Raw genomic sequence first — 230,686 nt, 5'->3', positions numbered from 1 at the left:
GGCTCCTCTGGAAAACGAAATTGCGCTCGTACAGAGCAACGGCATCGCCCAATGGCTCAAGCTGGCACTGGCAGAGGATCCTGAAGAGGATGATTTGGGTGGCTGCGGTATTGCCGCGGCAATTGATGTGCAATTGCCGGGCAGTTTCATGTGGCAGCTTTACCGCATGGTTCTTGGACGAGATGAGATCCCGGCCAAGTCCTTGCTCGACAAGGCCCCTCTGACCTGGCGACTGATGCGCCTTTTACCGCAGGTCATCGACCTGCCGCATTTCGAACCCCTGCAACGATTCCTGACCCATGACACCGACTTGCGCAAGCGCTACCAGTTGTCCGAGCGTCTGGCGGATCTGTTCGATCAGTATCAGGTGTACCGTGCTGACTGGCTCGAGGATTGGGCCGAGGGTCGTCATCAGCTACGAAATGTCAGGGGGGAGGTGAAATCGCTGCCCAGCACCAGTTGCTGGCAGGCGGAGCTGTGGCGTGCATTGCTTGATGATGTCGGTGAGCAAGGCATGGCTCAAAGTCGGGCAGGCGTGCACCAGCGATTCATCGAGTGCATCAACAACCTTGAAAAGGCACCGACAGGCTTGCCATCACGGGTAATTGTTTTCGGAATCTCCTCTCTGCCTGCGCAAGTACTCGAAGCATTGGCTGGTCTGGCCCGTTTCAGCCAGGTCCTGCTCTGCGTACACAACCCTTGCCGTTATCATTGGGCCGATATCGTTGCCGACAAGGACCTGTTGCGTCATCAATACAAGCGTCAGGCTCGCAAGAGCGGCATGCCCGTAGTGCTGGATCCAGAGTCCCTGCATCAACACGCCCATCCGCTGCTTGCTGCCTGGGGCAAGCAAGGTCGTGACTACATCAATCTGCTCGACAGCTATGACGATCCGAACAGCTATCGCGCGGTATTTCGCAATGGTCGTATCGATCTGTTCAGCGAAACAATCCCGCAAAACATGCTCAATCAACTGCAGGATGACATTCTGGAGCTGCGCCCGCTCAGCGAGACGCGTGAGCTCTGGCCCGATGTCGATCTGAAACAGGATCAATCGATTCGATTCCACATCGCGCATAGTGCACAACGTGAAGTCGAGATTCTCCACGATCAGCTCCTGGCTCGATTCAGCGCCAATCCCGATCTTCGCCCCCGCGATGTGATTGTGATGGTGCCCGACATCGACAGTTATGCGCCGCATGTCCGTGCGGTGTTCGGGCAACTGGATCGTCATGATCCACGGTTCATTCCTTTCACACTGGCAGACCAGGGGCAACGCGGCCGTGATCCATTACTGATCGCTGTCGAACATCTGCTCAAACTGCCAGACAGTCGCTTCCCCGTCAGCGAAATCCTCGACTTGCTCGATGTGCCAGCGTTACGCGCACGGTTCGGTGTGGAGGAGCGGGATTTGCCGACGCTGCATCGCTGGATCGAAGGCGCCGGGGTCCGTTGGGGGATGGACGCTGAGCAGCGTGCCGGACTGGGATTGCCAAATGAACTGGAGCAGAACAGCTGGCGTTTCGGCCTGAAGCGGATGCTCCTTGGATACGCGGTCGGCGATTCCAGTGCCTGCGCGGGCATTGAGCCCTACGACGAAATTGGCGGCCTCGATGCCGCGCTGATTGGTCCGTTGTCCGCCTTGCTGGATGCCTTGGAGTACTCGCACCAGCAATTGCTGAAGCCTGCGAAACCTCAAGAGTGGGGGAGTCGGTTACAGGTACTGATGCAGTTGTTTTTCAAAGCGAGCAATGAGCATGACGACTACTTGCTGACTCAGCTTGAGGAGCTGCGCGAGACATGGCTGGAGACCTGTGAGTCTGTCGGACTGGAAGACGAACTACCGCTGACCGTTGTTCGTGAGGCCTGGCTGGCCGGGCTGGATCAAGGGCGTTTGTCCCAACGCTTTCTGGCCGGTGCAGTCAACTTCTGTACCCTGATGCCGATGCGGGCAATTCCCTTCAAGCTGGTTTGCCTTCTGGGCATGAACGACGGCGATTATCCCCGGGCACAACCACCGTTGGACTTCGACCTGATGGGCAGCGATTACCGGCCGGGAGATCGCTCCCGTCGTGAAGATGATCGCTATCTGTTGCTCGAAGCACTGCTGTCTGCTCGCCATCAGCTCTACATCAGTTGGGTTGGACGCAGCATTCGTGACAACAGTGAACGGCCACCTTCGGTGCTGATCGGTCAGTTGCGCGATCATCTCGCCAATGGTTGGCGAATGACTGATGACGGCACGGATCTGTTGCATGCCATGACCCAGGAACACCCGCTGCAGCCTTTCAGTTCACGTTACTTCCATGAAGGTGATGAGCTGTTCAGCTATGCCAATGAATGGCAGGTGCTGCATCAACTTCATGAGCCTGCCGAAGTGAAAGGAATGCTTGAATCCCATGTCCAGGAGGAGCCGCTCGGCCTTGCACTGCTGCAGGATTTTCTGCGTAACCCGGTTCGACACTTTTTCACTCAACGCTTGAAGGTTTACTTCGAAGCGGCACAAGTACCTCAAGCCGATGAAGAGCCCTTTGTGCTGGATGCCTTGCAGCGATACACCCTCAGCAACAGTTTGCTCGACGCGGCCTTGAGGCATCCGGAGAGTGTTGATCAGGCGCTTGAGGCTCAGGCTCGGCGCCTGCAAAACAGCGGGCTGCTGCCCATGGCGGGATTCGGAGAGTGCCTGCAGCGAGAGTTGATCGAACCGCTTCCTGATTTGCTGCAACGCTATCAACAACTGCTGACGCTTTGGCCTACTCCGCTGACCAGTGCGATCCCGATCAATCTTGAATGGCAGGGAGTACGCCTGGAGGGGTGGCTTGGAGGTTTGCATCAGCGCGCCGATGGCGGTGTGCTGTCGGTGACGACGATCCCCAACAGCATCGGTTCAATCAAGAACCGCAAATGGCACCGTCTGATCAAACCGTGGGTTGATCATCTGGTCGCTTGTGCGAGTGGACTGTCCTTGACCACTGCACTGGTCGCCAGCGACGACACTCTCTTGCTTGAACCCATGGAGCAGGATCGGGCATGGCGGGTACTCGAAGACCTGCTGCTCGCCTGGCAGGCAGGAATGCGCCAGCCACTTCCGGTTGCGGTGAAGACCGCTTTTGCATGGCTGGGCCAGAGCGACCCGCCGAAGGCCGAAGCCGCTGCACGCAAAGCCTATGAAGGTGATGGCCAGACCAGCGAAGGCGAGAGACGCGAAAGCCCCGCATTGGCGCGGCAGTTCCCGGATTACGATGCTTTGCTGGTCGAGGAGACATTCCCCGATTGGTGTAACGCTCTATACCGCCCGGTGCTCGAAGCCCCCTGGCAGTCATTGGCCAGCGAGGGGGTACGTTCATGAGTACACAGCAGCCACTTGCCCTGGCATTTCCATTGAAGGGCAGTCAACTGATCGAGGCCAGCGCGGGCACCGGCAAGACGTTCACCATCTCCGCGTTGTATCTGCGCCTGATCCTTGGTCATGGAGGCGAAGCGAGTGGCTTCGGTCGTGAACTGCTGCCACCGCAGATTCTGGTGGTGACCTTCACCGATGCGGCAACCAAGGAGTTGCGCGAGCGAATCCGCACACGTCTGGCCGAGGCCGCACGCTTCTTTCGTGACGAGACGCCGCCTCCTGATACGTTGATCGATGAGCTGCGCGCGCAGTTCGATCCTCAGCAATGGCCCGGTTGCGCCAACCGCCTGGACATCGCCGCGCAATGGATGGACGAGGCTGCGGTCTCGACGATCCACAGCTGGTGTCAGCGAATGCTGCGCGAACACGCATTCGATAGCGGCAGCCTGTTTACCCAGTCTCTGGAAACCGATCACAGCGATCTGCTCGGCGAAGTGCTCCGCGATTACTGGCGCCTGTTCTGCTATCCGATGCGGGGGGATGCACTGAATTGGGTTCGTGCTAATTGGGGAGGTCCGGCCGCCCTGTTGCCTCGTGTACGTGCACTCTTCGGCACTGAACATCATGGCAAGGAAGACAGATCTCCGGCCGAATTGATCGACGAGTGCCTGCAGGAACGCCGCGCAGCATTGGTTGAATTGAAAAAGCCCTGGCAGCAGTGGGCGGATGAGTTGCTCGCCATTTGTCATCAGGGAGTTGCCGGCAAGACAGTCGACGGGCGCAAGATGCAGGCCCGCTACTTTGAACCCTGGTTCGAGAAGCTCAAGACCTGGGCGGAAGACGAGTCACTGGAACAACTGGATATCGGTACCGGATTTACCCGGCTGACGCCGGACGGCATGGCTGAAGCCTGGAAAGGCGAGCCCCCGAGTCATCCGGGACTGGACGCGATGTCGAGGCTAAAGTCGAGTCTCGACGGTCTGCCGACGCCTGACGCGGCTGTGTTGCAGCACGCTGCCAAATGGGTAGGTTCGCGCTTTGAGGAAGAGAAGCGCAGACGTGCCGAAATGGGCTTCGATGACATGCTGCTGCGCCTTGACGCAGCCTTGCAATCCGAAGGCGGCGAGCGCCTCGCCACGCTTATCCGCGAGCAGTTTCCGGTCGCTTTGATTGACGAATTCCAGGACACGGATCCGGTGCAGTACCGGATCTTCGAGAACATCTATCGCATTGAGGAAAACAACCCCGAGACCGGACTGTTTTTGATCGGTGATCCGAAGCAGGCGATCTATGCCTTCCGTGGTGCGGACATCTACACCTATCTGCGCGCGCGAATAGCCACCGCCGGGCGACTGCATACGCTGGGTACGAACTTCCGCTCCAGCCACGGGATGGTCCGCGCAGTAAACCAGGTGTTCGAGCGCGCCGAGTCCCGTGAACAGGGGCGCGGTGCGTTTCTGTTTCGAGAGAAAGACGGTGACAACCCGGTGCCGTTTCAACCCGTGGATGCTCAGGGACGCAAGGAGCATTTACAGATTTCCGGGCAAGACGTGCCGGCGCTGAATATCTGGCGTTTATCTACCGAGCAACCAGTCTCCGGTGCGGTCTACCGCCAGCAGCTGGCGGCGGCCTGCGCCAGTGAAATCACTGTCCTGCTCAATGGCGGACAAGCCGGGAGCGCGGGTTTCGCGCAGGACGGCAAGGATTTTCGTGGGCTGCAACCGGCGGACATCGCAATTCTGGTGCGCGATGGCAAGGAGGCTCAAGCGATACGCGGTGAACTTGCCGCCCGAGGGGTGCGCAGCGTCTATCTGTCGGACAAGGATTCAGTCTTTGCGGCCCAGGAGGCCCATGACTTGCTGGCCTGGCTCAAGGCCTGTGCCGAGCCGGATGTCGAGCGCTCACTGAAAGCAGCCCTGGCCTGTATTACCTTGAATCTGCCGTTGGCTGAGCTCGAGCGCCTGAATCAGGACGAACTGGTCTGGGAAGCCCGAGTCATGCAGTTCCGGGCCTATCGCGAGATCTGGCGCAAACAAGGTGTGCTGCCGATGTTGCGGCGCTTTCTGCATGACTTCCATCTGCCGCAAACCCTGATCGCACGCAGTGATGGAGAGCGGGTGCTGACCAACCTGTTGCACCTGTCGGAGCTGCTGCAGCAGGCGGCCTCCGAACTGGATGGCGAGCAGGCGCTGATCCGGCACTTGGCCGAGCACCTTTCGTTGTCCGGTCAGGCGGGTGAGGAGCAGATCCTGCGCCTTGAAAGCGACGAGCAACTGGTCAAGGTCGTGACGATCCACAAGTCCAAGGGGCTTGAGTATCCGTTGGTATTTCTGCCCTTCATATGCTCGGCCAAACCCGTGGACGGCAGCCGGCTGCCGTTGCATTACCACGATGCGTACGGCAAGGCTCAGGTCAGTCTCAAAGCGGAGGCCGAGCTGATTGCCCTGGCCGACAATGAGCGTCTCGCGGAGGACCTGCGTTTGCTTTACGTCGCCCTGACCCGGGCACAACATGCGTGCTGGCTCGGTGTGACAGACCTTAAACGCGGTAATAACAGCAGCTCGGTCCTGCATCTTTCAGCATTTGGCTATCTGCTGGGTGGTGGTGCATCACTGAGCGAGTCCAGCGGTCTGACCCGTTGGCTCGACGATTTGCAGCAACATTGCCCAGGGCTGAGCATCGTGGAAATGCCACTGGCAACCAGCGAGCGTTACCAGCCACCCCGCAACGACGCGACCCCAAGTGCCACGTTGATCCCCAAGCGCAAGGCCAGCGAAAACTGGTGGATCGCCTCCTACAGCGCATTGCGCATCAGTGATGTGCTGAGCGTAGGCAGTGATGAAGCACCGGACAGTCCCCAAGCACAGAAACTGTTCGACGACGAGCGCCTCGAGCCCGACGCCCCCCGCGAGATCATTCCGGGAGGCGCCGAGATACATCGTTTCCCCCGTGGGCCGAATCCGGGGACGTTTCTCCATGGATTGCTCGAATGGGCAGGTGATGAAGGTTTCGCGGTTTCGCGCGAAGCGCTGGAAGACGCGATCGCCCGGCGCTGCAATCGTCGTGGCTGGGAAGGCTGGATCACGACTCTCAGCGACTGGTTGCAGCATCTGCTCAAATCGCCGATGCCGGCAGGCGCCGGTCGACCTGCAGTCGTGCTCGAGCAACTGAAACAGTATCGGGTCGAGATGGAGTTCTGGTTCGCCAGCCACAAGGTCGATGTCGTCAGACTCGACGAGCAGGTACGCAAGTTCACCCACAACGGCGTTGCCAGGGTGGCCGCCGAGGCCGTGCAACTCAACGGCATGTTCAAAGGCTTCATCGACCTGACCTTTGAGCATGATGGTCGTTACTACGTGGCGGATTACAAATCCAACTGGCTGGGCGTCGATGATGCCGCCTACACCGAGCAGGCCATGGAGCAGTCGATTCTGGAGAACCGTTACGACCTGCAATACGTGCTGTATCTGCTGGCATTGCATCGTCAGCTCAAGGCCCGCCTCGCCGATTACGATTACGACCGGCATGTAGGCGGTGCGTTGTATCTGTTCCTGCGCGGTAACCGGGCAGACAGCGGTGGCGTGTATTTCGCGCGGCCTCCCCGGGAGCTGATCGAGCGTCTGGACTGGATGTTTCAGGGCAAACCGGAACCGAAATCCGAGCCGGTATGGGAACAGGGAGAATTACTATGAGCCGTACCTTCGCGCACTTGTCGCCGATTGCGCTGGATGCAGACAGTCTTGCTCGACTGACGCCCCTGATGCAGGCCGAGGACTTGCTGCAGTTGCTGACCCACTGGGTAGAGCGAGGGTGGCTGCGGGCTCTGGACAAGGCATTCGTGACGTTTCTTCATGAGTTGGTGCCGGACGTCGACCCACTGGTTCTGCTTGCCGCCGCTTTGACCAGTCACCAGCTCGGTCATGGTCACGTGTGCCTGGATCTGTTTGAAACCCTCAAGGCTCCAGACTTTGCCCTGTCTCTGCCACCTGAGGGTGATGCGCAATCCGGCGTGTTGTTGCCGTCGCAATTGCTTGAGTCACTCGAAGGCGCGCACTGGTGCAAAGTGCTGGCCGGAAGCTCTCTGGTGGCGCTGGCTGCCGACGACAGTGAGTCTGCACGGCAATGCCCTCTGGTGCTGTCCGGTAAACGCCTGTACCTGCGCCGGTACTGGGCCTATGAACGACGTATCGACACGGCACTGCGCCAACGTCTGGCAGAGCATGAATCGACGCCGGGCGATCTGTCGCAGCGACTGGACGAGTTATTCGGGTCGGCAAAGACATCCGGTGCGATCGACTGGCAGAAGCTCGCCTGCGCACTGGCGACCCGAGCTGCCTTCAGCATCGTCACGGGCGGGCCGGGCACCGGCAAGACCACCACGGTCGTGCGTTTACTGGCGTTGCTTCAGGCCCCGGCGGTCGAAGCCGGCCAGCCTCTGCGTATTCGCCTGGCCGCGCCTACGGGTAAAGCGGCAGCGCGGCTGACCGAGTCCATCAGCCAGCAAGTGCAGTCGCTAAAAGTCGCCGAGGCCGTTCGGGAAAAAATTCCTTCCGAGGTAACGACCGTGCACCGCTTGCTGGGCAGCCGTCCCGGCACCCGGCACTTCCGTCACCATGCCGGTAATCGTCTGCCACTGGACGTGCTGGTGGTCGATGAAGCGTCCATGATCGACCTGGAAATGATGGCCAACCTGCTTGATGCGTTGCCGTCACATGCTCGTCTGGTGTTGCTGGGCGACAAGGATCAACTGGCCTCTGTCGAGGCCGGTGCTGTGCTGGGGGATCTGTGCCGTGATGCCGAGGCGGGTTGGTACAGTCCGCAGACACGTCAGTGGCTGGAGTCCGTGAGCGGGGAGTCCTTGCATGACGCCGGTTTGCACGAAGACACGGACGGTACGCACCCGCTGGCGCAGCAAGTGGTGATGTTGCGTCACTCGCGGCGTTTCGGCGAGGGCAGTGGCATCGGCCAGCTTGCACGCCGGGTGAATCAGCAACGGCCGGATGAGGCTCGTCACTTGCTGGGAGCGCGAAGCCATGACGACGTTTATTCGCTGGCACTCAAGGGCGAGCATGACCATGCACTGGAACGCCTCGTTCTGGATGGGCATGGTGAGGGTCCCCACGGTTATCGGCATTACCTGAGCGTCTTGCGCAATCAGCGCCCCCCTGCCGGTGCCCCTCTTGAACATCCCGGTTGGCTCGATTGGGCGCGAGCAGTCTTGCAGGCATTCGATACGTTCCAGTTACTGTGCGCCGTGCGCAAGGGACCGTGGGGTGTCGAGGGGCTGAACCTGCGTATCACCGAAGCACTGCTCAAGGCGCGGCTGATCGACAGCGACCAGCAGTGGTATGAAGGCCGTCCGGTCCTGATGACCCGCAATGACTATGGTCTGGGGTTGATGAACGGTGATATCGGCATCGCTCTCAAACTGCCCGAACGAGATGGGCCGAACGCCGGTGAACCGGTGCTGCGGGTGGCGTTCCCGCGTAACGATGGGCGCGGAGGGGTGCGGTTTGTGTTGCCGAGCCGGCTCAATGATGTGGAAACCGTGTACGCCATGACGGTGCACAAGTCGCAAGGCTCGGAGTTTGCCCATACCGCGTTGATTCTTCCCGACGCCCTGAATCCGGTATTGACCAAAGAACTGATCTACACCGGCATTACCCGAGCCAAACACTGGTTCACCTTGATCGAACCGCGAGCCGGGGTATTCGAGGAAGCGGTGCAGCGCAAGGTCAAGCGCCTGAGCGGTTTGATGCTGGAACTGGAAGAGGGCGCAGGGCTCTGACGGTGAAAATGCCTTCGTTTGCCGGCGTTATCTGACCGACCGGTCAGAGGGGGCTGTATCGCTGGCGTTCCAACGCTGTGCTATCGTTGCGGCATCATTTCGTAACGATCCAAGAGAATCCCTGCATGAAGCTGGCTGTCTGGGCGACAGAGCGCGTAGTTGGCAGCAAGCGAGCGTTGCTTGCCGTTCTGCTCTGTTTGCTCACAGGCGGGGTTGCTGCCCAGCCGCAAACACCGGTCGGTATGGCTGAACAACGGGCCAAATCCGTCACTCAGGTAGTCCTTGGCATCCTCAGTTACGCCCGTTGGCCGGTCGAGCCTGCGCAGTTGCGCCTGTGCATCGTCGGTCCCACCGAATACACCGACGATCTGGTGAAAGGCACGACCCAGGCCACGGGCCGGCCTGTCACGGTGCGTCGCCTCCTGGCTGACAACCCGTCCATCGTCAGTGAGTGCGATGCGGTGTATATCGGCAAGCTCACCGCCGATGAACGCAGCCGTCTGTTCGCTTCGCTGATCGGTCACCCGGTATTGAGCATCAGCGAGGGCGGCGATCAATGCACGGTCGGCAGTCTGTTCTGCCTCCGGGTCGGTGACGATCAGGTGTCTTTCGAGGTCAATCTCGACTCCGTCGCCCGCAGCGGCGTGCGCATTCATCCGAGCGTGCTGCAGTTGTCGCGCCGCAAGCCGGCGGCTCCATGAGACGCGACAAATCCACAGGGCGTCCGACCCTGGGTTCGGTCATCGGCCGCGGGCACTTGATCGTGGCGCTGGTTGCCGTGGCAATGGCCAGTGTGTCCCTGACCCTGCTGGGCGTTTTGGCGCTGCGGGTCTATGCCGATCACAACCTGCACCTGATTGCTCGTTCGATCAGTTACACCGTGGAAGCGGCGGTGGTGTTCAACGACAAGCCTGCCGCGACGGAGGCGCTGGCGTTGATCGCCTCGACCGAAGAGGTGGCGGACGCGCAGGTGCTGGATAGCCAGGGTCAGTTGCTGGCGCGATGGCAGCGACCGGAAAACGGTTTGTTTTCCGGGCTGGAAATGCAGATCACGCGGATAGTGCTGGAAAAGCCGATCAGCCTGCCGATCCTGCACCAGGATCGCGAGATCGGCCGGGTCCTGTTGATCGGTCACGGCGGCAGCCTGATGCAGTTTCTGTTGAGCGGACTGGCGGGCATCATTCTCTGCACGGCGATCAGCGCCTGGGTGGCGCTCTATCTGGCGCGCCGTCAGTTGCGCGGGATCATCGGCCCGCTGCACAGCCTGGCGGGAGTGGCCCACGCCGCCCGCAGCGAACGGGCACTGGACCGGCGGGTGCCACCGGCGAAAATCGCCGAGCTCCACAACCTCGGCAACGACTTCAACGCTCTGCTCGATGAGCTGGAATCGTGGCAGACCCACCTGCAAAACGAGAACGAAACCCTTGCCCACCAGGCCACTCACGACAGTCTCACGGGACTGCCCAACCGGGCGTTTTTCGAGGGGCGCCTGATTCGTGCATTGCGCAGTGCCAACAAACTCAACGAGCGCGTGGCGGTGCTGTTTCTCGACAGTGATCGTTTCAAGGAGATCAATGACAATTTTGGTCATGCGGCCGGCGATGCGGTGCTGGTGGCGGTCGCGAACCGGGTGCGGGCGCAGTTGCGCGAAGAGGATCTGGTGGCGCGTCTGGGCGGCGATGAATTTGCCGTGCTGTTGACGCCGTTGCACAAGACCGAAGACGCCGAGCGCATTGCCGACAAGATTCTCGCCAGCATGGACACTCCGATTGCATTGCCGGGCGACACCCTTGTGGTGACCTCGCTCAGTATCGGTATTGCGGTTTACCCCGATCATGGCGCCACGCCCGGCACCTTGCTCGATGCGGCCGACGCCGCGATGTATCAAGCCAAGCGCCTGTCCCGCGGCGCCCAATTCACCGCCGGGTCGGAGCACCTGGTCGATCCCGTTCAAACCAGGAGCTGATGCCCGTGTTCTCAATGTCCTTTCGACTGATTTCCACCCTGTTACTGACCGCCATGCTGGCCCTGACCGGTTGCCAGACCGCTCCGCAAAAAGGCCTGACGCCGGCGCAGATTGCCGTGCTCAAGCAGCAAGGCTTTGAACTGACCGACGACGGCTGGGAGTTCGGCCTGTCGGGCAAAGTGCTGTTTGGCAGCGACATCGAAAGCCTGAACAAGCAAAGTACCGAGATCGTCGAACGTATCGGTAAGGCCCTGCTCGGTGTCGGTATCGAGCGGGTTCGCGTGGATGGCCACACCGATGCCTCGGGCAAGGAAGCCTACAACCAGCAGCTGTCGCTGCGCCGAGCGAAGAGTGTGGGCAAAGTGCTGACCACGGTCGGCATGAAGGAAGAGAACATTCAGCTGCAAGGCCTCGGTAGCCGCGAACCGGTGGCCTCCAACGACACCGCCGCCGGCCGCACCGAAAACCGCCGGGTGTCGATCGTGGTCAGCGCCGACTAGTCGGCGAACTGCATCTCCCGGGTCTGTCCCATCAACAGCGCCTGATTGCGCTCGGTCACTTCGCGGATGTAGTCCCACAACAGGGTGATCCGCTTGAGCTTGCGCAAATCCTCCCGGCAGTACATCCAGAACTGCCGGGTGATGTCGATTTCTTCCGGCAGCACCGGCAACAGGCGCGGGTCCTGTGCCGCGAGGAAGCACGGCAGAATCGCCAGCGAGCGCCCCTGCTGCGCCGCCACGAATTGCGCGATCACGCTAGTACTGCGCAAGTTCGCGCTGGCGCCGGGCACCACGTTTGCCAGATACAGCAGCTCCGAGCTGAACGCCAGGTCATCCACATAACTGATGAATTGATGCTTGCCCAAATCGGCGGGGCGGCGGATCGGTGGGTGCTTGTCCAGGTATTCCTGAGTCGCGTAGAGCTGCAAGCGATAGTCGCAGAGTTTGCAGCACACGTACGGCCCGTGTTCCGGGCGTTCGAGGGCAATGACAATGTCGGCCTCGCGTTTGGACAGGCTGATGAAGTGCGGCAACGGCAGGATGTCCACCGAGATCGCCGGGTAGGCGTCGACGAAGTGGCTCAGTTGCGGGGTGATGAAAAAGCTGCCGAAACCTTCGGTGCAGCCCATGCGTACATGCCCGGACAGCGCGACACCGGAGCCGGACACCTGTTCGCAGGCCATGTGCAGCGTACTTTCGATCGACTCGGCGTAACTCAGCAGGCGCTGGCCTTCGGCGGTCAGTACGAAACCGCTGGTGCGGGATTTCTCGAACAGCAATGTACCCAACGCGGCTTCCAGCGAACTGATCCGCCGCGACACCGTGGTGTAGTCCACCGCCAGGCGTTTGGCCGCGGTGCTGGCCTTGCGGGTACGGGCGACTTCGAGGAAAAACTTGAGGTCGTCCCAGTTCAGCGAGCCTAAAGACGTGATATTTTTTTGCATGATGGACGGGCTTATATGTGCGTTCTTATTAGAAGTTTGCACATCTATACTCCAAAAACAGTCCGACAACCAATTCGCGACACACGCCTCATCTCAAGGCGAACCTTTCGCCTTGGCTCCCAAGATAAAAACAATTTCTGGAGACCAGCATGAACGCATCGCTTACGCCCAACGAAACCACGGTCCAGAAGGTCAAGCTGCTGATCGACGGCGAGTGGGTCGAATCGCAGACCACCGAGTGGCACGACATCGTCAACCCGGCGACCCAGCAGGTGCTGGCCAAAGTCCCGTTCGCCACTGCCGCTGAAGTTGATGCTGCCGTGAGTGCCGCCCAGCGCGCCTTCCAGACCTGGAAGCTCACCCCGATCGGCGCACGCATGCGCATCATGCTCAAGCTGCAGGCGCTGATCCGCGAACACTCCAAACGTATCGCCGTGGTACTGAGCGCCGAGCAGGGCAAGACCATTGCCGACGCTGAGGGCGATATTTTCCGTGGTCTGGAAGTGGTCGAGCACGCGTGCTCCATCGGCAGCCTGCAAATGGGCGAGTTCGCCGAGAACGTGGCCGGTGGCGTCGACACCTACACTCTGCGTCAGCCAATCGGCGTCTGCGCCGGCATCACGCCGTTCAACTTCCCGGCAATGATTCCGCTGTGGATGTTCCCGATGGCCATCGCCTGCGGCAACACCTTCGTGCTCAAACCGTCCGAACAGGATCCGCTGTCGACCATGCTGCTGGTGGAGCTGGCCATCGAAGCCGGTATCCCGGCGGGCGTGCTCAACGTGGTGCACGGTGGCAAGGACGTGGTTGATGGCCTGTGCACCCACAAGGACATCAAGGCCGTTTCGTTCGTCGGTTCGACCGCCGTCGGCACTCACGTTTATGACCTGGCCGGTAAACACGGCAAGCGCGTGCAATCGATGATGGGTGCGAAGAACCACGCCGTGGTGCTGCCGGACGCCAATCGCGAGCAAGCGCTCAATGCCCTGGTCGGCGCCGGTTTCGGTGCGGCTGGTCAGCGTTGCATGGCCACTTCGGTGGTGGTCCTGGTGGGGGCGGCCAAACAGTGGCTGCCGGATCTGAAAGCGCTGGCGCAGAAACTCAAGGTCAACGCCGGCAACGAGCCGGGCACCGATGTCGGCCCGGTCATTTCGAAAAAGGCCAAGGCGCGGATTCTCGATCTGATCGAAAGCGGCATCAAGGAAGGCGCGAAACTCGAGTTGGACGGTCGCGACATCAGCGTGCCGGGCTACGAGAAAGGCAACTTCGTCGGCCCGACCCTGTTCTCCGGGGTGACCACCGACATGCAGATTTACACCCAGGAAATCTTCGGCCCGGTGCTGGTGGTGCTGGAAGTCGACACCCTCGATCAGGCCATTGCGCTGGTCAACGCCAACCCGTTCGGCAACGGCACCGGTCTGTTCACCCAGAGCGGCGCAGCGGCACGTAAATTCCAGACTGAAATCGACGTCGGCCAGGTCGGCATCAACATCCCGATTCCGGTGCCAGTACCGTTCTTCAGCTTCACTGGTTCCCGCGGTTCGAAACTCGGCGACCTCGGCCCGTACGGCAAACAAGTGGTGCAGTTCTACACCCAGACCAAAACGGTCACGGCGCGCTGGTTCGATGACGACAGCGTCAACGACGGCGTGAACACCACCATTAACCTGCGCTGAGGAATGGCCATGAAAATCGCATTTATCGGTCTGGGCAACATGGGCGCGCCTATGGCGCGCAACATGATCAAGGCCGGGCATTCGCTGAATCTGGTGGACCTGAACAAAACCGTGCTGGCGGAACTGGAGCAATTGGGCGGCACCATTCGTGCCTCGGCTCGCGAAGCCGCTGAAGACGCAGAGCTGGTGATCACCATGTTGCCGGCCGCCGTGCATGTACGCAGCGTCTGGCTCGGTGAAGACGGCGTACTGGCCGGGATCGGCAAAGGCGTGCCGGCGGTGGATTGCAGCACCATCGATCCGCAGACTGCTCGCGACGTGGCGGCAGCGGCCGCCAAACAAGGCGTGGCCATGGCCGATGCACCGGTGTCCGGCGGTACTGGCGGCGCCACCGCAGGTACATTGACCTTCATGGTCGGCGCCACCCCGGAACTGTTCGCCACCCTGCAACCGGTGCTGGCGCAGATGGGCCGCAACATCGTGCATTGCGGTGAAGTCGGCACCGGGCAGATCGCCAAGATCTGCAACAACCTGTTGCTCGCCATTTCGATGGTCGGCGTCAGCGAAGCGATGGCCTTGGGCGATGCGCTGGGGATCGACACCGGTGTGCTCGCCGGGATCATCAACAGCTCGACCGGGCGTTGCTGGAGTTCGGAAATGTACAACCCGTGGCCGGGCATCGTCGAAACGGCGCCGGCCTCGCGCGGTTACACCGGTGGCTTCGGCGCCGAGCTGATGCTCAAGGATCTGGGGCTGGCCACCGAAGCGGCGCGTCAGGCCCATCAGCCGGTGGTGCTGGGCGCGGTGGCGCAGCAGTTGTATCAGGCGATGAGTCAGCGCGGGGAAGGGGGCAAGGATTTCTCGGCGATCATCAACAGCTATCGCAAACCGCAGTAAATGTCGTCAGGCCTGTGCTCGGCACAGGCCTGTATTGCCGGGAAATCACGTCGGGTGGTTTCCCGGCTTTTTTGTATCAGGCAAACACGAAATACTTGCGCACGGTCTCGACCACTTCCCAGGTGCCTTTCATGCCCGGCTCGACGACGAAGATGTCGCCGGCACGCAGATGGATCGGCTCCATGCCGTCCGGGGTGATGACGCAGTAGCCTTCCTGGAAATGGCAGTACTCCCACTTCACGTAGTCCACTCGCCACTTGCCTGGCGTGCAGATCCAGGTGCCCATGATCTTGCTGCCGTCTTCGCTGGTGTAGGCGTTGAGGTTGACGGTGTGCGGGTCGCCCTCGAGCTTTTCCCATTTGCAGGCGTCGAGTACGGGCAGCGGGTGGGTGTCGCGCAGAACGGTGATAGGTGCGGTCATTGGTGAGTTCCAGAGTGGGCCTTGAAGCGGAAGTTGCACCCTATAGCGCCGGGTACTTTGCCAATTGTCTGGACTCGACATTCAGTTGCTCATAAACGCAGCAGCCAATTGCACTGAACGGTTAGTCAATAACCCTGAAACTTTACTTGAAGGGATGTACTGATCTGGAACAAAGGTTATGAACTTATAACAAAATTACTTGATTTAATTTGTCAGGTGATACGTCAGGGTGTCATCGCTAAGTTGCTTTCCATAGTTGACCCCGAGAGCGGCCGTCGCGCTCCACCCTACGCAGACTTTGTTAAGTAAATATGTCGCTCCGACCAATCGCTCGCACCAATCGAGTGCAGCATTTACGGGGCTTGTGTACGTCCGTCTCAGATCAATAAAAAACTTTGAATAGTTCGTTGACTCTCCCCTTAAGGGCAGAGTTTAGATTTCCGCCGCGTGAGAAGTTGCTGTAGGAGAAGTTACTTCTCGTATGCGGAAAATATGAGTCAGCCACGACATATAGGGAGATAGAAATGAACAATCCATTGGACTTGGAACAGGTCATTGGCAGCACCCGCGCCATTCTCGCGCAGTTGTTGGTAATGAGCGCTGATGAAATCGATGAGCACAGCAGCATCGTCGAAGATCTGGGGGCGGATTCGCTGGACATCGTCGACCTCAGCTTCCAGCTGGGCCGTCAGTATGGCTGCACCTTGCCCAAGACCAGCGTGCTGGACCACGCGGTGGCTGTCTGTGGGGATGCCAGCGAGTTTCTGGCCAATGGCCGGATCACCGAAAACGGCAAAGCCCTGCTGGAGCAGAGCCTGAGCGCCTATGCGTCGGACCAGCTCACTGCCGGCATGCAACCGGCGCAGGTGTTCGCGGCCACCACGGTTCTCAACTGGGCGCAGCAGTGCCGCAATCTGTTCAATTACCTGCCATCGAGCTGCCCTGACTGCAACGCCCATCAAGCCGTGCTCAACGAGCGTCAGCAAGTGGTCTGCGGTGCATGCAGTGCACGACTGGCGCCGGCCGATGGCGACGAAGTCTCCCGTCAACTGGTCGAGCAGTTTGTGGCCACTCACGTCAAAGAGACGGTGTAGGAGCTCACATGCGGGCACGAGAAGTCTATGTGAGCGGGTTCGGCCTGGTGGCGCCCATGGCGCTGGACGCTGCCACGTTGTTCGAGCGCATCTGCCGGAAACAATCCTGTGTCCGCGAACATCCCCGGTTCCAGGCACTGGGGTTTCGCAACAGTGCGGCCGGGTTTATCGATGACGCGCAGTGGCAGCGGATTGCCGCCGGATTCGGTGGTAATGCAGCGCTGCACCCGCGCCAGAGTGTGCTGGCGGAGTACGTCGCGCGTCAGGCCTTGCAGCACGCCGGTCTGACACCGGCCGACTTTGCCCACAGCCGCAGCGGCCTGTTCCTGGGAGCCAATAAATACTGTGCCGACAGTCACGATTTGCAACGGGTCAGTCGGTGCATGGATGACACGGGGCGAGTCGATCTGGATCGCCTGCTGGACCATCCGGCACCGTCGAGCGCTGCGTTCGCGCGTCGGGTCGATCAACAGACCCAACACCTGGCGGACTGGCTCGGTATACGCGACTGCATCTCGACCCACTCCGACGCCTGTGCAGCCGGCACCATGGCCATCGGCAGCGCTTACCGGGCGATCGAGCGTGGTGACGTGGATCTCGCAATCTGCGGCGCCGTGGAACTGATGGCCAACGAGTTGCCGTATTACATGTTCAACAGCCTGGGCGCGTTGTGCCAGGCCGACCTGCCGGCAGGCGAGCAGAGCCGCCCGTTCATGCCGGATCGCAGTGGTTTTGTGCTCAGCGAAGGCGCGGCCCTGGTGATTCTCGAATCCGCCGAGCATGCCCAACGGCGCAAGGCCACGCCATTGGGACGAGTGTTGGGCTACGCCAATGTCTGCGAAGCCCAGAAGATGACCTCCAGCAGCCGGGATGGCAGCAAGTACGAGGAATGCATGGACGCTGCAATCGAAGATGCCGGGCTGCTGCGCAGTGCCGTGCAACACGTCAATACCCACGGGACTTCCACCCAGGCCAACGACAGTTGCGAGGCCCTGGCCCTGCAACGGCTGTTTGGCGAATGCCAGGACTTCATGACCTTCACCGCCAACAAGTCGGCCATGGGGCACTCCCTGGCAGGCAGCGGCGCCATTGAAGCCGTGCTGTCGCTGATGACGTTGCGCGACGGTGTGCTGTTGCCGACCTTGAACTATGAGCCTGAGCGCGCCGAGTACCCTTCATTGAAGTTCCTCAGCGAGCCTGTGCGCCAGCCGATCAACGTGGTGATGTCCAACTCCTTCGGGTTCGGCGGCGTCAACAGCTCGCTGGTTCTGGGGAGGGCATGATATGAACAGAGCCCTCTACATCAATGCGGCTGCCGTGCTCAATGCGGCCGGCAGCGAATGCGCCGACCTGCTCGGTACACCGCCGGTGCCGCAACCGCTGGCCTTCGACCCGCAACGCAAGGCCTTGGCGCTGCCTGCGCCGCGCCTGGCCAGCGACCTGTTCGATCGCAAGATCCAGCGCAGCGTCGAGCCCCAGGGTTTGCGTCTGCTGCACTGCGCCGCACGCCTGGCACCCGCGCTGGCGGCGCTGCAACTGCCTGCTGCGCGCATTGCCCTGACCGCCGCCATTCCGGAGGTGGACGCGCCAAGCCCTTGCTGGGATGCAGTGCAAGCGATCCTCGAACAGCCGCAAAAACAGTTGTCGCAACTGTTGGCCAACACCCCGCCATTGCATGCGTTGACGCTGCTCAACAGCAGTGTGATGGCTTACGTGGCCGAGGCGCTGAATTGCCATGGCCCGATGGGCGGCTTCTGCTCCCAGGACAATGCCGGACTCGATGCGTTGATCGAGGCCTGTCAGCAAATCGCCGAACAACACGCCGATGCGGCGCTGGTGGTCAGCAGCAGTCCGAACCTTACACCGGCCCTGTACCTGCGCGAGCCCGCTCTGGCGGACGAGCCGGTTTACGGTGAAGGCGCCGCGGCGCTGCTGCTCAGTTCGACACCGGTGCAGGACGCCACGCAGATCTTGCGCGTGGCCGGGTTTGCCCGAGGCTACAGCGCGGATCCGCAGCGCACGCTGGCCGTCGGCAAACGAGTGATCGAGCGCGCCCTGAGCCAGGAAAAACTGTGTCTGGGTGACGTTGCCAATGTGGTGGCCAATTCCGCCGACCGGCAACTGATGAGCCTGTTTGAATCAATGCCGCACAGCCTGCGCAGTGTCAGTGCAATGACCGGTGAGCTGGGCGCCAGCGGATTGCTGACCGAGGTCGCCATGGCTTTGCACCACAGTCGCGACGCTGGCGCCATGCCCGGCTACACGTTGCTCGTCAGTCATGGTCGCGCCGGTCACTGGGGCGCATTGCTGTTGGCCAGTGAAACCCTGGAGAAGTACGCATGAGTGCGACACGGATTGTGATCACCGGAATGGGCGCGGTAACCGGATTCGGTTTCGAATGGCAGACCCTCTGGGAAAAAATGCTCGGCGCCGAACATTGCGTGCGCCCGTGGCAGCCGCAAGATTTGCAGGAGAATGAATTTCCTGTTCGCTATGCGGCGCCTGTGGACATGGCGTTGTTACCCGGGCATTTGCAGAACCACCCGGCCTGGACGCTGTCCCTGGAAAAGCGCAGTCGCTTTGGCTGGGTGGCCGCCACCCAGGCCGTCGCCGACAGCGGGTTGAACCCCGAGCAGTTGCGCGATGCTGCCGTGCTGTGTGCCTCCGGGGCACCGCAACACATGCTCGCCGACATGCTCCTGACCCAGGCGCCGGACGGCAATGTACCGGACTGGCAACACCTGATGGCGCGGGAAACAGAAGTCAGCGCCGAGGGTTCCCTGCGCCAGGCCAACGACCGGCTGGCGCGAGTGATTGCCGACGACCTCGGTTGTGAAGGCCCGGTGATCAATATCAGCAGTGCCTGTGCCGGCGCGTCCCAGGCAATCGGCAATGCGTTCCAGATGATTCGTCGCGGCGAAGTGAATGTTGCCGTGGCCGGTGGCGCCGACTCGGTGCTCAACCTCGACACCATGGCCGCTTTGTACCTGCTGGGCGCAGCCTCGGGCGAGCAGCGCTGGGGCGCTGACCTGTGCCGGCCGTTCGATCGTGACCGCAGCGGCCTGATCGCCGGCGAGGGCGGCGGGTTTGTTGTATTGGAAAGTCTTGAGCATGCCCTGGCGCGGGGGGCGACCCCGTATGCCGAAGTACTCGGTTACGGCAGCAGCCTGGACGCCTACAAGGTCACCGCACCGCAGCCAGAGGGCCGGGGCGCCGCGCTGGCAATGCAAGCGGCGCTGGACGATGCCGGGTTGCAGCCGCAGCAGATTGACCTGATCAATGCCCACGGCACCTCGACGCCCCTCAATGATGTGGCGGAGACCCTGGCCATCAAGCAGGTGTTCGCTCAGCACAAGCATTATCAGGCGCTGGCTGTCAGTGCCAACAAGTCGCAATTCGGCCACCTGATCGCGGCGGCCGGCGCACCGGAGTGCATCGTCACGGCGCTGGCCTGTCTGAACGATCTGGTCACACCCACCGTGAACCTGCACGAGGCCGATGAACGCTGCGATCTGGATTATTGCGCCGGTCAGGCCGTCAGCCGTCGCGTGGATTACGCCCTCAGCAACTCCTTTGGCTTCGGCGGCCTGAACACCTCGCTGGCCCTTGGCAAATATCGGGAGCACGGACAATGACTAGCGCCACTGCACGCATTGCCATCGCTGGCAGCGGTTGTGTGTTGCCGACGGGTTGGGGCGTCGAGGGTTTCTGGGCGGCGGCCCGGGAAGGTCGCAGTGCGATCGCGCCGCTGCAAACGCCGCTGTTTCACAGTGAACGCATCGCCGCATTCGGACAGATCGATGACGCCACGCACCAGCGCAGTCGGCAGGACGTTGCGCAAAACCTGCAGCGTTACTGCCCGCCGGCGGTGATTTGGGGCGTCAGCGCGGTGCGTCAGGCGCTGGCCGAGGCCGGCGTCGAACCCGGCCAGGACGGTTTGCGTTATGGCCTCTATTGCTGTCAGGGCGGGTATACCCATCCGTCGGTGGCTTCTTATGGTGAACTGCTTCAGGAGTCCCGTACCGACAGCGCTGCCGACATGAACCGCCTCGCGCAGCAAGTGTTGCAGGAGCGTGCGCTCGATCCGTTTCTGGTGCTCAAGAGTCTGAGCAACGGCTTGCTCGGTGTGGTCAGTCTGGCGTTGAAGCTGGAGTGCGAGTGCAACGCCTACATGCAGGGCGTGGCCGGCAATCTGGCGGCATTGCATCAGGCGCACAGTGCCTTGCAGAGTGGACGCATCGACGTGGCCATCGTGGTCGGGGCCGGCAGTGAGCTCGACCCGTTGGCGCTGTCCACCCTCGCCGAAGCGGGCGTGATCAGTACCGATGGGGCCCAACAGATGCTCGCCTTCGACCGCCAGGGTTCGGGCGGTATTGCCGGCGAAGGCGCTGCTGCGCTGGTGCTGCGGCGGGCCGCGGATCTGCCGCCGGGACCGCAGACTTGCCTGTCGGCGCTGTTCGCGCATCCGCGTCTGGACGCTCTGAGCCTGCCGGACAAACAGGTCGATTTGCTGATCAGCAGTGCCACCGGCACTGCGCACAAGGACGCCGATCTGGCCCGCACGCTGGCCCGAACCGGCGCCGCACACATCACCAGCAGCACGGCGTTGACCGGCATCCTCAGCGGTGCGCCGAGCCTGGTCGACCTGATCCTCGCCCGTCAGATGCTGCAGGCCCAAAGCATCGCGCCGATTGCCGGGCTGACGCAGCCGGTGGATACGCATCTGCCGTTTGTATCGGGCGAACCGCGGGATGCGGTTCTCCACGATTGCCTGGTGATCAACCGCGACGACAACGGCTTCAGCGCCTGCTACCAACTCGACTTGCAGGCGGACGACTGACCGCTTCAAGGCAATACATCGCTTCTGAATTTTTACTCAAGGGATATGACTGTCATGGATTACCGCGATTACGTTCGGCCAAAATTCGTTGAACTGATGCAGGCCCTGGGCCTGGAGTGCCAGTTCCATCGGGCGCAGGGCAGCAAACTGTTCTACCGCGACAAGCAGGGTGACGAAGTGACCGTCACCGATTTTCTCGGTGGCTACGGCGCCGCGCTGTACGGTCACAACGATCCGCAATTCGTCGATCAGCTGTGCGGCCTGCTGCGCGCCGATGTGCCGTTCAACGCGCAAATGTCGGTGCGTGGCGCGGCGGGGCAGTTGGGGCGCGAACTCAGCGAAGCGTTCAACCGTGAGCTGAACAACACCGAGCGCTACATTTCCACCTTCTCCAACAGTGGCGCCGAGTCGGTGGAAATCGCCGTCAAACATGCCGAGTATCGTCGTCAGAAAAACCTGCAGAAGCAGTTCGACGAGCGCGATTTCGAACTGGCGAACCTGGTGGCCAGTGACAAGGCTTATGTCGAGCTGGAGATCGACGATCTCGACCTGCCGGCCGGCCTGTTGCCGCCGCACCTGACCTGCGTGACTGTGCGTCAGGTGGCCGAGGCGGTGCGTCAGCACAACCTCGCGCAACTGCATGTCGAGCCGGTCTTCCTCGCGGTGCGAGGCAGCTTCCACGGCAAGCTGGTGAACACCGTTCAACTGACTTACGGCAAGCAATACCGCAAGCCATTTGCCCGTTTCGGGCTCAATGTCGAATTCATCGACCCGCATCAACCGCAGCAGCTGCAAGACCTGCCGGCCCGCCACCAGCATCACTGGCTGAGCCTGGAGTGGAGCGGCGAAACCCTGCACGTGCGCCGTGAAGCGTTCAGCGCAATCACTGCCGTGCTGCTGGAGCCGATCCAGGGTGAGGGCGGGATCAACGAGTTTGCCAAAGAGTTCTATCTGGGCCTGCGTCGCCTGTGCAACGAGCAGCAATGCCCGTTGGTCATCGACGAAGTGCAGTCGGGTTTCGGTCGCACCGGCACCTTGCTCGGCGCCACCCATTTCAACCTGCAGGGCGACTACTACTGCCTGTCCAAGGCGCTGGGCGGCGGCTTGATGAAAATCGCCGCCACCGTGATTCGCGCCAGCCATTACGAAAACGATTTCAGCTACATCCACAGCTCGACCTTCGCTGAAGACGATGCGTCGTGCCACATCGCGCTGTCGGCCCTGCGCCGGCTGTTCGAAAACGACAGCGCCATGCTCAAGGATGTGAACAAGAAGGGCGAGTACCTCAAGACTTCGCTGCTGGAACTCAAGGCGGCCTATCCGGACGTGATCGCCGATGTGCGCGGACGCGGCCTGCTGCTGGGGTTCGAACTGCATGACCTGACCGGCGCCAGTTCGCTGGTCCAGGCATCGGCGCAGTACAACGATGCGCTGGGCTACATCATTGCCGGCTACCTGTTGCAGTTCGAGTCGTTGCGTGTGGCGCCGTCGGGCAGCAACGCCAATGTGATTCGCCTGGAACCACCGGTGTGCATCACTTTCCAGGAAATCGATGGCCTGATCGCTTCGCTGCAAAAAGTCTGCGACATGCTGCGTCGTCGCGACGCGTTCCCGCTGGCTGCCGGTGTGTGTGCCGACAGCATCCCCCAGGTGCCGGCACGCGATGTCAGCTTCACGGAGACCGAAAGCCTCCCAAAGCCTGACGAGAACGTGCGCGTGGTAGCACGCGTGGCGTTCATCAACCACCTGATCGATGCGGACATGCTCAGTGATGTCGACCCATCGCTGTCGACCCTGAGCCCGGAGCAGAAGCGCGAGTTCATCAAACGCATGGCCCCCGAGCGCCGCGCAGCGCCCATCGGCCCGGTGCAGATCCGCTCGAAACTCGGCACGGCGGTGGAGTTCACTCTCTATCCGCTGTGCATGGATTCCGATGCGATGGCGGCTTACATCGCCAGCGGCGATCTGGAAACCATCCGCGAGGAAGTCGGCAATCGCATCAAGGATGCCCGCGCCGACGGCTATAGCGTGGCCGGCCTGGGCATGTACACCTCGATCGTCACCAACAACTGTCAGGCGCTGAAAATTCCTGACATGGCGCTGACCTCGGGCAACGCGCTGACCATCGGCATGGGGCTGGAAGCCATCGAGCAGGGCTGCAAGCAGCAAGGGCTGGAGCTGAGTCAGCAGACCGCTGCGGTGGTCGGTGCTGCCGGCAACATTGCTTCGACCTACGCCTCGCTGTTATCGACCAGTGTCGAGCACCTGATCCTGATCGGCAGCGGTCGCGACGGCTCGCTGCGACGCCTGGAAAAAACCGCTCACCAGATTTACGCCGAAGCCGCCCGGGCCATTCTCAAGGGTGTTGCCGAGCACGATCGTCTCGCCAGTCGCCTGCAGCAACTGCGGGGTATCGACACCCTGCTGCAAGCCCATGGCAACAGTGCCGATCTCGGGCAGCGCGTGGCGCAACTGGTCGATGAGCAACTGGGAAGCAACGCGTTCATCACCGTCAGCAACGACCTGGATGCCTTGAAGCAGGCGCGCATCGTGCTGTGTGCGGCGAATGCACCGCAGGCGTTTCTTGGCGCCGAACACTTTGCCGAAAACAGCGTGATCTGCGACATCGCCGTTCCGCTGAACGTGGACCAGAACCTCGCCGGTCAGCGCGCCGACGTGCTGTACATGCACGGCGGGATTGTCCAGACGCCGCTGGGCGATGGCCTGGCCCTCAACGTTCGCGCCTACCTCAAGCAAGGTCAGTTGTACGCCTGCATGGCGGAGTCGGTACTGATGGGGTTGTCGGGCATGAAACAGCACTACTCCTACGGCGACATCAGTCGTGAGCAAGTGCAACAGATCCGTGCACTGGCCGCGACCCACGGGTTCAGCCTCGCGCAGTTCAAAACCGATAACTCGCTGTAAGGAACGGTCATGCCGAACAAAGTAGCAGTAGTGACCGGCGGCAGCCGTGGCATCGGCCGGGCCATCGTCCTGGCGCTGGCAGGTGCCGGTTATCAAGTGGCGTTCAGTTATGTGCGTGATGAAGTAGCGGCGATCGCCTTGCGTGATGAAGTGCAAGCGTCGGGCGTGGATTGCCTGGCGATGCAATGCGACATCAGCCGTGGCGACAGCATCGGGTCATTCTTCGAGCGGGTCGAGGCGCATTTCCAGCGCGTCGATCTGCTGGTCAACAACGCCGGCATTACCCGTGACGGCTTGCTGGCGACGATGCCGGCCAGCGACATTCTGGAGGTGATCCAGACCAACCTGGTCGGCACCTTGCTCTGCTGTCAGCAAGTGCTGCCGGGCATGCTGCGCCAGCGTAGCGGCTGCATCGTCAATATCAGTTCGGTCGCCGCGCAAAAGCCCGGCAAGGGCCAGAGCAACTATGCCGCGGCCAAGGGCGGGGTCGAAGCCATGACCCGCGCGCTGGCGGTCGAGCTGGCGCCACGCAATATCCGGGTCAATGCGGTGGCACCGGGGATCGTCAAGACCGAGATGAGCACCGCACTGATCGGCAGTCAGGAGGAGCAGATCCAGTCGCGGCTGCTGATCAAGCGTTACGCCGAGCCCGAGGAAATCGCCGAGGCGGTGCTATACCTCGCCGAACGTGGCCTGTACCTGACCGGGGAGGTCCTGCCGGTGAACGGCGGGTTGAAAATGCCATGAGCCGCACCATTCTGATTACCGGTGCGGCCAAGGGCATCGGTCGCGCGGTGGCCGAGGACTTCGCGGCAAATGGCGACAATCACCTGATCCTGCTGGACCTGGACTTGCCGCAACTGCAGGGCTGGGTGGATGAGCAGCAGGAGCGGATCAACGCGCGGGTCGAGACCCACGCGGCGAACATCGCCGACCTGCCTGCCATGGAAGCGTTTTTCAAGCAGCTCGGCACCCGGATCAAGCAGGTCGACGTGCTGGTCAACAGTGCCGGTATCTGCAATGAAAACGAGCCCGAAGATCTGCACAACTGGCACAAGGTGATTTCGGTCAACCTCAACGGTACGTTCTACGTGACCTCGTTGTGCCTGGCGCTGATGCCGGATCGCGGACGGATCATCAACATGTCCTCGATCCTCGGGCGGGCCGGCAAGGTGCGCAACACCGCGTACTGCGCTTCCAAGCACGGCATCGTCGGCATGACCAAGGCTCTGGCGCTGGACCTGGCGTCGCGGCAGATCACGGTCAACGCGATTCTGCCGGCCTGGATCGATACACCGATGCTCCAGGGCGAACTGGCGACACAAGCGGCGATCGCCGGTCTGACCCAGGAACAGATCGTGCGCAACGCGAAGAAAAAACTGCCGATGCGCCGCTTCATCCAGAGTGAAGAAGTGGCGGCGATGGTGCGTTACCTGGCCAGTCCTGAAGCCGGCGGGGTCACGGCCCAGAGCCTGGTGATCGATGGCGGCGTCGGGTTGGGAATGTAGCGATGCCAGGATCTATCAACCGCATCGCCTGGGCGATGTGGGCGTGCGTGGCCGCTCCGGCGGCTGTCGCGGCCCTGGAAGTCGACGATCTCAAGCCCGATTACGCCGACGCCGAAATCGGCGTGGCCACGGCACTGCGCCTGCACGGTGACGATCAGGTCACACAGAAGGCCGTGTATTTCAAAGCCAACCTGGAGGACAACTGGGACGGCGGCTATTACAAGGCCAAGGGCCGTGTGCGGTATGACGCCCGCTACGACGGCAACAACCCGTACAGCGAACGCGCCCGGGAAAAATATCGCTTCGACGCTGACTGGCGGCATTTGTATGTCGGTCATTCGCTGGGCGACGGTGAAGTGACGGTCGGCTGGCAGCAGGTGGTCTGGGGGCGTGCGGATGAGCTGCGTGTGCTGGACCAGATCAACCCGCTGGACTATCGCGATGGGCTGACCCCGTTGCTTGAAGACAGCCGCATCGCCGTACCGATGGTGCGTGTGACGCAGCCCGTAGGCGAGTGGGAACTGGAAGCACTGTGGATCACCGACTTCGTCAAGAACCAGCCGCCGGTGGCGGGCAGCGAGTTCGCCGCGCCGCTGTTTGTAGCGCCGGATCCGGAGTATTTCCTGCTTGATTCCAAACCCGGTTATGACGGTGACAAGGGCTATTCCTATGGTCTGAGCGCCAACGGCCGGATCGGTGCGGTGGACACCAGTTTCGTGGCACTGAGTGCACGTCAGCAGGACCCGGTGTATGCCGTCGAAGGTCTGGCCGATGACGGTCGTACACGCCTTGAACGCCAGTTTCCCCGTTACACCATGGGCGGTGCAGGTCTGGCGATCGACGCCGGTCACAGCATCGTGGTGCGCAGCGAGATCGCCTGGTTCGACAACTGGCGCGTGACCAATCCGACCCGAGCCTACGGTGCCGACAGCACTTCGATGGTCAAGTCGCTGCTGGGTGTCGATTATCTGTGGCGCGACTGGCTGATTTCCGCGCAATGGCAGGAGCAGGTGCTGCTCGACTGGCAGGACGGGATGCTGCAGGACAAGCGCGAGCCGCTGTTCACGCTGTCGGCCGAAGGCACTCACTGGCAGGACCGGCTCAAGAGCCGACTGGTGGCCGCGGCCTCGCCGCCGCTCAAGGACAACGCTTTGTTGCAGGGCATCTTCACCTACAAACCGGTGGACTACATCAAGCTGGGACTGGAAGTGGACGTGTTCTTCGGCAAACCCGACAGGGCCTTCGGCGAGTACAGCAAGCGCGATCAAGTGCGGCTGTCCGCCGGCTATCTGTTTTAACCCCGTGACGCCTGCCTGCCGCCGGTGGCGCAGGCCCGCATGTACTCATCCGACGAAAAGGGAAATTCCGATGTTGCCGCTTTTGAAAAGTCTGACCGCCACCGCGTTGATCCTCAGTGGCGTCTGCGCCAGCGCTGCCGACGGCAGCAATGCCGATGAAATCATTCGCCAGGTGCGCGATCGCAATGACGGTAAAAGCTTCATGTCCCAGGTGTCGTTGATCCTTCACGACAAGAAGGGCAATACCCGGGTTCGTGAATTCACCTACCTGCAGAAGGACTACCCGGACAGCGACAAATTTAGCATGTATTTCTCGGCGCCGACCGATGTGCGCGACGTCGCGTTCCACATCGAAAACCCGCATGAGACTCTGGGCCTGGAAGACAGCCAGTGGATGTACCTTCCGGTCAGCCGCCAGACCCGCCGGATCTCCACCACCGACAAGCGCGGCTCGTTCATGGGCAGCGAATACTCCTATGCCGATCTGGACAAGATCCGGGTCAAGGATTACTCGCAGACATTGCTGGGTGAAGAGCAGATCAAGGGCCGCGACTGCTACGTGATCGAACGTGAACCGGCGTCCTCTGAAGTGCTGGCCAAGACCGGTTACAACAAACTCAAGGTGTGGATCGACAAGCAGAATTTCCTGGTCATGCGTCAGGACTTCTTCGACGTCAAAGGTGTGCTGATCAAGCAGATGCGCACCCAGAAGGTCGAGACCATTGACGGGATCGACAGCATCCTGCTCAGTGAAACCGAACACTTCATCGACGGTACGCGCTCGGAAATGCGCTTCAACCAGTTGCAGTACAACGTCCCGCTCGAAGACCGGCTGTTTACCCAGACCGCCATCAAGCGCGGCCTGAAAAACGGTGACCTGCCGGAATTTTCCGTGACTGCCCGCTAAGCGCCGCTCCCGACGACCCTGGAACACATGATCATGGAAAGATACCTGAACTTCGTCGAGCGCCATGCGCGGGCGATCGTTTTCCTGCTGGTGGCGATCACTGCGTATTTCACTTATACGCTGGGCGCGCTGGTCTCGGACACCAACCCTTATCTGCTCAAGGACAGCCATCCGGCGCGCAAGACCATCATCGATTTGCAGGGTGAGTTCACCGGCACCTTCGACTCGGTGATGGTGGCGCTGAACAACCCGCAGACGGTCTTCAACAAACAGACGCTCAATGCGCTGTTTTCGATGTCGCAGTCGGTGCGCAAGATGATCCTGGCCAACGACGCCGACAAGGAGCAACTGGCGCAAATCGTTGCCCGCTACCCGAATGACAGCCGCGCGCAGTTATTGACCCGGGACATTCTGGAGGACGGTTTTTCCCAGAATGATTACGCTCAGGCCAAGGCCCTGCGCGATCATGCCCAGAGTCAGAACTGGGATGCTCATGATCAGTTGTTCCTGACCTTCCTCGCCGAGCGCATCAACCCGATTCGCGAAATGGCCTCGATGGGCGACCTGGAAAACATCGTGCTGACCGACGGTGGCGAGTTGTTGATCCACAAGACCCTCAACGCCTATGACATGGACCCGGCCGTGGTCGAGTCACAGATCATGGGCAACGAGCTGATGGTCGACGGGGTGGTGTCGAAGGACAAGAAAGTCGCGATGCTGGTGGCCGAACTCGGCACCAAACAGGATGACGCCCAGGCGCAGTTGCGCGCCTATCAGATCGTGCGGGGCATCGTCGCGCAGTATCAGGCCGAGCACCCCGAGTACAAGGACGAAATCTTCATTGCCGGCATGCCGATCTTCATCGCGGCCCAGCAGGAAATCATCGACCATGACCTGGCGGTGCTGTTTCCGATCGTGTTTCTGCTGATCACCCTCCTGTTGATTTTCTTCTTCCGCAAACCGCTGGGCGTGTTGTTGCCGCTGTTCAACATTCTGTTCTGCACCATCTGGACGCTGGGCCTGATGGCGCTGCTGCGGGTGCCGTTCGACCTGTTGACCAGCGTATTGCCGGTGTTTCTGTTCACCATCTGCTGCTCGGACGCGATCCATGTGATGGCCGAATATTACGAGCAGAAAAACGCCGGCAAGAGCAACCGTGACGCCAACCGCGAAACCCAGCGCCTGATGGTCGTGCCGGTGGTGTTGACGACGGTGACGACCATCGCCACGTTCATGATTTCCACCACCAACAACATCGTCAGCATCCGTAACTTCGGCGTGTTCATGTCCATCGGCCTGACGGCGGCGCTGATCATTTCGTTGCTGCTGATTCCGGCCTGGATTTCCATCTGGGGCAAGGATCAACCGCCGCAGGCCAGGGTGGCCGCGCACAAGGAGTCGATCATCTCGCGTTATCTGGTGGCGTTCTGCGCCTGGATGATCCGCTTTCGCAAACCGATTCTCATGGTCATGCTGCCGTTGCTGGCGCTGGCCACTGTGTTCACCTTCCGCGTCGATATCGAAGACTCGGGCATCGCCTACTTCAAGCCTGAAAGCCATATCCGCGTCTCGGACCAGTTCATCAACCACGCCAAAGTGGCGGGTACGGCGCCGGGCTGGATTGCCATCGACAGCAAGGAGCCGCGCGGGGTGCTGACCACGGAGGTGGTGCAGTTCATCGACAAGCTCGACCACTTCATCAAACAACAGCCGAACGTGAGTTACGGCTACTCCCTGGCCACTTACGTCAAGCGCATGAACCTGGTGCTCAACGACATGAACCCTGATTACCTGCGCGTTCCCGACGCCATGGAAAAGGTGACCTCCGTCAATGACGACGGGCAGGTCGAGCATTTCGAAGTGCCAGGCAATTCGCTGATCGAGCAACACGTGATGCTGTTCGAGAACGGTGGCGGTTCGGACCTGAACAACGTGCTCAACGCCGACTTCTCCAAGGCCTTGACGCTGTACACCATGACCTCTTCGGTCGCCAGCGATTATCAGGGCATGCTCGATCGCCTCGACGCCTGGCTGCTGGTGAACAAACCGGCCAACCTGGAGGTGACGCATGCCGGCACGCCGTTGATCTGGACCGGTGTGTTGCAGGAAATCACCCAGGGCCAGGTACTGAGCTTTTCCCTGGCGTTGCTGGTCGTCACGCTGATGATGATGTACTGGCTCAAGTCGGTGCGGCTGGGCATCCTCGGCATGTTGACCCTGCTGACCACCTCGGTCACGGTCTACGGCTTCATGTTCCTGTTCGAGATCCAGCTGAACATCGGCACGACGCTGGTGACTTTCCTGGTGGTGGGCGTGGTCGATTACGCGGTGCACCTGTTGTCGCGCATCAAATTGCTGGTGCAGCAGGGCATTGAAGTCGACGCGGCCATTCTGCAGGCGATGCACAGCGTCGGCCGCTCGACGGTGATCAACGTGGTGATCTTCTCCGTGGGCTTCATGGCGCTGCTGTTTTCTGACTTCAAGCCGATTGTCGACCTGGGGGCACTGGTGGCGATGGCGCTGTTCTCCAGCGGTGTCATGACCATCATTCTGGTGACGCTGGTTTCGCCGTGGTTCTTCGGCGCGATTGAGCCGGTTGTCCAGCCCGCTCAGGTGCAACGTGTCGACGCAGAGCCAGTACCGGGCTGAATGCGCCCGGGCCGGGTCCGCCTGCCCTGATCCGACAGGCGAACCGGCCCATGCGTCGCAGAAGGGTTTTCAGTTCAGTGTAGCGGCCGGGGTTTTTTCCCCATGCCGGGCGATGCGCTCGAACTGACACTCTTGTCGAGCCTCGTGGAGGTTGTTTTCAAACGCTTCAAGACCATCGTACAACTGCTGCAAATCGCCGATCTGGGTCACCAGCTCGGCTTTTTTCTGGGCGATGGCGTTCTGTGCCATGTCCCAGGGGAATTCGTCGCCGCGGTAGTTGTTCAGGATGACTTGCAGCTCCTTGAGCTTGAAGCCCAGTTGCTGAGCGCATTTGATGAACGTCAGTACCTCGACGCTTTCCTGACTGTAGATACGGTATTTGCCTTCACGTTTGGGCTCGGGCAACAGGCCGATTTCTTCGTAATGGCGAATGCTTTTGACTGTGGTGCCCGACAGCTGGGCGGCTTTGCCGATATACATAAAGATCCATCTCGATGATCAAACAGGGCTTAGCGTGATCAGGCTCGAGGCCTGATCGGCGGGCGATTATAGGGTGAATACCATCGGCAGGTTGCAACTGTGCGTAAATGACGCGCACAGCTGACGGACGGGCTCGGGGAGAGCCCGTGGAGGGGCTGACGGCGTCGGCGGCGCCGTCAGTTGGACAGTCGCGTCAGATTCAGAACGCGGCGCTGGCTCGCGCCTGTTGCAGCCACACGTCGCGCTGCTCCGGTTTGGAGCCGAGCATGGGGCCGAACGTCAGGGTCTTGATCGGTTTGACCCCGCAGAATTCCAGCGTGGTCTTGCGAACCTGGTGCAGCCCCGGCATGCCGTAGAACCACTTGTAGTACCAGTACGGTGTGTCCATGGTCACCAGCAAATGGGCGGTGCGGCCTTTGAGCAGTTTGTCCGGGAAGGCCTTGCCCTCACGGTACTTGAACGCGAAACCGGGCAGGAAGATGCGATCCAGAAAGCCTTTCATCAACGCCGGAATCCCGCCCCACCAGATCGGGTAGACGAAGGTCAGGTGCTCGGCCCAGGTGATGTCGGCCTGCGCCTGCAAAAGATCGGGTTCCAGCGGCTGAATCTTGTTGTAACCCTCGTGCAGGACCGGGTCGAAATCCAGCGCATCCAGGCGCATCAACCGCACCTCATGCCCGGCATCCTTGGCCGCCTGAACGTAGGTTTCACTCAGTGCTCCGCAAAAACTGTCGGTGGAGGGGTGTCCCAGAATCACGAGCATTCGTTTGCTCATTGTGTGTACTCCTGAAAAGAAGCTCACAGGATAGAGTCTGCCCCTAGCGGTAGAGTCAAGACGTCAGCGCATCAAGCAAGGCCTGGGTATAAGCCGGCAGATGAGCGAAATTTCGTGAACACAGATGCAGTGTCCGCCTGGCCCAGGCGTCGTCCAGCGGCACACATTTGAATGGATGGGTTCCGGGCCAGCGTTCGACCGCCACTTTGGGCACGATCGCCAGCCCCGCCCCGCGCCCGACCATGCGCATGAGGCCGTCGAAGCCATCGACACGGATGCGGACCGCCATGCGTTGGCCGATGTGCAGTGCCTGTTCTTCCAGATGAATCGCCAAGGCGCTGTCGGCGCCCAGTGCCACGTAGTCGTGAGTCAGGGTTTCGGCAAAGGTCAGCGAGAGACGTTCTGCCAGCGCATGGCCCGATGGCACGAGCAGCACCAGCGGGTCCTCGCGAAAGACCCGAGTCTGCAGGTCACGCGTGTCCACGGCGTCGGAGACGATGCCAAGGTCTGCCGCCCCTTGGCGCAAGGCATGGGTGATGCGGGCGCTGGGCAGTTCCTGCAAGTCGATGTCGAGGTTGGGGTGTTCGCGCAGGAAATCCGCCAGCACTTCCGGCAGGTATTCGCTGATGGCCGTGGTGTTGCACAACAGACGCACCTGGCCTTTGACACCCCGGGCGTATTCGTTCAAGTCCTGCTGCATGCGCTCGGCCTGTTGCAGCAGGAGTCGCGCATGTTGCGCCAGGGCCTTGCCGGCCGGCGTCGGTGTGACTCCGCGTCGCCCGCGCTCAAGGAACTCGGTGCCCAGCGATGCTTCCATGGCCCGGATCCGCGCACTGGCTGCCGCCAGCGACAGATGACTGCGGGCGGCGCCGGCGGTGATGTTGCCGCTGTCGAATATATGCAGGTAAAGGCGCAGGTCGGTGAGGTCGAAGTGCATGGCGGGTGACTCTTGCTGAAAGAGAGGCTGCCTCAGTGTAAGACAGATTTTCAGTTCATCCGCGCAGGCGCACAGTATCGCCATGAACGCACTCGCAGATTTCTATCAAAACCTCGGTCTGGCCCTGTCTTTGCTGGTGCTGATGACCTTCGTCCTCGCTGGGCTGGTGAAGGGCGTGATCGGTCTCGGCCTGCCCACCGTCGCCATGGGCCTGCTAGGTCTGGCTATGGTGCCGTCGCAGGCTGCGGCGTTGCTGATCATTCCGGCGACCTTGACCAACGTCTGGCAACTGGCGTTCGGCGGGCATTTGCGCGGGCTGGTAGGACGCTTGTGGCCAATGCTGCTGGCGATCTTTTGCGGCACGGCCGTCGGCACGTTGTGGATCGGCATGGCAGGCGGGCATTGGGTGGTGCGCGGGCTCGGCGCGGCGTTGTTGCTCTACGCGCTGAGCGGATTGTTCCTGCCGACGCTGAGTGTCAGTCGCCGCCATGAACCATGGCTGGGGCCGCTGTGTGGGGTGATCACCGGCGTCATCACGTCGGCCACCGGTGTGTTCGTGATTCCGGCGGTGCCGTATCTGCAGGCACTGGGTTTGAGCCGCGATGAACTGGTGCAGGCGCTGGGCCTGTCCTTCACCGTGTCGACCCTGGCGCTGGCCGGTGGATTGCTCTGGCGCGGGTCACTTGGCGGCGCGGAACTGAGCGCTTCGCTGCTGGCGCTGATCCCGGCGATGCTCGGCATGCTGCTCGGGCAATGGCTGCGCCAGCGCATCAGCGCCGTGCTGTTCAAGCGCGTTTTCTTCATTGGTCTGGGCGCGCTCGGCGCCCATCTCTTGATCAGCGGCTAGCGGACGAAACGCTGAGCATCTCGATCGGGCGGATATCGAAATCCCGCTCCAGATATTCCATGCGCTGAGCGAGAAACTGCTGCATGTGCGGCAGGTTCGAGTGCACGTCCAGATGCGCCTGGCTTTCCCAGATCTCGTAGAAGATGAACAGGGTCGGGTCTTGCTTGTCCCGCAGCATGTGGTACTCGATGCAGCCGGGTTCGGCGCGGCTCGGCTCGACGTAGGCGCGGAAAAACGCTTCGAAGGCCTCGGCTTTTTCCGGGCGGGTCTTGGCGTGCAGGATGAAACCCTGGCGTTCGCTCATCGCAAAAAACTCCTCAGATTCAGATGGCGGCCAATCCTACGGCAACAATCGGCAATCGATTCGTGCGTTTTACTCAAATGATTTTTGCGCAACCGCGGCTTATTCCGCGCGAGGCGCATCGCTAATCTGCCGCCATCCAATTTTCTCCCCTTGTCCATCCGGCGCTTTGCGCTGTGCATCGGCATCCGATCGAGGCTGTCCCATGAAAAAAGTACTGTTGCTCAACGGCGGTAAAAAATTCGCCCACTCCGACGGTCGCTACAACACCACCCTGCACGAAGCGGCGCTGAGCGTGCTGGATCGCGGCGGTGTCGACGTCAAGACCACCTTCATCGACGAGGGTTACGACATCGCCGAAGAAGTCGCCAAATTCCTCTGGGCCGACGTGATCATTTATCAGATGCCGGGCTGGTGGATGGGCGCGCCGTGGACCGTGAAAAAGTATATCGACGAAGTCTTCACCGAAGGCCACGGCAGTCTGTACGCCAGCGACGGTCGCACCCGTTCCGATTCGTCGCAGAAGTACGGCAGCGGCGGTCTGATCCAGGGCAAGCAATACATGCTGTCGCTGACCTGGAACGCGCCGCAGCAGGCGTTCGATGATCCGACCGACTTCTTCGAAGCCAAAGGCGTCGACGCCGTTTACTTCCCGTTCCACAAGGCCAACGAGTTCCTCGGCATGGCCGGCCTGCCGACGTTCCTCTGTGTTGACGTGATGAAACGCCCGAACATTGAAGCGGATGTGGCGCGTTACGAGCAGCATCTGAGCGAGGTGTTTGGCCTCAAGGCCTGACGCTCGGCTACTATCGAAGGCCTGAGCCTGTGCAGCAGGCCTTTCGATTCGAGGACACCCGTGAAAGCCAGATCCGATGAGTTGCAGATTTTCGTCTGCGTGATCGAATGCGGTTCAATCTCCGCCGCCGCCGAGCAGGTCGGACAGACGCCGTCGGCGGTCAGCCGCACGCTGTCGCGGCTGGAAGCCAAGCTCGACACCACGCTGATCAACCGCACCACGCGGCGCATGGACCTGACCGAGGAGGGCAAGTATTTCTTCGAGCAGGCCAAGCTGATTCTCGACCAGATGGATCAACTTGAAGAGCGCCTGTCTTCACGTCAACAGACGCCATCAGGACGGCTGCGCATCAACGCCGCCTCGCCGTTCATGCTCCACGCCATCGTGCCGTACATCGACGAATTCCGTCGGCTGTACCCGGACATCCAGCTCGAACTCAACAGCAACGACCTGATCATTGACCTGCTGGAACAAAGCACCGACGTCGCCATCCGCATCGGCACCCTCGCTGATTCGACGTTGCATGCCCGGTCGCTCGGTTGCAGTCCGCTGCTGATCGTCGCCAGTCCTGCGTATCTGGAAAAACACGGTGCGCCGCTCCAGGTTGCCGACCTGAGCGAACACACCTTGCTCGGCTTCACCCAGAACGAAGGCCTCAACCAATGGCCGCTGCGCTACGTGCACGGCGACCGCTGGCCGATCACTCCGGCAATCAGCGCCTCCAGCGGCGAGACGGTTCGCCATCTGGCGCTGGAAGGCCAGGGCATTGCCTGCCTCTCGCATTTCATGACCATCGACGACATTCGCGCCGGGCGCCTGAAGGTGTTGCTGGCGGAATTCAACAGCGGTTATCGCCAGCCGATCAACGCGGTGTACTACCGCAACTCGCAGCTGGCGCTGCGGATCCAGTGCTTCCTGGATTTCATCCAGAGCAAACTGGCCGCTTACGCCAGCGCCGATTTCAAAGGCTGATTCGTGATCCCTGCGCAACAGTGATTTGGTTGTGGGCGGGTTTTTCCACCGGGCCCGGCGGTCGATACTCGCTCCATCACTTATTCACGCAGGGAGTTTCTCCATGAACGTATTCGTCACCGGCGCTGCCGGTTTTATCGGCGGCTCCATCGCCACCGGTCTGATCCAGGCCGGCCACACGGTTACCGGTCTGGTGCGCAGCGCCGAACAGGCCAATGAGCTGAAAGCACTGGGCATCACCCCGGTGATCGGCACCCTCGACGACAACGCGCTGCTCGCCGAACAGGCCCGCGCCGCCGACGCCGTGATCAACGCCGCCAGCAGCGACCATCGCGGTGCGGTCGAAGCCTTGCTCGATGCCCTGCGCGGCTCGAACAAAGTGTTCCTGCACACCAGCGGTTCGAGCATCGTCGGCGATGCCTCGGGAGGCAAATCCAGCGACGTCATCTACTTCGAAGACAACCTGCCGGAGCCGACCGTCGACAAGGCTGCACGTGTCGCCATCGACAATCTGATCCTCGCCGCAGCGCAGGACGGCGTGAACTCGGCAGTGATCTGCAACACCCTGATCTACGGCCACAGCCTGGGCGTCAATCGCGACAGCGTGCAACTGCCGCGCCTGCTGAAACAGGCGCGCAAAAGCGGCGTGGTGCGCCACGTCGGCACTGGGCAGAACATCTGGTCCAACGTGCACATCGAAGATGTGGTGGCGCTGTACCTGCTGGCTCTGACCAAAAACGTCCCGGGCACCTTCTACTTCGTTGAAAGCGGCGAAGCGTCGTTCATCGACATGACCACCGCCATGGCCGAAGCCTTGAACCTCGGCGAGCCACAAGACTGGCCGCTGAAAGACGCCGAAGCCGAGTGGGGCTACGAAATGGCCAACTACGGCCTCGGCTCCAACAGCCGCGTACGCGGCAAACACGCCCGCGAAAGGCTGGGCTGGGCGCCGAAGCGTACGTCGGTGGTTGAATGGATTCGTAACGAAATGGTGTGAGTTCCGCACAGCTCGTGTGAACACCTCTTAATCTGTGGGAGCGAGCTTGCTCCGGACGGCGATCCGACGAAAGCGTCCGACCTCTCGGCAGAAATGCTGAATGTGATCCCGCCTTCGCGAGCAAGCTCGCTCCCACAGGTTTTTGTGTCCGACTTTAAATCATGAAAATCCCACCCCGCGATTTTCATTATTCACGACAAGACATATCCAAAAACGACAACCCTTGTCCCTCCACGAAAATTACTTTCACTGGGTTTGAAAACTCGATCTCGAAATGATTTATGAGTTTCACAAACCATTCGAACGTGACCCTTTCGAGGAGTACCGCATGACACCGTCCTTCGGCTATTGGCTGCTGGTGTACGCCGCCGTTGCCATCATCGCCCTGATCGTTCTGATCGCCCGTTACCGGCTCAATCCGTTCATTGTCATCACTCTGATTTCCATTGGCCTGGCGCTGGTGGCGGGGATGCCGCCGTCCGGTGTGGTGGGGGCGTATGAGGCCGGGGTGGGCAAGACGCTGGGGCACATTGCGCTGGTGGTGGCGCTGGGGACGATGCTCGGCAAGATGATGGCCGAGTCCGGTGGCGCCGAGCAGATGGCGCGCACGTTGATTGAACGTTTTGGCGAGAAGAACGCGCACTGGGCGATGGTGTGCATCGCGTTTCTGGTGGGGCTGCCGCTGTTTTTCGAAGTCGGGTTCGTGTTGCTGGTGCCGATTGCCTTTACCGTGGCGCGGCGGGTAGGCGTGTCGATCCTGATGGTCGGTCTGCCGATGGTCGCCGGTCTTTCGGTGGTGCATGCGCTGGTGCCGCCGCACCCGGCGGCGATGCTGGCGGTGCAGGCTTATCAGGCGTCGGTCGGGCAGACCTTGCTGTACGCGATTGCCATCGGCATTCCGACGGCGATCATTGCCGGCCCCCTGTACGCCAAATTCATTGTGCCGCGCATTCAGTTGCCGGCGGATAACCCGCTGGAAAAACAATTCCTCGACCGCGAGCCCCGCAACAGGCTGCCGGGTTTCGGCATCACCATGGCTACCATCCTGTTGCCGGTGGTGCTGATGCTGATTGGCGGCTGGGCCAATCAGATTTCCACGCCGGGCAGCGGTTTCAACCAGTTTCTGTTGTTCATCGGCAACTCGGTGATCGCGCTGTTGCTGGCAACGCTGTTGAGTTTCTGGACGCTGGGCCTGGCCCAGGGTTTCAACCGTGAATCGATCCTTAAATTCACCAATGAGTGCCTGGCGCCGACCGCCAGCATCACGTTGCTGGTGGGGGCCGGTGGCGGCCTGAACCGGATATTGGTGGACGCTGGCGTCACCGATCAGATCGTCGGCCTGGCTCACGAATTTCACCTGTCGCCGCTGATCATGGGCTGGTTGTTCGCTGCGTTGATGCGCATCGCCACGGGTTCGGCCACCGTTGCCATGACCACGGCTTCCGGCGTGGTGGCGCCAGTGGCCATCGGCCTGGGTTATCCACACCCGGAGCTGCTGGTGCTGGCCACCGGCGCGGGCTCGGTTATCTTTTCCCACGTCAACGACGGCGGCTTCTGGTTGATCAAGGAATACTTCAACATGACGGTGGCCCAGACGTTCAAGACCTGGACCGTGCTGGAAACCCTGATCTCGGTTGTCGCTTTCGCCCTGACCGTCGGTCTTTCTTACCTGCTGTAGTCGGAGTTATCCGCCATGGACATCCTTTATCAGATCCGCGCCCGTCAGGATTTCTTCAGCGCCGGTGAAGGACGCATCGCCCGTCTGATGCTCGACGACGTAGGATTTGCCGCCTCCGCCAGCCTCGAAGAGCTGGCGCAGCGGGCCGAAGTCAGCACCGCCACGCTGTCGCGTTTTGCCCGCACCGTCGGTTGTCGCGACTTGCGTGATCTGCGCCTGCAACTGGCTCAGGCCAGTGGCGTCGGCAGCCGTTTCCTCGACCCGGCAGGCACGCCTGAACAGTCGGCGTTTTACGGGCAGATCGTCGGCGATATCGAAAGCACCTTGCGCCAGCATCTGGCGGCGTTCGACGAATCGCGCTTCGCCGATGCGGTGAAGTTGCTGGGGCAGGCGAGGATGATCCACGCCTTCGGCATCGGCGGTTGCTCGACCCTGTGCAGCGATGAGTTGCAAGTGCGGCTGGTGCGTCTCGGTTACCCGATTGCGGTGTGCCACGACGCGGTGATGATGCGCGTCACCGCCGCCAGCCTCAGCGCCGAGCAGGTGGTGATCGTTTGTTCGCTGACCGGCATCACCCCGGAGTTGCTGGAGACGGTGGCACTGGCGCGCAACTACGGCGCACGGATTCTCGCCATCACCCGCGCTGACTCGCCGCTGGCGCAACTGGCCGATATCGTCCTGCCGCTGCAAGGTGCCGAGACCTCGTTCATCTACAAACCGACGGCGGCGCGCTACGGCATGCTGCTCGCCATCGACGTGCTGGCCACCGAGCTGGCGCTGGCCAATCCTGAAGACAATCAAGAACGTCTGCGGCGGATCAAACTCGCCCTCGACGAATACCGTGGCGGCGACGATCACCTGCCGCTGGGAGACTGACATGCTGTACGACACACTGATTCGCAACGCCCTGGTCATCGACGGCAGCAACACTCCCGGTTACGCCGCTGACGTGGCGATCCTCGATGGCCGAATCGCGCAGATCGGCGACTTGCGCGAGGCCCGCGCCAACGATGAAGTCGACGCCGCCGGTCGTGTGCTGGCGCCGGGTTTCATCGACGTGCACACCCACGACGACACCGTGGTGATCCGCCAGCCGCAGATGCTGCCCAAGCTCAGCCAGGGCGTGACCACGGTGATTGTCGGCAACTGCGGGATCAGCGCCGCCCCGGTCAGTCTCAAGGGCGATCCACCGGATCCGATGAACCTGCTCGGCACGGCCGCCGCATTCGTCTATCCACGTTTCAGCGATTACCGCGCGGCGGTCGAAGCGGCCAACACCACGCTGAACGTCGCGGCACTGGTGGGGCATACGGCGCTGCGCAGCAATCACCTCGATGATCTGTTTCGCACGGCGACCGACGATGAAATCGCCGCGATGCGCGACCAGTTGCGTGAAAGCCTGGAAGCGGGTGCCCTTGGTTTATCCACAGGTCTGGCGTATGCGAGCGCGTTTTCGGCCTCCACCGATGAAGTCATGCAACTTACCGAGGAACTGAATGCGTTCGGCGCGGTGTACACCACGCATTTGCGCAGTGAATTCGAACCGGTGCTGGAGGCGATGGACGAGGCCTTCCGCATCGGACGCCACGCACAATCGCCGGTGATCATTTCCCACCTCAAATGTGCGGGCGCCGGTAACTGGGGACGCAGTCCGCAGTTGCTCGCTTCGCTGGAAGAGGCCGCGAAAGCCCACCCGGTCGGCTGCGATTGCTACCCCTACGCGGCGAGTTCTTCGACGCTGGATCTGAAGCAGGTCACCGACGCCCACCGCATCACCATCACCTGGTCGACGCCGCATCCTGAAATGGGCAGTCGCGACTTGATGGATATCGCCGCCGAATGGAACCTGCCATTGCTCGACGCCGCCAAACGCCTGCAACCGGCGGGCGCGGTGTATTACGGCATGGACGAGAACGACGTGCGCCGCATCCTCGCCCATCCGCTGACGATGGTCGGCTCCGACGGCTTGCCGGAAGACCCGTTCCCCCATCCGCGCCTGTGGGGCGCTTTCCCACGGGTGCTCGGCCATTTCAGTCGCGACGTCGGCCTGTTTCCGCTGCACACCGCCGTGCACAAGATGACCGGTCTGTCGGCGGCGCGTTTCGGCTTGAAGGAGCGCGGGGAGATTCGCGAAGGACACTGGGCGGATCTGGTGTTGTTCGACCCGGCGACCGTGCGTGACGTCGCGGATTTCAACGACCCGCAACGCGCCGCGCAAGGCATCGACGGCGTGTGGATCAACGGCGTGCTGAGTTATCGCGAGGGGCAGGCCAACGGGCGAAGGGCAGGGCGGTTTCTGGCGCGTGAAGGTGATCTGCGTGACAACTTTCACTGAGTTTCGCGGATTGCGTCACAGTGGTGGCACATTGCGATTAAAGAAAGCCATCACCAAGCCGAATTGCTGACATCTACCCCGGCTACACTGCGGGGCCAATCAGTCAGGGAGCACCCCATGAGCTTCGGCAAAACCACCCCGATCCTGCGGATTTTCGATGAAGCCAAGGCCTTGGAGTTCTATGTCGACTTCCTCGGTTTCAAGATCGATTGGCAGCATCGTTTCGAACCCGGTTTCCCGTTGTATCTGCAAGTCTCCCGGGGCGAATGTGTGCTGCACCTGTCCGAGCATCATGGCGATGCAACACCGGGTTCGGCCCTGCGGATCGAGACCGATGAACTGGAGGCCTTCCAGCAGCAGTTGGTCGCCAAGAACTACAAGTTCTCGCACCCGGGGATTCAGGCCATGCCGTGGGGCAGCCAGGACATGACCATCGCCGACCCGTTCGGCAATCGCCTGGTGTTCACCAACGCGATCAGCCTCTAACTGTCGTTCGATACCCGGTGAGTCTGCCGAAACTCGCCGGGCGGCATGCCGCGCCGGCTCTTGAAGGTGCGGTGAAACGAGCGCGGTTCGGTAAAGCCCAGATACTGGGCGATGTCCTGAATCGGCAAGGTGCTGTTGAGCAGGTAATGCTCGGCCAGCTCCTGGCGCAAGTCATCGAGGATCTGTTGATACGAGGTGCCGGCCTGATGCAACTGGCGTTGCAGCGTGCGCACGGACACGGCGAGATGTTCGGCAACCTGTTCCTTGCGCGGCAGGCCTTCCTTGAGCAACTGGCGCAGGATGCTCTTGACCCGTTGCTCCAGCGACGCATCTTCCAGTGTCGCCATCAGGCTTTGTGCGTGTTCTTCCAGCGTGCGCAGCAAATGCGCATCGGCCTGGCGCAACGGCAACTGCAGATACGGCAACGGTACGATCAGCGCGGAATACGGCTGATCGAACAGCACCGGGCATTCGAAAAACTGTTCGTACTGTTCCAGCGTCGTGTCCGCCGGGCGTGAGTGTTCCAGCCACACGGCGGCCGGCGACAACTGGGTGTCGGCGATCCAGCGTGCATATTGCAGCCAGGAGCCGAGCACGTTTTCCACCAGATGCCGGCGAATCCGCGGGCGCTCAAAACGACAGCTCCAGATCAGGTGCACGTGACTGTCCTGCACCTCGGCGCGGCTGACGCCCATGTCGCCCACCAGTTTTTCGAACGGCATGATGCGGCTCATGGCGTCGCCCAGGGTCGCGCAGTTCATGGTGATGTAACCCAGCACGCTCCAGGAGTTGGGCAACACGAAATTCGCCGCGTTGAGGCCGAACAACGGATCGCCCGAGTGTTCGCAAAAGTAGTCGAGCAACCGCTCATGGGTTTCACCCGGCAGGCGCAGGCTGTTGTCGCTCAACTGCTGCGCCTGCAACCCGGCCGCCGCCAACGCAGGCTCGATGGCCAGGCCCAGGTGTTCGGCATGACGCAGGTACTTGAGCAGTGGCGGAACGGAGGTGAAGCCGAGCGATTGCATGACCGAATTCCCTTGATCGAGGCCGCCACGGGCGGATGAGCGCCCTGAAAGGTAATTTGAATCCACGACTAAAGTAAATGGCTGACGCTTGCGCGACGTTTGACTCAATTGGCTACTCGAACTGGCCGGATGCGACCGTGACACTTTCGGCCGGCTGACTAGTATGAGGGCCTGAAATCTCACTGATCAGACTGCACAGAAGGACACACGCATGCGACGCTGGAACGGCTGGGGAGATGCAACCACGGTGGTCGAATTGCCGGCCCAGGGCGCAAGTTTTCTCCATGAACGGCTAGGGGAAGGTCGAGCGCTGCCCGACGCAACGCTGGAGGCGGCGCTGGCCCGCGTACCGGTCTCACGGCTGGCGGAACACGCCTTGTACAGCATCGATGCCCATGACCGTCTGCTGCATGCCCGTGGCCAGAGCCTGCCGGACTGGCTGGCGTTGCGCGAAGGGGCGCTGGGCAACTATCCCGATGCCGTGGCGTTCCCGGAAACCGCCGAACACATCCGCCAGTTGCTGGCGCTCGCCCAGGCGCAGGACCTGTGCCTGATTCCCTACGGCGGCGGCACGTCCGTGGCCGGGCACATCAACCCGCCGGACTCTGCACGGCCCGTGGTGACAGTGTCGCTGGCGCGGATGAATCGCCTGATCGACCTCGACGAACAAAGCCTGCTGGCGACTTTCGGCCCCGGTGCCAGTGGCCCGCAGGTGGAAAGCCAACTGCGCGCCCGTGGCTACACGCTGGGGCATTTCCCGCAGTCGTGGGAGCTGTCGACGCTGGGCGGTTGGGTGGCCAGTCGTTCCAGCGGTCAGCAGTCGTTGCGTTATGGGCGGATCGAGCAACTGTTCGCCGGCGGAACCCTGGAAACCTTTGCCGGGCCGCTAGAGATTCCAACCTTCCCGGCCTCGGCCGCCGGCCCGGATCTGCGCGAAGTGGTACTGGGTTGCGAGGGGCGTTTCGGGATCATTTCCGAGGTCAAGGTGCGGGTCAGCGCGCTGCCGGTCGATGAGCGTTTCTACGGCGTGTTTTTGCCCAGCTGGAGCAAGGCGCTGCAAGCCATCCGGCAACTGGCGCAAGCGCGGGTGCCGCTGTCGATGCTGCGGTTATCCAACGCGGTGGAGACCGAAACTCAATTGGCGCTGGCCGGTCATCCGCAACAGATCGCCTGGCTGGAAAAATACCTGAACCTGCGCGGCGCCGGGCAGGGCAAGTGCCTGCTGACCTTCGGCGTGACCGGCAATCGCAAGCAGAATGCGCTGTCCCTGAGCCAGGCTCGTCAGCATCTGAAGGCCTTCGGCGGGGTGTTCACCGGCACGCTGCTCGGCAAGAAGTGGGCGCAGAACCGCTTTCGCTTTCCGTATCTGCGGGAGAACCTGTGGAACGCCGGTTATGTGGTCGACACCCTCGAAACAGCCACCGACTGGAGCAACGTCGACAACCTGCTCAACCGGATCGAAAACAGCCTGCGCGATGCCTTGGCAGCGGAGGGTGAACGCGTGCATGTGTTCACCCATCTGTCCCACGTCTACGGCGAAGGCTCGAGCATCTACACCACTTACGTGTTTCGCCCGGCGGGGGACTATCCCGCGACACTGGCCCGCTGGAAGGCCCTCAAACACGCCGCCAGCCAGACCATCGTCGACAACCACGGCACCATCAGCCACCAGCACGGCGTGGGTAAGGATCACGCACCTTACCTGCCGCGCGAAAAGGGCGTGCTGGCGATGGACACCTTGCAGGCGCTGAGCCGGCACTTCGACCCGGCCGGGCGCCTGAACCCCGGCACGCTGTTGCAGGAGTGACGGCGATGAGCGCGGACTGGAACGCCGAATGGCGCCAGCAAATCCTGCCGACACTGGCGGCTGAGAATTGGGATTTGATCGTGATTGGCGGCGGCATCAGCGGCGCCGGCATCCTGCGTGAAGCCGCGCGCCGTGGCTGGCGTTGCCTGTTGCTGGAGCAGCGTGATTTCGCCTGGGGCACCTCCAGTCGATCTTCGAAAATGGTCCATGGCGGTTTGCGCTACATCGCCAAGGGCCAGTGGCGCCTGACCCGGGATTCGGTGCGCGAACGCCAGCGCCTGCTCGACGAAGCGCCGGGGCTGGTGGAACCGATGAGTTTCATGATGCCGCACTATCGCGGCGGCTTTCCCGGGCCTCGGGTGCTGGGTGGTTTGTTGTCGGTCTATGACGCATTGGCCGGACGCCGCGACCATCGTTTCCATGACGCGCAGCAACTGCGTTTTCTGGCGCCGGGCGTGAAAGAACATGACCTGCTGGGCGGCACCTGTTTTGTCGATGCGCTGACCGATGACGCGCGGCTGGTGATGCGCGTCTTGAGCGAAGCACGGGCCGACGGAGCGGTGGTGCTGAACGGTGTGCGTGTCGAACATCTGCTGCGGGAAAACGGGCGGGTGTGCGGAGTTCAGGTCGAGGATTGCGAGGCCGGCGCCTCACTGCAACTGCGATGTGGCGTGCTGGCGGTAGCCACCGGGGCGTGGGCCGAACGCCTGCGTCCGCCCGAGGCGCCGCGTCAGTTGCGCCCGTTGCGCGGCAGTCATTTGTTGCTGCCGGGCTGGCGTTTGCCGGTGGCGCAGGCCTTTACGTTTATGCACGAGCAGGATCGGCGACCGGTGTTCGTTTTCCCGTGGGAAGGCGCCACGGTGGTCGGCACCACGGACCTCGATCACCGCGAGAATCTGGACCAGAGCGCGAGCATCAGCACCGAAGAACTCGACTATCTGCTGGCCGCCTGCCGACAGCAGTTTCCCGGTGCTGAAGTGACAGCCGCCGACGTGCTCTCAACCTGGTCCGGCGTGCGCCCGGTGGTGGGCAGTGCGGCGGGTGAACATCAGGACAAACCGTCGAACGAAACCCGTGAACATGTGCTGTGGCAGGAGCCTGGTTGCGTCACGTTGGCCGGCGGCAAACTCACGACATTCCGTCCGCAAGCCATCGAAGTGCTCAAGGCTTGCGCCGACATGCTCGGCCGTTCCTTCGATGACGATGCCGCGCCGGTATTTGCCGCCGTGCCGCCACTGGCGATCCCCGGTCTCAGCCCCGGTCAGTGGCGACGTCTGGCCGGGCGACATGGCCGGGACCTGCCGAGGCTGGCGCAACGGCTCGCCGAACTGGGCCATGAAACGGTCGGCGCCACCGACACCTTGTGGGCCGAATTGGCCTTCGCCTGCGAAGCGGAAATGGTCCTGCACCTGGATGACCTGCTGCTGCGCCGCACCCGTCTCGGCCTGTTGCTACCCCATGGCGGCGCGGAGTATTTCCCGGCCATTCGCCGACTCTGCCAACCACGGTTGGGCTGGAGTGACGAACACTGGCAACAGGAACAGCAACGCTATCAGGCGTTATGGCAACGCCATCACGGCCTGCCGGAAATCGCGCAGTGATGCCCCTCGAAGAGAGCTCCATGGACAACCACCCGAACAAGCGTTACCTGCTGGCCATCGACAATGGCACCCAGAGCGTGCGCGCGCTGCTCTTCGATTTGCAGGGCAATCTGCTCGGCAAGGGCAAGGTTGAATTGCAGGCCTATTACTCGACGCAACCGGGCTGGGCCGAGCAGGACCCGGAATATTACTGGGCGAAACTGGGCGAAGCCTGTCAGCAGGTGTGGGCGCAGACCGGCATCGATCGTTCGCAGATTGCCGGGGTTTCCTTGACCACCCAGCGCGGTACGGTGATCAATGTCGACGCTCAGGGCAAGCCGCTGCGCCCGGCGATTCTCTGGCTCGATCAGCGTCAGAGCGAAGTCGAAGGCGGGATCAAGGGGCCGTGGGGCTGGCTGTTCAAACTGGTCGGCGCGCAGGCTACCGTGGATTATTTTCGCGCCCAGGCCGAAGCGAACTGGATCGCTCGCCATCAGCCTGAAGTGTGGGCGGCGACCGACAAATTTCTGCTGCTTTCGGGGTTTCTCACGCATCGCCTCTGTGGGCGTTTCGTCGACTCGGTGGGGTGTTGCGTCGGTTATCTGCCGTTCGATTTCAAACGCCTGCGCTGGGCGGCACCGCGTGACTGGAAATGGCAGGCGCTGGCGGTGCGCCCCGAGCAACTGCCGGCCTTGCACAAACCCGGTGAAACCCTCGGCCATATCGGCGCCGAAGCCAGTCGTCACACCGGCATTCCCGAAGGCATTCCGCTGATTGCGGCGGGGGCCGACAAGGCTTGTGAAGTGCTCGGCTCCGGCGTCGTCGATTCAGGCACGGTGTGCCTGTCCTACGGCACCACGGCGACGATCACCAGCACCCGCTCGCGCTATCTGGAAATCGTCCCGTTGATTCCGCCGTACCCGTCGGCGGTGCCGGATCAGTACAACTGCGAGGTGATGATTTATCGCGGCTACTGGATGGTCAGCTGGTTCAAGAACGAGTTCGGCCTGCGGGAAATGCAGCAGGCCAAGGAGCAGGGTATCGAGCCTGAACAACTGTTCGATGCACTGGTCGAGGCGGTGCCGCCGGGTTCGATGGGATTGATGCTGCAGCCGTACTGGTCACCGGGAATTCGCGAACCGGGTGTTGAAGCCAAAGGCGCGATGATCGGCTTCGGCGACGTGCACACCCGTGCGCACATTTACCGGGCGATCCTCGAAGGTCTGGCCTATGCGCTGCGCCAGGGCATGGAGAAAATCGAGAAGCGCTCGAAGATCTCCGTCACCCGTCTGCGGGTGGCTGGCGGTGGCTCGCAAAGTGATGCGGCGATGCAACTCACGGCGAACATCTTCGGCCTGCCGGCCGAGCGCCCGCATGTCTATGAAGCGTCCGGTCTGGGAGCGGCGATTTGCTGTGCGGTGGGGTTGGGATTGCACGCGGATTTTCCCACGGCGATAGCGGCGATGACCCGGGTTGGCGCGGTGTTCACGCCGCAGCCCGAGGCGCAGCAGGTCTATGAGCGACTGTACAGGGACGTCTATCTGCGCATGTACCGGCAGCTCAAGCCGTTGTACCAGAGCATCCGCAAGATCACCGGTTACCCGGCCTGAAACAACAACGCACGTGGCGCTATCGGAGAACTTTTCTGGTGAGATCGGACAGTGTCAGGGGCGGGGTCGATTGTTAGGCTCGATCCCCACGGCACACATAACAAGAACCAGAAGCAATGAAGCTGATCTCCCTCCTGCTGCTTTGCGCAATGGCCCCGACGGCGTGGGGCTGGTCGAACCATACGGTGGGCAGCTACCTGGCGTTGCAGGATCTGCCGGCGTTGCGCGATGCATCGCCCGTCGAGGTCGAACCGCTGGAGCAGTTTCTCTCCGAGCAATACCCGGCCATCGTCGCGTTGCTCGATGAGCAGGAACGCTTCGCCCGCGAACACTTCAAGCAGTACCCGCCGCGCCCCGACAACCTCAAGTTGCCCGCCGCGCCGAGCGACAATCTGCGCCACGATTTCCTCACTGCGCTGCGGATCAATCCGCTGATTCATCTGGCGATGGTCATCCAGCCGTTGCCGGGCAAAGACTTGCCCGAACGCGAACATCTGCAGGCCAATCAGGTGATGGTCGAGCAGACGCTTTCGCCGTGGAATCGCCAGCGTTTCATTCGCGTGGCCGATCACGAAAAAGTCGCGCCCCTCGCCGTGCTGGCCAGCGCCGCCGATGAGCCGGACTACGGTCATGACATCAATCTGTTCAGCGACAACCCCGGTGAAGTCGCCGCGTTGTACGGCTTCGGCCCGCAGCTGTTTGGCGATGCGCGCTTCCAGTACAGCTCCCAGGCGCCGTTCCACATGGGTTTCTTCCATGAGAGCCCGGTGGTGTACGCGGCCGCCGGATTTCTCGAGCGCAGCTGGCCGGACTGGCGCGCGTATCAGTACATGGGGCTGGCGCGACTGGCGTTTGCCACGGGGCATTCCTACTGGGGTTATCGCTTCCTCGGTTGGGGCCTGCACCACGTACAGGACCTGACCCAGCCGTATCACGCCAAGCCGTTGCCCGGCGTCGAACTGCCGAGCCTACTGCTGCTGGAGGGCAAGGCGCTGGCCGGTTTTGCGGAAGACAAACAGGCGTCCATCGAACGGGTCGCGACCCGCCACATGGAAGTCGAGAAATACCAGTCGACCTGGCTGCGTCGCGTGCTGCGCGCCGGTCAGCCGCATCCGATGCTCGACGCTTACGCCGATGCCACCGGGGACGCGCATTACCCGCCGTACTCCGTGGACTACCTGCGTGAAGTGGTGAGTGCCGAGTCGGTCGATGACTCTGCGGCCTTCGATGACGCCATCGGCCAGTGGCTGGAAACGGCGCCGGTCACCAGCGACTTCAGTGCCGGCAATCAGTTGCAGCAAGAGAATTTCGACCATCCGCAACTGAACCGGCAACTACTCAGACTGCTCGGCCATTTTGGCGCCCACAGCCGGATTTATGTCAGCGCGGGACTGGCGCCCTGAGCATCGCGGCAACACACAACAATAAGAACAGGGAAGGAGGAACAGATGATCAACACTCGATTGCGCCTGTCTGGCGTAGCGCTCCCCAGTGTCGGTTTGGCAGGGCTGCTGCAACTCTGCGCAGTCGAAGCGGTGCAGGCCGCCGAGTTCAGCGTGCTGGACAATCAGGTCACCGGCTCGCTCGACACGACCTTGTCCTATGGCCGCTTGTGGCGGGTGCAGGGCCGGGACAAGAACAACGATGACGTCAACACCAACGACGGCAATCGCAACTTCGACACCGGGCTGGTTTCCGAGGTGTACAAGATCACTTCGGAGCTGGAGGCCAACTACCAGAACTACGGGATGTTCCTGCGCGGCACCGCGTTCTACGACACTCAGTTGATGGACAAGCGCAACGACTACTACCACAACAACAGCCCGTCGCAGCCGAGCCAGAGTTATCCCCAGGACGACCGTTTCACCAGCCAGACCCGCGACATCGCCGGCAGCCGGATCGAGATGCTCGACGCCTATGTCCACGGCAGTTGGGACGTCGCGCAAATGCCCGTCACGGCGCGGGTGGGGCGTCAGGTGTTCAACTGGGGCGAGGGGATTTTCTATCGCGGCGGGATCAACACCACCAATCCGGTGGACGCCGCCAAGTACCGCTTGCCCGGCGCCGAGGTCAAGGAAGTGCTGATGCCGGTGGAGGCGGTCAGCTTCAACATCGGCCTGACCGACAGCCTGACCATGGAGAGTTTCTACCAGACCAACTGGAAAGAAACCCGCATCGATCCGGTCGGCACCTTCTACTCGCAGACCGACCTGTTCGCCGACGGCGGCAACACCGCTTACAACAACTTCAGCGGCACCGCCCTCGATACTCCGGTGCCGGGGTTCGGCAATGTCATCGGCCTGTACAGCGCATTGGGTAACAACCCGATGCTGGGCCCGGCGCTGAAATCCACCGGCCTCTACGCCAACGGCGTGACCCCGGCCTACGGCAACACTCTGAAAGTGGCGTCGATCGGCAAGGATTACAACGCACGCAACGACGGCCAGTTCGGCTTTGCCTTTCGCTACATCGCCGAAGAGCTCAACAGCACCGAATTCGGCTTGTACATGGTCAACTACCACGCCAAGGAACCGACCATTTCTGCCGACCTGGGTGGTTACAAGGGCATCGACATGAATGCCCTGACCAACATGCTCTCCAGCGTGGCCGGCAGTCAGGCCGGGGCGCTCGCCAACGGTCTGGCGACTGCCGATGTGATGGGCAACATCCAGGCTCATCGGCGGTATGCCGAAGACATCCGCATGTACGGTTTCAGCTTCAACACCACGCTGGGCAATGCCTCGGTGTTCGGTGAACTGGCCTATCGACCGAACCTGCCCATTGGCATCGCGGCCACCAACGATTTGATCGGCGATCTGGCCAACGGCGCTGCGGCGGCGGTGTCCGGCAAGGCCATCAACGTCGGCGGGCAGATGGTCACCCTCGACAGCCAGATCAACAACGCCGAGCGGGTGGAGGCGTTCAACACCTCGCTGGGCAGCATCTACAACTTCGGTCCGACGCTGTCGTTCGACTCGATGTTCGGCATCTTCGAACTGGCCTCCGAGCACCTGCGCGGCAGCAGCCTGCAATACACCGCCTACGATGGCAGCACCCGTTACTACGCCGGCACCGGCAACACCTCGTACGTGTCCGGCGGTGATCGCGACGATCAGGTCAACCGCAACTCCTACAGCTACACGGTGATGTTCAACGGCACCTGGAACGACGTGTACGCCGGGATCAACGTCTCGCCTTACGTCGTCTACAAGGACGACTTCAAGGGCAACAGTTACCAGGCCGGCAATGCCATCGACGGGCGCAAGGCCTACACGCTGGGGGTCAAGGCCAACTACCAGAACAAGCTCGAAGCCGAACTGCAATACACCGAGTTCTGGGGCGGCGGGCAGAACAACGGCATTCGCGACCGCGACAACGTCGGGTTCAACCTCAAGTATTTCTTGTGAGTCCACAGGTTTTTTGAATTCGGAGAACGAACATGTTTCCTGCATCACGACTGACCAAGACCACACTGGCGTTGCTCTTGAGCCTCACCGCCGCAAGCACGCTGGCCGCCATCTCGCCCCAGCAGGCCGAACAACTGAAAACCACGCTGACCCCCATGGGCGCCGAGCGCGCCGGCAACGCGGCCGGCACCATCCCGGCCTGGACCGGCGGCATCACCCAGGCGCCGGCCGGCTACAAACCAGGCCAGCATCACCCCGATCCGTACGCGGCGGACAAACCGCTGTTCACCATCACCAAGGCCAACCTCGACCAATACAAGGCTCACCTCAGCCCCGGTCAGATCGCGCTGTTCAACAGCTACCCCGACACCTTCCAGATGCCGGTCTATCCTTCGCGCCGATCCGGTTCGGCGCCGCAGTGGCTGTATGACAACACCCTGAAAAATGCGACCTCGGCCAAACTGCTGGAGGGCGGCAGCGGATTCGCCGATGCCTATGGCGGCGTGCCGTTTCCGGTGCCCAAGGACGGGGTCGAAGTGCTGTGGAACCACATCACTCGCTATCGCGGCATCTACGTGGTTCGACGTGCTTCCGAAGCACCGGTACAACGCAACGGCAGCTTCGCGCTGGTGACCTCGCAGCAGGAAGGTTTCTTCAACTACTACCGCCCGGGCGGCCAGTTCGCCGACCTGAAAAACATCCTGTTCTACTACCTCGCCTTCGTGAAAAGCCCGGCGCGTCTGGCCGGTGGTGCAGCGCTGGTGCACGAGACGCTGGACCAACTCAAGGACCCGCGCCAGGCCTGGATCTACGACGCCGGCCAACGCCGCGTGCGCCGCGCACCGAACCTGGCGTACGACACGCCGATCGCTTCCTCCGATGGCCTGCGCACCGCCGACGACACCGACCTGTTCAATGGCTCCCCCGACCGCTTCGACTGGAAGCTCAAGGGCAAACAGGAAATCTACATCCCCTACAACAACTACAAAGTCGGCAGCCCCGACGTGAAATACGCCCAGCTGCTCACCCCCGGCCACCTCAACCCGCAATACACCCGCTACGAACTGCACCGGGTCTGGGTGGTGGAAGGCACCCTCAAACCGGGCGCGCGACACGTCTATTCCAAGCGAGTGCTGTTCCTCGACGAAGACAGCTGGGGCGCCGCGCTGGTGGATCAGTACGACGGGCGAGGAGAGCTGTGGCGCGTGTCGATGGCCTACCTGAAAAACTTCTACGACCTGCCCACCACCTGGAGCGCACTGGACGTGTTCCACGACTTGCAGGCCCGCCGGTACTACGTGCAGAACCTGGATAACGAAGAAGCCTCCACCGTCGACTTCTCGCAACCGGTGCCGGAGGATTCGTATTTCATGCCGTCGGCGTTGCGGCAGCGGGGGACTCGGTGAGATGTAATTAGCTCCTTTCCTCCCAAACCCAATTGGGGTGAGGGAGGACTTTTGCGATGAGTACAGCGCTCCCGGACTTTGACTGACAGGGCAAGGATTCACAAAATATCTGCTTTACAGATATCTGGATCCGAGATAATTTGCTCTGTGTGTAGGGACGCCAGAACCGAAAAATCTATGAGAGTGATCACAAAAGCGGCGGTTGCGCGGGCTATCGAAACCCATAGCCAGTGGAGAGATCCTCTCACCTTATGGTTAACCGTCTTCGACAGGGCATCCCTGCGGTTCGAGTCTTTTGAGAAGCTTCGAAAAGACTGGGCCATGGCATCAGGCTGGAACGTTGATCGAATCCCTCACTCGAAGCTGAGGATTACGAGTAAAAAAGGACCTCTTGATATTTATGTTTTTGATATCAAGAAAAATGAGTGCCGGGTCATTACATGGATCAACCCCAAGACCGGTACCATTTATATAAAGGAGATCTTGCCCCATGCTGGATATGACAAGTGGTGGAAGGGTGATGTTAAGTAGTGGGTCTGAATGAACCGTACTATTTATGTTTAATGAGATGAAGGGTGGCAACATGAAGCGCAATAAGGTCGAAGCCTCTGGACTGGATTCCTTCATAGCTGACATTTCACCCATGCTTGATGGATTGGGCGATCAGATCGCTACGTTGTCCAAATTGCTGTCTGCCTGCCACGATCCGATAAAGAGCGATGCTGACTTGCAAGGGAGGATGGCGTTAATCGATGAGCTCTACTCTCATGCTGACAGTGAAGATCATGCAGCGGCACGATTTGCAGAGTTGGTGGCGGATCGTGTGTATGAGTACGAGACTGAAACCGTTTTGATTCCATACTCCTCTCAATCGGAAGCGCTTGCGTTTCTGATCTCCGAAAGAGGGGTGAAGCAGAAGGACTTTTCCGGAATTGCAACTCAGAGTGCCGTTTCAGAAATTTTGAATAACAAGCGCAAAATGACCGTCGCTCAGATCAAAGGCTTTGCTGAGTTCTTCAAGGTTCCGGTCGAGTTTTTCATGCACGGTGTCGTTTGAGGCGCGTGTAAAGGACGGTTAATTTCCAGAGCCCCGCCACACTTTGTGTGCGTGGGGCTTTTTGTCGGCTCAGACAAAAAATGGCGAGTGCACGCTTGTGTAAAGGCGGGTCAAAACACTTCATCCAATTGTTGAACAAGCTATTTCAGGGCAAAAAAAAGGGCAGCTTTTCAGCTGCCCTTCTTTGTACATCGGCTTTCGTGTGCAGGGTTTACACGCGGAAATGGCTCACCATCTGCTGCAACTGCCCACCCAACCGCGCCAGTTCAACACTCGACTTGGCCGTCTCATCACTCGCCGCCGCGGTCTGTTCCGACACGTCACGCACGTTGATGATGCTGCGGCTGATTTCTTCAGCCACGGCGCTTTGCTGTTCGGCGGCAGCGGCGATCTGCTGGTTCATCGACTGGATGTTCGACACCGTGCGGGTGATGTTTTCCAGGGAGTCGCCGGCCTTGCGGGTCAGGGCGACGCTGCTGTCGGTCAGGGCGCGGCTGTTGTTCATCACGGCGGACACCTGTTGCGTGCCGTTTTGCAGACCGGCCACCAGGCCTTCGATTTCTTCGGTGGATTTCTGCGTGCGCTGGGCCAGGCCACGAACTTCGTCGGCAACCACGGCGAAACCGCGACCGGCTTCACCGGCACGGGCGGCTTCGATGGCGGCGTTGAGGGCCAGCAGGTTGGTCTGTTCGGCCACGGCCTTGATCACGTCCATGACGCTGCCGATCTTGTCGCTTTCCTGTTGCAGCACGCTCATGGCTTCGGTGGAACGCACCACTTCGCTGGCCAGACGCTCGATCTGGGCGATGGCTTCGTTCACCACTTTGTCGCCTTCGCGGGCTTCACCGTCAGCGGCGGCTGCGGCTTGCGAGGCTTCTTCGGCGTTGCGCGCGACTTCCTGCACGGTGGCCGTCATCTCGTGCATCGCGGTGGCCACCTGATCGGTCTCGACCTTCTGGCTGTTCACGCCGGCGCTGGTCTGTTCGGTCACCGCCGACAGCTCTTCGGCAGCGCTGGCGATCTGGGTCACGCCGTCGCGGATGCCGCTGATCAGGTCACGCAGGGTCACGCCCATGCGCGCGATGCCTTGTTGCAGCACACCGAGTTCGTCGCGACGGGTGACGATCACGTTGTGGCTCAGGTCGCCGCTGGCGATGCGCTCGACCACAGCCATGGTTTCCTGCAGCGGACGGGTGATCTGGCGGGTGATGATGAAGGCAGCGATGACGCCCACCAGCAACGCCAGCAGGGTGCTGATCAGTTGCAGGGTACGGGCCTGAGCGCTTTCCATGTCACGGCGATCGAGCTGGATCTGATACATCTGCTCGCTCAGGGTCACGATGGTGGCGCCCTGATCGGTCATTTCCTTGCGTGCCTGCACCGCTTCGCTGTTGGCGTTCTTGAACGCCTGCAAGGCACTGCGGTAGTTGGTCAGCGCGGTTTCCAGCTGACGCAGGGTGTCTTGCTGGGTGCTGGAGAAATGCACGCTCAGCTGTTTCAGGCTGGCGATGGCCACATCCAGTTGGCCGACGGCTTTCTGCTCGGTGTCGGCATTGGCGGTGGCGGTGTAGCCGCGCACTTCATAGCGCGCCAGGATGAACGCTTCCTTGGCTTCGGTAATGGCCTGGAACTGTTCGAAGCGTGTATCGCTCAGCGGCATTTGCTGCACACGGTTGCTGATCGACTCGATCAGGTTGTACGCGGTCTCGGCATTGGCGGCCATGGTGTCGCGCGCCGTGTTACCGGTGCGGTAGGCGTTGCGCATCTTGTTCAGGGACGTCTGGTACTCGGCGATGGTCGCCGCCTGCTCTTTGAGCAGCTTGACGTTCTCCGGGCTCTTGAATTTGCCGATCAGCGCTTGTTGCTGTGCAGCGAAACCGTCGAGGGTGGTCTGCACGTTCTGCGCGGCGGTTTCATCGCCGTTGGTCAGCATGTATTGCAGGCGCACCACGCGTAGCTTGGTCAGGCCGGCGTTCAGCTGGGTGATGTCACTCATCCAGTTGCTGCGGTCAATCAGGCCGCCGAGGCTGGTCCAGCCGGTCAGGGCAAGGATGCAGGTCAGGGCCAGGACGAGACCGAAACCCAGCCCCAGTTTGAGGTTCACGCTGATGTTGCCGAACCAGCTATTCATCACAATTCCTCCAGAAAACGTTGTGCGTCTTGATCGTCGGTCAGGCTGGAAGATTGTTGTTCTTTTGAGCCAGCAAGGGTGTTAGCAGGACTGTATCGGCCGCAAATCCGAGAGCTGAAAGGATTTTGTCCGACGGAATTTGTAACAAGGGATCCCAAGACTTTTTTCACATGACTTTCACTGGCTGCCCACGGGGGCCTCTGTACCTTCGCCGGATCAAATGACAGTGATATACGCTGGCGAGGCGAATTTTTGTGGAATTGAGACTGAGTCTGTTCGGCGTCAAACGCTCGATCGACCTGAGCGGTTTGGCCCGTTTTCGGAACGCCGGGGTTGTTCTGGCGACCTTGGCGCTGGTGGTGCCATTGACCCTGTGGCTGCTGGCCCCGGCGGCGGTGCCTGATCTGGCCCACGGAAATGTGGCCGGCGCGCAGGCGTTGGCGGCTGGTTGGGCCAAGGGCGACATGATCGTGCTGGTGCGTCATGTCGAGCGCTGCGACCACTCTCCGGCGCCGTGCCTGAGCGGCAATGATGGCATCACCGACCGGTCGCGCAGTGTCGCGGTCGCCGTCGGCGCACAGTTCGAACACCTGGGCCTGAACCATGCCGACATCTACAACAGCCCGATGACCCGCACCGTGCAGACCGCCGGTTACATGTTCAACCACGCGACGACCGGCGAAGACTGGCTGATCAGCTGTAAGGGGCGCATGTTGCAGGATGCGCTCGCGCACAAGGTCCCGGGGCGCAACCTGATCCTGGTCACTCACAGCGAATGCATGGCGCAGCTGGAAAAAGACCTCAAGGTGCCAACCTCGACCCTCGGTTATGGATCCTCGCTGTTCGTTTCCGCTGCCAACCCGGCGGCTCCGAAAATGCTCGGCTTCATCGAGGCCTCCGACTGGCGCACGGTGTCCACCCGATGAGTGCTCGTTTTTACGCTTACAACTTTGGTATCCCGCTGTTTTGTGCTGCTGTGGTGTTTCTGATGTTCGACATGACGAACATCGATATTGCCTTCAGTAATCTGCTGTTCGATCCGCTGACTCACACATTCCCGCTCGACAAGATTCACTTCTTTGAAAAACTGACCCACAAGTGGGCGCGGATCATTCCGAACTGGACCGCTGAAATTGCCTTGGTCGGCGCGATGCTGTCGGTGGTCTGGCCGCTGGTCAATCCACAGAAGCGCCCGGGCCTCGCCGGATTTCTCGAGCGCAGCAAAGTGGCGCCTGTGCTGCGTTTTGCCGCTGACCATCGGCGGGATTTTCTGTTTGTGGTGGTGGCGTTCGCGGTGTGTACCGGCGTGATTCACTTCCTCAAGGCCCACACCAGCGTTTACTGCCCGATCGAGACGACGCTGTACGGCGGCAAGATGGAGCACATCGAGTGGTACAACAATTTCCAGCTGTTCCATGAAGCCGGTGACGGCCGTTGCTGGCCGGGTGGGCACGCTTCCGGCGGGTTCACCATGCTGGCGCTGTATTTCGTGGCGCGGCGTTATCAGTGGCGCTTCTCCAGCGCCTTGTTGTGGGGCTCGCTGCTGCTCGGTTTCGTCTACGGCACCACACGCGTCCTGCAGGGCTGGCACTACATGTCCCACACGTTCTGGGCCGGTATCTTCGTGTGGCTGGCGTGTCTGCTGACGGCGCTGGCGTTTTATGGGCGGGCGCGTCTGGAGCTGCCGGTGTTGAGCAAGCGTGAGCGACAGGTGTTCAGTGCACAGCCCGAGGCTGCTCTCTGAAGCGTCTCCATTGAAATGAAAAACCCGCCATCACCGGCGGGTTTTTCGTTTGTGCATCACTGTATCAATAGCCTACGAAGTAGTACGCCTGGCGCCCGACCATCATGGTCTTGAGCACTTTCAGCGGGGCGGCGGGCTCGCTGTCGCCTGACATCACCGCGATGTTCGAAGGCGAGGCGCTGAGGAAGTCTTTCAGTTGCGCATCGGTATCCAGGCCCTTGAGGACGCTCTGGGTATAGAACACGCTGGCGCCGCCGACCCGTTCGTTGGCCTGGAACAGCGCGACCTGGTGGCCGCTGGCTTGCAGGCTCTGGATATGTTCGGTCAGTGGCAGGAAAGATAATTCCTTGTCCGCCTTCGGCAGTGCCCATTGCGCGGCACCGAGGTAGCTGGCGATCACCACAGTCAGGATACCGGCCGCCAATGCCTGACGATGACGGGCGACCCATCCGACAAACCCGCTGTTACGGTCCTTCAACCTGTCGAACAGTACGCTCGCATATTCCGCCGCAATCACCGCTGCTGCCGGCGTCATCGACATCAGGTACACCGTGCGCTTGCTTGAGGCCAGGGTCAGCATGATGAACTGCGCAACGATCCACAGGCTGAAAAACAGCAGGTAACGATTGGCCTTCAATTGTTTGCGGAAGTGCCACAGCCCCAGGTACACCAGAATGTTCCAGGGCAGGAATGCTTCGGGCAGTTTGGCGATGTAGTAGTAGAACGGCTCATAGTGCCCGGCTTCGACGAAGGAGCCGCTGAAGCGCCCGACGCTGTTGGTCAGCAAGACTTCTCTGACTGCCTGTGCGCCACCGTGCTGATAGAGCACCGCGAGCCAGATCAGCAGCGGAATCAGCCCGAGCGCGGTCAACAAACCGGGCCGCAGCCACTCGGTCAGCTTGAAGCGCTTGTCCATCAGGTTGTCGGCCAGCAGGTAAGCGAAAATCACCACCCCCGGCATCGCCAGACCGAGCACGCCTTTGCTCAGGGTGGCGATGGCAATCCCGACGATAAACAGCAACGAATTACCCGGCGTCGAAGCGCGCTGCGCCTGGAAAAACGCCAGCAACGCCGTGGTCACGCCGAGTGCGAGCAACGCATCCTCGCCAACCCCGCGCACGTTGCTCCAGTAACTGGCCATGGTCGCCAGCAGAATCCCTGCCGTCCACGCGATCGCTTTCGGCCGTCCGAAGCGCCGCAGCATGCCGTACAGAATCATCACGCTGAGCAGACCGGCCACCGCCGACGCCAGCCGCACCGCCCACGGCGACACGCCGAACACGCGCATGGCGCCGGCGTCCAGCCACAGACTCAACGGTGGTTTTTCCAGAAACGGTTCGCCGAACAGACGGGGCGTCACCCAGTCATCGTCCAGGTGCATCTCCATGGCGATCCCGGCGACGCGGGCCTCGGTGGAGCCTTGCAATTGATGGTTACCCAACGCGAAGAAAAACAGCAGGGCGGCAAGCAGGAACAGGGAAGTGACGGCACGCGACGACATAGGTTTCAGTTAACCGGAAGGGGCGAGAGGCGTGAGCATACTTCGTCAATGCTTAACAAATTGTGAAACTCACGCGAGTCGTCGCGACCAGCGCTGATCCGGCGCCTCAAACCCCGGGTTGACCAGAGCCGTCAGCACATGATCCTGCCAGCGCCCGGCGATGTTCAAGTACGCCTTGGCATAGCCTTCTTTCTCGAACCCCAGGCGCTCAAGCAACCGTGCACTGCGTTCATTACCCGGAATGTAGTTGGCCATGATCCGGTGCAGATTCTGGGCCTCGAACATGTACGCGATCGCGGACTCCAGCGCCTCCTGCATCAGACCCTGACCCTGATGGGCTGCATCGATGTGATAACCCAGATAACAGGCCTGGAACGCGCCACGAATGATCCCGCTGAAGTTGCACGCGCCGATCATTTGCTCGCCATCCGGGGTCAGCAACGCCATATGCACCGCCAGCCCGGCTTCGAAAGCGCTGGCCTGGACTTCAAGGCGTCGGCGGATCTGTTCGGTGGAGAAGTAGTCGGTGGTGCGGATCGGTGACCACGGGGCGAGATGACGCTGGTTGCGTTGGTAGAAATCACTTTCCAGAGACGCCTGCTCCGGGTCGAGCACCGCGAGCGTCAGGCGTTGGCAGGGGAGGGTCAACAGCGGCATTGGGGGCTCCGGGGATCGGGGGTGATCGCCAGAATTGCGCGGTGGGCGGGAAAATACAAACGCGTGGCCAAATCCCGGGCAAAAAAAAGCCCGCAGGAGAGCGGGCGAACCGTAGTTTCTTGAATGAGCGAGCGGACTTTACAGCTTTGGCGGAGGCGGGGCAGTGAAGAAAAATTCATCTCGCTGCACCTTCGCTCAAGACGCCAGAGCCCATGATTTCGGCTCTTTCAAGAGGATCAGTGGCAGATAACCGGCTTCGACTCGGCCGCCTGCTGCAGTGGGTCAAGTTTGCTCAGGGCGCTGCTGACCAGCATCTCCGCCAACCCCGCCAACTGATGCATCGCAACGATCCGCGCCCGTTGCACCTCATCCGGTCGATGGACGAGATCATGCGCCATCATATTGAGCGCCGCGAGATTCTGGCTGGCGTGGGTCAACAGCGTGACCAGGTCGACGTCGGGACGCACCCTGAAGATCTGATCGACCGGAAGAAGCCGGGAATTGCGCCTGCGGGCAACGGTGATGGGGCGTTCGGAAGTCGAGATCGTCCTGGACTCGGCAACCGGGGAATTTTCGGATGGATCGGGGGTGTCTTTTTTCATGACCGGACTCCATGTGAGGGGTGATCCTTGCGCTTCGGCGGGGTAGTGCCGTTCACCTGTTTGTTGCGAGGGGTGGAGAGTAACCGGGTGGGGGGCGGGGGGATAGTTCATGGAAGTCGACGCGGGTTGAGGGAAATTTCCTAGGATGCAAGCGGAGAAAAATTGAAGCTCGCTCTCCGGATCTTAATCCCCAGATGCGACGAGGCCCGCACTTGGTGGGCCTTGTCATTGAGAGTTGGTGGAGCCGGGGGGATTTGCCCCCCCCCCCCGTCTGACCCTTCTATTGAAAGGCTTTCGGCCTCTGAGCTGCGATATTGCTGTCATTTTTATTCGGCGATAGTGGGAACCCTGCGGACTTTTCTTCGTGGACTTCTAAGCTCATTCATGGATGTCGATTCATCCCATCGTTCAACAACACCTCGAATTCGGCTGATTTGGCTGACAAATTTTCCGGTATCTAGGAAATAGTTCGGATAAGCCTTGCGCAAGGACGTTAGTGATTGCGCCGCTACTAACACTACCTGAACGCCTTCATTACCTTTCGCCCACTTTTCGCGATCCAGGTAATCATTCGTAGCTAAGGGCAGTGCTTCCCTGGTATAGCCGCTAACACTAACATTCATAGCTGTAGCGTTGAGTTCCAAAAGATAATAATGCGTTTTCTCACCCGCTGTATCTTTCAAGTGCTCTACCAAGGTCTTGTACATTCCTAGATTATTTACAACCTCAAGCTCTGTTTCCAGCATAAGCATGGTGTCGAAAATTTCTTTTGGGGTTTGAGCTTTATGTGCGGTCATAACTGCGCAATCTTCGATTAATGCGAAGCATGAAGATGCATAACGAAAGAATTCGAGCCATCGCCCATTGCCCATGCTGGACTTCAGCGCTTGATTCAGAAATACTCCGGCGGTTTCTACCGCTGTGGCCCAAGCGTGCTGGAGATCGTTTCTTATTTGTAGTTCAACTTGTAGCCCTTCATACGCTTTTGCTCCACCTTTTCGGTTGTTGTATTTGTATATTAAGTGAATCCCTCGGTATCCCGAATCTTTGGGTTCCTTTATGTAATCATTTTCCGAAACTAGAACGTGTTCGAATTTGCTTTTTTCTACGTAAGAATCTCGCAGCTCGTACACTTGCTTCGCTGTGGAAACAACCGCCCGAAGACCTCCTATGTCTTGCATTCTCGAAAGGCTCATGTTTTTAAACCTTTCAAGTTTAGCCATGATCGACGGGATGCGCTTTAATCTTTGAGCGACAATTCCATTGATGCCCATAGCATTTAGCTTTGTTCTTAGTCCAGCTTGAAAAGTGTTGACTGGATAACTATGGCTTGAGCGCCAATTGTTTAATATTTGCAACGCTTCCTCGTATTCTTCATCGGTAGCGTTTTCATTGAAGAGAGTTGCTCCTGCTCTTTTTACTCGCTCCTTGCTATAAATCGGAATAACCCAAGCCACTTTTTCCTTCCTTGATTCTGAGGAATTAGGTCTTGATAATGGCATTTTGAGATCTTCTATGTAAATCAGTCTGGTCGGATTCTGCTTCGCCTGCCCACAGTGCTACTGCTTTAGAACCGACATCTTCAGCCGGGTTCGACATCCATCGCCCGTAAACACGCGCAATCATCGTCCAATCGCTATGCCCCATTTGCTTGGCAACTCACATCGGATGCTCGCCAGCCGACAGCATCATCGAGGCGTAGGTGTGGCGGGTCTGGTATGGCCTGCGATAGCGGACGCCAGCCTTCTTCATCGCCGGCACCCACATTGTCTTGCAGATCGGGCCGTCACCCGCCCAGCGTTCAAGCGTGCGCGGATTCTGAAACACCTCGGCATCTGAGAGGAACGTGTGCGCCTTTTGCGCCTTCAACGCCTCCATCGCCGGACGAAGCAGTTTCACGCTTCGGCGCCCGGCGGCAGTCTTCGTAGTTTCCGCCGTGCCCTTGCTTGCCTGAGTCATCGCTCGGCTCACCATCACCTCTTCTCGCAGCCAGTCAATGTCGCCCAGCACCGCCTGCTGTTCCTCCGGACTGAACGGGTCGACGTCATCCTCCTTCGCCGGCGCAGCCTTCCGAGAGTACGTCCAGCCCGCCAGTGGATTTTGCTCGATCAGCTCCTCTTCAGTGGCGTCGTTGAGTGCGGAGCGTAGGCAACTCTGGATGTTGCTCAACGTTTTGTTGCTCAGAGCAAAGAGTCAGGCATGAGGCCGAAAACGAAAAAAACCCGACAAATGCCAAGGCTCAGAAAGGTGTAGAGCTACCGTGACAGTCACGGCAACCATGAAAAACGCTGATTTTCCAGACATGACAAAATAGCGCCTCTACTTTTTGGAGCGCGCTATGAACGACGGACGAAAAATCACTGTTGGCGAGTTGCTTGACGCACTAAACAGAGAGCCAAGGGACGCAGAGATAATCTTTCAGGGCGGGTTGAACTTCTACCGTTTGAAGCAGCGAGGCGAAAACTTGATTCAGATTGAGTTCAACGAACCGGTCTCCGACGCCATGAACTACTACCTCAAGCATCACAAGTAAATTCGCATCCACAAAAAAGCCCAGCGGAATGGCTGGGCTTATGATAGGGCGATCTTATGCAACTCATTTGCACTTGCGCAACGCTCGCAGGTGCATCCACCCAGACCGAGTGATGTCATGCCTAAGAGAGTGAGAAAGCGAGCATGTGAAGGCTTTGAGAAGTCCGCGCTCAACCAAATCGCTCAAGCATGATTTCAGCCTATGCCAGTGCGCTTTATCTTTAGGCGAAGGGTTACGCTCGATGGCAATGCCCACAGGGCCATGCTCAGTAGATCGACTGATCGCCAAGAGCAATTGGTTTTCGTAATCTGAGGCAGTCTCCATAGACAACTCCATGCGTTTTCTGTGTCAGGTTCGACCTAGCGGACATTAGCACCGTTTTACGTTGCGAGCTTCAACCAAAATACACGAATTATCTAGTGAAGGTCGCCTTCAAGTTATCATGACTGCCTTCAAGCTCTATCTCCCATTCTGGGCATTCGGCGCTCAAATCCAACAGCACTGCTTCAAATGCTTCGTAGGACACTTCGGGACTGACCTCGGCCTCGACCGATGCTTTGAGTTCAAAATGACGAAATCCGCCGCCGACTAGCGGCCTGGACGGCAACTGCTTGATGATCTGATGCTTCAATTCGGCGGCTAGAGTCGATGCGGTGTATTCCACGAGCTGAATCCTTTCGAGCAAGAAGAATGCCCGACAGTCGGGCTGTGCCTGTTGTGTCGCGCTTGAAAAGCTGAACACCGTGCCATGAAAACAGGTGTTTATCCGCGTGGAAAGCTTTTTTCCTCTCAATACACTGGCGGACGATAATTAGGATGCCCCTCGGTGCGCTCTCCGCGCGCAGCAGCCCAAAAGAACTTCGCATGGTGCATGTAGACGCTAGTAGTGAAAAGGGGACTAGTGAAAAGGGGACAGATTTATTTTGAAGAAAATCAATCAGTCCCCCTTTTTCATTTGGCTTCGAGTGTCTTTTCATGACAACGCACTATGGTGTCAGGCTCCCGGCGAATTCCTTTGGTAAACCATCTGCCGGGTCGCAGCGGAGCGCGAAGACTAGCGCCGGGAAGCATCTTGAACCAATTCATGAAAGTCGACGCGGGTTGCGGAAAATTTCCTAGGACACCTGCAGACAGGAGCGAAGTTCACTCGACGTCAGCGTGTGCCTGAAGTGATGTTCCCATAACCGCACACCCAACCCGCCCGAACGATCCAGCGACGAGCCCACTGTCAGATCCGTCAGCAACGTCGGCTGCAAACCGGCATCGAACAGCGCAAACCCGGCAGCAAGGCAGCAGGTTTCGGTTTGCAGGCCGCAGACCAGCACGCGATCCAGATTCAGGCTTTTCAGGTATTCGATTGTGTCCGGGGAAGGCGCGTAGCCATATTTGATGAAGATACGGTCTGCGGCGATCAGGCTGTCATCGTCCGCCGCCGGATGCCAGCCGAGCTGGCGCTGGAACGGTGTGCGGCTTTCGTCGTGACGTTCGACCGTGGCGACGCTGGGCAGCGTGCCGATGAGCGACCGGATGCCTTCGACCAGCCATTGCGGCGGGGAAAAGCAGGGCTGTACGTCGATGATCAGCAGTGCCTGGCGCATGAGCTCTCCGGATATGAATCCCCAGATGCGACAAGGCCCGCACTTGGCGGGCCTTGTCGTTGAGAGTTGGTGGAGCCGGGGGGATTTGAACCCCCGTCCGCCAGTACTCCGCTGTCGGTACTACATGCGTAGCCGTGTCTATTAAGTTAACCCTCAGCGACCCGACGGGCAGGGTGCTTTGGGCGAGTTGTGTAAGTTTTAGCCGCTTCGTCCACAACGTACTGCACGGCGATTCTGTTCTATATGACAATCATTTCGGGTTTACAGACATCCCCTGATGATTGCTGGGCCCGAAGGCACCAGGAGTGCATGTCAGCAGCAATTAAGCAGCGAGAGCAGCACCGTATTGGTCGTCATTGGCAACTATAAGTAGTTGCAACAGTGGATTTACGACTTCTGTTACCAAGTCGGCATGCACCTAGAGTTTCGCAACCGGCGTCGAATCCTAAACGGCCCCGAACTCATTGCCCGGTACATCTGTTCGAGCAACAAGCACGCGCAGTGTACGCCAAACGGCCCGCAAGGCCAACCCGAAGGTTGGCCGGGCCTGGATCAATTGTTGGTGCCGCTGGATTTGCGCAGTTCCAGAATGGTTTGCGAGGTTTCCGCAACACAGTCATCGATCTTGCCCTGGGCCTTGAGCGCCTGAGCCTTTTGCACGCTGGTTTCAGCACGCTGGCTCAGTTCGGGCGACGATGACAGCTGCCCCTTGGCGTTGTTGATGGTCTGGATATTGGCATCGCACAGGTCGGCAGGCTTGTCTGCAGCAAAGGACGTGGAAGCCATCATCGAGGCAGTAACGAACAGACCTAACAGTACAGAACGTTTCATATGAATCTCCTTGAACTGAGGGATCCCGACTTCGCTGGCCGTCAGGACGGGCAACCGAATGGAGGAAAAGCCCCGATTGTTCGGGGCCTGTTCTGTGGACTGCGGTCGTTCGCAGGGGTTCTATTTTTCTTCAGCTGGCGGTTTCTCGGGGTTTGGCCCGGGTCACTCGATCCACCAGATAGACCAGCCCGTGGTAGTCGATGCCGCCATGTTGCGTCAGACCGATCTCGCAGGTGCGACTGGTGGAAATCCCTTCACTGCAATGCTGCACCGCATCCTTGAGGGTGCGCAGGGAATGGTTGTTCAGCTCCGGCGTGGTGAAGCCCCTGTCGCCGGCAAAGCCGCAGCAATGAATGCCTTCCGGGATCACTACGTTCTTGCTGCACTTGCGCGCCAGGTCGATCAGCGCCTGGCTTTCCCCCAGGTGCTGCGTGCTGCAGGTCACATGAACGGCAATCGGTGCTTCCTGCGGAGTGAAATCCAGACGATCCATCAGATGCGTACGGATAAAACGCACAGGGTCATACAGATCCAGGCGAACATTTCCCACGTCCTGCACCAGTCGCAAGGTGCAGGGACTGGTATCGCAATAGATCGGATCGAGCCCGCCACGGCTGGCGTGCAGCAAGGCGCCGATCAGTTCCTGACGCTTGTGCTCGGCCTGTTCGGCGTAGCCTTTGGAAGCGAACGGCTGGCCGCAGCAGAGGTTGTCCAGGTTGTCCGGGAACACCACCTGATAACCGGCCTTTTCCAGCAGGCCACGGGTTTTGTCGTACAGCGACATTTGTTCCTTGTCGCCGGCTGCCGGTCCCATCACACGAGATACGCAGGCCGCCAGATACACCACACGCGGGCGCTCGTCCGAGACTGCCGGACTGAGGCGAATGGCTTTTTCCGGTTGCGGCATCGCGTTGGTCCACTGCGGCACCTGGCCTTTGGACAGGCGCGTCAGCGTCGCCGACAGCTTCGCCAGACGCGATGCCCCCAGCAACATCCGCGCACCGTTGGCCACGTGCAGGGTGAAGCGCGCTCCTTGCAGGGTGGTGGCGAAATTTCCTTCGATCCAGTTGGCGGTTTTCGCATGCGTGGCGTTGCGGGAGCGGAGCTTTTTCACCAGCTCACCGGTATTGATGCCTACAGGACAACGTTGCGCACACAAACCGGTCGCGGCGCAGGTGTCGATGCCTTGGTACTCGTAGGCTTTTTCCAGTTCGGTGGTGTCGATCCCGGCGCGTTTTCGCGCCTGAATGTCGCGCCAGATCACGATGCGCTGCCGCGGACTCAGGGTCAGTCCCTTCGATGGACAAACCGGCTCGCAGAAACCGCACTCGATGCACTTGTCCACAATCTTGTCGGCCGCTGGCAGCGGCTTCAGGTGCTTGAGGTGGATCTGCGGATCTTCGCTGAGCACCACGTCCGGGTTGAGAATGCCCTGAGGGTCGAGCAGGCGCTTGAGCTGCCACATCAGTTGATAGGCATCGCTGCCCCATTCCAGTTCGACAAACGGTGCCATGTTGCGCCCGGTGCCGTGTTCGGCCTTCAGCGAACCGCCGAACTCCACGGCCACCAGTTGCGCCACGTCGTCCATGAACGCCTGATAGCGTGCGACTTCTTCCGGGCTGTTGAAGCCTTGGGTGAAGACGAAGTGCAGATTGCCTTCCAGCGCGTGTCCGAAAAGGATCGCTTCGTCGTAGTGATGTTTGTCGAACAGCTCGATCAAGCGGTTCACACCGATCGCCAGTTGTTCCACCGGGAAGGTCACGTCTTCGATGATCACCGTGGTGCCGGTCTTGCGCACGGCGCCGACGGCGGGGAAGGTGTCCTTGCGGATGGCCCAGAGGCGGGCGTTCTCGACCGGGTCTTCGGTGAAGTCGACCTGCTTTTCCACCGGGAAATCGCTGAGCGACGCCATGATCTGCGCCAGTTGCTCCTGCAGCAACGTGGAAGAGGCGGCGCGGGATTCGATCAGCAGCGCGCAGGCATTGTTCGACAGGTGCTGTACGAAATCCGGCATGCCGGGTTTGTCCTGCACCGAGCGCAGACTGCGTCGATCCAGCAGTTCCACGGCGGACACCGGTTGGCTTTTCAGCACGGTGACGGCGTTGCAGCAGGTTTCCACATCGGGGAACACGATCAGCGCCGAGGCCTTGTTCGGGTGGTCGATCACCGTGTCGTAAGTCACCGCGCTGATAAAGCCGAGGGTGCCTTCGGAGCCCACCAGCAAGTGACTCAAGATATCCACAGGATCATCGAAATCCACCAGGGCATTGAGCGACAGGCCGGTGGTATTTTTCAGACGATATTTGTGGCGAATTCGTGCGGCCAGTTCGGCATTGGCGCGAGTCTCTCGGCCCAATGTCGCCAAGCGTTCCAGCAATTTACCGTGGCTCGTTCGAAACGCCGCGACACTGGAAGCGTCCTCGGTGTCGAGTCGGGTGCCGTCGGCCAGAACAAGACGAATTCCGGCCAGCGTGTGATAGGTGTTTTGTGCAGTGCCGCAGCACATGCCGCTGGCGTTGTTGGCGACGATGCCGCCGATCTTGCAGGCGTTGATCGAGGCCGGGTCCGGACCGATCTTGCGCCCGAATGGCGCGAGCCAGGCGTTGGCCTGGGCACCGATCACGCCCGGTTGCAGGCGGATTTGCGTGCCTTGCCCTCGAATCTCACGAGCGTTCCAGTTATCCCCAAGCACGATCAACACCGAATCGCTGATCGCCTGGCCGGACAGGCTGGTGCCGGCGGCGCGGAAGGTCACCGGGACCTGGTCACGCTGGGCCAGTTTAAGCAGCGCGACCACTTCATCTTCGGACTCGACGCGGATCACCAGTTGCGGAATCAGTCGGTAGAAGCTGGCGTCGGTGCCGAAGGCTAGTGTCGACAGCGGATCGTCGAAGCGGCGTTCGCTAGGGATCAGTTTCTGCGCATCGCGCAGGAAAGTCGCCGGTAAGGTCATTGGTCCTCCAGGATCAACACCACCAGGTCTTTCGGGCCGTGGGCGCCGTAGGCCAGCACTTGTTCGATGTCGGCGGTTTTCGACGGGCCGGACACCAGCAACGCGTTGGTCGGCATGCCTTGTGCCCACTCGAATTCCTGTTGCACCTGATAGAAGTTGTCGCGGATCTGACTGGCCTTGAGCAGGGCGAAATGCACCGGCGGCACCAGGCTCATCAGCCGTGGTTCTTCGCGGGTCGGCCACAGAATCAGGCTGCCGGTGGCGGCAATGGCACCGAGGGTGCCGGTGAGGCTGGCCGGGGTGTCGTTGAACAGCTCGGCTTTCCAGTCTTCCATCGGTCGGTCGTAGGATTTCAGCGTCGGCAGATCAGGATTATTCGCCCAGTGCTGTGTGATGCGCTGTCCGTGAGGAGTAGTCGGTGCGATCAACAGGCTCGGCAACTGACGGTCGCGCAGCAAGTGCGCCAGCAGCGCCGGCCACGCTTCGGCAGACGTCAGGTGGATTTCGGTGTGCACCGCTTCCATCAGTTTGCGCAATTGCGGGATGCGCTGTTCTGCGCTGTAGGTGTAAGGCTGGGTCACCAGGTCGACGTCAAAGTTGTCGGCAATCGGCGTGGTGCCCGTCAGACTTTTACGCAACTTGCCGAGGATGTTTTGCTTGGCGCTCATCAACGGTCTCCTTGTTTGGCCAGATGCTCGCGAGCCATGTCATGCAGTGAGCGGGCGGCGGGTTTTGGCGCGCTGTGGTTCTGCGTCCACGGGCCGACATTGTTCGGCGCCAGGGCGCGCAGGCGCGTGGCGAAAAACGCAAACAGCCGATACAAGGTCGGCGAGCTGTTGAGCTTCGCCCAGGCGTTCCAGATAAAGCGTTCCTTGCGCGAATACTTGCTGCCCTGGCCGCGCATCACTTGATGAGGACTGTCGGGGGCTTTGACGTTCTCCTCGCGTAGGCGGCGCAGCAGTGCGGGGATAGGAATTTTTACCGGACACACTTCACCGCAGGCGCCGCACAGCGAAGACGCGCTCGGGTGGTCCGGGACTTTCGCCAGGCCGACCATGTGCGGGGTGATGATTTTGCCGATCGGGCCGGGATAAACCTCGCCGTAGGTGTGGCCGCCGACGCGGGTGTAGACCGGGCAATGATTCATGCACGCGCCGCAGCGGATGCAGTTCAGGGTCTGACGCAGTTCGCTGTCGGCGAAGGCCTGGCTGCGACCGTTGTCGAGCAGCACCAGATGCACTTCCTGCGGGCCGTCGAGTTCGTGTTCCTTGCGCGGGCCGGAGATCATGTTGACGTAGGTGGTGATCGGAATGCCCAGCGCCGAGCGGGTCAGCAATGACAGCAGCGGCACCACGTCACGCAGGTTCTCGACGACTTTTTCGATGCCGGTAACGGCGATGTGCACCGGCGGCACAGTGGTGGTCATGCGGCCGTTGCCTTCGTTTTCCACCAGCAGCAGGGTGCCGGTTTCGGCCACGGCGAAGTTGACGCCGGAGACGCCGATGTCCGCTTCGAAGAATTTCTGCCGCAGGACCCTGCGACCGATCTGAATGAGTTGGTCAACGTCCTTGGTGTATTCCACGCCAAGTTTGTCGTGGAACAAGGACGCGACCTGACCGGCATTCTTGTGGATTGCCGGCATGATTATGTGAGAAGGCTTCTCGTGGTCGAGCTGGACGATGTACTCCCCCATGTCGGACTCCAGACATTCAATGTCCCGAGCCTCGAGGAAATGGTTCATCTCCATCTCTTCGCTGACCATCGATTTGCCCTTGATCACTTGCCGCGCCTCGTGAGCGCGGATGATCGAAAGGACGATGCCATTGGCCTCGTCCACCGTTTCCGCCCAGTGCACTTTCACACCGTTGCGGGTCAGGTTCTGTTCCAGTTGCTCGAGCAGGTCGGGCAACTTGGAGAGCGCGCGGGCACGAATCGCATTGCCCAGTTCACGCAGGTGTTCTCTTTCGTGGGCATCGCTGAAAGCCGCTGCCCGCTTGGTCATCAGTGAATCCATCGCAGTGCGGAAGTTGTTCCGCAACTGCTGGTCGCCCAGGGCGTTGTGCGCCCGGGCGCGGAAGTCTTCTTCTACGGCAACCGTAGGAATAATCGTGGAGGTGCTCATCGCGCACCTCCGGTTCGTTGCCAGAGGAAGCTCGCCAGGTGTTGCCCGCGCAGCGCTTCCTGCTGTTTTTCCAGCGAGCCGTTGATGTTCATCAAGCAGCCGCAGTCGGCACTGAGTACCTGATGCGCGCCGGATTCCTTCAATGCCCGGGTCTTGTCAGCCACCATCGCGCCGGAAATGTCTGGCATACGGACGCTGAATGTCCCACCGAAGCCACAGCATTCGCTTTCATGGTCATGGTTGACACGTTCCACGTTGCTCAACTGCGCCAACAACTCGCGGCCGTGCAGGTGGGTGTTCATTTCCCGTCGCGCCGAACACGAAGTGTGCAGCGCCACTTTGACCGGCTCGCCGCTGTCCTTGAGCTGCACCTTGCAGACGAACAGCAGAAATTCGGCCAACTCATAGGTGCGGGCCGCGAGGGCCTGAACCTGTTTCAACGTTTCCGGCTCGTCCTTGAACAAGTCGGCGTAATGCTCACGGATCATCCCGGCGCACGAACCCGACGGCACCACCACCGGATAATCACCGGCAAACAGCGCCAGTTGCGAGCGCGCCACCGTCCGCGCCTGCTCGGTGTAACCCGAGGTGTAGGCCGGTTGTCCGCAGCAGCTCTGCCCTTGCGGGTACTCGACCCGAATGCCTTCGCGCTCCAGCAAGTGGATCGCATCCATCCCCGCTTCCGGGTAGAAGAGGTCGACCACGCAAGTGCCGAACAGGTAGACCCGCGACGGTTTCTCGCCGGGGTATTGCCGGGGTTCGGGCAGTGGCGGTGCGACGCGAGTGGCGTTGGGCACTGCGTTGTAAAAAAGCTCGCTCATCAGGCGTGTCTCCGGGTGGGCCCGGTTATCCGTCTGTGAGGCTGCCGAATATAGAGCGTGTTGCTTTCAGCAGCCTTACAGACCGGGTCGTGAATTGCTGACGCCGGAATCACGAACCGGCGTCGGTTATTTCCATGCTTCTTGTAGTCTTCTTGTCGTTATCAGTGCACCAGCATGCCGGTGAACCAGTAGGCCTGAGCCAAGGTGATCAGGCCGACAATCGTTGCAAAGAATAGGCTGTGCTTGAGGGTGAAGCGGAACAGATCGGATTCCTTGCCCACCAGTCCGGTCGCGGCGCAGGCCACGGCAATCGACTGCGGCGAAATCATTTTGCCGGTCACGCCGCCGCTGGTATTGGCCGCCACCAGCAAGGTGTCGTTGACCCCGATCTGGTGCGCGGTGGTCGCTTGCAGCGAACTGAACAGCGCGTTGGACGAGGTATCGGAACCGGTGAGGAACACCCCCAGCCAACCGAGGAACGGCGAGAAGAACGGGAACGCTGCGCCGGTCGCTGCCAGCACCAGAGCCATGGTCGAAGACATGCCGGAATAGTTGGTGACGAAGGCAAACGCCAGCACCATGCCGATCGACAGGATTGGCCAGCGCAGTTCGTAGAAGGTCTCTTTCAAAGTGGTCAGACCAGTTTTGAAATTGATCTTCAGGATGACCATCGAGATCAGCGCGGAGAAGAAAATCGCTGTGCCGGTGGCGGAGATCGGGTCGAGTTTGAACACCGCCGGGATGGCTGTCGGCGTGGCGACGATCGGTGCGGTCTTGATCACCAGTTGATCCAGGTGCGGGATCGCGAAGTTGAACACCCAGGCGTACATCGAGCCGCCAGCGGCGAACATTGCCTTGAACGGTTTGAGGGTCCAGATGGTGACCAGTACGGTGAGGATCAGGAACGGTGACCAGGCCTTGAAGATTTCCCCGAGGCTGTAGGGGGATTCGATGGTGGTACGTTTCTGGCCGAAACCGCCGACGCTGGCAGTGACCGCCACGTTCGAGGTGGCGCCGGCAATCTGTGCGCCCGCAGTGCGTTTTGGCTGCCAGACTTTCAGGAACAGGGTCAGCGCGATCAGGCTGGCCAGGGCCGAGGTGATGTCCGGCAGTTCCGGGCCGATGAAATTCGACGTGAAGTATTGGGTCACGGCGAAGCTCAGGCCGGCAACCAGCGCGGCTGGCCAGGTTTCACGCACGCCGCGCAGGCCGTCCATCATGAACACCAGCCAGAACGGCACGAACAGCGACAGCAGTGGCAGTTGGCGGCCGGTCATGGCGCCAATCTTGAACGCGTCGATACCGGTGACCTGCCCGGCGACGATGATCGGAATCCCCAAGGCACCGAACGCGACCGGCGCGGTGTTGGCAATCAGGCACAGGCCGGCGGCATACAGCGGGTTGAAGCCCAGTCCTACCAGCAATGCTGCGGTAATCGCCACCGGCGCGCCGAAACCGGCCGCACCTTCGAGGAACGCACCGAAGCAGAAACCGATCAGCAGCACCTGCAGACGCTGGTCATCGGTGATCGACAGCACCGAACTGCGGATGACTTCGAACTGACCGCTCTTGACCGTCAGTTTGTACAGGAACACCGCCGCGACAATGATCCAGGCAATCGGCCACAGACCATAGGCGAAACCATACCCGGCGGCGGCGAACGCCATGTCCACCGGCATCTGGAACGCAAAGATCGCCACAAGAATCGCCAGGGCCAGCGTGATGCTGCCGGCGACATGACCTTTGAGGCGAAACACCGCCAGGGCGAGGAAGAAGAACACGATGGGGATGACGGCCGCGAGTGCGGATACGCCGAGACTGCCGAGCGGGCTGTAGAGCTGTTGCCAGGTTTGCATATGGGGTGGCCCCTAATTGTTGTTGGTCAGGCACTGTCAGCGTTCTTGGTTAATTGGTAAGACCAATTTACAATCGCTGTTGGCTAGGGTAAAAGCCTTGATGTCGGTGTGTCAATTTGCCGCCCTGAAACTTTCGTCGAATCACCGGTGCAGACTCGATCTGATCCGGTCCGGGGCGTTTCATCTGGCAGGTGTCGGCAAGGCGCCGATAGGCCAGAATAGAGAGCCCGGCGAGTGGTCGGGCTCGTGGAGAATTGAGTGATGGGGTTTGATCAGATACGTCAGCGCCGTTTGTCTGACGATATTGTCGAGCGGCTCGAGGGGATGATCCTCGAAGGCACGCTGAAGTCTGGCGAGCGCCTGCCGGCCGAGCGCACATTGGCGGAGCAGTTCGGTGTTTCCCGACCTTCGTTGCGCGAGGCGATCCAGAAACTGGCGGCCAAGGGGCTGCTGGTCAGCAAGCAGGGCGGCGGCAATTACGTGGTGGAAAGCCTGGGCTCGACCTTCAGCGATCCGTTGCTGCAACTGCTGGAAAGCAATCCGGAAGCTCAGCGCGATCTGCTGGAATTTCGCCACACACTGGAGGCATCGTGTGCCTATTACGCAGCATTGCGTGCCACGGATGTGGATCGCGAGCGGCTGACGGCAGCGTTTGAAGAATTACAGGACTGCTACTCGCGTCACGACGAGGTAAGTCGGGCGGAAGAGGGCGCGGCGGACGCAAAATTCCACCTGGCCATCGCCGAGGCCAGCCACAACGCTGTGTTGCTGCACACCATTCGCGGGTTGTTCGACCTGCTCAAGCGCAACGTGGTGACCAACATCGGCGGCATGTACAAGCAGCGCACGGAAACCCGCGACATGCTGATCACGCAGCATCGGGAACTGTATCAGGCGATTATCGAAGGGCGTGCGGAGCAGGCGCGTGAGGTGTCCAGCCGACACATTCTGTATGTGCAGGAAGTGCTGGAAGAAGTGCGTCAGGAAGTGCAGCGCATGGCTCGGGCCGAGCGGCGCAAAGGGATGTAAGCATGACCGTTCCCGTGCCGGGCGCGGGAACGGTCATTCAGGCAAAAGAATCAGTCTTCCTTGCCCTTGTTGCGCACCGCACGCTGCAGCTCGCGACCAGCGTCGCGTTCGCGTTCGGTATCACGCTTGTCGTATTCCTTCTTGCCCTTGCCCAGAGCGATTTCGCACTTGACCATGTGCTTGCTCCAGTACCAGGACAGGCACACGCAGGCGTAACCCTTCTGCTGTACGGCGGCGGCCAGCTTGTCCAGCTCGCGGCGGTTGAGCAACAGCTTGCGGGTGCGGACCGGGTCGGCGATGACGTGGGTGCTGGCAGTCATCAACGGCGTGATGTGACTGCCGAGCAGCCAGGCTTCGCCGTCCTTGAGCAGGACGTAACTGTCGACCAGTTGCAGCTTGCTTGCCCGCAGACTTTTTACTTCCCAGCCGGCCAGGACCAGACCAGCCTCGAACTTGTGCTCGATGAAGTAATCGTGTCGCGCCTTTTTGTTCTGCGCGATGGTCCCTGTTGGGTGTTTCTTCTGTTTAGCCATAGGGGCGGCATTATATGGAGATAAACGGCTGTCGGCTACGGTGATGCTGCGTGCTTGAGCAGGTTGAGTGAATCCCGGACAATGCGGCCTCTTTTTCTAACGCTTGGGCGTGATAAACGATGTCGACAGACAAGGTTTCTGTCCACGGCAGTTGGGCTAGCCGCTGGGTTTTCATATTCGCCGCGACCGGTTCGGCCGTGGGACTGGGCAGCATCTGGAAGTTCCCCTACATGGTCGGGGTCTACGGTGGCGGCGCCTTTGTGCTGATGTTTCTGGCGTGTATCGCCCTGATCGGCATTCCGGTGATGCTCGCGGAAACCCTGATCGGCCGGCGTGCACGCCAGAGTCCGGCCAATGCCTTGAAGGTGCTGGCGCTCGAAGCCGGACACTCGGGCAAGTGGTCGTGGGGCGCGTTCGCCGGGATGATCACGGCGTTGCTGATCCTGTCTTTCTATAGTGTGGTCGGCGGCTGGTCGCTGGATTACATCATCGATATGGGGCGCGGGGACTTCCAGGGGGCGACGGCCGATCAGGTGGGCGCCTACTTCGGTAATGTCATCGCCGATCCGTGGCGCATCACGCTGTGGCACACGGTGTTCATGCTGCTGTCGGCGGTGGTGATCGCCAAGGGCGTGGTCGCCGGGCTTGAGCGCAGCCTGCGGATCATGATGCCGCTGCTGTTCGTGATGGTGCTGGTGTTGCTGGGTTACAGCATGACCACCGGGCACTTCATGGAAGGCGTGCATTTCATGTTCGACTTCCACCCGGAGAAAGTCCTCGATGGCTTGCTGCCGGCCATGGGCCATGCGTTCTTTTCCCTGAGCGTGGGCGTGGGCTCGATCATGATCTACGGCGCCTACATGACCAAGGAAGCCTCGCTGTCCGGCACCGTCGTGGGTGTGGCGCTGCTCGATACCTTCGTTTCGCTGGTGGCCGGTCTGGCATTGTTTCCGATTGTGTTTGCCGGCGGTTTGAACCCGAGCGAAGGTCCGGGGCTGATGTTCGTCAGCCTGCCATTTGCGTTTGGTAACGTATTGTTCGGCCAGTTGATGGGCGTGGTGTTCTTCGTTCTGGTGGCGATTGCTGCGTGGAGTTCGGCGATTTCCCTGCTGGAGCCAATGGTCGCCTATCTGGTCGAGCGGACTAAAATCAGTCGTGCGTGGGTGACATTCTGGTTGGCGTTCACCTGCTGGTTTGTCGGCCTGGGCACGGTGTTTTCCTTCAATATCTGGAAGGAAGCGAAATTTTTCGTGAACGAAGGCGGGATGTTCCATCTCTACCAATGGGGTGCCGCAGGCGGTCTGGACTTCTTTGGTGTGATCGACTTCTTCACCTCGCGGATCATGTTGCCGCTCGGCGGGCTGTGCTTTGTGCTGTTTGCCGGTTGGGTGATGGGGCGTGAAGCGGTGCGTGACGAATTGTCGATTCGCAGCCCGGCGCTGTTCGCCCTGTCTCTGTTCTTGATGCGCTATGTGGCGCCCATCGGCATTCTTGTAGTGTTTGCCACCCAGCTCTGGAAGTGACGCTTACATGACGACACATATTCAACGATCAGCGCTGCTGCCCTATCCGGCGCAATTTCTCTATGACCTGGTCAATGACGTGGCGCGTTATCCGGAGTTTCTGCCGTGGTGTTCGTCCGCGGAAGTCCTGGAAAGCTCGCCTGAACACATGCGTGCCAGTGTCGGTGTGGCCAAGGGCGGCCTCAGCCAGCACTTCGTGACGCGCAATACGCTGGTGCCGGGGCAGTCGATCGAGATGAACCTTGAGGAAGGTCCGTTCAATCAATTGCACGGGGTCTGGGTGTTCAAGGCGCTGAACGAGAAGGCCTGCAAGATCAGCCTCGATCTGTCCTTCGATTATGCCGGCCCGCTGGTACGCGCCACGCTCGGGCCGCTGTTCAATCAGGCTGCGAACACTCTGGTGGATGCTTTCTGCCAGCGCGCCAAGCAGATGCATGGTTGAGCCGGTGATCGAAATAGAAGTGGTGTACGCGGCGGTTGATCGTCAGGTGTTGCGTACGATCAGCGTGGCAGAGGGTTCGACGGTGCGTGCTGCGCTGTCGGCCAGCGGCATCGATGCCGACTTTCCCGAGCTGGATCTGGCGAGTTGCCCGGTCGGGATTTTCGGCAAAGTGATTGCCGATCCGGATGTGCGGGTTGTTCAGGCGGGGGATCGGCTCGAAATCTACCGACCCCTTCTGGCTGATCCGAAAGAGGTGCGCCGATTGCGGGCCGCCAAGGCTGCCGAGGCCAAAGCCGGAAAACAGTGATTGCGCCGATCTGCTGGCAATAAAAAACCCGGAATTTCCGGGTTTTTTATTGCGTCGCAAATTATTGCGGCGAGGTGTCCAGCGGCTCTGGTGTCGGAACCGGAACGGTTTCCACACCATCGACGTCCTTCTGGATCTGATCCAGCAAGGAACCTGGCTTGACCGGTTTTTCCGGTTTTGGCTTCTCGGCGTTTTCGGCAGGAGCGGTCACGCTGGTGCCACTGTCCTTGCCGAGAATGGCTTCGTCACGGCTCACGCCCGGCATGAAGTCACCGGACAGGCTGACAAGGCGGTCGTTAGAGTCGAAAATGACACTCATGCGTTCCTGCTGGCGTTCACCGCCACCAGGTTGCAGGCTGTACAGATAATCCCAGCGATCGGCATGGAACGTGTCGACAAGCAGAGGGTTGCCCATGATAAACCGTACTTGCGGCCGGGTCATTCCCGGGCGTAACTGGTCTATCATGTCCTGCGTGACGACATTGCCCTGCTGGATGTCGATTTTGTAAACCCCGGGGAATGAACAACCGGCGAGTGCGAGCAGTCCCACAAAGGTGAAACTGGTTAGCAAGAGCTTGGTGTTTTGCATCGGTGGGCGACTTCCACTATCTTGGCTGGGACAACGTAAACGCCGATCATACCCGCATTAAGAGAAGCTGCGAAGCAGCATCGCGAGAAAGCTGACCATGGTTGAAAATAGCGAACTACGCAAAGCCGGCCTCAAAGTGACCCTGCCACGGGTCAAGATCCTGCAAATGCTCGACTCTACCGAGCAGCGTCACATGAGTGCCGAGGACGTCTACAAGGCGTTGATGGAAGCTGGCGAGGACGTCGGTCTGGCCACGGTTTACCGTGTTCTGACCCAGTTCGAAGCGGCTGGCCTCGTGGTCCGTCACAACTTCGACGGTGGCCACGCGGTATTCGAATTGGCCGACGGTGGCCACCACGACCATATGGTCAACGTGGAAACCGGTGAGGTTGTCGAATTCGTCAGCATCGAAATCGAAAAGCTCCAGAAGGCAATTGCCGAAGAGCACGGTGTCGAGTTGGTGGATCACAACCTGGTGCTGTACGTCCGCAAGAAAAAGTAAGCATGTCGCGCGAATTTCAGGTTCGCGAAACGAACGAAGGCGACCCAAGGGTCGCCTTCGTGCTTTCTGTCGTGCTTAAACCTTTGCGGTAACGACCATCTTCTTGGCGTGCGCCAGAGACTCTTTGGTCAGATCAATGCCACCGAGCATCCGTGCGACTTCTTCTATACGGTCATTCTTGCTCAGCTTCGAGACGGCAGTGTGGGTCGCCTGCTCGCCTCGCACCTTGTGCACGAACAAATGCTGATGGCCCTGCGCGGCCACTTGCGGCAAGTGCGTAACGGTCAGGACCTGACCGCGTTCGCCCAGGCGTCGCAGCAACTGGCCGACAATCTCGGCGGTCGGGCCGCCGATGCCGACGTCCACTTCGTCGAATACCAGTGTCGGCACGCGCGAGGTCTGGGCGGTGATGACCTGAATCGCCAGACTGATCCGCGAGAGTTCGCCGCCGGAGGCTACTTTGGCCAAGGCCTTTAATGGCTGGCCAGGGTTGGCGCTGACCAGCAGTTCGACCTGTTCGAGTCCGTTGGGCAGGAGCTCACCGCTGGCGTTGGGCCGCAACTCGATGGTGAAGCGTCCTCCAGGCATGCCGAGGCGTTGAATCTCCTGTTCGACTGCGCTGGCCAGACTGCCCGCAGCCTGATGGCGCAGATCGCTCAGCTCACGAGCCTTTTCCTGATAATGACGGGCATACGAAGCAAGCTCTTCGCCCAGTCGTTCGATGGATTCATCGTTGGCATTCAGGGTTTCGATTTCATCCAGCAGTTTTTGCTGCATCTCGGCGACTTCGGTCGGCTGAATTCGGTGCTTGCGCGCCAGGGTGTAAATGGCATCAAGGCGTTCTTCCAGATACTGCAGGCGTGCCGGATCGGCGTCGAAGTTGTCGAGGAAACGATTGAGTTCGCCGACAGCCTCTTCGACCTGGATCTGCGCACTGGTCAGCAAACTGCTGGCTTCGCCCAGGGCGCCGATCGAGTTGTTCACGCTGGACAGGCGATTGAGGCTGGCGGTCAGCGCATTCAGCACATTGCCGGAATCGCTTTCGCTGCATTGCTCGACCACTTGCCGGCAGATGCCCAGCAGGGTTTCGGCGTTGGTCAGGTTCTTGTGTTCCTGCTCAAGGTCTTCCAGTTCGTTCTCGCCGAGACCGAGGTTTTCCAGTTCTTCGAGCTGGTAGCTGAGCAGTTGATGGCGGGCACGTTGCTCGTCGCCGGAATTGGACAGGCGCTCCAGCTCCTGGCGGGTCTGGCGCCAGCGCTGGGCCGCCAGTTGTACCTGTCGGGCCAGATCGGTGGCGCCGGCGTACTCGTCGAGCAGGCGACGGTGGGTATCCGTCTTGAGCAGGGATTGATGTTCGTGCTGGCTGTGGATGTCGATCAGCAGCTCGCCGAGGGCCTTGAGGTCGCCGAGCGGGCAGGGCGTGCCGTTGATATAGCCACGGGAGCGGCCTTCCGAGGTGATGACCCGGCGCAGGATGCACGGGCCGTCGATTTCCAGGTCGCGCTCGGCCAGCCAGGCGCTGGCTTCGGGGATGTCGGCCAGGTCGAAGGTCGCCAGGATGTCGGCCTTGTCGGCGCCCGGGCGCACCACACCGTTGTCGGCGCGGTCGCCCAGGGTCAGGCCGAGGGCGTCGAGCATGATCGACTTGCCGGCGCCGGTTTCCCCGGTAATCACGCTCATCCCGCGATCGAGTTCGAGATCGAGATGTTCAACGATGGCGTAGTTGTGTACGGACAGGTGCACCAGCATAAAGGCCGCTCCCAGGCTTTAGGTCTGTTTATTTATACAGTGTTTTGTTTCGGCCTGACAATGCCCTCGCTTAGCTCGATTGGCTTGACCCGATCAAATGCTTATCGCGCCCGGGAATGACAATGCAGCACTTTTTTGTAGGGTTAATCATTGTCAGCCCTTGAAGCCTGATTTTGCGGCCCCATATACCGGGGCAGAAGCGCGAATCGAACTCGCGGACGATATTGAAAGGAGAATTCTATGGCTGACGAACAGACAGTAGATACGCAAAATCCAGAAGCCAATCAGGCGCCCGAGGCTTCGGGTGATGACCTGGCGACCCGTGTACAAGTGCTCGAAGAGCAATTGGCCGCCGCGCAGGATCAATCTCTGCGCGTAGCTGCCGATCTGCAGAACGTCCGCCGCCGTGCCGAGCAGGACGTAGAGAAGGCTCACAAGTTTGCACTGGAAAAATTCGCCGGCGACCTGCTGCCGATCGTCGACAGCCTGGAGCGCGGCCTTGAGCTGTCGAGCCCGGACGACGAAAGCATCCGTCCGATGCGTGAAGGTATCGAGCTGACCCTGAAAATGTTCCAGGACACCCTCAAGCGCTATCAGCTTGTAGCTGTCAGTCCGCAGGAAGGCGAGCCGTTCAACGCCGTGGAACATCAGGCAATGGCCATGCAGGAAAGTGCTGACCTGGAACCGAACAGCGTTCTGAAAGTGTTCCAGAAGGGCTACCAGCTCAACGGTCGCCTGCTGCGTCCGGCGATGGTCGTGGTCAGCAAGGCGCCGGCGCCAGTTTCGCCTTCGATTGACGAGAAGGCTTGAAATTAGCCGCAAGGCCCCCATTTAGAAGTCAAGCGTTTAAGTATTACCGCAGTTAGCCACCACTGCTGCGGCAACCAAATCCAAAGTTTCGGGAGAGTGAACATGGGCAAAATTATCGGTATCGACCTGGGGACTACCAACTCCTGCGTCTCCGTGCTGGAAAACGGCGTAGCCAAAGTTATTGAAAACGCCGAAGGCGCGCGTACCACGCCGTCGATCATCGCTTACGCCAACGATGGCGAAATCCTGGTCGGCCAGTCCGCCAAGCGTCAGGCTGTGACCAACCCGCACAACACACTGTTCGCGGTGAAGCGCCTGATCGGCCGCCGCTTCGACGAAGAAGTCGTGCAGAAAGACATCAAGCTGGTGCCTTACAAGATCGTCAAGGCCAACAATGGTGACGCTTGGGTCGAGGCCTCCGGCAAGCAGATGGCTCCGCCGCAAATCAGCGCCGAAGTCCTGAAGAAGATGAAGAAGACCGCCGAAGACTACCTCGGCGAAGCAGTGACCGAAGCGGTGATCACCGTTCCGGCCTACTTCAACGACAGCCAGCGTCAGGCGACCAAAGACGCCGGTCGCATCGCCGGTCTGGACGTAAAACGTATCATCAACGAACCAACCGCAGCTGCTCTGGCTTACGGTATGGATAAGGCCAAGGGCGATCACACCGTGATCGTTTACGACCTGGGTGGTGGTACCTTCGACGTTTCCGTGATCGAAATCGCTGAAGTTGACGGCGAGCACCAGTTCGAAGTACTGGCCACCAACGGTGATACCTTCCTGGGTGGTGAAGACTTCGACATGCGTCTGATCGACTACCTCGTCGACGAGTTCAAGAAAGAGTCCGGCATGGACCTGAAGAACGATCCACTGGCTCTGCAGCGTCTGAAAGAAGCCGCCGAGAAAGCCAAGATCGAGCTGTCTTCTTCGCAGTCGACCGACGTCAACCTGCCGTACATCACAGCAGATGCGACCGGTCCTAAGCACCTGAACGTGAAGATCTCTCGTGCCAAGCTCGAGTCGCTGGTCGAAGACCTGGTGAACCGTACCATCGAGCCATGCCGCATCGCTCTGAAAGACGCCGGCATCGACGCCAGCAAAATTGACGACGTGATTCTGGTCGGTGGCCAGACTCGTATGCCTCTGGTGCAGAAGGCTGTTACCGATTTCTTCGGTAAAGAAGCCCGTAAAGACGTGAACCCGGACGAAGCCGTTGCCATGGGTGCTGCGATCCAGGGCGCTGTTCTAGCCGGTGACGTGAAAGACGTTCTGCTGCTCGACGTCAGCCCGCTGACCCTGGGTATCGAAACCATGGGGGGCGTGATGACCGCGCTGATCGAGAAAAACACCACGATTCCTACCAAGAAATCGCAAGTGTTCTCGACTGCCGATGACAACCAGGGCGCCGTGACCATTCACGTCCTGCAAGGTGAGCGCAAGCAAGCCGCACAGAACAAGTCCCTGGGCAAGTTCGACCTGGCCGAGATTCCACCAGCGCCACGCGGTGTGCCACAGATCGAAGTGACCTTCGACATCGACGCCAACGGCATCCTGCACGTCGGCGCGAAAGACAAGGCGACCGGCAAAGAGCAGAAGATCACCATCAAGGCCAACTCCGGTCTGTCGGATGAAGAAATCCAGAAGATGGTGCGTGACGCCGAGCTGAACGCCGAGGAAGACCGCAAGTTCGAGGAGCTGGCCGCTGCCCGTAACCAGGGTGATGCACTGGTCCACTCGACTCGCAAGATGATCGCTGACGCTGGCGACAAAGTGACTGCAGAAGAGAAGACTGCAATCGAAGCGGCCGTGGTTGCCCTGGAAGCTGCCGTCAAAGGCGACGACAAGGCTGCCATCGACGTCAAGGTTGAAGAGCTGTCGAAAGTCTCTGCGCCGGTTGCTCAGAAGATGTACGCCGAACAGGCTCAGCCTGCCGAAGGCGCGGCACCGCACGCAGAGAAAGCTGAAAAGGCTGACGATGTTGTCGATGCCGAGTTCGAAGAAGTCAAAGACCACAAGTAAGTTGTTGGTCGGCCGGTTGACTGCCTTTGGGCACTGACTGGTAGGATGTCGCCGCGCGGGAGCTTGCTCCCGCGTTGGCGTATCTGGAATACGCGAATTTTTACAGCATGCGACAAGCTTCGCGTGTTGGCGGTATGGCCGGAAATGCTCCTGCTTTTCGAGCTGAAAGTGCCGCATGAATCAAAGACCAGGATCGTTGAATTGACGTGAGTTGGGTCCGGGCCTGTATTGGGGCTCAACGAGTTTGGCGAAGCTCAGGAGGGGTTTGCCGAACGTCCTCAAGAGTATGAAGAACTTATGGCTAAGCGTGACTATTACGAAGTGTTGGGTGTTGAGCGGGGCTCAAGCGAAGCGGACCTGAAAAAGGCCTATCGCCGTCTGGCGATGAAGCATCACCCGGACCGTAATCCCGATGACAAAGCGTCGGAAGAGCTGTTCAAAGAGGCCAACGAAGCCTATGAAGTGCTCTCCGACTCCAGCAAGCGTGCAGCGTACGACCAGTACGGTCATGCCGGTGTCGACCCGAGCATGGGCGGCGGCGGTGCAGGCTTCGGCGGTCAGAACTTCTCCGATATTTTCGGTGATGTCTTCAGTGACTTCTTCGGTGGCGGTCGCGGCGGCTCCCGTGGCGGCGCCCAGCGTGGCAGCGACTTGCGCTACACCCTGGAGCTGAATCTGGAAGAAGCGGTACGCGGTACCACCGTGAATATCCGCGTTCCGACATTGGTCAATTGCAAACCGTGCGATGGTTCGGGCGCCAAGAAAGGTTCGTCGCCATCGACTTGCCCGACTTGCGGCGGCATCGGCCAAGTGCGCATGCAGCAAGGCTTCTTCTCCGTGCAGCAGACCTGCCCGCGCTGCCATGGCCAGGGCAAGATCATTTCCGACCCGTGCGACTCCTGCCACGGTGACGGCCGCGTTGAAGAATACAAAACCCTCTCCGTCAAAGTGCCGGCCGGTGTCGATACCGGTGACCGCATTCGCCTATCCGGCGAAGGCGAGGCGGGCACTCAGGGTGGCCCGACCGGCGACCTTTACGTTGTGATCAACGTGCGCGAGCACGCGATCTTCCAGCGTGACGGCAAGCATCTGTTCTGCGAAGTACCGATCAGCTTTGTCGATGCGGCGCTGGGTGGCGAGCTGGAAATCCCGACCCTCGACGGTCGCGTGAAGCTGAAGATTCCGGAAGGGACTCAGACCGGCAAGCAGTTCCGCGTGCGCGGCAAAGGCGTGGCGCCGGTGCGTGGCGGTGGTGCGGGCGACCTGATGTGCCGTGTGGCGGTCGAGACCCCGGTCAATCTGAACCGTCGTCAGCGTGAATTGCTCGAAGAATTCCGCAGCTCTCTGGCGGATGACAACAGCCACTCGCCGAAAACCACCGGTTGGTTCGATGGCGTGAAGCGCTTCTTCGGCGATCTGTAAGGAGTCGGCATGCGACGTATAGCTGTGATGGGCGCCGCCGGGCGCATGGGCAAGATTCTGGTCGAGGCCGTGCAGCAGCGCGCGCCGCTGACCGGTTTGACGGCGGCCATCGTTCGCCCTGGCAGTACGCTGATCGGGGTGGATGCCGGTGAACTGGCTTCGCTCGGGCGAATCGGCGTGCCGTTGTCCGGGAATCTGGAATCGGTCGCGGAAGAGTTCGATGTCCTGATCGACTTCACCCTGCCGGAAGTCATGCTGAAAAACCTGGCCTTCTGCCGCAAGGCCGGCAAGGCGATGGTGATCGGCACGACCGGGCTGGATGCTGCCCAGAAGCAGTTGCTGGCCGAAGCGGGCAAGGATATTCCGATCGTGTTTGCGGCCAACTTCAGTGTCGGCGTCAACCTGTCGCTGAAATTGCTCGACATGGCGGCCCGCGTGCTGGGTGAAGACGCAGACATCGAAATCATCGAAGCCCATCACCGTCACAAGATCGATGCGCCATCGGGCACAGCCCTGCGCATGGGTGAGGTGATTGCCAGTGCACTGGATCGTGATCTGCAGAAGGTCGCGGTCTATGGTCGCGAAGGCCACACCGGTGCGCGTGAGCGTGAAACCATCGGTTTCGCCACTGTTCGCGGCGGTGATGTGGTGGGCGATCACACGGTGCTGTTCGCCTGCGAGGGCGAGCGTCTGGAAATCACCCACAAGGCTTCGAGCCGCATGACATTCGCCAAGGGTGCCGTGCGTGCGGCGTTGTGGCTGGATGCTCGCGAACCGGGTCTTTACGACATGCAAGACGTGCTCGACCTGCGTTGAGCCTTGTTTGAACCCGGCGCAAACGCCCTGTTTGCGCCGGTTTTGCTCCGCCTGGCGACGCCCTGTCGCATTCTCCGGCCTTTCAGGCTCATTGGCGGTAGACCAAAAATCCCTTTTTCTGTAAGCTACAGCTTTAGTGTGTCCACTAAAAGCGCGCAGAATAATTCAGTGAAGAAGCGGGGTGACGTGTCCATACGTCACTCCGCTTTTTTACAACCTGCGATTGCCCTTTCATGCGTTATTTACGGGAGGTCTTCTTGACTAAGCCAGCCATACTCGCCCTTGCTGATGGCAGCATTTTTCGCGGCGAAGCCATTGGAGCCGACGGTCAGACCGTTGGTGAGGTGGTGTTCAACACCGCAATGACCGGCTATCAGGAAATCCTTACCGATCCTTCCTACGCCCAACAGATCGTTACCCTGACTTACCCGCACATCGGCAATACCGGCACCACGCCGGAAGACGCCGAGTCCAATCGCGTCTGGTCCGCTGGCCTGGTCATCCGTGACCTGCCGCTGGTAGCGAGCAACTGGCGTAACACGATGTCCCTGTCCGACTACCTGAAAGCCAACAATGTTGTGGCAATCGCCGGTATCGACACCCGTCGCCTGACCCGCATCCTGCGTGAAAAAGGCGCCCAGAACGGCTGCATCATGGCCGGCGACAACATCTCCGAAGAAGCGGCCATCGCCGCTGCGCAAGGCTTCCCGGGCCTGAAGGGCATGGACCTGGCGAAAGTCGTCAGCACCAAGACCCAATACGAATGGCGCTCCACTGTCTGGGATCTGAAAACCGACAGCCACGCGACCATCGAAGCCTCCGAGCTGCCATACCACGTGGTTGCCTACGACTACGGCGTCAAGGTCAACATCCTGCGCATGTTGGTCGAGCGCGGTTGCCGTGTCACTGTCGTTCCGGCGCAAACCCCGGCTGCCGACGTGCTGGCCCTGAATCCGGATGGCGTGTTCCTGTCCAACGGCCCAGGTGACCCGGAGCCTTGCGACTACGCGATCAAGGCGATCAAGGAAGTGCTGGAAACCGAAATTCCGGTGTTCGGCATCTGCCTCGGTCACCAGCTGCTGGCCCTGGCCTCCGGCGCCAAGACCCTGAAAATGGGCCATGGTCACCATGGTGCCAACCACCCGGTTCAGGATCTGGACACTGGCGTCGTGATGATCACCAGCCAGAACCACGGTTTTGCGGTTGACGAAGCGACCCTGCCAGCCAACGTCCGCGCGATCCACAAATCGCTGTTCGACGGCACCCTGCAAGGCATCGAGCGCACCGACAAGAGCGCGTTCAGCTTCCAGGGTCACCCTGAAGCGAGCCCGGGCCCGAACGATGTGGCCCCTCTGTTTGACCGCTTCATCAACGAGATGGCCAAGCGACGCTAAGCGCTCGCCTTGAGACTGTAGCGAGAAGCCCCTCGAGGGCGGCCCCGGAACCGGCGGCCCCCTCGGGACTTCAGAAATCGATCAAGACGGCTTGCCGACTGACCTGCGGATTTGAGTGACAAACCCATGCCAAAACGTACAGACATTAAAAGCATCCTGATTCTCGGCGCTGGCCCGATCGTTATCGGCCAGGCCTGCGAATTCGACTACTCCGGCGCCCAGGCTTGCAAAGCCCTGCGCGAAGAGGGTTACCGCGTCATCCTGGTGAACTCCAACCCGGCCACCATCATGACCGACCCGGACATGGCCGACGCCACCTACATCGAGCCGATCAAGTGGCAGACCGTTGCCAAGATCATCGAAAAAGAGCGTCCGGATGCGGTGCTGCCAACCATGGGCGGCCAGACCGCTCTGAACTGCGCCCTGGACCTGGAGCGCGAAGGCGTTCTGGAGAAGTTCGGCGTAGAGATGATCGGCGCCAACGCCGACACCATCGACAAGGCTGAAGACCGTTCGCGTTTCGACAAGGCGATGAAAGCCATCGGCCTGGAATGCCCGCGTTCCGGTATCGCCCACAGCATGGAAGAAGCCAACGCGGTGCTCGAGCGCCTGGGCTTCCCGTGCATCATCCGTCCGTCCTTCACCATGGGCGGCACCGGTGGCGGTATCGCTTACAACCGTGAAGAGTTCGAAGAAATCTGCGCCCGTGGTCTGGACCTGTCGCCGACCAAGGAGCTGCTGATCGACGAATCGCTGATCGGCTGGAAAGAATATGAAATGGAAGTTGTCCGCGACAAAAAGGACAACTGCATCATCGTCTGCTCGATCGAAAACTTCGACCCGATGGGCGTGCACACCGGTGACTCGATCACCGTGGCTCCAGCCCAGACCCTGACCGACAAGGAATACCAGATCCTGCGTAACGCCTCGCTGGCGGTACTGCGCGAGATCGGCGTCGAGACTGGCGGTTCCAACGTTCAGTTCGGTATCTGCCCGGACACCGGCCGCATGGTCGTGATCGAAATGAACCCGCGTGTATCGCGTTCGTCGGCCCTGGCTTCGAAAGCCACCGGTTTCCCGATTGCCAAGGTCGCGGCCAAACTGGCAGTCGGCTACACCCTCGACGAACTGTCGAACGACATCACCGGCGGCAAGACTCCGGCGTCCTTCGAGCCGTCCATCGACTACGTCGTGACCAAGCTGCCGCGCTTCGCTTTCGAGAAGTTCGCCAACGCTGACGCACGCCTGACCACTCAAATGAAGTCGGTTGGTGAAGTCATGGCCATCGGCCGTACCTTCCAGGAATCCCTGCAGAAAGCCCTGCGCGGTCTGGAAGTCGGCGTTTGCGGTCTGGACGAGAAAGTCGACCTGAGCAATCCGGAAAGCATGAGCGTGCTCAAGCGCGAGCTGACCGTGCCGGGCGCCGAGCGTATCTGGTACGTGGCGGACGCTTTCCGCGCTGGCATGACCGTCGAAGAAATCTTCGGCATGAACATGATCGACCCGTGGTTCCTGGTGCAGATCGAAGATCTGATCAAGGACGAAGAGAAGGTCAAGACCCTCGGTCTGTCGGCTATCGACCGCGACCTGATGTTCAAGCTCAAGCGTAAAGGCTTCTCCGACCAGCGTCTGGCCAAGCTGCTGGGCGTGACCGAGAAGAACCTGCGTACCCACCGTCAAAAGCTGGAAGTGTTCCCGGTCTACAAGCGCGTCGACACCTGCGCCGCCGAGTTCGCCACCGACACCGCTTACCTGTACTCGACTTACGAGGAAGAGTGCGAAGCAGCGCCGTCCGGCCGCGACAAGATCATGATTCTGGGTGGCGGTCCTAACCGTATCGGCCAGGGCATCGAGTTCGACTACTGCTGCGTACACGCCGCTCTCGCCCTGCGCGAAGACGGCTATGAAACCATCATGGTCAACTGCAACCCGGAAACCGTTTCCACTGACTACGACACTTCCGACCGTCTGTACTTCGAGCCGGTGACCCTGGAAGACGTGCTGGAAATCTGCCGCGTCGAGAAGCCGAAAGGCGTGATCGTCCAGTACGGCGGCCAGACTCCACTGAAACTGGCTCGTGCCCTCGAAGCGGCCGGCGTGCCGATCATCGGCACGAGCCCTGACGCCATCGACCGTGCCGAAGACCGTGAGCGCTTCCAGCAGATGGTCGAGCGCCTGAACCTGCGTCAGCCGCCAAACGCTACCGTGCGCAGCGAAGACGAAGCCGTTCGCGCTGCCGCGAAGATCGGTTATCCGCTGGTGGTTCGTCCGTCCTACGTACTGGGCGGTCGGGCGATGGAAATCGTCTACAAGGAAGAAGAACTCAAGCGTTACCTGCGTGACGCGGTGCAAGTGTCGAACGACAGCCCTGTGCTGCTCGACCACTTCCTCAACTGCGCCATCGAGATGGACGTGGATGCGGTCTGCGACGGCAAGGACGTAGTGATCGGCGCGATCATGCAGCACATCGAACAGGCTGGCGTTCACTCCGGTGACTCCGCGTGCTCGCTGCCGCCGTACTCGCTGCCGGCGCACATCCAGGACGAGATGCGCGAGCAGGTCAAGAAAATGGCCCTGGAGCTGGGCGTGGTCGGCCTGATGAACGTTCAGCTGGCGCTGCAAGGCGAAGACATCTACGTCATCGAAGTCAACCCGCGTGCTTCCCGTACCGTACCGTTCGTGTCGAAGTGCATCGGTGTTTCCCTGGCCATGATCGCGGCTCGCGTGATGGCTGGTAAAACCCTGAAGGAAATCGGCTTCACCAAGGAAATCATCCCGAACTTCTACAGCGTGAAAGAGGCGGTATTCCCGTTCGCCAAATTCCCTGGCGTTGACCCGATCCTCGGCCCAGAGATGAAGTCCACCGGTGAAGTAATGGGCGTCGGTGACACCTTCGGCGAAGCCTTTGCCAAAGCCCAGATGGGCGCGAGCGAAGTACTGCCGACCGGCGGTACCGCATTCATCAGCGTACGTGATGACGACAAGCCGCTGGTTGCAGGTGTGGCGCGTGATCTGATCAACTTGGGCTTCGAAGTAGTCGCCACTGCCGGCACTGCCAAGCTGATCGAGGCTGCAGGCCTGAAAGTGCGTCGTGTGAACAAGGTGACCGAGGGTCGTCCGCACGTGGTCGACATGATCAAGAATGACGAAGTCACGCTGATCATCAACACCACCGAAGGACGTCAGTCGATCGCGGACTCTTACTCCATTCGTCGTAACGCCTTGCAGCACAAGATCTACTGCACCACCACCATTGCTGCTGGCGAAGCCATCTGCGAAGCGCTGAAGTTCGGTCCCGAGAAGACCGTGCGCCGCTTGCAGGATCTACACGCAGGATTGAAGGCATGAATAAATACCCAATGACCGTCCAGGGCGCGAAAGCCCTGGAAGAGGAACACGCTCATCTGACCAAGGTCGTTCGTCCGAAGCTCAGCCAGGACATCGGTACGGCCCGCGAGTTGGGTGACTTGAAGGAAAACGCCGAATACCATGCCGCCCGCGAACAGCAGGGCATGGTCGAGGCGCGGATCCGTGACATCGAAGGTCGCATGCAGAATGCCGTGATCATCGATGTGACGACCATTCCGCACACCGGCAAGGTGATTTTCGGCACTACCGTCGAAATCGCCAACGTCGAGACTGATGAAAGCGTGACTTACCAGATCGTTGGTGAAGACGAGGCGGACATCAAGCTCGGCAAGATTTCGGTCGGCTCGCCGATCGCTCGCGCCTTGATTGCCAAGGAAGAGGGCGACACGGTCGTCGTGAAAACGCCGGGCGGCGATATCGAGTATGAGATTGTCGAAGTCCGTCACATCTGAAACAGGGCGCCCGCTGCAGGCGGGCGCCCTGCTCTGGCAGCTGACCCAGATGTTGTGGGTCGGCGGTTTATGGCTGGTGCACCTCGGTCTGCGGCCGGTGCTGGGACAGATTGGCCTGGCGCCGCTGCTGATCGACGAAGTCGCCAGTGCGTTTGAAATGCCGGTGGTGGGTTTCGCTGCCGTGTGTGTGGTTTTTCAGGCTTTGGTGCTGGTACGGGCCGAAGGCCTTGCCAGTCTATGGCGGGATTTTCGCGGGCAAGTGCTGCTGATGGCGTTGTATGCGAGTGCGATGTATGTCGCAGTGCGTGTCGGCTGGCCGGATGCGCAGCGCTGGCAGGTGTTCAGTTATCTTGTTCTGGGCTTTTCCGGGCTGGTACTGGTGTTGCAGCCGGTGCCGGGATGGAGTGGCAGGGTGCGCGAAGCACACCCTTGACCCTTGTCATCACTTGAAGCGATGGACGTTCGACAGCTGCTTGTTCACGCTGAAGTTCTTGCGGTAGATCAGTGCCATCTTGCCGATGACCTGAACCAGATCGGCCTTGCCGACCTTGCACAGCTCTGCAACGGACGCCAGGCGCGCCTCGCGATCAAGGATATTGAGCTTGATCTTGATCAACTCGTGGTCCGCCAATGCGCGTTCGAGTTCGGCTAAAACACCCTCAGTCAAACCGTTGTCAGCTACCGTCACAACTGGTTTGAGGTGGTGGCCAATGGATTTGTACTGTTTCTTCTGCTCTGGAGTGAGCGGCATAATCTGACCCTTTCGTCTGGATTCTGTAAAATGGCGGCCATTTTACCCGAGGGCTCGTGGATCCGCCCAATTAATCACGACCCTAATCAACGAGGTGCCCAATGGCGCGTTCCAAGACAAGCCTTGGTTGGCTGAAACGACATGTCAACGATCCTTATGTGAAGCAGGCGCAGAAGGATGGCTACCGCTCGCGTGCGAGTTACAAGCTTCTGGAAGTCCAGGAGAAATACAAACTGATCCGCCCAGGCATGAGCGTGGTCGACTTGGGCGCGGCGCCCGGCGGCTGGTCTCAGGTCACCAGCCGGCTGATCGGTGGCCAGGGGCGTCTGATCGCCTCGGACATCCTGGAAATGGACAGCATTCCGGACGTGACCTTCATTCAGGGGGATTTCACTCAGGATGAAGTGCTCGCTCAAATTCTTGAGGCGGTAGGTAATTCGCAGGTGGACCTTGTGATTTCCGATATGGCCCCCAATATGAGTGGTACGCCTGCCGTAGATATGCCGAAAGCCATGTTCCTTTGCGAGCTGGCGCTTGACCTGGCGGAGCGGATTCTCAAGCCGGGTGGTAATTTCCTGATCAAGATATTTCAGGGCGAAGGGTTCGATGTTTACCTGAAGGACGCTCGTCGGAAATTCGACAAGGTCCAGATGATCAAGCCGGACTCTTCCCGCGACAGTTCCCGGGAGCAATACATGCTGGCTTGGGGCTATCGCGGTCGCAGCGAGTAAAACGAGGTTTTTTGGCGGGGTGATAGGTTTTTCGTATTTCGCCCCGCGTGCATAAGCGAATATTGTGTAGAAAGTGTTTCACAAAGGGTTACAGACGGCGCCTGCCAGAGCTGTAGGTAATGTAGTAAGTTAGGCCGGTGAATATCATGCGAAGCGCGCGCCAGTAGCGGAGCTTGCTTCAGAGGGTAGTTAATTGAACGATATGGCAAAGAATCTGATCCTGTGGTTGATCATCGCGGCTGTCCTGGTGACGGTGATGAACAACTTCTCCAGCCCTAACGAGCCGCAGACCCTCAACTATTCCGACTTCATCCAGCAGGTCAAGGATGGCAAGGTCGAGCGCGTGGCCGTCGACGGCTACGTGATTACCGGCAAGCGCAACGATGGCGACAGCTTCAAGACCATTCGTCCGGCAATCCAGGACAATGGCCTGATCGGCGACCTGGTCGACAATCACGTTGTGGTCGAAGGCAAGCAGCCTGAGCAGCAAAGCATCTGGACCCAGCTTCTGGTGGCCAGCTTCCCGATCCTGGTGATCATCGCGGTGTTCATGTTCTTCATGCGCCAGATGCAGGGCGGTGCGGGCGGCAAGGGCGGGCCGATGAGCTTTGGCAAGAGCAAGGCGCGTCTGCTGTCCGAAGATCAGGTGAAAACCACCCTGGCTGACGTTGCCGGTTGCGACGAAGCCAAGGAAGAAGTTGGCGAACTGGTCGAGTTCCTGCGTGATCCGGGCAAGTTCCAGCGCCTGGGTGGCCGCATTCCTCGCGGCGTGCTGATGGTTGGTCCTCCGGGCACCGGTAAAACCTTGCTGGCCAAGGCGATTGCCGGCGAAGCCAAGGTACCGTTCTTCACCATTTCCGGTTCCGACTTCGTCGAAATGTTCGTCGGTGTCGGTGCCAGCCGTGTTCGCGACATGTTCGAACAGGCCAAGAAGCACGCACCCTGCATTATCTTCATCGACGAGATCGACGCTGTTGGTCGCCATCGTGGCGCCGGCATGGGTGGCGGTCACGACGAGCGCGAGCAGACTCTCAACCAGTTGCTGGTGGAGATGGACGGCTTCGAAATGAATGACGGCATCATCGTCATCGCTGCAACCAACCGTCCTGACGTACTGGACCCGGCTCTGCTGCGTCCGGGTCGTTTCGACCGTCAGGTAGTGGTCGGTCTGCCGGACATCCGTGGTCGCGAGCAGATCCTCAAGGTGCACATGCGTAAAGTGCCAATGGGTGACGACGTTGCTCCGGCCGTTATCGCACGTGGTACTCCGGGTTTCTCCGGTGCCGATCTTGCCAACCTGGTCAACGAGGCTTCGCTGTTCGCTGCCCGTGCCGGCAAGCGCATCGTCGAGATGAAGGAATTCGAACTGGCCAAAGACAAGATCATGATGGGCGCCGAGCGCAAATCCATGGTCATGTCCGAGAAGGAAAAGCAGAACACCGCTTATCACGAAGCAGGCCACGCCATTGTTGGTCGCGTTGTGCCCGAGCATGACCCGGTCTACAAAGTGTCGATCATCCCGCGCGGTCGTGCGTTGGGTGTGACCATGTTCCTGCCGGAAGAAGATCGTTACAGCCTGTCCAAGCGCGCGCTGATCAGTCAGATCTGCTCGCTGTACGGCGGCCGTATCGCGGAAGAAATGACCTTGGGCTTCGACGGTGTGACCACTGGCGCCTCCAACGACATCATGCGTGCCAGCCAGATTGCACGGAACATGGTGACCAAGTGGGGCCTGTCTGAAAAACTCGGTCCGTTGATGTATGCAGAAGAAGAGGGCGAGGTGTTCCTCGGTCGTGGCGGTGGCGGTCAGAACGCCAGCTTCTCGGGCGAAACGGCCAAGCTGATCGACTCGGAAGTGCGCAGCATCATCGATCAGTGCTACGGCACCGCCAAGCAGATCCTGACCGACAATCGTGACAAACTCGATGCCATGGCAGATGCCTTGATGAAGTACGAGACGATCGATGCCGAGCAGATCGACGACATCATGGCGGGTCGCACGCCTCGCGAACCTCGTGACTGGTCGGGCGGCACCGGCACTGGCACGCCTCCTCCGGTGGTTCAGGATGAGCGTCCGGAAACACCGATTGGCGGTCCGGCTGCTGACGTTTAAGGTTTGAAATGACTTCTGTACAGTCCCTGACCCGGTTGCCTTGCGGCAACCGGGTTCTTGATTTGGCCCGGACGCATGTCATGGGCATTCTCAATGTCACTCCCGATTCCTTCTCCGATGGTGGCCGATACAGCCAGCTTGATGCGGCCCTGCGTCATGCCGAGGCAATGGTGTTGGCCGGTGCGACGCTGATCGATGTTGGCGGAGAGTCAACCCGTCCTGGCGCTCGTGCGGTTTCTCCTCTCGAGGAGCTTGAGCGAGTGGCGCCGATCGTCGAGCTGATCAATCGCGAACTCGATGTGATCATTTCGGTCGATACATCCACTCCGGCTGTCATGCGGGAAACTGCGCGTCTGGGGGCAGGCCTGATCAATGATGTGCGATCGTTGCAGCGTGATGGTGCGCTGGATGCTGCTGCGGCCACCGGGTTGCCAGTCTGCCTGATGCATATGCTGGGAGAGCCCGGCAACATGCAGGACAATCCGCACTATCAGGATGTGACTCGTGAAGTGGGGGAGTTTCTCGCCGAGCGTATGGAGCGGTGCGCCTCGGTCGGCATACCCGCCGAGCGGATCATCCTCGATCCTGGCTTCGGTTTCGCCAAAACCCTTCAGCACAATCTAAGCTTGTTCAGGCACATGGAAGCCCTCCATGCATTGGGGCGACCTCTGCTGGTGGGCGTTTCGCGAAAAAGCATGATCGGACAGGCCCTGAATCGCCCGGTGGGCGAGCGTCTGTACGGTGGTCTGGCGCTGGCCGCACTGGCATCGGTCAAAGGCGCACGTATATTGCGCGTCCATGATGTAGCAGAAACGGTGGATGTCGTGCGCATGATCGCGGCCGTGGAATCAGCCGAATAAGAATGATGGAGCACTTATGAGCAAGAAATACTTTGGTACCGACGGCATTCGTGGTCGTGTCGGTGAATACCCGATTACTCCTGACTTCATGCTCAAGCTCGGCTGGGCTGCGGGTATGGCATTCCGAAAAATGGGTGCCTGCAAGGTGCTCGTCGGCAAGGACACGCGAATTTCCGGTTACATGTTCGAATCGGCGCTGGAGGCCGGCCTGACGTCGGCGGGTGCTGATGTGATGCTGCTCGGTCCGATGCCGACGCCGGCTATCGCTTACTTGTCGCGAACTTTCCAGGCTGAAGCCGGCATTGTGATCAGTGCATCGCACAACCCTCACGACGATAACGGCATCAAGTTTTTCTCCGGCAGAGGCACCAAGTTGCCGGATGAGCTGGAGCTGATGATCGAGGAGTTGCTCGATGCGCCAATGACTGTTGTCGAGTCGAGCAAGATCGGTAAGGTGTCGCGAATCAACGACGCGTCCGGCCGTTACATCGAGTTCTGCAAGAGCAGTGTGCCGACCAACACCAGTTTTGCCGGTCTCAAGATCGTGATCGATTGTGCACACGGAGCGACCTATAAAGTCGCGCCAAGTGTATTCCGCGAGTTGGGCGCTGAAGTTGTGGTGTTGTCCGCGCAACCCAACGGGCTGAACATCAACGACAACTGCGGCTCCACTCATATGGGGCCGTTGCAGGCGGCGGTGCTTGCCGAGCACGCCGATCTGGGGATCGCTTTCGATGGCGACGGTGACCGCGTACTGATGGTCGACCATACCGGTGCGATAGTCGATGGTGACGAACTGATCTTCATCATTGCCCGTGACCTGCATGAGCGTGGCAAATTGCAGGGTGGCGTGGTCGGTACGCTGATGAGCAACCTTGGCCTGGAGCTGGCGCTGGCGGATCTCGGTATTCCTTTCGTGCGTGCCAATGTGGGCGACCGTTATGTGATTGCCGAGCTGCTCGAGCGCGATTGGCTGGTGGGTGGCGAGAACTCGGGGCATGTTGTCTGCTTCAATCACACCACGACAGGTGATGCGATCATCGCGGCCCTGCAGGTGTTGATGGCACTGAAAACCCGAAACGAAGGTCTGGCGCAAACCCGTCAGGCTCTGCGCAAGTGCCCTCAAGTGCTGATCAATGTCCGTTTCGGCGGCGGCGACAGTCCGCTCGATCACCCGGCTGTCAAGGAAGCCAGCAAGCGTGTGACCGAGGCGATGGCGGGTCGTGGGCGTGTGCTTCTGCGCAAGTCCGGCACAGAGCCTCTGGTGCGTGTCATGGTCGAAGGCGAGGACGAAACCCAGGTTCGCAGCTATGCCGAAGAACTGGCAAAACTGGTAACTGAAGTTTCTGCCTGATACGGCTTGCCAGCCATGATTGTGTTGGGTAACATCTGCGCCCACTTTGACCGACGAGGTACAGCATGCGTCGCCCTATGGTAGCTGGTAACTGGAAGATGCACGGTACCCGCGCCAGCGTCGCTGAGCTGATCAACGGCCTTCGTCATCTGGCCTTGCCAAGCGGTGTTGATGTCGCGGTATTCCCGCCTTGCCTGCATATCAATCAAGTGATTGATGGCTTGAAAGGAAAGTCGATTTCGGTCGGCGCGCAGAATTCTGCGGTGGAATCGATGCAAGGTGCGTTGACCGGTGAAATTGCACCGAGTCAGTTGGTGGATGCAGGTTGTTCCCTGGTGCTTGTCGGGCACTCCGAACGCCGCCAGATCATGGGCGAGCGAGACGGAATGCTGAATCGCAAGTTCGCAGCGGCACAGGCATGTGGCTTGATTCCGGTGTTGTGTGTAGGGGAAACCCTGGAGCAGCGCGAAGCCGGAAAGACTCTTGAGGTTGTCGGGCGTCAGCTGGGCAGCATCATCGAGGAGCTGGGTGTCGGTGCTTTTGCCAATGCAGTGATCGCTTACGAGCCGGTCTGGGCCATTGGTACCGGGCTGACTGCAACGCCGCAGCAGGCTCAGGATGTGCATAAAGCCATTCGCGAGCAGCTGGCGGCAGAGAATTCTGAAGTCGCGCGAAATGTACGGCTTCTATACGGCGGCAGCGTGAAGGCGGCCAATGCGGTCGAACTGTTCGGCATGCCGGATATCGATGGGGGGCTCATTGGTGGAGCTTCCCTGAATGCAGATGAGTTCGGTGCGATCTGTCGCGCCGCGGGAAACTGAAAAAATGCTGGAAACAGTCGTAGTCGTTTTTCATCTGCTGGGTGCATTGGGCGTGGTTGCTCTGGTTTTGCTGCAGCAGGGTAAGGGTGCGGACGCTGGCGCGTCTTTCGGAGCAGGTGCTTCAAATACTGTGTTCGGAAGCCAAGGTTCCTCTACCTTTCTTAGTAAGTTTACTGCTATACTTGCCGCCGGTTTCTTCATAACCAGCTTGGGGTTAGGATACTTTGCTAAAGAGAAGGCTCATCAGCTGACTCAAGCAGGTTTGCCAAATCCGGCAGTGTTGGAAGTTCCAAAGCAACAACCGGCTTCTGATGATGTCCCGGTGCTTCAAGAGCAAAAGTCGGCTACTCCAGCGACTGATGTGCCTCCAGCTCAAGAGCAGAAGTAAGAAGGGTTTCAAACGTAGTATTGCCGAGGTGGTGGAATTGGTAGACACGCAACCTTGAGGTGGTTGTGCCCATAGGGTGTAGGGGTTCGAGTCCCCTTCTCGGTACCAATTAGTCAGGAGAGCCCGCTGTTGCGGGCTTTCTTGCAGGTGGAAGGTTACATTGACCCTACTGGGGATCGGTCGTATACTTCCGCCCCAGCTTTGTCGCGGGGTGGAGCAGTCTGGTAGCTCGTCGGGCTCATAACCCGAAGGTCGTCGGTTCAAATCCGGCCCCCGCAACCAGTTTAAGGAGCCCCTTTTAAGGGGCTTTTTGTTAGCTGGACACTTTCAACGCCGCTGTTCGACGGCGTTTCAAGGATGGGCGTTTCGCCCATTTTTTTATTTTGCAAAGCATGCACATACATGCACGAGGGGGTTCAGGTGTCGAGCAAGCTAGAAGAGTTGCAGGCCTTGTTGGCCCCGGTGGTCGTGGCCCTGGGCTATGAATGCTGGGGTATTGAGTTCTCGGCTCAAGGTCGTCACTCAATGTTGCGCGTTTATATCGATAAGGAAGGCGGCGTACTGGTGGACGATTGCGCCATCGTCAGCCGTCAGATCAGCGGTGTGCTGGATGTTGAAGATCCGATCTCCGTTGAATACACCCTTGAAGTTTCCTCGCCTGGCATGGAGCGCCCACTGTTCACTCTTGAGCAGTTTGCCAAATTTGCCGGTGAACAAGTAAAGATCAGGCTGCGCTCGCCTTTTGAAGGTCGACGCAACTTTCAGGGCCTTCTGCGCGGTGTAGAAGAACAGGATGTCGTGGTGCAGGTAGATGACCATGAGTTCCTGTTGCCGATCGATATGATCGACAAGGCCAACATTATTCCCAGTTTTGACTGAGACGCGGATCCCGCGGATCCAATGGCTTGCGAAAGGCGAGGCGTACGATGAGCAAAGAAGTACTGCTGGTTGTTGAGTCGGTATCCAATGAAAAGGGCGTACCGGCAAGCGTAATTTTTGAAGCGCTGGAGCTGGCTCTGGCCACTGCTACCAAAAAGCGTTTTGAAGACGAAGTTGATCTGCGTGTGGAAATCAATCGCCACACCGGTTCTTACGAAACTTTCCGTCGCTGGACGGTCGTCGAAGAGAATGATCTCGATGATCCGGCCATCGAAACCTGGCCAAGCAAGGTTGCTGAAACGCATCCTGGTGCCAAGGTCGGTGACGTCGTCGAAGAAAAGATCGAATCCATCGAATTCGGCCGCATTGCTGCGCAGACCGCCAAGCAGGTCATCGTGCAGAAAGTGCGCGAAGCCGAGCGCGCTCAAGTGGTCGACGCTTATCGCGAGCGCCTGGGAGAGATCATCTCCGGCACCGTCAAGAAAGTGACCCGCGACAACGTGATCGTCGATCTGGGCAATAACGCCGAAGCGTTGCTGGCCCGTGAAGACATCATTTCTCGCGAGACCTTCCGTGTTGGCGTGCGTCTGCGTGCGCTGCTCAAGGAAATCCGCACCGAGAACCGTGGCCCGCAGCTGATCCTATCGCGTACCGCGCCGGAAATGCTGATCGAGCTGTTCCGTATTGAAGTGCCGGAAATCGCTGAAGGCCTCATCGAAGTCATGGCCGCTTCCCGTGATCCGGGTTCGCGCGCCAAGATCGCTGTCCGCTCCAAGGACAAACGCATCGACCCGCAGGGCGCGTGCATCGGTATGCGCGGTTCGCGCGTCCAGGCCGTGTCGGGCGAGTTGGGTGGCGAGCGTGTCGACATCGTCCTGTGGGACGACAACCCGGCGCAGTTCGTGATCAATGCCATGTCGCCGGCAGAAGTGGCGGCCATCATCGTTGACGAAGATGCCCACGCCATGGACATCGCCGTTGGCGCAGACAATCTGGCTCAGGCCATCGGTCGTGGTGGTCAGAACGTGCGTCTGGCGAGCCAGTTGACTGGCTGGACCCTGAACGTGATGACCGAATCGGACATCCAGGCTAAGCAACAAGCGGAAACCGGCGACATCCTGCGCAACTTCATCGACGAGCTGGAAGTCGACGAAGAGCTGGCTCAGGTGCTGGTCGACGAAGGCTTCACCAGCCTGGAAGAGATTGCCTACGTACCGTTGGAAGAAATGCTCAACATCGACGGCTTTGACGAAGACATCGTCAACGAGCTTCGCGCTCGTGCCAAGGATCGCTTGTTGACCAAAGCCATCGCTACTGAGGAAAAGCTGGCAGACGCCCATCCGGCCGAAGACCTGCTCTCGCTTGAGGGTATGGACAAGGATTTGGCGATGGAACTGGCGGTGCGCGGCGTAATTACCCGCGAAGACCTGGCCGAGCAGTCTATTGACGACCTGCTCGACATCGACGGCATTGACGATGATCGTGCCGGCAAGTTGATCATGGCCGCCCGAGCCCACTGGTTCGAGTAATTAGGCGCGGCCTGAGGAGAGAAATGCATGACGCAAGTCACGGTGAAACAACTGGCCGATGAGGTCAAAACACCGGTAGAGCGCCTGTTGCAGCAGATGCGTGAGGCAGGTCTGCCGCACACCGCCGCCGAAGAACATGTGACTGACAGTGAGAAGCAATCCCTGCTGACTCACTTGAAGAGCAGCCACAAGGCGAAAGTGGAAGAACCACGCAAGATCACGCTGCAGCGTAAAACCACCAGCACCCTGCGTGTGGCTGGCAGCAAAAGCATCAGCGTTGAAGTCCGCAAGAAGAAAGTTTTCGTACAGCGTAGCCCGGAAGAAATCGAAGCCGAGCGCAAGCGTGAACTGGATGAGCGTCGCGCAGTAGAAAATGCTGCCCGTCAAAAGGCTGAAGAAGAAGCCCGCGTTCGCGCCGAAGAAGAAGCGCGTCGCCAGCCTGCTGCTGCACCGACCGCTTCCGCCGAGCCTGTTGCTGCGCCTGCGCCAGCCGCTGAACCCGTGCGCGAAGCTGCACCGGTTGTGGCTGCTGCGCCAGCTGCCGACACTCGCAAGCGTGACGAACAGCGCCGTCCGGACAAGCCTCGCGCCGACGACAACAACCGTCGCGGCAGCGGCGATGGCGAGCGCAAGAACGCTCCGCATCGCGCTTCGGTCAAGGAAAAGGCACCGGCTCCACGTGTGGCGCCACGCACTACCGACGAAGAAAGCGATGGCTTCCGTCGCGGCGGTCGCGGCAAGGCCAAGCTGAAGAAACGCAACGCCCACGGTTTCCAGAGCCCGACCGGCCCTGTCGTGCGTGAAGTGAAGATCGGCGAAACCATCACTGTTGGCGATCTCGCTCAGCAGATGTCGGTGAAGGCTGCTGAAATCATCAAGTTCATGTTCAAACTGGGTACTCCAGCGACCATCAACCAGGTGCTTGATCAGGAAACTGCTCAGCTGGTAGCCGAAGAGCTGGGCCACAAAGTGACCCTGGTCAGCGACACCGCCCTGGAAGATTCCCTGGCCGAGTCCCTGAAGTTTGAAGGTGAGGCTGTTCCTCGTGCGCCGGTTGTGACCGTAATGGGTCACGTTGACCACGGTAAGACCTCGCTGCTCGACTACATCCGTCGTGCCAAGGTAGCTGCTGGCGAAGCCGGTGGTATCACCCAGCACATCGGTGCCTACCACGTTGAAACCGAACGCGGCATGGTCACCTTCCTCGACACCCCGGGTCACGCCGCGTTTACCGCAATGCGTGCCCGTGGTGCCAAGGCGACCGACATCGTGATCCTGGTGGTTGCGGCGGACGACGGCGTGATGCCACAAACCATCGAAGCCGTTCAGCACGCTCAGGCGGCTGGCGTTCCGCTGGTAGTTGCAGTGAACAAGATCGACAAGCCAGGCGCTGATCTCGATCGCATCCGTAGCGAACTGTCGGCCCACGGCGTGACTTCCGAAGACTGGGGTGGTGACACTCCATTCGTTCCGGTCTCGGCGAAAATGGGTACCGGCGTCGACGAACTGCTTGAAGCGGTATTGCTGCAAGCCGAAGTTCTCGAGCTGACTGCCACTCCATCGGCTCCTGGCCGTGGTGTCGTGGTTGAATCGCGTCTGGACAAGGGTCGTGGCCCGGTAGCGACTGTTCTGGTTCAGGACGGTACGCTGCGTCAAGGCGACATGGTGCTGGTCGGCTCGAACTATGGCCGCGTGCGCGCCATGCTCGACGAGAACGGCAAGCCGATCAAGGAAGCAGGTCCGGCCATTCCGGTCGAGATCCTCGGCCTGGACGGTACGCCTGATGCTGGCGACGAGATGAGCGTGGTTGCCGACGAGAAGAAAGCCCGTGAAGTGGCTCTGTTCCGTCAAGGCAAGTTCCGCGAAGTCAAACTGGCTCGCGCTCACGCCGGCAAGCTGGAAAACATCTTCGAAAGCATGGGTCAGGAAGAGAAGAAGACGCTCAACATCGTCCTCAAATCCGACGTCCGTGGTTCGCTGGAAGCACTGCAGGGCGCTCTGAACGGCTTGGGCAACGACGAAGTGCAAGTGCGCGTGGTCGGTGGCGGTGTCGGTGGTATCACCGAATCCGACGCCAACCTGGCACTGGCTTCCAACGCTGTACTGTTCGGCTTCAACGTGCGTGCCGATGCCGGCGCACGGAAGATCGTCGAGCAGGAAGGTCTGGACATGCGTTACTACAACGTGATCTACGACATCATCGAAGACGTCAAGAAAGCCCTGACCGGTATGCTTGGCAGCGATGTTCGCGAGAACATCCTCGGTGTGGCCGAAGTTCGTGACGTGTTCCGTTCGCCTAAGTTCGGCGCCATCGCCGGCTGCATGGTGATCGAGGGTACTGTTCACCGTAACCGTCCGATCCGCGTACTGCGTGAAGACATCGTGATCTTCGAAGGCGAGCTGGAATCCCTGCGCCGCTTCAAGGATGACGCTTCGGAAGTACGTGCCGGCATGGAATGCGGTATCGGCGTGAAGAGCTACAACGACGTCAAGGTCGGTGACAAGATCGAAGTCTTCGAGAAGGTTCAGGTTGCTCGCAGCCTCTGACTCGCGCACTTCAAGGGCCACGTCGGGCCGTCGCATGAAAATGCGCGGCACGGCGTCAGGACTCTAAACGCAACGCCCGGTCTGGCTTTTTGTCAGGCCGGGCGTTTGCCGCTTTCAGACCTTGCGGGTTTCACCGCGGGGCAGTAACAGGTAACAAATCATGGCAAAAGAATACAGCCGTACCCAACGTATCGGCGATCAGATGCAGCGTGAGCTGGCCCAGCTGATCCGTCGTGAAGTCAAAGATCCGCGTGTCGGCCTGGTCACCATTACCGCTGTTGATGTCAGCCGTGACGTGGGTCACGCGAAGATCTTCATCACCGTGATGGGGCAGGACAACGCCGAAGACATCGCGCAAAGCATCAAGGTGCTCAATGCTGCCGCCGGTTTCCTGCGCATGCAGTTGGCCCGTGAAATGAAGCTGCGCAGCGTGCCTCAATTGCATTTCCACTACGACGAAAGTGTCGCCCGTGGTGCGCACCTGTCGGCTCTGATCGAGCGCGCGGTGGCCGAAGACAGTCAGCACGAAACTGCTGCACCCGAAGACTCCAAGGAGTAACTCGGTGGCTCAGGTCAAACGTATCCGTCGTAATGTCAGCGGCATCATCCTGCTCGACAAGCCGTTGGGGTTCACCTCCAACGCCGCGTTGCAGAAGGTTCGCTGGCTGCTCAACGCCGAGAAGGCCGGTCACACCGGCAGTCTCGACCCGCTGGCCACCGGCGTTCTGCCGCTGTGCTTTGGCGAGGCGACCAAGTTCTCGCAGTACCTGCTCGATTCCGACAAGGGTTATGAAACCCTGGCGCAACTGGGCAAGACCACCACCACGGCAGACGCCGAAGGTGAGGTTTTGCAGGAGCGTCCGGTGACCGTTGGTCAGGCCGACATTGAAGCGGTCCTGCCGAAATTTCGCGGTCAAATCAGTCAGATACCGCCGATGTACTCGGCTCTCAAGCGTGATGGCCAGCCGCTGTACAAGCTGGCCCGTGCAGGCGAAGTAGTGGAGCGCGAACCGCGTTCTGTTACTATTGCGCGCTTGGAATTGCTGGCCTTCGAAGGCGATACTGCGCGTCTTGCGGTGGATTGCAGCAAGGGCACCTATATTCGTACCCTGGTGGAGGATATCGGTGAGCAACTCGGTTGTGGTGCGTACGTCGCTGAACTGCGTCGTACCCAGGCCGGGCCTTTCACCCTGGCGCAGACGGTGACCCTCGAAGAGCTGGAAGCGGTACATGCCGAAGGCGGCAACGAAGCGGTCGACCGCTTCCTGATGCCATCGGACAGCGGCCTGCAGGATTGGCCACTGCTGCAGTTCTCGGAAGCGAGCGCGTTCTACTGGCTCAACGGCCAGCCGGTACGTGCCCCGGATGCTCCGAAGTTCGGTATGGTGCGGGTACAGGATCATAACGGTCGCTTCATCGGTATCGGTGAAGTGAGCGAAGACGGGCGCATCGCGCCGCGTCGACTGATTCGGTCAGAATGACCGAACGAGTGTGGCTGTTAACAGGCACGGTCACTACTCATTTATAGATACAGGGATTTGTCCCTGGCCTGTTGAAACCGTTTTTGTAACGGTTTCCTGATAAAAGGATTGCCTCATGGCTCTCGACGTTCAAGAAAAAGCCCAAATCGTAGCTGACTACCAGCAAGCTGTTGGTGACACTGGTTCGCCAGAAGTGCAAGTTGCACTGCTGACCGCCAACATCAACAAACTGCAAGGTCACTTCAAGGCCAACGGTAAAGACCACCACTCCCGTCGTGGTCTGATCCGCATGGTTAACCAGCGTCGCAAGCTGCTGGACTACCTGAAAGGCAAGGACCTGAGCCGTTACAGCGCTCTGATCGCTCGCCTGGGTCTGCGTCGCTAATCAGCGATTGCGCTAGAGGTTGGTTGTCTGTCGTGCGTCAACGGGTTTCCCGCTGGCGCATGGCAGGCTCCCAGCCTCAAGTTTTATCTGAACTACCGTTTTACCCGGACAATCAGCGGGCCGATTCCCGACGTTGCCCAAGAATTTCGCAAGAAACCAGTTCCCCCAAGAGCCACAAAGAAGGTAGGACACCGTGAACCCGGTAATCAAAAAATTCCAGTTCGGTCAGTCGACCGTTACCCTCGAGACTGGCCGTATCGCCCGTCAGGCCTCCGGCGCAGTATTGGTCACCGTTGACGACGACGTCAGCGTATTGGTGACCGTAGTCGGTGCCAAGCAAGCCGATCCGGGCAAGGGCTTCTTCCCTCTGTCCGTTCACTACCAGGAAAAGACCTACGCTGCCGGCAAGATCCCTGGCGGTTTCTTCAAGCGTGAAGGCCGTCCTTCCGAGAAAGAAACCCTGACTTCCCGACTGATCGACCGTCCGATCCGTCCGCTGTTCCCTGAAGGCTTCATGAACGAAGTGCAGGTTGTCTGCACCGTCGTTTCCACCAGCAAGAAGACCGATCCGGACATCGCTGCGATGATCGGTACCTCGGCTGCCCTGGCGATCTCGGGCATTCCGTTCGACGGCCCGATCGGCGCCGCCCGCGTTGCTTTCCACGAAAGCACCGGCTACCTGCTGAACCCGACCTACGAGCAGCAAGCTGCTTCGAGCCTGGACATGGTCGTTGCCGGTACTTCGGACGCCGTACTGATGGTTGAATCGGAAGCCAAAGAGCTGACCGAAGACCAGATGCTGGGCGCGGTACTGTTTGCTCACGACGAGTTCCAGGTCGTGATCAACGCCGTTAAAGAACTGGCTGCCGAAGCGGCCAAGCCAACCTGGACCTGGGCACCGGCTCCGGAAGCTACCGAGCTGCTGGCCGCCATCCGTTCCGAGTTCGGCGAAGCGATCTCCCAGGCTTACACCATCACCATCAAGGCCGACCGTTACGCTCGCCTGGGTGAGTTGAAGGATCAAGTTGTTGCCAAGCTGTCCGGCGAAGAAGGCCAGCCTTCGGCTTCCGACGTCAAAGCCGCTTTCGGCGAAATCGAATACCGCACCGTTCGCGAAAACATCGTTAACGGCAAGCCACGTATCGACGGTCGCGACACCCGCACCGTACGTCCGTTGAACATCGAAGTCGGCGTTCTGCCGAAGACCCACGGTTCGGCACTGTTCACCCGTGGCGAAACCCAGGCTCTGGTCGTCGCGACACTGGGCACCGCCCGTGACGCACAGCTGCTGGACACCCTGGAAGGCGAGAAAAAAGACCCGTTCATGCTGCACTACAACTTCCCTCCGTTCTCGGTGGGCGAGTGTGGTCGCATGGGTGGCGCCGGTCGTCGCGAAATCGGTCACGGCCGTCTGGCCCGTCGTTCGGTTTCGGCCATGCTGCCTGCCGCTGACGTGTTCCCGTACACCATCCGTGTGGTTTCGGAAATCACCGAATCCAACGGTTCGAGCTCGATGGCTTCCGTTTGCGGCGCTTCCCTGGCCCTGATGGACGCTGGTGTTCCGATGAAGGCACCGGTTGCCGGTATCGCCATGGGTCTGGTTAAAGAAGGCGAGAAATTCGCCGTCCTGACCGACATCCTGGGTGACGAAGACCACCTGGGCGACATGGACTTCAAAGTAGCCGGTACCGCCAAAGGTGTTACCGCGCTGCAGATGGACATCAAGATCAAGGGCATCACCGAAGAGATCATGGAAATCGCTCTGGGCCAGGCCCTGGAAGCGCGCCTGAACATCCTTGGTCAGATGAACCAGATCATCGGTCAGTCGCGTACCGAGCTGTCGGCCAACGCTCCGACCATGATCGCGATGAAGATCGACACCGACAAGATCCGTGACGTTATCGGTAAAGGCGGCGCGACCATCCGTGCGATCTGCGAAGAAACCAAGGCTTCGATCGACATCGAAGACGACGGTTCGATCAAGATCTTCGGCGAAACCAAGGAAGCGGCTGAAGCAGCACGCCAGCGCGTTCTGGGTATCACCGCAGAAGCCGAGATCGGCAAGATCTACGTCGGCAAGGTTGAGCGCATCGTCGACTTCGGCGCATTCGTCAACATCCTGCCTGGCAAGGACGGTCTGGTTCACATCTCGATGCTGAGCGACGCTCGCGTAGAGAAAGTGACCGACATCCTGAAAGAAGGCCAGGAAGTGGAAGTGCTGGTACTGGACGTGGACAACCGCGGCCGTATCAAGCTGTCCATCAAAGACGTGGCAGCGGCCAAGGCTTCGGGCGTTTAATTTCCCCGCAGCATTAGCGCAATAAAAATGCCCCGCCGTGAAAACGGCGGGGCATTTTTTTGCCTGCGAAATATCGAGTCATTCTACGAAGTTGCCGACCTTCAATACCGGTGCTAGGTTTAGCCCACCGCCCGTGTAGCTCAGCCGGTAGAGCAGCGCACTCGTAACGCGAAGGTCGCAGGTTCGATTCCTGTCTCGGGCACCACTTCGCTTTTCCCACATTCTCGCTCCTCCCCCGAAATCCGGTTTTATGTTCCCCCGGTCAACTTTTTGTGGGAGAGATGTAAAGACCCGTGTAATTCGCTCGCCAAACGTCCTATATTCGCTGTCTGCATGAGCATCGCCCAGCAGTTTTCAGATGATCCCGAATGGTTCCGAAGGCCGGACAATCCGCGTCAGAGAGATCCTTGATGATCCAGATCCAGATCCATCTTCCATTCTTACGATCAGCGAGAACGCCATGACTGAATTGACCCAAGAGCAACGCCACGAACAAGCGCTGGAGAAGTACAAACTTGATGCGCCGGAGTTGATGGACGAGATCAAGGACCTGAGTCCCGATGAGCAGAAGGACCAGATCCAGTGGGCGTTCGAAGATGAAGCCGAAGCCCAGGGTTTGCAGCCGTGGGAACTGACGCTCAAGTACACCAGTACCCCTGAAGAGTTTGAGGCCAAGCGCCTGGAGCTGCACAAGGAGGCGGCCGAAGTGCTGGGTGTCGATTGGGAAGAATACTGCGAGATGAACAATCTGGTGGTCTGAAACAAAAACGCCAGCCTCGAAAGGGCTGGCGTTTTTTATTGCGCGCTCGATTCAGAGGCTCAGGCGCATCGACAGGTCCACGGCCTTCACATCCTTGGTCATCGCACCGATCGAGATGTAATCCACCCCGGTCTGGGCAATCGGCAGCAACGTGCTTTCGTTGATGCCGCCGCTGGCTTCCAGCTTTGCCTTGCCGCCGTTCAGGCGCACGGCTTCGCGCATGTCATCGAGGCTCAGTTCGTCGAGCATGATGATGTCGGCACCGGCTGCCAGCGCTTCCTTCAGTTCATCCAGGCTTTCCACTTCGATTTCCACCGGTTTGCCCGGCGCGATCTTGTGCGCGGCAGCAATGGCCTGCGGAATTCCGCCGCTGGCGGCAATGTGGTTCTCCTTGATCAGGAACGCGTCGTACAGACCGATGCGATGGTTATGGCAGCCACCGCAGGTGACCGCGTATTTCTGCGCCAGGCGCAGGCCCGGCAGGGTCTTGCGGGTGTCGAGCAGTTTCACGTCGGTTTCGGCGACGAAGTCCGCGAGGTATTGCGCACGGGTGGCTACGCCGGACAGCAACTGCAGGAAGTTCAGGGCACTGCGTTCGCCGGTCAGCAGGGAGCGGGCCGGGCCTTCCAGGTGAAACAACGGCTGGTTCGGCGAAACCCGTTCGCCATCGCGCACCTGCCAGTGCACCGCCACCCGAGGGTCGAGCTGACGGAACACCGTATCGACCCAGGCTGTGCCGCAGATCACGGCGGCGTCGCGGGTGATGATGGTGGCTTTGGCCAGGCGTTCGGCCGGGATCAGTTGCGCGGTGATGTCGCCGCTGCCGATGTCTTCGAGCAACGCACGGCGCACATTGGCTTCGATTTCGGCGGTCAAATCGGCGAGACGTAGATTCGGCATAACGGGCTCCACAAACAAAGTGGCCCGATTATAGGGGCATGGCACCGGCCAACCCAAGGCGAGAACCTCCCCGTAGAGCTGCATCCGGTCGATTTTCTTTGAGCAAACCCGATTCCGGCGTGGTCATTGAAAGGTATCGCGCATAGGGGAAACCCTGACGGCTCTGGCGCCGGAGACAACTTTTGCAAGATAATCCGCCTTGCATTTGACGCCATGACTTTGACGTCGGCAAATCACCGTTTCAGGAGGCTTGGATGCACAACGACGGGAACGTAGTGCCTTTGCACAAGGCTGCTACCGATCAGGCGACTCACTCGCCGCTCGCCCGCCTGCCTGTGATTCTGCTTCAGGTTCGCGACAAGGCTGCACAACGCCTGCGCAACGGCCTGCAGGAGCTGTTCGATAACGCCGACGACACCCTGTTCGAAATGGCCGACCGGGCCCGCAACGACGTCGAACAGAACATCTTTTTTGAAGCCATGCGCGACCTGCGCCTCAAGCGCAAGAACATCGAGCGCGGCTTTCTCGAACAATTCTTCGAGGCCTTTGTCGGCCTCACTCAATATGATCCCGTACCGAACGTCGTGCCTCACGCGTTGCAGTACGAGGACACCACGGCGCGCACCGACGACATGGAGCGCAGCGTCGCGATCGAGACGATGGTGGGGCGCGTACTGAATCGCGACGGTTTCGCCCTCGATCAATTGACCGCGCGATTCAATGCGCTGCTCGGCAAATCCCTGGACGATCAACACAACCCGCTGGGCCCGGCGATGCTGTGTGAGTATTTCCTCCAGGCCGGGCGCAATCTGGGCGTGGAGATCAAGGTCAAGCTGATCCTGCTTAAACTGTTCGAGCGCTATGTGCTGGCCGACACCGACCAACTTTTCGCGGAGGCCAACCAACTGTTGGTCGCCACCGGGGTGTTGCCCGAGCTGAAGCCTGCACCGGCTCGCCGGGCCAGGGATCACGCCTCGGCCAGCGTGCACAGCGAGTTCGACGAACACGATCAATCGCCGGCGGACGCGGGCGTGCAGGAAGTTTTCGCCGCACTTCAGGAGTTGCTGTTGCACGTGCGCGGCAGCGTCGCGCCGACCCTTGAACCGAGTGCGGCACCCCAGCCGATTTCCACCCGCGACCTGCTGCGTCTGCTCTCGCACTTGCAGCAATACGTGCCGGCGCTGGCGGGGCAGGAAGATTTCGATCTGCGCAATCAGCTTGAGCAATTGCTGACCCGGGTCAGCGTAAAAAGCGGCAAGTCGCGGATCGTCGGCGGTGCGGATGAGGATGTGATCAACCTGGTCGCCATGGTGTTCGACTGCATTCTCGACGACCGCAACCTGCCGGACTCGCTCAAGGCGCTGATCGCCCGGTTGCAGATCCCGATGTTGAAGGTCGCGGTGATCGACAAGAGTTTTTTCAGTCGCAGCAGCCATCCGGCACGACGCCTGCTCAATGAAATCGCCGAAGCGGCCATGGGCTGGGGCGAATGCGACGGCGATGCGCGCGACAGCCTCTATCTGCGCATCGAGCAAGTAGTGCAGCGTTTGCTGACGGATTTCGTCGATGACCCGGCGATTTTCTCCGAGTTGTTGGCGGATTTTCTCACCTTCACCAGCGACGAGCGCCGCCGCAGCGAACTGCTTGAGCAGCGTCTGCGCGATGCCGAAGAGGGCCGGGCGAAAACCGAACTCGCGCGCCTGCGTGTCGAACAGGCGTTGAACCAGGCGATGCTGGGCAAAGTCCTGCCGCCGACGGTGGTGACCTTCGTCCAGACAGCCTGGGGCAAGGTGTTGTTGCTGACGTGCCTCAAGCACGGCGATCAGTCCGCCGAATGGCAAGCCGACGTGCAGACCATGGAGCAGTTGATCTGGAGCGTGCAGCGTCACGAGGATGCCGAGTCGGGCCTGCGGTTGCTGTCGCTGGTGCCGGGACTGCTCAAATCGCTGCGTGACGGGCTGAGCAGCTCGGCGTTCGATCCGTTCGCCACCAGCGAGTTTTTCAGTGCGCTGGAAGCGTTGCACGTTCGTTTGCTTCAGCCTTCCGCCGAGCCGGATCAGGCCGAGTCGCCGCCGATGATCCAAGTGTCTCAGGCCATCGTTTTGAAGACCGCCGACGAAGGTCATCCGATGTTGGGCCCGGAGCGTTTGCCGGCCGATGACGCCAGCCTGCGTCAGGTCGACCAGTTGCGCCTGGGCAGCTGGGTGGCGTTCGAAGAGGATGAGGAACACACCTTGCGCTGCAAACTGGCGGCGATTATCGAGGCGACCGGCAAGTATGTGTTTGTCGACCGCACCGGAACGAAAGTGCAGGAGCGCAACCGCATCGCCCTGGCCATGGAGTTCCGTCGCGGGACGTTGCGGGCGCTGGATGACACCCTGCTCTTCGATCGGGCGCTGGAGTCTGTGCTCGGCAATCTGCGACGGCTCAATCGCGGCAAGTGATCGCGCGCCGGGGGCCGATCACGGCATACTGGGCGCAACACAGTCGGCGTTGAAGGAATCGGTATGCAGTTGGATCCCGCAAGCGGGTGGTGTCACGGGGTGCAGGTCTGCCCCTCGCCCAACTTCAATGAACGCCCGGCGGGCGAAGTCTCCCTGTTGGTCATCCACAACATCAGCCTGCCGCCGGCGCAGTTCGCCACCGGCAAGGTGCAGGAGTTTTTCCAGAATCGTCTGGATGTCACGGAGCATCCCTATTTTGCAGGGATCGCCGACCTGCGCGTTTCCGCGCATTTCCTGATCGAACGTGACGGCAAGGTCACCCAGTTTGTCTCCTGCCTTGAGCGTGCCTGGCATGCCGGCGTGTCGGTGTTCGAAGGGCGGGAAACCTGTAACGATTTTTCCGTGGGCATCGAGCTCGAAGGCACCGATGATCTGCCGTTCACCGAGGCGCAGTATCAGGCGTTGATCGTGCTGACCCGGCATTTGCAAAAAGCGTTTCCAGCGATCACTGTCGAACGTATCTGCGGACACAGCGACATCGCACCCGGACGCAAGACCGACCCTGGACCCGCATTCGACTGGGCACGCTACCGCGCCGCCCTGGCACAAGAGGAAGGACAATGAGTTTTCTGGTGTTACTGCTGGCGGTATGGATCGAGAAGTTCTCGGCCCTGCGCCATCGGGTTCAACGCGATGGCGGATGGATCCGCGAACTGCACAAGCTTGAAAGCGGCAACCTGGCAAAACGGCCGTGGCTGGTGCTGGTCATTCTGGTGCTGCTGCCGGTGGCATTGCTCGGGTTATTGCTGCTGGTGCTGGAGCCGGTTGCCTATGGCCTGCTGGCCCTGCCGGTGCATTTGCTGGTGGTGATTTACAGCCTGGGGCGCGGCGATCTGCTCGGCGGTCTCGGCCCGTTCCGTGATGCCTGGCGTCGGGAAGACTTGCAGGCCGCCGCTCACGTGGCCAAGCGCGATCTGGATATCTGCGCCGAGAGTGGCGAGCAATTGCTGGAACAAGTGCAGCGGCATCTGTTGTGGCAGGCCTACCAGAGCTTTTTCGCGGTGATTTTCTGGTACTTCCTGCTTGGCCCGGTTGCCGCGCTGAGCTATCGCCTGCTGGCGCTGGCTGAAGAAAATGCACAGAACCCGGCACTGGCCGAGCGGGCAGGGCAGCTGCGGCACGCGTTCGACTGGGTGCCGGTGCGCCTGCTGGCGGCGAGTCTGGCTCTGGTCGGCAACTTCGTCGCGGTCAGCCGGATCATGCTGCATGAACTGTTGAACTGGAACATCAGCGCCGCGCAATTGATCAACAGGGTCGGCCTGGCCGCCGGAGAAATTCCGCCCGCCGTCGTTGGCCCGGAAGGCATCAACACCCTCGATTGCCTGTGGGAGCTGCTGCTGCGTGCAGCGGTGTTGTGGTACGCCGGGTTTGCCCTTTGGACCGTCCTGATCCACTGATGCCTGCCTGAAGATCAAAATCTCGCCCGAACGCAGCCAGCGTTCGGGCGATCCTCTGCCGTTAACCTTAAGTTACAAAACCTCCCTTCGATTTGAGCTATACAGAGATAGCGCCCGATAGTGGCTATCTGCTGTCGTCCCGCGCCTGCCAATAAAAACAAGAAAAAACCAAGGGAGACTTCCAGTGAAGAGCTTGCTCTATCCCGCTGTCTCGCTGATGAACCGCCTGAGCTTCGGCATGAAGTTCAGCCTGATCAGCGTGCTGTTCCTGGTACCGATGCTGGTGACCAACTTCTATCTGGTGCGCGATTCCTATCGCGAATTCCAGGGCACCCGGGTGGAGTTGCAAAGCCTCGACCTGCTGGGCAGCAGCCTGATCCTGCGTCGGGATCTGGAAACCCTGAACAACCTGGTGCAGATCAACGTCACCCTCGGCCAGTCGGGCAAGGCCGGCAATGTCGAGTCGCAAATCACCAGCCTCGAACAAAACGTTCTGGCGCGCCTGCAAGGGCTGACGGCCATGACCGAGGACCCGGAACAGATCAAGGTCTTCGATGCCAAGCGCGATGAAATGATTGCCGCGTTCAAGGCCCAGCAAGCGGAGAATTCTCTGCAAAGCAAAAGCGCGCTGATCGGAAAACTGCTGGGCAGTGCGCAGATTTTCAGCCAGATCGTCGCCAGCCAGGCCGGTCTGAGCCGCGACACTCAGAGCGATATTCGCCAACTCAGCGAACTGGTCACCGCGATCACGCCAGCCATCACCCAGACTCTTGGCGAAGGCCGGGCCATGGGATCTTTTTCGTTGGGGCAGGGTTTTCTCAACAGTTCCTCCAGCACCCGCTTCGATGAGTTGCTGGCACAGATCGAAAAGCTTCAGGGCGAGTACGGGCTGAAATTGCAGGACGCGCTGGGCTCGAGCAAGACCGCGCGGGATTCGCTGAGTGCGGCGGCAGACGCCAGCAAGGCCTCGCTGAAGCAGGCCAGCGAAATCTTCGAAGAGCAAGTGGTGGTTGCCGAGACCCTCGATGCGCCGTGGCAGGCTTTTTACGATCAGGTCACCGGGCTGATGGACCGCACGTATCAGCTCAACGAAGCCACCCTGAAATTCCTCGATACCCAATTACAACAACGCCTGACGCAGAACCGCACGCACATGGTGTTGCAGGCTGTGGCGCTGTCGGTGGTGTTCGTACTGATTTTCTATCTTTACGGCGGCTTCTATGCCTCGACCCGCAATACGCTAAAACGTCTTGGCGCGATGATGGACAAAGTCGCGGCCGGGGACATGACGGTCAACTTCGTGGCCCATAGCCGCGATGAACTGGGCGAGCTGGGCGAGGTGTTCAATGGCACGGTGCGCAAGATCCACGACCTGATCGAGCGGGTCGGTCATACGGTCGGCGAAGTCGAGCGTCAGGCCGGGCAAGTGGAAGATGTCTCAGCGCAAAGCAACCAGGCCGTGGCCGGTCAGCGTAGCCAGATCGAGCAGGTGGCCACGGCTATGAACCAGATGTCGGCGACCTCGCAGGAAGTCGCGCGCAGTGCGGCGGCTGCGGTGAGCAGCGCCCACAGCGTCAATGACGAAACCATCAGCGGACGTGGCCTGGTGGAGTCGCAGCAGGGCAGCATCGCGGCACTGGCCAGCGAAATAGACCAGTCGGTGCGGGTGATCAATCAGTTGGCCAGCGACAGTCAGTCGATCAGCAGCGTGCTGGAGGTGATCAAGAGCATCGCCGAGCAGACCAATCTGCTGGCGCTCAACGCGGCAATCGAGGCGGCGCGGGCCGGTGAGCAGGGCCGGGGCTTTGCGGTGGTGGCGGACGAAGTACGGACGCTGGCCAAACGCACTCAGCAATCGACCGAAGAAATCGAGCAGATGATTGCCAAGCTGCACGGCGGGGTCGGCGCGGCGGTGAAGGCCATGGGCGTCAGTCATTCGATGGCCAGCGGCACCGTCGGACAGTCGGAAAAGGTCCAGCAGGCGCTGGAAAACATCCTCGGTGCGGTAGGCATGATCGTCGATCAGAACCAGCAGATCGCCGCTGCCGTGGAGCAGCAGACGGCCGTGGCCCATGACATCGACCAGAACATCGTCGAGATCAACCGCGCCGGCGAGCGCACGGCCGAAGGTGCCTGTCAGACCGAAAATGCCAGTCGGGCACTGTCTGCGCAGGTGGTGGAGTTGAAGCAGTTGATCAGCGCCTTCCGGGTTTAAGCAGCCTGCCTCTCCGGAGGCAGGTATGTCGGAATAATTTGTAGTACTTCTTTGCTTACGTTTGTAAGCAATTTCCTGATTTCCTCCGTGCTCTGATTTTTCGTCTTCAATGGATCAAGATCACATCAACTGACCGTTTGGAGGAGGCCACACATGTCTGTTGCAACCCTGGGAGTCCAGGGCCGCTGTGCCCATTGCCAGACCACGCTGCTGCTCAAACCCTGGCAACTGAATGCCATCGCGATCAATGAACCGTTCACCTGCGCTCACTGCCAGAAAACCCTGGAGCTGCGCTGCCCGAAACAGATCAGACGCTTCAAGTCCCTCGATTCGTTGGGTTGGTTACGCTTCAGTGCTTCGTTGACGGTGTGCACCGCGTTGCTGGTGGCGCTGGTGATGGAATGGATCGGGCTGCTCAACGTGACCGAGCAGTTGAATGCTTCATTGATCGTGGTTTTCGTGTACTTCGCGCTGATGCGTTTTGTTCACCACCGGCAGCACATGACCCTGACGCTCGACGCGGTGAAGGCCCACGGCGAATGACTACCAGCCGAACACTTCACAGCAGTTGGCGGTGCTGGTCTCGGCGAGTTGTTCTGCACTGATATTCATCAATCCCGCAATCGCGTTGCAGATCGCCGGCAGATGCGCCGGTGTGTTGCGCACGCCGGGGTACATGGCGGGCGCCATGTCCGGTGAGTCGGTTTCCAGCACCACCGAGCCCAGCGGTAAATCCGCCAGTACTCGATGCATGCGCAAGGCCTGGGGCCAGGTCGGCGCGCCGCCGAGACCCAGTTTGAAACCGAGTTTGATGTATTCCCGCGCCTCTTCACGGCTGCCGGCAAAGGCATGGATGATGCCTCCGCGCTTGAGCCTGAAACGCTTGAGCGTGGCAATCACCGCCGCGTGGCTGCGCCGCACATGAATCAACGCCGGTAACTCGAAATCCGCTGCCAGTTGCAGTTGCGCGTCGAACAGCGCCTGCTGGCGTTCGCGGTCGAGGGTTTCGATGAAATAGTCCAATCCGATTTCGCCGACGGCGCACAACTGTCGATGACCGCGCAGCCGTGTCAGCCAATCGCCCAGCGCAGGCAAGTCTTCCGGCCGATGCTGATCGAGATAAACCGGGTGCAGGCCGAAAGCCGCGTACAAATCGGCATCGCTTTGCACCAGATCCCACACCCGCTGCCAGTTGCCTTCATACACTCCCAGCACCACCATCCGCCGCACCCCGAGGGCACGGCTTTCCGCCAGCAACGCCGCACGGTCGGCGTCGAAGTCGGGAAAGTCCAGATGGGTGTGGCTGTCGATCAGCTCCACGGCTCAGTCCCGGTGAATACGCTGCTTGAAGGTACGGGCGATGGCTTGCACGCCAGGCTGGTAATCCGATTGCTCGACCGCCGCCAGCGCCAGTGCCAGCGCCTTGTCGGCAATCAACTGGTGTTGCTGGGCCATGGCGTTGACCGGCAGCGGCAGGAAGTCCAGCAACTGGGTGTCGCCAAACGTGCCGAGACGCAGCGGACGGTTTTTCAGCGGGAAGTCATGCAGCGCATCGAACACACCCTGCAACAGCACGTAGGACGTGGTCACCAGCGCATCCGGCAAATGCCCGAGGCGTTGCAGGAGTTCTTCCATCAATTGCTTGCCGCACTCGCGGCTGAAGGACTCGGCGTGCTCGACCAGCACTTCGCCCTTGAAGCCGGCGAGGGCCTGTTTGAAGCCGGCGGCACGTTCCTGGCTGATGCTCAGTTCCGGGCGGGCGCCCAGCAGCACGATCTGTTTCGGCTGCGGGTCGAGCAGGCTTTCGGTCAGGTGCAGGCTGGCTTCGCGGTCGTCGCTGACCACCGAGCAGAAATGCTCGGGATCCATCACCCGGTCGATGGCGATGACCGGCAAGCCCTTGGCCTGCAACTGGCGGTAGCTGTCGTCACCGGCCGGCAGGCAACTGGCGACGATCAGCGCGTCACAGCGTCGGGCGCGGAACAGCTGCAGCAATTGCCGTTCGCTGTCCGGCGCATCGTCGGAGCTGGCGATCAGCAACTGATAGCCCCGCGCCCGGGCGCCTTGTTCCAGCAGCTTGGCGATCCGCGCGTAGCTGGGGTTTTCCAGATCCGGCAGGATAAAGCCCAGGGTCCGGGTATGCCGGCTGCGCAGCCCGGCCGCCTGTGGATTGGGAGTAAAGCCGTGCTGATCGACCACCGCCCGCACCCGCTCGACGGTCGCGGTGCTGATGCGTTGCTGTTCGGCCTTGCCGTTGATGACGTAGCTGGCGGTGGTCACGGACACTCCGGCCAACCGCGCGATATCACTGAGTTTCAACCCGGGATTTCCTTGTTTTTTCGAGCTTGCCGCCACATTTTCGCCAATCCTACCCGATTCAGGCAGGCGACCATTGTCGCAGCGCATCCGACAAGTTGGACTTCAAGGATGAGACATTATCGAGTAACGTGCCGATCAATCTAGATTAAACGTTTCAGCAGGCGTATTTTCTACGTTTTAGACGCCTTTGGCCGGTTCTGCCGTGAAACCGCCAAAACTGCCTCCTGAAAGGGAAGCCTACAAGCGCCTAAGCTGCAACCATTCAAAACAATACCTGGCGCACCAACGCGTCAAAAAGGAGATCGCATGCTCGAGCTCACTGTAGAGCAGATATCCATGGGCCAATCGGCTGTGGATAAACCCGCCGCCCTGCAATTGCTGGCCAATCATCTGGTGGCCGATGGTCTGGTCGCCGACGGTTACCTGGCCGGGTTGCAGGCGCGGGAAGCCCAGGGCTCGACCTTTCTCGGTCAGGGGATTGCGATCCCCCATGGCACGCCCGAAACCCGCGATCAGGTATTTGCCACTGGCGTACGGCTGATGCAGTTTCCCGACGGCGTGGACTGGGGCGACGGCCAGATCGTCTACCTGGCCATCGGCATCGCGGCCAAATCCGACGAACACCTGCGCCTGCTGCAATTGCTGACCCGCGCCCTCGGCGAGACCGATCTGGGCCAGGCCCTGCGCCGCGCCAGTTCGCCCGAAGCGCTGCTGAAGCTGCTGCAGGGCGCGCCACAGGAGCTGGCGCTGGATGCACAGATGATCGGCCTCGGCGTATCCGCCGACGATTTCGAAGAGCTGGTCTGGCGCGGTGCGCGTCTGCTGCGTCAGGCCGATTGCGTAAGCAACGGTTTTGCCGGCGTGCTGCAGCAAGTCGAAGCACTGCCACTGGGCGATGGCCTGTGGTGGTTGCACAGCGAGCAGACCGTGAAGCGTCCGGGTCTTGCCTTCGTCACGCCGGACAAACCGATGCGCTACCTCGGCCAGCCCCTCAGCGGTCTGTTCTGTCTGGCCAGCCTCGGCGAAGCGCATCAGGCGTTGCTCGAGCGTTTGTGCGCGTTGCTGATCGAAGGTCGCGGCCATGAACTGGGCCGCGCCACCAGCAGCCGCAAAGTCCTCGAAGTGCTTGGCGGTGAGTTGCCTGCCGACTGGCCGAGTGCGCGAATTGCGCTGGCCAACGCTCATGGCTTGCATGCGCGGCCGGCGAAGATCCTCGCGCAGTTGGCGAAGAGCTTTGACGGTGAAATCCGTGTCCGCATCGTCGACGGTCAGGACAGCGCAGTGTCGGTGAAAAGCCTCAGCAAACTGCTGAGCCTCGGCGCCCGTCGCGGTCAGGTGCTGGAAGTCATCGCCGAGCCGAGCATCGCCGCCGATGCCTTGCCGGCCTTGCTCGCCGCTATTGAAGAAGGCCTCGGCGAAGAAGTCGAACCGTTGCCGGCCGTGAGCCAGCAGCGCGAAGTCATCGTCGACATCGCCGAAGTCTTGAGCGCCCCGGCCTCCGGCAGCCTGCTGCAAGCGATTCCTGCCGCCCCCGGCATTGCCATCGGCCCGGCGCACATTCAGGTCCAGCAAACCATCGATTACCCGTTGCGTGGCGAGTCCGCTTCCATCGAACGTGAACGTCTCAAGCAAGCGCTGGCCGATGTGCGTCAGGACATTCAAGGCCTGATCGAACGCAGCAAGGCCAAGGCGATCCGCGAGATTTTCATCACCCATCAGGAAATGCTCGACGACCCGGAACTCACCGATGAGGTCGACACCCGCCTCAAGCAAGGCGAGAGCGCCGAGGCAGCCTGGATGGCCGTGATCGAAGCCGCCGCGAAACAACAGGAATCGTTGCAGGACGCCTTGCTCGCCGAACGAGCTGCCGATCTGCGTGATATCGGGCGTCGGGTGCTGGCGCAACTGTGCGGCGTGCAGACGCCTGCCGAGCCTGAGCAACCGTACATTCTGGTGATGGATGAGGTCGGCCCGTCCGATGTGGCGCGTCTTGATCCGGCGCGGGTGGCGGGGATTCTCACCGCCCGGGGTGGCGCCACCGCTCACAGCGCCATCGTGGCTCGCGCTCTGGGGATTCCGGCACTGGTCGGTGCGGGCGCAGCGGTGTTGCTGCTGAAACCGGGCACGCCGTTGCTGCTCGACGGCCAGCGCGGTCGCCTGCATGTCGATGCGGATGCCGCGACCTTGCAACGCGCCAGCGAAGAGCGTGACACCCGCGAACAACGCCTGAAAGCCGCCGCCGAGCAACGCCATCAACCGGCGCACACCACCGATGGCCACGCCGTGGAAGTGTTCGCCAACATTGGCGAAAGCGCCGGCGTCGCCAGTGCAGTCGAGCAAGGCGCCGAAGGCATCGGTCTGCTGCGCACCGAGCTGATTTTCATGGCCCACCCGCAGGCGCCGGACGAGGCGACTCAGGAAGCCGAATACCGCCGCGTCCTCGACGGCCTCGCCGGCCGACCGCTGGTGGTGCGCACCCTCGACGTCGGCGGTGACAAACCGCTGCCGTATTGGCCGATCGCCAAGGAAGAAAACCCGTTTCTCGGCGTGCGCGGGATTCGCCTGACCCTGCAGCGTCCGCAGATCATGGAAGCGCAGTTGCGCGCCTTGCTGCGTTCTGCGGACAACCGTCCGCTACGCATCATGTTCCCGATGGTCGGCAGCGTCGACGAGTGGCGTCAGGCCCGGGACATGACCGAGCGTCTGCGCCTGGAAATCCCGGTCGCCGACCTGCAACTGGGGATCATGATCGAAGTGCCGTCCGCCGCGTTGCTGGCGCCGGTGCTGGCCAAGGAAGTGGATTTTTTCAGCGTCGGCACCAACGACCTGACCCAATACACCCTGGCCATCGACCGTGGTCACCCGACCCTGTCCGCCCAGGCGGACGGCCTGCACCCGGCGGTGCTGCAACTGATCGACATCACCGTGCGCGCAGCCCATGCCCACGGCAAATGGGTCGGCGTCTGCGGTGAGCTGGCGGCGGATCCGCTGGCGGTGCCGGTGCTGGTTGGCCTTGGCGTGGATGAACTGAGCGTCTCCGGGCGCAGCATCGCGGAAGTCAAGGCGCGCATCCGCGAACTCAGCCTGACGCAAACGCAAAACCTTGCTCAACAAGCCCTGGCCGTGGGCAGCGCCAACGAAGTGCGCGCATTAGTGGAGGCCCTGTAATGGCCAAGATTCTTACCCTGACCCTCAACCCGGCGCTGGACCTCACGGTGCAGTTGCCGCGTCTGGAACCCGGTCAGGTCAATCGCAGCGACGAGATGCACACCCATGCCGCCGGTAAAGGCGTAAACGTCGCGCAGGTGCTGGCCGATCTCGGTCATCAACTGACTGTCAGCGGATTTCTCGGTGAAGACAATCTGCAGGCGTTCGAAAACCTGTTCGCCAAACGCGGCTTCGTCGACGCCTTCATCCGCGTTCCGGGTGAGACCCGCAGCAACATCAAGGTCGCGGAACAGGACGGACGCATCACCGACATCAACGGCCCGGGGCCGGTGGTCGGCGCGGTGGCGCAACAGGCGTTGCTGGATCGACTGGTACAGATCGCGCCGGGGCATGACGCGGTGGTGGTGGCCGGCAGTCTGCCGCGTGGGGTCAGTGCGAAGTGGTTGCGCGAGTTGATCGAGCGCCTGAAAGCCCTGGGCCTGAAAGTGGCACTGGACACCAGCGGCGAAGCGTTGCGCACTGCACTGAAGGCCGGCCCGTGGCTGATCAAACCGAACACCGAAGAGCTGGCCGACGCGCTGGGGTGTGAAGTGCTGTCCCACGTCGCAGAGGCAGAAGCGGCCAGTCGCTTGCACGCCCAAGGCATCGAGCACGTGGTGATTTCCCACGGTGCCGACGGTGTGAACTGGTTCAGCGTCGGCTCGGCGCTGCATGCCACGCCGCCGAAGGTCAGCGTCGCCAGCACGGTCGGTGCTGGCGACTCGTTGCTGGCCGGCATGCTCCACGGTCTGCTCAGCGCCGATACGCCGGAACAAACCCTGCGCACGGCCACGGCGATTGCGGCGCAGGCGGTGACCCAGATCGGTTTCGGTATTCACGATGCTGCGCAACTGACGCAGCTCGAACAGGGCGTGCGCGTGCGTCCCCTGACAGAACAATAAGAGGGTTTGTCATGAAGTTAGCCATTGTCACGGCCTGCCCGAACGGCATGGTCACCAGTGTGCTGTGCGCCCGGCTGCTGGATGCCGCGGCCCAGCGTCAGGGCTGGAGCACCAGCGTCGAAGTGGTGGATGCGGCGCATCCGGAACGCGCGTTGTCGGCGGCCACCATCGAGGCGGCGGAGTGGGTGTTGCTGGTGGCCACCGGCGACATCGACATGACGCGTTTCATCGGCAAGCGCGTATTCCGCATCGCGCCGGCGCAAGCGCTGCAGGATGTCGAAGCGGTGCTGCGACGCGGTGCCGAGGAAGCCGAAATTCATGTCGCCAGCGAAGTTGCCCCGACTGCCGTCGAGCAGCGCGTGCCGCGCATCGTCGCCGTCACTGCATGCCCGACCGGTGTCGCCCACACCTTCATGGCGGCCGAAGCCTTGCAGCAAACCGCCAAGCGTCTGGGCTATGCGTTTCAGGTGGAAACCCAAGGCTCGGTCGGGGCAAAAAATCCCCTGAGCGCAACGGCGATTGCCGAGGCCGACGTGGTGCTGCTGGCAGCCGATATCGAAGTCGCCACCGAGCGTTTCGCCGGCAAGAAAATCTACCGCTGCGGCACCGGGATCGCGTTGAAGCAATCCGAAGCCACGCTGAAAAAAGCCCTGGCCGAAGGCAAACAGGAAAGTGCCGCAAGCGACGGCAAGGCCCCGGCCAAACAAGAGAAAACCGGCGTCTACAAACACCTGCTGACCGGTGTGTCGTTCATGCTGCCGATGGTGGTGGCGGGCGGCTTGATGATCGCTTTGTCGTTCGTGTTCGGCATCACCGCGTTCAAGGAAGAAGGCACGCTGGCGGCGGCGCTGATGCAGATCGGTGGCGAGACCGCGTTCAAATTGATGGTGCCGTTGCTGGCCGGTTACATCGCCTATTCGATTGCCGACCGTCCGGGGCTGGCGCCGGGAATGATCGGTGGTTTGCTGGCGAGCACCCTGGGCGCCGGCTTCATCGGCGGGATCGTTGCCGGTTTCATCGCCGGTTATGCGGCGAAGCTGATCAGTCGTTATGTGGCGTTGCCGCAGAGTCTGGAAGCGCTGAAGCCGATTCTGATCATCCCGCTGTTCGCCAGCCTGATCACCGGGCTGGTGATGATTTACGTGGTCGGCAAACCGGTGGCCGGGATGCTTGCGGCGCTGACACATTTCCTCGACAGCATGGGCACCACCAACGCGATCCTGCTCGGTGTGCTGCTGGGCGGCATGATGTGCGTCGATCTCGGCGGGCCGATCAACAAGGCTGCGTATGCGTTTTCGGTGGGGCTGCTGGCCTCGCAGAGTTACGCACCGATGGCCGCGACCATGGCCGCCGGTATGGTGCCGCCGATTGGTCTGGGCATTGCCACCTTCATCGCCCGGCGCAAGTTTGCCCAGACTGAGCGCGAAGCTGGTAAAGCGGCGTTGGTACTGGGCTTGTGCTTCATCTCCGAAGGGGCGATTCCGTTTGCCGCGAAAGACCCGTTGCGGGTGATCCCGGCAAGCATTGCCGGCGGTGCGCTGACCGGTGCGCTGTCGATGTACTTCGGCTGCAAGCTGATGGCGCCCCACGGTGGCCTGTTTGTGCTGGCGATTCCGAACGCGATCAACCATGCGCTGCTGTACCTGCTGGCCATCGTTGCGGGCAGCCTGCTGACGGCGCTGGTGTATGCGCTGGTCAAGCGGCCGGAAGCGGTCGAGCTGGCGTTGGAGCCGGCCAACGCCTGAGGTGTCACACCCGCTTCATCTGGTGATGGTTAAGTTTTCCTTTTTTCAGGGAGAACAGCATGAGCGATTTCAACCTCGGTCGCCGGCGCGTGATGCAAGTGGTCGGCGCCGGTTTGCTGATGCCGGGGCTGGCCCCGGCCGTGATCGCCTCGGTCAAGGATCGACCGCAACTCACCGACGGCGTGCAGTCCGGCGACCTGCAGGGCGATCGGGCGATGATCTGGAGCCGCAGCGACCGCCCGGCGCGGATGGTGGTGGAGTGGGATACCCGCAGTCAGTTCCGCCATCCGCGCCGCGTCATCTCCGCGCTGGCCGATGCCCGCAGCGACTTCACCGCCCGCGTCGAACTCACCGGGTTGCCCGTCGATCAGGCGATTTTCTACCGCGTGTATTTCAAGGACGCCCAGACCGGCGTCGCCAGTGAGCCGTGGCTCGGCCATTTGCGCAGCGCACCGACCGCACGGCGCAATATCCGATTCGTCTGGAGCGGCGACACGGTCGGCCAGGGCTTCGGCATCAACCCGGATATCGGCGGCATGCGCATCTACGAATCCATGCGTTTGCGCCTGCCGGACTTTTTTATCCACAGCGGCGACACCATCTACGCCGACGGCCCGGTGCCGGCACAACTGACCACCGAGGGTGGCCGCGTGTGGCGCAACCTCACCACGGAAGCCAAGAGCAAGGTCGCCCAGACCCTCGACGATTATCGCGGTAATTACCGCTACAACCTGATGGATGAAAACATCCGCCGCTTCAACGCCGAAGTGCCGCAGATCTGGCAGTGGGACGACCATGAAGTGGTCAACAACTGGTCACCGGGCAAACAGCTCGACGAGCGCTATCAGGAAAAAGATATCCACACCCTGGTCGGGCGCGCGCGTCAGGCCTGGCTTGAATATTCGCCGATGCGCCGTCAGGCAGCGGACGGTGGCGGGCGGATTTATCGCAAGTTGAGCTACGGGCCGATGCTCGATGTGTTCGTGCTCGACATGCGCAGCTATCGCGGCGCCAACGACGACAATCTCGGCGCGGAAAAGCCGTTCCTCGGGCGCGAGCAACTGAACTGGCTCAAGCGCGGATTGAAGGCCTCGAAAGCCCAGTGGAAAGTCATCGCTGCCGATATGCCGATCGGCCTTGGCGTGCCGGACGGTGAAGTCAGCCCCGGCGTGCCGCGTTGGGAAGCGGTGGCCAACGGCGATCCTGGCCCGGCTCAGGGGCGCGAGCTGGAAGTCGCGGAATTGCTCGGGTTCCTGCGTAAACATCAGGTGCGCAATTTTGTGTTCCTGACAGCGGATGTGCATTACTGCGCGGCGCATCACTATCACCCGGATCGCGCCGCGTTCCAGGATTTCGAACCGTTCTGGGAGTTTGTCGCAGGCCCGTTGAACGCCGGGAGTTTCGGGCCCAATCCGCTGGACAAGACCTTTGGCCCGGAAGTGGTGTTCCAGAAAGCGCCGCCGACGCAAAACGCCTCACCGTTTGCCGGATTCCAGTTTTTTGGCGAGGTGAATATCGAGGGGCAGAGCGGGGAGATGAGTGTGGTGTTGCGGGATCTGAACGGGGTGGCGGTGTTTGAGCAGAAGTTGCAGCCGACCTGAGTTCAGCGCAAACAAAATGTGGGAGCGAACTTGCTCCCACAGTTGTTATTTATGGTCAGTAAACGTCGCGACGATAGCGACCCTGTTCGATCAGGCGTTCGACTTCTTCGGCGCCAAGGATGTCATGCAGCGCCAGGTCGACGCCCGACGCCATCCCTTGCAGGCTGCCGCAGATGTAGATCACGGCACCGTCCGCCAGCCACTTCTTCAGTTCGCCAGCCGATTCGCGCAAGCGGTCCTGCACGTAGATCTTCTCGGCCTGATCCCGGGAGAACGCCAGGTCCAGACGCGCCAGATCACCATTGATCAACCACTCTTCGAGTTCTGCGCGACAGAGGAAATCGTGTTCCCGATTGCGCTCGCCGAACAGCAGCCATTGGCGCTGCTGCCCGTCCGCGATCCGCGCCTTGAGCAGGCTGCGCAAACCGGCAAGGCCGGTGCCGTTGCCCAGCAGGATCATCGGCACAGGCTGGTTCGGCAGGTGGAACCCGCTGTTGCGGCGTACTCGCAGGCTGATACTGCCGCCCACTGGAGCATGCTCGGTCAGCCAGCCGGAGCCGATGCCGAGGGTGCCGTCGCTGTGTTGTTCCTGACGCACGATCAGTTCCAGCACGCCGTCGGCGGCAATCGAGGCGATCGAGTATTCGCGCATCGCCAGCGGCACCATCGCATCCACCAGCGCTTGAGCGTGCAGGCCCACCAGATGCGCGCGGTGCTCGGGCAACTGGCGGGTGGCGAGAGCGACTTCCAGCGATTCCTCCAGACCGTTGACCTTCACGCTGGTTTCGCCGCGAATGCTGAGGCCGTCGAGGAAATGTTCGATGGCCCACGGGCAGTTGCGCGGCAACACTTCCACCAGGTCGCCGGCCAGCCAGCTGCTGGTATCCGGTGCCGAAAGCCCCAGCAGGAAAACCGGTGAACCGCTGCTGTCAGGGTTCATCAACTCGCGACGGACCAGCGTCCAGTTGCCGTAGCTCGGTGCCTGCCAGGTATCGACCGGCACCTGGCCGGTGATCAGGCCGAGCTGGGTCTGCCAGTGCCGCAGCGCGTAAGGGTCGCCGCTATCGACCTCCACCGGGGCGAACAGGGTCTTGCCGCCATGCTCGCCCAGCCATTGATGCAGGCGTCGGGCGAAACCGCAGAAGTGCTGATACTGGCGGTCGCCGAGACCGAGCACCGAGTAGTTGAGGTTGTCGAGAGCCGAGGCACGGTTCAGGACTTTGCGCTCGAAACCGCGAGCGCTGTCCGGCGCCTCGCCGTCACCGAAGGTGCTGACCACGAACAGCGCGTTGTTTGATTCCTGCAGATCCTGTTCGCTGACATTCGCCAGCGGCTGCACCTTCACCGGCAGGCCGGCAGCCTGCAACTGACCTGCGGTCTGCCACGCCAGTTGTTCGGCAAAACCGCTCTGGCTGGCGAAACCGATCAGCCACGCCGGGCCATCGCCGGCCGGTTGTTCGAGACCCTGACGGGCATCCTTGATCTGATTTTTCTTGCGTCGGCGGTCCAGGTACAACAGCCAGCCAGTGATGAAAAACAGCGGCATCAATACCGCCGCGACGGTCACGATGATTCGTCCGACCAGACCGAAATAGCTGCCGACATGCAGCGCATAAATGCTGGTCAGCAATTGCGCCTTGAAGCTCTTGTCGGCGTAGCGGTCGACCCGTTTGACGACGCCGGTGGCCGGGTCGAGGGTGATCTGGTTCAGCGCGCGCTCATGGGGCGAGTTGTCGAGCAGGTAGAACACGGTCGCCGGTTGGCCGGCCACTGGCGGCATGCGGATGTTGTAGGAAGCGAGGCCCGGGCCGGCGGCGCTGTAGATGCTGATCCACATGGCTGCGTAATCGGCAGTCGGCGCCGGACCTTCGGGAGCCGGGCCACGGCCGCCGCGCACGCGCTCGTTCTGCGGCGCATCCGACAGCAGTTTCGTCAGGCCTTTGTTGTACCACTCGTAGGACCAGGACAATCCGGTCAGTGCCAGCATCAGGTAAACCAGCATGCACCAGGTGCCGAACACCGAATGCAGGTCCCAGTTGAAGCTGCGGCCCTTTTTCTTCCAGTCCAGGGTCAGCCACACGCGCCAGCTGTTCCACTGGCGCGGCCAGCGCAGGTACAGGCCGGACAGGCAGAAGAACAGCAGCATCAGAGTGCAGGCGCCGGTGATGTTGCGGCCGGTATCGCCCATGGCGAGGAATCGGTGCAACTGCAGCATCAGGCCGAAGAAGTCCTGGCCGGTGGCCTCGCCCTTGAACTCGGCGGTGTAGGGATCGAAGTAACGCATCTCGCCACGGCGCTCACCTTTCGGCGGGGTGAACCAGACGCGCCCGGCGGTGCCGCTCTCGGTCTCGACCGAGAGCATCGAGACTTTCTTGCCCGAGGCGGCTTCGATCTGCGCCACCAGCTCGGCGGGCGGCAGGACGCCGGCGACCTGTTTCTCCACCTGCAAAACAGAGGGGTTGAGGGCTTTCAGGATCTCGTCCTGAAACGAATAGGCAGCGCCGGTGATGCCCATCAGGGCCAGCACCAGCCCGGCAGTGATGCCAAAAAACCAGTGCAACTGGAACAGGGTTTTCTTCAACACGTCGCTAGCCTTGTCCGTTCGAAAGTGGTGTTCACGGCGTGCATTATGCCGTGGGTTATCGAGAAACGTTCTTTATTACGCACAAAAGCCCCGTTCAAGTGAATGAACGGGGCTCGAGACTTCCGGCTTCGATCAGAAGTGGAAGTTGGTGCTCAGCAATGCCGTACGGCCCGCCGCCTGGTTGGCGAAGTGAGTCGAGAAGGCTTTGTCGTAGTAGGTTTCGTTGGTCAGGTTCTGCACGTTCAATTGCAGGTCGACGTTCTTGGTCAGCTTGTACGCAGCCATCGCGTCGTAGCGAACGTAGGAATCGACCATGGTGGTGTTGGCCACGCTGCCGTACACGTCATCCACGTAGAACGCACCGCCACCGATGGTCAGCTTCGGCGTGACCTGGTAAGTGGTCCACAGGCTGGCGCTGTTTTTCGGCGTGTTAGGCAGTTCGTTGCCGTCGGTGGCACGGTTCAGCGGGCCGCCATCAACCTGTTCGCTGTCCATGTAGGCGTAACCGGCGAACACTTGCCACTTGTCGGTGATCTTGCCGCTGGCGGACAACTCGATACCTTGTACACGAGTCTTGCCGGCGTTTTCGTACGAGGTGGTATCAACCTGGACACGAGCGTTTTCTTTCTCGGTGCGGAAGATGTCGGCGGTCAGCGACAGGCGATCGTTCAGCAGATCCCACTTGGTACCGATTTCGTAGTTCTTGGTGGTTTCCGGCTCCATGTCGCTCTTGAGCAGGTTGCCGCTGCGATCGGTGGTGCCGCCCAGCGGGTTGCCGTCCATGCCCTCGCCCAGGGTGTTGCCCGGTGGCGTGGCGGAGGTGGCGTAGGACGCATAGATGCTGCCGTTTTCTGCCGGTTTGTAGACGATGCCGAACTGGCCGGTGACGAACTCGCTGGTGTCAGCACCTTTGGCGGTGGTGGTGCCCGCGTTGGTGTAGGTGTGGTAGCCGGTTTCGAAGTGGTCGTAACGCAGGCCCATGTTCACCAGCCATTGCGGGGACAGTTCCAGGGTGTCGAACACATACAGCGCGTAGGTATCGGACTGGGTGTCGGTGCCGGCGTAGTTGCGCGAGATCGCGCCGTTCCACGGATCGTTCGGGTTCGGGTTCGACAGCGAGGTGCAGTTGTAGCCGCTCGACGCGCCGATCATCGACGGGGTGCAGTTGGTGGTCGCGGCGCTGGTGCGCGGCGTGGTGTCGGTGTTGACGTTGTACGAGGACTTGCGGCTTTCCTCTCGGGTGTACTCGACACCGGTGGAGAAGCTGTTCTTGAAGCCGGCAACGTAGAAGTTGCCGAACAGGTCAGTCTGGTTGGTGGTGGTCTCGGTGTTGCTCACGCGGGTGTTCGCACGACGCCAGACGCTGCCGTTGTTGACGTTGCCCTTGCTGTCGTCCGGCTGGGTCAGGATGTAGTCCTGCATGCTGGTGCCGTGACGCAGGGTGTTCTTGATGGTCAGCGAGTCGCTCAGGTCATGCTCGATGGCGAAGGTCGCGGTGTCGGTGCGACCCTTGCGGAAGTCGCGACCGTCCAGACCGTAGAAGTTGCTGTGATCGCCACCCGAGTACGGCTTGTCCGGGTTGGATTTGGTGCGTGCCGCTGAGCCTGCCTTCGGAATGGTGTACGGGATGCCCGAGTCCGGGGTGTCGTTGCTTTCGAGATGGTAGTAGTCGAGGTTGACGCGGGTGTCGGTGCCCAGGCCGAAGGCCAGGGACGGCGCGATGCCCCAACGGTCGTAGTCGACGCTGTCGCGACCGGCGACGTTGCTCTCGTGGCTCATCAGGTTCAGACGGCCGGCAGCGGTGTCGCTGAACTGGTAGTTGCCGTCCAGGGTGTAGCGCTGGGTCTGGTCGGAGCCCCAGGTGAAACCACCGTCGAACGAGTTGCCCAGGTGGGCTTTCTTGCTCACCAGGTTGATGCTGCCGCCAGCCGCGCCGCGACCGCCGATGGCGGAGTTCGGGCCCTTGCTGACTTCGATGTTTTCCACGGCGAAGATCTCACGGCTCTGGGAGCCGGTGTCGCGTACGCCGTCGAGGTAGGTGTCGCCCTGGGCATCGAAACCACGGATGAACGGACGGTCGCCCTGCGGGTTGCCACCTTCACCGGCACCGAAGGTGATGCCCGGTACGGTGCGCAGCGCATCCTGCATGTTCAGGGCGCCGGTGTCCTTCAGGACTTGTTGCGGAATCACGGTGACCGAGCGCGGCGTATCGACCAGCGGCGCGGTGTACTTGGGCGAGGAGGCTTTCTCGACCTGGTAGGACGTCGAGTCCTGGGCTTCGCCGGTGATGGCGGTGGCGTCCAGGGCAATGGCATTGCCGGAGGCTTTGCTGTCGGTCTTTTCGGCCGCGAACACCATGTGGCCTGCGGAGCCGGCGGTCAGTGCGACGCCGATGGCAGAGGCGAGCAGACGTGGTGAGCTGACGGGTAATTGTGCGTGTTGACGTGACATTTTTATTCCCCTCCCCAAGGATTTGAGGCGGCGGAATATAGGGTAAACAGGTATTCGTATCAATTGCGAAACATTGTTATTCGCGACGAATTTACATTCTTTACAATTTAACCTTACGGTTTTTGCCGATTCATTCGTCTAGCGGGTTTTACACAGCCAATAAGAATCAATACCATTGCCGCCTCTTTGCCATCAGGTGACTTCGACATGCTGCTGCACATCCCCGCTCTGTTCGAGAAAGACGAAGTGCGGCGCATCCGCGAGGCTCTGGAACAGGCCGACTGGGCCGATGGCAAGATTACCGCCGGCTATCAATCGGCCAAGGCCAAGCACAATCTGCAACTGCCCGAAGGCCATCCGCTGGCCAAGGAAATCGGCGCCGCGATGCTTGAACGCCTGTGGAAAAATCCGCTGTTCATGTCGGCTGCGCTGCCGCACAAAGTATTCCCGCCGTTACTCAATTGCTACACGGCGGGCGGCAGTTTCGATTTTCATATCGACAACGCGGTGCGTCAGCCCAAGGGCAGCATAGAGCGGGTGCGCACCGACCTGTCGGCCACTCTGTTCTTCAGCGAGCCCGAGGATTACGACGGCGGCGAGCTGGAGATCCAGGACACCTACGGCACCCAGCGCGTGAAACTGCCCGCCGGCGACATGGTCCTGTACCCCGGCACCAGCCTGCACAAGGTCAACGCGGTCACGCGCGGCGCACGTTATGCGTCGTTCTTCTGGACCCAAAGCCTGGTGCGCGAGGACAGCCAGCGCGCCTTGCTGTTCGAGATGGACGGTGCGATCCAGCAACTCACCCAGGACATGCCCGATCACCCTTCGCTGATCCGCCTCACTGGCACCTATCACAACCTGCTGCGTCGCTGGGTAGAGGTGTAAGTGGCGGACTTTCGTTTGCGCCGCGAGGAAGTCCTCGACGGCGAACGCCTCACCGCGATGCTTGAAGAAAGCCCGGCCCGTGCGGCCCAGGCCATTCTGATGGCGGCGGGTGAGGGCGTGCTGGAAGCACGGGCGCTGCTCGGGCAGATTCTGCTCGATGGTCACGGGATCGCTCAGGATCAGCCGCTGGCACTGCGCTGGTTTGGAATCGCGGCAGGGCAAGGGCATCTGATGGCGCGCAACATGCTCGGCCGTTGTCATGAACACGGATGGGGTTGTGCAGCAGATGCGTCGATTGCCGCGCAGCACTATCGGGTCGCTGCCGAAGCCGGGCTGGACTGGGCGATGTACAACCTCGCCAATCTGCTCGCGACCGGACGCGGTCTAGCGGTCGATCATCTTCAGGCCATGGCGTTGTATCAACGTGCGGCCGAAGCCGGGCATGCCAAGTCGATGAACCTGCTCGGGCGATATCTGGAGGAAGGGCAAGTGTGCCCGGCCAATCCCGCAGCGGCCCGTGACTGGTATCGACGTTCGGCCGAGGGCGGGGATTTTCGCGGGCAGTTCAGTCATGCGGCGGTGTTGGCGGCTGAGGGGCGCGTCGATGACGCGATTGTCTGGCTGGAGAAAGCGCTGGCCGGCGGCAACCTGAACTTTCTGAGAGTGGCGAGCCAGACACTGGCGAGCGCAACCGATCCGAGAATCCAGACACTGGCGCAGGCCTACGCTCGCCGCTGCGCCGAGTTACAGAACACCTGAATCGCAGGCACAAAAAAGCCCATGACTCGTCATGGGCTTTTTGCATTACGGCATCGACGCTTACACGTAGAACGACTTCAGCGGCGGGAAGCCATTGAACTCTACGGCGCTGTAACTGGTGGTGTACGCACCGGTCGACAGCCAGTACAGACGGTCACCGATCGCCAGGTTCAGCGGCAGGCCGTACTTGTAGTTTTCGTACATGATGTCGGCGCTGTCGCAGGTCGGGCCGGCGATCACGACTTCTTCCATCTCGCCTTTCTTCTCGGTCCAGATCGGGAACTTGATGGCTTCGTCCATGGTTTCGATCAGGCCGGAGAACTTGCCCACATCGGTGTACACCCAACGCTCGACGGCGGTGCGGGATTTGCGCGCAACCAGTACCACTTCACTGACCAGGATACCGGCGTTGGCGATCAGCGAACGGCCCGGCTCCAGAATGATTTCCGGCAGGTCATCACCGAAGTCTTCCTTCAGGAAGCGAATGATTTCTTCGGCGTAGGTTTCCAGGCTGTTGGTGCGGGTGATGTAGTTGGCCGGGAAGCCGCCGCCCATGTTGATCAGCTTGAGGTGGATGCCGTCTTCTTCCTTCAGGCGCTCGAAGATCACTTTGACCTTGGCGATCGCCGCGTCCCAGACGCTGATGTCGCGCTGTTGCGAACCGACGTGGAACGAGATGCCGTAAGGCACCAGACCCAGGTCGCGGGCGAGGATCAGCAGATCCATGGCCATGTCGGTCTGGCAGCCGAACTTGCGCGACAGCGGCCAGTCGGCCGTGGTCGAGCCTTCGGTCAGGATGCGCACGTAGACTTTGGCGCCCGGCGCAGCCTTGGCGATGTTGCGCAGGTCGGCTTCGGAGTCGGTGGCGAACAGACGCACGCCCTTCTCATAGAAGTAGCGGATGTCCTTGGATTTCTTGATGGTGTTGCCGTAGCTGATCTGGTCCGGGCTGACGCCACGGCTCAGCACTTTATCCAGCTCATAGATCGAGGCGATGTCGAAGCTCGAGCCTTTCTCTTTGAGCAGGTCGATGATCTCGACGGCCGGGTTGGCCTTGACCGCGTAGTAGACCTTGGCGAATTCGAAACCGGCGCGCAGGTCATCGTAGGCCTGGGCGATCATCGCGGTGTCGATCACCACGAACGGGGTTTCCTGTTTGTCGGCGAACGCCTTCATCTTCTGAAAGGTTTCGCGCGCGAAATAGTCTTCGACCTGGATCGACATACTTGGGACTCCTAGTGGCAAACGTCGTTAATCAATGGGTGCATATGAACGTCCTCCGTATCCCCACTTTGGTTCGCCTACTTCCCAAGGCATGTCGCCGAAAGCAAAAAGGCCATGGGTCGTTGCCCTTGGCCTTGCTGTCTCGTCGTCAGTACTTGAGCCGGATGGATCGTTTCCAGCATGGACGTTCGGCGCGAACTTTAGGGCGTGAGGGGCCTGAGATCAACTAAAAATGTCGCGTTTTTGCACGCTTCTGACGTGCGTCGCGGATATCACTCTTTGTAGCCGACCGAGATGACGGTCAGATGTTCCACAATAATTTTCAGGTGTTAAAAATACCTGCACGTTCGATGCTGATGTGCGCCAACTCTCAGATAACTACGATCACTTCAACATCGGCGACGTTGGCCGCGAGAAGGGCAGGTGAGGGGGGATTTGCCGGTTGAAGCTGACAAGAACGGCCGGGTTCGGCGCTCTGGTGTGTTGATATTTCTTGCCGGCCCATCGTCGGCGAAAAAATCCCGGCCTTGAGGATCCGGTGGTCGAAAAAAAGGGCTGTCGAACAGCCCTTTTGCTTTTGATCAGGCCATCGCTTCGGCCGGCGACACGATATTGGTCTTCATTCCACGCGAACGACCCGAACTCAGGTACGCCGCAATCGACTCCTGGGTAACCTCGCCGAGGAACACTCGCTCGGCATCCATTACCGGCAACCAGGCACGATTGAACTCATACATGCGCGATAACAGGATGCGCAAATGCTCGTCGTACGCAGCCGTGGCGTTGAACTCACGCAGGAACTGCGCGCACGTACCGGTCTGACGATGCAGGTCGCGACGTCGCACATAACCCAGTGCCTTGTTCTCGGCGCAGGTGACCACCACGTAACGACGGTCATGCTCGTCCATCAATTCCAGCGCATCGGCCACCGGAGTTTCCGGGCTCACGGATGGAGCGTTGTCCGCTGCGTCTTCCGCCTTCACCAGCAGCAGGCGTTTGAGCGTGCTGTCCTGGCCGACGAAGTTGCTGACAAAGTCGTCTGCCGGATGGGCGAGCAGGGTGTCCGGGTGGTCGATCTGCAGCAGCTTGCCGGCGCGGAAGATGGCGATCTTGTCGCCGAGTTTGATCGCCTCGTCGATGTCATGGCTGACCATGATCACGGTCTTGTTCAGCGCGCGCTGCATCTCGAAGAACTCGTTCTGGATCATCTCGCGGTTGATCGGGTCGACCGCACCGAAGGGCTCGTCCATCAGCAACAGCGGCGCATCCGCCGCCAGTGCGCGGATCACACCGATCCGTTGCTGCTGGCCGCCGGACAGTTCACGGGGATAACGATGCAGATATTGCTTGGGTTCCAGCTTGATCATGCTCATCAGCTCACGGGCGCGGTCGTGGCATTTCTGTTTGTCCCAGCCGAGCAGTTTCGGCACCACCACGATGTTTTCTTCAATGGTCATGTTGGGGAACAGACCGATCTGCTGGATCACGTAGCCGATGTTGCGGCGCAGGGTCACCTCGTCGAGGTCGGTGGTGTCTTCGCAGTTGATCAGGATCTTGCCCGAGGTCGGCTTGATCAGACGGTTGATCATTTTCAGCGTGGTGCTTTTGCCGCAACCCGATGGCCCGAGGAACACGCAGATTTCGCCTTCATTGACGGTCAGGCTTACCGAGTCCACGGCTTTCACATCTTTGCCGTTGCTTTGGAAGGTCTTGCTGAGGTTTTGAAGTTCGATCATTTCAGGAGTCCTTTTGGAGTCAGCGAACGTTGCAGCCACTGCAAAATGAGGTCGGCGAAGATCGCCAGAAGACTGACCAGCAGCGCGCCGACGATCAGCATCGACATGTCACTGCGGCTGATGGAGGCGAGGATCAGCACGCCAAGGCCGCCGGCGCCGATGGTTGCGGCAATGGTCATCACGCCGATGTTCATCACCACGGCCGTGCGCACACCGGCGAGGATCACCGGCACCGCGATCGGCAACTCGACCATGCGCAGGCGTTGGCCGAAGGTCATGCCGATGCCGCGTGCGGCTTCGCGAATGCCCGGTTCGACGCCGGTCAGGGCGAGGTAGGTGTTGCGCATGATCGGCAGCAGTGAATAAAGGAACACAGCGGTGATCGCCGGCATCGGGCCGAGGCCCTGGCCGAACTTTGAGTAGAACGGCAGCAGCAGGCCGAACAGGGCAATCGACGGCACGGTCAGCAGCACCGTGGCGCTGGCCTGCAAGGGACCGGCGAGGCTCGGGAAACGCGTCATCAGGATGCCCAGCGGCACGCCGATGAGGATCGCCAGGCTGACGGCGATGCCGACCAGGGTGATGTGCTGCCAGGTCAGGTGCATCACCTGCTGCCAGTCGAGGTGGGAAAAGGCGTTCAAAAATTCCATGACTTTTCCTCCTTTAGTTCAGTGGGTGCTGGCGCAGGAAATCGGCAGCGACTTTCGATGGGCTTTCGTGATCGACGTCGACCCGCGCATTGAGCTGACGCATGGTTTCGTCGTCGAACAGTTCCGCCAGCGGCTTGAGTTGCTCGGCCAGTTGCGGGTGAGCGTCGAGGTAGGCCTGTCGCACGACGGGCGCGGCGGTGTAGTCCGGGAAGTAATGCTTGTCGTCTTCCAGCAGCTTCAAGCCGAAAGCGTTGAGGCGACCGTCGGTGGTGTAGACCAGACCGGCAAACACCTGGCCGTTGCGCAGTGCGGTGTAGACCAGCCCCGCGTCCATTTGTCGGATGTTCTGGCGGGTCAGGTTCATGTCATAGAGCTTGACCATGCCGTTAAGGCCGTCGGAGCGGTTGGCGAACTCGGTGTCCAGCGCCACCAGGTGATTGCTCTTGGCCTCGCTGCGCAGCACATCGTTCAACTGGCTGATGTTGCTGATCTGCGGATATTCCTCGGCTACTTTTTTCGGCAGGGCGAGGGCGTAGGTGTTGCTGAATTTCGACGGGGTCAGCCAGACCAGGCCTTTTTTCGCGTCGAGTTCTTTGACGCGGGCGTAGGACTGTTCGCTGTCGAGTTTTTCGGTGACATGGTTGTAGGCCACCAGCGACACGCCGGTGTATTCCCAGAGCATGTCCAGTTGCCCGCTTTCGTGGGCGCTGCGGGCCAGATTGCTGCCCAGACCACCGGTGATCTGCGCGTCGTAGCCTTTGCTGCGCAGGTATTGGGCGGTGATTTCCGCGAGCAAGGTCTGCTCGGTGAATACCCGGGCGCCAAGGCGAATCACCGGTTTTTCGGCGGCTTGCGCCAATCCTGCGAACAGCAGAACGCAGCCCAGAATCAAGCTAAGTCGTTTCATGAATATTCCTTTGCCGAAGCCTTAAGACGGGCGCAAACCGCGTTCCAGCCAGAGACGGCTGGCGAGGGTGACCACGCCATCGAGCAGCAGGGCCAGCAGCGCGGTGCACGCAGCGCCGAGCAGCAGTTGCGGCTGATTGTTCAGGGCGATGCCGGGGAAGATCAGGCTGCCGAGGCTGTTGGCGCCGATCAGAAACGCCAGCGGCGCCGTACCGACATTGATCGCCAAAGCCACCCGCACACCGCCGACGATGATCGGCACGGCGTTGGGCAATTCGACCTGCCACAACACCTGGCGCGGGGTCATGCCGATGCCGGTGGCGGCTTCTTTCAGCGAGCCCTGGACGTTTTTCAGGCCTTCGTAGGTGTTGCGCACAATCGGCAAGAGCGAGGCGAGGAATAAAGCGAAGATCGCCGGACCACTGCCGATGCCAAGAATCCCCAGGGCAATCGCCAGTACGGCCAGCGGTGGTACGGTGTTGCCGATGTTGAAGATCTGCATGAAGCGTTCGGCGCGGCCGACCATGGTCGGGCGGCTCAGGAAGATACCGGCGGGGATGCCCACGACAAGGGCGGCCAGCATTGAAGCGAGGACGAGAATCAGATGAGCTTGCAGGTAAAACAACAAATCGTCGCGGTAGTGTTCGATCGTGTTGATGCCGATCCAGTGGACCAGCAGGGCCAGGAGCGCGATCACCACCGCACCTCCCATCAGCCCTTTGCCATAGCGGATAGCCACAGGCGGACTCCTTTTTTATAGTCGGCGGACGCTGTCCCGAGTGGCATGCCATGCCTGGCTGCCGGGAGTGAACGTTCGCGAGAAGCAGCTCCCCCAGCACCGGCGAAAAGCGGTCTGAAAGCGAGCCATGAGCGCAGCCTCGTCAGGCTAACTTGCTGATTTTTCAGCCCCTGACGAAAAGTCGTAACAGGGGATGGACGTCTCCGTGCTTTAAAAGGTTCCCATCTGAGGCAGCATTTGGCCACCCTTAATGTGCTCAACGGTTCGGTTATTGTCTTGACTTGGGCTATAATCGCGGCCCTTTTTTGAATCACCGCCAGGCGATTTCCCATGACCAGACAGGCCGCCGAAGTCGCGAAACGCCGCACTTTCGCCATTATTTCCCACCCCGATGCCGGTAAAACCACGATCACCGAAAAGCTCCTGTTGATGGGCAAGGCGATTGCAGTGGCCGGTACGGTGAAATCCCGTAAATCCGACCGCCATGCGACATCCGACTGGATGGAGATGGAGAAGCAGCGGGGTATTTCCATTACCACGTCGGTCATGCAGTTCCCGTATCGCGAACACATGATCAACCTCCTCGACACCCCGGGCCACGAAGACTTCTCCGAAGACACCTACCGCACACTGACCGCGGTGGACTCGGCCCTGATGGTTCTCGACGGCGGTAAAGGTGTAGAGCCACGGACCATCGCCCTGATGGATGTCTGCCGTCTGCGTGACACGCCGATCGTCAGCTTCATCAACAAACTCGACCGTGACATCCGCGACCCGATCGAACTGCTCGACGAGATCGAAGCCGTTCTGAAGATCAAGGCTGCGCCGATCACCTGGCCGATCGGTTGCTACCGTGACTTCAAGGGCGTGTACCACCTGGCGGACGACTACATCATTGTCTACACCGCCGGTCACGGTCACGAACGTACCGAAACCAAGATCATCGAGAAGCTTGATTCCGACGAAGCCCGCGCCCACCTCGGTGACGAGTACGACCGCTTCCTCGAACAGCTGGAACTGGTGCAGGGCGCCTGCCACGAGTTCAACCAGCAGGAGTTCATCGACGGTCAGCTGACCCCGGTGTTCTTCGGTACCGCACTGGGCAACTTCGGTGTCGATCACGTCCTCGACGCCGTGGTCGACTGGGCGCCGCGTCCGCTGCCACGGGTGGCCAACGAGCGCACCGTGGAGCCGGTGGAAGAGAAGTTCTCGGGCTTCATCTTCAAGATCCAGGCGAACATGGACCCGAAACACCGCGACCGCATCGCCTTCATGCGTATCTGCTCCGGCAAGTACGAGAAAGGCATGAAGATGCGCCACGTGCGTACCGGCAAGGACGTGCGCATCGGCGATGCCCTGACGTTCTTCTCCTCCGAGCGTGAACAGCTGGAAGAGGCGTACGCCGGCGACATCATCGGTCTGCACAACCACGGCACGATCCAGATCGGCGACACCTTCAGCGAAGGCGAAACCCTGGGCTTCACCGGTATCCCGCACTTCGCCCCGGAACTGTTCCGCCGCGTACGCCTGCGCGATCCGCTGAAATCCAAGCAACTGCGCCAGGGCCTGCAACAGCTGGCCGAAGAAGGCGCGACCCAGGTGTTCTTCCCGGAGCGCAGCAACGACATCATCCTCGGCGCCGTCGGTGTGCTGCAGTTCGATGTGGTCGCCAGCCGCCTGAAAGAGGAATACAAGGTCGAGTGCTCCTACGAGCCGATCACCGTGTACTCCGCGCGCTGGATCGAATGCAGCGACAAGAAGAAGCTTGAGGAATTCTCCAACAAGGCTGTGGAAAACCTCGCGCTGGACGGCGGCGGTCACCTGACCTATCTCGCCCCGACCCGGGTCAACCTGGCCCTGATGGAAGAGCGCTGGCCGGACGTGAAATTCCGTGCGACCCGTGAGCACCACTAAGCGCTGATTGGTGACACCCGAAGCCCACTGTGAAAACAGTGGGCTTTTTTTTGCCTGTTGATTGAGTATGGGCAGATTCTTTTGGTTCAGGTCGCGTGCCTGGCTGATCAAGGAGGGATCAATCGATGATGGGGCGGCTCGTCCATCTGCTTCGTCCGAATGGCTATTTCAGCCTGATGGCCTGGGTACTCGCGGCGCTGTTGTTCATCAATCGCCTGAGCAGCATGGTCAAGTTGTTCATGGCGTTGTATCTGCGTCAGGAGCTGGGTTTCGCCATCGAGACCGTTGGCTGGCTGTTGGCGGCGTATGGCGGCGGGTTGTTGATCGGTTCGATGCTGGGCGGCTTGCTCAGCGACCATATCCGCACCGCGCGGCTGACGGCGGCGCTGTTCTTCGTTTCAGCCTGGGTGCTGCTCGGGCTCGGGCTGGTGACACAGATGTGGTTGCTGGCCGGCTTGCTGTTGCTCAGCGGTACGATCGACGGCGCGATCCGGACGCTGCATCAACGCCTGATCATGGAATATTGCGAGGTTGCCCAGCGCCCGCGCGCCCAGGCCCTGAGCCGTATCGCGCGAAATCTCGGGATGGCCGCCGCCGGCATCGCGGGCGGTGTCCTGGCGCAGACGGATTTTCGCTGGGTGTTCTTCATCAGTGCGGCGCTGACGCTGGTGGCGCTGCTCTGGTTTGTCCGCACGACCTGGCGGCGAACGGTGCTGATCGCGGACGAAGCGCCAGAGGCGCAGACCGGCTCAGGCCTGCCATACCGCGACAAACCCTTTCTCTGGCTGCTGGCGGCGACCGTCCTGCTCGGCATGGCGTTCGACACCGTTTACAGCACCCTCGGCAACTATCTGCGCGACTACTATCGCTTGAGTACCGAGGCCATCGGCTGGCAGTTCGCAATCAACGCGGTCCTTGTCGTGGCGTTGCAGATTCCAATCTCGCATTGGGGCGAACGCTGGGGCTCGCGGCGGCCCTTGATCGCCGGTTGTGTGCTGCTGGCGCTCGGGCTCGGCATGCTGCCACTGGGTTCCGGGCTGTTTTATGCGTGCCTGTCGACGGTGGTCTGGACGCTGGGGGAGGCGCTGTTCATGCCGCCGCTGAATGTGCTGGTCATGCAGCATGCGCAAAGCGGCAAAAGTGGCCAGTACTTCGGTCTGTTCTTCATGGCCTGGAGCGCGAGTGCGCTGCTGTCGCCGGTGCTCAGCGGACAGCTTTACGGGCAATTCGGAGGGCACAGCGTCTGGGTGGCCAGTGCGGCGCTGGCACTGCTGTCGGTCCCGCTGGTTTGTCTGGCGACCCGTTTGCGCGTCTCGGCCAGCCAGCCCGTGCAAACCCGCAAGGCCGCCTCGCTTAGTTGATCCGGTTATGGGGATTATTCGAAAGCGGTCTGTCCAGCCATGGCATTTCCAGGCATTGGTTAGCGTCCTATCTGGTGAACCCGGCTGATCGGAACTAGATTTTATTCAGCGCCGGACCGGCACTCTGGCTTCAACCACGAAAGGATGGAAACGCTTATGAGCATTTTTCAACGCATAGTGTTGTTGCTTAAGGTTTTGGTGATGCTGACGCTTGGCACCACGGCGGCGTGGGCGAGCAGCGCGGCGCCTGCACAGGGCTTCAATGCGGCCCAGGGGCACGCGGGTGTGATCATGCTCGCCAAGTCCGAATCCGAACCCGGTGATCAGGATCAGGGTGGCAGCAAGGACGATGACGACTCGACCACCGACGAGCCGGACACCGATGATCCGGACGATGGCGACAGCCAGACATAGATCTCAGGCCAAAGCCCCCCCCTCTCCCCTGATCGATGCACAAACGAGGGAGAAGGGGGGTATCAGGGGATCGAAAAATCATGTCGTAGGATTTATCTGTCCGGCTTTTCCCTGTCATTCGTAGTTCCACTCTTCTTTTGCATGACCAGGTGTTTTGCTCTCGACGCTCAAGTCACAATCGATTAGTTTCAAGCCGCCGGCCAATACTTGAAAAAGCAAAGAACCGCGGACTAGAGCGTTGCGCGCTACTTTCATCGACGCTGATGTCTTTAGGCCATAACTTTGCACGGGACAGTTAGTTCCGCGTTTGCTGGCTCATTGATAAGCCGGCGCTGCGAATTCAAATTTTAAATGTGTAATAACGTTTCTTGACGGCTCGGATCGGTGCGTGATATTCAAGCCGGCGTTGAAACGATATGCGCAATGGATAGCTCATTTTCTTCAAGGTCTCGCACGCAATGGATTGTATTAGTGTAAAAAACTTGTCCAAGACTTACCTGATAAAAGAGCGCTCCGAGGGGCCGTTGGGTTGGTTGACAACTCTTGTATCTCCCAGGACTTCCGAAAAGACTGCAGTCGACGATATTTCATTTACTGTCAGGCAGGGTGAGGTTGTCGGTTTTCTCGGTCCGAATGGTGCGGGTAAAACCACGACCCTGAAAATGCTGTCGGGCCTGCTCTATCCAACTGTCGGGCAAATATCGGTTCTGGGTTATAAGCCGCAGCTGCGTAGTAAGGAATTTCTCAAGTCTATCTCGCTGATCATGGGGCAACGTCAACAGTTGATCTGGGACTTGCCGGCGATGGAAACTTTTCGGCTGAATCAGAAGATATTTGAAATCCCCGATGAGCAGTTCAAACAGACTTACGGTTATCTGGATGAGTTGCTTCAAGTGTCGAAGCTGGCCCAGGCGCCGGTGCGAACCCTGTCGCTTGGCGAGAAAATGAAGTGTGAATTGGTCGCATCGTTACTGCACGATCCCAAGGTTCTTTTTCTCGATGAGCCTACTATCGGGCTCGATGTCGGTGTGCAGAAAATAGTCAGGTCATTTATTCGGGATTACAGTCGCGAGCGCAATGTAAGCGTATTGCTGACCTCTCATTACATGCAGGATATCGAAGCCCTGTGTGAGCGAGTCGTTGTCGTATCCGATGGCCGGATATCCTTCGATGACACCCTGGAGTCCCTGCGCAAACGCATGTCGGACCACCGTATCATCACCGTGGAATTGTCCGAAGCAATCATGGCTTCGGCACTTGGTCAATACGGTCTGGTGCGCTCTGTGGACGGTTTTGTGCACGAGCTGCTGGTGCCGGGCGCAGAGGTGGTGGGCGTTTGCTCGCGGGTTCTGGCCGAGCAACCGGTCATCGATATTTCCATTGGTGATCCACCGATCGAAGAGGCTCTGCTGAAGTTGTTCATGGCCTCCCGGGCCGATGCCGGTCAAAAGGTCGAGGGTGCACCCGGGGAGTGTGTCGCGTGAGCCGGTTTGCCATGAAAGTTGCGGGAGTTGCACGCACGGCCATTCGCCGCAAGGTTGCCCATCGCGCAGAGCTGTTTGTATTGGTGCTGGCTTCTCTGGTGCCGTTGTTCATGATGGTCATCTGGATGGGGATTGCAAAAGATGCCGCACTGGAAGGATTCACACCGGCAAAGTTTGCTGCCTACTTTGCGCTGGTGTTTCTGGTCGGTGAAATCGTCTCCAGTACCGCTGCCGAAGAAGTAGAAAATGACATTCATTCAGGGGATATCGGCAGTCTTCTGTTGAAACCGTTCAATATCGCCCTCTATTACTTTCTGAGTGAAATGGCTTCGGCGATGGTCAGGGTCATTCCCATATTTTTCCTGGTGGCTGGAGTATTCCTGTTTTCCGAAGCGGGTAACTATCTGCATTTGAGCTATCTGCTTCCGGCAATGCTCGGGGTCATACTTGGGTTTGCGATCAACTATTTGCTCTATTTTATTGGCGGGCTTGCGGCGTTCTGGTCCGACCAGGCAAGTGCTTTCGACCTGGTGTTGACTTACATGCTTACTTTGTTTGGTGGTGTTCTCGCGCCCTTGACGCTTTATCCTGGATGGATGCAATCGGTACTTGAGTGGTCACCCTTTCCTTATATTATCAACTTCCCCATTCGCATCATTATGGGCGAGTTGACTGGCGAACAGCTGGTCAGCGGGTTGATGTTTCAAGTTGTGCTGGTTGTTGCACTTTCGTTGTTGGCTCATCTGATTTGGGCCAAAGGTGTAAAACGTTATTCGGTGTTCGGATAATGAAGACGCTGAGCGCAGTCAAGGCGCTTCTAACTGCAAGGTTGCAGGCCAACATGAAAGATCGCGTTCCGGTCTTTGTCAGTCTGCTCAATACTGCTTTATTGGGATTGTCCGTTTATGTCGTGATCGAGATCTTCTTTGGCAATGTCGAGACGATTGGCGGCTGGAACAAACAACAGTCAATTGTGCTGTACGGCGCATTCATCCTTATTCGCTCCTTTGTACAGATGGTGGTATTGCCCAACTGCGAGGCCGCCTCGAAGTTGATCATCAGCAAATCCATTGATACTTATCTGTCGAAGCCGGTAGATGTCCAAACCATTCTGGCCTTTGGGCAGTTGCGCCTCTGGCATATCTTCGGCGTCATTCTGGGGTTGGGATTGATGCTGGGCGGAAGCCATGCACAAGGGCAACTGACGCTTCAGACGGTCGGCGCCTTCTTCGTCTTCATGTTATTGGCGTGCGCGCTGGTGTATTCGGTCTGGTTCAGTATTGCCAGCCTGGCGTTCTGGACCAAGAAGACCGGAAACATTTCCCACCTGCTGTTCATGTTTTTGACCACCGGCCGGTTCCCGTCCGGCGCGTATCCCGAGTGGATCCAGGTCGTGATCATGACCGTAGTGCCTGTCTTTTTCATCATGGAAGTGCCCGCGCAATCAGCGATGGGGATGACGACGGGGCGGTCTTTGGCGGGCGCTGTGCTGGCGACCCTGGCCTTCTTGCTGTTGTCTCGGTTTCTCTGGCACCGGGGGGTCAGGAAATACCTTCGAGAGGGCGCCTGATACACAGAAACACCGAAATTTAGACCATAAGACATGGATGATATGGACAACTTTCTGGATTTATTCGCCGACCAGGTTCGGCGTACGCCTGGCGCCATTGCAGCTTCGGATGGCTGTAACAGCCTGAGTTATCAAGATCTTGACGAGGTATCCGATGGCTTCGCCCGCAGGCTGAGTGCGGCATCCGTCAAGCCGGGTGATATTGTCGCCATCGGCCTGGAGCGAGGGCTCGGATTTCTGGTTTCGATGATCGGCCTGTTCAAGGTGGGAGCCGCTTATCTGCCGCTGGATCGCACGCTGCCGCTGGACCGGCGCGCCTACATGCTGGAGCAATGCAACTGCCGCTGGCTGATCGCAGAGAGCGACGGCCAACTGGTGTTCGACGGTGTTGGCCTTCTGGCAATGCCGGACCGGCTCGACGACCTCAAGGGCGGGGGGGCGTTCGAACGTTGCGCACTGACGGATGATAGTCTCGCTTATGTGATCTTTACCTCCGGCTCGACGGGAATGCCCAAGGGGGCAATGGTCCATCACGCCGGGATGCTCAATCATCTGCTGGCCAAAATCGAAGACCTGGGGATGCACAAGGCCCCCAACGTGGCACAAACAGCGCCACAGAGTTTCGATATCTCCGTCTGGCAATTCCTCGCGCCGCTGATCTGCGCCGGGCGCACGGCAATCCTGACCCGTTCAGAGTTTCTGGATCTTGATCGTCTGGGTGCGCGGATCGTGTACGACGAAATCGATATCCTGCAGGTAGTTCCGAGCCACTTGCTGGCCATTCTGGATGCGATCACCGTGGATGCGCAGAATGCGCGCTTCGATCGTCTGAGCTGTCTCGTCGCTACGGGCGAGGTGCTACCCGTTTCACTGGCACGACGCTGGTTGGCGACCAAGCCTCACGTGCCTTTGGTCAATGCCTATGGGCCGACGGAATGCAGTGACGATGTGACCCACCAGGTGATTTCCCGGATGCCTTCTGCCGATCACGCAATTCCGATCGGGCGGGCGGTACGCGGTGTTCGGCTGGTGGTGCGAGACGCCGATCAGGCGGCCTTGTCCGTGGGTGAAGTCGGCGAACTCTACGTCGAAGGCGTTGCGGTGGGATTGGGTTACATCGGTCGCCCCGACCTGACCGCCAAGGCGTTTGTCACGGTCGACGGCCAGCGAGCCTACAAGACCGGCGACCTCGTCAGTTGCGATGACGAAGGTGTCTTTCACTATCACGGTCGAACCGATGATCAGGTCAAGGTGCGTGGTCACCGGATCGAGTTGAGCGAGGTCGAATTCGGCATCCTGCGACTGGACTACATCAAACAGGCGGCGGTGGTACTCAACACGTCGCACACCCGCGCTTTTCTGACGGCTTTTCTCGTCGAACAAGAGGGGGCAGCAACCGATCTCGACAGTTTGCGTCTTGACCTGCGTGACCTTTTGCCGGAACACATGATTCCATCCGAGTTCCGCATTCAGTTGTCTCTGCCTGAGACACCCAATGGCAAGATCGACAAGAAAAAACTCACCGCCATTGCCAATGAAACCCCGGCGCCTGACACCGTACAGAAGGTTGCGGCAACACCGACCGGAGTCGGTCAGGAGTTGCTCGAGACCTGGCGCGATTTGCTGCGTAACCCGGCGCTGCAACCCACCGACGATTTTTTCAAACAAGGTGCCGATTCGATTCTCGCCTTGCAGTTCATTGCACGGGTGAAAGCTCTGGGACACGCGTTCACACTGGGCGATATCTTTCGGAACCCGACCATACAGGGGCTGCTCAAGGTGGTCCGGGCCCAGGCTGCGGTGTCCGGCAACGTCGCTGCCGAAAACCTGAAGCACCTCGATCGGCAACAGGCCCAGGGTGATTCGTCATCGTTCAAACCGGTTTCTCCGGCCCAGAAAGGCATCTACGTTCAATCGTTGCGAGCCCGCCATCGCACGACTTACGTTCTGCAGTTTTCGTTTCGCATGGTGCTGTCCGATGACGGCGCTGCTCTGGAGGAAGGATGGCGCAAGGTCCATCGACATCATGAGCTGTTGCGTAGCGCGTTTGTCCTGGCGCCGTCGGGCCAGCCGGCGCGCGTAGTTGCCGAAGACGCGCCGTTGAGATGGTCCCGGACCCGCCTTGCGCACCTCGATCAAGTGCAACAGCGCAAGTTCGTGGAAGACTTCCTCGTCCAGGACAAGCAGACCGGTTTCGAGCTGGATCACCCCGCGCTTTATCGACTGCATCTGTTCCATCTGGGTGGCAACGACTATCAGTTTGTTCTCAGCGCGCACCATCTCGTGCTTGATGGTGCATCGGTCTTTGCGCTGATGAGTGAAGTGTTTTCGGGTACCCCGGCGGCGCCGGATGCGTTTCCCTCCTATATCGATGGCCAGGAAAAATTCCACCTGCAACCGGAGGAGCAACAACTCTGGGCGGATCTTCTCGAGCCATTCGATGTGCCGGTCTGCGTAGCCGACAAGGTTGCCGAACCGTCCCAGAATCCGGTGGAGCATCAGGTTTTCGAACGACGTCTGCCTGCGGCGCTTGAGCAGGCCATCATGGGGCTGTGCAGTCGTACCGGTGTCACGATTGCCTCTGTTGCGGCAACAGCCTGGGGCATGGCGCTCAATGCAGTGAACGGCGGGCAGCACCAGTTGTTCGGAATGATCGTCTCGGGGCGTGCCGACACCGGGGTTGGTCTGGATGATGTCGGGATGTATGCCAATACCTTGCCGATACCCTTGGCACTGGCGCCGGCGCAGAATCCCGAAGTCAGCTTGCAGGCCGTCAGCAGAAGGATTGCCGAGCTGCTTCGTTTCGAGTCGATATCAATGAACGAGGCGTTGCTCAGTACGCGCTCGCGCTTTGCCAACAATGCCTTTGATACGGTGCTGAACGTCGAGACGCTGGCAGACTGGGCTGCGCTCGAGGCCCCCGGTGTCACTGTCGAACTCACGCAGGTGACTGACCTCACCGAGTTTGCCTTTGCCGTTGAAGTCCTCAGCAGCGGCGATGCCATTACGGTGGATTTCATCCGTGATCCCGAGTCTGTCTCCAGGGAGCGGGCAGAAACGCTGTGCGAACACTTCCTGAGTGCACTGGCGTATATCTGTGAGGCACATCGCCCCTTGCAGGAGTGGCAGAACTGGCAAGGTGCGCCTGTGATCGGGGATGACACTTCGGTCGCAACGGATTTGCCCCCGGCTTCTTCGCAGCACACGCCTTTCGACACCGTGGTGCTGGCCGCGACGCGTGCGATCATCGGCAACGACACGATTACCCTGAAACAGAACTTCTTCTCTTCAGGCGGTGACTCGATCAGCGCGTTGCAACTCATTGCACGTCTGAGAAGCGAAGGCATGACGATTGATCTTGATCGCATCTTCGCCAGTCGATCGCTGTCCGAAATCGCCCAGGCCGTGCGGCCGCTGCAGAGTGCTGCCATCGGGGAAATCCATTTGCCCACCGGTGCAACTGCACTGGTGCCCGTACAGTGCTGGTTCGTCGAACAGCAACTGGTCAATGCTGACCATTGGTGCCTCGGCACGGCAATCGAGATACACCGTCCAGTCGCAGCCGATACGCTGATCATGGCCACGCGCAAGATACTGGAGCGTTATCCGGTACTGAGTGCGCAGTTCAAGGTCGACGAAGGGTACGCCCAGACCATTCCGGCCAGCCCCGTCGACGCGCAATCGAGTTGCCTGACGGTGCAACTGGCTGCACCGATCGATCAATCGCTGGAGTCTGTCCGGGCGGTGCTGGAAGAGTCCCTTGCCGGTCTTGATCTTGAAAAGGGCGATCTGTTTCGCGCGGTGTTGTTCCGCACCCCGGATCCCGATGTCAATCTGCTGGTGCTGGTGGCGCATCACCTGGTGGTCGATGCGGTGTCCCTGCGTATTCTTGTCGAGGACTATCTGCACTTGCATGCAGGCACGTCGGTTCCTGCGCAGGCCACCGCGTTTCGCGGTTGGGCACAGCAACTGGCAAGTGACGGGCAGGCTTTCAAGAAGAATGTGCTGTTGCAGACCGCGTACTGGTCACAGGTCATCGAAGCGATTCCGGCCGCAATGCCTTTTGCGCAGAACCGGCGACCGTCGGGTCACACCGCAATACTGTCCCGAGGGCTGAGCAGCACGGCCACCACCGCGCTGATCCGAGAGGTGCCTGCGGCTTACAACACCCGAATCAATGACATCCTGGTCTCGGCGCTGGTCCGGGCGTTTTCCGCCTGGCGGGGGAGCCCGGACATTGCAATCAATCTCGAGGGACATGGTCGAGAAAGTGTCCTGGAAGGCGTCGATGTATCCCGCACGGTCGGCTGGTTCACATCGGTGTTCCCGGTGTGCCTGCATGATCCTCAAGAGGGGCTGGGGAGTCTGATCCAGGCGACCAAGCGCACACTGGCGGATATCCCGGAACGGGGTGTCGGATATGGACTGCTGCGTTACCTGTTCAATGAGTCCCGGGTGATTCCTGCTGCCGAACCCATGGTGCAGTTCAACTATCTCGGGCAGTGGGACAATGTGTCGTTCGACGATCCGGACGTGTCGATGCCGTCAGCCCGGGTCTTGAGTCTCGTCGATCAGGTGTCGGTGGACCCGCGCAACGGACGCCAGCATGCACTGGAGATCGAGGCGCGGATTGCTCAGGGTCGATTTGAAATCGATTGGTATTACGACGACGGGATTCTCTCCCCCGGCGAGGCCGAGGATCTCGCGACGCGCTACGTCGATGCCTTGACGGAAATCATTGAGCATTGCACGGCAGGTGCCGTGGTACGCGTGCCCGGCGACTATCCGGATGTCGATCTGACTGACGATGAGTTGCAGTCGCTGATTGCCAGCGCCGCAGCCATACCGGTGGATATCTATCCCTTGTCACCGACGCAGGAAGGGATTCTGTTCCAGCACCTGATGAGCGATGACGACACTTATACCCTGCAATACGTCATGGACATCAACGGGGAAGTCGATATCGACGTGCTGGAAACGGCGTGGCAAAGGCTGACCGAGCGTCATCCGATCCTGCGTACGGGGTTCTTCTGGGATGCGGTGGCGGGACCGGTGCAATATGTGGTGCCCAAGGCCACCTGCACCTGGCAGGTCATCGCGCACAGCAGCGAGCCGACGCAGTATGAGCGCCTGATGCATGAAGATCGCGCACGGATCTTTGATCTGGCGACTCCTGCACTGACACGCTTCACGTTGTTGTCAGATGGCTCGCAGGTGCACAAGTTGATCTGGACCTACCACCACATCCTTCTGGATGGCTGGTGTGTGGCCAGAGTCATCAAGGAACTGTTTAGCCTCTACGACCAGATGGTTCGCGGCGTTCAGCCCGAGCCGGCATTCAGCCACGTCTATCGCGATTACATCGAGTGGCTGGCCAATCAATCCGAACGGGAAAAACGTCCGTTCTGGCGACGTTATCTGGCGGGCGTCAGCCCCAGTCTGTTCTCCAGCCCGGTGGCCTTTCAGCCGTCCTCGAGTGCGGATCACAACGTCTACCGTTTCAACCTCGGGCGCGATCTTTCAGGTGGTATCGAGCGGTTCTGTACCGGTCTGGGCGTGACCGTTGCGGTTCTCTTCCAGCGCATCTGGGCGCAGATCCTGGCGGAGCACACCGAAAACCACACACCGGTATTCGGCTGGGCGATTTCCGGACGGCCTGCAGATCTCGAGGGGTCGCAAGACATCATCGGACTGATGACTTCGATCGTTCCGTGCAAGGTTGATGTACAGGCACCGCTCTCTGCCGAGGCTCTCCGGCAGTTGCAGCGCAGCAGTGCAGCCCTGCAGGACGAAGGGCATGTCTCGATGAGCCATTTCCGCAATGCCGCCGGCCTTGGCCTGGAGCAATTGTTCAATACCGTTCTGGTGGTCGAGAACTTCGAGCTTCAGGACAACCTGCCGGTCGGTGATCGCTACCGGCTCAGCAATCTGCAGTGGGTCGAGAAGTCAGAGTTCGCTTTGGTTTTCGGTCTGGTTCCGGCAGACGATTTTCTGATCGAACTCAACTTCAACCCCGAAAAATTCTGCGTTGCGCAAATGGCCGATCTTCAACAACGGATTGTTTTCCATGCGCGCCGAATGTCTTCTCTTGGAAATGGATACCTCGAGCATGATGCAAAACTACAGTGCGAATCAGTATCACAAACTGGATAACTTCATCGGCAATGTGCCGGTCTACCTGAAGATAGAAGGGTTGAATCCGGCCGGCTCGATAAAGCTCAAGACCGCGATTTCGCTGATCGAGGAAAGCGAGCGCCTGGGGCTGCTTTCGCCCGGGCGGAAAGTCATCGAATCCAGTTCGGGAAACCTCGGTGTTGCGTTATCGATGATCTGTGCGCAGCGCGGTTATCCGTTTACCTGCATAACCGACCCCAACGTCAACCAGGTCAGTGTCAACCTGATGAAAGCTTATGGAGCCGAAGTCATTGTCTGCGACACCCGCGACCGCAATGGCGGTTTTCTCGGGGCGCGCATTGCGCTGATTCAGGAAATGATCCGCCAGGATCCGAGGTATTTCTGGACCAACCAATATGCCAACCCGGCTAATCCGCTGGCGCACTACAACAGGACGGCACCGGAAATCCTGCAGCAGCATCCGAACTGCAAATGGCTGTTTGTCGGTGCCGGTACCACCGGGACGCTGGTCGGCTGCGCGCAATATCTGCGTGATAACGCGCCGCACGTAAAGCTGATCGCTGTCGATACCGTGGGCTCGATCAACTTTCAGGAGGTGCCGAAGAAGCGCCTGATTCCAGGGTTGGGAACGAGTCGGCGTCCGGAAATTCTCGACCGGGATCTGGTCGGGCATATCGAGTTCGTCGATGAGGTCGAGACGATCCGCATGTGCCGCAGTGTCGCGCTGGACTACGGCCTGCTGGTCGGTGGTTCTACGGGGACTGTGCTGGTGGCGGTCAAGCGCCTCTGGAAACAGATTCCGGCAGGCGATGAAGTGGTCGTGATCAGTCCCGATATGGGCGAACGGTATCTCGAAACGATCTATTCGGATCAGTGGTGTGACGCCAACTTTGGCAGCCAGATGTACCAGCACGCGATGGTGGGTTGAGTCTCGGCGGTACGTTGGTCGATGTTTTCTCAGAGCGGAAGGAGCCTAGCTTGTCACCACTACAATTTCCCCCGAGCGGGATTGCGCAAACACAGATCTTTCTCGATCAATGGGCCCGCGTCAGCCACGATCTCAAGGATGCACCTGCGATAGAAGATGGCGGTGTTTTGTATACCTATGCCGAAGTGGACGCAGACAGTCAGCGGATCGCTGCCTATCTGGCCCACAACGCGATTGGAACAGGTGCAATCGTTGCCATCGGCTGTCCGCGCGGGAAGGATCTGCTGGCCGCCTTGCTGGGCGTCATGAAAAGTGGCGCAGCCTTCGTCCTCCTGGATCTGGAGACTGCCCCGGCACGCCTGTCCATCCAGTTGGACGCAGCCACTGCGAAACTGGTCCTTGTCCCCGATGGCTACATCGTCGGCGACAACCTCGCCCTGGCCTCCGAAAGGGTCGTGAGTCTTGGCCAGGTCCGGGATGCCGCGCAGTCCCTGCATTTCGAACAACCGCGGATAACGCCACAGGATCTTGCGTACATCATCTTCACTTCCGGCTCTACCGGGCAGCCCAAAGGGGTGATGGTTTCACACCGGGGCATCCCTAATCTTGCACGTCATGCCCTGACGTACGGCATTACCCAGGGCAGTCGGGTGCTGATGTTTTCCCCGGTCTGTTTCGACGCGATCATTGCAGAAATCGCCATGACCCTGTTTGCCGGCGGCTGTCTGGTGGCCGTGGCCGACCACGAGCTGCGGGATTTCGACTGCCTGCAAGACCTGCTGTGCAATCGTCGGATCGATGTCGTCACGTTGCCGCCGTCACTGGTGTCGCTGTTGCCACCCGAGCTGCCGATCAGCCTGAGCACATTGATCGTGGCCGGCGAGAGGTGCAGCAGGGAGGTGATTGCCAACTGGGCGGGCAGAACCCGTCTGATCAACGCCTACGGGCCTTCCGAAGCAACAGTCGCTGCGACGGTGAAGCTGTGCACCCTGGATACCTCACCGGCGAATATCGGCGAGGCGATTTCCAGCGTCACGGTGCGTCTGCTCGACGAGACGCTGGAGGAAGTACCGGCTGGCGAGCTCGGTGAAATCTACATCAGCGGGGTGAGCGTTGCCTTGGGCTATCTGGGCAATCCGGACTTGAGCGATGCGCGGTTCGTCCGGGGCCTGGACGGCGATGACAGCCTGAGCTTTCGTACCGGTGATTTCGCCAGGCGCGATGTGAATGCAGACATCCTTTTCGAGGGGCGCAAGGACGATCTGGTCAAGATCAACGGAAACCGCGTCGAGCTTGCGGAGATCGAGGCCTGCGCCATGGCTTCGCGGCAAATCAGAAGTTGCCACGCGTGCTCCGTCGATGACGGCACATCGGGCGCGAGGATCGCGCTTTTCGTGACCCCGTCGGATACGGCTGACAGTGCGCAGCTGGAAGCCGGACTGAGAGCGAGGATCAGCGCCGAATTGCCGGTTTATTTCATGCCTGCGCAGATCCTTGTGCTGGATGAGTTGCCGCGCAACCCGGCGGGAAAAGTCGATCGGGCAGCGTTGATCGCGCGGCTGGGCGACGTGACGGACGATGGGGCGGGTGCCGAGGCAATGTCCTCCAGGGAAGAGACCCTTGCGTTGATCTGGGCACAGATTCTTGGCCGTCCGATTGAAAACCGTGAGGCGAATTTCTTTGCGTTGGGCGGCAACTCCCTCTTGGCAATGCGTCTTGTCGCATTGATGAAGCGCAGTGGCATTCAGATCAATCTCAAGCGCGTGTTTGGCGCTCCGACCCTGGCGCAAATGGCCTGTCTGATCGAGGAGTAGGTGATGGCGGGTAAAGGATTGAACCCCTATCAACGGTATTACTGGAGCGCGTCGAGCGCCTACGATCTTGCCGAAACGGCCTGCGTGAGCATTGGCTTCCTGCTGGACGGGCCATTGAACATCGCCCGGTTCAGCCAGGCGGTGGATGCGGTGGTCAATCGTCACGAGCAGCTGCGATCGCACTTCCACGAAACGCCGGATGGTGCGCGACGTTTCCCCGGACCACTGGTGCACGGTGTACTGAGTGTCGACGACGAGCCGTTCGAGTTGTCCCGGCTGGAGGACTGCATCGAGGCCCTGTGTCGGCGGCCGCTTGATCTGCAAGTGGATATACCGTTCAGGGCCTACCTGAAAAAACTCGGACATGATCGTCATCTGTTTGCACTGATCATTCATCACATCGTTGTCGATTCATGGTCGCTGGAGGTGATCCTCGATGATCTGGCGACGGCCTACAACGGTGCGATGTCCGCCGCGCCGGAACCGTTGCTGGAGCCACTCACCTTCGATCATGAAACGCTGGCAATGCCTCTGGAACATGATGAGCATCAGCGTCAGGCGCAGTTCTGGCGAGCGTATCTCAAGGACGCGAAGATTCCGCAGATTCCGGATTTGCTCGTCGGTGAGAGCGCACAGGCCAAATCGACCTTCGATGTGATGACCCCCGGCAAGGAGATTCACGGGGCCATCAACCGACTCTGTGCTTCGCTGGATGTCACACCTTTTGTGGTTTACACCGCCGCGGCGTCTATCGCGCTCGCACATCTTTGCGCCTCGGACGACTTGCTGATCCAGACCAACGTGACGCCGCGCTGGACGGAAGGTACGCAAACGGTGGTCGCCTACCTGTCTGCGCGCATTCCATTGCGGGTACGCGTCGATTCGAAACTGTCGTTGCAGGCCCACATCCTCAATGTCGCTGATTCACTCTACGAAACCTTCGACAGCGTCGGGCTTTCGATCGGCGAAATCATGGCCGAGTCCGAAGTCAGCCAAAGCCTGCCCATTCATATCGGTGCCGAGAGCCCGTTCGAAGGCTGGGATCTTGATGGCGTCACCGTCTCTCAAGTCCAGTTGCCCGACTATCAGCCCTGGCCATTGTTCATGTGGGTGCCTGTCACCGCTGACCATTGCTTTATCAAGCTGCAGTACCAGGCCGACCGGATTTCCCCTGAAAACATGCTGAAACTAAAACGCCTGCTGAACGAAACGTTAGATCAATTCTGTCTCCTGGAGGCCGAAGCAAGCGCTCGTGACACAGCGGTTTTAAAACACGAAGCCATGCAATGAGACCTTCCATGAACGACACCCAGAACCTGCCATCCCACGCATTGACCGTTGTTTCCGGTTCGCAGATCGCCAACCTGATGCCTTCGCTGCGCAGGGACATTCTGCGCCTGGTCGAAGAGACCTACCTGCAGCACGACGCCGGCCTGACCAACAATCCCGACAGCTATTTCCTGAGGTTCGAAGAGCGTCAATCGGACCGGATCATTGCCTTGCCGGCTGCCATTGCCAACGACACACCCATTTCGGGCATCAAGTGGATTGCCAGTTATCCGAAGAACATCGAGCGAAATCTGCAACGCGCCTCGGCCGTCCTGCTGCTGAACGATTACGAAACGGGTTATCCCGTGGCATGCCTTGAAGCTTCGCAAATCAGCTCGGCCAGAACCGCGGCTTCTGCGGTGGTCGCCGCCAGGGCGCTGGCGGCGGATCCGCAGAAAGCGCTGAAGATCACATTCGTCGGTGCCGGCGTGATCTCCCGCGCGATCTTTGATTTTTTCCTGGCCGATGGCTGGACGTTCGATCAGGTCACCGTCTGTGATCTGGACCCGGCGTCGGCCACTGAACTTCGTCATCACGTCACCGCCGGGACGGGGCGGCAAGCGCTTTTCGACGAGGACTGGAAGTCGGCGATCAGCACTGCCGACATCGTTGTTTTCGCCACCAACGCCGGGACGCCTTATGTGTCGGGTGACGACGTCTTTGCCCCCGGTCAAATCATTCTGAATGTCTCTCTGCGCGATATCAGCCCGGACATTATCTGGCACGCGTTCAACGTGTTCGATGATGTGGAGCACTGCATGAAGGCCAATACCTCGCCCCATCTGGCGGAGCAGAAATACGGCGACCGCTCGTTCGTGCACGGCACGCTTGCGCACATTCTCAACAACCCGAGCTTGATCGACCGTTCGCGCCCACTGATCTTTTCACCCTTCGGACTGGGGGTTCTTGATCTCGTCGTTGGCCAACTGTTCGTCGACAAGTGCCTGGAAGCCGGGTCCTACACCAATATCGCGGACTTCATTCCCGATACGCGACGCTGGGCCACGTCCCACGGCTGAACCATTCAAGGAGCACTGACGCGAGCCTTCGCACGTTCCATTCCAGGGAGGAGTGACCCGATGCAAAACAAAAAATGCATGATCATCGGCTTCAATGATTTTTCGTTTGACGACTATTGTCAGATGCTCGATCAACTTGCACCTGAAGCGGCAGCGAAACGTGATTTACGCCTGGCGTTCGTCAATTATGAAGGCTCGCGGTTTCATGCACTGGGTGTGCTGAACAAGACACGTGAAGTGCAGGGGCTGGCGGACCTGAACCTGAACAATGCCGATTTTCTGTGGCCGGTTGTGATGGTGCTGGGTACGTATCTGGAAAAGCACGGCATCGCCTTTGACTACGTCAATCTGTTTCAGAACGAGAAGGATGTTCTGGCGCAAAAACTGGCGTCCGGCACGATCAGTTCCGTGGTCATCACCACGACCCTCTATGTCATGCCGCATCCGGTGCAGGAGATTGTGGACTTTGTGCGCGACTGCGCGCCTCAGGTGCAGATCATCATCGGTGGCCCTTACATCAGTGGTCTGTTCAAGGCCCATGATCAGGAAATGCTCGGTGATTACCTGAGTGTTCTTGGCGGCGATATCTACATCAACAGCAATGAGGGCGAAGACACGCTGCGCCAGGTACTGGAGGCGCTCAATCAGAACCGCTCGGTCATCGGGTTGAATCGCACGGCGGTGTTCGACGGCGACACGTGGGTGTTCGGTGCGGATGAGCCGGAATACAACGAACTGAAGGAAAACTTCGTCAATTACAAGTTGTTCGAACCGCGTGGCATCGGACGTTTCCTGTCCACGCGCACAGCCAAATCCTGTCCGTATTCCTGTGCATTCTGCGGGTTTCCCCAACGGGCCGGTAAGTACCGTTACTTGTCCACCAGCGATGTAGAACGCGAACTGGATGCGGTAAAGGCGATCGGCACCGTGGATACGCTGACGTTCCTGGATGACACATTCAATGTGCCCAAGCAGCGCTTCCGGGAAATCATGCAGATGATGATCGACAACCAGTACAACTTTAAGTGGAACTCCTTTTACCGTTCTGATCAGGGTGATCCGGAAACCATCGCGCTGATGGCGCGCGCAGGGTGCGAAGGGGTTTTTCTGGGTATCGAGTCGGCCTCCGACAAGATGCTTGCGCTGATGCGCAAGACCTCACGCCGCAAGAACTATGAACAGGCCATCAGCGCTTTCCGCTCGGTAGGGATTGCGACTCACGCCTCGTTCATCATCGGCTTTCCGGGGGAAACCCTCGACACGGTGCAGGAGAGCCTGGATTTCATCGAAACCATTCGACCGGATACCTTCCGTGCGCAGGTCTGGTACTGCGACCCGTTGACACCCATCTGGAATGACCGGGAAAAATACGGCATTACCGGCTCAGGCTTCGATTGGTCGCACGACACGATGGACAGCGAACTGGCGGCATCCATCACCGAGCGGTTCTTTCTCACTGCCCGAAACTCTACATGGTTGCCGCAGTTCGGCTTTGAGCAGTGGAGTCTGTTCTACCTGCATCGTCAGGGCATGGAGCAGGGCAATATCCTCGGTTATCTGGACGGCTTCAATGCGGCCGTCAAGCATCAACTGTTGCACGGTGATGAAGCTCAATTGCCGGCCCCGATCATTGACCGCTTCACGTTCAGTGCCCGCTTGCCGGCGCAGAGTCCAGTCGTGCCGCAGCCCGGGTTGTCGATGGAGTCGGCAGCGCACTTCAAGGCAGCCGAAGCACGCTTGCAGACCTTCTCCGAGTGGCTGGATCCGCAGTGCATCGGGTCGATGCCGGTGCACACCGGCGAGCAGACACAAACAGTGTTGAGCCGGCCCGAGGGCATGGTCAGTTGCGGCGATCAGGCCGTTGTCTGGATCGCGGCCTTTTTGAAGCACGCTTCAAGCGTTCTGCAGGGTGATCGATTTCTTTTGCAATACGTCGTCGAAGAAGGCACTCGGTTGGTTGCGGTCGACGATGTCGATCGGTGCAGCGAGGCTGCTCTGTATGATCGCGTGGCGGCATCCCTTGCCCGGGCGCCAGTGCTCGACAGCCACGACAGCTATCTGCTGTCGCGCAATTCGCGGTTGAGGGCATGCGGCATCGTTTTGCATCAGCCGGTTCTTCGTGTGTACGCCGAGGGTATCGTCGCCCCTTCGTCAGACAGCGGGCTTTACATGCACCTGTCACTGACGAGTTCCGGACAGGGGCGGGTACTGAGCAACTTTGTCCGATGGGCCCCGGAGCTTCACGCAGCGAACGCGCAAAGCGCGCTTGCCGAGCAGGTCGTGTTCGTCAGGGTGCAATAGGTCAGATCAGGGAGGAGAGCGCCATTAGCTCTCCTCCCTGATCCGTTTCAGCCTTGCAGCGCGGCTTTCTTGCGCTCTTCGCGCGCGCGGGCAGCTTCCAGCAACTGTTCGGCGATGCGCATTGGCAGTTGCTCTTCAACCAGCCGGATGAATAGCGGATGGCCGGTAATGGCCAGGTCGAGTTCATAACCGCGCCCATCGGGTTCCCGTATCCAGTAGTGGCTATCAATCAGCGTCCGCCGCAACTCCACGACATCGCTTCGCAGCATGGGGGCGAACCGGGTTTTCCATTGGTCCAGCCGCGTGGTCGCCTCACGTTCGCTATAGCGTTCGCCGGGCTCGAGCGCAGAACTGATGTAAAAGAGCATGACCGCCAGCTCCTGACGATTCAAACGGCCCAGGGTCAAACCGTTCTTGTTGCTTAAACGCGTCAGCGTCTCGACGAACTGCTCGAAATCCGTTGGAAGTTCCTTGTCCAATGTCTTGCTCCTTTTGTTTTTTGAGGCTGCATTTTAGCGGCGTTGTCTGGCACGAGTGAGCCAGTATGGCGGTGGTCGCGACATTTTGCGTGGGCTTTGCCCGTAAAGGAAAACCCCTTCTGCCTCGACTGATGCGCAATCGAAGGAGAAGGGGTTTGGTCAACTCATCAACAACCCGCCCCGGTAATGGGGCGGGGTTTTATGCCGCACCGTCGAGGAACTGCTCGGCGTAGTGGCACGCTACCTGACGCGTGTCGAGCTGGCGCAGGGCCGGCTCTTCCGCGCTGCAACGTTCGGTCGCGTACGGGCAGCGCTTGTGGAACGCGCAGCCCGGTGGCGGGTTCAGCGGGTTGGGCAACTCGCCGACGATCTTGATTTTCGGCTTGTCCGGATCCGGGTGGATGGTCGGTGTCGCCGACAGCAGCGCCTGGGTGTACGGGTGCAGCGGACGGGCATAGATGTCGTGCTTCGGACCGATTTCCACCGGACGTCCGAGGTACATCACCATCACGTCATCGGCCACGTGCTGCACCACCGCCAGGTTGTGCGAGATGAACACGTAACCGGTGTTGAACTCCTGCTGCATGTCCATGAACAGGTTCAGCACCTGCGCCTGGATCGACACGTCCAGTGCCGAGGTCGGTTCGTCCGCCACCAGCACTTTCGGTTGCAGCATCATGGCGCGGGCCAGCGCGATACGCTGACGCTGACCGCCGGAGAACATGTGCGGATAACGCTGGTAGTGCTCGGGACGCAAACCGACCTGCTTCATCATCGCCTGGACGCGTTCGCGACGTTCGGCGGCCGACAAGTTGGTGTTGATCAGCAGCGGCTCGGCCAGTTGATCACCGATTTTCTGCCGTGGGTTCAACGAGGCATACGGGCTCTGGAACACCATCTGCACGTCTTTGCGCAGTTGCTTGCGCTGAGCCTTGTCGGCGCCGGCCACTTCTTGCCCGGCGATTTTCAGGGAACCGGACGACGGCTCCTCGATCAGGGTCAGGGCGCGGGCCAGGGTGGATTTGCCGCAACCCGACTCGCCTACTACGGCGAGGGTCTTGCCGGCTTCCAGCTCGAACGACACACCGTTGAGGGCGCGTACGGTCGCATGGCCCTTGAACAGGCCACGGGAGACTTCGTAGTGACGGGTCAGGTCGCGGGCGGTAAGTACGACGGCCATTACGCCACCTCCTGGTTCAACGGGTAGAAGCAGCGGGCGAGGCTGTGGCTTTTCGGATCAAGGGTCGGACGCTGCGCGCGGCAGCTGTCCTGCACGTACGGGCAGCGCGGCGACAGCAGGCAGCCTTGCGGACGGTCGTAACGGCCGGGAACGATGCCCGGCAGGGTCGCCAGGCGCTCGGCACCCTGGCTGTGTTCCGGAATCGCCTTGAGCAGCGCTTCGCTGTACGGGTGCGCCGGGATGTCGAACAGTTGCGGCACCTGGCCGACTTCAACGGCCTGGCCGGCGTACATCACACAGACGCGCTGGGCGGTTTCGGCCACCACGGCGAGGTCGTGGGTGATCAGCACCAGGCCCATGTTCTGCTCTTTCTGCAACGCCAGCAGCAGGTCCATGATCTGCGCCTGAATCGTTACGTCGAGCGCGGTGGTCGGCTCGTCCGCGATCAGCAGTTTCGGCTCGCCGGCAATCGCCATGGCAATTGCCACACGCTGGCTCATGCCGCCGGACAGTTGGTGCGGATAAGCGTCCATACGGCTGGAAGCGCCGGGGATTTCAACCTTTTCCAGCAGTTCGATGGCGCGCTTGCGGGCGGCCTTGCCGGACATTTTCAGGTGCAGGCGCAGCACTTCCTCGATCTGGAAACCGACGGTGTAGCTCGGGTTCAGCGCGGTCATCGGGTCCTGGAACACCATGGACAGGTCTTTACCGACGATCTGCCGACGCTGGCGATTGCTCAGTTTGAGCATGTCCTTGCCGTCGAAGCTCAGAGAGTCGGCAGTGACGATCCCCGGGTGCTCGATCAGGCCCATCAGCGCCATCATGGTCACGGACTTGCCGGAACCCGATTCGCCGACGATGGCCAGGACTTCGCCCTTGTCGACCTTGAGGTCGAGGCCGTCGACCACCGGTGTGGCGTTCTTGTCGCCGAAGCGAACGTTGAGATTCTTGATTTCTAGCAGTGACATGGGAATCTCCTCAGGCGGCGTTCTTGAGTTTCGGGTCCAGCGCATCGCGCAGGCCGTCGCCCATCAAGTTGATTGCCAGCACGCTGAGCAAAATGGTCAAACCAGGCAGACTCACGACCCACCAGGCGCGTTCGATGTAGTCGCGGGCCGAGGCCAGCATGGTGCCCCACTCAGGGGTTGGCGGCTGGACGCCGAGGCCGAGGAAGCCCAGGGCGGCGGCGTCGAGGATCGCCGAAGAGAAGCTCAGGGTGGCCTGAACGATCAGCGGTGCCATGCAGTTCGGCAGCACGGTGATGAACATCAGGCGTGGCAGGCCGGCACCGGCCAGGCGCGCAGCGGTCACGTAGTCGCGGTTCAGTTCGCCCATCACCGCAGCACGGGTCAGACGCACGTAGGACGGCAGCGAAACCACGGCAATCGCGATCACGGTGTTGATCAGGCCTGGGCCGAGGATGGCGACGATCGCCACGGCCAGCAGCAGCGACGGCAGGGCCAGCATGATGTCCATCAGACGCATGATGGTCGGGCCGACCACTTTCGGGAAGAAACCGGCGAACAGACCCAGCAGGATCCCCGGGATCAGCGACATCACCACCGACGACAGACCGATCAGCAGCGACAGGCGCGAACCCTGGATCAGACGCGACAGCAGGTCGCGACCCAGTTCATCGGTGCCGAGCAGGAATTGCATCTGTCCGCCTTCGAGCCACGCCGGCGGCGTCAGCAGGAAGTCACGGTATTGCTCGCTCGGGTTATGCGGGGCGACCCACGGCGCGAAGATCGCGCAGAAAATCACCAGCAGCATGAACAGCAGGCCGGCAACGGCGCCCTTGTTCTTCGCGAAGGCTTGCCAGAATTCTTTGTACGGCGACGGGTACAGCAGACTTTGATCCGCGCCAGGTGCAGCGGTGACTACTGAGGATGTTGGAGTGCTCATGGGTATTGACCTCAGCGCTGATGACGGATGCGTGGGTTGGCAAAGCCGTAGAGGATGTCCACCACGAAGTTGACCAGGATCACCAGGCAGGCGATCAACAGGATGCCGTTCTGCACGACCGGATAGTCCCGGGCGCCGATGGCTTCGATCAGCCATTTGCCGATGCCGGGCCACGAGAAGATGGTCTCGGTCAGTACCGCACCGGCCAGCAGGGTGCCGACTTGCAGGCCGACCACGGTCAGCACCGGGATCAGGGCGTTGCGCAGACCGTGCACGAACACCACGCGCGACGGCGACAGGCCTTTGGCCTTGGCGGTACGGATGTAGTCTTCACGCAGCACTTCGAGCATCGACGAACGGGTCATCCGCGCGATCACCGCCAGCGGAATGGTGCCGAGGACGATGGCCGGCAGGATCAGGTGATGCAGCGCATCCAGGAAAGCGCCGGTGTCATTGGCCAGCAGGGTGTCGATCAGCATGAAACCGGTGCGTGGCTCGATGTCATAGAGCAGGTCGATCCGCCCGGAAACCGGGGTCCAGCCCAGGCTCACCGAGAAGAACATGATGAGAATCAGGCCCCACCAGAAGATCGGCATCGAATACCCCGCCAAGGAGATGCCCATCACCCCGTGGTCGAACAGGGATCCTCGCTTGAGAGCCGCGATCACCCCGGCCAGAAGGCCCAGGACGCCGGCGAACAGCAGGGCGGCCATGGACAATTCCAGGGTCGCCGGGAAGAGGGAGGTGAACTCGGTCCATACGCTCTCACGGGTGCGCAGGGATTCGCCGAGATCGCCGTGGGCCAGTTTGCCGATGTAGTCCAGGTACTGGGCATACAACGGTTTGTTCAGACCGAGGCGTTCCATTGCCTGAGCGTGCATTTCGGGGTCGACCCGACGTTCGCCCATCATCACTTCCACGGGGTCGCCGGGAATCATGCGAATCAACGCGAAAGTCAGCAAGGTGATGCCGAAAAACGTGGGGATCAATAACCCCAGTCGGCGGGCAATAAAACTAAACATCTTGTGTGGTACCTCATCAGCCGGTTAGGCGTGCCCGGCGACCCTGGGGTCAGGGAGGCCGGGAGTTTCTTATCTACTTCACCTGGGTGGTGGCGAAGTTATTGGTTGTCAGAGGGCTGATGTGATAACCCTCTACGTTGTTGCGCATTGCCGTGAACATCCGGGTGTGGGCCATGCTGATCCACGGTTGGTCCTGGTTGAAGATGACCTGGGCTTCTTCGTACAGTTTGGCGCGTTCGGCCGGATCTACTTTAGCCCGTGCTTCGTCGAGCAGGGCCTGGAATTTCTCGTTGCACCAGCGAGCGTAGTTTTCGCCGTTCTTGGCGGCTTCGCAACTGAGCATAGGCGTCAGGAAGTTATCCGGGTCGCCGTTGTCGCCCGCCCATCCGGCAGACACGATGTCGTGTTCGCCGTTCTTGGCGCGCTTGAGCATCTCGCCCCACTCCATCACACGAATGTCGAGCTTGATCCCGACTTTCGCCAGGTCGGCCTGCATCATTTGTGCGCCGAGCATCGGATTGGGGTTGGTCGGGCCGCCGCCGTTACGGGTAAACAGGGTAAACACATGACCTTCCGGTACGCCGGCTTCCTTGAGCAGGGCGCGGGCCTTGTCGAGATCGCGGGGAGGGTTCTTCAGGTCGTGGTTGTAGCCCAGCAACGTCGGTGGGTACGGGTTGACCGCGACGGTTGCATTGCCTTTGCCGAACAGCGCGTTGACATAGGCTTCCTTGTCGAAGGCGATATCGATGGCCTTGCGCACCCGTACGTCGCTCATGTACTTGTGCTGGGTGTTCATGGCCATGTAGGACACGGTCATCGCGTCCAGTTCGGCGACCTTCAGGTTCGGATCCTGCTTGATGCTGGGGATATCATCAGGCTTGGGGTAAAGCGCGATCTGGCACTCGTTGGCCTTGAGTTTCTGCTGGCGCACGTTGTTGTCGGTGGCGATGGCCAGGATCAGTGCATCGGCCGGCGGCTTGCCACGGAAATAGTCCGGGTTGGCCTTGAAGCGAACCTGAGCGTCCTTGTTGTAGCGCTGGAAGATGAACGGGCCGGTGCCGATCGGCTTGTTGTTCAGGTCGCCAGTCTTGTCGGCCTTGAGCAACTGGTCGGCGTATTCGGCCGGATAGATCGAGGAGAACGCCATGGCGATGTCGGCCAGGAACGGCGCTTCGCGGCGGGTCAGGGTGAATTTGACCGTATTGTCGTCGACTTTTTCGACGTTTTTCAGCAGTTCCTTGAAGCCCATGCTTTCAAAGTACGGGAAGCCTACTGCCGACAGTTTGTGCCATGGGTGATTCGGGTCCAACTGGCGCTGGAAGCTCCAGACCACGTCATCGGCATTGAAGTCGCGGCTGGGCTTGAAGTATTCGGTGGTGTGAAACTTGACGCCCTTGCGCAGATGGAACGTGTAGGTCAGGCCGTCATCGCTGATGTCCCAGGAATCGGCCAGCGACGGGATCACTTTGGTGGTGCCGGGCTCGAAGCCCACCAGGCGGTTGAAAATGGTTTCGGAAGCTGCATCGCCTGTGACTGCAGTTGTGTATTGGGCTATATCGAAGCCTTCCGGGCTGGCTTCGGTGCAGACCACCAAGGGTTTGGCCGAGACGCCGATGGCGGCGCTCAACAGGGCGGCAGCGATGGCCGCACGTAGGGGAAGCATTTTCATCAAGAACCCTCTGCAATCGGTTGAAGACAAAAAGCCGAGCGGCCGACTCGTCATTGAGTCAGCCGCCGGCACGCGTTTTTTACAGAATGTTGAACGGAATGGTAGTCACGAGACGGAACTCGTTGATGTTGCCATCAGCCTGGTGTTCGCTGGCGCGGTGAGTGGTGTAGGTCGCGCGGATGGCGGTGGCCTTGAGTGGGCCGCTCTGCACGGCGTACGAAGCACCGATGCCATATTCGTAGTGGCTTTCGCCGTCCATCAGGCTCAGGTCGCCGCGCTTGGCGCCCGGATCGGTGTAAGCAGTACCGGTGTAGTGAGTACCGTCGATGCCCCAGCCACGAGCCTGGTAAATGTTGAACTTCAAGCCAGGCACGCCGTATTCGGCCATGTTGATGCCGTAGGCGATCTGGAAGGATTTCTCGTTCGGGCCGTTGAAGTCCGACAGCAGGGAGTTGGCCAGGTAGATGCCGTTGGTTTCGTGCAGGTAGTCGAAGTACTCGTCACCGTTCACTTGCTGGTACGAGAAGGTCAGGCTGTGGGCCTGGTGGGTCAGGCCGAACGACAGCGAGTAGGTATCGTTGTCGATGTTACCCATCAACTTTTTACCTTCGTCGACGGTCTTGTAGTAGTTCAGGCCGGTGGTCAGGCTCAGGACCTGGCTGTCACCCAGTTCATGGGTAGCGCCGAAGTAGTACTGGTTCCAGAAGTCTTCGACGTTGGCCACGTACAGGCTGGTTTTCAGGCTCTTGAGTGGCTGGTAGTTGACACCGCCGGTATAGACCTTGTCGGTTTCAGCGCCGTTGGCACCGTATTCGGTACGGAACTTCGACAGGCTCTGCTCGGTACGTGGCGAAACACGGTCAAAACCGGCCAGGTCGAACGACAGGTTGTTGAATTCTTCACTGTGCAGGCTGATACCTTCGAAGCTGGAAGGCAGCGGACGGTTGCCGATGACGTCGACGATTGGCGTGCTGAAGTTCTGGCGACCGGCGGTCAGGGTGGTGTTCGAAACGCGGAATTTGACGTTGGCCAGACCCAGTTTGCTCCACTGGTCGACAGCATCGCCGTCGGAGTGCGCCAGGGTACGGTTGGAACCGCCGGCGATATCCTTGCGATCTCGATCCAGAACGATCGCGTTGTAGGCCGCCACTTCAGTGCTCACGCCAACGGTGCCTTGGGTAAAGCCCGAGGTGTAGTTGACTATCGTGCCTTGAACCCAGTTGATTCGACGCGGGGTCGCGGTCTTGACGACAGGCGAAGTGTTTTTGTCGCTGTTTTTGACGTAGCTGAAAGTGTCATCACGACGTTTCAGTTCGTTGGCATACCAGTTACGGGTTGTGCCGCCCAGGCTTTGTCCATCGATAAAGCCTTTGGCCTCGCTTTGGGCGCTGCTGCCGGCCAATGTGGTAGGGACGAACTCCTGGCTCGCAGGTTCTGCATACGCCGTGGCGGTGATGCTGCTGATGGCCAAGGCCAGTATCGCGGTGCTGCTCAGTTTCATGGGTGAAGCTCCTTTACTTTCTTTTTATGCCGGCTTTTTTTGTTGGGCCGGTTTTTGGTTTTAGAACTCATTCACACATCGCAAACGTTTGCAAAAGGCCTGATCGGCAAATTTCGGCAAAGCGCTTGCGTGAGGAGGTAGACAGCCTCCTCAGCATTGCGGCTAATCGGTTATGGGTTTAATCGATGCTGACACCCGAAAACACGTTGCGGCCGAAGGGGCTGACCTTGAACCCTTCAACCCTGGCGCTCAGCGGCTGGTTGACCGTCGAGTGGGCGACAGGCGTGATCGGCACTTGCTGCTTGAGCAACTGCTGGGCCTGTTTGTAGAGCACGGTGCGCTGGTCGCGGTCGGTGACGACCTTGGCCTCTTTGATCAGCTTGTCGTAAGCCGGGTCGCACCACATGGAATAGTTGTTGCCGCCAATGGCGTCGCAGCTGTACAGCGTGCCGAGCCAGTTGTCCGGGTCCCCGTTGTCACCGGTCCAGCCGATCAGGCTGACGTCGTGTTCGCCATTCTTGGTGCGCTTGATGTACTCGCCCCATTCATAGCTGACGATCTTCACTTTCAGACCGATCTTCGCCCAGTCAGCCTGGAGCATTTCGGCCATCAGCTTGGCGTTCGGGTTGTATGGGCGCTGCACCGGCATGGCCCACAGGGTGATCTCGGTGCCTTCCTTGACGCCGGCAGCCTTGAGCAGTGCCTTGGCTTTTTCCGGGTTGTAGGCGGCGTCCTTGATCGTGGTGTCGTAGGACCATTGGGTCGGCGGCATGGCGTTGACCGCCAGTTGGCCGGCACCCTGGTAAACAGCGTTGAGAATCCCCTGTTTATTCACCGCCATGTCCAGCGCCTGACGCACTTCGAGCTGGTCGAACGGTTTGTGGCGCACGTTGTAGGCGATGTAGCCGAGGTTGAAACCCGGTTTTTCGATCAGTTGCAGTTTCGGATCGTTCTTCAGTGCCGGCACATCCGCCGGGCGTGGATGCAGCGTGACCTGGCATTCGCCGGCCTTGAGCTTCTGCACGCGAACCGAGGCGTCGGTATTGATCGCGAAAATCAGGTTCTTCAGCTTCACCCGGCTCTGATCCCAGTAATGCGGGTTGCCGGTGTAGCGGATGTTCGAGTCTTTCTGATAGCTCTTGAATACGAACGGGCCAGTGCCGACCGGCTTCTGGTTGATGTCGCTCGGCTTGCCTTCGGCCAGCAGCTTGTCGGCGTATTCGGCGGACAGAATGGCGGCGAAGCTCATGGCGATGTTCTGGATGAACGCGGCGTCGACGCTGTTGAGCGTGAACTCCACGGTCAGCGGCCCGGTTTTTTCGACCTTGGCGATGTTCTTGTTGAGGCTCATCCCGTTGAAATACGGGAACTCGGTCGGATAAGCCTTACGGAAGGGCTGTTGCGGATCGAGCATGCGGTTAAACGTGAACAGCACGTCGTCAGCATTGAAATCGCGGGTAGGTTTGAAGTACGCCGTTGTATGAAATTTCACCCCTTCACGCAGGTGAAAGGTGTACTTGAGGCCGTCCTCGGAAATATCCCAGCTCGTTGCCAGGCCCGGTACGACATTGGTCGCGCCTTTTTCGAACTCGGCCAGACGGTTGTACAGCGGTTCGGCGGCGTCGTTATCGGTCGCGGTCGTGTACTGCGCGGTATCGAAGCCGGCCGGGCTGCCTTCGGAGCAGAACACCAGACTGTCGCTGGCGGCAAAACTCGCGGACGTGGCGGCCAACAGGCCGGCGCCCAGCAATGCGGAAAAAACCAAGGTGTGGCGCATGACGCTCCCTCTTGTCTCAGTGTTTTTCAATGCGCCGCGATCCCTTCCAGGGAAGTTGTGGCCGCATTGAGCTCAATCCAGCAGCAAACCGATAGCCCACGCAGTCACTGGTCAGAACCTGACGGTAGGGGCCGCAGGTCTGGCAGTAAATGCGCTGAGTCCTAAAGACTCGTAGGAAAAGGCGACACGTCCGAAACCAACCTGGTCAGACCAAGTGGAAAAGGATGTAGGCAAATTCCTGACTATTCGGCAGAAAAAAACGGCGACGACGCTGAAAACGTCGGCGCCGGTTTTTTTACTTGATGCTGACGCCGTAGAAGGAGTTCAAGCCGAACGGGCTGATCTTGAAGTCCTGCACGTTGGCGCGCATGGGTTGATACACCGTCGAGTGAGCGATAGGTGTCATAGGGACTGCATCTTTGAGGACGTGCTGCGCCTCTTTGTAGAGTTCGGTGCGCTTGGCCTGGTCAGTGGTGCGCTTGGCTTCTTTCACGAGGCCGTCGAATTTCTTGTCGCACCATTTAGAGAAGTTGTTGCCGCTCAGCGAGTCGCAACCAAACAACACGTTGAGCCAGTTGTCCGGGTCACCATTGTCACCGCTCCAGCCAATGATCATGGCCTGGTTCTCGCCACCTTTGGAGCGCTTGATGTACTCGCCCCACTCGTAGCTGGTGATCTTCACGTTCAGACCGATCTTCTTCCAGTCGGACTGGAGCATTTCGGCCATCAGTTTGGCGTTCGGGTTGTACGGACGCTGAACCGGCATCGCCCACAGGACGATCTCGGTACCTTCCTTGACGCCGGCTTCCTTGAGCAGCTGCTTGGCTTTCTCGGGATCGTACTTGGCGTCCTTGATGGTGGTGTCGTAGGACCACTGGGTCGGCGGCATGGCGTTGACGGCCAGTTGGCCTGCGCCCTGGTAAACCGAGTCGATGATCTGTGGCTTGTTGACGGCCATGTCCAGCGCCTGGCGAACGCGCAGGTCGGCCAGCGGGTTGGCTTCGTTGCTGCCCTTGACCTTGTCCATCACGTTGTAGGCGATGTAGCCCAGGTTGAAACCGGCCTGGTCAGGCATCTTCAGCGCAGGGTCGGCTTTCAATGCGGCGAGGTCGGCCGGACGCGGGAACAGGGTGACCTGGCACTCGTTCTTCTTCAGCTTCTGGATACGCACCGACGGGTCGGTGGTGATGGCGAAGATCAGGTTGTCGATCTTCACGTCTTCAGGCTTCCAGTAATCCTTGTTGCCGGTGTAACGGATGTTGGAGTCTTTCTGGTAGCTCTTGAACACGAACGGACCAGTGCCGATCGGCTTCTGGTTGATGTCGGCCGCCTTGCCTTCCTTCAGCAGCTGGGCTGCGTACTCGGCGGACTGAACCGACGCGAAGCTCATGGCCATGTTCTGGATGAACGCGGCGTCGACTTCTTTCAGAGTGAACTTGACGGTGTGGTCGTCGACTTTATCGATCTTGGTGATGTTGGTATCCATCCCCATGTCGGTGAAGTACGGGAATTCGGTCGGGTACGCCTTACGGAACGGGTCATCCTTGTTAATCATGCGATTGAAGGTGAACAGCACGTCGTCGGCGTTGAACTCACGAGTCGGCTTGAAATACGGGGTAGTGTGGAACTTCACGCCTTCACGCAGGTGGAAGGTGTAGGTCAGGCCGTCCGGGGAAATGTCCCAGCTGGTCGCCAGCCCAGGAACAACGGCGGTGCCGCCACGCTCGAACTGGGTCAGACGGTTGAACATGGTTTCGGCTGAGGCGTCGAAGTCGGTTCCGGTGGTGTATTGGCCTGGGTCGAAACCGGCCGGGCTGCCTTCGGAGCAGAACACCAGGTTAGTCGCAGCGGAAGCGAAAGGTGCGGAGGCTAACAAGCCTGCGCCGACTAAAAACGGAATGACCGCGTGTTTAAGCATGTTGGCCTCATGATTTGTTGTCATTTTTTAATATTGAGGTACGACCTCGTGAGTCGTGCCTGCGGATACTTATGCAGGGCCCATACCCAATGCAAGATCCAGAGCGCCCGGCGGCATCAAACGGTGGCACGAACGTACCTTAATGTCGCATCTGTATAACTTCTGACGCATTTGACCGTTTGCGGTCGGTTTTTACGGTGCAAATGAAGCCCCAAAACGGTGCATTGGTCACGATTTGCGCGCCGCCTTGGGGCCGGGTGTTACTTATTTATACCCACGCCATAGAACGGGGTTAGACCGAACGGGCTGATCTTGAAGTCGGTGACTTCCTTGCGCAGCGGCTGGAACACCGTGGAGTTGGCGATCGGCGTGATCGGCACTTGCTGTTTAAGGATCAGTTGCGCCTGTTGATACAGTTTTACCCGCTGTGATTTATCGGTGGCCACCTTGGCTTGCTGCACCAGTTTGTCGTAGGCCGGATCGCACCACTTGGCGTAGTTGCTGCCTTTCACCGCCGCGCAGCTGTAAAGCACGCCCAGCCAGTTGTCCGGGTCGCCGTTGTCACCGGTCCAGCCGTAGATCATCGCGTCGTGTTCGCCATTCTTGGCACGCTTGATGTACTCGCCCCACTCATAGCTGACGATGTTGGCCTTGATGCCGATATTCTCCCAATCCTGCTGGATCATCTGTGCCGACATCCGTGCATTCGGGTTGGACGCACGCTGCACGGTCATCGCCCAGAGGTTGATGGTTGTACCCGGTGCAACCCCGGCTTCCTTGAGTAGCGCCTTGGCTTTTACGGGATCGTACGGGGCGTCCTTGATATTCGGGTCATAGGACCATTGCGCAGGCGGCAAGGCGTTCTGCGCCAACTGCCCGGCACTCTGATAAACGGCCTTGATGATCGCCGGTTTGTCGATGGCCATGTCCAGAGCCTGACGCACCTTTAATTGGTCCAGCGGCGGGTGAGTCGTGTTGTAGGCAAGGAAACCGAGGTTGAAACCGGCCTGCTTCAAGACGCGCAGGTTCGGGTCTTTTTCCATTACTTCGATGTCGGCCGGGCGCGGGTAGCCGCTGACCTGGCATTCGCCGGTCTTGAGCTTCTGCAGGCGGACGGCGGCGTCCGGGGTGATCGAGAACACAAGGTTGTCGATTTTCACATCTTCGGGTTTCCAGTAGTCCTTGTTCGCCGCATAGCGGATCTGCGAGTCCTTCTGGTAGCGCTTGAACACGAACGGGCCGGTGCCGACCGGTTTCTGGTTGATGTCTGCTGCCTTGCCTTCCTTCAGCAACTGCGCGGCGTATTCGGCCGATTGCACCGAGGCGAAGCTCATGGCGAGGTTTTGCACGAACGCGGCGTCGACGTTGTTCAGGTTGAAGCGCACAGAGTTTTCGTCGAGTTTTTCCACGGACTTGATCGTGGTGTTCAGGTCCATGTCGGTGAAGTAGGGGGACTCGGCGGGATAGGCCTTGCGGAAGGCGTTGTCCGGGTCGAGCAGACGCTGGAAGGTGAACAGCACGTCGTCGGCGTTGAAGGTGCGGGTCGGGGTGAAGTAATCCGTGGTGTGGAATTTTACGTTCTGGCGCAGGTGGAAGGTGTACTGGAGGCCGTCCGGGGTTACGTCCCAGCTTGTGGCCAGACCGGGTTCGACTTCGGTGCCGCCGCGTTTGAATTGGGTGAGGCGGTTGAAGACGGTTTCGGCGGAGGCGTCGAAGTCGGTGCCGCTGGTGTATTGGCTGGGGTCGAAGCCTGCGGGGCTGGCTTCGGAGCAGTAGACCAGGGTTGTTGCTGCGTTGGCGATTGGGGTTATGGCGGTCAGGGCCAGGGTTATTAGAAGTGGTTTTAGGGTGAATCTATGCATGTCTGGCCCGTGGGTCTGGAGGTGGTTGTTCCTTGAGGTTAGCGGGGATTTGAGGGGGGCCGGAAATATCGTTTTTCTAGGTTAGGTGTCTATCTCGGTATATCTGGGGGGGGTGAACATATCCGTTTCTTCGGGTGTTGCCGCTGGCGGTTCCGCTTTTACAGCGGGTCACTTTTTACAAACGCCTAAAAAGTAACCAAAAACGCTTGCTCCTGCGTTCGGCCCGCTCGCTGAGGCTCGGGGTTCCTTCGCTCCGGGATTCATCCGGGGGGGCATCGCCTACGGTTTGCTTCGCTGCACCTCCTCTCGATGTGTTTGGCTTCGCCAAACGGTCGCTGCGCTCCCACCCCCGGATAAATCCCTCCACTCAGCCTTCCGACGTCGCCCGTGGATCAAGATCAAGAGCTGCAGCCGAGCTAACGCTCATCCTGTTGAGTGGTGGAAGCCAAAGCCAGAGTGGAGTTGTATGCGTTTTAGAACTCGAGTTCACCTCGGTATCTCACGTCGGCGTATTCCATTTAAACAACGCGGTCAGTCCCCTCTCCCTCCGGGAGAGGGCTAGGGTGAGGGCTGCTTCTGAAGCTGTTTAAATCTCAACAACAACACCGGATCCTTCCCACAATGTTTTCAGGTTGTCCGTCGGAAGCACGCTCTCTAGTCTTTGGTTGTCGCAGAAGATTCTGCGATCGGGAGGTGAGATTCCCGGTTACTGAATTTGGAAACCAGCGCAAGCCGCCCCATAATCGCCGCCAGTTCATGCTGTCGGCAGTTCTTTATGGCGGCTATGTACGGGCGGACTTCGGTCCGGCCGGGTTGGTTTCCTTACCGGTAATCTCACTCCGTACATAGTTGCCACCTCATTTCGCGAGTGAGATCGGAAATGAGTGGCGCACATTCATAAGGAAATGCTCCATGAACAAGCCAGTACCCGATCCGCCACTTGAATCACCCACCCCCCTCGAAGAAGCCATGCGCGCCGAAGACCTCGCCCGCAACCGCGAAGCCATCAAACGCGCCCTCGACTATTACCTGTGCCCCAATCCTTCCAGACCGCGCCCGAGCACGATGTATATGGTCACGCCCAACGTCGACACCGAAAGCCTGCTGGCCAACGCCTGCGAGTCCCTGGCGTCGGCCAGTACCATCGCCAGCAATTTCGCCAATGAACTCAGCGGTTCGCAGCGTAGTACGGCGCTCGGCATCCAGCAGATCATCATGCTGGCCGAGCTTGCGGTGAACCGGGCGCTGGATCGGGTTGATCCGCGAGCCTGACAACGCAAATCCCGGGCACAAAAAAAACCGGCGATCATTACTGATCGCCGGTTTTTCATTCAGCCGTCATTCAATCACTGCATCAACACTTCGATCGAGCCGTCGGCCGTCAGGCTGACCTGGCTGGTGCCCGCTTCGACTTCAGGTGTCACTGGCGCTGCATCCATACCCGCGGCGGCTTTCATCATCATCGGGGCACGCATGTACGGTTGTGGGTAGCCGTTGCTGTTGAGGTTCAGGTTGACGATTTTGTAGCCCTTGCCGCCGAGGGCGTCGGTGGCCAGTTGGGCGCGGGCCTTGAAGGCGGTGACGGCTTCTTTCAGCAGTTTGTCTTCGCTGGCCTTGCGGGTCGGGTCGGCGATGGCGAAGTCCATGCCGCCCATTTTCAGGTCGGTCAGCAACTCGCCGGTGAGTTTGGACAGGGCGGCGAAGTCGGTGCTTTCCAGGCGCAGTTCGGCGCGTTCGCGCCAGCCGGTGATTTTCTGGCCCTTGGTGTCGTAGATCGGGTAGCTGTTGCGGCTGCCCTGGCGCAGGGTGATGTCTTTGACTTGCTTGGCCTGGGCGAGCGCCTTGTTCATGGTGGTGCTGACGTCGGCGGCGAGTTTGGCCGGGTCAGTGTTCTGTTCTTCTGTGTAGAGGGTCACGATCATCAGGTCGCGGGCCACTTCCTGGCTGACTTCGGCGCGCAGGGAAATCTGGTTGTAGTGCAGCTCATCGGCGGCCAGGGCCGGAAGGCTGGCGACGCTGCCGACGGTCAGGGCGAGAAGGGCGGCGCTGCGGCGAAATGTGTGCATGAAAGCTCCTTGATGAGGGCGCAGGTGATGGTTCGGGGGGCCTGCGTGAAACCATCAGACTCTAGCTTTTGTGATCCGGTTCGCCCAGTTACAACTTCTATACAGATGGGCCTTATAGCCGCCGCGACGCTTTTTGCCATGTGGTCGTTTGCCGCACTTTCGCCTCTCAAGCCCGCGCCTTGGTTATACTCCGTGCGATCCGCCTGGAGCGCTCATCAGGAGAGCTCATGCTCGCCCCCGTACAACTGACTTCCGCCACTCGCCAGAACCTCTGGCGGCTGACTTTCATCCGCACCCTGGTGCTGGCCGCGCAGGCCGGTTCCGTGGGCCTGGCCTACTGGCTGGAGCTGTTGCCGTTGCCGTGGGTGCAATTGGTGATGACCCTCGGCTGTTCGATTCTGCTGTGTGTGTTCACCGCCGTGCGCCTGCGCACTTCGTGGCCGGTCACCGAACTCGAATACGCGCTGCAACTGGCCTGCGACCTGGTTATCCACAGTGCCTTGCTGTATTTCTCCGGTGGTTCGACCAACCCGTTCGTTTCTTATTATCTGGTGCCGCTGACCATCGCTGCGGTGACACTGCCGTGGCGTTATTCGGTGGTGCTGTCCGGTATTGCGCTGGCCTTGTACACCCTGATGCTGACGCATTTCTATCCGCTGGAAACCCTGCCGGTGGCCCGGGAGAACCTGCAGATCTACGGCATGTGGCTGAGCTTCGCCCTCGCAGCGGCGGTGATTACGTTCTTCGCCGCGCGCATGGCCGAAGAGCTGCGCCGTCAGGAAGAGTTGCGTGCAATCCGCCGCGAAGAAGGTCTGCGCGATCAGCAATTGCTGGCCGTGGCGACTCAGGCCGCCGGTGCCGCTCATGAACTGGGCACGCCGCTGGCGACCATGAGCGTGTTGCTCAACGAAATGCAGCAGGATCATCACGACCCGATGCTTCAGGAAGACCTGAAGGTGTTGAAGGATCAGGTGAAGCTCTGCAAGGAGACCCTGCAACAACTGGTGCGCGCCGCCGAGGCCAATCGCCGGATGGCAGTGGAGATGCAGGACGTCACCGAGTGGCTCGACGAGGCGCTCAACCGCTGGCACTTGATGCGCCCCGAGGCCAGTTATCGCTTCCAGCGCCTGGGCCAGGGCACGCTACCGCGTGTGGCGCCGCCGCCGGATCTGACCCAGGCGCTGTTGAATCTGTTAAACAACGCCGCCGACGCCTGCCCGGAAAACCTTCAGGTGACCCTGGACTGGACCGCCGAAGACCTGACCATCAGCATCCGCGATCATGGGGCCGGTGTGCCGCTGGCCATCGCCGAACAGATCGGCAAACCGTTTTTTACCACCAAGGGCAAAGGTTTCGGCCTGGGCCTGTTTTTGAGCAAGGCCAGCGTGACACGCGCCGGCGGCTCAGTGAAACTCTATAGTCATGAGGAAGGCGGCACGCTCACCGAGCTGCGCCTGCCCCACGGCGCCCGAGGAGAGCAACATGAGTGACGAAATCCAAGTCGAAGGTGAAGAACTGCCGCATTTGCTGCTGGTCGATGACGACGCGACCTTTACCCGGGTGATGGCTCGTGCCATGGCTCGCCGTGGTTTTCGCGTCAGCACCGCCGGTTCCGCCGAGGAAGGCCTGACCATCGCCCAGGCCGATCTGCCGGACTATGCCGCGCTGGACCTGAAAATGGACGGCGACTCCGGTCTGGTCTTGCTGCCCAAGCTGCTGGAGCTGGACCCGGAAATGCGCGTGGTGATCCTCACCGGTTACTCGAGCATCGCCACCGCGGTCGAAGCGATCAAGCGCGGCGCCTGCAATTACCTGTGCAAGCCCGCGGACGCCGACGACGTGCTGGCGGCGCTGCTCTCCGAACACGCCGACCTCGACAGCCTGGTGCCGGAAAACCCGATGTCGGTGGACCGTCTGCAGTGGGAACACATCCAGCGCGTGCTGACCGAGCACGAAGGCAACATCTCCGCCACTGCCCGCGCCCTGGGCATGCACCGCCGTACCCTGCAGCGCAAGCTGCAGAAGCGCCCGGTTCGTCGCTGAACCTGCGCTGAACGGCCATCGCCAGCCCTCGCGATAAAGCGCACCGATCAACTATGATCGGTGCGTGTCTGTTCTTTTCTTTATCGAGCCTTTTCCATGAATCAGAACGCTGAATATTCCGCGGTCAACGATGCTGTGCGCGGGCAGTTTTTTCGCAAGGTGTGGGCCATGACCACGCCTTACTGGCGCAGCGAAGAGAAGGGCAAGGCCTGGACGTTGCTGATTGCCGTGATTGCACTCTCGCTGCTCAGCGTGGGCATCTCGGTGTGGTTCAACACTTGGTACAAGGATTTCTACAATGCGCTGCAAAAGAAAGATGAAGCGGCGTTCTGGCATCTGATCCTGTACTTCTGCGCGATTGCTGCGGTCGCGATTGTCGGTGCGGTGTATCGGCTCTACCTGACTCAGATGCTGACGATCCGCTGGCGGGCCTGGCTTACTGAAAAGCATTTTTCCCGTTGGCTCGCCGACAAGAATTACTACCAGCTGGAGCAGGGTGGTTACACCGATAACCCGGACCAGCGGATTTCCGAAGACCTCAACAATTTCACCTCCAATACCCTTGAGCTGGGTATCGGGCTGCTGCGCAATATCGTCAGCCTGGTGTCGTTTTCGATTATTTTGTGGGGCGTCTCGGGCAGCATCGAAGTCTATGGCATCACCATTCCCGGCTACATGTTCTGGTGCGTGCTGGTTTACGCGGTGGTGGGCAGTTGGCTGACGCACTTGATCGGTCGTCGTTTGATCGGTCTGAACAACCAACAACAACGCTTTGAAGCCGACCTGCGTTTTTCCATGGTGCGGATTCGGGAAAATGCCGAAAGCATTGCTCTGTACAACGGCGAACCGAATGAGAATCGTCGCTTGAGCGGCCGCTTCGGCAATGTCTGGCACAACTTCTGGGACATCATGAAAGTCTCCAAGCGCCTGACGTTTTTCACGGCCGGTTACAGCCAGGCCGCGATCATTTTCCCATTCATCGTCGCCTCGCCGCGTTACCTCGCCGGCAAGATCGAGCTCGGTGAACTCATGCAGATCAGCTCGGCATTCGGCAACGTTCAGGAGAGTTTCAGCTGGTTCATCAGTGCTTACCAGAACCTCGCTTCCTGGCGTGCCACGTGCGATCGTCTGCTGAGCTTCCATCAGGCCATGACCAGCAACGAAGAGCGTGCACCGGCCATCGACGTGCAGAATCAGGGCGGCGAATTGAAGGTGCACAACCTCGGGCTCGATCTGGCCGATGGTCGTCACCTGCTGACCAGTGCCACGATGACCGTAGAACCGGGCGACCGGGTGATGCTCAGTGGCCGCTCCGGCAGCGGCAAGTCCACGCTGTTCCGGGCTATGGGGCATCTGTGGCCGTCGGGTCACGGCAGTATCCGCTTGCCGTCCGCCCGTTATCTGTTCCTGCCACAGAAACCGTATCTGCCGATCGGCACCCTGCGCGACGCCTTGAGTTATCCACAACCGGGCGACACCTACGCGCCGGAACGTTATGCACAAGTGCTGGAAACCTGCCGTCTGCCGCATCTGGTGGCGCGACTGGACGAAGCCAATCACTGGCAACGCATGCTCTCGCCGGGTGAGCAGCAACGTCTGGCCTTCGCCCGTGCGCTGCTCTACGCACCGCACTGGCTGTACATGGACGAAGCGACGTCGGCGATGGACGAAGAAGACGAGGCCACGCTGTATCAGGCCCTGATCGATCAGTTGCCGGGCCTGAGCATCGTCAGCGTCGGCCATCGCAGCAGCCTCAAGCGCTTCCATCCACGGCATGTACGGATCGACAGCGGGCATCTGGTCGAACAGACCGTCACGGCCTGATGTGCACCGTCCTCTGTGGGAGCCCTCTCCCACAGAGGACGGTGATCGTACAACTCCCTTGGGCTATGATGCCCCTCTTACCGAATTTTCGAGACAAACGCAGACCATGGAAACCCCGATCGACACCCCGCGCCTCCCTCGCAAGCGCCGCAGCCTGGCACAGGAACTGGTGACGGTGCTGACCGAGCAGATCCGCGACGGTCTGCTCAAGCGTGGCGACAAGTTGCCCACCGAGTCGGCGATCATGGAAGCCCATGGCGTCAGCCGCACCGTGGTGCGCGAGGCGATTTCCCGGCTGCAGGCTGCAGGGCAGGTCGAAACCCGACACGGCATCGGCACCTTCGTCCTCGACACCCCGAGCCCGAGCGGTTTCCGGATCGACCCGGCCACCGTGGTCACCTTGCGTGACGTGCTGGCGATTCTCGAATTCCGTATCAGCCTGGAAGTCGAATCCGCCGGCCTCGCTGCACAGCGGCGCAGCGCCGAACAACTGGCCGCGATGCGCGCCGCCCTCGATGCGCTGAACGAAAGCGTGGCCCATGCCAGCGATGCGGTGGCGTCGGACTTCCAGTTCCACCTGCAAATCGCGCTGTCCACCGGCAACCGCTACTTCACCGACATCATGATCCACCTGGGCACCAGTATCATTCCGCGCACGCGCCTGAATTCGGCGCGCCTGGCCCATGACGACCAGCAGCACTACATGAATCGCCTGAGCCGCGAGCACGAAGAAATCTACGAGGCCATCGCCCGCCAGGATTCCGATGCCGCCCGCGCGGCCATGCGCCTGCACCTGACCAACAGCCGCGAACGGCTGCGTCAGGCGCACGAAGAGGCGCAGGCCCAGGGTTGAGGAGTCAGGCTTCGATGTAGAGCTTCAGCGGCTCCGAACACGGTTCCAGACTGGACTCATCGGCGAACTTGTAGCGCAGCTCGACGGTGCTGTTCAGGTACTTTTCCAGCTCGAATCGGGGGATGCTCAATTCAATTCCGGTCAAGCCGACCATATCGTCAAGTGCGTCATCCCAGACGCCGGTCGGCTCCGACAAGCCCTGCCATTCAGGCTCTTCCGGATCCTCGCCGAGGATCGGGTACACATCCCAGTTCGGCGAGGTGTTCTGGCCGTCGGGTACGCGGACGATCAGGTCATCATCCAGGGCCGACAGCCGCAGGATGATCGAGTCGCTGGCGTGATCGGGAAATTGCGGAAGGTGTGCAGCGGCAAACGTCATGGCTCGTTCTCCTTGAAAGATCTGCCGCGATCCTTCGCGGCAGTCGTCGCACTTTACCCGGCGAATTGATGAGGCGCGCCGGGGCAATCTTGTCCGGGCATTTCAGCTCTGGGGCAGAATCGAACGATCGACCCTGACCGCCAGTTTGCCCGGGCCCGGCCTGACGTCGAATGTTGCGTGCCCCTGAGCGTCCACTGACGTCCGGGCGATGGCCACGCCGTCGCGCAGCAATTGCAGCGGCGCACCTTTCAACGATTGGCCTGAGGCCAGTTCCACTTTCAATTTTATGCTCATCGAATTGCTCCTTAATTCGTGTTGCCGGTCGGGTGATAGTCCTTGAGCAGCAGGTAAGTGCTCCAACCCCACCAGTCGTCGACGGTGGCGGTGTCGTTGAGGTTGTTCACGTCCTTGCGGCGCAGGACTTTGTTGCCCTGAAGGCGGAACAGTGGCGAGAAGTTGTTGGCCAGGTTCATCACGGCAGTCAGGTCCGGCAGCCGTTGCAGCGCGTTGAAGGTGGTCGGCACGTTGCCGCTTGAATACGCGGCATACACCTCGTCCGCCGAATCCTGCACCGCCAGATTCACCTGATTGCGATTGTCGGCGTCCGTGGCGTCGAAGTAGCGCTTGTCACCGAAGGCGCGCCATTGTTCGCCATGTCCGTTGCGCACCTTGAGCCCGAACTTGCTGTCTTCGTCATGCATGAAGCGGGTGATCAGCGAACCCAGATCGCTCGGCGTTACGACGGCGGCCATGGCCTTGCGCGGCACTCGCAAATGCCCGGAGGAGAACAGGTCGGTGAGGTAGTGGTCGGCAAACGCATTCATCGCGTAGGCCCGTTCCAGTTGCAGCTCGTCCTGACTGGCGTGGGCGGCTGCGGCGGTTTGCAGTGCGACGGTGTGCCCGGCGATGTAGGCCTGCCGGGCCCATTCGCCGAAGTGGTCGGCGTTGTTCGCCGCCAGTTTCAGGTAGCGTCCGAGGGGGAACAGTGCCGAGACGAAACTGCCGCCGCCGGTGATTTTGTTCCACTCTTCCGACAACGTATCTCCCAGCGCGTCATAGGCTTCGTGGGGTGGTTTGCCGTCCTTGATTGCCTGTTTAACGGCATCGATCTCTTTTTGCATGATCGCCAGAATTTGTGGCGCTTCAGCCTTCGATGTCGGCAGGGCATCGAGGGTGTCGAACGCCGCTGAAAAGCGCTGAAGGCGATCCGCCGGAGTCGCACCTTCGTTGATTGGCCGGTCGGCGATTCCGTAGAAATCGCCACCCAGCGCGAGCACCTGGCCATAGGTCAGCGCCAGTCCGTTCGGCAGATGCAGGGGCACGTTTTGCGCGAGCACCGGCTCGGCGTTTTCAACGAAGCGCAGCCGGGTGTTATCACCGATCGCGGTGTGCTCCGCGCCTTCGAAACGCAGCGGCGGTTTGCCTTTCATGGCTTTGCCGGTCAGTGCGGGGGAGGGTTCGACATCGCTGTGCGAGTCGGCGATATGCAGCATCAGGTGTGGGTTTTCGGCAGGGAAGTCGATGCCGCCGGGGGTAAACAGATCATCGAAACGGGCGATGACCGGTGTGGGTTTTTCAAGGCATTTTGGTTGTAGACCGGACATTTCTTTCTCCTTGATATGTCGTCGGTGGGTTCTTATTTTGCTGTATGCATATACAGTAAATTCGAGCCTAGTCGAGAAATCTCCTACGTCAAAAAGAAATCTTGTCCGACAAAAAATGCCTCCCAGCGATGAAATGCAGTTGACGGTTATCTTTTAAGTTGTACGATGACCTACAACTTCGGCGAAGGCTGAACGGTCCACTCACAAAAAAACGTTGCTACCAGGGTGTTCGAATAATGAATCCACAAGAACTGAAGTCCATCCTCTCTGCCGGCCTGCTGTCGTTCCCGGTCACCGATTTCAATGCCCAGGGCGATTTCAACCGCGCGGGCTATATCAAACGCCTGGAATGGCTGGCCCCGTACGGTGCTTCGGCCCTGTTCGCCGCCGGTGGCACCGGTGAGTTCTTCTCCCTGGCCGCCAGCGAATACTCGGAAATCATCAAGACTGCCGTCGACACTTGCGCCAGCAGCGTGCCGATCCTCGCCGGTGTCGGCGGTTCGACCCGCCAGGCCATCGAATACGCTCAGGAAGCCGAGCGTCTGGGCGCCAAAGGCCTGTTGCTGCTGCCGCACTACCTGACCGAAGCCAGCCAGGACGGTGTTGCCGCCCACGTTGAAGCGGTGTGCAAATCGGTGAACATCGGTGTGGTGGTCTACAACCGCAACGTCTGCCGCCTGACCGCGCCGCTGCTGGAACGTCTGGCCGAGCGCTGCCCGAACCTGATCGGTTACAAGGACGGTCTGGGCGATATCGAGCTGATGGTGTCGATCCGTCGTCGCCTCGGTGATCGCTTCAGCTACCTCGGTGGCCTGCCGACCGCAGAAGTCTATGCCGCTGCCTACAAGGCACTGGGCGTGCCGGTCTACTCGTCGGCGGTGTTCAACTTCATCCCGAAAACCGCGATGGACTTCTACCACGCGATTGCCCGCGAAGATCACGCCACCGTCGGCAAGATCATCGACGACTTCTTCCTGCCGTACCTGGACATCCGCAACCGCAAGGCCGGTTACGCCGTGAGCATCGTCAAGGCAGGCGCCAAGATCGCCGGCTATGACGCAGGCCCGGTGCGGGCGCCGCTGACCGACCTGACCCGCGAAGAGTACGAAATGCTCGCCGCGCTGATCGACAAGCAAGGTGCGCAGTAACACAACCCTATAAACAAGGCCGCTGAGCAATCAGCGGCTTTTTGCGTCAGGAGAATGATTCGTGACCAAGCGCTATGACAACTACATCAACGGTGAATGGGTCGCCGGCAACGATTACTCGGTCAACATCAACCCGTCCGAGCTGAGCGACACCATCGGCGACTACGCCAAGGCTGACCTGGCTCAGGTCAACGCCGCCATCGACGCCGCGCGCGCTGCGTTCCCGGCGTGGTCGACTTCGGGCATTCAGGCTCGCCACGATTCGCTGGACAAGGTCGGCACCGAGATCCTCGCCCGTCGCGAAGAACTCGGCACCCTGCTGGCCCGGGAGGAGGGCAAGACCCTGCCGGAAGCCATCGGCGAAGTGACCCGCGCCGGCAACATCTTCAAGTTCTTTGCCGGCGAGTGCCTGCGTCTGTCCGGCGACTACGTGCCGTCGGTGCGCCCGGGCGTCAACGTTGAAGTCACCCGCGAAGCCCTCGGTGTGGTCGGCCTGATCACCCCGTGGAATTTCCCGATTGCGATTCCGTCGTGGAAAATCGCCCCGGCCCTGGCCTACGGCAACTGCGTGGTGTTGAAACCGGCGGATCTGGTGCCGGGTTGCGCCTGGGCGCTGGCCGAAATCATCTCCCGCGCAGGTTTCCCGGCCGGTGTGTTCAACCTGGTGATGGGCAGCGGTCGCGTAGTGGGTGAAGCGCTGGTCAACAGCCCGAAAGTCGACGGCATCAGCTTCACCGGCTCCGTCGGCGTCGGTCGTCAGATCGCGGTCAACTGCGTCTCGCGCCAGGCCAAGGTTCAGCTGGAGATGGGCGGCAAGAACCCGCAGATCATTCTCGACGACGCCGACCTCAAGCAGGCGGTGGAGCTGTCGGTACAGAGCGCGTTCTACTCCACCGGCCAGCGTTGCACCGCGTCGAGCCGACTGATCGTCACCGCCGGGATTCACGACAAGTTCGTTGAAGCCATGGCCGAGCGCATGAAGTCGATCAAGGTCGGCCACGCGCTGAAGGCCGGCACCGACATCGGTCCGGTGGTCTCGCAAGCGCAGCTTGAACAGGACTTGAAATACATCGACATCGGCCAGTCCGAAGGTGCCCGCGTAGTCAGCGGCGGTGGTCTGGTGACCTGCGACACCGAAGGTTATTTCCTCGCGCCGACGCTGTTTGCCGACAGCGAAGCCTCGATGCGCATCAGCCGCGAAGAGATCTTCGGCCCGGTGGCCAACATCGTCCGCGTGGCGGATTACGAGGCTGCACTGGCCATGGCCAACGACACCGAATTCGGTCTGTCGGCGGGCATCGCCACGACGTCGCTGAAGTACGCCAACCACTTCAAGCGTCATTCCCAGGCCGGGATGGTGATGGTCAACCTGCCGACCGCCGGCGTCGATTACCACGTTCCGTTCGGGGGCCGTAAGGGTTCATCCTATGGCTCACGTGAGCAAGGCCGTTATGCGCAAGAGTTCTACACCGTGGTGAAAACCGCCTACATCGGTTCGTAAGTCGCTGCACCCGCGCAGGGTTATTGCCAAGGCCCTGCGCGGCACAAGACCAAAGAATGTTTTACCCGCATAAAAATAATCAGTGGGAGTACATCTACATGCAATCGTCCAAGCCGACTCACGTCCGCTATTTGATTCTGCTCATGCTGTTCCTGGTGACCACGATCAACTACGCCGACCGCGCCACCATCGCGATCGCCGGTTCCAGTTTGCAAAAAGACCTCGGCATCGACGCGGTCACCCTCGGCTATATCTTCTCTGCATTCGGTTGGGCCTACGTGGCCGGGCAAATTCCTGGCGGCTGGCTGCTCGATCGCTTCGGTTCGAAAAAAGTCTATGCCCTGAGCATCTTCACCTGGTCGCTGTTCACCGTGCTGCAAGGCTTCGTCGGTGAGTTCGGCATGTCCACGGCCATCGTCGCGTTGTTCATGCTGCGCTTCCTGGTCGGGCTGGCCGAGGCGCCATCGTTCCCCGGCAACGCACGCATCGTCGCGGCCTGGTTCCCGACCGCCGAACGCGGTACGGCTTCGGCGATCTTCAACTCGGCACAGTACTTCGCCACCGTGCTGTTCGCGCCTCTGATGGGCTGGATCGTCTATGCCTTCGGCTGGGAACACGTGTTCATTGTCATGGGCGTGTTCGGCATCCTGTTCTCGCTGATCTGGCTGAAGGTTATCCACAGCCCGCGCCAGCACCCGATGGCCAACGAAGCGGAAGTGAAATTCATCGCCGACAACGGCGGCATGGTCGACATGGATCAGAAGCAAGGCAAAAAGGCTGACGGCCCGAAATGGGATTACATCCGCCAGTTGCTGACCAACCGCATGATGCTCGGCGTTTATCTGGGCCAGTACTGCATCAACGGCATCACCTATTTCTTCCTGACCTGGTTCCCGGTGTACCTGGTGCAGGAGCGCGGCATGACCATTCTGAAGGCGGGTTTCATAGCCTCGTTGCCGGCGATCTGCGGTTTTATCGGCGGAGTTCTCGGCGGGGTGATTTCCGATTACCTGCTGCGCAAGGGCCACTCGCTGACCTTCGCCCGCAAGGCGCCGATCATTGCCGGTCTGCTGGTCTCCAGCAGCATCGTCGCGTGCAACTATGTTGAAGTGGAATGGATGGTGGTCGGCTTCATGGCCCTGGCGTTCTTCGGTAAAGGCGTGGGCGCACTGGGCTGGGCGGTGGTCTCCGACACCTCGCCGAAACAGATCGCCGGTCTGAGTGGCGGCCTGTTCAACACCTTCGGCAACATCGCCTCGATCACTACGCCGATTGTCATCGGCTACATCATCAGCTCCACCGGTTCGTTCAAGTGGGCGCTGGTGTTCGTCGGTGCCAACGCACTGGTGGCGGTGTTCAGCTACCTGGTGATCGTCGGCCCGATCAAACGTGTGGTACTGAAAGAGCCGCCAACCAATGGCGGTTCCGAAGCCACCGGTAAATTGTCTCAAGCGCATTCCTGAGGAGCGGCGCCATGCAGTTGATTGAACATTCCGACTCGCCGCGCTACATCCGCCTGCACGAGCGGGACAACGTAGTGGTCGTGGTCAATGACCAGGGCGTTCCGGCCGGCACCGCGTTCGCAGATGGCCTGGTGACGGTGGATTTTGTGCCGCAGAGCCACAAGGTCAGCCTCGTGGATATCCCCGAGGGCGGCACGGTGATTCGCTACGGCCAGATCATCGGCTACGCGTTGCAGCCGATTCCCCGTGGCAGTTGGGTCAAGGAAGATCAACTGCGCATGCCGACCGCGCCACCGCTGGACAGCCTGCCGCTGTCCACCGAGGTGCCGGCCGCCCAGGCACCGCTGGAGGGTTACACCTTCGAGGGTTATCGCAACGCTGACGGCACCGTCGGCACGCGCAACATCCTCGGGATCACTACCACCGTGCAATGCGTCACCGGGGTGCTGGATCACGCGGTCAAACGCATCAAGGATGAACTGTTGCCGAAGTATCCACATGTCGATGACGTGGTGGCGCTGACCCATAGTTACGGTTGCGGCGTGGCCATCACAGCCACCGACGCCTACATCCCGATCCGCACCGTGCGCAATCTGGCGCGCAACCCGAACCTCGGTGGCGAGGCGCTGGTGATCAGCCTCGGCTGCGAGAAGTTGCAGGCCGGGCAGGTGATGCACGAGGACGATGCGTCGGTGGATCTGAGCGAGCCTTGGCTGTATCGCTTGCAGGATTCCAGTCACGGTTTCACCGAGATGATCGAGCAGATCATGGAACTGGCCGAAACCCGTCTGAAGAAACTCGACCAGCGCCGCCGGGAAACCGTGCCGGCGTCCGAGCTGATCCTCGGCATGCAATGCGGCGGCAGCGATGCGTTTTCCGGGATCACCGCCAACCCGGCGCTGGGTTATGCCTCGGACTTGCTGCTGCGCGCAGGGGCGACGGTGATGTTTTCCGAAGTCACCGAAGTGCGCGACGCGATTTACCTGCTGACCTCTCGGGCCCAGAGCAAAACCGTTGCCGAAGAGCTGGTGCGCGAGATGGACTGGTACGACCGTTACCTGGCCAAGGGCGAAGCGGATCGCAGCGCCAACACCACGCCGGGCAACAAGAAGGGCGGATTGTCGAACATTGTCGAGAAGTCCTTGGGCTCGATCGTCAAATCCGGCAGCAGCGCGATCAGCGGTGTGCTCGGCCCTGGGGAACGCTTCAAGCAGAAGGGGCTGATTTTCTGTGCAACGCCGGCGAGTGATTTTGTCTGCGGTACGTTGCAACTGGCGGCGGGGATGAACCTGCATGTGTTCACCACCGGGCGTGGCACGCCTTATGGTCTGGCCATGGCGCCGGTGGTGAAGGTGTCGACCCGGACCGAACTGGCGCAGCGCTGGCCGGACCTGATCGACATCGATGCCGGGCGGATTGCTACCGGTCGCGCGACCATCGAGGAGTTGGGTTGGGAGTTGTTCCACTACTATCTGGATGTGGCGAGCGGCAAGCAGCAGACGTGGGCCGAGAAGCACAAGCTGCATAACGACATTACGTTGTTCAATCCGGCGCCGATTACTTGATGGTTGATCGTTGCCACGCGCTGCGTGGGAACGATCGGGGTGAAAGTGGCTTATCATTAGCCCCCTAACGACGCTCACCTTCAAGGCTCCCCGGCATGCTGGCAATCTTCCTCGAAACCCTGAACATCACCGCGCCGGTGTTTGCCATGCTGTTTCTCGGGGTGCTGCTCAAGCGCATCGACTGGATCAACGACAACTTCATCCACACGGCGTCGTCGCTGGTGTTCAACGTCAGCATGCCGGCGCTGCTGTTTCTCGGCATCCTGCATGCCGACCTGCACGCCGCGCTGCAACCGGCGCTGCTGATCTACTTCGCCGTCGCCACGCTGGCCAGTTTCGCCCTGGCCTGGGGCTGGGCGATTTTCCGTTGCCCACGTGAAGATCGCGGCATCTACACGCAAGGTGCGTTTCGCGGCAACAACGGAGTGATCGGTCTGGCGCTGGCGGCGAGCATGTACGGTGACTACGGGATTTCCCTCGGGGCGATTCTCGCGGCGCTGGTGATCCTGTTCTACAACACCCTGTCGACCATTGTGCTGGCGGTGTACAGCCCGGTGATCAAGTCCGATCCGTGGAGCATCTGCAAAAGCGTGTTCAGCAATCCGCTGATCATCAGCGTGATCGCGGCGGCGCCGTTTGCCTGGTTCAAGATCGGTCTGCCGGGCTGGCTGGAAACGTCGGGCCAGTACCTGGCGCAAACCACGCTGCCACTGGCGTTGATCTGCATCGGCGGCACGCTGTCGCTGGCGGCGCTGCGCAAGAGCGGGAGCATGGCGCTCAGTTCCAGCCTGGTGAAGATGATCGGCCTGCCGGTGTTCGCCACGCTGGGTGCCTGGCTGTGGGGCTTTCGCGGGGCGGAGCTGGGGATTCTGTTTCTGTACTTCGGCAGCCCGACGGCAGCCGCCAGTTTTGTCATGGCCCGGGCGGCCCAGGGCAATCATGAACTGGCGGCGGCGATCATTGTGTTGACCACGTTGATGGCGGCGGTGACCACCAACGTCGGAATATTTCTGTTGCAGTGGGGCGGGTGGATCTGAGGCTGGCCGTTACTCAGGCTTCTGGTAACTGTCGATCACTTCCTGCGCCGCCCGAAACGCATCGATCGCCGCCGGTACGCCGGCATACACCGCGCAATGCAGCAGCGCCTCGCGGATCTCATCGACCGTGCAGCCATTGTTCAACGCACCGCGCACGTGGCCCTTCAATTCCTGCGGGCACTTCAACGCGGTCAGCGCGGCGAGGGTGATCAGGCTGCGGGTCTTCAGCGGCAGACCTTCGCGATTCCACACACCTCCCCAGGCGTGTTCGTTGACGAAGTCCTGCAAGGGTTGAGTGAATTCGGTGGCGTTCCCCAAAGCGCGATCAACGAACGCATCGCCCATTACCTGGCGGCGGATTTCGACCCCGGATTTCTTCGATTCGGTCATGGCACATCCCTCTTGTGGTGTTGGCGGCGCCAGGCACGCACCGACGTGAAAAACAGAAACGTCAGCAGCGCCGGCAGGACATAAAACAGCATCAACCGTTCGAGCTTGCCGGCCAGCGGCATGCCGGTGGTGAACGACACCACGTGCAGCCCATACGCCAGGTACAAGCCGAGCAGTAACAAACCTTCGGCCCGGGTCACGCGGTAGCCGGAGTAGAACACCGGCAGGCACAGCGTGGCGACGCCGAGCATCACCGGCAGGTCGAAATCCAGCGCGTTGGGCGACACCGACAGTGGCGTCGGGGCGATCAGCGCGGTGATGCCCAGGACCCCGAGCAGGTTGAACAGGTTGGCGCCGATCACGTTGCCTACGGCAATGTCCCGCTGACCGCGCAATGCGGCGATCAACGAAGTGGCGAGTTCCGGCAGCGAAGTACCGACCGCGACCACGGTCAGGCCGATCACCCGTTCGGAGAACCCGAGATCGGTGGCCACTGCGACAGCGGCACCCAGCAGCAAATGCCCGGCGAACACCAGCATGGCCAGACCGGCGACGATCATCAGCAGGCTGGTGAACCAGGGGGCCGGCTGAGTCTGTGGATGATCTGAATGTGGGCGGGCAGAGTGGCGCGACTGGCGCAATAGCAATCCGAGATACAGTCCCAGTGCGGCCAGCAGCAGGATGCCGTCGAAACGGCCGATCTCTTCGTTCCAGGCCAGCACGAACACCAGCAGGCTGGCGCCGATCATCAGCGGGATGTCGAGGCGCACCAGTTGCCGTGAGACGCGCAATGGGATGATCAGCGCCGACAGGCCGAGGGTCACGAGGATGTTGAAAATGCTGCTGCCGATCACGCTGCCGACCGCGATGTCGGGGTTGTGTGTCAGGGTCGCTTGCAAGCTGACCGCCATTTGCGGGGCGCTGCTGCCGAGGGCGACGATGGTCAGACCGATGATCAGCGGCCGCACATGCAGGCGCGCGGCCAGGCGCACGGCGGCGCGCACCATCAGTTCGGCACCGGCGATCAGCAGGAACAGCCCACAGAGCAGTTCGATCACGTTGATCAGCGGTAAATCGGTCAGTCCGAAAATGGCGGGCGCTCCATCAGTCGTCGAGGGCCTGCACGCGAACCCGTGCCGTGCCACTGCCAATCATGCCGAGGCGTTCGGCGGCTTCCCGTGAAACATCGATAATGCGCCCACGGGTGTGCGGCCCGCGGTCATTGATACGCACCACGCAGGATTTGTCGTTTTTCAGGTTGGTGACCTTCACCCGGGTGCCGAACGGTAACTGGCGGTGGGCGGCGGTCAGGGAGTTCTGGTTGAACGCTTCGCCGCTGGCGGTGCGTTTACCGTGGTGTTTGGCTCCGTAATAGGAGGCGACGCCGGTCTGGTCGTAACCGTGCGGGTCGATGACATCGGTGCTGGCGCAACCGGCCAGCAAAGAGAGCAGGGCGCAGGCGCCGAGCAGACGTTTCATTCAAAAGCTCCCAAGTGATCGTTCCCACGCTCCGGCGTGGGAATGCACCCCGTGACGCTCTGCGTCACACCGCAATGGACGCGGAGCGTCCGAGGCGGCATTCCCACGCAGAGCGTGGGAACGATCCTCGGGCGCGGGGCCATCGTCAGCCTTCGAGCTTGCTTTTCAGCAGTTCGTTCACTTGCTGCGGGTTGGCCTTGCCCTTGGAGGCTTTCATGGCCTGACCGACGAAGAAGCCGAACATCTTGCCGCGCTTGGCTTCGTCTGCCGCACGGTATTGCTCGACCTGCTCGGCGTTGGCCGCGAGCATTTCGTCCAGCACCGCCGAGATCGCGCCGGTGTCGGTAACCTGCTTCAGGCCGCGCTTTTCGATGATCTCGTCTGCGCTGCCTTCGCCGTTGGCCATCGCTTCGAACACAACCTTGGCGATCTTGCCGGAGATGGTGTTGTCCTTGATGCGCAACAGCATGCCGCCCAGTTGCTCGGCCGAAACCGGCGAATCCTCGATGTCCAGGTTCTGTTTGTTGAGCAGGCTGCCCAACTCGACCATCACCCAGTTCGCCGCCAGTTTGGCGTCGCCGCCAATGCTCGCGACTTTCTCGAAGTAGTCCGCTTGTTCACGGCTGGTGGCCAGCACGTTGGCGTCGTAGGCCGACAGACCGAAGGCACTCTGGAAACGCTCGCGCTTCTGCGGTGGCAGTTCCGGCAGGGTGGCGCGCACGTCGTTGAGGAACGAATCCTCGATGACCACCGGCAGCAGGTCCGGATCGGGGAAGTAACGGTAGTCGTTGGCTTCTTCCTTGCTGCGCATCGGACGGGTCTCGTCCTTGTTCGGATCGTACAGACGGGTCTGCTGGATCACTTTGCCGCCGTCTTCGATCAGGTCGATCTGACGCTGGATCTCGGAGTTGATCGCCTTCTCGATGAAACGGAACGAGTTGACGTTCTTGATCTCGCAGCGGGTGCCGAACTCGACCTGGCCTTTCGGACGTACCGACACGTTGCAGTCGCAACGCAGCGAACCTTCGGCCATGTTGCCGTCGCAGATGCCCAGGTAACGCACCAGCGCGTGGATCGCCTTGACGTAGGCCACGGCTTCCTTGGCGCTGCGCATGTCAGGCTCGGAAACGATTTCCAGCAGCGGCGTGCCGGCACGGTTCAGGTCGATGCCGGTGGCACCGCTGAACTCTTCGTGCAGGCTCTTGCCGGCGTCTTCTTCCAGGTGCGCGCGGGTGATGCCGACGCGTTTGACCGTGCCGTCTTCCAGGGCGATGTCCAGGTGGCCCTTGCCGACGATCGGCAATTCCATCTGGCTGATCTGGTAGCCCTTCGGCAGGTCCGGGTAGAAGTAGTTCTTGCGGGCGAACACGTTGTGCTGACCGATCTCGGCGTCAATCGCCAGACCGAACATCACCGCCATCCGCACCGCTTCCTGGTTGAGCACCGGCAGCACGCCGGGCATGCCCAGGTCAATCAGGCTGGCCTGGGTGTTCGGCTCGGAACCGAACTGGGTGGAACTACCGGAAAAGATTTTCGACCGGGTGGTGAGCTGGGTGTGAATCTCCAGCCCGATCACGACTTCCCATTGCATGTGTGTCTCCTCAGAAGCCGGTTGGGGTGCGGGTGTGCCAGTCAGTGTTCAACTGATACTGGTGGGCAACGTTCAACAGGCGACCTTCCTGGAAATACGGAGCGAGCAGTTGCACGCCGACCGGCAGACCGTCGACGAAACCGGCCGGCATCGACAGGCCCGGCAGGCCCGCGAGGTTGGCGGTGATGGTGTAGACGTCTTCCAGGTAGGCAGCGACCGGGTCGCTGTTCTTGGCGCCGAGTTTCCAGGCCGGGTTTGGCGTGGTCGGGCCGAGGATGATGTCGACTTCATTAAAGGCAGCCATGAAGTCGTTCTTCACCAGGCGACGGATCTTCTGCGCTTTCAGGTAGTAGGCGTCGTAGTAACCGGCGGACAGCGCGTAGGCACCGACCATGATCCGGCGCTGTACTTCAGGCCCGAAGCCTTCGCCACGGGAGCGCTTGTACAGGTCTTCCAGGTTCTTCGGATCTTCGCAGCGGTGGCCGAAGCGCACGCCGTCGAAACGCGACAGGTTGGAAGAAGCTTCCGCCGGAGCGATCACGTAGTAAGCCGGAATGGCGTGCTGCATGTTCGGCAGGCTGATTTCCTTGATCACGGCACCGAGCTTCTGCAGCTCCTTGATGCTGTTCTGGATCAGGTCGGCGATGCGCGGATCGAGACCGGCGCCGAAGTATTCCTTCGGCACGCCGATGCGCAGGCCTTGCAGCGAACCGTTCAGACCGGCGGCGTAGTCCGGAACTGGCTCATCGATGCTGGTGGAGTCATTCGGATCGAAGCCGGCCATACCTTGCAACAAAATCGCGCAGTCTTCGGCCGTACGAGCCAATGGGCCGCCCTGATCGAGGCTGGAGGCGTAAGCGATCATGCCCCAGCGCGAAACACGACCGTAGGTCGGTTTCAGGCCGGTGAGGTTGGTGAACGCGGCCGGCTGGCGGATCGAACCGCCGGTGTCGGTGGCCGTAGCGGCTGGCAGCAGACGAGCGGCAACTGCCGCCGCCGAACCACCGGACGAGCCGCCCGGTACGTGTTCCAGGTTCCACGGGTTTTTCACCGCGCCGTACCAGCTCGACTCGTTGGCCGAACCCATGGCGAATTCGTCCATGTTGGTCTTGCCCAAAGTCACGGTGCCGGCGGCGGCCAGCTTCGACACCACGGTGGCGTCGTACGGGGCCTTGAAGTTGTCGAGCATCTTCGAGCCGCAGCTGGTGCGGATGCCCTGGGTGCAGAACAGGTCTTTGTGGGCAATCGGCGCGCCGAGCAGGGCGCCGCTCTCACCGTTGGCCCGGCGCACGTCGGCGGCTTTCGCCTGCTCGAGGGCCAGCTCTTCGGTGAGGCTGATGAAGCTGTTGAGCTGCGGATCGAGCTGGGAAATGCGCGCCAGCAGGACTTTGGTCAGCTCTTCGGAAGAAAACTTTTTATCGGCGAGACCGCGGGCGATCTCGGCCAGAGTCATTTGATGCATTGCAGGCTCTTTCCCTTTAGTCGATGACTTTCGGAACCAGATACAGGCCGTTTTCGACCGCTGGTGCGATGGACTGATAAGCCTCGCGGTTATTGCTTTCGGTCACGACGTCGGCGCGCAGGCGCTGACTGGCTTCCAGCGGGTGGGCCAGCGGCTCGATACCGTCGGTATTGACCGCCTGCATTTCGTCGACCAGCCCGAGAATGCTGTTGAGGGCCGAAGTGATGTGTGGAAGATCGGCGTCATTCAGGCCAAGGCTGGCCAGATGAGCGATTTTTTCCACGTCGGAGCGTTCTAGCGCCATCGGGTTTCTCCAGTGGAAAACAGGACGGACGGCGTCCGTGTGTTAGATTGTCGGAACACTACCGCACTTCTACGGTCATAAGGCCGCGATTGTGGGGCTTGGTGCACAGAAAAGCGGCCAATTTAACATATTGGCGCCTTGCCCAAAATCCCTGTCGTTGTTAGAGTTTGCCGCACTTTTTTACCCACGCGTTGCCTAGGGTCCCTTTCCCATGTTCAAGAAACTGCGTGGCATGTTTTCCAGCGATCTTTCCATTGACCTGGGCACTGCCAACACCCTTATTTACGTGCGCGAGCGCGGTATCGTCCTGAATGAGCCATCGGTGGTGGCCATTCGGACACACGGTAACCAGAAAAGTGTCGTTGCTGTCGGCACCGAAGCGAAGCGCATGCTTGGCCGTACGCCGGGCAACATTGCTGCCATTCGTCCGATGAAGGACGGCGTGATCGCCGACTTCAGCGTCTGCGAAAAGATGCTGCAATACTTTATCAACAAGGTTCACGAAAACAGCTTCCTGCAGCCCAGCCCACGTGTGCTGATCTGCGTTCCATGCAAGTCCACCCAGGTTGAGCGTCGCGCCATCCGTGAATCGGCTCTTGGCGCCGGTGCCCGTGAAGTGTTCCTGATCGAAGAGCCGATGGCTGCCGCGATCGGTGCCGGCCTGCCGGTTGAAGAAGCACGCGGCTCGATGGTCGTGGATATCGGTGGCGGTACCACCGAAATCGCGCTGATCTCCCTGAACGGTGTGGTCTATGCCGAATCCGTACGCGTTGGCGGCGACCGCTTCGACGAAGCGATCATCACCTACGTGCGCCGCAACTACGGCAGCCTGATCGGCGAGTCGACTGCCGAGCGCATCAAGCAGGAAATCGGCACGGCCTACCCGGGCGGCGAAGTTCGCGAAGTCGACGTTCGCGGTCGCAACCTGGCCGAAGGCGTTCCACGCGCATTCACCCTGAACTCCAACGAAGTGCTGGAAGCTCTGCAAGAGTCCCTGGCCACCATCGTTCAGGCTGTGAAAAGCGCCCTGGAGCAATCGCCGCCGGAACTGGCTTCCGACATCGCCGAGCGTGGCCTGGTGCTGACCGGTGGTGGCGCGCTGCTGCGTGACCTCGACAAGTTGCTGGCCCAGGAAACCGGTCTGCCGGTGATCGTTGCCGAAGATCCGCTGACTTGCGTGGCTCGCGGCGGTGGCCGTGCACTGGAAATGATGGACAAACACACCATGGACCTGCTCTCCAGCGAATAAGTCGCCGGGTGCAATACGTGGGTGAGCGCGCAGGCAGCACTTTGCAGTGCTGCCTGTTGGCGTTTATCTTCTGTCAGTCTTCATCCAGGCCGGTTTGATGCCGTATGAATAAACAGAACATTTGCCTGGGAGGAGCGGCCTATTAAACCGCTTTTCGCCAAGGGCCCCTCACTGGGCGTGCGCTTGTTGGTGCTGGCCGTGCTGTCGGTCGCGCTGATGGTGGTCGATGCCCGTTTCAGCCTGCTCAAGCCTGCCCGCAGCCAGATGTCGCTGGTGCTGATGGACGCTTACTGGATCACCGACCTGCCCGGCAGGCTGTGGGAAGGTGTCGCCAGTCAGTTCGGCAGCCGCACCGAGCTGGTCGCCGAAAACGAAAAACTCAAGACCGAGAACCTGCTGTTGCAGGGTCGCATGCAAAAGCTTGCCGCCCTCACTGAGCAGAATGTCCGTCTGCGCGAGTTGCTCAATTCCTCCGCGCTGGTCAACGAGAAGGTCGAAGTGGCCGAGCTGATCGGCATGGACCCGAATCCCTTCACCCATCGCATCATCATCAATAAAGGTGAGCGCGACGGCGTGGTGCTCGGTCAGCCGGTGCTCGATGCACGCGGCCTGATGGGGCAGGTGGTCGAGCTGATGCCGTACACCTCCCGTGTCTTGTTGCTGACCGACTCGACCCACAGTATTCCTGTGCAGGTGAACCGTAACGGTCTGCGGGCGATTGCCAGTGGCACCGGTAACCCTGAGCGTCTGGAACTGCGGCATGTGGCCGACACTGCCGATGTCAAGGAAGGCGATCTGCTGGTCAGCTCCGGCCTTGGCCAGCGTTTCCCGGCCGGTTACCCGGTGGCGACGGTCAAGGAAGTGATTCATGACTCGGGCCAGCCGTTCGCCATTGTCCGTGCCGTGCCGACTGCCGCGCTGAACCGCAGCCGCTACCTGTTGCTGGTGTTCAGCGACAACCGTACGGCTGAAGAGCGTGCCAACGATGCGGCGCAGGCTCAGGAAAATCTTGATGCGTTTGGTGGTGGCCCGATCATTCCGGCCACGGTGCCGAAAACGGTGAATACACCGGCTCAGGCTCCTGCTGCGTCGGGCACCCCTGCCACTGCACCCGCTGCTGCTACGCCGGCCAAGCCCGCCGCGAGCAAGCCGCCAGCGAAACCACCCGCAGCGACTCCGGCAGCGAGCAAGCCGCCGGCCGCTCAGCCTGCCAGTGCACGGCCGGCCGCCAAACCGCCTGTCACTGCGCCGGCCACCACAGGGGGACGAGAATAATGGTCGGTGTCAAAGCCTCCCGAAACGGCTGGATCGTCTGGCTGACGTTTCTGATCGGCATGCTGCTCAGCGTGTCGCCGTTACCGCAATTCATGGAAATCCTGCGCCCGCTGTGGCTGGCCCTGCTCCTGGCATTCTGGGCACTGGCCCTGCCGCAAAAGGTCGGCATGGTCACTGCATTTTGCCTCGGGCTTGCTGAAGACGTGCTGTACGGCACGCTGCTGGGACAGAACGCCTTGATCCTGACGTTGATCACATTCCTGGTGCTGTCGTTGCAGCAACGCCTGCGGATGTTCCCGATGTGGCAGCAGTGCCTGGTGATCCTGGTGATCTTCGGCCTCGCGCAGCTTGTGCAATTGTGGCTCAGTGCCCTGACCGGCAACCGCCAGCCGACCCTGGCGCTGGTTTTGCCGGCACTGGTCAGTGCCTTGCTCTGGCCGTGGGTCAGCTTCGCTTTGCGTGGATTGCGCCGGCGCTACAAAATCAACTGATTCGGTCAGGCATTTGCCCAAACCTCGACAGGGAGATGTCTTGATGGAAAAGCTATACCTCGCCTCAGGATCGCCGCGTCGGCGTGAATTGCTCACGCAGATCGGCATCCCGTTTACCGCCATCAGCGCGGATATCGATGAAACCCCTTTCACCAATGAATCCCCATCGGCCTATGTCGAGCGCCTGGCGCGCGGCAAGGCCGAGGCCGGGCGGCGCTCTGTCGTCAGCGATAAACCGTTTTGCGTATTGGGCGCCGATACCGCTGTGGTGCTGGACGGCAAAATTCTCGGTAAACCGGTGGACGAAGCCGACGCATGCGCCATGCTGATGATGTTGTCCGGCAAGGAGCACGAAGTGCTGACCGCCATCGCCGTGCTTGACGGTGAGCGCTGCGAGTCGCAAGTGGTGCGCAGTCTGGTACGGTTCCGGGCGATCAGTCGCGAAGAAGCCGCCGCCTACTGGGCCAGCGGCGAGCCTCGGGACAAGGCCGGCGGTTACGGCATTCAGGGACTGGGCGCGGTGTTCGTCGCCGGTCTCAACGGCAGCTATTCGGCTGTGGTCGGTTTGCCAGTGTGCGAAAGCGCAGAACTGCTGGGCCATTTCGGCATACCCTGTTGGCAAAACCTGAGTGCGCAGTAAGCGTCGAACGGAACAAGATGCGGCCATTATCGTGAACATGCCTGAACGAGACCCTGCCATGAGTGAAGAGATTCTGATCAACATCACGCCGATGGAATCGCGCGTGGCGGTGGTCGAAAACGGTGTGCTGCAAGAAGTGCACGTCGAGCGCACGCAAAAACGCGGGATCGTCGGCAACATCTATAAAGGCAAGGTCGTGCGGGTACTGCCGGGCATGCAGGCGGCATTCGTCGACATCGGCCTGGACCGTGCGGCGTTCATCCACGCTTCGGAAATTTCCCTGCGCGAAGGCCCGGCCGTGGAAAGCATCAGCGCGCTGGTGCATGAAGGCCAGAGCCTGGTGGTGCAAGTCACCAAGGACCCGATCGGCTCCAAAGGGGCGCGTCTGACTACTCAACTGTCGATCCCTTCGCGTTATCTGGTGTACATGCCGCGCACCGCTCACGTCGGCATTTCCCTGAAGATCGAAGACGAAGCCGAGCGCGAGCGCCTGAAACAGGTGGTCAGCGATTGTGTGGCCAAAGAAGGCATCAAGGAGGCCGGCGGCTTCATTCTGCGTACCGCCGCCGAAGGGGCCGGGGCCGATGAAATCCTGATGGACATCCGCTACCTGCGACGCCTGTGGGATCAGATCAACGAACAGATCAAGACCATCGGTGCACCCAGCGTGATCTACGAAGACCTCGGTCTGGCCCTGCGCACCTTGCGTGACCTGGTCAGCCCGAAGATCGAGAAAATCCGCATCGACTCCCGGGAAACCTTCCAGAAAACCACGCAGTTCGTCGCCGAACTGATGCCTGAAATCGCCGATCGTCTGGAACACTATCCGGGTGAGAGGCCGATTTTCGACCTGTACGGCGTCGAAGACGAAATCCAGAAAGCCCTCGAGCGCAAGGTGCCGCTGAAGTCCGGCGGTTATCTGGTGGTGGACCCGGCAGAAGCCATGACCACCATCGACGTCAATACCGGCGCGTTCGTCGGGCATCGCAACCTCGAAGAAACCATTTTCAAGACCAACCTCGAAGCCGCCACCGCGATTGCCCGGCAGATGCGCCTGCGCAATCTGGGCGGGATCATCATCATCGACTTCATCGACATGGAAGACGAAGAGCACCAGCGTCAGGTACTGCGAACCCTGGAAAAACAGCTGGAGCGCGATCACGCCAAGACCAACATCATCGGCATCACCGAGCTGGGTCTGGTGCAGATGACTCGCAAACGGACTCGCGAAAGCCTGGAGCAGGTGCTGTGTGAGCCTTGCAGCAGTTGTCAGGGACGCGGCAAGCTGAAGACGCCGGAAACCATTTGCTACGAGATTTTCCGCGAGATCCTGCGCGAGGCCCGGGCCTATCAGGCCGAGGGTTATCGCGTACTGGCGAACCAGAAAGTCGTCGATCGGCTGCTCGATGAAGAGTCCGGTAACGTCGCCGAGCTTGAAGGGTTTATCGGGCGCACCATACGCTTCCAGGTGGAAACCATGTATTCCCAGGAACAATATGACGTGGTGCTGCTCTGATCCCCTGCGTCACCTTTTTCCTGAAACGGCTGGCCTCAGCTTTTTGCAGTATTTTTGCCATGGGAGCCAACTGACATGGAACGTCTGACACGCATTTTGGCTGCACTGACTCGCTGGGGGCTGGGCCTGTGCGCGTTGGTTCTGGTTTTGATGGCGTTGTACGTCAGCCTCGGCCGGGAACTCACGCCACTGGTGGCCGAATACCGTACCGACATCGAAGACAAGGCCAGCGCTGCCTTGGGCATGCCGTTGCAGATCGGTGAGCTGGAAGGCAGCTGGAGCGGCTTTGCGCCGATCCTGTTGGCTCGTGACGTCATTGTCGGCAGCGGTGCCAATGCTTTGCGTCTGGATCACGTGCGCGCAGTGCCGGACCTGTGGGCCAGTCTGCTGGCCCGGGAAGTACGTATCGCGCATCTTGAACTCAATGGTCTGAAGATCAGCCTCAAGGAGGGTGAGGACGGCCAATGGACGCTCGAAGGCTTGCCGGTGCAGAAGGATCAGCCCATGGATCCCGAGCAACTGTTCAACCGCATGCAAATGGTCCAGCAATTGTCGGTGCTCGACAGTCAGGTGACGTTGCAGCCGCTGGAACAGGCACCGCTGACCCTTACCTACGTCGGACTCAACCTCAAGACCGGCCTCAATCGCCAGCGCCTCGACGCACGGTTGACCTTGCCCGACGGTCAACCCGTCGCACTGAGCCTGCGTACGCGGATTCGCGCCAGTCAGTTGCAGGACAGTGCGGTCGAAGGCTATGTCAGCCTGCCGCAAAGCGACTGGGCGAAATGGTTGCCCGAGCGCCTGACCCAGCAATGGAATTTCTCCGAGATCAAGGCCGGCGGCGAGCTCTGGGTCAACTGGAGCGAGGGCGCGCTGCAAAGCGCCGCCATCCGCCTTAACGCCCCGCAACTCAACGGTGCCTACGCCGAGCGCAAGCCGATCCGGATCAACAACCTGGCCCTCAACGGTTACTTCGAGCGCAGTGCCGAGGGCGCGACCGTCACCCTCGATTCGCTGGCGATGAATTTTGGCGAAACCCGTTGGGAGTCCCGTGTCCAGGTCAAGCAGACCGCCGCCACCGACAAGGTTGACGAGCTCTGGCACCTGCAGGCCGATCGCCTCGATCTGACGCCGATCACCCCGTTACTCAATGCGCTGGGCCCGCTGCCACAAGGCTTTGCCACCGTAGTCGAGCATTTGAAAGTGACCGGTGGCTTGCGCAACGTACTGCTGGATTTCCGCCCGAACGCCACCGACGACAGCAAATTCAGTTTCGCCGCCAACCTCGATCAGGTCGGTTTCGACGCCTATCACGGTGCACCCGCAGCGCGGAATGTCAGCGGCAGCCTGACCGGCAACCTCGGCGGCGGTGAGCTGCGCATGGACAGCAAGGACTTCGTCCTGCACCTCGATCCGATCTTCGCCAAACCATGGCAATACATTCAGGCCAACGCCCGGTTGACCTGGAAGCTCGATAAGGAAGGTTTCACCCTGATCGCGCCGTACCTGAAGGTGCTCGGCGAAGAGGGCAAGATTGCCGGCGATTTCCTGATTCGCCTGCATTTCGACCACACCCAGGAAGACTACATGGACCTGCGGGTCGGCCTGGTGGACGGTGACGGTCGCTACACCGCCAAATACCTGCCGGAAGTCCTGAGCCCGGCCCTCGACGAATGGCTGCGCACGGCGATTCTCAAAGGCGCGGTGGATCAAGGGTTCTTCCAGTATCAGGGTTCCCTGAACAAAGGCGCCGCAGATGCGGATCGCAGCATCAGCCTGTTCTTCAAGGTGCATGACGCCGAACTGGCGTTCCAGCCGGGTTGGCCGCACGTGAGCAAGGTCAGCGGCGATGTGTTCATCGAGGACAGCGGTGTGCGCATCGTCGCCAGCAAGGGGCAGTTGCTTGATACTCAGGTCAGCGACGTCTTCGTCAATATTCCCCATGTGCCGAGTGGCGAGCACAGCCATATGTTCCTCGACGGCGGGTTTGCCGGCGGCCTGGGCGATGGCTTGAAGATTCTCCAGGAAGCGCCGATCGGCACCGCCGACACCTTCGCCGGCTGGGAAGGCGAGGGTGATCTGCAAGGCAAACTCAAACTGGATGTGCCGTTGGCCAAGGGCGATCAACCGAAGATCCTCGTGGACTTCAAGACCGCCAATGCGCGATTGAAGCTGGCCGAGCCCAAGCTGGAATTGAGTCAGCTCAAGGGGGATTTCCGTTTTGACAGCGCCAAGGGCCTGAGCGGACAGAACATCAGCGCCCGGGCCTTCGACAAACCGGTCACCGCGCAGATATTTGCAGACGGCGGCCCCGGCAAGCTCAAGACCCGGGTGGCGGCGTCGGGGCAGGTCGAGGTCAAGAAACTCACTGACTGGCTCGGCGTGACTCAGCCATTGCCGGTGTCCGGGACGATTCCTTACCAGTTGCAAGTGAATCTGGACGGTGCCGACAGTCAATTGATGGTCAGCTCCAGTATGAAGGGCGTGGCGGTGGATCTGCCTGCGCCGTTCGGCATGACCGCCGATGTCGGGCGTGACACGGTGTTCCGCATGACGTTGCAAGGGCAGGAGCGGCGTTACTGGGTCAATTACGATCAACTGGCCAACTTCACGTTCGCCGCGCCGCCGAGCAATTTCGCCGATGGCCGCGGCGAGTTGTTCCTCGGCGCCGGCGAAGCGGTATTGCCGGGCAACAAAGGCTTGCGCATACGCGGCGTGCTGTCGGAGCTGGACGTCAAACCCTGGCAGGATCTGGTGGACAAGTACGCCGGTCAGGACCCGGGCGGCAGCGCCAAGCAACTGCTCAGCAGCGCGGACTTCAAGGTCGGCAAACTGACGGCCTTCGGCACGACGCTGGATCAGGCAGCGGTGCAACTGGATCGCAAGCCCGGCGCCTGGGCCCTGGCCCTCGACAGTCAGCAGGCCAAAGGTACCGCAGCCATTCCAGACGCCAAGGCCGCGCCGATTGTGGTGAACCTGCAATACGTTCGCCTGCCGGCGCCGGACCCGACGGTGCAGGCAGACGAGAACGCACCTGACCCTCTGGCCTCGGTGGATCCGACCAAGATCCCGGCGCTCGATATCACCATCAATCAGCTGTTCCAGGGCCAGGACCTGGTCGGTGGCTGGTCGCTGAAAGTCCGGCCAACGGCCAAAGGTATCGCCCTGAACAATCTGGACATGGGTCTCAAAGGCATTTTGTTGCAGGGCAGCGGTGGCTGGGAGGGGACACCTGGCGTTACCAGCAGTTGGTACAAGGGCCGGATCGGCGGCAAGAATCTCGCCGACGTGCTCAAGGGCTGGGGCTTTGCGCCGAGCGTGACCAGCGAAGAATTCCATATGGATGTCGATGGCCGCTGGCCGGGCTCGCCGGCGTGGCTGGCGACCAAGCGCTTCTCCGGCACGCTCGATGCGTCGCTGAACAAGGGCCAGTTCGTCGAGGTCGAGGGCGGCGCCCAGGCATTACGGGTGTTCGGTCTGCTCAACTTCAACTCCATCGGCCGGCGTCTGCGCCTCGACTTTTCCGACCTGTTCGGCAAAGGCTTGAGCTATGACCGGGTCAAGGGATTGCTGGTGGCGAACAACGGCGTGTATGTGACGCAGGAGCCGATCAAACTGACTGGACCGTCGAGCAATATTGAACTGAACGGGACGCTGGATCTGGTCGGCGATCAGGTCGACGCCAAATTGCTGGTGACCCTGCCGGTGACCAATAACCTGCCGATCGCGGCGTTGATCGTCGGTGCACCGGCGGTCGGCGGCGCGCTGTTCCTGATCGACAAACTGATCGGTGATCGCGTGGCGCGGTTCGCCAGCGTCAAATACACGGTCAAAGGCCCGTGGAAAGAGCCGAAAATCACCTTCGACAAGCCTTTTTGATCAGCCAGGCTATAAACCGATGGAGTAGCATGGCTGCCTACCTCTTGCGGAGTTCGCCATGTCTTTTGCGGTGATTCAAATGGTCAGCCAGGGCGACGTGCTGGCCAATCTGCGCGATGCCCGGCGTTTGCTCGAACAGGCGGCCAGCGCTGGCGCGAAGCTGGCAGTGCTGCCGGAAAACTTCGCCGCCATGGGGCGTCGTGACATCGCCGATATCGGCCGCGCCGAAGCACTCGGTGAGGGCCCGATCCTGCCGTGGTTGAAACAGACCGCCCGCGACCTCAAGTTATGGATAGTGGCCGGCACCTTGCCGTTGCCACCGGCGGGGCAACCCGAAGCGAAATCAAATGCCTGCTCGTTGCTGGTGGACGATCAGGGCGAAATCGTTGCCCGCTATGACAAGTTGCATCTGTTCGATGTGGACGTGGCGGACAATCGCGGGCGTTACCGCGAATCCGATGACTATGCTTATGGCAGTCATGTGGTCGTGGCGGACACACCGGTTGGCCGGCTCGGCCTGACGGTATGTTATGACCTGCGCTTCCCGGAGCTGTACAGCGAATTGCGTGCGGCCGGGGCTGAACTGATTACCGCACCGTCGGCCTTCACCGCGGTGACCGGTGCGGCGCACTGGGATGTGTTGATCCGTGCACGGGCCATTGAAACCCAGTGCTACGTGTTGGCGGCAGCCCAGGGCGGGACACATCCGGGGCCGCGGGAAACCTTTGGCCACGGGGCGATTGTCGATCCGTGGGGCCGCGTGCTGGCGCAGCAGGAACAAGGCGAAGCCGTGTTGCTGGCCGAACGCGACAGCAACGAACAGGCGTCCATCCGGGCGCGAATGCCGGTGACCGGTCATCGGCGGTTTTTTTCGCAGGGCGCACAGCGACCTGCTTCAGAACACGAATTTAAGGCGTAAAACCTATGAGCGAGTTGTTGTCCTCAGTCAGTGATCACCTGTTGGCGCCCGGCGGCGTGACGATCGAGAGCCTGCAAGGCGTGCTCGGTGATCTGGCGGGTCCAGGCATCGATGCGGCCGACCTGTATTTCCAGGGGCAGATTTCCGAGTCCTGGTCGCTGGAAGACGGCATCGTCAAGGAAGGCAGTTTCAACCTCGACCAGGGTGTCGGCGTGCGTGCGCAGTCCGGCGAGAAAACCGGTTTCGCCTACAGCAACGCGATCACCCTCGAAGCCCTCGGCGCGGCGGCCCGTGCAGCCCGTTCGATTTCCCGCGCCGGGCAGAACGGCACCGTGCAGGCGTTCAGCACCCAGGACGTCGCCCAGCTGTATGCGCCGGACAACCCGCTGGAAGTGCTGAGCCGCGCCGAAAAAGTCGAACTGCTCAAGCGCATCGACGTCGCCACCCGCGCCCTCGACCCGCGTATCCAGCAGGTCAGCGTGAGCATGGCCGGGGTCTGGGAGCGGATTCTGGTAGCTTCGACCGACGGCGGCCTGGCGGCCGATGTGCGTCCGCTGGTGCGTTTCAATGTCAGCGTGATCGTCGAGCAGAATGGCCGTCGCGAACGTGGCGGCCATGGCGGCGGCGGGCGTACCGACTACCGTTATTTCCTCGCCGAAGACCGCGCCATGGGCTATGCCCGTGAAGCGTTGCGCCAGGCGCTGGTGAATCTGGAAGCGATCCCGGCACCGGCCGGTACCTTGCCGGTCGTTCTGGGTTCGGGCTGGTCCGGTGTGCTGCTGCACGAAGCGGTGGGTCATGGTCTGGAAGGTGATTTCAACCGCAAGGGCAGTTCGGCCTACAGCGGGCGCATGGGCGAGATGGTTGCATCCAAACTCTGCACCATCGTCGATGACGGCACGCTGGCCGGTCGTCGCGGCTCCCTGAGCGTCGACGACGAAGGTACGCCGACCGAGTGCACCACGCTGATCGAAAATGGCGTGCTCAAGGGCTACATGCAGGACAAGCTCAATGCGCGCCTGATGGGCGTGGCCCGCACCGGCAACGGTCGTCGCGAATCCTACGCACACCTGCCGATGCCACGGATGACCAACACCTACATGCTTGGCGGCCAGAGCGATCCGGCGGAAATCATTGCGTCGGTGAAGAAGGGCATCTACTGCGCCAACCTCGGTGGCGGTCAGGTCGACATCACCAGCGGCAAGTTCGTGTTCTCCACCAGCGAGGCGTACCTGATCGAGGACGGCAAGATCACTGCGCCGGTCAAGGGCGCGACGTTGATCGGCAACGGCCCGGAAGCGATGAGCCGGGTGTCGATGGTCGGTAACGATCTGGCGCTGGACAGCGGTGTGGGCACATGCGGCAAGGACGGGCAGTCGGTGCCGGTGGGCGTGGGTCAGCCGACGCTGAAAATCGATGCGATCACCGTGGGTGGCACGGGCGCATAAGAAGGGGTGGAGCTTCGGGTGGCGCGCAGTGCGGCCACCCGGTGGCGAATATCAACGCAGACCGCGTTGAGTCTCGTCCAGCTCACGGATGTACTTGAAGATTTTACGGCTCGAGGCAGGAGGCTTGTTGTGCGCAACCTCGTGCTGGGCCTGACGGATCAGGGAACGCAGTTGCTGGCGATCGGCGTCCGGGTAATCGACGACGAATTTCTCCAGCACGGCATCGTCACCGGCGATCAGGCGGTCACGCCAGCGTTCGAGGTTGTGGAAACGCTCGTTGTACTGACGGGTAGAGGCATCGAGTTGATCGAGCAGGGTGAGAATCGCGTCAGTGTCCTGATCGCGCATCAGTTTGCCGATGAACTGCAAGTGCCGTTTACGCGCGATGTTCGCGGTGTGCTTGGGCGCATCGGCCAGGGCCCGGCGCAAAGCGTCGGTCAATGGCAGTTTCGCCTGCAAGTCGGGCTTGAGCGTTGTAAGGCGCTCGCCAAGGTCAACCAGAGCATGCAGCTCGCGTTTGACCTGGGATTTGCTTTTTTCTCCCGTATCGAGGGAGTCGTCGTAAGAATCAACCATGGTGGCAGTCCGCAAAGAAACGCCGCCATGATAACCAGTCGGGGGCCGCTTGTCCGGCCCGGTCGCTCGAAGGCCCCAGCCGAAAGCAGAATTTGAGTGGAGATGAGCATGAGTGCAGTTGAAAGCGTCGGCCCACAGGCATTGCCGGCACTGCAGGAACAGGTCGAGCAGATCATCGCCGAAGCCAAGCGCCAGGGTGCCAGTGCCTGCGAAGTGGCGGTGTCGCTGGAGCAGGGCTTGTCGACGTCGGTGCGTCAGCGTGAAGTCGAAACGGTCGAGTTCAACCGCGATCAGGGCTTTGGCATCACCTTGTATGTCGGTCAGCGCAAGGGCTCGGCCAGCACGTCCGCCACCGGACCAGATGCGATTCGCGAGACCGTTGCTGCGGCGCTGGCGATTGCCAAGCACACTTCCGAAGACGAAGCCTCGGGACTGGCCGATGCCGCGCTGATGGCCAGGGATATTCAGGATTTCGACCTGTTCCACCAATGGGACATCACCCCGGAACAGGCCATCGAGAAAGCATTGCTCTGCGAAGCCGCCGCGTTCGACGCCGATGCACGCATCAAGAACGCCGATGGCACCACGTTGAGCACTCATCAGGGCTGCCGCGTGTACGGCAACAGCCACGGTTTCATCGGTGGTTATGCGTCGACCCGGCACAGCTTGAGCTGCGTGATGATCGCCGAGGCCGATGGCCAGATGCAGCGTGATTACTGGTACGACGTGAATCGCCAGGGCAGTTTGCTGGCCGACCCGGTGAGCATCGGTCAGCGTGCCGCACAGCGTGCCGCGAGCCGTCTGGGCGCGCGTCCGGTGCCGACCTGTGAGGTTCCAGTGCTGTTTTCCGCCGAGCTGGCGGGCGGGTTGTTCGGCAGTTTCCTGTCGGCGATTTCCGGCGGTAGCCTGTACCGCAAATCGTCCTTCCTTGAAGGCACGCTGGGGCAGAAGCTGTTCCCGGAATGGCTGACCATCGACGAGCGCCCGCACCTGATGCGTGCCATGGGCAGTGCGTCGTACGACGGTGACGGTCTGGCGACCTATGCCAAACCGTTCGTCGAAAAAGGCGAACTGGTGTCGTACATCCTCGGCACCTACTCCGGGCGCAAACTCGGCATGCCGAGCACCGCCAACGCCGGCGGTGTGCACAACCTGTTCGTCACCCATGGTGATGAAGATCAGGCCGCACTGCTGCGGCGCATGGGCCGTGGGCTGCTGGTCACCGAGTTGATGGGCCATGGCCTGAACATGGTGACAGGCGATTACTCGCGTGGTGCGGCGGGTTTCTGGGTCGAGAACGGTGAAATCCAGTTCGCAGTTCAGGAAGTGACCATCGCCGGCAACATGCGTGACATGTTCAAGCAGATCGTCGCGGTCGGTAACGATCTGGAGCTGCGCAGCAATATTCGCACCGGTTCGGTGTTGATCGAGCGGATGACGGTCGCGGGCAGCTAAGCCCGGGCCAATACAAAAAGGCGCGCCACCCGATTGGGTGGCGCGCCTTTTTTGTGTCCGGAATTTATTAGAGCTGGTCGGGGCAGCTAAAAAAGCCACTCTTGTTTTGGTTCTCATTATCATCTAATAATAAATCTCATTATCGGATGAGCCCAGGATCATGAGTTCTGCCTTGCACGAGCAGCCGTACCTCGAAAGCTGGCGCTGGATGAGTCGCCAGATCCGTTGCGCCATGGATCCCGACGAACCGCGTCTGATCGAACACTACCTGGCCGAAGGCCGGTATCTGGCCTGCTGCACGGCGACCTCGCCCTGGACTGTCGCTGAAACCTCTTTCCGTCTGCTGCTCGACACGGCCACCGACACCGCGTTGCCGTGGCACTGGCGCAGCCTCTGTCTCGATCAGGCCTGGCGCCCATTACGTGAGATGGAACGCCTGTCGCTGTGCAAATGCCGGCTCAAACGCTGGCAAAGCTACACCTGGCAGCTCGCCACCTGCGAGTTGCAACCCTCCATTCCTCTCATTGAATTAGTCCAAGGATTTACCGATGACCAAGACACGTATTGAGCGCGACAGCATGGGCGAACTGCAGGTGCCGGTGGACGCTCTCTACGGCGCGCAGACCCAGCGCGCAGTGGATAATTTCCCGATCAGCGGCATGCCGATGCCGACCCAGTTCATCCGCGCGTTGATCCTGGCAAAAGCCGCTGCCGCCCGGGCCAACGTCGAACTCAATCAGCTCAGCGCCGCGCAAGGCAAGGCCATCAGCGACGCGGCCCAGGGGCTGCTTGAAGGTGACTTCATGCAGCATTTCCCGGTGGATATCTTCCAGACCGGTTCCGGCACCAGCTCCAACATGAACGCCAACGAAGTGATCGCCACCCTGGCCAGCCGCCTGCTCGACGAGCCAGTGAATGCCAACGATCACGTCAACTGCGGGCAGAGCAGCAACGACATCATCCCGACCACCATCCACGTCAGCGCCGCGCTGGCCCTGCACGAGCAACTGCTGCCGGCGCTGCTGCATCTGGTGCAAGTCATCGAGCGCAAGGCCGAACAGGTGCATCACCATGTCAAGACCGGCCGTACTCACTTGATGGACGCCATGCCGGTGCGCATGAGCCAGGTACTCAACGGTTGGGCGCAGCAGCTCAAGGCCAATATCGGTCATCTGCAGGACTTGTTGCCAAGCCTGCAATCTCTCGCCCAGGGCGGTACGGCGGTCGGCACCGGGATCAATGCGCATCCGGAATTCGCCGCGCGTTTCAGTCGTCAACTCAGCCAACTGACCAATGTGCAATTCACTCCGGGCAAGGATCTGTTCGCGCTGATCGGTTCGCAGGACACCGCCGTGGCCGTTTCCGGCCAGCTCAAGGCCACCGCCGTGTCGTTGATGAAAATCGCCAACGACCTGCGCTGGATGAACTCTGGCCCGCTAGCCGGCCTCGGTGAAATCGAACTGGAAGGCCTGCAGCCGGGGTCATCGATCATGCCGGGCAAGGTCAATCCGGTGATTCCGGAAGCCACCGCCATGGTCGCCGCGCAAGTGATCGGCAATGACTCGGTGATCACCATCGCCGGTCAGTCGGGCAATTTCGAACTGAACGTGATGCTGCCGATCATCGCCCAGAACCTGTTGAGCAGCATCGAGTTGCTGGCCAATACCAGCCGTCTGCTGGGTGACAAAGCCATCGCCAGCTTCAAGGTCAACGAGTCGCGCCTCAAGGAAGCGCTGTCGCGCAACCCGATTCTGGTCACCGCGCTCAACCCGATCATCGGTTACCAGAAGGCCGCCGAAATCGCGAAGCAGGCCTATAAACAGGGTCGCCCGGTAATCGACGTCGCGCTGGAACACACCGACCTGTCGCGCAGCCAGCTGGAAGAGTTGCTCAATCCCGAGAAACTCACCGCCGGCGGCGTGTAAACACCGCAACCGCTTTGGAGGCTCATCATGGAGCACTGGAAACGCACGATCGAACGGGCCAATCGCTGCTTCATGCTGGGCGAGTTGATCGACGCCCGCGAGGCCTATCTGCAGGCCCTCGCTTTGGCGCAAGTGCTGTTCGAGCGCTGGGCCGATGCCGACGAAGCGGTGGCGGCCTGCGTCATTTCCCATCACAACCTGGCCGATCTGCATCTGCGTCTGAACCAGCCGGAGGAGAGCGCCGAATACCTCTGCGCGATCCATCAGCGCCTGTTGCAGACCATGCAGGACGAGCGCCTGCGCCCGGCCCTGCGTGAAGCGGCGCTGCGTCAGAGCAGCAAGACCTATGTCGAGCTGCTCAATTTCATCAGCGAACACGGCGAATACCCGCGCACCCAGCGCTTGCTGCACCCGGATACCGGCAATGCGCGCCGCGTGCCTGCCCAACATCACCATGGAGTCCACTGAAATGGCTTTTACCCTGCCAGCCCTGCCTTACGCCTATGACGCACTGGAACCGCACATCGATGCGCAGACCATGGAGATTCACTACACCAAGCATCACCAGACCTACATCAACAACCTGAACGCTGCGGTCGAGGGCACCGAATTCGCGGAATGGCCGGTGGAAAAACTGGTCGCCAGCGTCCACCAACTGCCGGAAAAGCTGCGTGCGGCGGTGATCAATCAAGGTGGCGGTCATGCCAACCATTCGCTGTTCTGGGAAGTGATGGTGCCTGGTGGTGGCGGCAAACCGGATGGTGCGCTGGCCAAGGCGATCGATGAGCAACTGGGCGGCCTCGACAGCTTCAAGGAAGCCTTCACCAAGGCTGCGCTGACCCGCTTCGGCAGTGGCTGGGCGTGGCTCAGTGTCACCCCGGACAAGAAACTGGTGGTGGAAAGCAGCGGTAACCAGGACAGCCCGCTGATGGGCGGCAATACGCCGATTCTTGGACTCGACGTGTGGGAGCACGCCTACTACCTGCGTTATCAGAATCGCCGCCCGGAATACATCAGCGCGTTCTACAACGTGATCAACTGGCCTGAAGTCGCTGAGCGTTATCAGGCTGCACTGGTTTAAGTCTCCTATAAAAACAATCCAGGGCTGACTATGGGCACTGAAACACTGGCGATCGGAAGTGGGCGTATGTTTCGTTACGCATTCGGGTCGCTGCTGCTGTTGGCGGGCATGACCTTGCTGGTGGCTCACGGACTCGAATGGCTGAACCTGGAGCCGAAACTGTCCCGGGCATTACAGGGCGGTGCAATCTGCGCGCTCGGCACGGCACTCGGGGCGGTTCCGGTGCTGGTGATCCGCAACATGCCTCAGGCATTGGGCGACACTCTGCTGGGGTTTGGTGCCGGCGTGATGCTGGCGGCGACTGCTTTTTCGCTGATTGTGCCGGGGATTGCCGCCGCAGAAAGTCTTGGGCTGAGTCCTTGGGGCGCCAGTGGCCTGATCTGTTTCGGCATCATGCTCGGTGCTTTCGGTCTGTATCTGGTGGACCGCAAATTGTCCGGCGCTTCGCCGGAAATGCTCATCGGCACCGTCGAGCATCCGGTGATTCCCCCGCGGATCTGGCTGTTCGTGTTTGCCATCATTGCCCATAACATCCCGGAAGGCATGGCCGTCGGCGTCTCTGCGGGCGGCGGCATGCCGGACGCTGACAGCCTGGCGATGGGCATCGCCTTGCAGGATGTGCCGGAAGGGCTGGTGATTGCGCTGGTGTTGGCCGGGGCCGGGATGTCGCGGATCAAGGCGTTTCTGATCGGGGCGGCATCAGGTCTGGTCGAGCCGGTGTTCGCGCTGCTGTGTGCGTGGCTGGTCAGTCTGGCTGAATTGTTGTTGCCCCTCGGACTGGCGCTGGCGGCCGGGGCAATGTTGCTGGTGGTGACCCACGAAGTGATCCCGGAGTCGCGACGAAATGGTCACGACAAGCTGGCGAGCCTGGGATTGTTGATCGGCTTCTGCCTGATGATGGTGATGGATACAGCGCTGGGATAAGTGTGGCGAGAGACACATCTCTCGCCACAAAGGACTTTCAACCACCTTCGTCGAAGTAGTTGTTGATCAGTGCCACCAGAGCATCCATGGCTTCCTGTTCCTGATGTCCCTCGGTGCTCAGGTGGATTTTGGTGCCCTTGCCGGCAGCGAGCATCATCATCGCCATGATGCTTTTGCCATCTACCGTGGTTTCCGGGGTGCGACCCACTCTGATCGTGCAGTCGGGATACTGACCCGCCACGCCCACGAACTTTGCCGACGCCCGGGCATGCAGGCCCAGCTTGTTGATGATTTCGATTTCCAGAGCAGGCATCGCGGTGTGAATCCTTTAGCTGAGGTCGCGGTGGCGAACCTGAACGTTCTTCAGGGTTTTCTGCAGGGCCTGACCCAGGCGTTCGGTCAGGTAGACGGAACGGTGATGTCCGCCGGTGCAGCCAATGGCAATGGTCACGTAGGCACGGTTGCTCGCAGCGAAGCGCGGCAACCATTTGAATAGATACGCATAGATGTCCTGGAACATCTCTTCGACTTCCGGCTGTGCCGCCAGATATTCGGCCACCGGCTCATCGAGTCCGGATTGCGCACGTAGTTCCGGTTTCCAGTACGGGTTGGGCAGGCAGCGTACATCGAACACCAGATCCGCATCCACCGGCATGCCGCGTTTGAAACCGAACGACTCCACCAGAAACGCCGTACCGGGCTCCGGCTGGTTCAGCAGCCGCAGCTTGATGGTGTCGCGCAACTGATACAGGTTCAGATTGGTGGTATTGACCTTCAGGTCGGCCAGATCGGCGATCGGGCCCAGCAGGGCGGTTTCATCGTTGATGGCTTCAGCCAGCGAGCGATTGGCACTGCTCAGCGGGTGACGGCGACGGGTTTCCGAGAAGCGCTTGAGCAGGGTTTCTTCATCGGCATCCAGATACAGAACGTCGCACTGGATGTGCCGGTTGCGAACCTCTTCTAGCAACTCCGGAAAGCGCGAAAGGTGACTTGGCAGGTTGCGCGCATCGATCGATACCGCGACCAGTGGCTGAGACAGTTCCGTATGAATCAGGGCGCGTTCCGCCAGCTCCGGCAGCAAGCCGGCCGGCAGATTGTCGATGCAGTAGTAGCCGTTGTCCTCAAGGACATCCAGGGCCGTGCTTTTGCCCGAGCCGGAGCGGCCACTGACGATGATCAAGCGCATGTTTAGTGCCCGTTTTGCTCGTCCAGGACAACCTGATACAAGGCTTCGTTGGTGGTGGCGCGACGCAGCTTTTCGCGTACTTCCTTGCGATCGAGCATGCTGGCGATCTGGCGCAGCAGTTCCAGGTGTGCATCGGTGGCAGCTTCCGGGACCAGCAGCACGAACAGCAGGTCGACCGGTGCGCCATCGATGGCATCGAAATCGATAGGGGCTTCCAGGTGCATCAAGGCGCTGATGGGCGATTCACAACCCTTGAGGCGGCAATGGGGAATGGCGATGCCGTTGCCAAAACCGGTCGAACCGAGTTTTTCACGGGCAATCAGCGCCTCGAAGACATCTTGCATCTCCAGATCCGGTTTTTCCCGGGCGATCAGGTTGGCAATTTGTTCGAGGGCTTTCTTTTTACTGCCGCCCGGCACGTTCACCAGGGAACGGCCGGGGGTCAGGATGCTTTCAAGTCGGATCATGGGGGTGGGGGTTATCGACCGGTAGCGCCCTGAAGCAGGCTCTGGGTCTTTTCCTTATGCTTTTTGAGTTGTTTATCAAGCTTGTCGGTCAGCGCGTCGATCGCTGCGTACATGTCGGTATGTTCCGCGTTTGCGACGACCTCGTTGCCGGGAATATGCAGCGTGGCTTCGATTTTCTGCTTCAGCTTTTCGACGCACATCGTGACTTGCACGTTGGTGATCTTGTCGAAATGTCCCTCAAGCCTCTTGAGCTTCTGCTCAACGTATTCACGGAGAGGTTGGGTAACTTCCAGTTGGTGTCCACTGATGTTGACTTGCATACAGCTTCTCCTTCGTTGCCAGTGCATAAAGCGGCAGGCCGAAGAGCCTGCCACTGGAACGCTGTAACGTGGCTTACATCAACCGCTTGCGTTCGCTCGAAGGCGCGATCCCGAGGGATTCGCGGTACTTGGCGACGGTGCGGCGAGCCACCTGAATGCCTTGTGCCTCCAGTAAACCAGCGATCTTGCTGTCACTCAACGGCTTTTTCTGATTTTCCGCGGCGACCAGTTTCTTGATGATCGCGCGGATCGCCGTGGACGAGCATTCGCCGCCTTCGGAGGTACTGACGTGGCTGGAGAAAAAGTATTTCAGTTCATAGATGCCCCGGGGGGTATGCATGAATTTCTGCGTGGTCACCCGGGAAATCGTCGACTCGTGCATACCTACTGCCTCGGCGATGTCATGCAGCACGAGTGGCTTCATCGCTTCGTCGCCGTACTCCAGGAAGCCGCGCTGATGCTCGACGATCTGGGTGGCCACTTTCATCAGGGTTTCGTTGCGGCTCTGCAGACTCTTGATGAACCAGCGGGCTTCCTGCAACTGATTGCGCATGAAGGTATTGTCGGCGCTGGTGTCGGCGCGACGCACGAAACCGGCGTATTGAGCGTTGACCCGCAGGCGCGGCACCGATTCCTGGTTCAGCTCGACCAGCCAGCGCTCGTTGTCCTTGCGCACAATGACGTCAGGCACCACGTATTCGGCTTCGGTGGATTCGATCTGCGAGCCGGGGCGCGGGTTGAGGCTCTGGACCAGTTCGATGACCTGGCGCAGTTCATCTTCCTTGAGCTTCATGCGGCGCATCAGCTGGCTGTAGTCGCGGCTGCCGAGCAAGTCGATGTAATCGGTGACCAGACGCTTGGCTTCGGCCAGCCAAGGGGTCTTGGCCGACAGCTGGCGCAATTGCAGCAGCAGGCATTCGCCCAGGGTGCGTGCGCCAATGCCGGCGGGTTCGAATTGCTGGATGCGGTGCAGGACGGCTTCGATCTCGTCCAGCTCGATGTCGAGCTCCGGATCGAAGGCGTCGAGGATTTCTTCGAGGGTTTCGTCGAGGTAGCCCTGATTGTTGATGCAATCGATCAGGGTCACGGCGATCAGGCGATCGGTGTCGGACATCGGCGCCAGATTCAGCTGCCACAGCAGGTGGCTTTGCAGGCTTTCGCCGGCGGAGGTGCGGGTGGTGAAATCCCACTCGTCGTCATCGCTGCTCGGCAGGCTGCTGGCGCTGGTCTGGTAGACGTCTTCCCAGGCGGTGTCGACAGGCAGTTCGTTGGGGATTCGCTCGTTCCATTCGCCGTCCTCGAGATTGTCGACCGTCGGCGCGGTTTCCTGGTAGGAGGGTTCCTGGATCTCGGTATTGGGCTTCTGTTCGGCGTTGTCGGCCAGCGGGTCGGAATTGTCGAAGTCGTCGCCGTCTTCCTGGCGTTCGAGCATCGGATTGGATTCCAGAGCCTCCTGGATTTCCTGTTGCAGATCCAGGGTCGACAATTGGAGCAGGCGGATGGCCTGTTGCAGCTGCGGTGTCATCGTCAGCTGCTGGCCCATTCTCAAGACTAGCGATGGTTTCATGGCAGGGGCTTAACACCTTATTCGCCGGCGCTATGCGCCATCCACTACAGGGCGCCGAGGCGCCAAACTTAAGCAAATTATATGCCTGAAACTGTCGTGTTTGCCTAGAGCGCTGTAACAATAAAAGCGTATAAAAATGCGCTTCAACGTTACAGCACCCGGACGGCTGATCGAACGCTGTCGCGCTTACAGGCGGAACTCGTGACCCAGATACACTTCCTTCACCAGATCGTTGGCGAGGATGGTCGCGGAGTCGCCTTCGGCGATCAGTTGGCCGTCATTGACGATGTACGCCGTTTCGCAGATGTCCAGCGTCTCGCGGACGTTGTGGTCGGTGATCAGTACACCGATGCCCTTGGCCTTGAGATGGTGAATGATCTGCTTGATGTCGCCCACGGAGATCGGGTCGACACCGGCGAACGGTTCGTCGAGCAAGATGAATTTCGGTGCGGTGGCCAGTGCGCGGGCGATTTCCACCCGGCGACGCTCGCCACCGGACAGGCTCATGCCGAGGTTGTCGCGGATGTGGCTGATGTGGAATTCCTGCAGCAGGCTTTCCAGCTCCTTGCGACGGCCGGCCTTGTCGAGCTCCTGGCGGGTCTCGAGGATGGCCATGATGTTGTCGGCCACCGACAGCTTGCGGAAGATCGAGGCTTCCTGCGGCAGATAGCCGATACCGGCCTTGGCGCGACCATGCATCGGCTGGTGGCTGACGTCCAGGTCGTCGATCAGGACGCGGCCCTGATCGGCCTGCACCAGGCCGACGATCATGTAGAAGCAGGTGGTCTTGCCGGCGCCGTTGGGGCCGAGCAGGCCGACGATCTGACCGCTGTCGATCGACAGGCTGACGTCACGCACGACCTGGCGGCTTTTATAGGCCTTGGCCAGGTGCTGAGCTTTCAGGGTTGCCATTACTGGGTTTTCTCGTCGGTTTTCTTCTTCGGCTGGATCACCATGTCGATGCGCGGACGCGTTTCGGTGACCTTGTTGCCGGTAGCGCGACCGGCGCTGGCGAGTTTTTTCACCGTGTCATAGACGATCTTCTCGCCCTGAGTGGTGTTGTTGTCCTTGTCGACGACCTTGGCCTTGTCGATCAGTACGACACGGTTTTGCTGCGCGTGGTACTGAATGGTCACGCCCCAGCCCTGGACGGGTTTCTTGTCGCCAGCGGTCTGCAGTTGTTCGAAATAGGCCAGGTTGCCTACCGAAGTCACCACGTCGATCTCGCCGGCCGGGTTGCGTGTCAGCGTTACGGTGTCGCCTTTGACGATCATCGAACCCTGGGTGATGATCACCGCGCCTTTGTAAGTGGCAACGCCATTTTTGTCGTCCAGCTGGGCATCGTCGGCCTGAATGCGGATTGGCTGCTCCTGATCGTTCGGCAGAGCCCAGGCGCTCACGCTTCCCAGTGCTGCGCCCAGACTGAGCAAAATAGGGAGGGTTTTAACGAGCCTCATACTGTCCTCTTACGTTCGATAGCAGGTGTATCCTGCTTTCCTTCAAATACGCTTTCATTCCCACGCCGGTCGATACACCGCCAGCGCCGTCGATTCTAACGGGTTGCTGGGTCTGCGCATATTGCTGCTGAGGGAACACCGTCATTCGGGTGCTGGTGATCAGGGTGTCGCGTTTCTTTTCATCGGTGCGCTTGACGCGAACCGAGTCGATCAGCTCGACCTCGGTGCCGCCGGAGTTCACTTCACCGCGCTCGCTGGTCACGTGCCACGGGAAGTCTGTGCCGCGATACATGTTCAGGTCGGGTTTGGTGACCAGTGTAATGTCGGTCGCCTTGACGTGCTCGGCCTTGTCGGAGGTCATTTCGTACTGCACCTTGCCGTCTTCCAGGTATTGCAAGGTGTGAGTGTTGGTCGCGTACCAGTCGATCGGGCTCTCTTCTGCCGAGACAGGAGGCTTGTCGAGGAAGCGTTCCGGGCTGATGTTCCAGTAGCCGACCGCGCCGAAAATGGCGGCGATGCAACCGAACAGCAGGATGTTGCGAAACTTTTTGCTAAACATGGTTTGACTCACAGGTACGCGTTGTTGGCGGCATCGAGGCTGCCTTGGGCGCGCAGGATCAGTTCGCAGAATTCACGGGCGGCGCCCTCGCCACCGCGGGCCTGGGTAACGCCATGGGCATGCTCGCGCACAAAGGGGGCCGCGTTGGCCACCGCCATGCCAAGTCCCACCCGTCGGATCACCGGCAGATCGGGCAGGTCGTCACCGAGATAGGCGACCTGTTCATAGCTTAGGCCCAGTTGCTCGAGAAGGCTGTCGAGGACGACGAGTTTGTCTTCACGGCCCTGAAACAGGTGCGGAATCCCCAGGTTCTTCGCCCGACGCTCGACCACCGGGGTCTTGCGACCGCTGATGATGGCAGTCTGTACGCCCGCATTCATCAGCATCTTGATGCCCTGGCCGTCGAGTGTATTGAAAGTCTTGAACTCGCTGCCGTCTTCAAGGAAGTACAGGCGCCCGTCGGTGAGGACGCCGTCGACGTCGAAAACCGCCAGTTTGATGGCTTTGCCGCGTTGCAGCAGATCGGTGCTCATTTACATCACTCCTGCGCGCAGCAGGTCGGAGAGGTTGAAGGCACCGATCGGGCGATCGTCCTCATCCACGACGACAAGCGCGTTGATTCGATGGTCTTCCATGATTTTCAGGGCCTCGGCGGCCAGCATTTCGGCGCGGGCGGTCTTGCCGTGTACGGTCATCACCTGGTCGATGGTCGCGCTGTGGATATCGATGCTGCGATCCAGTGTGCGGCGCAGGTCGCCGTCGGTGAAGATCCCGGCAAGTTTGCCGTCGGCCTCGAGAATGACGGTCATGCCCAGGCCCTTGCGGGTCATTTCCATCAGTGCGTCCTTGAGCAGGGTGCCGCGTTGAACCTGCGGCAGCTCTTGACCTGCGTGCATGACGTTTTCCACTTTCAGCAGCAGGCGTCGACCGAGTGCGCCGCCCGGGTGGGAAAAGGCGAAGTCTTCGGCGGTGAAACCGCGGGCTTCCAGCAGCGCCACGGCGAGGGCATCGCCCATGACCAGTGCGGCAGTGGTCGAGGAAGTCGGCGCCAGGTTCAGCGGGCAGGCTTCGTGCTCGACGTGAACGTTGAGATTGACCTCCGCCGCTTTTGCCAGAGGCGATTGCGGGTTGCCGGTCACGCTGATCAACTGGATGCCCAGGCGTTTGATCAACGGCAGCAGGGTGACGATTTCGTTGGTGGAGCCGGAATTCGACAGGGCCAGGATCACGTCGTCACGGGTGATCATGCCCATGTCGCCATGACTGGCCTCGGCCGGATGTACGAAAAACGCCGGGGTGCCGGTGCTGGCCAGGGTCGCGGCAATCTTGTTGCCGATGTGCCCGGACTTGCCCATGCCGACCACCACTACACGGCCCTTGCTGGCCAGAATCATCTCGCAAGCGCGTACGAAATCGGCGTCGATATGGGGCAACAAGCCTTGTACGGCTTCCACTTCGAGGCGGATGGTGCGTTGTGCCGATTGAATCAGGTCGCTGGTTTGGCTCATGTCAGAAATCGTATAGCCCGATGAAAAGGCGGCGATTATAGCGGTTATGTTGAAAAGCCTCACGCAAGTTCGTCGTGCTTTGTCATTCCCGGTTACTAAAACCCTTTTATAGAAGCCTCGGGCCTGTCATATCGCTGAACGTGGCCGGGGAGAGGCCTTGGGCGCTTGCCCATTGCAGTGATATAGTTCGCCGCCAGTTCGGCCTGCCCGGGATGTAGGGGCTTTCTCCAGAAAGCCAGGCGTCCGAGTGAGAGGCTGCATCGCAAGGAGTTTAGATGAGTGCCGATAACGCCTACGCGGTCGAGCTGAAGGGAGTCTCCTTCAAGCGCGGTGCGCGGAGCATTTTCAATAACGTCGATATCCGCATCCCGCGCGGCAAGGTCACCGGTATCATGGGGCCTTCCGGGTGTGGCAAGACCACGCTGCTGCGCCTGATGGGTGCCCAGTTGCGGCCATCGCAGGGCGAGGTCTGGGTCAACGGCCAGAACCTGCCGAAGCTGTCGCGCAGCGATCTGTTCGATGCGCGCAAGCACATGGGCGTGCTGTTTCAGAGCGGCGCGCTGTTCACCGATCTCGATGTGTTCGAGAACGTCGCCTTTCCCCTGCGCGTTCATACCCAGCTGCCGGAAGAAATGATCCGCGACATCGTGCTGCTCAAATTGCAGGCGGTCGGTCTGCGGGGCGCCATCGAGTTGATGCCCGATGAGCTGTCCGGCGGCATGAAACGCCGCGTGGCTCTGGCCCGGGCGATTGCGCTTGATCCGCAGATTCTCATGTACGACGAACCGTTCGTCGGCCAGGACCCGATCGCCATGGGCGTTCTGGTGCGCCTGATCCGCCTGCTCAACGATGCGTTGGGGATCACCAGTATCGTGGTTTCCCACGATCTCGCCGAAACCGCGAGCATTGCCGATTACATCTATGTGGTGGGCGATGGTCAGGTGCTGGGGCAGGGTACGCCGGACGAGTTGATGAACTCGGATGAGCCGCGTATCCGTCAGTTCATGACCGGCGATCCCGATGGTCCGGTTCCGTATCACTTTCCAGCGACGGATTACCGCGCAGATCTTCTGGGGAAACGTTGATGCGCAGAATCTCATTAATAGAACGCGTACGTCGGTTCGGCGAATCGGCTATCGATGCCGTCGCGGTATTCGGACGGGCGACGCTGTTCCTGTTTCATGCCCTGCTGGGGCGTGGTGGCATAGGCGGCGGTTTCGGCCTGCTGGTCAAGCAACTGCATTCGGTCGGCGTGATGTCGCTGGTGATTATCGTCGTTTCGGGGATATTCATCGGCATGGTGCTGGCGCTGCAGGGGTTCAACATCCTGTCGAGCTATGGCTCGGAGCAGGCGGTGGGGCAGATGGTTGCCTTGACCTTGCTGCGTGAGCTGGGCCCGGTGGTGACGGCGCTGCTGTTCGCCGGTCGTGCCGGTTCGGCGCTGACGGCGGAAATCGGCAACATGAAGTCCACCGAGCAGTTGTCCAGCCTGGAAATGATCGGTGTCGATCCGCTCAAGTACATCATTGCCCCGCGTCTGTGGGCCGGTTTCATTTCCCTGCCGGTGCTGGCGATGATCTTCAGCGTGGTCGGCATCTGGGGCGGTTCCTGGGTCGCGGTCGACTGGCTGGGCGTCTATGAAGGCTCCTACTGGGCGAACATGCAGAACAGCGTGAACTTCTCCAGCGACGTGCTCAACGGCGTGATCAAAAGTATTGTTTTCGCCTTTGTCGTGACCTGGATCGCCGTATTCCAAGGCTATGACTGTGAGCCCACTTCCGAGGGAATCAGTCGTGCCACCACCAAGACCGTAGTATTCGCCTCGCTGGCAGTGCTCGGCCTGGACTTTATTCTGACCGCTTTGATGTTTGGAGATTTCTGATGCAAAACCGCACCCTGGAAATCGGTGTCGGCCTGTTCCTGCTGGCAGGGATCCTGGCCTTGTTGCTGCTGGCCCTGCGGGTCAGTGGCCTGTCTCCGACTTCGACTACTGATACCTACAAGCTGTATGCCTACTTCGACAATATCGCCGGTCTGACGGTCAGAGCCAAAGTGACCATGGCCGGTGTGACCATCGGCAAGGTCACGGCGATCGATCTGGACCGCGACAGCTTTACCGGCCGGGTGACCCTGCTGGTGGATAAAAAGGTCGACAACCTGCCGACCGACTCCACAGCGTCTATCCTGACCGCTGGCCTGTTGGGCGAGAAGTACATCGGCATCAGCGTGGGCGGGGAAGAAACCCGGCTCAAGGATGGTGGAACCATTCACGACACCCAGTCGTCTCTGGTGCTGGAAGACCTGATCGGTAAATTCCTGCTCAATACCGTTAGCAAAGACGCCAAATGAGGAGCTTTTGAATGATCTCTACCTTGCGACGTGGCCTGTTGGTGTTGCTCGCGACACTGCCACTGCTGGCGAACGCTGCGCCCGGCCAGTCGGCGCACGATCTGGTCCAGGACACCACCAACCGGATGCTCGCCGATCTGGCGGCCAATAAAGAGAAGTACAAGCAGGACCCGCAGGACTTCTACACCGCGCTGAATACCATTGTGGGTCCGGTAGTGGATGCCGAAGGCATTTCCAAAAGCATCATGACGGTCAAGTACTCGCGCAAGGCCACCCCGGCGCAGATGCAGACCTTCCAGGAAAACTTCAAGCGTGGCCTGTTCCAGTTCTATGGCAACGCCTTGCTGGAATACAACAACCAGGGCATCACCGTCGATGCGCCGAAGGATGAGTCGGGCGACCGCACCAGCGTCGGCATGACCGTCAAGGGCAACAACGGCGCGATCTATCCGGTTCAGTACACGCTGGAGAAGATCAACGGCGAGTGGAAGCTGCGCAACGTGATCATCAACGGCATCAACATCGGCAAACTGTTCCGTGACCAGTTCGCCGACGCGATGCAGCGCAACGGCAACGACCTGGACAAGACCATCAACGGCTGGGCCGGCGAAGTGGCCAAGGCCAAGCAGACCGCCGAGAAACAAGAGAAGCCTGCCCAATGACCGAATCGGCCATTCGTCTGGACGAAGCCAGTCAGCTTCAGCTCACCGGTGTGCTGGATTACCGCACCGGTCCCGGCCTTCGGGAACAGGGCCGGGCGCTGATCAAGTCGTGCAATGCCCCGGCATTGGTGATCGATTGTTCGGCGGTGGAAAAGTCCAGCAGCGTCGGTCTGTCGTTGCTGCTGTGCTTCATTCGCGATGCGAAAGCCGCCGGCAAGGCGGTCAGCATCCGCGGGATGCCGGAAGACATGCGTGAAATTGCTCAGGTCAGCGAGCTGACCGAGCTGTTGGCGCAACCCTGAACCCGCATCTATAAAGAAGCCCCCCGTCAGAGTCCTGCGCAGCGGGGTTCGCAGGCGCGGGGCTTTTTTGTATGATGTCCGACCCGTGCGCACAGGGCGCCGATTGAGGTTGAGCATGCAGGCCGTAGAAGTGAAGAGCTTCCTTGAAGGAAAGCTGCCAGGAACGCAGGTGGAAGTCGAAGGCGAAGGCTGCAACTTTCAGCTGAACGTGATTAGTGATGAACTGGCGGCGTTGAGCCCGGTCAAGCGTCAGCAAAGCATCTATGCCCATTTGAACCCTTGGATCGCCGATGGCAGCATCCACGCGGTCACTATGAAATTTTTCAGCAGCGCGGCCTGGGCCGAGCGCACCTGAGCCCTAGGGCGTCGAGATTGTTATGGATAAATTGATTATTACCGGTGGCGCTCGTCTTGATGGCGAGATCCGCATCTCCGGGGCGAAAAACTCCGCCCTGCCGATCCTGGCCGCCACTCTGCTGTGCGATGGCCCGGTCACCGTCGGCAACCTGCCGCACCTGCACGACATCACCACCATGATCGAGCTGTTCGGCCGCATGGGCATCGAGCCTGTGATCGACGAGAAGCTCAGCGTCGAAATCGACCCGCGCACCATCAAGACCCTGGTCGCTCCGTACGAGCTGGTGAAAACCATGCGTGCGTCGATCCTGGTGCTTGGCCCGATGGTCGCCCGTTTCGGTGAAGCCGAAGTCGCGCTGCCTGGCGGCTGCGCCATCGGCTCGCGTCCGGTTGACCTGCACATCCGCGGCCTCGAAGCCATGGGTGCGATCATCGACGTCGAAGGTGGCTACATCAAGGCCAAGGCGCCTGAAGGCGGCCTGCGCGGTGCGCACTTCTTCTTCGATACCGTCAGCGTGACCGGTACCGAAAACATCATGATGGCCGCTGCTCTGGCCAAGGGTCGCAGCGTGCTGCAGAACGCCGCCCGCGAACCTGAAGTGGTCGACCTGGCGAACTTCCTGAACGCCATGGGCGCCAAGGTTTCCGGCGCCGGTACCGACACCATCACCATCGATGGCGTCGAGCGACTGGGTTCGGCCTTCTACAAGGTCATGCCTGACCGTATCGAAACCGGCACCTACCTGGTGGCCGCTGCGGTCACCGGCGGTCGCGTGAAGGTCAAGGACACTGATCCGACCATCCTCGAAGCGGTTCTGGAAAAGCTCCGTGAAGCCGGTGCAGAAATCACCACCGGTGAAGACTGGATCGAGCTGAACATGCACGGCAAGCGCCCGAAAGCAGTCAACGTGCGCACCGCGCCGTACCCGGCGTTCCCGACCGACATGCAGGCGCAGTTCATTTCGCTCAACGCCATCGCCGAAGGCACTGGTGCTGTGATCGAGACGATCTTCGAAAACCGTTTCATGCACGTCTACGAACTGCACCGCATGGGCGCCAGGATCCAGGTCGAAGGCAACACCGCCATCGTCACCGGCACTGAAATCCTCAAGGGCGCGCCAGTGATGGCGACCGACCTGCGGGCTTCTGCCAGCCTGGTGATCTCGGCCCTGATGGCCGAAGGCGATACCCTGATCGACCGCATCTACCACATCGACCGTGGTTACGAGTGCATCGAGGAAAAACTGCAGATGCTGGGCGCCAAAATCCGTCGCGTTCCGGGCTAGTCGCTGCATCGGGACACAGGGAAGTGTCCGTTGAATTCGTTTTGATCGGGGGTGGTGACGCCCTCGATGTATGTCCGGCGCCGATTGCGACCGGACATGAGTACCTTGATAAGGACTGACGTTTCCCATGTTGACCATCGCACTGTCCAAGGGCCGCATCCTTGACGACACACTGCCGCTTCTCGCCGAAGCGGGCATCGTGCCGACCGAGAATCCGGACAAAAGCCGCAAGCTGATCATTCCTACGACCCAGGAAGACGTACGCCTGTTGATCGTGCGTGCCACCGACGTGCCGACCTATGTCGAGCATGGCGCGGCCGACCTCGGCGTTGCCGGTAAAGACGTGCTGATGGAATACACAGGGCAAGGCCTGTACGAGCCGCTGGACCTGCAGATCGCCCAGTGCAAGCTGATGACCGCCGGCAAGGTCGGCGCGGTCGAGCCCAAGGGCCGTCTGCGCGTTGCGACCAAATTCGTCAACGTTGCCAAGCGTTACTACGCCGAGCAGGGCCGTCAGGTCGACATCATCAAGCTGTACGGCTCGATGGAGCTGGCGCCACTGATTGGCCTGGCCGACAAGATCATCGACGTGGTCGACACCGGCAACACTCTGCGTGCCAACGGTCTCGAACCCCAGGAACTGATCGCCACGATCAGCTCGCGTCTGGTGGTCAATAAAGCTTCGATGAAAATGCAACACGCCCGAATCCAGGCGTTGATCGACACACTGCGCAAGGCAGTGGAGTCTCGACACCGCGGCTGATGTACCTGCGCGACGTTAAGTCGCGCCCGTCTATCCGCCTCATAGCCAGAATCTCAGGTGCCCAAGCGGATCGAATGGTAGTTTCGGGCGCCTGAGTTTTTGCCATTCCTATGAGGCTCTCGCTATGACCGCACCGACTGCAATTCGCCGACTCAACGCTGCTGACCCGGATTTCGCGCATCATCTGGATCATCTGCTGAGCTGGGAAAGTGTGTCTGACGACTCGGTCAATCAGCGGGTGCTGGACATCATCAAGGCTGTGCGCGAGCGCGGTGACGCGGCGCTGGTCGAGTTCACCCAGAAATTCGACGGCCTCGAAGTCGCCTCGATGGCGGACCTGATCCTGCCGCGCGAGCGTCTGGAACTGGCTCTGACCCGTATCACCGTGCCGCAGCGCGAAGCGCTGGAAAAAGCCGCCGCCCGGGTGCGCAGCTACCACGAAAAACAGAAGCAGGACTCCTGGAGCTACACCGAAGCCGACGGCACGGTGCTGGGCCAGAAAGTCACGCCGCTGGACCGCGCCGGTCTGTATGTGCCGGGCGGCAAGGCGTCGTACCCTTCGTCTGTCTTGATGAACGCGATTCCGGCCAAGGTTGCCGGTGTCACTGAAGTGGTGATGGTGGTGCCGACCCCGCGTGGCGAGGTCAACGAGCTGGTGCTGGCGGCGGCATGCATCGCTGGTGTTGACCGGGTGTTCACCATCGGTGGCGCCCAAGCGGTTGCAGCACTGGCCTACGGTACTGAAAGCGTGCCGCAGGTGGACAAGGTCGTCGGTCCGGGCAACATCTATGTGGCGACTGCCAAGCGCCACGTGTTCGGTCAGGTCGGCATCGACATGATCGCCGGCCCGTCGGAAATCCTCGTGGTGTGCGACGGCAAGACCGATCCGGACTGGATCGCCATGGACCTGTTCTCCCAGGCCGAGCACGACGAAGACGCCCAGGCGATTCTGGTCAGCCCGGACGCCGAGTTCCTCGACAAGGTCGCCGCGAGCATCGACAAACTGCTGCCGACCATGGATCGCGCGACCATCATCGAAACCTCGATCAATGGCCGTGGCGCCCTGATTCACGTGCGTGATATGGCTCAGGCCATCGAGGTTGCCAACCGCATCGCACCGGAACACCTTGAACTGTCGGTCGCCGATCCGCAGGCCTGGCTGCCGCAGATTCGCCACGCCGGCGCGATCTTCATGGGGCGCCACACCTCCGAAGCGCTGGGCGACTACTGCGCAGGTCCGAACCACGTGCTGCCGACGTCCGGCACCGCGCGTTTCTCCTCGCCGCTTGGCGTGTACGACTTCCAGAAACGCTCGTCGATCATCTTCTGCTCCGAGGCCGGTGCTTCGGAACTGGGCAAGACCGCATCGATCCTGGCCCGTGGCGAATCGCTGAGCGCCCACGCTCGCAGCGCCGAATACCGCATCAAAGACGAAGTGAAGGGGAACTGAACATGAGTAAATTCTGGAGCCCGTTCGTCAAGGATCTGGTGCCTTACGTGCCGGGCGAGCAGCCGAAGCTGACCCGCCTGGTCAAACTCAACACCAACGAAAACCCGTACGGCCCGTCGCCAAAAGCCCTGGCGGCGATGCAGACCGAACTCAACGACAACCTGCGTCTGTATCCGGATCCGAACAGCGATCTGCTGAAAAACGCCGTCGCCAACTACTACGGCGTGCAGAGCAGTCAGGTGTTCCTCGGCAACGGTTCGGACGAAGTGCTGGCGCACATTTTCCACGGTCTGCTGCAGCATGATCAGCCGCTGCTGTTTCCGGACATCAGCTACAGCTTCTATCCGGTCTACTGCGGCCTGTACGGCATCAAGTTCGACGCGGTGCCGCTGGATGCGCAGTTCCGCATCAACCCGGCGGACTACGCCAAACCGAACGGCGGGATCATCTTCCCTAACCCGAACGCGCCGACCGGTTGCCTGCTGGCGCTGGAGGCGGTCGAGCAGATCCTCAAGGCCAGCCCGGATTCGGTGGTGGTGGTCGACGAGGCCTACATCGACTTCGGCGGCGAAACCGCGATCAGTCTGGTGGACCGTTATCCGAATCTGCTGGTGACCCAGACTCTGTCCAAGTCCCGTTCGCTGGCGGGCCTGCGGGTCGGTCTGGCGGTCGGCCATCCGGACCTGATCGAGGCGCTGGAGCGGATCAAGAACAGCTTCAACTCCTACCCGCTGGATCGCATGGCCAATGTCGGCGCGGCGGCAGCGTTCGAGGACCGCGAATACTTCGACAAGACCTGTGCACTGGTCATCGAGAGTCGCGAATGGGTGGTTGCGCAGTTGCAGGCCAAAGGCTTTGAAGTGCTGCCGTCAGCGGCCAACTTCATCTTCGCCCGGCATCCGCAACATGATGCGGCAGGGCTGGCGGCCAAACTGCGTGAGCAGGGTGTGATCGTGCGCCACTTCAAGCAGGAACGGATTGCCCAGTTCCTGCGGATCTCGATCGGTACGCCGGAGCAGAATCAGGCGTTGATCGACGGTCTCGGCGACCTGTGACTGGCCGATAAAAAGATGGGAGCGAATGTGCTCCCATCTTTTTTTGTACTTACTCTTCTTCTTTCACTGGCGCCGGTGGCGGACGCAGACCGATCTCGGCGGTCAGCTTCAGCTCCTTGCCATTGCGCATCACCTGAATCGTGACCTTGTCGGTCGGCTTGATCCGCGCCACCTGGTTCATCGACTTGCGGCCATCGCCGGCCGGTTCGCCGTCGATGCTGAGGATCACGTCACCCAGTTGCAGGCCGGCCTTCTGTGCCGGGCCGTCGCGGAAAATCCCCGCCACCACGATTCCCGGACGCCCGGACAGACCAAACGACTCGGCCAGTTCCTGAGTCAGCGGTTGCACCTCGATCCCCAGCCAGCCACGAATCACCTGACCGTGCTCGATGATCGACTTCATCACTTCCATTGCCAGCTTCACCGGGATCGCGAAGCCGATGCCCTGGGAGCCGCCCGACTTGGAGAAAATCGCCGTGTTGATGCCGGTGAGGTTGCCGTTGGCATCAACCAGTGCGCCGCCGGAGTTGCCCGGGTTGATCGCCGCGTCGGTCTGGATGAAGTCTTCGTAGTTGTTCAGGCCCAACTGGTTGCGGCCGGTGGCGCTGATGATGCCCATGGTCACGGTCTGGCCGACCCCGAACGGGTTGCCGATGGCCAGTGCGACGTCGCCGATGCGGATGTTGTCGGAGCGACCGACGGTGATCGCCGGCAGGTTTTTCAGGTCGATCTTCAGGACTGCCAGATCGGTTTCCGGGTCGCTGCCGATCACCCGGGCCAGGGTTTCACGGCCATCCTTGAGCGCCACGACGATCTGGTCGGCGCCGGTGGTGACGTGGTTGTTGGTCAGGATGTAGCCTTCCGGGCTCATGATCACGCCGGAGCCGAGGCTCGACTCCATGCGCTTCTGTTTCGGCGAGTTGTCACCGAAGAAGCGGCGGAACTGCGGATCCTCGAACAGCGGATGCGCCGGTTTGTTGATGACTTTGGTGGTGTAGAGGTTGACCACCGACGGTGCGGCAATCACCACCGCATCGGCGTAGGACACCGGCCCCTGTTGCACGCTGGTGGTCTGCGGAGCCTGTTGCAGGTTGACGTCGAGGCTCGGAAGCCCGACCCACTGCGGGTAACGCTGAATAATCAACAGAGCGATAAGCACACCGGCCAACAGCGGCCAGCCGAAAAAACGCAGCGCCTTGAGCATTAAGCACGTCCTGGAAAAGTTGCAGGCGGGGTCAGACCGCCCATAATGTCGCGCATTATACGAGGCCGCGCGCGCCTCTGAACGGGATTTTCAGGAGTCTTTCATGGCCGTTGCCCTCAGTACCCTGGTCGAAGAAGCCGACCGCTACCTCGGCAGTGCGAAAATTGCCGATTATTGCCCCAACGGCCTGCAGGTCGAGGGCCGTCCGCAGGTGATGCGCATCGTCAGCGGCGTCACCGCCAGCCAGGCATTGCTCGATGCCGCCGTCGAAGCCGAGGCCGATCTGGTGCTGGTGCATCACGGTTACTTCTGGAAGGGCGAGAATCCGTGCATCACCGGCATGAAGCAGCGCCGCTTGAAGACCCTGCTCAAACACGACATCAGTCTGCTGGCCTATCACCTGCCGCTGGATCTGCACCCGGACGTCGGCAACAACGTGCAACTGGCCCGGCAGCTCGACATCACTGTCGAAGGGCCGCTGGCCCCGGACAACCTGAAGATCGTCGGGCTGGTCGGCTCCCTGGATGAACCGGTGACCGCCCGCGACTTCGCCCGTCGCGTGCAGGAACGCATGGGCCGTGAGCCGCTGCTGATCGAAGGCAGCGCGATGATCCGCCGGGTCGGCTGGTGCACCGGCGGCGGCCAGGGTTACATCGACAACGCCATTGCCGCCGGCGTCGATCTGTTCATCAGTGGCGAGGCCTCCGAGCAGACGTTCCACAGTGCCCGGGAAAACGACATCAGCTTCATCGCTGCCGGCCACCACGCCACCGAACGCTACGGTGTGCAGGCGTTGGGCGATTATCTGGCGAAGCGGTTTGCCCTGGAACACATCTTCATCGACTGCCCGAATCCGATCTGACTTTCCCCTGAAAGCACCCGAACGGGCGGGCATATTCATATGCTCTTTCGTTCTAGTCCGCGCCCTGATTAGAAGAAGGGCGCTGTGCTAGGATTCCCCGCTCGAACACGGCCCGCTGGCCGTTCATAAGAAAGCTTTCGTGAGTAGCCATGGTCGACAAACTGACGCATCTGAAACAGCTGGAGGCGGAAAGCATCCACATCATCCGCGAGGTGGCCGCCGAGTTCGACAACCCGGTGATGCTGTACTCCATCGGTAAAGACTCCGCCGTGATGCTGCATCTGGCACGCAAGGCGTTCTTCCCGGGCAAACTGCCGTTTCCGGTGATGCACGTCGACACCCGCTGGAAATTCCAGGAGATGTACAAGTTCCGCGACAAGATGGTCGAAGAGCTGGGCCTGGACCTGATCACCCACGTCAACCCGGATGGCGTTGCGCAGGGCATCAACCCGTTCACCCACGGCAGCGCCAAACACACCGACATCATGAAGACCGAGGGCCTGAAGCAGGCACTCGACAAGCATGGTTTCGACGCCGCCTTCGGCGGTGCCCGTCGCGATGAAGAGAAGTCCCGCGCCAAGGAGCGCGTCTACTCGTTCCGCGACAGCAAGCACCGCTGGGATCCGAAGAACCAGCGTCCGGAGCTGTGGAACGTCTACAACGGCAAGGTCAACAAGGGCGAATCCATCCGTGTGTTCCCGCTGTCGAACTGGACCGAACTGGACATCTGGCAGTACATCTACCTCGAAGGCATCCCGATCGTGCCGCTGTACTTCGCCGCCGAACGCGAAGTGATCGAGAAGAACGGCACGCTGATCATGATCGACGACGAGCGCATCCTCGAGCACCTGTCCGACGAAGACAAAGCGCGCATCGTCAAAAAGAAAGTGCGTTTCCGTACCCTTGGCTGCTACCCGTTGACGGGCGCGGTGGAGTCCGAGGCCGAAAGCCTGACGGACATCATTCAGGAAATGCTCCTGACGCGAACTTCCGAGCGCCAGGGCCGGGTCATCGACCACGATGGCGCAGGCTCGATGGAAGACAAGAAACGTCAAGGCTATTTCTAAGGGGCTGTCATGTCGCACGCATCTGATTTGATCAGCGAGGACATCCTCGCCTACCTGGGCCAGCACGAACGTAAAGAGCTGCTGCGCTTTTTGACCTGCGGTAACGTCGATGACGGCAAGAGCACCCTGATCGGGCGCCTGCTGCACGACTCGAAGATGATCTACGAAGATCACCTCGAAGCCATTACCCGCGATTCGAAGAAAGTCGGCACCACCGGTGACGACATCGACCTGGCATTGCTGGTCGACGGCCTGCAGGCCGAGCGCGAGCAGGGCATCACCATCGATGTCGCCTACCGCTATTTCTCCACCGCCAAGCGCAAATTCATCATCGCCGACACCCCCGGCCATGAGCAGTACACCCGCAACATGGCCACCGGTGCGTCCACCTGTGACCTGGCGATCATCCTGGTCGACGCCCGTTACGGCGTGCAGACCCAGACCCGTCGCCACAGCTTCATCGCCTCGTTGCTGGGCATCAAGCACATCGTCGTCGCCATCAACAAGATGGACCTCAAGGGCTTCGATCAGGGCGTGTTCGAGTCGATCAAGGCCGACTACCTGAAGTTCGCCGAAGGCTTGAAGATGAAGCCGACGAGCATGCACTTCGTGCCGATGTCCGCCCTGAAGGGCGACAACGTGGTGAACAAGTCCGAGCGTTCGCCGTGGTATACCGGCCAGTCGCTGATGGAAATCCTCGAGACCGTGGAAGTGGCGGGCGACCGCAACTTCACCGATCTGCGTTTCCCGGTGCAGTACGTCAACCGTCCGAATCTGAACTTCCGCGGTTTCGCCGGCACCCTGGCCAGCGGCATCGTCAAGAAAGGCGACGAGGTCGTGGTCCTGCCGTCGGGCAAGAGCAGCCGCGTGAAATCCATCGTCACCTTTGAAGGTGAGCTGGAACATGCAGGCCCTGGCCAAGCTGTAACGTTGACCATGGAAGACGAGATCGACATCTCCCGTGGCGACCTGCTGGTACACGCCGACAACGTTCCGCCGGTGACCGACAGCTTCGAAGCGATGCTGGTGTGGATGGCTGAAGAGCCGATGCTGCCGGGCAAGAAATACGACATCAAGCGCGCCACCAGTTACGTGCCGGGCTCCATCGCCAGCATCGTCAACAAGGTCGACGTCAACACCCTCGAAGAAGGCCCGGCGAGCGCGTTGCAGCTCAACGAAATCGGCAAGGTGAAGATCGCGCTCGATGCGCCGATCGCCCTCGACGGTTACGACAGCAACCGCACCACCGGCGCATTCATCGTCATCGACCGTTTGACCAATGGCACCGTCGGCGCCGGCATGATCGTCGCCCAGCCGCTGGCTCATGGCACGGCCACCCATCACGGCAAACTGGCTCATGTAGCGACTACCGAGCGCGCCCAGCGTTTCGGTCAGCAACCGGCCACCGTGCTGTTCAGCGGCCTGTCGGGCGCGGGTAAAAGCACGCTGGCGTACGCGGTCGAGCGCAAGCTGTTCGACATGGGGCGTGCGGTGTTTGTACTCGATGGCCAGAACCTGCGTCACGACCTCAACAAAGGCCTGCCGCAGGATCGCGCCGGTCGCACCGAGAACTGGCGTCGTGCCGCGCATGTGGCGCGTCAGTTCAACGAAGCCGGCCTGCTGACGCTTGCTGCATTCGTCGCGCCGAGTGCCGAAGGTCGTGAACAGGCCAGGGACCTGATCGGCAAGGAGCGTCTGCTGACGGTCTATGTCCAGGCCTCGCCAACTGTTTGCGCCGAGCGTGATCCGCAAGGTTTGTACGCGGCGGGTGGCGATAACATTCCGGGTGAGTCCTTCCCGTATGACGTGCCGCTGGATGCTGATCTGGTGATCGATACCCAGTCGCTGTCGCTGGAAGAGGGTGTGAAGCAAGTGCTGGATCTGCTGCGCAAGCGTGGCGCGATTTAAGCGTTAGCTGCCAATGAAAAGCCCGTCGATGAGTGATCATCGGCGGGCTTTTCTTTTGTGGTTGGCCTGCTGGCGGTGGCGGCCTTTGGGCCGGCCAGGCTCCTGGGGTTTGGGTGAATATCCGTTTATGCGGGTGTTGCCGCTGACGGTTCCGCTCTTACAGCGGGTCACTTTTTACAAGCGCCTAAAAAGTAACCAAAAACGCTGGGCCCCGGCGTTCGGCACCTCGCTTTGGCTCGGTGTTCCCTCGTTACGGGACTCATCCGGGGGCATCGCCTACGGTTTGCTTCGCTGCACCTCCTCTCGATGTGTTTGGCTTCGCCAAACGGTCGCTGCGCTCCCACCCCCGGATAAATCCCTCCACTCAGCCTGCCGACGGGGCCGGCACGTCAAAAGCGGTACTCGAGCTAACGCTCATCGTGTTGAGTGGTGGGAAGCGAAAAGCCAAAAGCTAAAAGCGAACTGCTTTTCTGTGGGAGCCAGCCTGCTGGCGATGGCGGCCTGACAGCCGGCCTGTTCTGTCGGGGGCTCCCTCAGTTGGATCAGCGTTGGTTCGGATACTCGCGGTGCATCTGCTCCAGCAATGCATCCTTGTCCTGCCACAGCTGGTTGATCCAGCCCTGGAATTGCAGGCGGTACTCGCCGTCCTGGTCGTAGTTCTTGCCGATGAACTGTGGCGGGATTTTCAGTTCTTCAAAATGCACCACCACGTCCCGTACGTTACCGCACAGCAGATCCCAGAAGCCTGGGCGCCCGCCCGGGTAGTGGATGGTCACGTTGACGATCGATTCCAGTTGTTCACCCATCGCATCCAGCACGAATGCAATGCCGCCGGCCTTGGGTTTGAGCAGGTATTTGAACGGTGATTGCTGCTGCGCGTGCTTGCCTTCGGTGAAGCGTGTGCCTTCGACGAAGTTGAAGATGCCCACCGGGTTGTCGCGGAATTTCGCGCAGGTCTTGCGGGTGGTTTCCAGGTCTTTGCCTTTCTTTTCCGGGTGCTTCTCCAGATACGCTTTCGAGTAGCGTTTCATGAACGGAAAGCCCAGCGTCCACCACGCCAGGCCAATCACCGGGACCCAGATCAACTCCTGCTTGAGGAAGAACTTCAGCGGCTGGATGCGACGGTTGAGCACGTATTGCAGTACCAGAATGTCGACCCAGCTCTGGTGGTTGCTAGTGATCAGGTACGAGTGTTGATAGTCCAGGCCTTGCAGGCCGCTGAGGTGCCAGCGGGTGCGGCGCACCAGGTTCATCCAGCCTTTGTTGTTGCTGATCCAGGCTTCGTGGGTGTGGCTCATCAGCCAGCGCGAGGCGCGGCGTGCGAGGTCGAATGGCAGCACTTTGATCAGCGCCACGAGAAACAGGAACGAGCACAGCAGGATCGTGTTCAGCGCCAACAGCAGCGCGGCGATCACGCCGCGCAGGGTGGCAGGGAGAAAAGCCAGCATCGGGTCAGATATCCAGAGGTCGGTTGGCAGCCTGAATCGCAGTCAGGGCGATGGTGTAGACGATGTCGTCGACCTGCGCGCCACGCGGCAGATCGTTCACCGGTTTGCGCAGGCCTTGCAGCATCGGGCCGAGGCTGACGCAATCGGCGCTGCGTTGCACGGCTTTGTGGGTGGTGTTGCCGGTGTTCAGGTCGGGGAACACGAACACCGTGGCGCGGCCGGCCACCTGACTGTTCGGTGCCAGTTGCCGGGCCACGGTTTCGTTGGCGGCGGCGTCGTACTGCAACGGCCCGTCGATCAGCAGCGAGTGCTGTTGCTCGTGGGCGAGCAGGGTGGCTTCGCGGACTTTCTCGACTTCCTCGCCGGTGGCGGATTCGCCGCTGGAGTAACTGATCATCGCCACCCGTGGCGTGATACCGAACGCGGCGGCCGAGTCGGCGCTTTGCAGGGCGATCTCCGCCAGTTCGGCGGCGCTCGGGTGCGGGTTCATCACGCAGTCGCCGTAGACCAGCACTTCTTCAGGGAAGAGCATGAAGAACACCGACGATACCAACGTGCAGCCGGGAGCCGTTTTAATCAGCTGCAAGGCCGGGCGGATGGTGTTGGCGGTGGTGTTGATGACGCCGGAAACCAGTCCGTCGACCTCATCCAGCGCCAGCATCATGGTACCGATCACCACGGTGTCTTCCAGCTGTTGCTCGGCCATCGGCGCGTTGAGGCTTTTGCTCTTGCGCAGGGCGACCATCGGTTCGACGTAGCGCTCGCGGATCAGATCCGGATCGAGGATTTCCAGCCCCGGCGGCAACACGATGCCCTGGGCCCGGGCGACGGCCTCGACGTCCGCCGGTTTGGCCAGCAGCACGCAACGGGCAATGCCGCGTTCCTGACAGATCGCCGCCGCTTGCACGGTGAACGGCTCGCTGCCTTCGGGCAGGACGATGCGTTTGTTGGCGGCCTGGGCGCGTTGAATCAGTTGATAGCGGAACACCGCCGGCGACAGGCGCATTTCCCGTGGGGTGCCGCAGCGCTGATGCAGCCAGTTGGCATCCAGATGGCTGGCGACGAAGTCGGTGATGATCTCCGCACGCTCGCGGTCATCGACGGGGATTTCCTTGTTCAGGCCATTGAGCAGGTTGGCGGTGTCGTAGGAGCCGGTGCTCACCGACAGCACCGGCAAACCGGCCTGCAACGCGCCACGGCACAGGTCCATGATGCGCGGATCCGGCAGGGTGTCGCTGGTCAGCAGCAGGCCGGCCAGCGGTACGCCGTTGATGGCCGCGAGGCTGACGGCGAGGATGATGTCGTCGCGATCTCCGGGGGTTACCACCAGCACGCCGGGCTTGAGCAGGTCCACGGTGTTGCGCATGGTGCGCGCGCAAATGATGGTCTTGGTCATGCGCCGGGTTTCGTAGTCGCCGGCGTTGAGCACCTGGGCGCCCATCAGGTCGGCGACGTCGCGGGTGCGCGGGGCGTTGAGTTCGGGCTGGAACGGAATGCAGCCAAGCAGACGGAAATCACCGCTGCGCAGCAATGGCGAATGCTCCTTCAGGCGCGCGGCGAAGGCGTCCATGCTTTCATCGGTCTTGACCTTGTTGAGGATCACGCCGAGGACTTTCGGGTCTTTCGGCCCACCGAACAGTTGCGCCTGCAACTCGACGCGGCCGGACAGTTCGGTGAGCACTTCGTTTTCCGGCGCCGAGACCAGAATCACCTCGGCATCCAGACTCTTGGCCAGGTGCAGGTTGACCCGCGCGGCATAGCTGGCGCTGCGGGTTGGTACCATGCCTTCGACGACAAGCACGTCCTTGCCGATGGCAGCCTGCTGGTAGAGCGCGATGATTTCTTCGAGCAACTCGTCGAGCTGACCGTCGCCAAGCATCCGCTCGACATGGGCCAGACCCAGTGGCTGCGGCGGTTTCAGGCCGTGGGTGCGGGCCACCAGTTCGGTGGAACGTTCTGGGCCGGTATCGCCCGGGTGCGGCTGGGCAATCGGTTTGAAGAAGCCGACTTTCAGCCCGGCCCGTTCCAGCGTCCGCACCAGCCCGAGGCTGATGGAGG

The 230,686-nt window shown here is 60.3% G+C and carries 193 protein-coding genes, 3 tRNA genes, 1 other RNA gene and 3 pseudogenes (2 of these 200 only partly in view); 129 read left to right on the top strand and 71 right to left on the bottom strand.

Annotation, left to right across the window (positions count from 1 at the left end):
• From recC to M5B98_RS22810, 6 genes are all read left to right on the top strand, one after another.
• Nucleotides 1-3,349, top strand: partial view of an exodeoxyribonuclease V subunit gamma gene (gene recC, locus M5B98_RS22835; RefSeq protein ID WP_248744055.1) — the 3' portion only. It extends 104 nt beyond the left edge of the window; the window shows 3,349 of its 3,453 coding nt (coding positions 105-3,453); its start codon lies off the left edge, out of view; its stop codon occupies nucleotides 3,347-3,349.
• Complete coding sequence (recB, locus tag M5B98_RS22830; RefSeq protein ID WP_248744054.1) at nucleotides 3,346-7,035, top strand: exodeoxyribonuclease V subunit beta; 3,690 nt, start codon at nucleotides 3,346-3,348, stop codon at nucleotides 7,033-7,035. Before recC ends, recB begins: the two co-directional genes overlap by 4 nt.
• Complete coding sequence (gene recD / locus M5B98_RS22825; protein ID WP_248744053.1) at nucleotides 7,032-9,131, top strand: exodeoxyribonuclease V subunit alpha; 2,100 nt, start codon at nucleotides 7,032-7,034, stop codon at nucleotides 9,129-9,131. Before recB ends, recD begins: the two co-directional genes overlap by 4 nt.
• A 125-nt stretch (nucleotides 9,132-9,256) precedes the next feature.
• Nucleotides 9,257-9,832, top strand: a complete 576-nt coding sequence (locus M5B98_RS22820) for a YfiR family protein (RefSeq protein ID WP_248744052.1) — start codon at nucleotides 9,257-9,259, stop codon at nucleotides 9,830-9,832.
• Nucleotides 9,829-11,097, top strand: coding sequence for a diguanylate cyclase domain-containing protein (locus M5B98_RS22815; RefSeq protein ID WP_248744051.1), 1,269 nt, complete (start codon nucleotides 9,829-9,831; stop codon nucleotides 11,095-11,097). Before M5B98_RS22820 ends, M5B98_RS22815 begins: the two co-directional genes overlap by 4 nt.
• On the top strand, nucleotides 11,097-11,597 hold the full coding sequence (locus M5B98_RS22810; RefSeq protein WP_248744050.1) for an OmpA family protein: 501 nt from the start codon (nucleotides 11,097-11,099) through the stop codon (nucleotides 11,595-11,597). Before M5B98_RS22815 ends, M5B98_RS22810 begins: the two co-directional genes overlap by 1 nt.
• Here the strand turns inward: M5B98_RS22810 and M5B98_RS22805 are convergent.
• Nucleotides 11,594-12,541 (bottom strand): LysR family transcriptional regulator, encoded by a 948-nt coding sequence (locus M5B98_RS22805; RefSeq protein ID WP_114881330.1) that lies wholly within the window; start codon nucleotides 12,539-12,541, stop codon nucleotides 11,594-11,596. The two genes, M5B98_RS22810 and M5B98_RS22805, sit on opposite strands and share 4 nt — an antisense overlap.
• Before the next feature lie 149 nt (nucleotides 12,542-12,690).
• On the opposite strand from M5B98_RS22805, the gene M5B98_RS22800 reads away from it, so the two are divergent.
• Both M5B98_RS22800 and mmsB read left to right on the top strand, forming a co-directional pair.
• Nucleotides 12,691-14,217, top strand: a complete 1,527-nt coding sequence (locus M5B98_RS22800) for a CoA-acylating methylmalonate-semialdehyde dehydrogenase (protein ID WP_085607979.1) — start codon at nucleotides 12,691-12,693, stop codon at nucleotides 14,215-14,217.
• A 9-nt stretch (nucleotides 14,218-14,226) separates the two neighbouring features.
• Nucleotides 14,227-15,114 (top strand): 3-hydroxyisobutyrate dehydrogenase, encoded by an 888-nt coding sequence (gene mmsB, locus M5B98_RS22795; RefSeq protein WP_248744049.1) that lies wholly within the window; start codon nucleotides 14,227-14,229, stop codon nucleotides 15,112-15,114.
• Between the two features lie 76 nt (nucleotides 15,115-15,190).
• Here mmsB and M5B98_RS22790 read toward each other — a convergent pair whose 3' ends face one another.
• The gene (locus M5B98_RS22790; protein WP_039592382.1) at nucleotides 15,191-15,535 is read right to left on the bottom strand and encodes a cupin domain-containing protein; all 345 of its coding nucleotides are present in this window, start codon (nucleotides 15,533-15,535) and stop codon (nucleotides 15,191-15,193) included.
• A gap of 524 nt (nucleotides 15,536-16,059) precedes the next feature.
• On the opposite strand from M5B98_RS22790, the gene M5B98_RS22785 reads away from it, so the two are divergent.
• The 11 genes from M5B98_RS22785 to M5B98_RS22735 all read left to right on the top strand — a co-directional run bounded on the left by M5B98_RS22785 (nucleotide 16,060) and on the right by M5B98_RS22735 (nucleotide 30,756).
• A complete protein-coding gene (locus M5B98_RS22785) occupies nucleotides 16,060-16,629 on the top strand; it encodes an acyl carrier protein (RefSeq protein ID WP_248744048.1) in 570 nt (189 codons plus the stop codon).
• A gap of 8 nt (nucleotides 16,630-16,637) precedes the next feature.
• On the top strand, nucleotides 16,638-17,912 hold the full coding sequence (locus tag M5B98_RS22780) for a beta-ketoacyl-[acyl-carrier-protein] synthase family protein (RefSeq protein ID WP_248744047.1): 1,275 nt from the start codon (nucleotides 16,638-16,640) through the stop codon (nucleotides 17,910-17,912).
• A 1-nt stretch (nucleotide 17,913) separates the two neighbouring features.
• Entirely contained in the window at nucleotides 17,914-18,972 is a 1,059-nt protein-coding gene (locus tag M5B98_RS22775) for a beta-ketoacyl synthase (RefSeq protein ID WP_248744046.1), read from the top strand.
• Entirely contained in the window at nucleotides 18,969-20,264 is a 1,296-nt protein-coding gene (locus M5B98_RS22770) for a beta-ketoacyl-[acyl-carrier-protein] synthase family protein (protein WP_248744045.1), read from the top strand. The genes M5B98_RS22775 and M5B98_RS22770 overlap by 4 nt, the downstream gene beginning before the upstream one ends.
• On the top strand, nucleotides 20,261-21,469 hold the full coding sequence (locus M5B98_RS22765) for a beta-ketoacyl synthase N-terminal-like domain-containing protein (protein WP_248744044.1): 1,209 nt from the start codon (nucleotides 20,261-20,263) through the stop codon (nucleotides 21,467-21,469). Before M5B98_RS22770 ends, M5B98_RS22765 begins: the two co-directional genes overlap by 4 nt.
• A 54-nt stretch (nucleotides 21,470-21,523) precedes the next feature.
• Entirely contained in the window at nucleotides 21,524-24,394 is a 2,871-nt protein-coding gene (locus M5B98_RS22760) for an aminotransferase class III-fold pyridoxal phosphate-dependent enzyme (protein ID WP_248744043.1), read from the top strand.
• Nucleotides 24,395-24,403: 9 nt separating this feature from the next.
• Entirely contained in the window at nucleotides 24,404-25,141 is a 738-nt protein-coding gene (locus M5B98_RS22755) for a 3-oxoacyl-ACP reductase family protein (RefSeq protein ID WP_248744042.1), read from the top strand.
• Nucleotides 25,138-25,902, top strand: a complete 765-nt coding sequence (locus M5B98_RS22750; protein WP_108559488.1) for an SDR family NAD(P)-dependent oxidoreductase — start codon at nucleotides 25,138-25,140, stop codon at nucleotides 25,900-25,902. Before M5B98_RS22755 ends, M5B98_RS22750 begins: the two co-directional genes overlap by 4 nt.
• 2 nt (nucleotides 25,903-25,904) lie before the next feature.
• Complete coding sequence (locus M5B98_RS22745) at nucleotides 25,905-27,200, top strand: DUF1302 family protein (protein WP_412548549.1); 1,296 nt, start codon at nucleotides 25,905-25,907, stop codon at nucleotides 27,198-27,200.
• A 70-nt stretch (nucleotides 27,201-27,270) separates the two neighbouring features.
• Nucleotides 27,271-28,107, top strand: coding sequence for an outer membrane lipoprotein-sorting protein (locus tag M5B98_RS22740; RefSeq protein ID WP_248744041.1), 837 nt, complete (start codon nucleotides 27,271-27,273; stop codon nucleotides 28,105-28,107).
• Between the two features lie 33 nt (nucleotides 28,108-28,140).
• Nucleotides 28,141-30,756, top strand: coding sequence for an efflux RND transporter permease subunit (locus M5B98_RS22735; protein WP_248744040.1), 2,616 nt, complete (start codon nucleotides 28,141-28,143; stop codon nucleotides 30,754-30,756).
• Between the two features lie 69 nt (nucleotides 30,757-30,825).
• Here M5B98_RS22735 and M5B98_RS22730 read toward each other — a convergent pair whose 3' ends face one another.
• The 3 genes from M5B98_RS22730 to M5B98_RS22720 form a co-directional block, all read right to left on the bottom strand.
• Nucleotides 30,826-31,236, bottom strand: coding sequence for a MerR family transcriptional regulator (locus M5B98_RS22730; protein ID WP_248744039.1), 411 nt, complete (start codon nucleotides 31,234-31,236; stop codon nucleotides 30,826-30,828).
• A gap of 199 nt (nucleotides 31,237-31,435) precedes the next feature.
• Nucleotides 31,436-32,011 carry an NAD(P)H-dependent oxidoreductase gene (locus M5B98_RS22725; protein WP_248744038.1) on the bottom strand — a complete coding sequence of 192 codons (576 nt, stop codon included), beginning with the start codon at nucleotides 32,009-32,011 and terminating at the stop codon, nucleotides 31,436-31,438.
• A 55-nt stretch (nucleotides 32,012-32,066) separates the two neighbouring features.
• Nucleotides 32,067-32,948: a LysR substrate-binding domain-containing protein gene (locus tag M5B98_RS22720; RefSeq protein ID WP_248744037.1), complete on the bottom strand. Its 882-nt coding sequence runs from the start codon at nucleotides 32,946-32,948 to the stop codon at nucleotides 32,067-32,069.
• An 82-nt stretch (nucleotides 32,949-33,030) separates the two neighbouring features.
• Here M5B98_RS22720 and M5B98_RS22715 point away from each other — a divergent pair, with 82 nt between their 5' ends.
• Complete coding sequence (locus tag M5B98_RS22715; protein WP_248744036.1) at nucleotides 33,031-33,795, top strand: sulfite exporter TauE/SafE family protein; 765 nt, start codon at nucleotides 33,031-33,033, stop codon at nucleotides 33,793-33,795.
• Here the strand turns inward: M5B98_RS22715 and M5B98_RS22710 are convergent.
• Nucleotides 33,785-34,099, bottom strand: a complete 315-nt coding sequence (locus tag M5B98_RS22710) for a putative quinol monooxygenase (RefSeq protein WP_248744035.1) — start codon at nucleotides 34,097-34,099, stop codon at nucleotides 33,785-33,787. The genes M5B98_RS22715 and M5B98_RS22710 overlap by 11 nt on opposite strands.
• A gap of 202 nt (nucleotides 34,100-34,301) precedes the next feature.
• On the opposite strand from M5B98_RS22710, the gene M5B98_RS22705 reads away from it, so the two are divergent.
• The 7 genes from M5B98_RS22705 (at nucleotide 34,302) to M5B98_RS22675 (ending at nucleotide 41,360) form a co-directional block, all read left to right on the top strand.
• Entirely contained in the window at nucleotides 34,302-34,892 is a 591-nt protein-coding gene (locus M5B98_RS22705) for an NAD(P)H-dependent oxidoreductase (RefSeq protein WP_248744034.1), read from the top strand.
• A gap of 60 nt (nucleotides 34,893-34,952) precedes the next feature.
• Nucleotides 34,953-35,864, top strand: coding sequence for a LysR family transcriptional regulator (locus M5B98_RS22700; protein ID WP_007953823.1), 912 nt, complete (start codon nucleotides 34,953-34,955; stop codon nucleotides 35,862-35,864).
• A 103-nt stretch (nucleotides 35,865-35,967) separates the two neighbouring features.
• Nucleotides 35,968-36,861, top strand: a complete 894-nt coding sequence (locus tag M5B98_RS22695) for an NAD-dependent epimerase/dehydratase family protein (RefSeq protein ID WP_248744033.1) — start codon at nucleotides 35,968-35,970, stop codon at nucleotides 36,859-36,861.
• A 328-nt stretch (nucleotides 36,862-37,189) separates the two neighbouring features.
• Complete coding sequence (locus tag M5B98_RS22690) at nucleotides 37,190-38,539, top strand: GntP family permease (protein ID WP_248744032.1); 1,350 nt, start codon at nucleotides 37,190-37,192, stop codon at nucleotides 38,537-38,539.
• Nucleotides 38,540-38,554: 15 nt separating this feature from the next.
• On the top strand, nucleotides 38,555-39,415 hold the full coding sequence (locus M5B98_RS22685; protein WP_248744031.1) for a MurR/RpiR family transcriptional regulator: 861 nt from the start codon (nucleotides 38,555-38,557) through the stop codon (nucleotides 39,413-39,415).
• Between the two features lies 1 nt (nucleotide 39,416).
• Complete coding sequence (locus tag M5B98_RS22680) at nucleotides 39,417-40,874, top strand: D-aminoacylase (protein WP_248744030.1); 1,458 nt, start codon at nucleotides 39,417-39,419, stop codon at nucleotides 40,872-40,874.
• A gap of 117 nt (nucleotides 40,875-40,991) precedes the next feature.
• On the top strand, nucleotides 40,992-41,360 hold the full coding sequence (locus M5B98_RS22675; protein ID WP_085713218.1) for a glyoxalase superfamily protein: 369 nt from the start codon (nucleotides 40,992-40,994) through the stop codon (nucleotides 41,358-41,360).
• Here the strand turns inward: M5B98_RS22675 and M5B98_RS22670 are convergent.
• Entirely contained in the window at nucleotides 41,357-42,385 is a 1,029-nt protein-coding gene (locus M5B98_RS22670) for an AraC family transcriptional regulator (protein WP_134825428.1), read from the bottom strand. The genes M5B98_RS22675 and M5B98_RS22670 overlap by 4 nt on opposite strands.
• A 211-nt stretch (nucleotides 42,386-42,596) precedes the next feature.
• On the opposite strand from M5B98_RS22670, the gene M5B98_RS22665 reads away from it, so the two are divergent.
• The 8 genes from M5B98_RS22665 to M5B98_RS22630 all read left to right on the top strand — a co-directional run bounded on the left by M5B98_RS22665 (nucleotide 42,597) and on the right by M5B98_RS22630 (nucleotide 53,252).
• Nucleotides 42,597-44,192 (top strand): FAD-binding oxidoreductase, encoded by a 1,596-nt coding sequence (locus tag M5B98_RS22665; RefSeq protein ID WP_248744029.1) that lies wholly within the window; start codon nucleotides 42,597-42,599, stop codon nucleotides 44,190-44,192.
• A gap of 5 nt (nucleotides 44,193-44,197) precedes the next feature.
• Nucleotides 44,198-45,793, top strand: a complete 1,596-nt coding sequence (locus tag M5B98_RS22660; RefSeq protein WP_248744028.1) for a glycerol-3-phosphate dehydrogenase/oxidase — start codon at nucleotides 44,198-44,200, stop codon at nucleotides 45,791-45,793.
• 20 nt (nucleotides 45,794-45,813) lie between these two features.
• Nucleotides 45,814-47,382: an FGGY-family carbohydrate kinase gene (locus tag M5B98_RS22655; RefSeq protein ID WP_248744027.1), complete on the top strand. Its 1,569-nt coding sequence runs from the start codon at nucleotides 45,814-45,816 to the stop codon at nucleotides 47,380-47,382.
• Nucleotides 47,383-47,498: 116 nt separating this feature from the next.
• On the top strand, nucleotides 47,499-48,785 hold the full coding sequence (locus M5B98_RS22650; protein WP_248744026.1) for a phospholipase: 1,287 nt from the start codon (nucleotides 47,499-47,501) through the stop codon (nucleotides 48,783-48,785).
• 45 nt (nucleotides 48,786-48,830) lie between these two features.
• Nucleotides 48,831-50,789 (top strand): DUF1302 domain-containing protein, encoded by a 1,959-nt coding sequence (locus tag M5B98_RS22645; protein WP_248744025.1) that lies wholly within the window; start codon nucleotides 48,831-48,833, stop codon nucleotides 50,787-50,789.
• A gap of 32 nt (nucleotides 50,790-50,821) precedes the next feature.
• Nucleotides 50,822-52,195, top strand: a complete 1,374-nt coding sequence (locus M5B98_RS22640) for a DUF1329 domain-containing protein (RefSeq protein WP_248744024.1) — start codon at nucleotides 50,822-50,824, stop codon at nucleotides 52,193-52,195.
• A 177-nt stretch (nucleotides 52,196-52,372) separates the two neighbouring features.
• Entirely contained in the window at nucleotides 52,373-52,726 is a 354-nt protein-coding gene (locus M5B98_RS22635) for a type II toxin-antitoxin system HigB family toxin (RefSeq protein ID WP_248744023.1), read from the top strand.
• Between the two features lie 52 nt (nucleotides 52,727-52,778).
• A complete protein-coding gene (locus tag M5B98_RS22630) occupies nucleotides 52,779-53,252 on the top strand; it encodes a helix-turn-helix domain-containing protein (protein ID WP_248744022.1) in 474 nt (157 codons plus the stop codon).
• 211 nt (nucleotides 53,253-53,463) lie between these two features.
• On the opposite strand, the gene M5B98_RS28935 is transcribed toward M5B98_RS22630, so the two are convergent.
• Entirely contained in the window at nucleotides 53,464-54,177 is a 714-nt protein-coding gene (locus M5B98_RS28935; RefSeq protein ID WP_371850997.1) for a methyl-accepting chemotaxis protein, read from the bottom strand.
• A 144-nt stretch (nucleotides 54,178-54,321) separates the two neighbouring features.
• Nucleotides 54,322-55,248, bottom strand: a pseudogene (locus M5B98_RS28930) (methyl-accepting chemotaxis protein); the annotation flags it as partial.
• A gap of 389 nt (nucleotides 55,249-55,637) precedes the next feature.
• On the opposite strand from M5B98_RS28930, the gene M5B98_RS22620 reads away from it, so the two are divergent.
• Together M5B98_RS22620 and M5B98_RS22615 are read left to right on the top strand one after the other, a co-directional pair.
• The gene (locus tag M5B98_RS22620; RefSeq protein ID WP_085713228.1) at nucleotides 55,638-56,309 is read left to right on the top strand and encodes a histidine phosphatase family protein; all 672 of its coding nucleotides are present in this window, start codon (nucleotides 55,638-55,640) and stop codon (nucleotides 56,307-56,309) included.
• Entirely contained in the window at nucleotides 56,306-57,127 is an 822-nt protein-coding gene (locus M5B98_RS22615) for a phosphatase PAP2 family protein (RefSeq protein WP_248744021.1), read from the top strand. Before M5B98_RS22620 ends, M5B98_RS22615 begins: the two co-directional genes overlap by 4 nt.
• Nucleotides 57,128-57,191: 64 nt before the next feature.
• Here the strand turns inward: M5B98_RS22615 and M5B98_RS22610 are convergent, their stop codons facing one another.
• The 5 genes and pseudogenes from M5B98_RS22610 to M5B98_RS22590 all read right to left on the bottom strand — a co-directional run.
• Entirely contained in the window at nucleotides 57,192-58,628 is a 1,437-nt protein-coding gene (locus M5B98_RS22610) for an ArnT family glycosyltransferase (protein WP_248744020.1), read from the bottom strand.
• A gap of 69 nt (nucleotides 58,629-58,697) precedes the next feature.
• Nucleotides 58,698-59,285: a ribosomal protein S5-alanine N-acetyltransferase gene (gene rimJ, locus M5B98_RS22605; RefSeq protein ID WP_248744019.1), complete on the bottom strand. Its 588-nt coding sequence runs from the start codon at nucleotides 59,283-59,285 to the stop codon at nucleotides 58,698-58,700.
• A gap of 236 nt (nucleotides 59,286-59,521) precedes the next feature.
• Entirely contained in the window at nucleotides 59,522-59,887 is a 366-nt protein-coding gene (locus tag M5B98_RS22600; RefSeq protein ID WP_248744018.1) for a DUF6124 family protein, read from the bottom strand.
• Between the two features lie 326 nt (nucleotides 59,888-60,213).
• Nucleotides 60,214-61,344, bottom strand: coding sequence for a RelA/SpoT domain-containing protein (locus M5B98_RS22595; RefSeq protein ID WP_248744017.1), 1,131 nt, complete (start codon nucleotides 61,342-61,344; stop codon nucleotides 60,214-60,216).
• Between the two features lie 25 nt (nucleotides 61,345-61,369).
• Nucleotides 61,370-62,071, bottom strand: a pseudogene (locus M5B98_RS22590) (site-specific integrase); the annotation flags it as partial.
• 154 nt (nucleotides 62,072-62,225) lie between these two features.
• Here M5B98_RS22590 and M5B98_RS22585 point away from each other — a divergent pair.
• On the top strand, nucleotides 62,226-62,420 hold the full coding sequence (locus M5B98_RS22585; protein WP_248744016.1) for a hypothetical protein: 195 nt from the start codon (nucleotides 62,226-62,228) through the stop codon (nucleotides 62,418-62,420).
• Nucleotides 62,421-62,832: 412 nt separating this feature from the next.
• On the opposite strand, the gene M5B98_RS22580 is transcribed toward M5B98_RS22585, so the two are convergent.
• From M5B98_RS22580 to M5B98_RS22540, 9 genes are all read right to left on the bottom strand, one after another.
• The gene (locus M5B98_RS22580) at nucleotides 62,833-63,084 is read right to left on the bottom strand and encodes a hypothetical protein (protein WP_248744015.1); all 252 of its coding nucleotides are present in this window, start codon (nucleotides 63,082-63,084) and stop codon (nucleotides 62,833-62,835) included.
• Between the two features lie 451 nt (nucleotides 63,085-63,535).
• Complete coding sequence (locus M5B98_RS22575) at nucleotides 63,536-64,018, bottom strand: isochorismatase family protein (RefSeq protein ID WP_248744014.1); 483 nt, start codon at nucleotides 64,016-64,018, stop codon at nucleotides 63,536-63,538.
• A 67-nt stretch (nucleotides 64,019-64,085) separates the two neighbouring features.
• Nucleotides 64,086-64,475, bottom strand: a transfer-messenger RNA (tmRNA) gene (gene ssrA, locus M5B98_RS22570).
• 95 nt (nucleotides 64,476-64,570) lie between these two features.
• On the bottom strand, nucleotides 64,571-64,849 hold the full coding sequence (locus M5B98_RS22565; protein ID WP_192552867.1) for a hypothetical protein: 279 nt from the start codon (nucleotides 64,847-64,849) through the stop codon (nucleotides 64,571-64,573).
• Nucleotides 64,850-64,979: 130 nt separating this feature from the next.
• On the bottom strand, nucleotides 64,980-67,802 hold the full coding sequence (locus M5B98_RS22560; protein WP_248744013.1) for an FAD-binding and (Fe-S)-binding domain-containing protein: 2,823 nt from the start codon (nucleotides 67,800-67,802) through the stop codon (nucleotides 64,980-64,982).
• Nucleotides 67,799-68,470: a LutC/YkgG family protein gene (locus M5B98_RS22555; protein WP_248744012.1), complete on the bottom strand. Its 672-nt coding sequence runs from the start codon at nucleotides 68,468-68,470 to the stop codon at nucleotides 67,799-67,801. Before M5B98_RS22555 ends, M5B98_RS22560 begins: the two co-directional genes overlap by 4 nt.
• The gene (locus M5B98_RS22550) at nucleotides 68,470-69,924 is read right to left on the bottom strand and encodes a LutB/LldF family L-lactate oxidation iron-sulfur protein (protein ID WP_248744011.1); all 1,455 of its coding nucleotides are present in this window, start codon (nucleotides 69,922-69,924) and stop codon (nucleotides 68,470-68,472) included. Before M5B98_RS22550 ends, M5B98_RS22555 begins: the two co-directional genes overlap by 1 nt.
• Nucleotides 69,921-70,745, bottom strand: coding sequence for a (Fe-S)-binding protein (locus tag M5B98_RS22545; protein ID WP_248744010.1), 825 nt, complete (start codon nucleotides 70,743-70,745; stop codon nucleotides 69,921-69,923). The genes M5B98_RS22550 and M5B98_RS22545 overlap by 4 nt, the downstream gene beginning before the upstream one ends.
• 161 nt (nucleotides 70,746-70,906) lie before the next feature.
• On the bottom strand, nucleotides 70,907-72,601 hold the full coding sequence (locus M5B98_RS22540) for a lactate permease LctP family transporter (RefSeq protein WP_085729534.1): 1,695 nt from the start codon (nucleotides 72,599-72,601) through the stop codon (nucleotides 70,907-70,909).
• Nucleotides 72,602-72,862: 261 nt separating this feature from the next.
• On the opposite strand from M5B98_RS22540, the gene M5B98_RS22535 reads away from it, so the two are divergent.
• On the top strand, nucleotides 72,863-73,630 hold the full coding sequence (locus M5B98_RS22535) for an FCD domain-containing protein (RefSeq protein ID WP_085729535.1): 768 nt from the start codon (nucleotides 72,863-72,865) through the stop codon (nucleotides 73,628-73,630).
• 50 nt (nucleotides 73,631-73,680) lie between these two features.
• Here the strand turns inward: M5B98_RS22535 and smpB are convergent, their stop codons facing one another.
• Complete coding sequence (gene smpB, locus M5B98_RS22530) at nucleotides 73,681-74,163, bottom strand: SsrA-binding protein SmpB (RefSeq protein WP_007953781.1); 483 nt, start codon at nucleotides 74,161-74,163, stop codon at nucleotides 73,681-73,683.
• Between the two features lie 119 nt (nucleotides 74,164-74,282).
• Here smpB and M5B98_RS22525 point away from each other — a divergent pair, with 119 nt between their 5' ends.
• From M5B98_RS22525 to M5B98_RS22515, 3 genes are read left to right on the top strand one after another with little or no spacing between them, the layout of a single operon-like run.
• Nucleotides 74,283-75,686 (top strand): sodium-dependent transporter, encoded by a 1,404-nt coding sequence (locus M5B98_RS22525; RefSeq protein WP_114881374.1) that lies wholly within the window; start codon nucleotides 74,283-74,285, stop codon nucleotides 75,684-75,686.
• Between the two features lie 7 nt (nucleotides 75,687-75,693).
• Nucleotides 75,694-76,128 carry a type II toxin-antitoxin system RatA family toxin gene (locus tag M5B98_RS22520; protein WP_003221509.1) on the top strand — a complete coding sequence of 145 codons (435 nt, stop codon included), beginning with the start codon at nucleotides 75,694-75,696 and terminating at the stop codon, nucleotides 76,126-76,128.
• Nucleotides 76,121-76,435: an RnfH family protein gene (locus M5B98_RS22515; RefSeq protein WP_248744009.1), complete on the top strand. Its 315-nt coding sequence runs from the start codon at nucleotides 76,121-76,123 to the stop codon at nucleotides 76,433-76,435. The genes M5B98_RS22520 and M5B98_RS22515 overlap by 8 nt, the downstream gene beginning before the upstream one ends.
• Nucleotides 76,436-76,496: 61 nt before the next feature.
• Here M5B98_RS22515 and M5B98_RS22510 read toward each other — a convergent pair whose 3' ends face one another.
• Nucleotides 76,497-77,024 (bottom strand): outer membrane protein assembly factor BamE, encoded by a 528-nt coding sequence (locus M5B98_RS22510; protein WP_085711859.1) that lies wholly within the window; start codon nucleotides 77,022-77,024, stop codon nucleotides 76,497-76,499.
• A gap of 97 nt (nucleotides 77,025-77,121) precedes the next feature.
• Here M5B98_RS22510 and fur point away from each other — a divergent pair, with 97 nt between their 5' ends.
• Complete coding sequence (gene fur / locus M5B98_RS22505) at nucleotides 77,122-77,526, top strand: ferric iron uptake transcriptional regulator (protein ID WP_064119476.1); 405 nt, start codon at nucleotides 77,122-77,124, stop codon at nucleotides 77,524-77,526.
• A gap of 75 nt (nucleotides 77,527-77,601) precedes the next feature.
• Here the strand turns inward: fur and recN are convergent, their stop codons facing one another.
• A complete protein-coding gene (gene recN, locus M5B98_RS22500; RefSeq protein ID WP_248744008.1) occupies nucleotides 77,602-79,275 on the bottom strand; it encodes a DNA repair protein RecN in 1,674 nt (557 codons plus the stop codon).
• 240 nt (nucleotides 79,276-79,515) lie between these two features.
• Between recN and grpE the strand changes: the two genes are divergently transcribed.
• The 8 genes from grpE (at nucleotide 79,516) to M5B98_RS22460 (ending at nucleotide 89,990) form a co-directional block, all read left to right on the top strand.
• Nucleotides 79,516-80,085 (top strand): nucleotide exchange factor GrpE, encoded by a 570-nt coding sequence (gene grpE, locus M5B98_RS22495; RefSeq protein ID WP_085685597.1) that lies wholly within the window; start codon nucleotides 79,516-79,518, stop codon nucleotides 80,083-80,085.
• A 102-nt stretch (nucleotides 80,086-80,187) separates the two neighbouring features.
• On the top strand, nucleotides 80,188-82,104 hold the full coding sequence (dnaK, locus tag M5B98_RS22490) for a molecular chaperone DnaK (protein WP_248744007.1): 1,917 nt from the start codon (nucleotides 80,188-80,190) through the stop codon (nucleotides 82,102-82,104).
• Nucleotides 82,105-82,401: 297 nt separating this feature from the next.
• On the top strand, nucleotides 82,402-83,526 hold the full coding sequence (gene dnaJ / locus M5B98_RS22485) for a molecular chaperone DnaJ (protein WP_085711856.1): 1,125 nt from the start codon (nucleotides 82,402-82,404) through the stop codon (nucleotides 83,524-83,526).
• Between the two features lie 9 nt (nucleotides 83,527-83,535).
• Nucleotides 83,536-84,342 carry a 4-hydroxy-tetrahydrodipicolinate reductase gene (gene dapB, locus M5B98_RS22480; RefSeq protein WP_248744006.1) on the top strand — a complete coding sequence of 269 codons (807 nt, stop codon included), beginning with the start codon at nucleotides 83,536-83,538 and terminating at the stop codon, nucleotides 84,340-84,342.
• A 257-nt stretch (nucleotides 84,343-84,599) separates the two neighbouring features.
• Nucleotides 84,600-85,736, top strand: coding sequence for a glutamine-hydrolyzing carbamoyl-phosphate synthase small subunit (gene carA, locus M5B98_RS22475; RefSeq protein WP_085711854.1), 1,137 nt, complete (start codon nucleotides 84,600-84,602; stop codon nucleotides 85,734-85,736).
• A gap of 126 nt (nucleotides 85,737-85,862) precedes the next feature.
• Nucleotides 85,863-89,084 (top strand): carbamoyl-phosphate synthase large subunit, encoded by a 3,222-nt coding sequence (carB, locus tag M5B98_RS22470; RefSeq protein ID WP_085711853.1) that lies wholly within the window; start codon nucleotides 85,863-85,865, stop codon nucleotides 89,082-89,084.
• Complete coding sequence (gene greA, locus M5B98_RS22465; RefSeq protein WP_085711852.1) at nucleotides 89,081-89,557, top strand: transcription elongation factor GreA; 477 nt, start codon at nucleotides 89,081-89,083, stop codon at nucleotides 89,555-89,557. The genes carB and greA overlap by 4 nt, the downstream gene beginning before the upstream one ends.
• A gap of 28 nt (nucleotides 89,558-89,585) precedes the next feature.
• Nucleotides 89,586-89,990, top strand: coding sequence for an MFS transporter (locus M5B98_RS22460; RefSeq protein ID WP_248744058.1), 405 nt, complete (start codon nucleotides 89,586-89,588; stop codon nucleotides 89,988-89,990).
• Between the two features lie 9 nt (nucleotides 89,991-89,999).
• Here the strand turns inward: M5B98_RS22460 and M5B98_RS22455 are convergent, their stop codons facing one another.
• Nucleotides 90,000-90,308 (bottom strand): YhbY family RNA-binding protein, encoded by a 309-nt coding sequence (locus M5B98_RS22455; protein WP_248744005.1) that lies wholly within the window; start codon nucleotides 90,306-90,308, stop codon nucleotides 90,000-90,002.
• Between the two features lie 101 nt (nucleotides 90,309-90,409).
• Between M5B98_RS22455 and rlmE the strand changes: the two genes are divergently transcribed.
• From rlmE to M5B98_RS22370, 17 genes are all read left to right on the top strand, one after another.
• Complete coding sequence (gene rlmE, locus M5B98_RS22450) at nucleotides 90,410-91,039, top strand: 23S rRNA (uridine(2552)-2'-O)-methyltransferase RlmE (RefSeq protein ID WP_085711850.1); 630 nt, start codon at nucleotides 90,410-90,412, stop codon at nucleotides 91,037-91,039.
• A 202-nt stretch (nucleotides 91,040-91,241) separates the two neighbouring features.
• Nucleotides 91,242-93,152 carry an ATP-dependent zinc metalloprotease FtsH gene (gene ftsH / locus M5B98_RS22445; RefSeq protein ID WP_085711849.1) on the top strand — a complete coding sequence of 637 codons (1,911 nt, stop codon included), beginning with the start codon at nucleotides 91,242-91,244 and terminating at the stop codon, nucleotides 93,150-93,152.
• Between the two features lie 8 nt (nucleotides 93,153-93,160).
• Nucleotides 93,161-94,012 (top strand): dihydropteroate synthase, encoded by an 852-nt coding sequence (gene folP, locus M5B98_RS22440; protein ID WP_248744004.1) that lies wholly within the window; start codon nucleotides 93,161-93,163, stop codon nucleotides 94,010-94,012.
• Between the two features lie 16 nt (nucleotides 94,013-94,028).
• Nucleotides 94,029-95,366 (top strand): phosphoglucosamine mutase, encoded by a 1,338-nt coding sequence (gene glmM / locus M5B98_RS22435; RefSeq protein ID WP_248744003.1) that lies wholly within the window; start codon nucleotides 94,029-94,031, stop codon nucleotides 95,364-95,366.
• 65 nt (nucleotides 95,367-95,431) lie between these two features.
• Nucleotides 95,432-96,187: a triose-phosphate isomerase gene (gene tpiA / locus M5B98_RS22430; RefSeq protein ID WP_119426653.1), complete on the top strand. Its 756-nt coding sequence runs from the start codon at nucleotides 95,432-95,434 to the stop codon at nucleotides 96,185-96,187.
• Nucleotides 96,188-96,191: 4 nt separating this feature from the next.
• The gene (secG, locus tag M5B98_RS22425) at nucleotides 96,192-96,575 is read left to right on the top strand and encodes a preprotein translocase subunit SecG (protein WP_011332406.1); all 384 of its coding nucleotides are present in this window, start codon (nucleotides 96,192-96,194) and stop codon (nucleotides 96,573-96,575) included.
• 22 nt (nucleotides 96,576-96,597) lie between these two features.
• Nucleotides 96,598-96,683 (top strand) — tRNA-Leu (locus tag M5B98_RS22420).
• Between the two features lie 97 nt (nucleotides 96,684-96,780).
• Nucleotides 96,781-96,857: transfer RNA gene (locus M5B98_RS22415), tRNA-Met, on the top strand.
• 138 nt (nucleotides 96,858-96,995) lie between these two features.
• A complete protein-coding gene (rimP, locus tag M5B98_RS22410) occupies nucleotides 96,996-97,454 on the top strand; it encodes a ribosome maturation factor RimP (RefSeq protein ID WP_065260004.1) in 459 nt (152 codons plus the stop codon).
• Between the two features lie 47 nt (nucleotides 97,455-97,501).
• A complete protein-coding gene (gene nusA, locus M5B98_RS22405) occupies nucleotides 97,502-98,983 on the top strand; it encodes a transcription termination factor NusA (RefSeq protein ID WP_003221546.1) in 1,482 nt (493 codons plus the stop codon).
• A 27-nt stretch (nucleotides 98,984-99,010) separates the two neighbouring features.
• Nucleotides 99,011-101,530 (top strand): translation initiation factor IF-2, encoded by a 2,520-nt coding sequence (gene infB / locus M5B98_RS22400; protein WP_085711845.1) that lies wholly within the window; start codon nucleotides 99,011-99,013, stop codon nucleotides 101,528-101,530.
• Nucleotides 101,531-101,690: 160 nt separating this feature from the next.
• On the top strand, nucleotides 101,691-102,089 hold the full coding sequence (rbfA, locus tag M5B98_RS22395) for a 30S ribosome-binding factor RbfA (protein WP_248738350.1): 399 nt from the start codon (nucleotides 101,691-101,693) through the stop codon (nucleotides 102,087-102,089).
• A gap of 4 nt (nucleotides 102,090-102,093) precedes the next feature.
• Nucleotides 102,094-103,011 (top strand): tRNA pseudouridine(55) synthase TruB, encoded by a 918-nt coding sequence (gene truB / locus M5B98_RS22390; protein WP_007953739.1) that lies wholly within the window; start codon nucleotides 102,094-102,096, stop codon nucleotides 103,009-103,011.
• A gap of 115 nt (nucleotides 103,012-103,126) precedes the next feature.
• Nucleotides 103,127-103,396, top strand: coding sequence for a 30S ribosomal protein S15 (gene rpsO / locus M5B98_RS22385; RefSeq protein WP_085698397.1), 270 nt, complete (start codon nucleotides 103,127-103,129; stop codon nucleotides 103,394-103,396).
• Nucleotides 103,397-103,589: 193 nt separating this feature from the next.
• On the top strand, nucleotides 103,590-105,695 hold the full coding sequence (pnp, locus tag M5B98_RS22380) for a polyribonucleotide nucleotidyltransferase (RefSeq protein WP_192563479.1): 2,106 nt from the start codon (nucleotides 103,590-103,592) through the stop codon (nucleotides 105,693-105,695).
• 129 nt (nucleotides 105,696-105,824) lie between these two features.
• A tRNA-Thr gene (locus M5B98_RS22375) sits at nucleotides 105,825-105,900 on the top strand.
• Between the two features lie 255 nt (nucleotides 105,901-106,155).
• Nucleotides 106,156-106,455 (top strand): DUF6388 family protein, encoded by a 300-nt coding sequence (locus M5B98_RS22370; protein WP_085711843.1) that lies wholly within the window; start codon nucleotides 106,156-106,158, stop codon nucleotides 106,453-106,455.
• A 51-nt stretch (nucleotides 106,456-106,506) separates the two neighbouring features.
• Here the strand turns inward: M5B98_RS22370 and nadC are convergent, their stop codons facing one another.
• Nucleotides 106,507-107,355 carry a carboxylating nicotinate-nucleotide diphosphorylase gene (gene nadC, locus M5B98_RS22365; RefSeq protein ID WP_085711842.1) on the bottom strand — a complete coding sequence of 283 codons (849 nt, stop codon included), beginning with the start codon at nucleotides 107,353-107,355 and terminating at the stop codon, nucleotides 106,507-106,509.
• Nucleotides 107,356-107,609: 254 nt separating this feature from the next.
• On the opposite strand from nadC, the gene M5B98_RS22360 reads away from it, so the two are divergent.
• The 6 genes and pseudogenes from M5B98_RS22360 (at nucleotide 107,610) to M5B98_RS22340 (ending at nucleotide 114,014) form a co-directional block, all read left to right on the top strand.
• Nucleotides 107,610-109,799 (top strand): DUF1631 domain-containing protein, encoded by a 2,190-nt coding sequence (locus M5B98_RS22360; RefSeq protein WP_248744002.1) that lies wholly within the window; start codon nucleotides 107,610-107,612, stop codon nucleotides 109,797-109,799.
• Between the two features lie 63 nt (nucleotides 109,800-109,862).
• The gene (ampD, locus tag M5B98_RS22355; RefSeq protein WP_085711840.1) at nucleotides 109,863-110,423 is read left to right on the top strand and encodes a 1,6-anhydro-N-acetylmuramyl-L-alanine amidase AmpD; all 561 of its coding nucleotides are present in this window, start codon (nucleotides 109,863-109,865) and stop codon (nucleotides 110,421-110,423) included.
• Nucleotides 110,420-111,256 (top strand): regulatory signaling modulator protein AmpE, encoded by an 837-nt coding sequence (gene ampE, locus M5B98_RS22350; protein WP_085711839.1) that lies wholly within the window; start codon nucleotides 110,420-110,422, stop codon nucleotides 111,254-111,256. The genes ampD and ampE overlap by 4 nt, the downstream gene beginning before the upstream one ends.
• Nucleotides 111,257-111,473: 217 nt before the next feature.
• Nucleotides 111,474-112,613 (top strand): annotated as a pseudogene (locus tag M5B98_RS28925) (HAMP domain-containing protein); the annotation flags it as partial.
• Nucleotides 112,614-112,757: 144 nt separating this feature from the next.
• A complete protein-coding gene (locus tag M5B98_RS28920; protein WP_412548551.1) occupies nucleotides 112,758-113,471 on the top strand; it encodes a methyl-accepting chemotaxis protein in 714 nt (237 codons plus the stop codon).
• Between the two features lie 153 nt (nucleotides 113,472-113,624).
• A complete protein-coding gene (locus M5B98_RS22340; RefSeq protein WP_248744000.1) occupies nucleotides 113,625-114,014 on the top strand; it encodes a hypothetical protein in 390 nt (129 codons plus the stop codon).
• On the opposite strand, the gene M5B98_RS22335 is transcribed toward M5B98_RS22340, so the two are convergent.
• Nucleotides 114,015-114,791 (bottom strand): TatD family hydrolase, encoded by a 777-nt coding sequence (locus M5B98_RS22335; RefSeq protein WP_248743999.1) that lies wholly within the window; start codon nucleotides 114,789-114,791, stop codon nucleotides 114,015-114,017.
• 3 nt (nucleotides 114,792-114,794) lie between these two features.
• Nucleotides 114,795-115,790 carry a catabolite repressor/activator gene (gene cra, locus M5B98_RS22330; RefSeq protein ID WP_085711835.1) on the bottom strand — a complete coding sequence of 332 codons (996 nt, stop codon included), beginning with the start codon at nucleotides 115,788-115,790 and terminating at the stop codon, nucleotides 114,795-114,797.
• Between the two features lie 306 nt (nucleotides 115,791-116,096).
• Here cra and ptsP point away from each other — a divergent pair, with 306 nt between their 5' ends.
• From ptsP to M5B98_RS22310, 4 genes are read left to right on the top strand one after another with little or no spacing between them, the layout of a single operon-like run.
• Nucleotides 116,097-118,958, top strand: a complete 2,862-nt coding sequence (gene ptsP / locus M5B98_RS22325) for a phosphoenolpyruvate--protein phosphotransferase (RefSeq protein WP_248743998.1) — start codon at nucleotides 116,097-116,099, stop codon at nucleotides 118,956-118,958.
• Nucleotides 118,958-119,899, top strand: a complete 942-nt coding sequence (gene pfkB / locus M5B98_RS22320; RefSeq protein WP_248743997.1) for a 1-phosphofructokinase — start codon at nucleotides 118,958-118,960, stop codon at nucleotides 119,897-119,899. The genes ptsP and pfkB overlap by 1 nt, the downstream gene beginning before the upstream one ends.
• Nucleotides 119,900-119,910: 11 nt before the next feature.
• Nucleotides 119,911-121,644 carry a PTS fructose-like transporter subunit IIB gene (locus tag M5B98_RS22315; protein ID WP_248743996.1) on the top strand — a complete coding sequence of 578 codons (1,734 nt, stop codon included), beginning with the start codon at nucleotides 119,911-119,913 and terminating at the stop codon, nucleotides 121,642-121,644.
• Nucleotides 121,645-121,703: 59 nt separating this feature from the next.
• On the top strand, nucleotides 121,704-123,245 hold the full coding sequence (locus M5B98_RS22310; protein ID WP_248743995.1) for an alkaline phosphatase D family protein: 1,542 nt from the start codon (nucleotides 121,704-121,706) through the stop codon (nucleotides 123,243-123,245).
• Nucleotides 123,246-123,300: 55 nt separating this feature from the next.
• Here M5B98_RS22310 and M5B98_RS22305 read toward each other — a convergent pair whose 3' ends face one another.
• Complete coding sequence (locus M5B98_RS22305; RefSeq protein ID WP_248743994.1) at nucleotides 123,301-125,829, bottom strand: PepSY domain-containing protein; 2,529 nt, start codon at nucleotides 125,827-125,829, stop codon at nucleotides 123,301-123,303.
• Nucleotides 125,830-125,961: 132 nt separating this feature from the next.
• Nucleotides 125,962-128,280, bottom strand: coding sequence for a TonB-dependent receptor (locus M5B98_RS22300; protein ID WP_248743993.1), 2,319 nt, complete (start codon nucleotides 128,278-128,280; stop codon nucleotides 125,962-125,964).
• A 207-nt stretch (nucleotides 128,281-128,487) separates the two neighbouring features.
• Between M5B98_RS22300 and M5B98_RS22295 the strand changes: the two genes are divergently transcribed.
• Nucleotides 128,488-129,168, top strand: a complete 681-nt coding sequence (locus tag M5B98_RS22295; RefSeq protein WP_085729567.1) for a Fe2+-dependent dioxygenase — start codon at nucleotides 128,488-128,490, stop codon at nucleotides 129,166-129,168.
• Nucleotides 129,169-129,225: 57 nt separating this feature from the next.
• Complete coding sequence (locus M5B98_RS22290) at nucleotides 129,226-129,927, top strand: tetratricopeptide repeat protein (protein ID WP_248744057.1); 702 nt, start codon at nucleotides 129,226-129,228, stop codon at nucleotides 129,925-129,927.
• 60 nt (nucleotides 129,928-129,987) lie between these two features.
• Here the strand turns inward: M5B98_RS22290 and M5B98_RS22285 are convergent, their stop codons facing one another.
• The 5 genes from M5B98_RS22285 to M5B98_RS22265 all read right to left on the bottom strand — a co-directional run bounded on the left by M5B98_RS22285 (nucleotide 129,988) and on the right by M5B98_RS22265 (nucleotide 135,155).
• Nucleotides 129,988-131,151 carry a type III PLP-dependent enzyme gene (locus tag M5B98_RS22285; protein ID WP_039769212.1) on the bottom strand — a complete coding sequence of 388 codons (1,164 nt, stop codon included), beginning with the start codon at nucleotides 131,149-131,151 and terminating at the stop codon, nucleotides 129,988-129,990.
• A gap of 581 nt (nucleotides 131,152-131,732) precedes the next feature.
• Nucleotides 131,733-132,887, bottom strand: coding sequence for a betaine/proline/choline family ABC transporter ATP-binding protein (locus M5B98_RS22280; RefSeq protein ID WP_248743992.1), 1,155 nt, complete (start codon nucleotides 132,885-132,887; stop codon nucleotides 131,733-131,735).
• Entirely contained in the window at nucleotides 132,884-133,537 is a 654-nt protein-coding gene (locus tag M5B98_RS22275; RefSeq protein ID WP_007953690.1) for an ABC transporter permease, read from the bottom strand. Before M5B98_RS22275 ends, M5B98_RS22280 begins: the two co-directional genes overlap by 4 nt.
• A gap of 13 nt (nucleotides 133,538-133,550) precedes the next feature.
• On the bottom strand, nucleotides 133,551-134,444 hold the full coding sequence (locus M5B98_RS22270) for a glycine betaine ABC transporter substrate-binding protein (RefSeq protein ID WP_248743991.1): 894 nt from the start codon (nucleotides 134,442-134,444) through the stop codon (nucleotides 133,551-133,553).
• A gap of 21 nt (nucleotides 134,445-134,465) precedes the next feature.
• Nucleotides 134,466-135,155 (bottom strand): ABC transporter permease, encoded by a 690-nt coding sequence (locus M5B98_RS22265; protein WP_170931630.1) that lies wholly within the window; start codon nucleotides 135,153-135,155, stop codon nucleotides 134,466-134,468.
• Between the two features lie 357 nt (nucleotides 135,156-135,512).
• On the opposite strand from M5B98_RS22265, the gene M5B98_RS22260 reads away from it, so the two are divergent.
• The 12 genes from M5B98_RS22260 to M5B98_RS22205 all read left to right on the top strand — a co-directional run bounded on the left by M5B98_RS22260 (nucleotide 135,513) and on the right by M5B98_RS22205 (nucleotide 155,451).
• Nucleotides 135,513-137,096, top strand: a complete 1,584-nt coding sequence (locus M5B98_RS22260; protein WP_085608055.1) for a peptide chain release factor 3 — start codon at nucleotides 135,513-135,515, stop codon at nucleotides 137,094-137,096.
• A 125-nt stretch (nucleotides 137,097-137,221) separates the two neighbouring features.
• Entirely contained in the window at nucleotides 137,222-138,457 is a 1,236-nt protein-coding gene (locus M5B98_RS22255; protein WP_248743990.1) for an MFS transporter, read from the top strand.
• A gap of 156 nt (nucleotides 138,458-138,613) precedes the next feature.
• The gene (locus tag M5B98_RS22250) at nucleotides 138,614-138,871 is read left to right on the top strand and encodes a hypothetical protein (protein WP_085711822.1); all 258 of its coding nucleotides are present in this window, start codon (nucleotides 138,614-138,616) and stop codon (nucleotides 138,869-138,871) included.
• Nucleotides 138,872-139,353: 482 nt separating this feature from the next.
• Nucleotides 139,354-140,355 carry an ATP-binding cassette domain-containing protein gene (locus M5B98_RS22245; RefSeq protein WP_248743989.1) on the top strand — a complete coding sequence of 334 codons (1,002 nt, stop codon included), beginning with the start codon at nucleotides 139,354-139,356 and terminating at the stop codon, nucleotides 140,353-140,355.
• Nucleotides 140,352-141,143: an ABC transporter permease gene (locus tag M5B98_RS22240; protein WP_248743988.1), complete on the top strand. Its 792-nt coding sequence runs from the start codon at nucleotides 140,352-140,354 to the stop codon at nucleotides 141,141-141,143. The genes M5B98_RS22245 and M5B98_RS22240 overlap by 4 nt, the downstream gene beginning before the upstream one ends.
• Nucleotides 141,143-141,925: an ABC transporter permease gene (locus M5B98_RS22235; protein ID WP_248743987.1), complete on the top strand. Its 783-nt coding sequence runs from the start codon at nucleotides 141,143-141,145 to the stop codon at nucleotides 141,923-141,925. The genes M5B98_RS22240 and M5B98_RS22235 overlap by 1 nt, the downstream gene beginning before the upstream one ends.
• Before the next feature lie 42 nt (nucleotides 141,926-141,967).
• Nucleotides 141,968-148,078: a non-ribosomal peptide synthetase gene (locus M5B98_RS22230; protein ID WP_248743986.1), complete on the top strand. Its 6,111-nt coding sequence runs from the start codon at nucleotides 141,968-141,970 to the stop codon at nucleotides 148,076-148,078.
• A complete protein-coding gene (gene sbnA / locus M5B98_RS22225; RefSeq protein WP_248743985.1) occupies nucleotides 148,035-148,988 on the top strand; it encodes a 2,3-diaminopropionate biosynthesis protein SbnA in 954 nt (317 codons plus the stop codon). The genes M5B98_RS22230 and sbnA overlap by 44 nt, the downstream gene beginning before the upstream one ends.
• Nucleotides 148,985-150,802, top strand: a complete 1,818-nt coding sequence (locus M5B98_RS22220; RefSeq protein ID WP_248743984.1) for a non-ribosomal peptide synthetase — start codon at nucleotides 148,985-148,987, stop codon at nucleotides 150,800-150,802. The genes sbnA and M5B98_RS22220 overlap by 4 nt, the downstream gene beginning before the upstream one ends.
• A gap of 3 nt (nucleotides 150,803-150,805) precedes the next feature.
• Complete coding sequence (locus tag M5B98_RS22215) at nucleotides 150,806-152,092, top strand: condensation domain-containing protein (protein WP_248743983.1); 1,287 nt, start codon at nucleotides 150,806-150,808, stop codon at nucleotides 152,090-152,092.
• A gap of 8 nt (nucleotides 152,093-152,100) precedes the next feature.
• Nucleotides 152,101-153,150: a 2,3-diaminopropionate biosynthesis protein SbnB gene (gene sbnB, locus M5B98_RS22210; RefSeq protein ID WP_248743982.1), complete on the top strand. Its 1,050-nt coding sequence runs from the start codon at nucleotides 152,101-152,103 to the stop codon at nucleotides 153,148-153,150.
• A gap of 78 nt (nucleotides 153,151-153,228) precedes the next feature.
• Complete coding sequence (locus M5B98_RS22205; RefSeq protein ID WP_248743981.1) at nucleotides 153,229-155,451, top strand: PhpK family radical SAM P-methyltransferase; 2,223 nt, start codon at nucleotides 153,229-153,231, stop codon at nucleotides 155,449-155,451.
• Nucleotides 155,452-155,498: 47 nt separating this feature from the next.
• On the opposite strand, the gene M5B98_RS22200 is transcribed toward M5B98_RS22205, so the two are convergent.
• The 10 genes from M5B98_RS22200 to M5B98_RS22155 all read right to left on the bottom strand — a co-directional run bounded on the left by M5B98_RS22200 (nucleotide 155,499) and on the right by M5B98_RS22155 (nucleotide 168,764).
• Nucleotides 155,499-155,930 (bottom strand): DUF2087 domain-containing protein, encoded by a 432-nt coding sequence (locus tag M5B98_RS22200; RefSeq protein WP_248743980.1) that lies wholly within the window; start codon nucleotides 155,928-155,930, stop codon nucleotides 155,499-155,501.
• A gap of 199 nt (nucleotides 155,931-156,129) precedes the next feature.
• Entirely contained in the window at nucleotides 156,130-157,110 is a 981-nt protein-coding gene (locus tag M5B98_RS22195; protein WP_114881404.1) for a peptide ABC transporter ATP-binding protein, read from the bottom strand.
• On the bottom strand, nucleotides 157,110-158,078 hold the full coding sequence (locus M5B98_RS22190; RefSeq protein WP_085711820.1) for an ABC transporter ATP-binding protein: 969 nt from the start codon (nucleotides 158,076-158,078) through the stop codon (nucleotides 157,110-157,112). Before M5B98_RS22190 ends, M5B98_RS22195 begins: the two co-directional genes overlap by 1 nt.
• A gap of 10 nt (nucleotides 158,079-158,088) precedes the next feature.
• Nucleotides 158,089-159,015, bottom strand: a complete 927-nt coding sequence (locus M5B98_RS22185; RefSeq protein ID WP_085711819.1) for an ABC transporter permease subunit — start codon at nucleotides 159,013-159,015, stop codon at nucleotides 158,089-158,091.
• 11 nt (nucleotides 159,016-159,026) lie between these two features.
• Complete coding sequence (locus tag M5B98_RS22180; RefSeq protein WP_119426677.1) at nucleotides 159,027-160,037, bottom strand: ABC transporter permease subunit; 1,011 nt, start codon at nucleotides 160,035-160,037, stop codon at nucleotides 159,027-159,029.
• 73 nt (nucleotides 160,038-160,110) lie between these two features.
• Nucleotides 160,111-161,706, bottom strand: a complete 1,596-nt coding sequence (locus M5B98_RS22175; RefSeq protein ID WP_248743979.1) for an ABC transporter substrate-binding protein — start codon at nucleotides 161,704-161,706, stop codon at nucleotides 160,111-160,113.
• Nucleotides 161,707-161,785: 79 nt separating this feature from the next.
• The gene (locus M5B98_RS22170) at nucleotides 161,786-163,207 is read right to left on the bottom strand and encodes an OprD family porin (RefSeq protein ID WP_248743978.1); all 1,422 of its coding nucleotides are present in this window, start codon (nucleotides 163,205-163,207) and stop codon (nucleotides 161,786-161,788) included.
• A gap of 178 nt (nucleotides 163,208-163,385) precedes the next feature.
• Entirely contained in the window at nucleotides 163,386-164,984 is a 1,599-nt protein-coding gene (locus M5B98_RS22165) for an ABC transporter substrate-binding protein (protein ID WP_248743977.1), read from the bottom strand.
• 295 nt (nucleotides 164,985-165,279) lie between these two features.
• Nucleotides 165,280-166,902 (bottom strand): ABC transporter substrate-binding protein, encoded by a 1,623-nt coding sequence (locus M5B98_RS22160; RefSeq protein WP_085711814.1) that lies wholly within the window; start codon nucleotides 166,900-166,902, stop codon nucleotides 165,280-165,282.
• Nucleotides 166,903-167,162: 260 nt separating this feature from the next.
• Complete coding sequence (locus tag M5B98_RS22155) at nucleotides 167,163-168,764, bottom strand: ABC transporter substrate-binding protein (protein ID WP_248743976.1); 1,602 nt, start codon at nucleotides 168,762-168,764, stop codon at nucleotides 167,163-167,165.
• Nucleotides 168,765-169,676: 912 nt separating this feature from the next.
• Between M5B98_RS22155 and M5B98_RS22150 the strand changes: the two genes are divergently transcribed.
• Nucleotides 169,677-170,036 (top strand): DUF6124 family protein, encoded by a 360-nt coding sequence (locus tag M5B98_RS22150; RefSeq protein ID WP_248743975.1) that lies wholly within the window; start codon nucleotides 169,677-169,679, stop codon nucleotides 170,034-170,036.
• Between the two features lie 74 nt (nucleotides 170,037-170,110).
• Here M5B98_RS22150 and M5B98_RS22145 read toward each other — a convergent pair whose 3' ends face one another.
• A complete protein-coding gene (locus tag M5B98_RS22145; RefSeq protein WP_114881410.1) occupies nucleotides 170,111-170,830 on the bottom strand; it encodes an SIMPL domain-containing protein in 720 nt (239 codons plus the stop codon).
• Between the two features lie 227 nt (nucleotides 170,831-171,057).
• On the opposite strand from M5B98_RS22145, the gene M5B98_RS22140 reads away from it, so the two are divergent.
• The 4 genes from M5B98_RS22140 to M5B98_RS22125 all read left to right on the top strand — a co-directional run bounded on the left by M5B98_RS22140 (nucleotide 171,058) and on the right by M5B98_RS22125 (nucleotide 175,550).
• Complete coding sequence (locus M5B98_RS22140; protein WP_085711810.1) at nucleotides 171,058-172,320, top strand: ATP-binding protein; 1,263 nt, start codon at nucleotides 171,058-171,060, stop codon at nucleotides 172,318-172,320.
• A complete protein-coding gene (locus tag M5B98_RS22135) occupies nucleotides 172,313-172,873 on the top strand; it encodes a response regulator transcription factor (protein WP_003221630.1) in 561 nt (186 codons plus the stop codon). Before M5B98_RS22140 ends, M5B98_RS22135 begins: the two co-directional genes overlap by 8 nt.
• A gap of 96 nt (nucleotides 172,874-172,969) precedes the next feature.
• Nucleotides 172,970-174,697 carry an ABC transporter ATP-binding protein/permease gene (locus tag M5B98_RS22130; RefSeq protein WP_248743974.1) on the top strand — a complete coding sequence of 576 codons (1,728 nt, stop codon included), beginning with the start codon at nucleotides 172,970-172,972 and terminating at the stop codon, nucleotides 174,695-174,697.
• Nucleotides 174,698-174,803: 106 nt separating this feature from the next.
• Nucleotides 174,804-175,550: a FadR/GntR family transcriptional regulator gene (locus tag M5B98_RS22125; RefSeq protein WP_248743973.1), complete on the top strand. Its 747-nt coding sequence runs from the start codon at nucleotides 174,804-174,806 to the stop codon at nucleotides 175,548-175,550.
• A gap of 4 nt (nucleotides 175,551-175,554) precedes the next feature.
• On the opposite strand, the gene M5B98_RS22120 is transcribed toward M5B98_RS22125, so the two are convergent.
• From M5B98_RS22120 to M5B98_RS22110, 3 genes are all read right to left on the bottom strand, one after another.
• Nucleotides 175,555-175,929 carry a hypothetical protein gene (locus M5B98_RS22120; protein WP_248743972.1) on the bottom strand — a complete coding sequence of 125 codons (375 nt, stop codon included), beginning with the start codon at nucleotides 175,927-175,929 and terminating at the stop codon, nucleotides 175,555-175,557.
• 102 nt (nucleotides 175,930-176,031) lie between these two features.
• The gene (locus M5B98_RS22115; RefSeq protein WP_248743971.1) at nucleotides 176,032-176,223 is read right to left on the bottom strand and encodes a hypothetical protein; all 192 of its coding nucleotides are present in this window, start codon (nucleotides 176,221-176,223) and stop codon (nucleotides 176,032-176,034) included.
• An 11-nt stretch (nucleotides 176,224-176,234) separates the two neighbouring features.
• Nucleotides 176,235-177,533, bottom strand: a complete 1,299-nt coding sequence (locus tag M5B98_RS22110; protein ID WP_248743970.1) for a phospholipase — start codon at nucleotides 177,531-177,533, stop codon at nucleotides 176,235-176,237.
• Between the two features lie 236 nt (nucleotides 177,534-177,769).
• On the opposite strand from M5B98_RS22110, the gene kdgD reads away from it, so the two are divergent.
• The 5 genes from kdgD to M5B98_RS22085 all read left to right on the top strand — a co-directional run bounded on the left by kdgD (nucleotide 177,770) and on the right by M5B98_RS22085 (nucleotide 184,247).
• Nucleotides 177,770-178,681 (top strand): 5-dehydro-4-deoxyglucarate dehydratase, encoded by a 912-nt coding sequence (gene kdgD, locus M5B98_RS22105; RefSeq protein ID WP_007953624.1) that lies wholly within the window; start codon nucleotides 177,770-177,772, stop codon nucleotides 178,679-178,681.
• Between the two features lie 61 nt (nucleotides 178,682-178,742).
• Nucleotides 178,743-180,182 carry an aldehyde dehydrogenase family protein gene (locus M5B98_RS22100; RefSeq protein ID WP_085711804.1) on the top strand — a complete coding sequence of 480 codons (1,440 nt, stop codon included), beginning with the start codon at nucleotides 178,743-178,745 and terminating at the stop codon, nucleotides 180,180-180,182.
• A gap of 98 nt (nucleotides 180,183-180,280) precedes the next feature.
• Nucleotides 180,281-181,645, top strand: coding sequence for an MFS transporter (locus M5B98_RS22095; RefSeq protein WP_085711879.1), 1,365 nt, complete (start codon nucleotides 180,281-180,283; stop codon nucleotides 181,643-181,645).
• 11 nt (nucleotides 181,646-181,656) lie between these two features.
• On the top strand, nucleotides 181,657-183,210 hold the full coding sequence (garD, locus tag M5B98_RS22090) for a galactarate dehydratase (RefSeq protein ID WP_248743969.1): 1,554 nt from the start codon (nucleotides 181,657-181,659) through the stop codon (nucleotides 183,208-183,210).
• A 95-nt stretch (nucleotides 183,211-183,305) separates the two neighbouring features.
• A complete protein-coding gene (locus M5B98_RS22085; protein WP_248743968.1) occupies nucleotides 183,306-184,247 on the top strand; it encodes an AEC family transporter in 942 nt (313 codons plus the stop codon).
• 9 nt (nucleotides 184,248-184,256) lie between these two features.
• Here the strand turns inward: M5B98_RS22085 and M5B98_RS22080 are convergent, their stop codons facing one another.
• The 6 genes from M5B98_RS22080 to gatC all read right to left on the bottom strand — a co-directional run bounded on the left by M5B98_RS22080 (nucleotide 184,257) and on the right by gatC (nucleotide 189,473).
• Complete coding sequence (locus M5B98_RS22080; RefSeq protein WP_085685699.1) at nucleotides 184,257-184,637, bottom strand: carboxymuconolactone decarboxylase family protein; 381 nt, start codon at nucleotides 184,635-184,637, stop codon at nucleotides 184,257-184,259.
• The gene (locus tag M5B98_RS22075; RefSeq protein WP_248743967.1) at nucleotides 184,634-185,695 is read right to left on the bottom strand and encodes a calcium/sodium antiporter; all 1,062 of its coding nucleotides are present in this window, start codon (nucleotides 185,693-185,695) and stop codon (nucleotides 184,634-184,636) included. Before M5B98_RS22075 ends, M5B98_RS22080 begins: the two co-directional genes overlap by 4 nt.
• 46 nt (nucleotides 185,696-185,741) lie before the next feature.
• Nucleotides 185,742-186,116 carry a septal ring lytic transglycosylase RlpA family protein gene (locus tag M5B98_RS22070; protein WP_248743966.1) on the bottom strand — a complete coding sequence of 125 codons (375 nt, stop codon included), beginning with the start codon at nucleotides 186,114-186,116 and terminating at the stop codon, nucleotides 185,742-185,744.
• Between the two features lie 145 nt (nucleotides 186,117-186,261).
• A complete protein-coding gene (gene gatB / locus M5B98_RS22065) occupies nucleotides 186,262-187,707 on the bottom strand; it encodes an Asp-tRNA(Asn)/Glu-tRNA(Gln) amidotransferase subunit GatB (RefSeq protein WP_114881417.1) in 1,446 nt (481 codons plus the stop codon).
• Nucleotides 187,708-187,717: 10 nt separating this feature from the next.
• On the bottom strand, nucleotides 187,718-189,169 hold the full coding sequence (gene gatA, locus M5B98_RS22060; RefSeq protein WP_085711800.1) for an Asp-tRNA(Asn)/Glu-tRNA(Gln) amidotransferase subunit GatA: 1,452 nt from the start codon (nucleotides 189,167-189,169) through the stop codon (nucleotides 187,718-187,720).
• A 16-nt stretch (nucleotides 189,170-189,185) separates the two neighbouring features.
• Nucleotides 189,186-189,473 carry an Asp-tRNA(Asn)/Glu-tRNA(Gln) amidotransferase subunit GatC gene (gene gatC, locus M5B98_RS22055; protein WP_007953612.1) on the bottom strand — a complete coding sequence of 96 codons (288 nt, stop codon included), beginning with the start codon at nucleotides 189,471-189,473 and terminating at the stop codon, nucleotides 189,186-189,188.
• Between the two features lie 211 nt (nucleotides 189,474-189,684).
• On the opposite strand from gatC, the gene mreB reads away from it, so the two are divergent.
• The 8 genes from mreB to tldD all read left to right on the top strand — a co-directional run bounded on the left by mreB (nucleotide 189,685) and on the right by tldD (nucleotide 200,890).
• Nucleotides 189,685-190,722, top strand: a complete 1,038-nt coding sequence (mreB, locus tag M5B98_RS22050; protein ID WP_002555108.1) for a rod shape-determining protein MreB — start codon at nucleotides 189,685-189,687, stop codon at nucleotides 190,720-190,722.
• A 141-nt stretch (nucleotides 190,723-190,863) separates the two neighbouring features.
• Complete coding sequence (mreC, locus tag M5B98_RS22045; protein WP_119426693.1) at nucleotides 190,864-191,997, top strand: rod shape-determining protein MreC; 1,134 nt, start codon at nucleotides 190,864-190,866, stop codon at nucleotides 191,995-191,997.
• Nucleotides 191,997-192,488, top strand: coding sequence for a rod shape-determining protein MreD (mreD, locus tag M5B98_RS22040; RefSeq protein WP_085711798.1), 492 nt, complete (start codon nucleotides 191,997-191,999; stop codon nucleotides 192,486-192,488). The genes mreC and mreD overlap by 1 nt, the downstream gene beginning before the upstream one ends.
• Nucleotides 192,489-192,531: 43 nt before the next feature.
• On the top strand, nucleotides 192,532-193,128 hold the full coding sequence (locus tag M5B98_RS22035) for a Maf family protein (protein ID WP_248743964.1): 597 nt from the start codon (nucleotides 192,532-192,534) through the stop codon (nucleotides 193,126-193,128).
• Between the two features lie 58 nt (nucleotides 193,129-193,186).
• Complete coding sequence (gene rng / locus M5B98_RS22030) at nucleotides 193,187-194,644, top strand: ribonuclease G (protein WP_065260839.1); 1,458 nt, start codon at nucleotides 193,187-193,189, stop codon at nucleotides 194,642-194,644.
• A 75-nt stretch (nucleotides 194,645-194,719) separates the two neighbouring features.
• Nucleotides 194,720-198,523 (top strand): YhdP family protein, encoded by a 3,804-nt coding sequence (locus M5B98_RS22025; RefSeq protein WP_248743963.1) that lies wholly within the window; start codon nucleotides 194,720-194,722, stop codon nucleotides 198,521-198,523.
• A 58-nt stretch (nucleotides 198,524-198,581) separates the two neighbouring features.
• The gene (locus M5B98_RS22020) at nucleotides 198,582-199,442 is read left to right on the top strand and encodes a carbon-nitrogen hydrolase family protein (RefSeq protein WP_248743962.1); all 861 of its coding nucleotides are present in this window, start codon (nucleotides 198,582-198,584) and stop codon (nucleotides 199,440-199,442) included.
• Nucleotides 199,443-199,447: 5 nt separating this feature from the next.
• On the top strand, nucleotides 199,448-200,890 hold the full coding sequence (gene tldD, locus M5B98_RS22015) for a metalloprotease TldD (RefSeq protein ID WP_085711794.1): 1,443 nt from the start codon (nucleotides 199,448-199,450) through the stop codon (nucleotides 200,888-200,890).
• 51 nt (nucleotides 200,891-200,941) lie between these two features.
• Here the strand turns inward: tldD and yjgA are convergent, their stop codons facing one another.
• The gene (yjgA, locus tag M5B98_RS22010; RefSeq protein WP_115076552.1) at nucleotides 200,942-201,466 is read right to left on the bottom strand and encodes a ribosome biogenesis factor YjgA; all 525 of its coding nucleotides are present in this window, start codon (nucleotides 201,464-201,466) and stop codon (nucleotides 200,942-200,944) included.
• A 108-nt stretch (nucleotides 201,467-201,574) separates the two neighbouring features.
• On the opposite strand from yjgA, the gene pmbA reads away from it, so the two are divergent.
• The 6 genes from pmbA (at nucleotide 201,575) to M5B98_RS21980 (ending at nucleotide 206,851) form a co-directional block, all read left to right on the top strand.
• Complete coding sequence (pmbA, locus tag M5B98_RS22005) at nucleotides 201,575-202,921, top strand: metalloprotease PmbA (protein WP_114881423.1); 1,347 nt, start codon at nucleotides 201,575-201,577, stop codon at nucleotides 202,919-202,921.
• A gap of 160 nt (nucleotides 202,922-203,081) precedes the next feature.
• Nucleotides 203,082-203,489: a FagA protein gene (locus tag M5B98_RS22000; protein WP_248743961.1), complete on the top strand. Its 408-nt coding sequence runs from the start codon at nucleotides 203,082-203,084 to the stop codon at nucleotides 203,487-203,489.
• Entirely contained in the window at nucleotides 203,470-204,846 is a 1,377-nt protein-coding gene (locus M5B98_RS21995) for a class II fumarate hydratase (RefSeq protein WP_248743960.1), read from the top strand. The genes M5B98_RS22000 and M5B98_RS21995 overlap by 20 nt, the downstream gene beginning before the upstream one ends.
• A 27-nt stretch (nucleotides 204,847-204,873) precedes the next feature.
• The gene (locus tag M5B98_RS21990) at nucleotides 204,874-205,314 is read left to right on the top strand and encodes a hypothetical protein (RefSeq protein ID WP_085711789.1); all 441 of its coding nucleotides are present in this window, start codon (nucleotides 204,874-204,876) and stop codon (nucleotides 205,312-205,314) included.
• Between the two features lies 1 nt (nucleotide 205,315).
• Nucleotides 205,316-205,927: a superoxide dismutase gene (locus M5B98_RS21985; RefSeq protein WP_248744056.1), complete on the top strand. Its 612-nt coding sequence runs from the start codon at nucleotides 205,316-205,318 to the stop codon at nucleotides 205,925-205,927.
• 30 nt (nucleotides 205,928-205,957) lie between these two features.
• Nucleotides 205,958-206,851 carry a ZIP family metal transporter gene (locus M5B98_RS21980; protein WP_248743959.1) on the top strand — a complete coding sequence of 298 codons (894 nt, stop codon included), beginning with the start codon at nucleotides 205,958-205,960 and terminating at the stop codon, nucleotides 206,849-206,851.
• A 37-nt stretch (nucleotides 206,852-206,888) separates the two neighbouring features.
• Here the strand turns inward: M5B98_RS21980 and M5B98_RS21975 are convergent, their stop codons facing one another.
• The 10 genes from M5B98_RS21975 to M5B98_RS21930 all read right to left on the bottom strand — a co-directional run bounded on the left by M5B98_RS21975 (nucleotide 206,889) and on the right by M5B98_RS21930 (nucleotide 213,915).
• On the bottom strand, nucleotides 206,889-207,164 hold the full coding sequence (locus M5B98_RS21975) for an HPr family phosphocarrier protein (protein WP_085711786.1): 276 nt from the start codon (nucleotides 207,162-207,164) through the stop codon (nucleotides 206,889-206,891).
• A gap of 15 nt (nucleotides 207,165-207,179) precedes the next feature.
• Nucleotides 207,180-208,037 carry an RNase adapter RapZ gene (rapZ, locus tag M5B98_RS21970; protein ID WP_085711785.1) on the bottom strand — a complete coding sequence of 286 codons (858 nt, stop codon included), beginning with the start codon at nucleotides 208,035-208,037 and terminating at the stop codon, nucleotides 207,180-207,182.
• A gap of 2 nt (nucleotides 208,038-208,039) precedes the next feature.
• Nucleotides 208,040-208,504, bottom strand: a complete 465-nt coding sequence (gene ptsN, locus M5B98_RS21965; protein WP_085711784.1) for a PTS IIA-like nitrogen regulatory protein PtsN — start codon at nucleotides 208,502-208,504, stop codon at nucleotides 208,040-208,042.
• A gap of 11 nt (nucleotides 208,505-208,515) precedes the next feature.
• Complete coding sequence (gene hpf, locus M5B98_RS21960; RefSeq protein ID WP_007953578.1) at nucleotides 208,516-208,824, bottom strand: ribosome hibernation-promoting factor, HPF/YfiA family; 309 nt, start codon at nucleotides 208,822-208,824, stop codon at nucleotides 208,516-208,518.
• Nucleotides 208,825-208,897: 73 nt separating this feature from the next.
• Nucleotides 208,898-210,391, bottom strand: a complete 1,494-nt coding sequence (locus M5B98_RS21955; RefSeq protein ID WP_248743958.1) for an RNA polymerase factor sigma-54 — start codon at nucleotides 210,389-210,391, stop codon at nucleotides 208,898-208,900.
• Between the two features lie 186 nt (nucleotides 210,392-210,577).
• Nucleotides 210,578-211,303: an LPS export ABC transporter ATP-binding protein gene (lptB, locus tag M5B98_RS21950; protein ID WP_007953572.1), complete on the bottom strand. Its 726-nt coding sequence runs from the start codon at nucleotides 211,301-211,303 to the stop codon at nucleotides 210,578-210,580.
• Nucleotides 211,303-211,848, bottom strand: a complete 546-nt coding sequence (gene lptA, locus M5B98_RS21945) for a lipopolysaccharide transport periplasmic protein LptA (RefSeq protein WP_248743957.1) — start codon at nucleotides 211,846-211,848, stop codon at nucleotides 211,303-211,305. Before lptA ends, lptB begins: the two co-directional genes overlap by 1 nt.
• Nucleotides 211,835-212,407, bottom strand: a complete 573-nt coding sequence (gene lptC / locus M5B98_RS21940; protein WP_119426705.1) for an LPS export ABC transporter periplasmic protein LptC — start codon at nucleotides 212,405-212,407, stop codon at nucleotides 211,835-211,837. The genes lptA and lptC overlap by 14 nt, the downstream gene beginning before the upstream one ends.
• 8 nt (nucleotides 212,408-212,415) lie before the next feature.
• A complete protein-coding gene (locus M5B98_RS21935) occupies nucleotides 212,416-212,940 on the bottom strand; it encodes a KdsC family phosphatase (protein WP_236189814.1) in 525 nt (174 codons plus the stop codon).
• Nucleotides 212,941-213,915 carry a KpsF/GutQ family sugar-phosphate isomerase gene (locus M5B98_RS21930; RefSeq protein ID WP_085711780.1) on the bottom strand — a complete coding sequence of 325 codons (975 nt, stop codon included), beginning with the start codon at nucleotides 213,913-213,915 and terminating at the stop codon, nucleotides 212,941-212,943.
• A 275-nt stretch (nucleotides 213,916-214,190) separates the two neighbouring features.
• On the opposite strand from M5B98_RS21930, the gene M5B98_RS21925 reads away from it, so the two are divergent.
• From M5B98_RS21925 to hisC, 10 genes are all read left to right on the top strand, one after another.
• Nucleotides 214,191-215,000 (top strand): ATP-binding cassette domain-containing protein, encoded by an 810-nt coding sequence (locus M5B98_RS21925; protein WP_085711779.1) that lies wholly within the window; start codon nucleotides 214,191-214,193, stop codon nucleotides 214,998-215,000.
• Nucleotides 215,000-215,797 (top strand): lipid asymmetry maintenance ABC transporter permease subunit MlaE, encoded by a 798-nt coding sequence (gene mlaE, locus M5B98_RS21920; protein WP_114881430.1) that lies wholly within the window; start codon nucleotides 215,000-215,002, stop codon nucleotides 215,795-215,797. The genes M5B98_RS21925 and mlaE overlap by 1 nt, the downstream gene beginning before the upstream one ends.
• A complete protein-coding gene (gene mlaD / locus M5B98_RS21915; RefSeq protein WP_085711777.1) occupies nucleotides 215,797-216,264 on the top strand; it encodes an outer membrane lipid asymmetry maintenance protein MlaD in 468 nt (155 codons plus the stop codon). The genes mlaE and mlaD overlap by 1 nt, the downstream gene beginning before the upstream one ends.
• 11 nt (nucleotides 216,265-216,275) lie before the next feature.
• Nucleotides 216,276-216,926, top strand: a complete 651-nt coding sequence (locus M5B98_RS21910; RefSeq protein ID WP_085711776.1) for a phospholipid-binding protein MlaC — start codon at nucleotides 216,276-216,278, stop codon at nucleotides 216,924-216,926.
• Nucleotides 216,923-217,228 carry a lipid asymmetry maintenance protein MlaB gene (locus M5B98_RS21905; protein WP_085711775.1) on the top strand — a complete coding sequence of 102 codons (306 nt, stop codon included), beginning with the start codon at nucleotides 216,923-216,925 and terminating at the stop codon, nucleotides 217,226-217,228. Before M5B98_RS21910 ends, M5B98_RS21905 begins: the two co-directional genes overlap by 4 nt.
• 115 nt (nucleotides 217,229-217,343) lie before the next feature.
• Nucleotides 217,344-217,583, top strand: a complete 240-nt coding sequence (locus M5B98_RS21900) for a BolA family protein (RefSeq protein ID WP_007953556.1) — start codon at nucleotides 217,344-217,346, stop codon at nucleotides 217,581-217,583.
• Between the two features lie 22 nt (nucleotides 217,584-217,605).
• Nucleotides 217,606-218,871: a UDP-N-acetylglucosamine 1-carboxyvinyltransferase gene (gene murA / locus M5B98_RS21895; protein ID WP_248743956.1), complete on the top strand. Its 1,266-nt coding sequence runs from the start codon at nucleotides 217,606-217,608 to the stop codon at nucleotides 218,869-218,871.
• Nucleotides 218,872-218,998: 127 nt separating this feature from the next.
• Entirely contained in the window at nucleotides 218,999-219,634 is a 636-nt protein-coding gene (hisG, locus tag M5B98_RS21890) for an ATP phosphoribosyltransferase (RefSeq protein WP_007953554.1), read from the top strand.
• A gap of 124 nt (nucleotides 219,635-219,758) precedes the next feature.
• Entirely contained in the window at nucleotides 219,759-221,084 is a 1,326-nt protein-coding gene (gene hisD / locus M5B98_RS21885; protein ID WP_248743955.1) for a histidinol dehydrogenase, read from the top strand.
• A 2-nt stretch (nucleotides 221,085-221,086) separates the two neighbouring features.
• Nucleotides 221,087-222,139 (top strand): histidinol-phosphate transaminase, encoded by a 1,053-nt coding sequence (gene hisC / locus M5B98_RS21880; protein ID WP_248743954.1) that lies wholly within the window; start codon nucleotides 221,087-221,089, stop codon nucleotides 222,137-222,139.
• 49 nt (nucleotides 222,140-222,188) lie between these two features.
• Here the strand turns inward: hisC and algW are convergent, their stop codons facing one another.
• Nucleotides 222,189-223,343, bottom strand: coding sequence for a Do family serine endopeptidase AlgW (algW, locus tag M5B98_RS21875; RefSeq protein ID WP_085711771.1), 1,155 nt, complete (start codon nucleotides 223,341-223,343; stop codon nucleotides 222,189-222,191).
• Between the two features lie 103 nt (nucleotides 223,344-223,446).
• On the opposite strand from algW, the gene M5B98_RS21870 reads away from it, so the two are divergent.
• The 3 genes from M5B98_RS21870 to cysN all read left to right on the top strand — a co-directional run bounded on the left by M5B98_RS21870 (nucleotide 223,447) and on the right by cysN (nucleotide 227,180).
• Nucleotides 223,447-224,205: a Nif3-like dinuclear metal center hexameric protein gene (locus M5B98_RS21870; RefSeq protein ID WP_248743953.1), complete on the top strand. Its 759-nt coding sequence runs from the start codon at nucleotides 223,447-223,449 to the stop codon at nucleotides 224,203-224,205.
• 149 nt (nucleotides 224,206-224,354) lie between these two features.
• A complete protein-coding gene (gene cysD, locus M5B98_RS21865) occupies nucleotides 224,355-225,272 on the top strand; it encodes a sulfate adenylyltransferase subunit CysD (RefSeq protein ID WP_007953546.1) in 918 nt (305 codons plus the stop codon).
• Between the two features lie 9 nt (nucleotides 225,273-225,281).
• Nucleotides 225,282-227,180: a sulfate adenylyltransferase subunit CysN gene (gene cysN, locus M5B98_RS21860; protein WP_248743952.1), complete on the top strand. Its 1,899-nt coding sequence runs from the start codon at nucleotides 225,282-225,284 to the stop codon at nucleotides 227,178-227,180.
• 542 nt (nucleotides 227,181-227,722) lie between these two features.
• Here cysN and M5B98_RS21855 read toward each other — a convergent pair.
• Nucleotides 227,723-228,628 (bottom strand): acyltransferase, encoded by a 906-nt coding sequence (locus M5B98_RS21855; protein ID WP_007959087.1) that lies wholly within the window; start codon nucleotides 228,626-228,628, stop codon nucleotides 227,723-227,725.
• 4 nt (nucleotides 228,629-228,632) lie between these two features.
• Nucleotides 228,633-230,686 carry the 3' portion of a phosphate acetyltransferase gene (gene pta, locus M5B98_RS21850; RefSeq protein WP_248743951.1) on the bottom strand. The gene runs 46 nt beyond the window's last position, so only the last 2,054 of its 2,100 coding nucleotides appear in the window; its start codon lies beyond the right edge, outside the window; it ends in the stop codon at nucleotides 228,633-228,635.

Source organism: Pseudomonas sp. MWU12-3088 (assembly GCF_023242405.1).
GTDB lineage: Bacteria > Pseudomonadota > Gammaproteobacteria > Pseudomonadales > Pseudomonadaceae > Aquipseudomonas > Aquipseudomonas kribbensis.
This window is presented reverse-complemented; position numbering and strand designations above follow the sequence as displayed.

What these genes read in the sequence shown, in the direction of transcription:
- M5B98_RS22155 (WP_248743976.1), bottom strand. Translation starts at nt 168,764, where the DNA reads ATGCATAGATTCACCCTAAAACCACTTCTAATAACCCTGGCCCTGACC.
- M5B98_RS22545 (WP_248744010.1), bottom strand. Translation starts at nt 70,745, where the DNA reads ATGAGCGAGCTTTTTTACAACGCAGTGCCCAACGCCACTCGCGTCGCA.
- mmsB (WP_248744049.1), top strand. Translation starts at nt 14,227, where the DNA reads ATGAAAATCGCATTTATCGGTCTGGGCAACATGGGCGCGCCTATGGCG.
- M5B98_RS22140 (WP_085711810.1), top strand. Translation starts at nt 171,058, where the DNA reads ATGCTCGCCCCCGTACAACTGACTTCCGCCACTCGCCAGAACCTCTGG.
- M5B98_RS22000 (WP_248743961.1), top strand. Translation starts at nt 203,082, where the DNA reads ATGAGTTCTGCCTTGCACGAGCAGCCGTACCTCGAAAGCTGGCGCTGG.
- M5B98_RS22555 (WP_248744012.1), bottom strand. Translation starts at nt 68,470, where the DNA reads ATGAGCGCCAAGCAAAACATCCTCGGCAAGTTGCGTAAAAGTCTGACG.
- M5B98_RS22805 (WP_114881330.1), bottom strand. Translation starts at nt 12,541, where the DNA reads ATGCAAAAAAATATCACGTCTTTAGGCTCGCTGAACTGGGACGACCTC.
- M5B98_RS22680 (WP_248744030.1), top strand. Translation starts at nt 39,417, where the DNA reads ATGCTGTACGACACACTGATTCGCAACGCCCTGGTCATCGACGGCAGC.
- M5B98_RS22510 (WP_085711859.1), bottom strand. Translation starts at nt 77,024, where the DNA reads ATGCAAAACACCAAGCTCTTGCTAACCAGTTTCACCTTTGTGGGACTG.
- M5B98_RS22070 (WP_248743966.1), bottom strand. Translation starts at nt 186,116, where the DNA reads ATGAAACGTCTGCTCGGCGCCTGCGCCCTGCTCTCTTTGCTGGCCGGT.
- hisC (WP_248743954.1), top strand. Translation starts at nt 221,087, where the DNA reads ATGAGTAAATTCTGGAGCCCGTTCGTCAAGGATCTGGTGCCTTACGTG.
- M5B98_RS22735 (WP_248744040.1), top strand. Translation starts at nt 28,141, where the DNA reads ATGGAAAGATACCTGAACTTCGTCGAGCGCCATGCGCGGGCGATCGTT.
- M5B98_RS22660 (WP_248744028.1), top strand. Translation starts at nt 44,198, where the DNA reads ATGAGCGCGGACTGGAACGCCGAATGGCGCCAGCAAATCCTGCCGACA.
- fur (WP_064119476.1), top strand. Translation starts at nt 77,122, where the DNA reads ATGGTTGAAAATAGCGAACTACGCAAAGCCGGCCTCAAAGTGACCCTG.
- dapB (WP_248744006.1), top strand. Translation starts at nt 83,536, where the DNA reads ATGCGACGTATAGCTGTGATGGGCGCCGCCGGGCGCATGGGCAAGATT.
- yjgA (WP_115076552.1), bottom strand. Translation starts at nt 201,466, where the DNA reads ATGGTTGATTCTTACGACGACTCCCTCGATACGGGAGAAAAAAGCAAA.
- M5B98_RS22720 (WP_248744037.1), bottom strand. Translation starts at nt 32,948, where the DNA reads ATGCACTTCGACCTCACCGACCTGCGCCTTTACCTGCATATATTCGAC.
- M5B98_RS22560 (WP_248744013.1), bottom strand. Translation starts at nt 67,802, where the DNA reads ATGACCTTACCGGCGACTTTCCTGCGCGATGCGCAGAAACTGATCCCT.
- M5B98_RS22270 (WP_248743991.1), bottom strand. Translation starts at nt 134,444, where the DNA reads ATGAAACGACTTAGCTTGATTCTGGGCTGCGTTCTGCTGTTCGCAGGA.
- rimJ (WP_248744019.1), bottom strand. Translation starts at nt 59,285, where the DNA reads ATGCCGCTGTTGACCCTCCCCTGCCAACGCCTGACGCTCGCGGTGCTC.
- M5B98_RS22675 (WP_085713218.1), top strand. Translation starts at nt 40,992, where the DNA reads ATGAGCTTCGGCAAAACCACCCCGATCCTGCGGATTTTCGATGAAGCC.
- M5B98_RS22180 (WP_119426677.1), bottom strand. Translation starts at nt 160,037, where the DNA reads ATGTTTAGTTTTATTGCCCGCCGACTGGGGTTATTGATCCCCACGTTT.
- M5B98_RS22810 (WP_248744050.1), top strand. Translation starts at nt 11,097, where the DNA reads ATGCCCGTGTTCTCAATGTCCTTTCGACTGATTTCCACCCTGTTACTG.
- M5B98_RS22730 (WP_248744039.1), bottom strand. Translation starts at nt 31,236, where the DNA reads ATGTATATCGGCAAAGCCGCCCAGCTGTCGGGCACCACAGTCAAAAGC.
- M5B98_RS22290 (WP_248744057.1), top strand. Translation starts at nt 129,226, where the DNA reads ATGCTTGAAGAAAGCCCGGCCCGTGCGGCCCAGGCCATTCTGATGGCG.
- M5B98_RS22650 (WP_248744026.1), top strand. Translation starts at nt 47,499, where the DNA reads ATGAAGCTGATCTCCCTCCTGCTGCTTTGCGCAATGGCCCCGACGGCG.
- kdgD (WP_007953624.1), top strand. Translation starts at nt 177,770, where the DNA reads ATGAATCCACAAGAACTGAAGTCCATCCTCTCTGCCGGCCTGCTGTCG.
- lptA (WP_248743957.1), bottom strand. Translation starts at nt 211,848, where the DNA reads ATGAGGCTCGTTAAAACCCTCCCTATTTTGCTCAGTCTGGGCGCAGCA.
- folP (WP_248744004.1), top strand. Translation starts at nt 93,161, where the DNA reads ATGACTTCTGTACAGTCCCTGACCCGGTTGCCTTGCGGCAACCGGGTT.
- M5B98_RS21910 (WP_085711776.1), top strand. Translation starts at nt 216,276, where the DNA reads ATGATCTCTACCTTGCGACGTGGCCTGTTGGTGTTGCTCGCGACACTG.
- M5B98_RS22640 (WP_248744024.1), top strand. Translation starts at nt 50,822, where the DNA reads ATGTTTCCTGCATCACGACTGACCAAGACCACACTGGCGTTGCTCTTG.
- M5B98_RS22205 (WP_248743981.1), top strand. Translation starts at nt 153,229, where the DNA reads ATGATCATCGGCTTCAATGATTTTTCGTTTGACGACTATTGTCAGATG.
- ftsH (WP_085711849.1), top strand. Translation starts at nt 91,242, where the DNA reads ATGGCAAAGAATCTGATCCTGTGGTTGATCATCGCGGCTGTCCTGGTG.
- sbnA (WP_248743985.1), top strand. Translation starts at nt 148,035, where the DNA reads ATGATGCAAAACTACAGTGCGAATCAGTATCACAAACTGGATAACTTC.
- M5B98_RS22360 (WP_248744002.1), top strand. Translation starts at nt 107,610, where the DNA reads ATGCACAACGACGGGAACGTAGTGCCTTTGCACAAGGCTGCTACCGAT.
- M5B98_RS22550 (WP_248744011.1), bottom strand. Translation starts at nt 69,924, where the DNA reads ATGAGCACCTCCACGATTATTCCTACGGTTGCCGTAGAAGAAGACTTC.
- M5B98_RS22615 (WP_248744021.1), top strand. Translation starts at nt 56,306, where the DNA reads ATGAGTGCTCGTTTTTACGCTTACAACTTTGGTATCCCGCTGTTTTGT.
- M5B98_RS22665 (WP_248744029.1), top strand. Translation starts at nt 42,597, where the DNA reads ATGCGACGCTGGAACGGCTGGGGAGATGCAACCACGGTGGTCGAATTG.
- M5B98_RS22300 (WP_248743993.1), bottom strand. Translation starts at nt 128,280, where the DNA reads ATGTCACGTCAACACGCACAATTACCCGTCAGCTCACCACGTCTGCTC.
- M5B98_RS22745 (WP_412548549.1), top strand. Translation starts at nt 25,905, where the DNA reads ATGCCAGGATCTATCAACCGCATCGCCTGGGCGATGTGGGCGTGCGTG.
- tpiA (WP_119426653.1), top strand. Translation starts at nt 95,432, where the DNA reads ATGCGTCGCCCTATGGTAGCTGGTAACTGGAAGATGCACGGTACCCGC.
- M5B98_RS21990 (WP_085711789.1), top strand. Translation starts at nt 204,874, where the DNA reads ATGGAGCACTGGAAACGCACGATCGAACGGGCCAATCGCTGCTTCATG.
- M5B98_RS22265 (WP_170931630.1), bottom strand. Translation starts at nt 135,155, where the DNA reads ATGGGAGGTGCGGTGGTGATCGCGCTCCTGGCCCTGCTGGTCCACTGG.
- pmbA (WP_114881423.1), top strand. Translation starts at nt 201,575, where the DNA reads ATGAGTGCAGTTGAAAGCGTCGGCCCACAGGCATTGCCGGCACTGCAG.
- M5B98_RS22710 (WP_248744035.1), bottom strand. Translation starts at nt 34,099, where the DNA reads ATGAGCGAACGCCAGGGTTTCATCCTGCACGCCAAGACCCGCCCGGAA.
- mreB (WP_002555108.1), top strand. Translation starts at nt 189,685, where the DNA reads ATGTTCAAGAAACTGCGTGGCATGTTTTCCAGCGATCTTTCCATTGAC.
- dnaJ (WP_085711856.1), top strand. Translation starts at nt 82,402, where the DNA reads ATGGCTAAGCGTGACTATTACGAAGTGTTGGGTGTTGAGCGGGGCTCA.
- hisD (WP_248743955.1), top strand. Translation starts at nt 219,759, where the DNA reads ATGACCGCACCGACTGCAATTCGCCGACTCAACGCTGCTGACCCGGAT.
- M5B98_RS22025 (WP_248743963.1), top strand. Translation starts at nt 194,720, where the DNA reads ATGGAACGTCTGACACGCATTTTGGCTGCACTGACTCGCTGGGGGCTG.
- secG (WP_011332406.1), top strand. Translation starts at nt 96,192, where the DNA reads ATGCTGGAAACAGTCGTAGTCGTTTTTCATCTGCTGGGTGCATTGGGC.
- hpf (WP_007953578.1), bottom strand. Translation starts at nt 208,824, where the DNA reads ATGCAAGTCAACATCAGTGGACACCAACTGGAAGTTACCCAACCTCTC.
- M5B98_RS22725 (WP_248744038.1), bottom strand. Translation starts at nt 32,011, where the DNA reads ATGAGCAAACGAATGCTCGTGATTCTGGGACACCCCTCCACCGACAGT.
- gatB (WP_114881417.1), bottom strand. Translation starts at nt 187,707, where the DNA reads ATGCAATGGGAAGTCGTGATCGGGCTGGAGATTCACACCCAGCTCACC.
- M5B98_RS22535 (WP_085729535.1), top strand. Translation starts at nt 72,863, where the DNA reads ATGGGGTTTGATCAGATACGTCAGCGCCGTTTGTCTGACGATATTGTC.
- M5B98_RS22115 (WP_248743971.1), bottom strand. Translation starts at nt 176,223, where the DNA reads ATGAGCATAAAATTGAAAGTGGAACTGGCCTCAGGCCAATCGTTGAAA.
- M5B98_RS22310 (WP_248743995.1), top strand. Translation starts at nt 121,704, where the DNA reads ATGAGCGATTTCAACCTCGGTCGCCGGCGCGTGATGCAAGTGGTCGGC.
- M5B98_RS22285 (WP_039769212.1), bottom strand. Translation starts at nt 131,151, where the DNA reads ATGTCGATCCAGGTCGAAGACTATTTCGCGCGCGAAACCTTTCAGAAG.
- murA (WP_248743956.1), top strand. Translation starts at nt 217,606, where the DNA reads ATGGATAAATTGATTATTACCGGTGGCGCTCGTCTTGATGGCGAGATC.
- M5B98_RS21905 (WP_085711775.1), top strand. Translation starts at nt 216,923, where the DNA reads ATGACCGAATCGGCCATTCGTCTGGACGAAGCCAGTCAGCTTCAGCTC.
- M5B98_RS22035 (WP_248743964.1), top strand. Translation starts at nt 192,532, where the DNA reads ATGGAAAAGCTATACCTCGCCTCAGGATCGCCGCGTCGGCGTGAATTG.
- M5B98_RS22670 (WP_134825428.1), bottom strand. Translation starts at nt 42,385, where the DNA reads ATGCAATCGCTCGGCTTCACCTCCGTTCCGCCACTGCTCAAGTACCTG.
- ptsP (WP_248743998.1), top strand. Translation starts at nt 116,097, where the DNA reads ATGCTCGAGCTCACTGTAGAGCAGATATCCATGGGCCAATCGGCTGTG.
- sbnB (WP_248743982.1), top strand. Translation starts at nt 152,101, where the DNA reads ATGAACGACACCCAGAACCTGCCATCCCACGCATTGACCGTTGTTTCC.
- M5B98_RS22145 (WP_114881410.1), bottom strand. Translation starts at nt 170,830, where the DNA reads ATGCACACATTTCGCCGCAGCGCCGCCCTTCTCGCCCTGACCGTCGGC.
- recN (WP_248744008.1), bottom strand. Translation starts at nt 79,275, where the DNA reads ATGCTGGTGCACCTGTCCGTACACAACTACGCCATCGTTGAACATCTC.
- M5B98_RS22280 (WP_248743992.1), bottom strand. Translation starts at nt 132,887, where the DNA reads ATGATCGAACTTCAAAACCTCAGCAAGACCTTCCAAAGCAACGGCAAA.
- M5B98_RS22800 (WP_085607979.1), top strand. Translation starts at nt 12,691, where the DNA reads ATGAACGCATCGCTTACGCCCAACGAAACCACGGTCCAGAAGGTCAAG.
- M5B98_RS22160 (WP_085711814.1), bottom strand. Translation starts at nt 166,902, where the DNA reads ATGCTTAAACACGCGGTCATTCCGTTTTTAGTCGGCGCAGGCTTGTTA.
- M5B98_RS22235 (WP_248743987.1), top strand. Translation starts at nt 141,143, where the DNA reads ATGAAGACGCTGAGCGCAGTCAAGGCGCTTCTAACTGCAAGGTTGCAG.
- M5B98_RS22340 (WP_248744000.1), top strand. Translation starts at nt 113,625, where the DNA reads ATGTCTGTTGCAACCCTGGGAGTCCAGGGCCGCTGTGCCCATTGCCAG.
- M5B98_RS22370 (WP_085711843.1), top strand. Translation starts at nt 106,156, where the DNA reads ATGACTGAATTGACCCAAGAGCAACGCCACGAACAAGCGCTGGAGAAG.
- rng (WP_065260839.1), top strand. Translation starts at nt 193,187, where the DNA reads ATGAGTGAAGAGATTCTGATCAACATCACGCCGATGGAATCGCGCGTG.
- M5B98_RS22630 (WP_248744022.1), top strand. Translation starts at nt 52,779, where the DNA reads ATGAAGCGCAATAAGGTCGAAGCCTCTGGACTGGATTCCTTCATAGCT.
- nusA (WP_003221546.1), top strand. Translation starts at nt 97,502, where the DNA reads ATGAGCAAAGAAGTACTGCTGGTTGTTGAGTCGGTATCCAATGAAAAG.
- tldD (WP_085711794.1), top strand. Translation starts at nt 199,448, where the DNA reads ATGAGCGAGTTGTTGTCCTCAGTCAGTGATCACCTGTTGGCGCCCGGC.
- mlaE (WP_114881430.1), top strand. Translation starts at nt 215,000, where the DNA reads ATGCGCAGAATCTCATTAATAGAACGCGTACGTCGGTTCGGCGAATCG.
- gatC (WP_007953612.1), bottom strand. Translation starts at nt 189,473, where the DNA reads ATGGCGCTAGAACGCTCCGACGTGGAAAAAATCGCTCATCTGGCCAGC.
- M5B98_RS22585 (WP_248744016.1), top strand. Translation starts at nt 62,226, where the DNA reads ATGAACGACGGACGAAAAATCACTGTTGGCGAGTTGCTTGACGCACTA.
- M5B98_RS22170 (WP_248743978.1), bottom strand. Translation starts at nt 163,207, where the DNA reads ATGAAACTGAGCAGCACCGCGATACTGGCCTTGGCCATCAGCAGCATC.
- M5B98_RS22295 (WP_085729567.1), top strand. Translation starts at nt 128,488, where the DNA reads ATGCTGCTGCACATCCCCGCTCTGTTCGAGAAAGACGAAGTGCGGCGC.
- dnaK (WP_248744007.1), top strand. Translation starts at nt 80,188, where the DNA reads ATGGGCAAAATTATCGGTATCGACCTGGGGACTACCAACTCCTGCGTC.
- M5B98_RS22740 (WP_248744041.1), top strand. Translation starts at nt 27,271, where the DNA reads ATGTTGCCGCTTTTGAAAAGTCTGACCGCCACCGCGTTGATCCTCAGT.
- M5B98_RS22195 (WP_114881404.1), bottom strand. Translation starts at nt 157,110, where the DNA reads ATGGCCGTCGTACTTACCGCCCGCGACCTGACCCGTCACTACGAAGTC.
- M5B98_RS22525 (WP_114881374.1), top strand. Translation starts at nt 74,283, where the DNA reads ATGTCGACAGACAAGGTTTCTGTCCACGGCAGTTGGGCTAGCCGCTGG.
- ptsN (WP_085711784.1), bottom strand. Translation starts at nt 208,504, where the DNA reads ATGATCCGACTTGAAAGCATCCTGACCCCCGGCCGTTCCCTGGTGAAC.
- M5B98_RS22515 (WP_248744009.1), top strand. Translation starts at nt 76,121, where the DNA reads ATGGTTGAGCCGGTGATCGAAATAGAAGTGGTGTACGCGGCGGTTGAT.
- mreD (WP_085711798.1), top strand. Translation starts at nt 191,997, where the DNA reads ATGGTCGGTGTCAAAGCCTCCCGAAACGGCTGGATCGTCTGGCTGACG.
- M5B98_RS22565 (WP_192552867.1), bottom strand. Translation starts at nt 64,849, where the DNA reads ATGAAACGTTCTGTACTGTTAGGTCTGTTCGTTACTGCCTCGATGATG.
- pfkB (WP_248743997.1), top strand. Translation starts at nt 118,958, where the DNA reads ATGGCCAAGATTCTTACCCTGACCCTCAACCCGGCGCTGGACCTCACG.
- M5B98_RS22110 (WP_248743970.1), bottom strand. Translation starts at nt 177,533, where the DNA reads ATGTCCGGTCTACAACCAAAATGCCTTGAAAAACCCACACCGGTCATC.
- infB (WP_085711845.1), top strand. Translation starts at nt 99,011, where the DNA reads ATGACGCAAGTCACGGTGAAACAACTGGCCGATGAGGTCAAAACACCG.
- M5B98_RS22750 (WP_108559488.1), top strand. Translation starts at nt 25,138, where the DNA reads ATGAGCCGCACCATTCTGATTACCGGTGCGGCCAAGGGCATCGGTCGC.
- M5B98_RS22600 (WP_248744018.1), bottom strand. Translation starts at nt 59,887, where the DNA reads ATGAAAAAAGACACCCCCGATCCATCCGAAAATTCCCCGGTTGCCGAG.
- M5B98_RS22520 (WP_003221509.1), top strand. Translation starts at nt 75,694, where the DNA reads ATGACGACACATATTCAACGATCAGCGCTGCTGCCCTATCCGGCGCAA.
- M5B98_RS22765 (WP_248744044.1), top strand. Translation starts at nt 20,261, where the DNA reads ATGACTAGCGCCACTGCACGCATTGCCATCGCTGGCAGCGGTTGTGTG.
- M5B98_RS21975 (WP_085711786.1), bottom strand. Translation starts at nt 207,164, where the DNA reads ATGCCTGCTCTGGAAATCGAAATCATCAACAAGCTGGGCCTGCATGCC.
- M5B98_RS22610 (WP_248744020.1), bottom strand. Translation starts at nt 58,628, where the DNA reads ATGTCGTCGCGTGCCGTCACTTCCCTGTTCCTGCTTGCCGCCCTGCTG.
- M5B98_RS22715 (WP_248744036.1), top strand. Translation starts at nt 33,031, where the DNA reads ATGAACGCACTCGCAGATTTCTATCAAAACCTCGGTCTGGCCCTGTCT.
- M5B98_RS22020 (WP_248743962.1), top strand. Translation starts at nt 198,582, where the DNA reads ATGTCTTTTGCGGTGATTCAAATGGTCAGCCAGGGCGACGTGCTGGCC.
- rbfA (WP_248738350.1), top strand. Translation starts at nt 101,691, where the DNA reads ATGGCAAAAGAATACAGCCGTACCCAACGTATCGGCGATCAGATGCAG.
- M5B98_RS22135 (WP_003221630.1), top strand. Translation starts at nt 172,313, where the DNA reads ATGAGTGACGAAATCCAAGTCGAAGGTGAAGAACTGCCGCATTTGCTG.
- M5B98_RS22785 (WP_248744048.1), top strand. Translation starts at nt 16,060, where the DNA reads ATGAACAATCCATTGGACTTGGAACAGGTCATTGGCAGCACCCGCGCC.
- M5B98_RS22190 (WP_085711820.1), bottom strand. Translation starts at nt 158,078, where the DNA reads ATGTCACTGCTAGAAATCAAGAATCTCAACGTTCGCTTCGGCGACAAG.
- M5B98_RS21995 (WP_248743960.1), top strand. Translation starts at nt 203,470, where the DNA reads ATGACCAAGACACGTATTGAGCGCGACAGCATGGGCGAACTGCAGGTG.
- M5B98_RS22790 (WP_039592382.1), bottom strand. Translation starts at nt 15,535, where the DNA reads ATGACCGCACCTATCACCGTTCTGCGCGACACCCACCCGCTGCCCGTA.
- M5B98_RS22760 (WP_248744043.1), top strand. Translation starts at nt 21,524, where the DNA reads ATGGATTACCGCGATTACGTTCGGCCAAAATTCGTTGAACTGATGCAG.
- carB (WP_085711853.1), top strand. Translation starts at nt 85,863, where the DNA reads ATGCCAAAACGTACAGACATTAAAAGCATCCTGATTCTCGGCGCTGGC.
- M5B98_RS22120 (WP_248743972.1), bottom strand. Translation starts at nt 175,929, where the DNA reads ATGACGTTTGCCGCTGCACACCTTCCGCAATTTCCCGATCACGCCAGC.
- recD (WP_248744053.1), top strand. Translation starts at nt 7,032, where the DNA reads ATGAGCCGTACCTTCGCGCACTTGTCGCCGATTGCGCTGGATGCAGAC.
- M5B98_RS22540 (WP_085729534.1), bottom strand. Translation starts at nt 72,601, where the DNA reads ATGCAAACCTGGCAACAGCTCTACAGCCCGCTCGGCAGTCTCGGCGTA.
- M5B98_RS22575 (WP_248744014.1), bottom strand. Translation starts at nt 64,018, where the DNA reads ATGCGCCAGGCACTGCTGATCATCGACGTACAGCCCTGCTTTTCCCCG.
- M5B98_RS22635 (WP_248744023.1), top strand. Translation starts at nt 52,373, where the DNA reads ATGAGAGTGATCACAAAAGCGGCGGTTGCGCGGGCTATCGAAACCCAT.
- glmM (WP_248744003.1), top strand. Translation starts at nt 94,029, where the DNA reads ATGAGCAAGAAATACTTTGGTACCGACGGCATTCGTGGTCGTGTCGGT.
- M5B98_RS22820 (WP_248744052.1), top strand. Translation starts at nt 9,257, where the DNA reads ATGAAGCTGGCTGTCTGGGCGACAGAGCGCGTAGTTGGCAGCAAGCGA.
- M5B98_RS22775 (WP_248744046.1), top strand. Translation starts at nt 17,914, where the DNA reads ATGAACAGAGCCCTCTACATCAATGCGGCTGCCGTGCTCAATGCGGCC.
- M5B98_RS21900 (WP_007953556.1), top strand. Translation starts at nt 217,344, where the DNA reads ATGCAGGCCGTAGAAGTGAAGAGCTTCCTTGAAGGAAAGCTGCCAGGA.
- M5B98_RS22780 (WP_248744047.1), top strand. Translation starts at nt 16,638, where the DNA reads ATGCGGGCACGAGAAGTCTATGTGAGCGGGTTCGGCCTGGTGGCGCCC.
- rpsO (WP_085698397.1), top strand. Translation starts at nt 103,127, where the DNA reads ATGGCTCTCGACGTTCAAGAAAAAGCCCAAATCGTAGCTGACTACCAG.
- M5B98_RS21855 (WP_007959087.1), bottom strand. Translation starts at nt 228,628, where the DNA reads ATGCTGGCTTTTCTCCCTGCCACCCTGCGCGGCGTGATCGCCGCGCTG.
- M5B98_RS28920 (WP_412548551.1), top strand. Translation starts at nt 112,758, where the DNA reads ATGAACCAGATGTCGGCGACCTCGCAGGAAGTCGCGCGCAGTGCGGCG.
- M5B98_RS22230 (WP_248743986.1), top strand. Translation starts at nt 141,968, where the DNA reads ATGGACAACTTTCTGGATTTATTCGCCGACCAGGTTCGGCGTACGCCT.
- M5B98_RS22755 (WP_248744042.1), top strand. Translation starts at nt 24,404, where the DNA reads ATGCCGAACAAAGTAGCAGTAGTGACCGGCGGCAGCCGTGGCATCGGC.
- mlaD (WP_085711777.1), top strand. Translation starts at nt 215,797, where the DNA reads ATGCAAAACCGCACCCTGGAAATCGGTGTCGGCCTGTTCCTGCTGGCA.
- ampD (WP_085711840.1), top strand. Translation starts at nt 109,863, where the DNA reads ATGCAGTTGGATCCCGCAAGCGGGTGGTGTCACGGGGTGCAGGTCTGC.
- gatA (WP_085711800.1), bottom strand. Translation starts at nt 189,169, where the DNA reads ATGCATCAAATGACTCTGGCCGAGATCGCCCGCGGTCTCGCCGATAAA.
- M5B98_RS21955 (WP_248743958.1), bottom strand. Translation starts at nt 210,391, where the DNA reads ATGAAACCATCGCTAGTCTTGAGAATGGGCCAGCAGCTGACGATGACA.
- M5B98_RS22150 (WP_248743975.1), top strand. Translation starts at nt 169,677, where the DNA reads ATGAACAAGCCAGTACCCGATCCGCCACTTGAATCACCCACCCCCCTC.
- M5B98_RS28935 (WP_371850997.1), bottom strand. Translation starts at nt 54,177, where the DNA reads ATGCACGAGATGACGGCCACCGTGCAGGAAGTCGCGCGCAACGCCGAA.
- M5B98_RS22705 (WP_248744034.1), top strand. Translation starts at nt 34,302, where the DNA reads ATGAAAAAAGTACTGTTGCTCAACGGCGGTAAAAAATTCGCCCACTCC.
- M5B98_RS21980 (WP_248743959.1), top strand. Translation starts at nt 205,958, where the DNA reads ATGGGCACTGAAACACTGGCGATCGGAAGTGGGCGTATGTTTCGTTAC.
- M5B98_RS22695 (WP_248744033.1), top strand. Translation starts at nt 35,968, where the DNA reads ATGAACGTATTCGTCACCGGCGCTGCCGGTTTTATCGGCGGCTCCATC.
- rlmE (WP_085711850.1), top strand. Translation starts at nt 90,410, where the DNA reads ATGGCGCGTTCCAAGACAAGCCTTGGTTGGCTGAAACGACATGTCAAC.
- M5B98_RS22080 (WP_085685699.1), bottom strand. Translation starts at nt 184,637, where the DNA reads ATGACCGAATCGAAGAAATCCGGGGTCGAAATCCGCCGCCAGGTAATG.
- M5B98_RS22770 (WP_248744045.1), top strand. Translation starts at nt 18,969, where the DNA reads ATGAGTGCGACACGGATTGTGATCACCGGAATGGGCGCGGTAACCGGA.
- M5B98_RS22645 (WP_248744025.1), top strand. Translation starts at nt 48,831, where the DNA reads ATGATCAACACTCGATTGCGCCTGTCTGGCGTAGCGCTCCCCAGTGTC.
- M5B98_RS22175 (WP_248743979.1), bottom strand. Translation starts at nt 161,706, where the DNA reads ATGAAAATGCTTCCCCTACGTGCGGCCATCGCTGCCGCCCTGTTGAGC.
- garD (WP_248743969.1), top strand. Translation starts at nt 181,657, where the DNA reads ATGCAGTTGATTGAACATTCCGACTCGCCGCGCTACATCCGCCTGCAC.
- M5B98_RS22125 (WP_248743973.1), top strand. Translation starts at nt 174,804, where the DNA reads ATGGAAACCCCGATCGACACCCCGCGCCTCCCTCGCAAGCGCCGCAGC.
- M5B98_RS21870 (WP_248743953.1), top strand. Translation starts at nt 223,447, where the DNA reads ATGGCCGTTGCCCTCAGTACCCTGGTCGAAGAAGCCGACCGCTACCTC.
- M5B98_RS21985 (WP_248744056.1), top strand. Translation starts at nt 205,316, where the DNA reads ATGGCTTTTACCCTGCCAGCCCTGCCTTACGCCTATGACGCACTGGAA.
- M5B98_RS22185 (WP_085711819.1), bottom strand. Translation starts at nt 159,015, where the DNA reads ATGAGCACTCCAACATCCTCAGTAGTCACCGCTGCACCTGGCGCGGAT.
- cysN (WP_248743952.1), top strand. Translation starts at nt 225,282, where the DNA reads ATGTCGCACGCATCTGATTTGATCAGCGAGGACATCCTCGCCTACCTG.
- smpB (WP_007953781.1), bottom strand. Translation starts at nt 74,163, where the DNA reads ATGGCTAAACAGAAGAAACACCCAACAGGGACCATCGCGCAGAACAAA.
- cysD (WP_007953546.1), top strand. Translation starts at nt 224,355, where the DNA reads ATGGTCGACAAACTGACGCATCTGAAACAGCTGGAGGCGGAAAGCATC.
- M5B98_RS21925 (WP_085711779.1), top strand. Translation starts at nt 214,191, where the DNA reads ATGAGTGCCGATAACGCCTACGCGGTCGAGCTGAAGGGAGTCTCCTTC.
- M5B98_RS22315 (WP_248743996.1), top strand. Translation starts at nt 119,911, where the DNA reads ATGAAGTTAGCCATTGTCACGGCCTGCCCGAACGGCATGGTCACCAGT.
- M5B98_RS22085 (WP_248743968.1), top strand. Translation starts at nt 183,306, where the DNA reads ATGCTGGCAATCTTCCTCGAAACCCTGAACATCACCGCGCCGGTGTTT.
- M5B98_RS22275 (WP_007953690.1), bottom strand. Translation starts at nt 133,537, where the DNA reads ATGGAATTTTTGAACGCCTTTTCCCACCTCGACTGGCAGCAGGTGATG.
- rapZ (WP_085711785.1), bottom strand. Translation starts at nt 208,037, where the DNA reads ATGCGCTTGATCATCGTCAGTGGCCGCTCCGGCTCGGGCAAAAGCACG.
- M5B98_RS22095 (WP_085711879.1), top strand. Translation starts at nt 180,281, where the DNA reads ATGCAATCGTCCAAGCCGACTCACGTCCGCTATTTGATTCTGCTCATG.
- M5B98_RS22130 (WP_248743974.1), top strand. Translation starts at nt 172,970, where the DNA reads ATGAATCAGAACGCTGAATATTCCGCGGTCAACGATGCTGTGCGCGGG.
- hisG (WP_007953554.1), top strand. Translation starts at nt 218,999, where the DNA reads ATGTTGACCATCGCACTGTCCAAGGGCCGCATCCTTGACGACACACTG.
- M5B98_RS22685 (WP_248744031.1), top strand. Translation starts at nt 38,555, where the DNA reads ATGGACATCCTTTATCAGATCCGCGCCCGTCAGGATTTCTTCAGCGCC.
- ampE (WP_085711839.1), top strand. Translation starts at nt 110,420, where the DNA reads ATGAGTTTTCTGGTGTTACTGCTGGCGGTATGGATCGAGAAGTTCTCG.
- M5B98_RS21935 (WP_236189814.1), bottom strand. Translation starts at nt 212,940, where the DNA reads ATGAGCACCGATCTGCTGCAACGCGGCAAAGCCATCAAACTGGCGGTT.
- M5B98_RS22250 (WP_085711822.1), top strand. Translation starts at nt 138,614, where the DNA reads ATGAGCATTTTTCAACGCATAGTGTTGTTGCTTAAGGTTTTGGTGATG.
- M5B98_RS22255 (WP_248743990.1), top strand. Translation starts at nt 137,222, where the DNA reads ATGATGGGGCGGCTCGTCCATCTGCTTCGTCCGAATGGCTATTTCAGC.
- M5B98_RS22165 (WP_248743977.1), bottom strand. Translation starts at nt 164,984, where the DNA reads ATGCGCCACACCTTGGTTTTTTCCGCATTGCTGGGCGCCGGCCTGTTG.
- algW (WP_085711771.1), bottom strand. Translation starts at nt 223,343, where the DNA reads ATGCTCAAGGCGCTGCGTTTTTTCGGCTGGCCGCTGTTGGCCGGTGTG.
- M5B98_RS22815 (WP_248744051.1), top strand. Translation starts at nt 9,829, where the DNA reads ATGAGACGCGACAAATCCACAGGGCGTCCGACCCTGGGTTCGGTCATC.
- M5B98_RS22690 (WP_248744032.1), top strand. Translation starts at nt 37,190, where the DNA reads ATGACACCGTCCTTCGGCTATTGGCTGCTGGTGTACGCCGCCGTTGCC.
- lptB (WP_007953572.1), bottom strand. Translation starts at nt 211,303, where the DNA reads ATGGCAACCCTGAAAGCTCAGCACCTGGCCAAGGCCTATAAAAGCCGC.
- M5B98_RS22260 (WP_085608055.1), top strand. Translation starts at nt 135,513, where the DNA reads ATGACCAGACAGGCCGCCGAAGTCGCGAAACGCCGCACTTTCGCCATT.
- M5B98_RS22215 (WP_248743983.1), top strand. Translation starts at nt 150,806, where the DNA reads ATGGCGGGTAAAGGATTGAACCCCTATCAACGGTATTACTGGAGCGCG.
- M5B98_RS21930 (WP_085711780.1), bottom strand. Translation starts at nt 213,915, where the DNA reads ATGAGCCAAACCAGCGACCTGATTCAATCGGCACAACGCACCATCCGC.
- lptC (WP_119426705.1), bottom strand. Translation starts at nt 212,407, where the DNA reads ATGTTTAGCAAAAAGTTTCGCAACATCCTGCTGTTCGGTTGCATCGCC.
- recB (WP_248744054.1), top strand. Translation starts at nt 3,346, where the DNA reads ATGAGTACACAGCAGCCACTTGCCCTGGCATTTCCATTGAAGGGCAGT.
- M5B98_RS22655 (WP_248744027.1), top strand. Translation starts at nt 45,814, where the DNA reads ATGGACAACCACCCGAACAAGCGTTACCTGCTGGCCATCGACAATGGC.
- greA (WP_085711852.1), top strand. Translation starts at nt 89,081, where the DNA reads ATGAATAAATACCCAATGACCGTCCAGGGCGCGAAAGCCCTGGAAGAG.
- grpE (WP_085685597.1), top strand. Translation starts at nt 79,516, where the DNA reads ATGGCTGACGAACAGACAGTAGATACGCAAAATCCAGAAGCCAATCAG.
- M5B98_RS22455 (WP_248744005.1), bottom strand. Translation starts at nt 90,308, where the DNA reads ATGCCGCTCACTCCAGAGCAGAAGAAACAGTACAAATCCATTGGCCAC.
- nadC (WP_085711842.1), bottom strand. Translation starts at nt 107,355, where the DNA reads ATGCCGAATCTACGTCTCGCCGATTTGACCGCCGAAATCGAAGCCAAT.